The organism is Paraburkholderia pallida (assembly GCF_004524855.1).
Lineage (GTDB): Bacteria > Pseudomonadota > Gammaproteobacteria > Burkholderiales > Burkholderiaceae > Paraburkholderia > Paraburkholderia oxyphila.
In genome coordinates this window covers 1,551,460-1,782,145 of sequence record NZ_CP038151.1, presented here as the reverse complement: position 1 = coordinate 1,782,145, position 230,686 = coordinate 1,551,460, and the positions used below count along the sequence as shown (strand labels likewise).

Genomic DNA, 230,686 nt, shown 5'->3' with positions numbered 1-230,686 from the left:
GAGTTTCGCGGTCGCACGCGCAAAAGCAATGGACCGTGCGATGAGGGACGCGCGTAATGAGTCGGTTTGGGCGCAGCTTGTCCACAGAGTGCCAGTGAAAGGTGGCACCGGTTTCTTCAGAATGGTAGACGGTGCTTACCCTGCCGTAACGAAGATGACGACGCAGAGCGTGACGACTGCTTTACCGCGTAGAGATGTGCTTGACCCTGTCGGGCAGGTCCACCGGCGCTTGATCTTTCAAACCACGCGGCGAGGGAGCAAATGAGGCTCATAATCTCCAGCTTCCTGCGCACTCTGCGCGAACGTGATGAGTTCGACAGGCTGCTTCCTGATCTTCTCTCCGCGATGGGGTACGTGCCAGTCGTGCGACCGCAGACCGGGGTGCGGCAATACGGTGTTGATCTTCCCGTAGTTGGTCAAAATCCGGCTGACAAGGTCGAGGAACTGGTATTGCTGACCATCAAGCAGGGCGATCTGGGTAGACAGGACTGGGACGGCAGTGCTCAAGCCGTCCGGCAGAGTCTCGACGAAATTATCGAGGTCTACCTGCCGAGAGATCTGGAACCCGCGCATCAACAGCTACGCAAGCGGATCATTCTGGCGACAACTGGCGACCTGAAGCAGGACACACAACGCAACTGGACTGCGTACATCGAAAGACACGCGAATGACGCTCAATTTGAGTTCTGGGGCGGCGACAAGGTCGCCGAGCTGATTGAGCGCTATATGCTCGATGAGCACGTGTTCGTAGAGGAAGACCGGACCGACTTGAGAAAGGCACTGGCATTTGCCGGAGAGCGGGAATATAGCCTCGTGGATATCGAGAGGCTGTTGCGGCGCCAGCTCGGGCTCGAACAATCCGGTGACCTTGATGGGACTGTCACGGATGGAAAGTCGCTTGTGAAGGCGATCACCCGACTCAACCTCGCTTTGCACATGTTTGCAAAGGCTGCGCAGGACTCCGGGGATACAAAACAGGCACTTGTTGCGGCAGAACTCTTCATGCTGAGGACATGGCACCGGATTCAGATATCTGCTGACCCGAGTCATCGGCAGGTGCAAGAATCCTTCATGCGACTCTCGCAAACCTATGTAGACGTCGCTATGACGTACGTCAGGAAGCTGGCGCCATACATGTCGGTCCGGGACGGTATGTCTGGATACACACGCGAAAGTGCTGAATACGCCGTGATGCTTCTTGAGCACGTCGGGTTGCTGGCGACGGCCGGATTGGCGATATTTGCACTCACCGACGACCCGGAACACAAATTCGGCTGCGGCATCGCCAACCTGCTTGCAGCGATGCTGGCGAACATGCCGGCGACAGCTTCGCCAAGGCTGGACCGAAACGCAATTGACGTGTCTCTTGCGCTCCTGCTGCTCACGGTGACGAATAGGCAAGATGCCGTCCGAGGCTGGCTATCGGAATTGTGCGGGCGCTTGCTCTTCTCATTCAGACGACGGGTCGATTTTCCAATCAGCACCGACTCTTTCGACGACCTGGTGGAGTTCAACGGAGGCCAAGATGACGAGCTGATCGGATCGGTTATGGGGGCGTCGTGGATGTCCGCGTACCTCCTGCTATGGTCCGTCGCTGTTGGGGTGGAGGACCAGTACGTTCAGGCGGTTGAAGTCCTGCGCAAAGAAGTTCCACAGGTGGTGCCACAGGTTTGGCATCCTGATGCCGATTCGAAAAAGTTGATGTTCTTCGGCCCGGTACACACGACAACCGGAAACACGGAAATTATGGAGTTTCCGCCCTCGGTGGAGGCGCTTCGTGAACGCATCAAAAAATTTCTGGAGCTCGACCCGATAACCGATGTAAGCGCGGACGGGGAGCCGGGGTTTCATCCGATGGAGATGATTGCATACCGGCACTATCGAACGCCGTTCCCTGTGAAGATCATATATGGGTTGTCCCAGATTGACGGAAAGAAGAGTGCTGAAAATCCACCGGAGAGCACGGAGGCTTCAGCTGGCGGTTGAGAGACCGTCAGCCTGCGTCAAGGCAAGCCTCGTGGGGGCAGAGGTCAAGACGAGTGAAGCGAGAAATCGTTAGCGAAGAATAAGTCCGACGCACCCAGTGATGCTCGGTGTGCCAAAAGGTGTAAACGACAATGACGATTCAACGAATCCAGAAGCTGCAAGGCTATCGTATCTTTCGTGATTTCCGTTGGGATGGGCTTCCTGATTTTGGGCGATATAACCTGATCTATGGTTGGAACGGGGCGGGCAAGACTTCAATATCGACCTTGTTCCGGTCACTGCAACAGAAAACGCCACCTGATTCGGGTGTTGTCGAGTTCGTGATCGATGGAAATGTGGTCACGGGTGCGGACTTCACTTCCGGAAAGTTACCGGCCGTCCGCGTCTTCAACCGGGATTTTGTCGACCGAAGCGTCTTTGAAATGCCTGGGCAAGCACTGCCTCCCGTCTTCTATCTTGGGGAAGACAGTGCTGAAAAACAGAAGCGAATCTCCGAGCTTCAGGCCAAGCGCGATGAATTGAGTGCGCAACTGTTGACCCTCGAGAAGGATACAAAGGCAGCGACCGATGAACTGAATGCCTTCTGCACCAGTCAAGCAAGAAGTATTCGCAACCTGCTTTTGGGCGATCCACGTTACAACAACTATGAAGCCCCTAGATTCAAGGAGCTGATGCAAAAGCTGAAGTCGGTCGACGAGAAACCGGCGCAACTGGAGACATCTGAAAGGAAGCGCCTTGAGGAGGCATTAGCGGGGAAGCCTATGCCAGCTCTACCGGTCCCGTCGTTTGCGAGCATCAGACTTGGCGAGCTCACGAGCGCGATCGGTACTGAGTTGGGGAAGACGGTTGTGGCGAGCACGATCCAGGAACTGGTCGATGCACCCGAGGTCGCAAGCTGGGTAGAGCGGGGCATGCGGTTGCACGAACACGGGGAAGCGCATTGTCATTTCTGCAAGCAGGAACTCGACCCTGCTCGGGTTGCCGCACTCGAAGCGCATTTCAATGACCATTTCAAGGCGCAGCAACAGCGTCTGGGTGCGCTTCTGTCTTCTGTCGAATCACTTCGGGAAAAGGCGCGTACCCGAGAAATTCCTGAGCGATCGGCTTTGTATCCACACCTCCGTGACGAATTCGATGAGGCTGTTGGGAACTTGAAGGCACAGTCGCTGCTCATTGAAATGTTCCTGAACCGGCTGAAGGACGCGATTCTGGCAAAGACAAGTGACCCGTTTTCCAGACTCGAAATCAAGGATTACGTAAGCGTGGTTGACTTTGAAAGCGACTCCGCGTTGGTCAAGCTGGTCGAGATTGCGATCAATGGACTGAACGCGATGGGCATTGCATTGGGAATGGCGGGTGCTGATGCGATCGTTCGCCTTGTTGAGTTGCATAACGAGTATACGGAGAATTTCCAAAATTCTGCATCGGCTGCTCGCGCACAACTCGAAATTGACGATGGGCTGAAGGTTTTTCCGGAATGGTCGGACCGGGACAAGATGGCTTCGGATCTGGCCATATCGCACGGAAACGTGCAAAGGAGCATAGAACCCATCGGTATCGATATAGTGCGGCTGCAGCGCGAGATCAGGCAGCACCTGAAACCAGCGGAGGAACTCAATCGCGAAATGGTGGCTTATCTCGGGCGGGACGAACTGCGCTTTGAGCCAAAGGATTCCGGTTACACCGTCATGCGGGGGAACAACCCAGCCATGCATCTAAGCGATGGGGAACGAACGGCGATCGCTTTCATCTATTTCCTCAAGACGCTGCGAGACGCCGATTTCGACATAAAGAACGGGGTCGTGGTTATCGACGATCCAGTATCGAGCCTTGATGCGAATTCGCTGTACTGTGCCTTTGGCTACATGAAGGACCGGACGAGGGATGCGAAGCAGATATTTGTTTTGACACACAATTTTGGTTTTTTTCGCCAAGTCAAGAACTGGTTCAACTACGCTGGCGGCTTACGGGATCGTCCATACGACCCAGAGAAGTCAAAAAGCGCGCATTTTTATATGCTAGCGATGCGGATCAGTGACAGTCAGAGGAGCGCGTACCTCAGAACGCTTGACCCGTTGCTGCACGAATACGAGTCGGAATACCACTACCTGTTCCGATGCGTAAAGGCTGGCGCAGAATTGGCGGCACCGACGAGTCTCGCTGAGGTGTACGGCCTTCCGAACATCGCCCGCAGGCTGCTGGAATCGTTCCTCGCGTTCCGAGTACCAGGACGAGCGGGAAATCTGGCACAGCAACTGGAGGCGCTGGAAGGCGATCCCGCAGCGAAGGCGCGGATCATCCGGTTCCTGCACACGAATTCGCACATGGAGCAGATATCCGAACCGGAGCATGATCTTTCCGTTCTATCGGAGGCACCAGCCGTCCTGACCGATTTGCTTGCGTTGCTGCGTGCTAACGACAAACAACACTTTACTGTCAGGTTGCTCCCTCGTCCGCTGGAACATCTTCAGGCGGACGGAGCAGCTTTTTTTGAATCCGTCTCTTAGCCGTTTGCCACGCCACGACTCCCTGTTCAATGCGGACGATCCGCATCTTCGGGCTAAACGACTGCTCGTCAGCTAAATCAGGCATCTCAGCCGGAACCCTGACGTCAATAGTCTGGGTATCCAAGGTTTGGATGTTCATGCCTGCTCCTGAAAAGAAATCGCGAAGCAGGCCCCCGGAGGTAAGCGAGACCCGCAAGGGTAGAACTGTAGGCGGCAATGCCGCATCGGCGGGAAGTCTCGGACCAGCTGCCGGTCGGAACTGAAGTGGATATTACATAGCCGGAATGATGAGCCGTGCGGTATTTCCTGTCATGAACTTACCAAGGACTAACACCACCCAGGGCATCTTTCTGTTGGAATCAACGGGGCTTGCATTCAGAAAATTGAGACGCACGGTCAAGGCGCTCGCGCGCCGTCCGCTAGCCTTGGCGGGGACCATACGTCGGATGATATCCAGGTCACTATCGCCGATGCGTAGTACTTGGTTTGCAACGCTCGGCCACAGGCGGCATCCATGCCTGACATTTTTGACGGACTGGTTCAGAAGATCGGGTTCTGCGCCTGCGTCGCGATATTCGTGGAACGGGACGCATCCGCACTTCGGGCATAACAGAGTCGCAACCAAAAGCCTTTCATCTACCAAAATTTTCCACTACCGGGGCCAAAAAATGCCAGTTTCGAACCAACGACTTAGTCACCGCAGCAAATCTCATCAGCGTAAAGCCGGCGGCACACGACAAACCAGCTCAGGTTACGTACTTGATCTAGTCATCGCCCCCAACAGTTCAGAGCAGCCCGTTGGCGCGCTGCCGCGACGGTTGCTTCTGGTGCGATCAGGAAAACATGACTCCAGCGATCAACTGTATCTGGACCAGGTCCCGGTGCCGCGTGAGGCGTGGAGCTTCGATAGCCACGACAATGTGTTGATGTGGCGCGGGGTATTCGGAGGAGGCCATCTATTCCTGACTCAGAATAGCAAGCGGGCGATCGGGAACGTCCGCCTCGGTGTTTCTCCCGTTGCGGTGCAGGCTTCTGCATTTTCGGTGTTCGATTGCCAGGTAGCGCCAGACTGTGGCATCAATTACGAAAGCGTTGGTGACCGTCTCACCAACATGATCTGGGATACTTCGTCCCAACAATGGAAAGGAGCCAACTGGAGCCATGAGGGTCGGTTTCAGCTACGTTATTCGTACGTCGCGCCGACGGACCCGATTACCCCGGGAAGCTTCAAGTTTTCTTTCACGGACGCCGAGGCATCGCCAGATAATCCGTGGAATCCCACTGACTTCGCCGCAAGCCTGAAGCCGGCCTCTGACACGGGGGCGTTCACCTGGCATCTGAGCTTTCGCGCCGGAGAAACTCCGCAACGCCCTGATCAGCCTGGTGGGAAGCCCGACACCGTTTTTCCCTATTGGCTAGTGGCAACGGAGGATGCTGCAGGCAGGACGATATCTGGCGCAATGGTGGTGGATGGCGAGCCCGGAAGTGGCAATCTCGTCGGCTTCCAGGGAACGGAGGCAAACCCGGCGATCGCTGGTTACTATCGTGCGAGTGCCTCGTCCACACCGTTCGGCGTATTCGATGGCAGGTTGGTGGTTGCGGGTCACACCGTGGGCTCCTCGGCAGTCCGCGAAAGCGCCTTGGTCTGGTCCGAGCTCAATTCTGACCAGCAGGTGTCGACCGGCCTGCCCGCAAGCGGGCGTCTTCAATTCAGCAAAGACGGAGCGTTTGCGAGTTGCACCGACACACGTCTCCATGTGCAGCGGATCTCGGCCAGTGCAGCGTTTCGAGCTCTGGAGGGAGATCGAAATGTCCACGATACCTTGGCGAGCAGGTTATCGGACGCAAGTAAATCGATTGCAGATCCAGCGCTCAATATCCATAGCCTCCTGGTAATGACACCCTACGGCAGGGATGCCAAGAACAACTGGGTCGAGACCGTGCAGAAAGCTGTCACGGAGGATCTCTCGACGATCATGAATAGCTTTATCGATCCCGATAAGTGGCGCCTCCTTTTTGGAAGCACGCCACAACCGACCTTATCAGGCCGCCTCGCCGAAGTCGCGAACCTTCCTGTGCCGGGCGAAGATCCGCAGAAGTGGTATCGGTCTCTCGGTACCGCAGTGCTGACCCAGGGGATGGCGCAAGGGAGCGATGAACACTGCAAAAACCTGAATGGGCCACGCGCGGCTACATGGTTGAAGACCGAGGTGGCGGCGTCGAAAGTTTATGCCGCCCATGCAAAGGCGCTGTTTGCGTACCATTGGCAAGACCAGAACAATCTCACCGCTGCGTTCCTTCAGGATCAAATCGACAACGCGCAAACGTATGCACCGATCATCCAGGGCAAGATCGATGACATGGTCAAGGACATCAATACCAACGTCGTCCCCGATCCCACGCAGACCGACCCACGGCCCCAGATGATTGCGGACGTACAGTCAGTCGGCGCCTATGCCAAGGGAAATAACCTCTTTTGGGCGTTTGGGTTTTTCTATTACAACACTTCGTCCAGTGTGCTCGCGAACATCGGGCAAGCGATGAATGATCCTGGCTCGAACGACTCATCGATGCTTGCGAGGCTGTTCCAGACCAATGTCACGGTTTTGACCGCACTGGATCCATCAGGCACCTTTGCCCAGCAATACAACAACATCCTTCACGCGTTCCTGGGCACCAATACGTTGGCAAACATGACGTCATTTGACGATGGCGCGACCGATCTCGGTATCATCAAGGAATACCTACAAGAACTCGTAAGCAACAACCTCAACAACGAGGATGCAGATATCAAGGCAGCAGCAGCTCAATTGCAGGCTCTGGTGGACAGCGAAGACGCAGACGCTATCCTGAGCGGATCGATCCAGGAAATCAATTCGATATCCTCAAGTCTTCAGACCACCATGGCATTCCCCTTTATGGCCAACAGGTTCGCGACATGGTTCGAGACCGCATACCCAAAGTGGGCCAAAGCCGGCAAATTTTTCGGTTCTGTTTTCCTGGGAGGAATTGCCGCACTCAACGCGTTCAACCTTATCTCCTCCCTTAAGAGCTGGAAGAAACTGACGACGGAGGAAAGGGCGCAATTGGTCACAAGTGCGGCGCAGATGGGACTGCAGATTCTTGCCGGCGTGGTCAAGCGGGGCATGCGAATCGGCCAGATTTTCACCGTCGAAGGCCTCACCCCAGGCCAGCGTGCAGCTTCAGTGGCTCGGATCATCGCAGACGGTGAAGGCGGAGCACTTGAGGCGGGACTGGTACGGACCGGGAATTCGCTTGCTCGCTGGCTCGGCAGCACCGAAGGAACTTCGTTGATCAACGTGTCGGTTGACGGCGCAACATCAGCCGTCATGATCAACAGCGCCCAAGTCGCTGTAGAAGACTGTGAATGGCTGACGAAGGCGTTCGGAAGGAATCTTGACGAGTTCATCGCGACACGGATTGGACCGGTATTCATTCTCGCGGGAATTGGTTTCTCCCTCTACTCCATCAGCAAGGGAGAAGGGGGAGTCTCGCTGGCGAGCGACGTTTTGGGGCTCACGGCAGGCGCGCTGACGCTTTTCGCAATGGCAGGCCAGTGGGCAATTGATGGCTTGATGGTCACGGCCGAGGCGTTCGCATCGATCGTTGCCATCGCTGGGCCGTTGGCAGTCCTCGCCGCTGTCGCCGGTGTAGCACTGATGATCTATGAGATGTTCCAGAGCCCACCCGATCCGGTCGAGCAATTCGTGGATGATGTCGCCGCACCGAATGGCTTCAAGGTTGACAGTCAGGCGCGGAGCATTGACTACGTCGCACCGTTCGCGAATCCGGATCAGGGCAACCTTCTGATGATTGGCTTCACGCTGGCCACCAACGGCCGAGTACTGGCCAGTGCAGCCGACGGCGTGATCGCCCTCGGCCAGCCGAGTGCGTTGCCGGATACGGTCTGGCAAGTACAGACGGATGGGAAGGGCTATAGCCAGATTTTCACGGTGGTACAGCCGGACGTTTCGCGGCCCCCTGTACTCGTGAAACTCAGCCTGATGAGCGACGGCACAATAAGTTTCCAGCCGCCCGTGACACCCTCTAGCAAGGTATCCAGCTTCCTGGGACGCCGAACTGAGAGCCGCGATCCTGCTGGGCCCACCGTGACGACGCAAACATGGCTAAGCACACCCTCGAATGGCACGCTGGCCAGTGATGGGCATCTGCTGTCACTCGACCTTACGCTGCAGCCGTCGATAGCGGACAAGGATGGAAAATTAATTCCGACCGGCTGGCTGGCGGTCAATGGGGATCGACTTGTCTCGGGTGCCAGCGGCACACCTCTTACCTTGACTGTGTCCGGGATGGCGCCGAACTTCATGCGAATGAATGACATGCCGTTCCCTGCCGGCACCGTACCAAAGCAGGAGCAAGAGTACGGTCCGGTATTCGGGGTGCAGCCAAGCACACCGCTGAGCTTTGACCCCATCGCGAACCTGCCCGAGTTTCTGTCTCTCAGCCAAGAAAACGGCAAGTTGACTCCCAACGGCAAGCCTGACGGTGATAAGGCAGCAGAGTTCAATCTGACCATGGTCGCCCGAAACGCGTTCGGGTTCGGTCAGGCATCGTTTTCGGTAGTCGTGGGCGCGTCGTAGTCGAACGCCGATGTATCTGTGACGCGGTCGCGGGGGTTGCCCCCACGCGACCGCGCTGTGCCGCTCTTCTTTACGTGGCCGCACGACTCATCATCCCGTGCTGGTAGCGCGCATCCAAAGTTTATTGCGCCCTCATAGGCGAAGGTAACCAGATCTTTCTATGCCAAACATTTCGACGGTTCAACAGGACCTCGCGACTGCACTGAAGACATGCGTCGCAGCGAGGACGGGTAGCGTAGCGTCTTCAGATAATATGCTGTGCGACCTGATTGATTCCATTCCAGCCTACCGGTCGCCGGATTTCTTGCAGTTGCATCGGAATGCGATTGCTAACCTGCTCGAAATTCGCCTGCCGAACGTCCCTATTGAGCCGCAGCCGGGCAAAGATTTTGGTGTTGGTCGAATGGGATATAACTATACGGGCTCGTGTTCCGGTTATCAGAACGCGTTCTTTGGCGACGTCGCCCTCTCGCCCGCTGCTAGCGACCTCGAATCGGCCGTTAGGAATCCGCCTGGAGTCGCAGGCGTCTCAGCCGGCTGGTGGGGTAACTTCGCGGTCGCAGTGTTGACCGATGCTGTCCGCCTTGCGGGCATAGGTTCCATCGACGCGGGAAAACTCGCCAACGACCTGAATAATTATAACTCAGCGTTTTTACCACTTTTGTCGGCAAGCTATCTTTCGGCTTTCAGGACTGCGTACACACCGACTTTGTCTGCACTTGCGTCGCTAGTGAACAGCGGCCAGGCGGCTGCCGCCTGTGCAATGCTGGCGAATGCGCTCAACGATGGCAGATTCGTTAACGCGGTCAATACCTCCATGACCGCCGGCGGTGACGGCGCCCTCTCTGCCGAATGGTTCCTGTTCAATCTTTGGATTATATTTGCTGGGCTAGGTGAAAACGACATTGACGGCAAGATCGCGGAAGCCGTACACGCTGGCCTGGATGTCCCCGGCGAAGTTGGCCCCAGAACGGACCACTCCCCGGGATGGTGGTGCGGCGGTTATACCGGTTGGTTCGCTCCTGTCACTGGAAGCGATCTTGGACCGCAGGCTTCGCAGGCAATACATGCGACGATGCCCCAAGAGTTTTGGGCGGGAGGCGGAGGTTTGGGCGGAGGTGGAGGTGGTCACGCCGACTGTCCCACCAATAACGGTTACGCATTAAGTCTGTGTAACTGGGGCCCTTTGAACTTCTACAGCGCGGGTTAACTCGAGCAACCGTGAGTTTGCTACTCGTCTTTGGGCTGCCGTACGACTCCTCATCACGTACTGGTTGAACATATCGGACGTTCATTGCGCTCATAGCGCCATCGTGGGCGACGGTAACCGGATCTTTTTATGCCAAACATTTCGACGGTTCAACAGAATCTTGCGATCGCACTGAAGACCTGCGTCTCAGCGAGCGCAGCCAGCGTAGCCTCTTTAGGGGATCTGCTGTGTGAGCTAATTGATTCCATTCCGGCCTACGGGTCGCCAGATTTTTTGCAGTCGCATCGAAATGCGATTGTAAATCTGCTCGAAATTCGCCTGCCGAACGCCCCTATTGCACCCTTCCCGACCGCAGACAAGCCCTTGCTTGTTCCTCTTAGGTATTCGGGTTCGTATTCCGGTTATCAGAACGCGTTCTTTGATGGCGTTTCCTTTTCGCCCGCCGCTAGCGCCCTCGAATCAACCGTTAGTAATCCTCTGGGAGTGGCAGGTGTCTCAGTTGACTGGTGGGGTAAGTTTGCCGTCGCAGCGTTGACCGATACTATCCGCCGTGCGGGCATAGGTTCCATTGACGGCGGAAAACTCGCCAACGACCTGAATAACTTTAACTCGGCGTTTCTGCCGCTTTTGACGGCGAGCTATCTTTCGGTTTTCAGGACGGCATACACGCCGACTTCGTCTGTCCTTGCGTCAATACTGAACTGCGGCCAAGCCGCTGCGGCTGGCACCATGCTTGTGAATGCGCTCAAGGATGGCAGATTCGTTAACCTGGTCAATACCTCCATGACCATTGGCGGTGACGCTGCCCTCGCAGCCGAATGGTTCCTGTTCAATCTTTGGATAACGCTTGCCGCGCTAGATGAAAGCGACATTGACAGCAAGATCACGGAAGCCATGCAGGCGGGTCTGGCTGTCCCCGGTGAAGTCGGTCCGAAGACGGATCACAGCCCTGGATGGTGGTGCGGCGGATATACCGGGTGGTTCGAGCCTATCTCAGGTAACGATGTTGCACCGCAGGCTTCGGGGACAATACATGAGCAGATGCCGCAACAGGGCTATTGGGCCGGCGAAGGAATCGATTGGCGTGATGTCGCCCCCGAACCCGATGGTTACTCACTGAGCCTGTGTAACTGGGGCCCTTTGAATTTCTATAGCGCGTCCTGACGCGAACTATATGCCGACTTCACGGTCTTCGTTGGGAATACAGATCTGGAATGCACTGGTCCGAGTCCGCGCAAGTCACGCTGGGCATCGAGAACCGGAATGTACGTGCTCCCAACTACCGAGTGGGCGACGCTGAGCGAAGTGAACATCCCCATGCCGGATTTTGGTATTTCTGGATCGCCCAGGGGTCAGTTTAGCTTCATCTGAAATTTCGCCATGTGTGTATGAAATACGGGCATGGAATAGTCCCAGCTTTCCGTGGGAAAAGCGGAATGAATGAAACTCAGGTCGGGAATACATTGACGCGGTTCAGATTGACCTGAATCCACTTTGCGGCCATTTCGGCCACCACCGCGAATTACTCGATGTATGGGGCAAAGTGGCCTCCGGAGGCCAGCGCCAGTCGCTTCGGGCCTCCCGCGCGTGCATATGCATCAAGCTCCAAGTCCGTCATCGTGATGTTGTCGTCACTGGCGACGATCATCATTAAAGGAGTCGGCGCAATCTCGGTGATCGGTGTGCCTACCTCGTGGGTACGTGTAGCCGGTTTCCGCCTTGTGCATTGAGGCTGAATCCCGAGCCCACCGCTTCGGGCACAAGCGGATTGCATCACGTCCAGTCCTCGAATGCGATGGATGTAACTCGCCTGAATAGTGTCGTAGGACGCACCGGTAGGTCGTTAACCGTTTGAAGAGGCGCTAGAATGTGGTCAGCGGGGAGCATACGGCTCGCTTCCCAGTCGTTTCATGGAACCGGAACGAGACAGCGGGACGAGGCTCTTTACACGGAGAGCCTGCATGGGCGGGGAAGGATGGCAAAGTTCATCGAATGGTGCAATGCACACGAAGCACGCGTTGGTTCGCACGCCTTGCGCGTGCTTTCTGCAGATCCAGCACGCATAAATGTTGGAGTTCAGAATGCCGCCGCGATCGTTCCTATGCACTATGCATCAGAGGAGCGCCTTGCTCGTATCCTTGAGCGATTGGGGAAGCCAGAGGCTGCTGGGTTCATTCAAAACTTGCTGCCTACAACAAAATCTATCCGTTCTGGGGACCTGGGCGAAATTCTCGCCACCGAATTCATCGCCGAGCAGACAAACTATCTCATCCCTATCAAGCGGTTGCGCTGGAAAGACCATCGAAACATGGCGATGCGTGGCGATGACGTTATAGGAATCTCCGAGAACCGAAATGGTCAGGTTGAGTTTCTGAAAGTCGAGGTAAAAAGCCGTATCGCGTTGAATGCCGGCGTCCTCAGCGAGGCACGTACCGCACTTGACAAAGACGGAGGCTTGCCGTCAGCGCATGCGCTTTCCTTTATATCGTCCCGACTTGCGGAGATGGGGAGTGCTCGGCTCGCTGACCTCATAGACGACGCGCAGTTGAAGCACGGTATTTCGGCTCATTCCGTCCGACACCTTATGTTCACTTTTTCTGCGAACGCCCCTAATGTACTCCTGACTGCATCGCTGAACGGATATGCAGGCCCAATTGGTCAGTGGGGTGCGGGGATTGTTGTTCGCGAGCACGCTGCGTTCGTAGCTGGTGTCTATAACCAGGTGATTTTCAATGCCAACAACCGTTGACGGCATCGTCGCTGATATCGAGGAAGCGGCCGCGCCAGGTTTCCGGGGTCGCCTAATTGCACGTGGTCAAGCGCGAGCGATTATCTGGCGCGACGGGGTGCTGCCGCCTGATGCTCCAGATTTCTCTCCCCAGTTGAGCTATGACCTGCATTCATACGGTTATTCTCTCCTAGGGCTTGGCCTGCGGTTGAGAGAGTTAGAAGGGGATCCTGCGCAGGCTCGCGTGGCATTCGAACAGGCTGCCACTGCGCTCGAGGCAGTAATGGCAAAAGGGAGTCGCGGGGAAACTGACCGCGACTTCCATTTTGTAATGACCGCGGCAGCATACCATCTTGCGCGCCTATCCGCGCGCGCGTACTCGCTGCTTTCGATTGTTCGAGCAGAAGCAAACTTTTCTCCGATCGAACACGCACTCGCGCTGCTTATGTTGCGGGACATTACGACTCTTCAGGGCAACGTTCTGGGTTTTCGAATGTCAGGCTCTGCCAGTGACGCGCAGCTTGTTGCGACAATGCGTGCTGACGTCGTTCGCACCGAAGCAGTCGGCGAGACTGGCGGTGATGATGAAGCTTTCGTCCGCATTCTAGATGAAATTGACCTGGCACTTACAGATGGCTTCTTTGCGGCGTTGGCAGAGTTTCTGTTGGCACTCGAACGCGGCGAACGGGCGTTACTCGACCAGGCGCTGGCACGGCTGAAGCTTGGGCTGGAGATCTGCGGTGAAATTAACCTCGTTCCACAGTGGTGGGCGCATAAGGTTGCGATTTACCTTCTTTCGGACATGTGGGACTCGACTTTCCACGAAAAGCTGCCTCTCAAGCCACTCGGTGGCGAGGCACCGGAATGGCCCCAACTGCGTGACCTTTTTATCGCTTCCCTGTTGCGCCGACCCAAAGCGGAGGTCGATCTCTGGCCATCGCAAATCTCTGCTGCCGCCCGATCAGTTGACCAGTTGGACGACCTCGTTGTGTCGCTTCCCACTAGCGCCGGTAAGACTCGCATATCTGAGTTGTGTATTTTGCGATGTCTGTCCAGCGGCAAGCGTGTCATGTTCATTACACCGCTCCGCGCGCTCTCTGCACAGACCGAGGCGACGCTTCAAAGGACGTTCGGGGCTTTGGGAAAATCAGTTTCGGCTCTCTACGGCAGCATCGGCGTGAGTGGCTTCGATAAGGATGCTATTCGGCACCGCGATATCTCTGTTGCAACACCTGAGAAGCTCGATTTTGCGTTGCGTAACGACCCGAGCTTACTCGACGACGTAGGCCTGCTTGTATTCGATGAAGGTCACATGATTGGCCTCAACGAGCGGGAGATTCGATATGAGGTACAGATTCAACGCCTGCTCAAGCGCGAAGATGCCCATCAACGCCGTATTGTGTGCCTTTCGGCAATACTCCCAGACGGTGAACAGCTCGATGACTTCTCCAATTGGTTGCGCCGCGACCAACCGGGGGAAATGATAACGGCGGACTGGCGCCCAACTAGACTGCGTTTTGGGGAAGTCATGTGGAACAGCCCATCTGCACGATTGAATTTGCGCGTTGGTGAAGAACGTCCATTTGTACCTAAATTTTTTACTGGCTTCGTGCCGCAGTTGTATGTCCCGCCCAAGCGCAAGCGTAAGAAGCTCTTCCCAGCTGACCAGAAAGAGCTAACGCTGGCTACGGCTTGGCGGCTTGTCGACGATGGGCAAACCGTTTTAATTTTCTGTCCAGAGCGCCGGAGCGTTGAGCCATTCGCCGACGTGATAGTGGATCTAAATGAAAGAGGTGCTCTGACGTCATTGCTCGCGGCCGCCCCGGCGGTCTTGGAAACGGCTCTTACACTAGGTGCGGAATGGCTTGGTGAGAACCACGCGATCTTGCGTTGCCTCAGATTGGGTGTTGCGTTCCACCACGGCGCACTCCCTACGCCTTTTCGTAAGGAGATTGAGGGATTGTTGAGGGACGGAATTCTTAAGGTTACTGTTTCCTCCCCAACGTTGGCGCAAGGTCTAAACCTAGCGGCCACCGCTGTCATTTTCCATTCGTTGTACCGCAATGGCGAAGTCATACCGACTTCTGAGTTTAAGAATGTAATCGGTCGCGCCGGACGGGCTTACGTCGATATTGAAGGACTGGTCCTCTATCCGATCTTTAACGAGGCTTGGAAGCGCCTTCCAAAGTGGGAGGCGTTGATATCCGATCTCGGCGCGCGGCAGATGGAAAGTGGTCTCGTACAGCTCGTATGGGCGCTTCTCGTCCGGATGCACGGGAAGATTCGCGGTTCCCTGCAAGAACTCGTTGAGTATGTGGGGAATAACGCCGAGGCGTGGGTTTTTCCCGAAATTCGCGGGGAAGAGCCCGAAGAGCGGGAGGTTGCTTTAACCGCTTGGACGCGTCACGTTGCAACGCTCGACACGGCGATTCTCAGCCTCATTGGGGAGAATGATATAGCCGAGGAAATGATTCCTGAGGCCCTTGATGCCATTCTTCAGTCGTCACTCTGGGAGCGCCGGCTTAAGCGCAGGGAAGAGGGTCACCAGCAGGCCTTGAAGGCGGCCCTGGTGGCCAGAAGCCGGTTCATTTGGGCGCGCTCTACAGCAGCGAATAGGAAAGGGTATTTTCTAGCTGGTATTGGTCTGGAGAGCGGTCACGCTTTGGATGTCATTGCCCCTGAAGCGAACGACCTCCTACTTGCTGCTAACAATGCAGTCCTCGTCGGCGACAGCGAGGCCGCGATTCAGGCGATTACGGCAATAGCGGAGCGTGTCTTCGCCATCTACCCGTTCACTCCAGATTCACTGCCAGAGAACTGGCGTGTGATTCTGCGATGGTGGTTACTTGGTGCACCGCTAGCGGTCGTCGCTGCCGGGCAGGAAACAGAAACCTTACAGTTCGTCGAAGGCGGCTTGGTCTATCGTCTTCCGTGGGCGATGGAAGCAATCCGTGTACGCGCGGTTGCAAACGGAGACGTTGATGATGCGTTTGGCTTGCCGCTCGAAAGCTTTGAACTTGGAGTCGCAGTGATGGCCGCCGAGACAGGAACGCTCAACAGGCCTGCGTCAATTCTCATCCAGGCAGGTTTTGCTTCAAGGTTGGCAGCAATCAAGGCAGTCAACGACGCGGGCGGTACGTTTACGGATGCTGGGGGACTAAGGCTCTGGTTGGCCTCTGATGCCGTCGCTGCCAGGAATACGATGCCGGATTGGCCGACGGCGGAGACGGTAGGAATGTGGGCAGAGTTCATGCGTGGATTTGCCCCGCGCCAAAGTAGCGTTTGGTCGGAGCAACACTGGACTGTGTTGGCTGACTGGAGCGGAGTGCCGCCGTCTCCAGATACGCCGGTGCGTCTATTTCACCTTGGGGACCGGTCTGTCGTGCTAGACGCGGCTGGGTCTCCTGTCGGCACGGTCCGAGCGCTTCTCAATCCGGCACCCAAAGGAGTACTTCGCTCGTCGGTTTCGGTTGCGGCAGGGAAGATAGCGCTAGTTTACTTGGGACCAGACGACCTCTGGCTGGCATGACTTCACAGTTCGTGAGATCTTCATCATGGGGAGCACGAGATACCGCAAAGCTCATATAAGAAGGCACCTGCCGGGCAGGGTCGTCGGCAGGTGTTGGCAACCCAATCAGAATTGCGGCAAGTTTTCGAGGTTGTCTCTCAATGAGTTGTCTTGCTTGGTCTTCAGAAATTCTGTGGTGACTTCGATAACCTCTAGCTTGCTGCCGTAGGCCCACTTGCCCTCTGCGTTTTTTACAATGCTCGAAAACGTTTTACCTTTTTTAATCAGCTCGATCACTTGAGGCCGGGTTGCTTCCTGCGAGGCGCCGACGCTCCCGTCTTGACCAACTGAATGGATTCGAAGTTTGGTGATATGTGTCTTGTCCTTGTTGTATTCGACGGCCGACACGTAGTAATCAAATTTCTTCAATTTTTACTATCCTCGGTTGTGGTTGCCACTAGACTTACACTGATGATCTCCAGCCTCGACCGAGAAGGTTTTTGGGCTAGAGGACGGAAGTATCGTCGTGGCTTTGCGACAAAGAACTGCTGGCTCGCTACAACGCGTGCAGGGATTTGGCCAGCTAGCCAACTCGCTGCCTATTCAATCAGGAAGCCGCTTTGGCCTATTTGAGTGCCACCGCCGCATCCATCTACGCATACACGCGAGCGCGGATTCGGATGCGGCTATATGTCACTGAACGCCTGGGCCGGAGCTTGATTAATGGTGAGTTTGATAGCCAAGCGCACAATCGAGAGCTGTCCGGAGGTCTTGCAGCACATCCTGCGTCGCTGAGGCAGCGCGGTATGCGACGTGACCGTCCGGTCGGACAAGCACTGCACCCGTCGGCCCGACTCCATACAAGTCGCCGAAGCTGACCGCTTCGGGAACCAAGTCTCCGTCGGCCGCTACACGAAGAGGCTGGATGCGCGGTTTGTGCCCTTTGTTTAGCTCGCCTGCGGCGCTGATCCATGCGTGTCCGTCTGCGCCGGTAAGCAACACGAAATCCTGATCGAATAACGAAACGGCTGAGATTCTGTGATTCCCGATTGCCGTCCGTGCCCAAAAGTGAGGAGCACGCCAGCCCGGCTTCGCGTGTGGTACATATTCGATCACAGCATTGCTTACAGGCGGAGGACTCACGTTATCCGGAACGAAGGCACCTGGTCCTTCCGTACCTTCGTAGTGGATCCCCAAGTCCAGCCCAATCCAGTTACCGTACTGCTTTGATGAGGCAACGATTCGACGTCGCTCTTCAACGGAGGATGATTCACGCAAGGCACGCATCATCTTTTCGATGTAGCCGGCATTGACTTTCGCAAACTCGCAATTGCGGAGTGCGGCTTCTCGCCGCTCATTGTTGTAGGTATCCAGTAGGGCGTCGGGAGCAACGCCGCGTAACACGGCCCCAAGTTTCCATGCAAGGTTGTGGGCGGTATGGATCCCGGTATTGAGCCCCCAACCACCGTGAGGAAGAGTCCTATGTGCAGCATCCCCGGCGAGCAGGAGTCGCCCCTTGCGGAACGTGTCTGCAACGGATACCGTCAAAGTGTACTTATAGTACTTGACCAACTCGATATCCAAATCGGCTTCATCGGGAACGCCGACCATCCGGCGAATCCTTTGGATCACATGCTCTGATGTCCACTCGTCTGGATTTTCTGAGTTTGGATCGTACTGAATCTGAACAGACCAGTTGTCGGCACCATCGAGTGGATGGAAAACTCCCGCCGCGTCGGGCGCCAAGGTCCAGATCAGGGCGCCTTCTCTCCCGTTTGAATAAGCACTAAGGTCACCGTGAAAACGCGCAGCAACAAACGAGCGATACGTTGCGTTGTAAGCATCGCCGATCTGTGCCGACCAACGGAGGCTGCTCTTTCCACCATCAGCAGCAATCAGATATTGCGCACGGATTCCGAGGGGGGCGACTTCTTGTGGCGCGCTGCGATCTGCGATTCTGACTGTCACCGCGGAACCGTTGTCGACGTAGTCAACGACTTCGTGGTTAAAGTGAATGGTGCATTCCTTGAAGCTTCTCGCTTTTGCATACAACATAGGATCGAGACGATCCTGCGCCGCCACGCGATATTCACATGCAGAATGGTCCGCTGCCATCCCGGGTCCCATGTTGCCCGGCATTATGCCGATGAGCTCGCCGGCCATCGTCTCTGTGTAGACGAATTGTCGTGCCCATGTAGGCGGTAGCGAACCACGCCGCAACTCTTCTCCAAGGTCAAGTTGGGTTAGTATTTCGACGCTCCGCACGTTGATCCCACGCGCGCGCGGCATGGTATTTATCTGTTCGCGCTTCTCAAAAATAATGTTGCGAATCCCCTGGCGCGAAAGAAGGATTGAAAGCATAAGCCCGACCGGACCTGCGCCAGCAATGACAACCGGAACGTCAAATTTCTGTTGGTCTGAGGGTGCTGTGTGTGTCATAGGTGCTCCTGTGGCTCTGGTAAGCGTTGTGTACAGGTGCCTACTGACCACCTTCTCCAGGTAGACCCAAATGGCGACCGCAACGCAACGACGGTTGATCTGGCCGATAATGAAGCATCTACGTCCAAAGTGGAACCACGTGAGAATGAACACCCCATATCACGATTCTGAATAACGCCGAAACAAAGCGTTATGGGCCGGACTTACGCACGAATTCAGGAGTTGCTTGTGCTATTGAGAAAGCAGCGTCCGGCAGGGGGTGTGTCCAAGTTCGCGTTAGCTATATACAAACAGACGTCGTCTTTATCCGCAATCGGCCTGAAAACCTCGGCCTTCAGGCCGGGGATGAAAGGCGGGTGTAGACAGCGAAGGAGGATTGTCGTGATTTTCAAGGGGAGAATCCAGGTGTGCCTATACGGAGAAACAACCGTGTCGGCACATGAACCTCTCCACCCGCGTCCTGCGCTTCAGACTCAAAGACAAGCATGCAAAGCTGTTGCGTGAGCTCGCGCGCGAGGTGAATCTGGTCTGGAACTTCTGTAACGAGTTGTCGCTGAAAGTGTGGCAACGCGAGCAGCGCTTCCTGTCCGGCTACGACTTCCATCCGTTCACCAAAGGAGCCGGCAAGGCGGGACTGGGACTACACTCCCAGACCCTCCAGGCCATCGGAGAGGAATATGCTGTGCGTCGCAAACAGGCCTGCAAGACGAAATTGCGCTGGCGTGTGTCGGGCGGGTCCCGTCGCTCGCTGGGCTGGATCCCGTTCAAGGCCAGTGCCATCCGCTACCGGAATGGGCAGGTATTCTTCGCCGGCAAGGCACTCTCGCTGTGGGACAGCTACGGCCTGTCGAAGTATGAGCTCGGTGCCGGGAACCTCAGCGAGGACGCACGTGGTCGCTGGTACCTGAACGTGACCCTCAAGGTTGAGAAGACGCCCAGGCCGGCCACCGGCATGGGCGTGAAGTCGGTTGGGCTTGACCTTGGGTTGAAGGACTTCGCCGGCACCAGCGACGGCCACGTCATAACCCTCGAGAGGCACTACCGTAACCTCGAGAAAGAGGTCGCAAAGGCGCAACGCGCCCGCAAGAGGGCGCGGGTACGTGCGCTTCACGCAAAGATTAAAAACTAACGGAAAGACCAGTTGCACAAGCTTTCCACGGCGCTCGTACAGGAGTACGGCGCCATCTTCATCGGCAACGTGAACGCTTCGGCACTCGCGAGAACACGGATGGCGAAATCCATGCTCGACGCAGGCTGGAGCCTGTTCCGGACCATGCTGCAGTACAAGTGCGATGACGCAGGCGTGTGGTTCGATGAGGTCGATGAAGCATATTCAACCCAGACTTGCAGTTGCTGTAACAGGCGCACGGGCCCGAGAGGTCTGGAAGGTCTTGGAATAAGGGAATGGGCCTGCTTCGAATGTGGCGCGTATCACCATCGCAACATCAATGCAGCAGTGAACATTCTCGCGGCGGGACGTCGCCGTCTAGCTGTAGGAATCCCCGTCCTTCCCGCGCAAAGCGCGGCAGCTGCAGGCTGAGGGCGGGGAGGACGTCAAGACGTAGAAATGTACCCATGGCGACGGAGCGGCGACAATAGAGCGTTGAGGATTCACTGTTCCTGCGCAGCGAAGTGCTCGTAAATGAGTTGTCGAAGCCATTGGTTCCCGGCATCCCTGTGATTTTGCGCGTGCCAAAGGACATTGATGCTGATTTCCGGAATATCAATTGGACACGGTGCAGTCGCGAGAGTCTCGGTGCCGAACGCCCGCCTAGCGTAGGCTGCAGGAACGATGGCAACCATGTCAGTCGACTGCAAGATGTAACCTACGGCTACAAAGTTAGGAACATGCAACTTTACGTTTCGTTTCACCCTAGCTCGGTCAAGCATGGCTTCAATCGCTGAGTATCCTGTGCCTTCCGCGAGAACGCTAACGTGTTCAGCCGCCTCGAAACCCTCTCTTGTGCACCCGAGAGTTTCGAACGGATGGCCTCGTCGAAAGAGGCAGACATACTGCTGGGAAAAGAGTTTGCGTTGAAAGAATCCGAAATCGAGATCTGGTAGCAAGCCGATGGCGAGATCTATCCTGCCGCTTTCCATCTCGTCACGCAGGTTCACGGCGGTGTTACGCACGGAATTGATCGTTATCCCGGCGCCGGCCTTGGACAACAATTGCATCAGAGCAGGAAGGAAGTAGATCTCGCCTACGTCGGTCAGAGCAACATTGAAATTCCGGTTGCTAGTCGCAGGATCGAAAATTGATACCGCATTGACGCTATCGAGTATGACCCGTAACGCATGGGCGATTGGCTCGTTGAGGTGTTCTGCAAAGCGGGTAGGAGTCAGCCCCTTGGATGTTCGCAGGAAGAGATCGTCGCCGAGCATTTTGCGCAGTCTGTTTAGCGAATTGCTGACCGCTGGTTGGGACATACCTAGACTTTCCGCTGCCTTCGACGCGCTGCCTTGCGCGAGCAACTCGTGGAGCACAAGGAGGAGGTTGAGGTCGAGTTCTCGCAATTTCATACTTAGGCCACTTACGTGTTTGAAGGTCGCCTGGCGGCTCCAGCGGAGACGCCGACCGATCCCGATAGATCAGATGAAACGTCTAAAGCGACGATGTCCGTTCGTCTGAGGTAGGGGCGGTGCACGAACAGCTTCCTCTTGATGAGCATAGTGCTGCGCGAGCGCGGGAAGGTCCAGTGCCACAATCGCAATGCTTGCGACCGGGAAATCAGCGGTCTGCTGAACGAGTTTGCCAAAACTGTCAGCCTTGCGCAATGATTGTGTATTCTCGAAAGCGACGCCCCTTTCGCGATTCGCACGGTTACGAATTTTGCTATTGAGGCCGCGTGTCCATATCGCGTGCGAAACAGCCAGCGAGCAGTGTGTCGTCCATCAGGGGGACACGACGTGACTAGGTCCTATGAGGACAGCAGGAGTGATGTCCTCATAGAATCTAGGCTGTGCAAGCCTGATCACATTTGTGTCGGGTCTTTGCGCCGCGTCCGTCTACACCTAAGCGATGATCTCGAGTTGGGTTTGGGCAGAGTGTCGAGCGGGCTTTGGGCGCGCGAACGCGCCACGGAGAGAGAGGCGAAATAGCTTTTGTCGCAACGTCAAAACTCAGTCTCGAATCCGACCCGAGCGATGAACTGATTTGGGCTGCTAGAAGATCCGTTCGGGGTCGTGATCCCGTTGATCAATGCATTCGCCCCACTGTTTGCGCGTTGATATACGCCGGTAAGGTAAACAGTGCTCCGCTTCGACAACGTATAAGAAAGGGTAGCTGTGCCTTGATTTGCATGGTTGTTGCTGAGTGCGGCGTTGCCATCCATGTACATGTAATTCGCGCTGACAGCCCACGCCGCATCTATCTGGTACAACGCTCCTACTTGTCCCTCCCAAATCGCAGCATGATTCGCACTGTTACGAACGGTAGTGAAGAGCGCGATTGTTCGGAGCTTACCGAAGGTATAGTGCCCGCCCACTCCCCAATTTTGTATGCTTAGTTGACTTTGCGCAACCGGGTACTTTACGTTCGTGTATGCGGCATTGAAACCGGCGGGTCCGGCTGAATAGTTCAGGGCAAAGCTGCACGCGTTATTAGCACCGATGGAGCCAGGCACGCCGCCGAAGCTATACATTGCGCCCGCAGAGAAGCCGGCAAAGGTAGGAGTGAGGTACTTGACAGAATTCTGAATTCTCTCTCCGGCCATTCGATCCCAGTCAAACGCTCCCGTCGGATTACCCGGGATCGCCAATTTGTTGAAAGGGCCGTTACGGAAGCCGTAAAGACCGACGCCTGGAAACGTCGCGGCGTCGTTGAAACCAAATGTCAGGGAATCCGTCATAAAGTCGTACTGGTTCCCAAGTGTAAGCTTACCTAGGGAACGATCGTCTAGACCGACGTACGCCGTCCGGCTGAAGAGGCTCTGACCCGGAAGGATGCTGCCGGTACCGATGGAGTATTGATCCATCAATTCAAAGATTGCCGTCGTGCCTCCACCCAAATCCTCTCTGCCGGTCAACCGTAGGATGTTTGGGAATGCAATGCCATCATCGAATTTCGTGTTGCTGTGTCCAGACTCGTTGCTGATGTATGAGATCCCAGCGTCCATAATCCCGCTCAGCGTCACGCTGCTTTGCGCGAACACCGGGCTGGAAGTAAGCAAAACGCAAATTGCCAGTAAATTCCTCTTCCTCATCTTGTCTCCTTTGGCGTATGTGAATATTTCTTCTTTGGATTAAGCTTTTGATAGCTGTACTAAAATTTTCTGTATGCAGAGGCCTTTGTTCTAGATCAGGAATTTGCGTCAGCGAAAGCGAAATTGACTGACTCCTGACGATGACCAAAAACGACGCGCTTATCCACCCCGCGTGTGAGGGCGGGTGAGTGAAAATTCTTGCGTCCTCGCTAATTCGATCTGGATATCGATGCGGCCACAGCGGATTACCTGCAGGTTAGGCGCGCAATGAAAGTGCGCAGGAGTTCAGACCACTTTTCAGCGTCCACGCCGGAAGCAAAATGGCCGAACTGACTGTCAATTTCGTGATACTCCGCTGTAACACCGGCGCGTACGAATGCTTGCATCACTTCTTCAGCCATCGTGGTGGGGAATAGGCGATCTGTCGACGACAGTGCCAAGAAGACACGAGCCTTGACACCGTCTAAATGTGGGCGGACGTCAAATACCTCTGCCGCCTTCATCAGGATGAGCATCGAATTTGCATCGAACTTATCGGCCCATTCTTCCGCCAGACGTACGATTTCCACGTCACGATCTGCGGCATTTGGAAATTGACGTTCAAGGACCGCATCGATGCCAAACACCTTCAATGTCTCAGATCGCATCTTGGCAACGGTGGACTTCACGCCGGGACCAGAATAGTAATCTCCGCCATTCCAGTTCGGATCGCTTGAAAGTCGCTTGGCAATTCCTGCAACATCGGCAGCCGGGCAGAACGGTGCGCTGGTCAACGCTGCGATCCCGTCGACAAAGTCGGGATATGAAATCGCCCATTGGAACGCTTGGAATCCGCCGAACGACGGACCGACTACAGCGACAAGCTTCTTGATTCCCAGTGCGTCAACCAGGCTGCGCTGCGTCTCGACGATGTCGGCCAACGTGATGTCTGGAAAGGAGGAGCCATACGGGCGTCCTGTCGCTGGGTTGACCGAAGCAGCATTAGTCGAGCCATAGGACGAACCCAACATGTTCGGGCAAACAACAAAAAACCGGTCAGTGTCAATCGGTTTGCCAGGCCCAACGATTTCGCACCATGAGCCTTCAACTGCGCTACTGCCTGGAAGCGCCATGTCTTGCCCGCTTGTGTAGCCATGCGTAAGAAGTACGGCGTTGCACCCGTCAGGCGAAAGCTCACCCATGGTGTTATACGCAATGACTATCTCTTGGAGCGTCGCTCCGCTAGACAGTGTGAGGGCAGGGATCGTATGCGACGAGTTCTTCATTTTCAGGAACAGATTGCTCAACAGGTCAGGGCAAGTGTGGGTCGCTAACCGTAGGTAATAAAGTTCAGCTTAACTACGGTATCGCAAGAGTTATCAGCCGCTACTGCGTCAGTTGTCACCATAGGGGCAGGCGTTTCTGATTTCTCGACTCACTTCTCACACATGGATAGCGTCAACTCAATTTTGCACAGTCGTGACCCACTGTCCGACAGTTTTACGACGGGTCTGACGTGGCAGAATACGGGTGAAATTCTTATCAGGCACGTCAGTCTGTGCTGACAGGTTCGTCTCCACTGTTCTTATTCCACAGACTTGGTTACCGCTAGGCAAACGGCGATCTCGGTATGCAGTTTGATGGGCCCATGATGAACAAGCGGCTGGAAAAGCGGAACGGCCTAGACGGCATATGGGGGTATCACGAAAGTGAATAAGGTGGCCAAATATGCGGCACGAACTTCACTTCTGCGCCATTGGCCGCGCCTGTTTTCGTCATGACAAGATCGAGGTATGGGTAGATGCCGAGCGTGTCGGATTGCGAGCTACGGTTCGGCTGCGGGAAGACTGCGTTCAAACCGTAGCAAGCGAGCGCTGAGCTCAGTTTGGCCGGACTGGCCAAACGACGAGATTGTTGACAATCGTATGTACGCCGGGAGTCTCCTGCACAGCGGCTCCTATCTTGGCGATCTGCTCGCTATTTGATACACGGCCCGTGATTAGAACATCACCGTTCTTCGCCATGATGGCGACGTCACCGAGTTCAAGCCCTTTTATATGCGCGACGTGCTTCCAGACAGACTTCGCAAAAGCCTTGTCTGCCGCACTCGAATGGCGGAATTGTTTGTAAGCGTTGCCCTGGGCGGAGGACGCTTGGGGTTCCGAAGCAGGCTGTGCAGTTGCTGAGCCATGTGCCACGGCCAGAGCGACGCTACTGGCAATCAGTACGTATGCAAATAATCTCATGGTTCTCCTCCATGGAAAATATCTAACGTTTCTTACTTTTATTTATCCATCTCGCCGCCGGAAAAGGATCCTATAGGTCGGTACTCCGGGGCTTGCACTATGATGGACAAAGCGACATGCTCGCGATACCCGATTATATGAATATGGGGGTATAACTAATGTGAATAATGTCGGTCACCTATTGCCGGCAGTCTCTAAATAAGAGAAAACCTCCGCGTGGAAGGTCGGCTTGAGACAGGAGTTCCGGTAGGTCCCGAAAACGACGACAACTCAGAAAAAAATTACTCCATGGTTCAGTTGACAATAGCCGTCACATTTCACGCATCGAATGCGGCGCGTGTTCCTCGTACTCTGGAGACTTTTCATGACGGCACGCCCAGCTTTCGGCGATTCCTCTACCCTTTCCGACTACAAGCTCACCGACAACCTCACCGCCACGCGCGGCCGCATCTTCCTCACCGGCACCCAGGCGCTGATCCGCCTGCCGCTGATGCAGCGCGCGCTCGACCGCGTGCATGGGCTGAACACGGCGGGCTTCATCAGCGGCTATCGCGGCTCGCCGCTCGGCATGATCGACCAGCAGGCCTGGAAGGCCAAGAAGCTGCTCGAAGCCGCCGACGTGCGCTTTTTGCCCGCCATCAACGAGGAGCTGGGCGGCACCGCCGTGCTCGGTACGCAGCGCGTGGAAGCGGACCCGGAGCGCACCGTCGAAGGCGTGTTCGCGATGTGGTACGGCAAGGGCCCCGGCGTCGATCGCGCCGGCGACGCGCTCAAGCACGGCAACGCCTACGGCTCGTCGCCGCACGGCGGCGTGCTCGTGGTGGCGGGCGACGATCACGGCTGCGTGTCGTCGTCGATGCCGCATCAGAGCGACTTCGCGATGATGGCGTGGCACATGCCCATCGTGAATCCGTCGAACATCGCCGACATGCTCGAGTTCGGCCTGTACGGCTGGGCGCTTTCGCGCTATTCGGGTGCGTGGGTGGGCTACAAGGCGATTTCGGAGACGGTGGAGTCGGGCTCGACCGTCGACCTCGACGCCATCAAGACCGACTGGCAAGCACCTGAAGGTTTCACGCCGCCGCCTGGCGGCCTGCACAACCGCTGGCCCGACCTGCCGAGCCTCGCCATCGAGCAACGCCTCGCGGCCAAGCTCGACGCCGTGCGCCACTTCGCGCGCATGAACAGCATCGACAAGTGGATCGCGCCGAGCCCGCACGCGAACGTGGGCATCGTCACCTGCGGCAAGGCGCATCTGGACCTGATGGAAACGCTGCGCCGGCTCGATCTCACGGTCGAGGACCTCGATCGCGCGGGCGTGCGCATCTACAAGGTGGGGCTCTCGTTCCCGCTGGAGATGTCGCGTATCGACGCCTTCGTCTCGGGCTTGACCGACGTGCTCGTGATCGAAGAGAAAGGCCCCGTGATCGAGCAGCAGATCAAGGACTACCTCTACAACCGCAAGGAAGGTGCGCGCCCGGCCATCGTCGGCAAGCACGCCGAGGACGGCACGCTGCTGCTCTCCGAGCTGGGCGAGCTGCGTCCTTCGCGCATCCTGCCTGTGTTCGCCGCGTGGCTCGCGAAGCACAAGCCGGCACTCGACCGCCGCGAGCGCGTGGTCGACCTCGTGGCGCCGCAGATTCTTTCGAACGTCGCGGATGCGGTGAAGCGCACGCCCTACTTCTGCTCGGGCTGCCCGCACAACACCTCGACGAAGGTGCCCGAAGGCTCGATTGCGCAAGCCGGCATCGGCTGTCACTTCATGGCCTCGTGGATGGAGCGCGACACCACGGGCTTGATCCAGATGGGCGGCGAAGGCGTGGATTGGGCCGCGCACTCGATGTTCACGAAGATGCCGCACGTGTTCCAGAATCTCGGCGACGGCACCTACTTTCATTCAGGCATCCTTGCGATCCGCCAGGCCGTGGCCGCGAAGGCCAACATCACCTACAAGATCCTCTACAACGACGCCGTGGCGATGACGGGCGGCCAGCCCGTGGACGGCAGCATCTCCGTACCGCAGATCGCGCGCCAGGTGGAGGCCGAGGGTGTCTCGCGCTTCGTGGTGGTGAGCGACGAGCCCGAGAAGTACGACGGCCATCACGGCCTGTTCCCGAAGGGCACGACGTTCCATCACCGCAGCGAGCTCGACACCGTGCAGCGCGAGCTGCGCGAAACGCCGGGCGTGACCGTGCTGATCTACGACCAGACCTGCGCCGCCGAGAAGCGCCGCCGCCGCAAGAAGGGCGAATTCCCCGACCCGGACAAGCGCCTGTTCATCAACGAGGAAGTCTGCGAAGGCTGCGGCGATTGCGGCGTGCAGTCGAATTGCCTCTCGGTCGAGCCGGTGGAAACAGAGCTGGGCCGCAAGCGCCGCATCGACCAGTCGTCGTGCAACAAGGACTATTCGTGCGTGAACGGCTTCTGCCCGAGCTTCGTGACCATCGAAGGCGGCAAGCTCAAGAAGGCCGCGGGCGCCGCGTTCGATCCGCAGGCGCTCGTCGCGCGCGTGAATGCGCTGCCGCTTCCGGCGACGCATCTGGACAACGCGCCCTACGACATCCTCGTGACCGGCGTGGGCGGCACGGGCGTAGTGACGGTGGGCGCGCTCATCAGCATGGCCGCGCATCTGGAAGGCAAGAGCGCTTCCGTGCTCGACTTCATGGGCTTCGCGCAGAAGGGCGGCTCGGTGCTTTCGTTCGTGCGCTTTGCCGCGACCGATGCGCTGCTCAACCAGGTCCGTATCGACACGCAGCAGGCCGACCTGCTGCTCGCCTGCGACATGGTGGTGGGCGCGAGCGCCGACGCGCTGCAGACCGTGCGCCACGACCGCACGCGCATCGTCGTGAACACGCATGAGATTCCGAACGCCGCGTTCGTGCAGAACCCCGAAGCGAACCTGCACGCCGATGCGCTGCTCGCGAAGATGCGTCATGCGGCGACGGGCGGCGCGACGCTTGCGCAAGATCCGCTTGCGGCCTGCGATGCGCAAGCGCTCGCGCAACGCTTCCTCGGCGACACCATTGGCGCGAACATCGTGATGCTTGGCTTCGCGTGGCAGCTCGGCCTCGTGCCGGTTTCGCTCGCGGCGCTCACGCGTGCGATCGAGCTGAACAACGTGGCCGTGCAGGCGAATCTGCTCGCATTCTCGATCGGACGCCTCGCCGCCGCCGATGGGGCTGCGCTCGAAGCGCTGGACACGCAACGCGTGGCGGCCGCCAAAGCGACGGTGCACAAGCTCACGCAGACGCTCGACGAGTTGGTCGCCGACCGCGAGCAGCGTTTGCTCTCTTACGGCGGCGCCGGCTACGTGAAGCGTTATCGTGCGCTGGTCGATGCGGCGCGTAGCGCCGACCGTTCGGGCGAACAAACGCTCGCACGCAACGTGGCGACGACGTTCTACAAGCTGCTCGCGGTGAAGGACGAATACGAAGTGGCGCGCCTGCATGCCGATCCGGCGTTCCGCGCCGCGCTCGAAGCGCAGTTCGAAGGCTCGGCGGGCCGCGACTTCACGGTCAAGTTCAACATGGCGCCGCCGGTCATCTCGCGCGCGAAGCACGGAGAAGTACCGCGCAAGATGCAGTTCGGCCAGTGGATGTGGCGCGCGCTTGCGCTACTCGCGAAGGGGCGCGGCGTGCGTGGCACGTGGCTCGATCCGTTTGGCCGCACGCTCGAACGCCGTATGGAACGTGCGCTCGCCGACGATTACGAAACCACGCTGCGAGCCGCGCTCGGCAAGCTGGCCGCCCACTATGCCGAAACCGCTGACGACGTTGAGAGGCTCGCGGCTCTGCATCAGCGCGTGCGCGGCTACGGCCACGTGAAGCTGGCGAATCTCGCAGCGGTGAAGCGCAGCGAACGCGAGCTGGCCACGCGCCTGAAGCTCGACGTGAAGACGAGCGCGGTGGTACAGGAAGCCGTCGATTCGGTCAAGGGCGCAGGCGCTTTACGCGGAATTCCGGTAGTGGTAACGAAGTGACACTAACACCGCCCTAAATATCAGGGCTTGTCGGAGGGGACGCCCCGGGAATGCAGCGGCGGCGTGATTCGCCAGATGAAGTCTCCAATCTGCTGAAGGAGTGATGAAACGACGGGAGATTAAGGCTGGTGGCTGAGGGCTGCCTAGGGCCCAAACGTATCCCATCCGTTTTGGGGACTATCAGTTTGGGTCACTGGGCGACTCTTTGTTGTACGTTGCTATGGCCAGCATTCACGACGACGAGTGCCTCGATAGCGGGAGCGCAGCTAAGACTCGCTAACACATGTCGTCAACGAAGCAAGATCAAGTTATGAAGACGGCGAGCTCGATTAGTGGAAGATGAGTGTCGAGCCGACGAACGAAGCAAATGTACAAGGTGCCCGACTCGTCACGTCAGGTGCGCACGTAGTCGACGACCCATCGATCACGCTCCCTAGCCAGTCTTTGCGCTCGATATTTTCGGGAGCGATCTGAACTGTTTTGCCCCGATGCCGCAAGTCGCGCCGGCATCGGCGGCAGTCGTAACCCTTGTCGTCAGGCAATGTGTCTGGCCGTCTGTATGACCTTGCATCCGGACCTGGATCGGCGGAAGTTGCATCCAGTGTCTGCGTATTCGTGATTGGCTGATATGTCCACTTTTAAACCATCGTGTGACGTCGACTGGGCGCGCATCGCTAATCTGTTTCCATGTGACGAAATTAGGCGTTTTACAAATACGCCTCGGCATCCGCGCGATGTCTTGATGACGGCACGCAATCAAGAAAAAGCCCGCACGATGGCGGGCTGAAGCCATATCTTAGTAGATATGGAGGAGACGGGATCAAGTATAGACGCAAAATTGAAGGCGCGCACAAATGGTGTCTCGCTGGGTATCCATTGCGCAATGGAGCGTTGACCTATTTCATTCTATTAGGGAGGAAAACTCCCGCGACGATGAGGCATAGCCGATATGGTGACAAATAATTTACTGTGTCAGTCTTCTCGTCGAAAAGCTTGCTAGATGGTAAACCGTTGGATATGGCAAATAATCGTTTCATTTTTATAATTGAGTGCAGCGCGCTTAGCTATCATACGAAGACGTTCGTCGCACATGGAGCAGGGTTGGATGGCGATTAAAGATCAAGGCAGGCGTGGACATAACTTCATCCTTAACCGCGCATACGATCAGGAACTCGGTGGGGTGCAAGAAAGGTTGTCGCGCTTTCAGTCAGAGTGGCCCGAGCGCCATATCGACATTGGCGGAGCCATATGGTCCTATAGACGCACCGGAGATAGCACGTGCCCGCTGGTTATGTTGCCAGGCGTCCAAGGCGGTGGTGACATGTTCTTTGAGATTGGGTTGAAGCTAGGTCGCCAGTTAGATATGCTTACCGTTACCGCTCCTCCCATTGTTGGTGTTCGGGATCTTGCAGACGCGCAAGCACAGTTTTTGCATAGTTTGGAGATACCTCACGTGGATCTCTTTGGGTCGTCGCTTGGTGGGTACATTGCTCAGGTGTTCACGATTCGATACCCGCACCTTGTGCGTCGACTCTTTCTCTCCAATACCTTCGTAGACGCCGCCCCTTTTCTTGCGACGCAACCCCCATTGGCGGCAATCAGTCGAATGCCCGCTAGCTATCTCGTAAATTCAAACTTGAAATCGATGCTCGGGGCGCCTGCCTTTGATTCGGGGGAAAGGGCATTGCACGCAGTTCTTCAGACACTCGTTGGAACCACGCAGAGCCCGGAGTCCTACAAAGCGCGCGTACTTACTCTACTTGGCGCGGTTCCCGTTTCGCGGGTACCGTTGGCCGACAATGAGGTGGTATTGATTGACGATGATGCTGATCCTGAAATATTGCCGCAAATGAGAAGCACTATCCGGGAGCGCTATCGGAATGGACGCCGCTACACGATTGAGCATGGTGGCCATTTACCTGCAGTGCAACGTCCGAGCGCGGTCATCGATGTGATATGTGCAGAGTTGTTATCCGAACCACTGTCAAATATGTAATAGGTTCGGTTTGTTGATTTCTAGCAGACGGAGATAAATATGACGTTGCCCGTTAGATGGGTATCCAGAGGCGAAATGCTTGGCAAATATGTCGCGCACTTCGGTGACCTCCGTGGATCAGACACAGGCCTTCCGGATAGCGCGATACCGGGACACTACAAGAAAATTCTTAACGTTTTTGGCTTCGATCCCCCCCAAGGCGACGACGCCGTGAACCCTGTAGGCGATGACGCGCACGCGTTGATACGTCCCCAGGCCGGGTTCAGCCTCGGCTTTCTTAAGACGACGCCGGGAAATGGACCAGTAATTCACAATCACAACACGAACGAAACATTCATGCCTCTCGGCGGTACCTGGCGCTTCATTTGGGAGTCAGGCCCGGACCATACCGAATTTGTTGATCTTGAGCCCTATGACGTAATTTCCTTTCCTCCGGGCGTGCCGCGCAGATTCGAGAACCTCAAGCCGACGCGAGGAGAGGCCGAAGGTTTGCTGCTAGCAATTGTGGCGGGGGATGCTCCAGTCTCGGAGGCGATGCCGGGAGTGACACAGATGTTTAAAGATCTCGCCTCTGGTGCCGTGAAGGTTCTCAGCGACGATGGGCAGTCTGTATTGCTTACGTCCTCTAAAGGAGGCTTCGGGGGATAGGCGCCGCTGACAGTCCGGTGGTTCGGAGGCATGCTTGGCTCCCTCAATGATGAAGCTCAGCGCCGCTTTCTGATCTGCGTCGGAAAGCGGCAGCTTCAGCCGGCCTCGTGCGCACAGGACCTATAGGGAGGATAGGCTGTGCGGCGAGTGGGATACACGCGGTGTATACCATCGCCGTAGTCGTTGACGTGTTATTAGTTTGGCATTTCAGAGCGAAGCTGAGAAAATGTCGTCTGGCTGTAAAAACGTTAAGATTTTCGTTCGGATTCTAAAAGGCCGTTGTTTTTGAAAACATTTGTCCGTGTTTAACGTGTCAACTTGACACGCGGGACAGAAGGCTCGCTTTTCGCGTGATCGCCGGGCAGAGTGTGAGGTTTGGCCCGGTACTCCTCTCTCAATGGATATTCAAATCAGTGAGTAAGACAATGAAATTTCGAAAGACTTTGCTTCTGGGCGCTCTTCCAATTCTATTTGCGACCGGCGTCTACGCCCAAGCAGCAGGCAATAGCGTTTCATCTGAAGTAACCGCGACGTCGGCTCAGTCCGCAAAGCCGACTCGGGCAGAACGCAAAGCGATTCGTGTGCAAAACCGGGCGTTCGCGAAGACAGTAAGCCAGGCGATTTTTAAAGATCACGAGCTCGATGGTTCTGATATCGCAGTGTTCGCGAACGCGAAGACGGGGTCCGTCGTTTTGGCGGGCTATATTACGGATGAGTCTCAGGACCAAAAGGCGCAGGACGTAGCGCGGAAAGTGCATGGTGTCACATCGGTGACGAGCAAACTGACTCTCGAGATGGAGGGGAGTTGAGCGGTTGTCGCTCTAGGTAGAACGTAGAGTGTTTCGGATCACATACGTCAACCGGTGATGTTGAGATTGGGTCGACGTTGAGGGGATAGCTCGCGTCGCCGTTTGATCTGAATGAATCGAAGAGACGGCTTGCTGTGTATCGAAATGCTTGACCCTCGTTACTTCCGGAAGGGGGCGTGTATAGCGGCCCCTCCTTTTATGCGCGGAATCTGAACTTGCTGACTTTTGGCTGATACCATAGTGCCTAGAGGTCGGATGGTCTCTTCCTGGAAACTCGCTCACCGTTTGGTGAGACGGTGCTTAAATCCGTTCATGCAGTTTGTCTTCGCAGGGCAAACGGTTGCTCCCCGCGGAGTGCAGCGGCGCGAGCGTCACTCACAGGGGTGCCTTTCTCACTCCAGCGGGTCAAGCCGCCATGGGGGGGCGAGTCAGTGCTCGCGCGCACTCGCCCGTCTGGTCGAGCAGCAACATTTCTGCCTCCGACAACGTCAGCGGGGTTTGAGTTGGCGCCGGCATTAAACTGCAAACACATGGAAGTTCCTTCGGCTCCGCCAACCGTACAGGCGCGGCGAGAAGACGGACGGCATGTCAACTAGGTCTTCGGTCAACTGCTGCTCACGTGAACGGGCTGGTACTGCGCACACACGAGACGTAATTGTGCGTTTTGGCACGCTCGAAAGGCCTGAGCATACAGGAGGAAGCGCTTTAAATCGGGGATCCGTCCATCACCCAAAGATCCGACTTGGTGGGGCCGATATTTGTGCACGCTGGATCGGTGAGTTGATGGTTTGGAAGACCTTCTTGGCCGCACAGCAGGATACGAGGCAGCCACGGAAGCCTTCTGGATTTTCCTCAGTACTTCCGGACACCTTTAGGTTGATGATTCGGTCCTGCGCCGGAGCCCCCGTGGTCAGCGATACTTCAGCGCACTATTGGGATGCTGCTCGTTGTAATGCCCGAAGGCAATGTCGACATTGCGTATCCGCGCAAACTCGTCTACACCTGAGTTTTCCTACAAACTTGCGGACATCGAAACTACGCAGAATATGCCTCATGTCGAGCTACCGGACGTCGAGCTGAACGCGGCGAGTTTGGTTGCTCGAGTGCGCCGTGATGGCTGCCCCTATGCTAACGATGACGCGGCGTGAGCTACGAAAGGGGGACGCAGCGTCGCTGACGCCAGCACTCAGAGCGTTAGAGGGAATTGCGACTTGTCGGCGCTGGAACGCGTGCTATTTGCCTAGCCCGAATCGCCACGCCGAGTCACAGTGTGGCGGCCGTCATACAGATGCAGGATCCTGTCCAGTTACCGGCAGCGGAGCTTTCCGCAGCATCCGACCGCATCGACATCATACCGCGTGCCCGATAGGACATACGATTTGATCTACGACCGCAGTTCCGAAGTCGTATAGCGCCTCGCGCTCGACGGTAATTTTGCCGATGATCACCGTCACGAATCCGGGGCGGGCTAGCGTTATCCACCCCGTCTCGTGCGGGTCTCCGTAGAACGAACGACGCGTCAGTGACCGCCTTCTTCGTAGACGGTGAGATAGTTCTTGACCGAATTCACACCGGGAACCTGACCTGCGATTGTCGCAGCCTTATCGATGTCGGTCGAATTGGGAACTTCGCCGTCTAGGCCTACGTCACCGTGCTTCGCAATTACGCGGACGTCTACAACGTCAAGCTTCTCCTTCTCAAGCGCGATGAGAACATTGTGCTCGAGTATATGGTTCGCCTTGCGTGCCTCGGCTCGGCTTGCATGAGGTGTGGACGCTGGAGTTTGTGCGAAGGTCATTGCGGACTGACCTGCGAAGAGAAATGTTGCGGATAGTCCGATTGCCAGACGCTTGACTAGTGGCTTCATCTGTAGGCTCCCATGAGTTGATGGATTTAAAGATTCGCTCTCTCCCGCTCATTGCTGGCTGCAACATACTATCTGCGGTCCAGGGTATAGGGGGATACGCTCAACTAGATTATGAGCAGAAGTGGAGCAAACTGCGTTCGATGAAAAACTGCTCTTTTAGCTTTTGCACGAAGACGGAAAAAGTACCTCCATTGGGTTTGATCGACGCAACTTGTTAGATACCGCTTTCGTGTGCTGCGCAAGTCGCGGAATTCGACGTTAACCGCTAGATTGCTGCGAATTGAGTCGAGCCCCTGTTATCGAGGAACTCCGTTCTGATTGTGATGCATCAATTTCTCCGTATACTGCAGCGGCCTGTGCGCCGCCTCCGTCGATTCGGTCGAATTGTGACATCACGAGATCTACGAAAATCGATGTTCGATTTGCGCGCGAGGAGGTGCGGTGTTCGGAGTGCCGGAATTAGGCTTTCGAAGGAGTGCGCGACCGAGCACTCGCCCGGCCGCGTTCAAGGTGCTCAACGTAAGTCGAAGCGATCGAGATTCATTACCTTGGTCCAGGCGCCGACAAAGTCATGTATGAAATAGTCCTGAGCATCTGAGCTCGCATAGACCTCAGCGATGGCGCGGAGTTGGGAGTTCGAGCCGAAGACGAGATCGACTCGCGTGGCCGTCCACGTTACCTCGCCCGTATTGTAATTCCGGCCCTCGAATAAGGCATTTGCGTCCGATACCGGGGTCCACACGGTGCGCATATCGAGCAGATTTCTGAAGAAGTCGTTGGTCAATACGTGAGGTCGGTCAGTAAAGACGCCGTGCTGCGTCCCGCCGAAGTTCGTACCCAAAACCCGCAGGCCGCCCACCAGCACTGTCATCTCCGGAGCTGTCAGCGTTAGCTGTTGAGCTTTGTCAACCAATAGAGCCTCAGCCGATATGGTCGACGCGCTGTTGATGTAGTTTCGAAAGCCGTCTGCCGTTGGCTCAAGCACGTCCATGGACACGACATCTGTTTGCTCTTGTGAAGCGTCCGTTCGTCCGGGTGTGAACGGCACAGTAACCTGGTAGCCAGCATTCCTCGCGGAGGATTCGACAGCTGCGCAGCCTCCGAGCACAATCAGGTCGGCGAGAGAAACCATCTTCCCACCGCGCTGGACGCCGTTGAAAGCGTTCCGAATTGCTTCGAGTTTGCCCAGCACAGCCCTGAGCTGGGCGGGCTCATTCACATCCCAGTCCCTCTGAGGTGCCAGACGGATCCGGGCTCCGTTGGCACCACCGCGTTTATCCGAGCCACGAAATGTAGAGGCCGAAGCCCACGCCGTTGAAACCAATTCCGAAACGGATACTCCTGATGTCAGGATGATCTCCTTAAGCCCCGCAATGTCCTGTGCGTCAATTAACTGATGATCGACGGCGGGGATCGGATCCTGCCAATCGAGTTCGTCTGCGGGCACTTCTGGGCCAAGGTATCGCGCGCGTGGTCCCATGTCACGGTGTGTCAACTTAAACCATGCACGCGCGAACGCGTCGGCAAACTGGTCGGGATTCTCGTAGAATCGACGCGCAATCTTCTCGTACTCAGGATCGAAACGCAGCGCTAGATCAGTGGTGAGCATTGAGGGTGCGCGGCGCTTAGATGGATCGAATGGGTCAGGGACTGTGCCAGCTCCAGCATCGCCCTTCGGTTTCCATTGATAGGCACCCGCAGGGCTTCTCGTGAGTTCCCATTCGTATCCGAACAAGTTCCAGAAAAAATTACTGCTCCATTTTGTTGGCGTGGTGGTCCAAATGACTTCAAGGCCGCTGCCAATCGCGTCTCTTCCTTTGCCAGTACCGAAGCTACTCTTCCAACCGAGACCTTGCTCCTCAAGGCCGGCCGCTTCGGGCTCCGGCCCAACCAGCGAAGCGTCGCCCGCGCCGTGAGTTTTGCCAAACGTATGTCCGCCGGCGATGAGCGCGACCGTCTCTTCGTCATTCATAGCCATGCGCGCGAACGTCTCCCGAACGTCCTTCGCGGCTGCGATTGGATCGGGATTGCCGTCTGGGCCCTCGGGGTTGACATAAATAAGTCCCATTTGAACAGCTGCGAGCGGTTTGTCGAGGTTCCGCTCGCCAGAATAGCGTCCATTGGCCAACCATTTGGTCTCTGAGCCCCAATATACGTCTTCGTCCGGTTCCCAGGTGTCCTCGCGGCCAGCGCCGAATCCGAAGGTCTTGAAGCCCATTGATTCAAGGGCGACGTTGCCGGTGAGGACGATCAAGTCGGCCCACGAAATCTTTCGGCCATACTTCTGCTTTATCGGCCATAGCAGTCGACGTGCTTTGTCAAGATTTACGTTATCGGGCCAGCTGTTAAGCGGCGCGAATCTTTGTTGCCCGGATCCCGCGCCGCCTCGTCCGTCGCCGGTCCGATAGGTTCCGGCACTATGCCACGCCATGCGTACAAAGAAGGGACCGTAGTGGCCGAAGTCTGCTGGCCACCATTCTTGCGAATCGGTCATTAGTGCCTCCAGATCCTTCTTCAACGCGGAGAAGTCCAGGCTCTGGAATTCCTTTGCGTAGCTGAAGCCTCGCTCCATGGGGTTAGACAGGGTCGAGTGCTGATGGAGGATCGACAGGTTCAGCTGGTTGGGCCACCAATCTCGGTTCGATCTTCCCCCAACAGATGTACGAATGAATGGACACGTCGCTTCTGTAGACATCAAATTTCTCCATAAAAAATGCTTTGTGAAAGTAATATGTCAAACTGTGCAATACAAGATATCGGTTAGTTATACTTAGTGATAGGTGGCGCCACATCTCTCTAACATATATGGTTATAGAGGATGTTAGACGCCTCTTCGCGGGTTGATATCGTGATCCGTCATACGTCCTTTCTAACCTACTGCAGCAAGGTGGTCTGGTTCAACCGATCGAAGTTCCGCACTGTCCTCGTCTGAAACGGTCTTGGTTCATCGGTCGGGTCTTGGTCGTCGGGCGAATCGTTGTATCCCGGTTGGTGTCTGCCACCTGCGCAGGCGTGGTGTTGAGATATCGTCGGCGCCGCTGACAAGCGTGTGGGAGATGTTCAATGAAGCACCGACCTACAGAGCCGTTGGACTTGTCTTCCGTGCCGCCATCGCGCATATACGAAGCCGCTTGGATAAAAAAGCACTATCCCCTTGTTTCACGTTCTTACCTGCACCCTTCAACGCGGCACGTATGAGAGACCTTCGAAAAAGTGAAACGACCAGGGTTCATCTACGTTTTCCGCAGGAGCACCCACGAGTATCGGACAATTTGAACTATCGAAGGAGCTGGAAATGAGGAGTTTTTTAGAAAAAACACTACTGGTCGCTTTGATATCAGCTGCGACTGCTCTATCGGCGATGGCACACGAGGATCCGGACCCCTCGATCAAGCACAATGCGCGCGATGGCATCGTCAGGCTGTACGGGGCTGGTGGACCTGATACAGCTTTCAGGAAAGTTGCGGCAGTGTTTACGCAGGAGACGGGTGTCAAGGTTGAAGTCACTGGCGGCCCAGAGCCAACGTGGTCAAAGAAGGCTCAGGCGGATGCAGATATCCTGTGGGGAACCTCGGAAGAGGATGTAACTGCGTTACTGGAGACCTACAGGGACTTCTCGTGGAGCGACGTGACACCGATCTACATTCGTCCGGCGATTATCGCTGTCAAAAAAGGAAACCCAAAAAACATTCGAAACTTTGACGATCTGCTTAAGCCGGGCGTGCGTATCGTTGTAACCGAAGGCGCCGGTGTCGCGAATACATCTGGAACTGGCACTTGGGAGGACATCGCGGGACGGACTGGGAAGCTGACCGATGTTAAACAGTTTCGGCGGAACATCGTCGGGTACGGAAAGGGCAGTGGACCGGCATTTCGCATGTTTGTGGACAAGAATGCGGATGCGTGGATCACCTGGCCGGACTGGCCGATCACACACCCGGACCTGGCAGACTACGTTGAACTACCTACCGACCGCACGATTTGGCGAGATGTAAATGTGGTGCTGGCTCCGGATGCAGATCCCGAGGCTCGTCAATTTCTCGATTTTCTGAATAGTGAAAGAGGTGCGGCAATAATGAGAACCGAGGGATGGGTCCGGTAAGCGGTAGCTAGCGGGAGTTATATCTCGTTGGCGACAGGATGACTTGGAGGCGTAGGTCGGGCAGTCGGATATCGAAGGTGGTGTTGGTTGCGAACTCGTGCTGATTATCCTAACAGAGTTGGCGAAGCTACTGCTGCTCTGAGTTGGGTGCATGGGAGACTTACTTGTACCTTCCGCATAGCCGAACGAATGCAACTTCCGTGCTGCGTGCGTGCGCGGTTGAGTAGCCACCATTCGTTCCCGAGAGACCTATCGATGGAGGGGCGTGACGAGCACCGTCGCGCCCCCGGGCCGTCCCTCACGCGCGAGATCGCATCGAAATCTTGCCGTCGTTGCAATGAAAAGCAGCGCCGTTCATTGCGACCCCTACGTTGTAGGGCTAGGTACGATTTGAACCTATTGTGAATCGACTGCGCGATAGCAGCGAAGCGAGTCATTTAAGCTTTGACATACGCCGCTGCCTGTATACAGGGCGATATGGTTATCGCTGCAGTTCGCCGTCGCCGTGAACCAAACAACGTTCTGGATCGTGCCAATTTTGGAGAAGCTAATGGTACTTAAGCGCACATTTTTGGTATTTGCAACGATGATGGCCGCGAGCGCCGCAAATGCGCAAAGCAGTGTGACGCTTTTCGGACTCGTTGATACGAGCATCGTTTATAGCAACGATGCTCGCGTAAGTGCAGCGAAGCCATCGGCTGGGGGCGGCTCGGTATGGCAACAGTTTGCCGGCAGCATTTTTACCCCGAGATGGGGGCTGCGAGGAGTGGAGGATCTTGGTGGGGGGTTGAGTGCTGTGTTTTGGTTGGAGAGTGGCTTCAATTCGACGAACGGCACATTGAAGAATGGTGGGGATCTGTTCGGTCGGCAGGCGTGGATTGGCTTGAACGAGAGCCGATACGGAACACTCACTCTAGGCCGTCAATACGACTTCATGGTCACCTATCTCGCACCGCTGAGCGCTACCGGTTCGGGATTTGGTGGAAATCTCGCCGAGCATCCGTACGATAACGATAACCTTAACAATGACCTTCGTCTCAACAATTCTATAAAATTCACAAGCGTCAGTTTCAACGGGTTGAAGGTTGGCGCAATGTACGCCTTCTCGAACTCCGCCGGGCAGATTTCCAACAACAACGCGTATAGCGTTGGCGTCGGGTATTCGTTTGGGCCATTCAACTTTGCGGCGGCGTTCTTACAGATCAATCGAGACGCCAATTTTCCAAACTCTGCGGGTGCTGCTAGCACGGGAGACGGCGATGCGCTCACCACGGGCGGCTCGCAGCGAATGTTTGGTGCCGGAGCACAATATTCATTTGGAAAGTCATCGGTCGGGGTCGTTTGGACACACTCATCAACCGAGAGTGTGTCCAGTCTCTGGTTTGGTGGAAGTACTAGTAACGGTGCGTTGCCGGGACCCATGGGCGGAGCGGGGAACTATATCAAGTTCGACAACTTCGAAATCAATGGGCGGTATTTTCTTCGTTCGGATCTGAGTTTTGGCGCATCGTATCTATACACTATGGCGTCTTTTAACTCAACAAAGGAAAACGCCTTTCCACATTGGAATCAAGTTATGGCGCAAGTGGACTACTCTATGTCCACACGAACCGACATATATATGGAAGGCGTCTACCAACATGTAGGGGGCGGAAATGGAATTCCGACATTTGGCGCCGGGATCTACACACTGAGCCCTGCGACGGGCAATCAGCAGGTTGTCGTAGCGATAGGATTAAAACATCGATTCTAAAAACGCCCGGCGGAAAAACAAATCAGATGAAATAGGCCGTCTCTGATGATGGCCTTTTTTATTTCTGTCGGATTTTTTTGCAAATGATGGATCGCGATTCGCGGTAACTCGAGTTTTTTCTGAAAACGGAATCGCACTACTCTAAAATTGAAATTCAAGAACTTCAGAATTGTTCCTGATCGGGGCTTGAGGAAGATGTGGTTGCATCGATGTGACTCGCTGCCCCAACTCTCTCGGGTCGAATCGATTGTCTCTGATGGGAGGTGCGTGGTGAAAGATGATGCGATGAATGAAGTGTGGACCCGTATCGTCGCGTGCTTCATGGGTATCGAAGGAATCCGAGCAACGGAGTATATCGGATCCGATACGAATGCCCCGGCTATTGGCCGGAATCAGCTTAGCTGTGAAACGTGCGTTCACGCCGAAAGCGCCGGATCGGCAAGACTATGGGGCGCGAGAGGGGTGTACGACGTCCATCGTCGAACTCATCGTTCGATTTCCATCGACTGGGCAGATGCGACTCTTGGGCGATGCTGTGATCAGGTCTGGAACTTATGTCACGCTAGAGGCCCCGGAGTTTGCGCGATATCGGGTGAGTTGATCAACCGAGGTGATAGTGTGTACCGCCCAAGCAAGACGTGCAGGGCACCGGCAAACGCAACCTCAATGATATTGGCTAAAGTGGTCGAGGAGCAATATCTCTTTGACGAAGCAAGAAATGGTGATTGTAGTCAGTAAGGGGTGCCGTTCTCTTCTAGTGAATCGAAGCTATGCCGGTGGAGGGTAAGCAGCTGATGTTAGGTCGAAGCAGCTATGCCGAAGCGGGAATGTCCCGCTTCGGCTCAGAGAGACCTTAAACTGAGCGGAAATGTCAGCGGCCCCCGCCACCCGACATGCTCTGAAACACGCCGTCGCGGCGAATCAACGCATGAGTCAATGCTGCCGCGAGGTGGCCTAGAACAAGGATAAAGAACAAGTATGCTACTACACCATGAAGGACTCGAAGAGCGCCGTAGACAGCAATGTTGTGAGGAAGAATCGGAAAGAGCTCAAAACCCTTCCAAACGACGATTGGGTAGCCGCCTGCCGACTGCATCGCCCAACCAATGATCGGCATCGCGAACATAGTTGCATAGAGCAGATAGTGCGACGCTTTTGCTGCCGCCTTTTGCGCGGCGGGAAGGTCTGTTGGTAGTGGCGGGGGTGGATTTCTCACCCTGACAATCAGTCGGGCAACGACCAGTATCAGGATCAAGAGCCCGATGGGGCGATGCCACGCAAGAAGATCGGGGTAGGCTTCATGGGCGGACGACACCATGGCAACACCAATGAAGAGCATGAAAATGATAAGTACGGCCATGATCCAGTGCAGGATTCGAGCCGAAAAGACAAAACTCTTAGAAGACGTGTTCACTTCGTGCCTCCATTTTTTTCATTCAGAGAGAGCGTATCCACTGTCGGGGGACCCTCCTTCGCACGGCGGCGGAAGGATGAAGAATAGGCGGCGGATCTAGCAGCTAGAAGCGGGTCGTCCGACTTTGCCACACCTTTCGGCAAAATCAACGGATCGAAATTGTAGTCTCGGCAATTTCCCTCTTGTTCGGAGGCTGATCCGGTTAGAACCAGTGTGCCGGCGTCTACTCGCGCGTGTGGTCCGGTCCACGCAATCGTTGCGTTGTCGGTCTTGTCGCCCGGATTTGCCAAAACAAGGATTAGGTGCCAGCGCAGTGGTCCTTCGCTAAGCCGATTGCGAATATCGTCGAAAAGAAAATTCGGGGGCAGCGAGCTGAGTTTGCTTTTGTCGAGAGCAGTGAAAGGTGTTTCAGGTTCGAATTGCCAACGTACCAGCCGTGTTTGACCACTTGCGTTGGTGAATCTGAAAGCGTTGATACTGTAATAGGTCCCGTTCGCGAAGCTCGATGGGACCGGCGTGTTGCTTTCATAGTCCAAGAACGCCTTCGTTTCCGGATGAGCAGCGAGATAGGTCGAGATTCTTTGTTTGTCCGGTTTCTTTGTGGTCGGATCTGGCGTCGTCGCAACCTGGAGTGCCACAAAATCGGCGGCGTTGGAGACGGGAAATATCGGAGTGTGGTCCATTGCCATTCGCCATTGCTCACCGTCAGGGAGGAAGAAGATAAGTCCCAAACCGTGAAACAGCGTTTGTGCATCGGAAGCGTAGGGAGAACTGTCACCCGTGTTGAATCTACCGATGACTTGCACCGTTCCCGCGGGGAATAGCGTGGCGCTTGACAACGCTGACCCGCTGCCGTTTGCGTCGAAGTGACCTGTGACGCATATCCCTTTGGTGTGAGCCCTTCGAAGTCCCGGGTATATCTTGCCTGTATTGTTTTGCAAAGAGTCGACCATCTCCCCGCCACTTACTCGGCCTGGAGAGAGCCATCCGCCGGCCCAGGCAAAGGCAATTGCTGAGAGGCCTACGATAGCTGCGATTGTTAGCTTCGCTTTAAGAGGCGAAGAGGAGGGAGGATTTGACATGAGGCTATCTCCGCGTGCTGTTGGCGCCTGCATTAGGCGATCATGGTGATGCAGAAGGGAAAATTAATCCCTTAAAGTAAATACGGTGGGACTCCGATACTTGTTCGCGTGCCTTCTGCGCTGACGCGCTGAGGTCATGACGTGAGTTCGATGAGACGGAATAGGTAGCTGTCTATTTTCAGAAGGATTCTCATGTGCATTGGTTTCTCCAATCAATCAGGCTGTATTGTTACCGCCGGAAAGGATGCATCTTCGCGCGTTGAGAATGTCTACCACGATTCCGGTGACCAGACGACTACGTGCAAGCACTACTTCTGGGCCAGGTGGAATCCGTCGGCACATCGACAAGACCCGCGTACTCGTTGCTGTCTCGGCGCATCTATTGGACATTTTGCGAAACGTATAGGCGGGCGAGTATCTTCAAGTGTTTTACAGAACATTGAAAAAGCGGTGGCTCTCAGAGAGCGCGCGTCGAAGAGAGCAATCAGAGAACAACAAGCCACCTTATAAGAATTATTTCTGATGGAAGAGATCACGTCTTCAGGGAAGCGACGAATGCTTTAAGAAAAGCACTATCGTCCAGCTCTCAGTTGCAGTACGCGTCGATCGGGGCCGCGGTGCATGGAGTATCGGGAAGTGCGGCGCTCATAAGCTAGTTTGCGAGTTAAAGGTTAAAGCGGGACTGCAGTACGAATCGTAGTGGCGATGCAGGCGCTGAAGATGGCTCAGAGCCGTTGAACACCGATACTCTACGAGTAACACCTTTGATGCAAGCATGGCGAGCTTCTACGAAGCCCGCGTGTCTGCGAAGGCAATTCGCGTGAGTAACTTTGCACGCTTTAAAGCTCGTGGTGGCGTTCTATCGTTTTGCTTAGAGTTCGGCCTCGTCATTTAGTCTTGCGGAATCTTACATACTGTACTCAGACGTACGCCACCCGCGCTCTATGGATGGCGTACATTGGCCTGGTGAAGATGCGCTAGTCACTAGTAGAAAATAGTTCTCGAACAGCCTGTGCTTCGTCCATTAGTTCATTTACTGAAATGTCAATACGTGAGCGTGAGAACTCGTCAATATCCAATCCTGTGACTCGTTCGTAACTTCCGTCCTTGCAGACGACCGGTACGCCGAACATTAGTTCCGGAGGAATGCCATACGAACCGTCTGACGGAATGCTCATCGAAACCCATGCGTCTCGGCTTCCGAAGATCCAGTCGTGCATCTGGTCGATCGCAGCGTTCGCTGCGGAGGCGGCCGATGATGAACCCCGGGCCTCAATGATTGCGGTGCCCCGTCGCGCTACTTCGGGAATGTACTCGTTTCTATACCAGGTTTCGTCATCGATAACCGCGCTGGCCAACCTATCTTCGATACGCGCGAATCGATAATCTGGATACATCGTCGGCGAATGGTTACCCCAAACAATCATGCGGCTGATCGACGTCACCGTGACACTTGCTTTAGCAGCAAGCTTTGAAACGGCACGGTTGTGATCGAGTCGAATCATTGCAGAGATCGCATCCTGAGGAAGATCTGGAGTGAAACGCCGGGCTATCCACGCGTTCGTATTTGCGGGATTTCCGACTACCAGTACCTTGACATTTCGACTAGCCACTTCATTGATCGCACTGCCTTGAGTGCGAAAAATCGCGGCGTTTGCGGCGAGCAAGTCCCGTCGTTCCATGCCTTTGCTACGGGGACGTGAGCCGACAAGAAAAGCGTAGTCCGCATCTCGGAATGCTTTCCGTGGATCATCGCTGATCTCGACAGATTGCAGGAGCGGAAACGCGCAGTCCTCAAGCTCCATAACGACGCCACGCAACGCATCCAAAGCTTGAGGGAGTTCAAGTAGCTGTAAGATTAGTCGCTGCCCCTCGCCAAGGAGATCGCCTCTTGCAATCCGGAAGAGCAGGGAGTAGGAAATCTGGCCAGCAGCGCCAGTCACGGTAATACGTTTGGGAGTTTGCACTTATATCTCCAAGAGGAAAGACGGTTACGGGCCTTTGTCAAAGACCTCGCGGAAGATTCGCGGCACTTGAAGTCCGAGGTCTCTGCTAAGTTTGCCCGGTACCTCAGTTCGCGATGTGGCCTCAATCGACCTCTCCATCGCGATGGTTAACCAAAAGCGCGGTTCTTATTCAATCCGTGAGAGCTAGGGCCGAGTTCAGCGCCGTACACACTAGTTGCTCCGCTGATGAGTGCTCTCTAACTCATCCTTCGATCTAGCACTGCAGGCCAATCTACAGGCTATTGTTAGACGAAGCGATTGTGTTTCGAGCAGCAATCTTCGAACGTCCGCCCTAGTCTTCTAAAGCCATTGGTGTGCCAACAAGCAGTGATCGTCATTAAACGCGAACGCACGAATGGCACATATTGAGGAAGGCCGAATCACGGTTCACGCGATTGCGGATTCTAATTCGTCAAGAAGGGTTACCCCAACGCTTGTCTGTGCCCTCCACCTACCCGGCGTCATCCCAGTAAACCTCCGAAAGACAGTCGTGAAATGCGACTGTGACTGGAAGCCTACTTCGAAAGCAACTTGTACCAACGAGAGTTCGTGGTCGAGCAACAGCTTTTTGGCCCTCTCGAGTCGCCGATGTATCAGGAATACGTGGGGCGTCATCCCAATGGCCAACTTGAATTGGGACGCAAAATGCATTCTGCTGAGTCCTGTGTGTTCAGCGATGTCTTGGAGCGTGATCTGTTGACCGAGGTTCGCTTCCATAAATTCCACGGCGCGGCGCTGTCGCCACGCAGGCAGGCCACCTTTTCTTGTGTCGTGACTGTCCATGTCGCCTTGGAGAGTCATCAATCGGGCCAGCAAGGCGATTGCCAAGCTCTCTGAATGAAGCGACGCGCAAGGACCGGTCAGCGTAGTCGTGTCGGCCAGTGCATGTGCCAACCTCCCAATTGGTTCGTCGATCGCAAAGCAGGGGTCACGCAGCTCAAAACCCGCTGGGCAACTTCTCTGAGTGGCGTCTTCGTATGCGGCAACCAGAACCGCACGCGGAATAAACACGTGAATCGCCTCGCTGGCCCCTGAAAATTGGCAGGTGACCAGCTGGCGTGGCGCCGCGATCTGAGTCGCACCGAAACCGACGTTGCCGGTAGCAATCCGAATGCCGTCGCGATAGCAGTCCACGCGTGTCTTTTCTAGCAAGACCTCGATGGTATAGTGTTCACTGAGCGAGGGCGCCCTGAGTTCATGAGGATTCTCTCGTTGCGAACTCCAGCGGCCAACCGCAAGCACCGGCCGTTGCAGCTTATCCGTCAAGTGGTTGCTTCCTCGCCAGACAGCCTCAACTTCGATTGGCGTGCCCATTCTGCGGTAAAGGGGGTATCTCTGAGCGGAGGCGCCGCTTGAGCCATAAGTCGACATATTCACCTCTAATACGAGAGTCGAGATGTCTGGCGGGCGCTCAATGCGGCCAACGGCACGGGCGCTCGGCCGGAAACGCGGAATTGTTTCCGCAGCTTACTTGTATAAATGCACGGTAACTTCGGATCTGTGCGGACATTGAGTTGAGTCATTCGAGCTTCATGTGTGTTCTTCTGTATCGCGTCTCAACGCGAGATTCACTGTTCTGGCGCTGCTAAGATTACTTCGCAATTGGTCTGCAAACTATGATGCAAGGGGATAGCTAGGGTGGCACTTTGGTGTCTCCGGTTTACACCTTGGTTTAATGCCTTGACGCAAGTGGGCAAACGCATATCGTCTTTTTTTGCGCCCAACTGGGGGCAAACGTCCGTTCTGTGCTAGGTATCGGATCATCGCCTGAGGGAAGAGTCGTAGGCTGGAGATGACGCGGCGCTGAGATTTGCACAGAGTACTTCAGGCGATTTCAAGTATGAAAATGAAACAGATTTGCAGTTGTACTGGTACACGCATCATCGTCGACGGTGTTTGTTCGTCCTACGCCGTGATCGTCAGTTCAAGCCGAAAAAGCATGAAAATGCATGAAAATGCACTTCCGCCGACAGACGGCTGTGGTGTCCGGTGTTCCCTCGCCCACCAATCTAATGTTCTTTCGAAGGTATAAGCTACGTCGTCGTTGCGGTTTGGCCAGCTGATACGATCACGTCTCCGACATTATACCGGTTTGCCCTTTATACCTTTGGATAGAGGTGCGATACCAACATTTCTCGAAGGCGGTTCATAGGTATATCTTTTCGCCCCAATGCAGAGTGGAGCAATTAGATTTCGTGACGTAGATTTGTCACATAGATGACGCAGGCGAAAGTCCGCTCTATGGCGACGCAATCTGAACCGAGCAACGCCTCGGTGCACCACGCGGCCAGAATTAAGTCCGTAGTTCAGGTACTCGCCAACAATCGAAGATGCGGTCCTCTAGCCAACGTGATGGATCGATTGGAGGTAGGAATTATGTCGGACGTTCTTCACAACTGGATCTTTTTGGGCAGCAATGCGTACGACGAATACACCTTTGTACCGTGGCTGAATAGGAATTTCTATCGCCGGACCGTGGAATTCAGTCGCATCTGCTTGCAATAGAACGCCGTTCGACAAATCGGACGTCGGATGGGAAAGACCGCGAGGCAGCTTCCCAGCTACGTGCCACGTCGATGACGGGGATCCACGCTGGCGCGCATGACGCATCTTTCGCAGTACTCCGCGTATATTGGACAATACCGGAAGCTCAGCGCCACGTCGTCGGGATTGCGCCATTGCATCCCGTCAAGCTAACGTCGCGATAGTGCCGGGCGGAGCTAGCGGGCTGTTGAAAGTGCGCCGTCAGCCGTGATCGGACCGCAACCGGTAAGCATTGAAGCGAGGAGCCGGACAACGCGGAGGTCGAGGCGATGCGCTGAGCAAATCGATACACCAAATGGATACACGGAGGCGATGGTCACGATGGCGAGCGTAGATGAGTTTGTGCCGACCAATCGCCCTCTGCGTTCCATTCGTATCTGGCTGAACGATGGGCAGGAGCGCATTGACCCGATGTGTACGGACATGTGCGAGAGCGAGACGAAGCGCGGCCGCCCGAGCAGGGCACCCATAGAGAAAATCCACTACAACAAGCTGTTTCGCGGGTTTGTCGGACATACCATGGATCGATGCGGTGGCGGACCACTCGACGTTTGGCAAGAACCGCCACCGGTTGCCCGAGCAGGACGTCACCCTGGAACTGTTCAACGAGACGGTCGAGGCGACGTAGACGCGCGGCTACCAGGCGGGCGTGTACTTTAACGTGGGCGCGACAGCTTCGTGCGCAAGAACAGGGCGGATGACCATGCACGGCCGCGATGGCGGCGAGCGCGAGTATTGGCACGGAGCGAAACGTTGCAAAGAAGCGTAGGCCACGCAAAGCTGACTCGCCGGCGTTGCGTCGCACTGCATCATGAATGTCGAAAGATGTCGCGCGCTAGCAAGGGAACGTCATGAAACCTGCAATTCGCTTGGTTCTTCGGGCAGCGTTAAGCGTGGGACTCGTGCTCGCGTTCGGCGGGCTATGCGCAGTGCCGTTGAGTAACCAGGGGTTGTCGCAGCGGGACGAGGAAACTGCATTTCTCTCCGAAAATGACATAGCCATGACAAAAATGATGGCTGGCATGGCGGTCAAACCTACGGGCGACGTCGACCGAGATTTCGTCTCCACGATGATTCCGCATCACCAGGGTGCAATCGACATGGCTATGGCGGAGCTACGACATGGCCACAACGAGCAGCTCCGGAGGATTGCACAGGAGATTGTGGTCGAGCAGCAACAGGAAATCGTTGCGATGCGTCTTGCTTCGCATGACCCGCTACCGACCCCGGCCCCTTCCCCTGACCAGTTCCAGGCGCCCCCTGTACACCCGGCCGGCATGCACATGCCGGCACCCCGCTGAACCGTGCCTATCACCATGCAGGAGACAACCCATGAAGCGCCTCCTCGTTGTCGCCGCGACACTGACTGCCGTCGCACTCGCCGTTTCTTCGCTGGCACATGCGGGGCAGGCACCCGTCGCGCTTTCGGCGCCTGACATCCCGATCAGTCACCGCGATCGCGTGTATTCGTCTGATCAGTTCTCCAACACGGTATCTGTAATTGATCCTGCCAGCAATCAGCTCGTGGGCGTAATCAGGCTGGGAGACACGACTCCGGCCAACTTCAGTCCGCTCTATCGCGGTCAGTTACTAGTACATGGAATGGGATTTTCTCCTGACCATCGTACGTTGGCAGTTGTGTCCATTGGCTCAAACTCGGTGACCTTCATCGATACGCAAACTAATGCCGTCAAGCACGTGACCTATGTCGGCCGTTCGCCGCACGAAGCCTTCTTCACACCCGACGGTAGTGAGGTGTGGGTGACCGTACGCGGTGAGAATTACATTGACGTCCTTGATGGAAAAACCTTCGAAGAGAAGACGCGAATTATCGTACCGGCAGGGCCCGGCATGCAGATCTTCTCGCCCGATGGCAAGTACGGTTATATCTGTTCGTCCTTCAATCCAGAAACCGATGTTGTTTCGACAGCTGATCATCGGATTGTGGGTAAGGTCGCGCAGGCTAGCCCCTTCTGCCCGAACATTGCGGCAACGCCCGACGGCAAGCAAGTGTGGTTCACGCTCAAGGATGTGGGCAAGACTCAGGTATTCGATGCACGGCCGCCGTTCGCGCTGCTGAAAACGCTCGACACGGGACCAATCACCAATCACGTGAATATCGTCCACAACTCCCATGGTATGTTTGCGTACGTGACGGTCGGTGGGCTGAACCAGGTCAAGGTGTTTCGTACCGACGACTTCGCCCAGGTGGCGACGATTCCGGTTGGTAACCTTCCGCATGGCATCTGGCCGTCCGGAGACGGAACGCGTGTCTATGTCGGACTCGAGAATGGCGATGCAATGACTGCTATTGACACACTGACGAACAAGGTCATCGCCACGGTGCCTATCGGACAGGCGCCGCAGGCGGTAACGTATGTGCCCGACGCTGTGCCCGAGGGCGATGGCACCGCAAATACGCAGCCCTTGGGTGCCGCAGGATCGGCTGTTCACATCACGCTTGTCACGGTGGGGCGTGCCTCTGCTGGTAATGCCAATGCACCCACGTCTGTGGCTCTATTCGATCAGGGTCTGCTGCAGGTGCTCCAAGCTGCGGTGACTGGATTGCAGGCTAGTCAGCCGTATGTGCTTGGGCTCTCGGATAACGCGGACGGTAGTGGCCACATTGACGTGCTCGCGAGCTTCAAGACCAATCCGGCCGGCTCGGCAATCGTAAACACGCTGGGCCAGATCCGGCAAGTCGTAGCGCCCGGCACGCCGGAGGGTGCCGACCATCGCCGATATCTCGTTATCGCCCCAAACTTGGGCAGTTCGTTGGGGCCGGCGGTGCAGGTGCAGGCTTTGTGAGCGTTCCGCAGGTTCCTTCACGGATCCTGTAGGCGATACGGTGAGCGAATCAACCAAGTGAACTCCTCATCGTCGGTGAAGAATCTGGAAGAGGTTGAAGTAGCAGTTGCGCTTTGATGGAAGGATGCCAGGCGGCTAAGGCTGCCTGGCGACTTTGATTCGACGGCACGGACGATCAGCTGCCGAAGAAAATGTCACAGTAGCTCGCTGGACCAACGCACGACGACGCAGTCGTCTTGGGCAGGCGCAGATGCGAACCGGCGGATGACGTGCCGGACATCGTTGTGCCACCGACGGCATCGTTTGCCATATGTTGGTTGTCTTGAGTTGCAATCTTGGCTTCAGCTGCCTGGATGTCTGCCGGATAGTTCACGTCGTTGGCGATCGATGGATTGTAGCCGGCTTGCTCGACGCGGATCAGGTCCGCACGTGTTTCGGCACGGGTAATAGGGGCGTTGTTCTGTGCGAAGCTAATGCCAGGGCTGGCAAGAGCAGCGGCAGCGATCAAAAGGCAGGTAAGGGCTTTCATGGTCGAACTCCTTGGATCAGTGGTATGCGCGGATGGGTGGTTGAGTCACAATCAGCTGCCGAAATACGGTGTGCAGAAGCTGACCGGGCCGACACAGTCCGACTTCGATCCGGAACGAGCGGTCGCGCGCTGCGTGCCCGCCTCAGAGTTGCCAGCCACAACGCCGCCGGTGCTTTGGTCGCGGAACTTCTGTTGAGCAACCTGTTGGGCAAAGACCGGGCTCACGTCGGGATACGACGCATCGGTGACGAATTGCGAGCCATTCTCCTCGGCTTGTATCAATTCATGACGCACTTCAGCACGAGTGAGTCCTTGCGCAGAAACCGCGGAGGTGAAGCCGGCGATTGCCAGTACTAAAAACGGAAGCACGATAGCTTTACGTGTATTCACTTTGAATTCCTTAGTAATGTATAGGTCTATCTACGCGGACTAGGATCTTCGTTCACCATTGCTCTACATGACGGCAAACGGCAGTTTTGGAAAACTATTCCACAGCACAGACAACTACGATTCACGTTTCGGCTTTCGGCTGCATCGATCCATCAACTGGGCCGTTTGGGCCGTAAGTCACGATTCGGTATGGATAGGTTAGTCAAACGGTGGCAACAAAAAAAATACGAAGTTGGGATGTCTGCGATGCCAAAGAGTTATGGCAGCACGGGGGAGTGGCGTCTTCTTGGCAGCAGTCATGATTCGCGCCTGCCTGAAGAGGAGCTACTGGGAGGTGCGGGGGTTACTCAGAAAATAGGGCGAGATTGAGACCCTGCAAACTCGGTAGTACGCGAGACTGTGACAGCATCGCAGGTACCCGAAGCAAAGTGTGTGATACAGACGAACGCGTGGCCCGGAGTGCGCCTGCGGTGCACATCCATACGTTTCCCAGGCTCGGCTGTCGCCTCCTTCGTCGCAAGCGCTGGATTATCCGCAATCGGCCTGAAAACCTCGGCCTTCAGGCCGGGGATGAAAGGCGGGTGTAGACAGCGAAGGAGGATTGTCGTGATTTTCAAGGGGAGAATCTAGGTGTGCCTATACAGAGAAACAACCGTGTCGGCACATGAACCTCTCCATCCGCGTCCTGCGCTTCAGACTCAAAGACAAGCATGCAAAGCTGCTGCGCGAGCTCGCTTGCGAGGTGAACTTCGTGTGGAACTATGTGAATGAGCTGTCGACGAAGGTCTGGCAACGGGAGCGCCGCTTCCTGTCAGGCTACGACTTCCATCCGTTCACCAAAGGGGCCGGCAAGGCGGGACTGGGGCTATACTCCCAGACCATTCAGGCCATCGGCGAAGAATACGCCGCGCGTCGCAAACAGGCCTGCAAGACGAAATTGCGCTGGCGTGTGTCGGGCGGGTCCCGTCGCTCGTTGGGGTGGATCCCGTTCAAGGCCAGTGCCATCCGCTACCGGAGTGGGCAGGTATTCTTCGCCGGCAAGGCGCTCTCGCTGTGGGATAGCTACGGCCTGTCGAAGTATGAGCTCGGCGCCGGGAATATCAGTGAGGATGCACGTGGTCGCTGGTACCTGAACGTGACCCTCAAGGTTGAGGAGACGCCCAGGCCGGCCACCGGCGTGGGCGTGAAGTCGGTTGGGCTTGACCTCGGGTTGAAGGATTTCGCCGGCACCAGCGACGGCCACGTCATAACCCTCGAGAGGCATTACCGTAACCTCGAGAAAGAGGTCGCAAGGGCGCAACGTGCCCGCAAGAAGGCACGGGTACGTGCGCTCCACGCAAAGATTAAAAACTCACGGAAAGACCAGTTGCACAAGCTTTCCACGGCGCTCGTGAAGGAGTACGGCGCTATCTTCATCGGCAACGTGAACGCTTCGGCACTCGCGAGAACACGGATGGCGAAATCCGTGCTGGACGCGGGCTGGAGTCTGTTCCGGACCATGCTGCAATATAAAAGCGATGACGCAGGCGTGTGGTTCGATGAGGTCGATGAAGCATATTCAACCCAGACTTGCAGTTGCTGTAACAGGCGCACGGGCCCGAGAGGTCTGGAAGGTCTTGGAATAAGGGAATGGGCCTGCTTCGAATGTGGCGCGTATCACCATCGCGACATCAATGCAGCAGTGAACATTCTCGCGGCGGGACGTCGCCGTCTAGCAGTGGGAATCCCCGTCCTTCCCGCGCAAAGCGCGGCAGCCGCAGGCTGAGGGCGGGGAGGACGTCAACAAGCACGCAGACGTCGTGGATCGAGCATCGGCGTAACCGCACGCGAGCGAGGGACAGAGCCTGCGGTAAGTGGCGCGAGTCGCGGTGAGTTCCCCTTCCAATTGAAATAAGAGACCAGTTCAAAGGGCCTACTTTGCGCGTCGGAAGTTGTTCCAACAGACCAGGGAGCAGCCGAATCGAGGCCAACAGGTTGCGCCTGAGCCGAACCCCACTCGCGTGGGCAAGTGGCTTCAGCGAATTCCTGCCTCTATTGCGAACAGGATGCCATTGAGCACCGCGCGATTAGAAACGCGCGGCTGGCCAAGATCTCTATCCCCTGGTTTCGTCATCGGCGGTAACGGTTCGATCAGCGTCCACAAGTCAACGTCAATGACCGCCGCTTCCACTCTTGGACTTCCGTTGTTCAGGTGCTCACGGCTCACCGAGATAGCTACGCCGCCCCAACTAGCCTTTGGGTAAGGTTTGTCCGGTGGGGAGGAGCGCTTCTACGACTCGCTGGATATGTGCCGGCAGAGTGGATCCTCTATGGTGCGATATCGGCGTAAGGGAGGCAAAAGTAGACCCGAGCCCCGCCGTGTGAAGAATTGTTATCTGCCGCGATGCGGCCGCCGTGAGCTTCGATAATGGAATGAGAGATTGGCAAGCCCATACCCATGCCGCCTTCTTTGGTTGTAAAGAAGCTATCAAAAATCTGTTTGAGATATTTGTCGGCGATGCCAGGGCCGCTGTCCTCCACAGAGCAGCAAATTGTCGCAGCAACGGAGGCCGTTGTCCGGATGGTGATCCTGCGATTTGAGCTTCCGGCGTCTGCCATCGCCTGCATCGCATTGACAGCAAGATTCACGATTACCTGCTGAATCTGCACACGGTCCGCGAGTACTTGGGGTGTTCCCGGGGCGAGATCGTGTGATACTGTAACGCCGCGTGACTCGACTTCGTGACCTAGAAAGAGAAGGGCCTCGAGGATGAGTTCGTTAAGCGATACAGGGCTGCGCTCCGGGGCGCGACGGGTTGCCATTCCTCGGATACGAGCAACTATATTGGCAGCACGCACTGCGTCTGCCACGATGCGGCAGGTGCCTTCTCGCAGCTTCTCCAAGTTCGGCACCGGCCAGTCGAGCCAATGCAGGCCGGCTTCACCATTAGCGGCGATAGCAGCTAATGGTTGAGTCAATTCGTGGGCGATTGACGCTGTAAGTTCCCCCAGAACTGAGATGCGCGCGGCATGCGCAAAGTCCGCCTGTACGCGCTGAAGCATTTCCTGTGAGCGAACGCGCTCGGTAATGTCAACCAGACCGAGAAGAGAAATTCCAAAATCATTGGATATAGGTGGGCGACCAATAGTGCAAAGTACGTCAATGATTCGCCCGTCGAGTGTTCGGAACTTCGTCGTTTCTTCAAAAAACGTCTCGCCGCGATATCGGCTCTCCATGGCGCGCTGCAACGTACCTATGGCTCCGCCACTCCAAAACCATTGCATAGAACCGAGCATCTCGCTCCTGTCCTTCGCGCCGAACATCAGGACCGCGTGGTTGTTGACCTCTTCGACGGCAAGCGATTCGGCCGCATTTTGAAGTATGTTGGGGTGTCGGTCTATGTACGCCGACAGGTCTCCAACGCCTTGCGCACGAAGATTCTTCAATAGTGCTATTAGCGATTGGGTCTCAATCTGCATCAGCGCGACGGGCATATCGCGGAAAAGGGTGCGATAGCGATGTTCGCTGCTCTCCAATGCGGCGTTGGCCTGTTTTCGTGCCGTGATATCCATTAGGGCCCCGGCGAAATACATCTCACCTCCTTCTTCCGTTACTGCGCGAGCTACGATATGAAGATACTTGACTGAGCCGTCGGGCATCAGGAAACGATGTTCAAAATCAAAGCCAACTTTGTTTTCTGTCGCACGCGCAATCGTTTCTTGAACGCCGGCGAGCTCATCCGGGTGAACTCGACTCAGTGCAAGTTCCAACGTCGGCTTTGTTTCCGGAGCATATCCAAAGATTCGGTAGCTCTCTTCGGACCAAAACATATCTCCGGTGGTGGTATGCCAGTGGAAACTGCCAGTGTGACTTAGTCTCTGAGCGTCTGCGAGAAAGGCCTGTGCGTGCTGCAGGTCAGCGAATAGGCGCGCATTTTCCCAGGATACGGCAGCTTGTGACGCGAGCAACCTCAGAATCGCAAGCCTGCCTGGCGTGAAGACGTGAGAACTTAAGCGATTTTCAAGGTATAAAATGCCTATCAATTTGGATTGCTTGATCAGCGGAAGGCAAAGAATCGAACGACAGCCACTATGCAGGATGTAGGGATCCCCAGAGAACTGCGATTGCGCGGAGACGTCATCCAGTAGTACGCTATCCTTGGTCCGGATGACGTACCTGAGAATCGATTCCGGTAGGTCGGTGGACGTTACATGCGTTTGACGAACACGAACGGTGACGGCAACTCCGACAGTTGTCGCCTCCGCTTCAATTCGCAAACCATCTTTACTCGGAACGATCAGTAAGCCTCGATCACCGCCGGCGTGCTCGAGGGCAAGAACCATCAGGGTGTCAATCAATTCGCCTAGTGCAATCGCACTGGAGATAACCTGCGACACTTTCAATACCGTCGCGAGGTCTAGCTGCTCGACAGACGTCGTAATCGTGCTGTCATGGTGCGGCCGTTCCTGTCGCAGGTTCGGATAAATTTGATCGAGTTGACGGACTTTCCCGTCGGCGCCCCAACGTGCGTAGCACGATCGCGCATTCTGAATATATGTCTCTGCGAATTCTTCGAAGCAATTGGCCGCATAGAATCGGGCGGCGAGTTCGTACGCTAGTCCTTCGTTCTGGATAAAGCCGTGCTCTTGCGCCGAACGAATCGCGTTCTCGTAGAGGCGCATGGCCTCTTCGTTGCGCCCTTCGATTCGTGCAATCTCGGCGCAAACGAGAGAGTAGCGATTGCTAAAATTCTCGGGGCAGTTGTCGGCCCAATGCTTCAATTTCCTGAGGCTCGCATTGATGGCTAACATGTATTCTTGCCGCTTTTCACTCGAAGCCGCTGGATAGAGCGCCGTCAACGTGAGCGAATAGTAGAAATAGTAGGTCGCCTCCATCGGTAGAGCCATTGCGGCGCCGATAAGGGGTTCTGCCTGCATCGAGTAACCTAGAGCATCGTCATACAAGCCATAGAGGTATGCCAGCACCTGCTTCATGATGTGATAGAAGACGACACCGGTGCCAAATGTTGCGCTGACGACCGTGTCAAAGCTGGCCATCTCGTCAAACGTCTCATCGTCAAAACCGAGAGGACTCTTCGTTTTTCCCTGGAGGCTTGCTACGAATCGCTGTTCGAGCCTGATGGTGTGGTACACCGCGTCGTTGTGGCTTTGCAGGGTAAAGGCTTCGTATTTAGTCGACTGAGCTAACACATCCATAAGGTGGTCACCCTTCTCGATGAGCTGCCAGATGGTCTCGAAGGCGAGGTAGCCTGCATAGACCAGGTCGCCCACTTCAAGGCAGGCGGAAAAGGCGCGTTCCAGAATTGGAATGCCGGTCGAGAAGTGGCGTCGCCAAAAATTGACGTGATCGCCGTGCAAGTGGAGCAACGTCCCTCGAAGGGGAGCATTGTTGAACTTATCGTTTAGCTTTAGCGACATTTCCGAAAATTCGAACGCGGAAGCGATGTCGCCGAAGAACGAAACTAGGGCGAGCGCAAAAACTCCGTACGCGAAGCTCGACTGACTGGTGTTGCCATGCCGCATGGAGAAGATGACCGCCCTGAGGGTGACCAGAGGGAAGAGCGTAGGTCGCGCAATATACGCACATGGGCCTACGTCAACTAGCAGATCGATGATTGCACGGTTCTTTGGGGCGGCAGCTACGGGTGCGTCAACCAAGTCGCGAATCGCGCGATCTCCAAGGGTATTCCACATTTCCCGAAATTCAATATCAACCGCTTTATTGATGTCATGCTCAGACTCCGGGAATGTCATGTCAAAATATCGCAGCGCCTCCAGCGCGACGGCGACGCCGGCGTCATACTTGCCTGAGACTTGGTACAGTTTAATGCGGAGACTGTAGGCTTTGGCGCGGTCTATATCGGAGTGTGCGAGTCCTAGGATCTTGTCGAATAGTGCGTCGGCTTCCGCGAAGTTGCCGACCAAATATTCACACTCGGAAAACGTCAAATAGAGATCGAACGTCTGCTCGTATCGCAGCTTCCAGCTATCTGGCGGCAGCAGAGAGATGGCCTGCGCGAGGTAATTACGCGCCGAAGCGTATGCTGTTGAGCTTTTGGCTCTTTTTCCTGCAATCACGTTTACTTCAACGACGTGCTCGATTTCATTGCGATCTGTAATTAACGCCGAGCCACGATTGAGGTGGTTGGCGATGTCAAAGATAACTTCTTCAATCTCGTCGGGTGCCATGCGCGACACGAGCAACCGGCCAATGCGTAGGTGCGCCGCAGCGCGCTCGGATTCCGGGATTTGCGCGTAAGCTGCCTCCTGGATACGATCGTGCACGAATGCGTATGCACCTCCAACGCGGTAGATAAGGCCCGCCCGGACGGCTTCCCAAAGGTGTTCGTGGATCGTTTTTTCGGATCCTCCATGCACCAGAGTGACAGTGGCGATGTCAGCGATATTCCCCAAGCATGATAGCTGTCCCAAGGTGTCACGTGTGTGATCAGGCAGGCGACAAAGCTTGGTCGCCATGAGGTCGGCTACATTCTCCGTGAAGCCCTTCGCCCGGATGCGTGGCATATCACACCTCCACGCTAAAGCACCATAGTCAAACTCGAGCAGCCCCTCGTCTGTTAGCACTGTCAGAAACTGGATTGAGAAGAATGGGTTACCACCAGTCTTTTGGTGCACCAGTTCCGCGAGAGGCGTCGCTATCTCAAGTCCATAGTGGAGGGAGTCGGCTACAAGCTGCACAATGTCTGCTGACGTAAGCGGTGAGAGCGTGGTTTCCTGGATCTTCCCGCCGGCCTTACGGATTGCTTCAAGCGTCCGCATCAGGGGGTGCGACGAGCTGACCTCGTTGTCTCGATAGGCGCCGACCAATAGAAGGTGACGTACCTCGGGATGCGTGATGAGGTGCTCAATCAGATCGAGAGTTGCTGTGTCGAGCCATTGCAAATCGTCTACGAACAGCGCGAGCGGATGGTCCTGGCTAGCGAACACACTGAGGAAGCGACGGAAAACTAACTGGAAGCGGTTCTTGGCATCCTGAGGTTGCAAGCTCGGGACTTGGGGCGGTTCACCGATAATGAGAGAAAGTTCGGGAATGAGGTCCACAATCAGCCGCCCGTTAGTGCCCAGTGCTTCAATCAGGGCGTGCCGCCATCGGCTGACCTCTGCATCGCTTTTGGTAAGTAGCTCACGCACTAACGACTGGAACGCTTGCGCTAGCGTCGCATAAGGAATATCCCGTTTGTATTGGTCCGCCTTACCGGCCGCGAACAATCCACGCGGCGGAACAAGGACTTTGTGCAGTTCGTTGACGACCGAAGTTTTGCCGATGCCAGAATAGCCGGATATGAGCGCCAGTTCACTCGTGCCTTGGACGACGACACGATCGAAGGCTTCGTTGAGCAATTCAATTTGAACTTCGCGTCCGTACAGTTTTTCCGGGATCAATAAGTGATCCGAAGCATCGTGCGCACCCAAAGGGAAGGGGTCAATCCGGTGGAATGTTTCCCACGCCGTGAAGCAGCTGAGGAGGTCGGTTTCGACGCCTGCGGCAGTTTGATAGCGATCTTCGGCCGTCTTCGCGAGTAGTTTCAGCACAATCGCCTCGACCGTCTGTGGGATGCCACTGATCAGGGTGCTCGGGGGTGTTGGCTTTCGTGCGATATGGCAATGAATCCATTCCATAGCGTCCGATGCCACAAACGGAAGCGATCCTGTGAGCATTTCATAGAGCGTGACACCAAGCGAGTAAAGATCGCTTCGGGCGTCAATCGACCGATTCATACGGCCGGTCTGTTCGGGCGCCATGTAAGGAAACGTCCCGGCAATAATCTCAGGCGGTGCCGGCTGTTGACGCTCGTGCGGTAATCTGGATGCGATACCAAAGCCGGTGAGCCGTACGTTGCCGCTCCCGTCGACGAACACGTTTGCAGGTTTGATGTCCTTGTGGATGAGACCGTGCCGATGAAGCTGACCGACAGCCTTCGTCAATTTGACGGCGAGGTTTAGGAAATGGGGCAGCTCAAGTGGTTGACCGAGAGTGCGATCCAATGGCTCTCCACCATTGTCTTCCAGAACGAGTGCCGCGGATGAACTGTGAGCATGGAGCGCCAGCGGCCGAACGGCCCATGCGGAGTCAAGCATGGACGCCAGTGTGTATTCATGTTCAAGGCGTGCGATGCTTCTAGATGCCGTCCGAGTTGCAACGAGAGTCAGTACGGAGACGGGATTCCCAGGCTGGCGTGCGCGAAAGAGCGAAAAATCTCCATCATCGTGCAACGGCTCTAGCTCGTAACCAGTAAGATCCATAATTCTATACACTCTCTCATAGTAGACAGCATAACCATTCCATTCTGCGCGTATCTAGATCAACTGGCTATTGCTGGTATGTCACGTTTCGGCGACCCATTTCAGACGCCGGCTTCGTCTCAACCGTGAAACGCGTGACCTTTAGATTACCCCGGGCGAAGAACCGGAGCCAAATGTTTGCACCAGTCGTATCCGCATCGTCGGTGCCCATCTGATGGGCGACGTTACCTATGTTGCTGCATAATTTCTTCACACTGATCCGGCGAGTCCTCGCTGGTAAGCGGATCGGTGAGCTATCGCTGACAGGCTGCGTACTGGAAGAGGCGGAAAGAAGGTGCCAGCAGTCATGCCCGCGAGCCGGCAGGGCCGTGAATATCGAAGTCGGGCCCGACGTAAGGGCAATCGGGCCAGCAACTGTGCTGACCCAATGGAGGGCAGCTTGAGGCCGTCGGAGGGGATTGCTCGCAGCGGGGTTTCGAGTGTTTCGGTCGTGCGGGGAGCTCCGGCCTCCCTAGCGGCCAGCCGGGCACACGCCTTGCGCTACGAATTGACGTCAATCAAACCTCTGCCAGGTCCGACCCGCATATATACCTTTGTATCATGGCGTTTGTGCGCAATTGTCACGTAACCTCTGAAGAGTACAAGGCGGCAATTGCGACCGCCGTAGTCTATGTGAAGGCATCGTTGAGGGCTTTTATCTTGAACGCTACGCCTGTTGTGTCAATTGTCGACGACGATGAGGGCGTACGGTTTGCCTTGAGCAATCTTGTGCAGTCGTTGGGCTGGCAGACGCGGGTATATGAATCTGCCGAGAATTTTCTCGCTTCAGGGGATGTGGCTGACACGGCATGCCTCATTTCTGACATTAGAATGTCAGGCATGTCTGGACTGGAGATGCACAAACTTCTTGTCGCGCAAGGCGATGCTCCTCCGACAATCTTCATCAGCGCCTATCCGACACCGTCGGTTCAGGAAAAGATTGAAGAAAACGGAGCTTTGGTTCTGTTGAAAAAGCCATACTCTGCGGCAGAAATCAAACACTGGCTTTCGGTCGCACTGAAGTCTCCGTAGTCGAAGCGAATTCGCTAATCCACCTTGAACGATAGGTCTACTCGGAGGTTAGGCAGAAAATCCGGATCCCAGGTTCTCAATCGCGTTGCTGGCCTCGCAGAGGTTTTCATGATGGCTTCACCATCTGAGAATTGAGACCGAGGGCATCGGCCTTATGGATCAGGTCCGCTAGGGAGCGCGCGGTCATTTTTTTCATCGCTTGCGCCCGATGAACCTTCACGGTAATTTCGCTCAGGTTCAATTCTGATGCGATCTGCTTGTTCAGCAAGCCAGTAACTACGAGGGCCATTACTTGTTGTTCCCGAAGCGTCAAAGAGGCGTAGGCGACACGCAGATCCGCCGCGGCGTGTTCAGCCACAATGCGCTTCTCATCTTTCGCTAGCGCTTGAGTAACCGCGTCTAGCATGTCCTGTTGTCGGAAGGGCTTAGGGAGAAAGTCCACTGCTCCCGCCTTCATGGCTTTGACAGACATTTCCATGTCGCCAAACCCAGTCATAAATAGGATGGGTATGGTTAGCCCAGTCCGCAGTAGGTTTTGCTGAAACGTAAGCCCGCTCTCGCCACGTAACCTGACGTCAAGAATCAGGCAGCTAGGCACATCGAGCTTTGGGAAAGCGAGAAACTGCTGAGATGATTCAAATACCTCGACACGGAGGCCAACGGAGCTTAGCAAATTGGACAACGATTGCCGCATCGATTCGTCATCGTCAACGACGTAGACAATCGAAGTGTTGCTTTCGCTTGTTGTCGAGGTCGAGTGTGAAATAGCGGGCATTACGGTCTCTCGCGAATCGGCTATGCATGCGGTTGTTCTACGCGTGCCGCACCCGCAACGCTTGGCAACAAGCATGTTCAAAGTTGAACTCCCGTTCCCACGATTACCTTTCCTGTCGGCCACACCAAGCGTGACGTTCACGCAATCGTTTGTGAGTACGGCACCACAATCTCGCCAGCGTCGACTACTCGCAACACGCCTTCGTGCACATGATATGGCGTACGTCACAGAAGGCTCGCCGCCCGTCAGCACGAACTTTCATCGCATCAATCAGCCACTCCTAATCTAGCATACATTATAGTTCGGTCTGGCAGTCGAGACGACCGCGTCCGTGTCCATGGTGGCGGCGTTGTCGCTACACATGCGGGACATAAGTCGGGGGCTTCGGCGCGAACAAAGCGTCGCGTTGCGGAGCTCATCCTTATAAGCAAAGGTTATCGGAGGTCGGTATCAAGAGATTGCCCAAAAGAACGGATCTCATTCGATTTGCACGCCTTCGCAATATATCAGCCGGGGTCCCATGGACTCGATTTTGTGTGCGAGTGCTATTTGTTAGACATATTTCATTTCGACAGCTAGAATTGTTTGCCGCGCAACGGTACGCGCCGCCTTGGGCGCCGAGCAGGCTGCCACCGGCAAGACCGTCTGCTACGCCCGTGCTTCCTCGCAGAATGAACGGCGCATTCGTTATCTGCTTCAATACAAAGCATGTTCTGCCGCCGTCTCGCCAATTGATAAGAATCACATCCGATATCTCCACGTAGATACCGGGTGTCGAACTCGTTTATCCGCGATTGGCCTGAAAACGTCGGCCTTCAGGCCTGGGATGAAAGGCGGGTGTAGACAGCGAAGCACGATTGTCGTGATTTTCAAGGGAAGAATCCAGGTGTGCCTATACGGAGAAACAACCGTGTCGGCACATGAACCTCTCCACCCGCGTCCTGCGCTTCAGACTCAAAGACAAGCATGCAAAGCTGTTGCTTGAGCTCGCGCGCGAGGTGAATCTGGTTTGGAACTTCTGTAACGAGCTTTCGCTGAAAGTGTGGCAACGCGAGCAGCGCTTCCTGTCAGGCTACGAATTCCATCCGTTCACCAAAGGGGCCGGCAAGGCGGGACTGGGACTACACTCCCAGACCCTCCAGGCCATCGGTGAGGAATATGCTGTGCGTCACAAACAGGCCTGCAAGACGAAATTGCGCTGGCGTGTGTCGGGCGGGTCCCGTCGCTCGTTGGGGTGGATCCCGTTCAAGGCTAGCGCCTTGCGCTACCGGAATGGGCAGGTATTCTTCGCCGGCAAGGCGCTCTCGCTGTGGGACAGCTACGGCCTGTCGAAGTATGAGCTCGGCGCCGGGAATATCAGTGAGGATGCACGTGGTCGCTGGTACCTGAACGTGACCATCAAGGTTGAGAAGACGCCCAGGCCGTCCACCGGCGTGGGCGTGAAGTCGGTTGGGCTTGACCTTGGGTTGAAGGACTTCGCCGGCACCAGCGACGGCCACGTCATAACCCTCGAGAGGCACTACCGTAACCTCGAGAAAGAGGTCGCAAAGGCGCAACGCTCCGGCAAGAAGGCACGGGTACGTGCGCTCCACGCAAAGATTAAAAACTCACGGAAAGACCAGTTGCACAAGCTTTCCACGGCGCTCGTACAGGAGTACGGCGCCATCTTCGTCGGCAACGTGAACGCTTCGGCACTCGCGAGAACACGGATGGCGAAATCCGTGCTCGACGCGGGCTGGAGTCTGTTCCGGACCATGCTGCAATATAAAAGCGATGACGCAGGCGTGTGGTTCGATGAAGTCGATGAAGCGTATTCAACCCAGACTTGCAGTTGCTGTAACAGGCGCACGGGCCCCAGGGGTCTGGAAGGTCTTGGAATAAGGGAATGGGCCTGCTTCGAATGTGGCGCGTATCACCATCGCGACATCAATGCAGCGGACAACATTCTCGCGGCGGGACGTCGCCGTCTAGCAGTAGGAATCCCCGTCCTTCCCGCGCCTTGCGCGGCAGCCGCAGGCTGAGGGCGTGGAGGACGTCAAAAACGCGATTGTCAGGTTTGTGCGGACTTAACCGTCACTGCTGCAAACCCTCTGTGCGACTAGGCTAAGCTGCGTCGTCTGAGTCGCATAGGACGGAACTCAGAAGTCTGTGAGCGGTTCGTTGTCGCTCCGCACCATGTACGTCACGTGTCTGGGTGGGCGCAGCGGGATATAGCTCAAATAGCGGGGCGTGCTCGTTGACATTATCGCCTCGGTACCGACGCCGCGGCATGGAAGTCTGCGAAACGACCCCCGGAGCATATGCGTTCCATTGAAGGCCAGCGCGAATTTTGTGTGCGAGGCTAGGCGCTGCTGAGAGAGCGGGCGATTACATCGCAAAACCAGAGTTGCGCTGCGGTGTCATCAGCTCGAGCTTGCCAGTACAGGTTCACTTCGAATGTCGGTATCGACAGCGGGAGCGGCAGGGTGCGCACTCGACCGTCCTCGGCCACCGCTCGAGCAACCCTCGTAGGCAACGTGAGAAGAAAGTCGGTCGAGGCGATTACCCCGATCGGATTCGTGAAATGCGGCACACGGAGCGCCGTCTTGCGGGTGAGTCCCATTTCTGTGAGGACGTCCTCGACTAGGTGGTGTCCCGAATGTGGATCTACAACCACATGTTTTTCAGCAACGTATTCATCGAGGGTGAGTTCTTGGCCGATTCTAGGGTGAGAGGCACTAAGAATGCACGAGTACGTCTCTGTGAACAGAGTCCGCTTTCTAGCCACGCCTCCAATGAACTGAAGATTGCCCACAACGGCATCGATAGTCCCTGTGGAAAGCCAATCTTCAATGCGCTCACTATCCAACTGCACAATTTCCAACTTTATTCCTGGCGCAACCTGCTGCAGTTCTCGGACCAAGAGAGGTAACAGGTAGTGCTCGCCGAGGTCGGAAAGCGCCAGGCGAAAGCAGCGGTCGGATTGTTCTGGTACGAAGTTACGCGTCGCTACAATCGCGCGCTCAATTTCGTTTAGTGCGGAGCGGAATGCGGTATACAGTTGGGAGGCGTTGAAAGTTGGCACCATGCCCTCTCGGGTACGCGTGAACAGCTTGTCGTTTAGCAGGTCCCGCAATCTGCCAAGCGAGTAGCTGACGGACGGTTGCGTGATGCTCAGCCGCCTCGCGGCTGCGCTTACGCTGCCCGTTTCATAGATTGCAATGAACACTCGAACGAGGTTAAGGTCGGCGGTAGTCATGGGAGTTAATATAGGTAGCATCTATGACGAGTATTATTGGGCATTGATGTGCCTTATTTTACTGTGAATTCTAGTACCATGGTCTACCTCGCCGTTCCCTTCTGGCTACAGATCACCGAGCGTTTTGCAGAATCGATCGCCAGTAGGGACTGACCTTGCCCTTGTTTCACGAACCCCGCAGGTTTTCCATGGAAACGCTTGGGATCGGTAACGGCTCCTGTGATGAACTCGGATGCCGTTCTCGCTGATCAGAAGTCCCACGAGAGCCGTGCCTGTCGGAAACCCTCGTACGCGAATCCCTTCTGGTCTAGTTCTGGCCCGGGAGGTAAATGAGTTGACGAGGCGAACAGTAAGATGCGGTGCAGGCTCTCTTCCGCGCAGAAAGCATTGTTGTGGCAGTGGTGGAACGTTGGCGAGTCGGTATGTGATATCGGTTGCTCACTGGGCAACCATGCGGCATCCAATTGCGCGATCGTACAGTGGAGCGGCGACATCGTGTCATTCATGAGGACGCGCTCACCTCGAGTGCTGACGCTTGCTGAACGCTATGGGATTTCGCGGGGAATCACCGCTAGCTTTTCGCTATGCCAGATTGCGGCAGATCTCGGGGCGTGCGCCCTCCACTGTCAGAGGAGGTCTCCCGGCACGGTGGACCGAAGGGGGATAGGGTGGCTGTACTGGATGCAAAGGCCCGGGAGCCAGCGTAGCGACCGGAACAGTGCCTGCTCTCTCTTAACGTAAAACTGCGACATCTGATAGTCAGCAAGCTGCAGAAAAAACGGGCATCAGAGCAAATCACCGGCTGGTTGAACCCGCAATACCGAATGATCAACCATGTGGGTGGCAAATGCAGGAATTAACGTCCCTCCGTGCCGGGAGTCGGGCCGCCGCGAACTATCTAGTCATCCACGTCGTCCAATATCTCTTTAAGAATCATTGCGTTTGCATTCAAAGCTTGCGGTCGCGTGGCTCGGGGGCGATAAACGGTTTGGCCGCGTCGTATCTCTAATCCACTAAGGGCGCACACGCCGGTACGCCGTGCGCGAGTCAGGTACCACTCTTGATTTCCGTAGGAGCAACACAGAGGATCCCGCCAAGTCAGCGTCACAGGCCCGACAGTCGGGCGCTCAACTATCCTTACCATGAGCCCATCTAACTGGGCCTTGTTACGATAGCGGGCAGAGGGTTCAGCACACGCATAGTGCAAACCTCTGCTAACACGTCCACTGCACAACTGATCGAGCATACTGACGATATCGGTCCAAGGATCTCTCGCATCTCGACGGAGGCTTGCACAGCGGTTGCTCATTTCGCTGCTTTGGATTGCGTGACTCATGATTGGCTGCCCAGTGCGTGTACGAAATAATATATCGGAGTGAGTCGCCTACACATGCAAGGCCGCAAACTTGCTAGTCCCCAGACCTTTTCGCCACTGTGCGACTTGCCGACTGGCTTTTCTTTCCCTTTTACTCAAAAAAACCGAGATTTACAGACCAATTTCCGATGAAATTAGGAAATCCATCGATAAATAATAAAAAGCTAGGGAGCCGATCGGAAACCGCGTGCTGGTGGAGTCTTGCTTGGATGAAAGCGCTTCGCTCGGCCGGTCGATGGAAGTAGTATGGGGTTTAACTACAACATGCGCTTTCCAAAAGTCACTCGATTTTTGCCCGACGCACGAAATACCGCCAGTCATTAACTGGCGTCGAGGTCGGCTACTCAGTTTTCATGTGTGAGATCGAGACTCGGTGGAACGCGATCTGCAGCGGCGGCCGATTGAGCCGTTCTGGAATTCTCGGATCAGCTTAAGCACTAGAGCCTGGTTTCCGACGGAGAAAAGGAAGTCAGGGAGAAGGGCTGTCTTTCCGCGGAACGGATCGTCACGCTCGTGGGCAACGCGGATACGAGACGGTCAATAGCCTGGCTCTTGGTTCTATGTGGGAAGCGGCTGAAGAATCGGTAATGTGGCTCTCCTTAAGCGAAGTCGGAATCAGCTCTTTGGATGGCAGCAGGAACGTGAGTTTGGCGTTTCGCCGTCTGGCTTATGCGAAGCAATCGTCGATGAGTTGCGCTTTTCAGTGCTTTCTTTGAAAAGTAGCTTCAATGCGAAAGAGAACCAGGAGGAGGCGTGCGAGACTGAGTTACTGGCGCCCGATTCATAGAGTCAGTGCTCGATGCCTAGATGGCCAGGCGTCCTTCGCTGATCGAGCGTTCGAAGCTCTTCTGGTTCCCCAGTCTGATGGTCGCTGGGGACAGCGTCGCGTCTGACTTGTTTGCCAGGACTGGAAGCAGCGTGGATTCTAATTGTCCTATGGATGGGAAGCTAGCGTTCAAACTATTCCCCGTCGCATACATTTACTAATGCGCTCTCGCGCTTGCCGTCTTGTTGGCAGTGTGGCGGATGTGAACTCATGATGCACGCGGTGCGAAAAGTCTATCTATATCCGTGGAGAGTCCGTGAATATTACAATTGGCGCCCTGTTGGCGTTGTCGTTTTTGATCTCGGTGCTCGGACTCTTTCTATTTATCTGGGCATTGGGTCAAGGCCTGATGCGCGCTGGTCCCGAGGCCGCGCAGATAATATTCGAAAGCGGCGAAGCGGGGCAAGTCGAAGAACCTGCAGGCTCGGATGCTCAACGCATGGCGCTTCAGGAGCTAGCGAGCTTGCGTAGTGAAGAGCCGGTGCCAGCGACGGCTGTTGGGTTTCATTTCGCCAACCCGAAAGGTTTTGCCGCTCGTGAGGCCCAGGACAGCTCAAGTCGTGGAGCGGCGTTCGCATTTTTATCGTCTTCGATTGTGTGGCTGGTATTAGGATCAGTCGCAGGTCTGATTGCGTCTCAAAAGCTGACTTCGCCGGACTTTCTGACTGATTACGCATGGTTGACTTTCGGTCGGATCAGAACCGCCCACCTGAACATGGTCGTGTACGGTTGGGCGTCGATGGCTGGCCTTGGAATCTCTTTGTGGATGCTTCCGCGTTTGCTGAAGACGCCGCTCGTTGGTGGTCGCTTTGCCATAGCTGGAGCTGGATTATGGAACGCAGGTGTTGCCGCCGGTGTTACTGCTATTCTTGCTGGATGGACGGATGGCATGCAGTGGCTCGAAATCCCTTGGCAAATCGGTATTCTGATTGCGGTCGGTGGTGCTCTTTGTGCTGTGCCACTCTTTTTGACGTTGGTTCAGAGAAAGGTCGAACATCTGTACGTATCGGTGTGGTACCTATCAGCGGCACTTTTGTGGTTCCCGATTCTCTATGTGGTCGCGAAGGTTCCGTATGTACACTTCGGTGTTGAACAGGCAATTGTCAATTGGTGGTTCGCGCACAATGTTTTGGGACTTTGGCTAACGCCTATTGGTCTCGGCGCGGCATATTACTTTATCGCCAAGGTTCTGGGGCGGCCTATATATTCTTATGGACTCTCCTTGGTCGGATTCTGGGCTCTGGCCATGTTTTACAGCCAGGCAGGTATTCACCATTTGCTCGGCAGCGCAGTGCCGGCATGGGTGCAAAGTGTCTCCGTTGTACAAAGCGTAATGATGATTATTCCCGTCCTTGCGGTGGGTATTAATCACCACATGACCGTCATTTCAGGACGCGTATCGGCACTCCGATACTCTCCGACGCTACGTTTTGTGGTTCTAGGGTCAGTCCTGTACACGCTGGTGTCGCTGCAGGGTGCGCACGAAGCGCTGCCATTTTTTAATCGGCTTGTCCACTTTACGCAATACAAGGTCGCACATGCACATCTAGGCTTGTACGGCTTCTACTCGATGATTATGTTTGGGTCGATATACTTTGTTATGCCTCGCGTGCTTGACCGCGAGTGGCCCTATCCAAAGTTGATTACCTGGCACTTTTGGTTGGTGGCCGTTGGCTTTGGAATCTACTTCGTCTTTCTTACCGTTGGCGGGGTTTTGCAGGGTGTCGATCTGCTTGATCCGAATAAGCCGTTTATGGATTCGGTTACGGTTCTCAGACCGTATCTAATGGCGAGAACGTTCGGTGGTTTGTTGATGGTGGCAGGGCATTTGATTTTTGCGTACCACTTCTTTGCAATGGCGCTAGATCGCGGACCCGTACGGACAGGGCAGGCGTACATCGGCGGAGTACCTACTACCGGGCGATAGGCATGAACAGACTCCTGACACTCGTAATTGGGGCGCTCATCATGCTGGCCATGGCAACGGTCGCTTTGGTGGCGATTCCTTACCAGCAATTGAAGGGAGAGGATCCTCCTGAGCAGTTGAAACCTTATACGGTCGCCCAGCTTCGGGGACGAGCCATATACGTGAGCATGGGTTGCGTTTACTGCCACTCGCAGCAGCCGCGTTCGGCTGAGTTCGGAGCTGATATCGCTCGCGGATGGGGGCGTCCGGCCACGGCGGCAGATTACGCTTACGACTACCCCCATCTGCTGGGCGTATCGCGAACGGGGCCTGATTTGTTCAACATTGCGGCACGTCAGCCTAGTATCGACTGGCACTTAGCGCACTTGTATCAGCCGCGGAGTGTGTCTCCCGGCAGTGTTATGCCGTCGTATCCGTTCCTGTTTAAAGTGGTTGAGCATCCCGGTCCAAACGACAAAGTCGTGAACCTGCCTCCGCAGTTTGCGCCCGCTAGTGGGCGCGTGGTCGCGAGTACCGAAGCGATGGACCTCGTTGCCTATCTGCTCTCGTTGAATCACACGTACCCGGTCGCAACTGACCAGCCGGAGCCGCGCCATGAGTAAGCCGCAAAACCAAGACAACGTCCACGGTCGAGAGTACCCCGAGCCGAAGGAACAAGCCAATCCGGTTCCATGGCTACTTGGGCTTATTGCAGCCTCGCTGACCGTGTGGGGTGTCAGTTATTTCCTGCTTAATCCAGACCTTATACCGCACGGCGCCTCGGCATCAGGAGGGGGTGACGTCGTGACGGCAAGCGGGGGAAGCGGAGGGAGCACGGATGGTGGGCAAATCTTCACTACACGGTGCGCGTCCTGTCATCAGGCGACTGGTGCGGGGTTGCCAGGCGTATTTCCGCCGTTAGCGGGATCCGAATGGGTCAATGGCGACGCAAAGACAGTCGCTCGCATCTTGTTGCTCGGCATCAACGGGAAAATAACAGTAACCGGCGCGACGTTCAACGGTAGTATGCCTGCCTTCGGCTCGACCCTGTCCGACGCAGAGATCGCGGCGGTAGCATCTCATGTGCGATCGAGCTTTGGCAACAAAGCCCCAGCTATTACGGCCGATACTGTGAAGGCAGAGCGGACTGCATTGGGTAGTCGCACGACCCCTTGGGCTGGTGGCGACGAACTGAAATCGCAGCAGAAGTAGCGTGACGAGAAGCAAATGGAAGCTGATCAAGTCGCTAATATTTTGCTCGATGTACAGGGTATGTGGTGCACGAGTTGTGCAAACGCGGTAGAGCGCGTTCTAAACCGGCAGCCCGGTGTGTTGGGCGCCAAGGTAAGCTTTCCCTCAGAGTCTGCGACTCTTGAATGGGACTGTTCCGTGACATCACTCGCAACGATCCTCGGTCCGGTTAAAAAGCTTGGTTACGAGTGCGTGCCGGAGGGGCCCAGTCAGGATCGTGCAGCCCATTTCGCGCGTCTTCGGCGCGATCTTTCGCTTCGCCTGGTGGTAGCTGCATTTCTGTCGATGTGGGTGATGACGGCGCAGTGGACCCTGTACCTTGAGCCGGATGAAGGGCTCACAACATCGGTGCGATTTGGGTTTGCGCTGTTCGCGGGATTGATGTGCGCCCCAGTAGTTGGTTACTGTGCCGCTCCGTTCTTCAGAGCCGCATTACGTACTTTGCGAGCTGGTGCGCCAGGAATGGACTTCTTGGTGTCGCTCGGCGCAAGCGCATCCTTTGCACTTTCGCTGTGGCGCCTCTCAGAAGGGAGCTCAAGTGTCTACTTTGACTCGTCGGCGATGATAGTGACGTTTCTACTCGCGGGCCGGTTGCTCGAGATGTCTGTGCGTGGTGCATCGTCCGATGCCGTCAAGAGCTTGCTGGAACTGCCACCTGAAACGGCCCAAATCGTAACGGAAAACGGCACCGAAGCAACCGTGCTCGCAAAGCGCGTGACTCGCGATGACGTGATCCGCATACGCCCCGGGGAGAGGTTGCCTCTGGACGGTGTCGTAATCGCGGGGACCTCATCGCTGGACCGATCCCTCCTGACTGGCGAAACGGAATTTCGGACTGTTGGCGTTGACGACAGCGTTGAAGCCGGCGCGCTGAACGGCGAAGGTGAAATTCTTGTTCGCGTAGTTAAAGTTTGGGGAGAGCGACGCGTTGACCTAATCGCGCGCACCGTGCGTTTGATGCTTTCCAGAAAGACCGCGTCACAGGCTCTAGCCGAACGACTCGCACGTTACCTTACGCCGACGATATGTGCTATTGCCCTGCTAGCGCTGGCAATAGCTCGGGTGCGCGGTGATCCGTGGGGGGCGTCCGTCGAGCACGCCGTGTCAGTACTCGTCGTCACTTGCCCGTGCGCGCTTGGCATCGCCGTTCCGCTTGCGCTTAATGCTGGTGTTGGGCGCGCCGCGCGTTGCGGGATTCTGTTTCGTGACGTTGAGGCACTCGAGTCGGCTGGTCGCATTCGTTCCTTCTTCCTGGACAAAACGGGGACACTGACTGAAGGCAAGCCTGCGCTGATTGGTGCGCGTTTGGTCGAGGGTTTCAGCGAAAGAGAACTGCTGTTAAATGCCGCGCTCGCCGAGCGGGGAAGCGAGCATCCACTCGCCAAAGCGATTATTGAAAGTCTTACACCGTCGGAGCGTGCGACGGTAGAGCAGCAGAAGGGGTACGCCCGAGCGGTACCCGGAGCGGGAATCGTTTGGCATGGTGATGATGGAACACATATTCTCGCTGGTACTGAGAAATTTTTGAGCGAGTGTGGCGCGGACGTACTGGTAGACGCTAGCCGGCATACGGTTGTTCATGTTGCACGCAATGGACGCTGGATTGGGTCAATGGAGTTCGCGGATACCCCGCGCAGCGGAGCGGCGGAAGCGCTCAAGCGGCTGACTAGGTCCGGAGTTGAGTTCGCTATTCTGACCGGAGACAAGTTGGAAGTCGCTCAGGATACGGTGCGGATGATGGGGTTGAGTGACATCGCGATATATGCGGGTCGTAGTCCGGAGGAGAAGGCCTATCAAGTGGTGGCTGCGCAGTCAGGTAACAGGAAAGTCGGCTTCGTTGGCGATGGGCTGAACGATTCAGCCGCCCTCGCCGCTGCGGATTTCGGCGTTGCAGTCCGTGGCTCGACAGCCTCCTCGACTGCGGTTGCTGCGGTTGTGCTGGTTGATGGTGGTATCGAGAGAATTGACTTTGCTTTGAACAGTGCGCGTCGCGTCGCAGGAGCAATACGCCAGAACCTGGCTGCTGCCGTCGTCTATAACCTGCTTGCGATTCCACTCGCGTTCTCCGGTTGGATATCTCCGGCACTCGCAGCAGCACTGATGGTCGCTAGTTCGCTTTCGGTGACTTTGAACTCGTCGAGACTCGCTTTTGGGAAGACAGGCAGCCTCCATTGCACGAAAGGAATCTTTCGATCAAAGCTTGCTCCTCAATCGGACAGACTTGGTATTCAATCGACAATCTGAAAAACCTTTCAAATCAAGAATTGAGATTTCCATGAACAAGTACGATTTCCTTTTTCTCCAACAGCGGCGAAAAGTGCTCGGGAAGCTTGGTGCATTGGGAATTGCCGCGCTTGGATTACCGACTATCTCTGAGGCGGGGCAGACCGATACGATTCAATTGCCCTTCGAGAATGGCGAACGACCACTAGTTTCAGATCTCCCTCAGAAAGGAAGTGTAATCCTTCAACGAAACCGACCACCACTTATAGAAACGCCTTTCGAGGTGTTTGATCATGGTGTCCTGACGCCCAATGATCGCTTCTATGTGCGCTGGCACTTGGCCAGTATTCCGACCACAATCGATCCTCGCACCTATCGATTGAGTCTCCATGGTAACGTGGAGAAGCCGTTTAGCGTTAGTCTCAACGAGCTGGTAAAGGGGTTTCCACGCTTCGACATAGTGGCGGTCAATCAATGCTCAGGGAACTCTCGAGGTTTCTTTAGTCCGCGCGTGCCCGGCGGCCAATGGGCCAACGGCGCGATGGGAAATGCGCGCTGGACCGGCGTCCGACTAAAGGATTTGCTTAACCACGCAGGCGTACGGGAGAAGTCCATTTGTGTTCGCTTCAACGGGCTCGACTCTGGAGTAATCCCTCAGACACCGAAGTTCATGAAGTCGTTGGCTGTCGATCATGTGCTTGACGGAGAGGTGATGCTCGCCTACGCAATGAACGGCGAACCCTTGCCAGTTATGAACGGGTTTCCCCTTCGACTCGTCGTACCCGGATGGTATGCAACATATTGGGTCAAGATGGTCGACGACATCGAAGTTCTTGACCGGCCTGATGACAACTTCTGGACCGCAACAGCCTATAAGGTTCCGGATAATCATTTTGCGAATGTTCATCCAGGTCAAACAGGGGTCAAACAGGTCCCGATCAGCAAAATGCTGCCGCGGTCGTTCTTCACGAACGTAAAAGACGGCGACACAGTTCGCGTCTCCACCCCCACCCTCGTGCGCGGTATCGCGTTTGGTGGTGTGAACGCCTTGCGAGCTGTTCAACTCTCTTTTGACGGAGGGCGAACGTGGCGAGACGCGCAGCTCGGTACCGATTACGGGCGTTACAGCTTCAGGCAATGGCAGACAACGGTCACCTTCACACAGCTCGGCCGGCAGCAAGTGATGGTTCGTGCCACGGACTCTACTGGCCAGGTTCAGCCAAGCACGCCGAATTGGAACGCGGCCGGGTTCATGCGTAATGTTATTGAGTCGGTTAACTTAAACGTCGCGTGACGCGCAAGGAGTGGGTGTGAACGCGAAACTAAAGCGCATCGTAGCAGTATGGGCGATCCCGTCTATCGTGGGTGTTGTGCTCGCTGTAACTGGGAAGACCTACTTGCCAGAATCGATTGCATCGCAAGAAAGGCGCCAAGAAAGCGTTGTGCCGCCGGTCTATTTTGATAGTGTCGCAGTGACTTTCCCTTCGGGCTCTAGCACGTTTCCGCCAGGTGACGGAGCCGACATTGCAAATGCAAATTGTGTGATGTGTCATTCAACGGGAATGGTCCTAAGGCAACCGCCTCTCACCATGACCGAATGGAGGACCGAGATCGAGAAAATGCGCGGATCGTTCGGCGCGCCAATTACCGCCGATCAGGTTGATGCGTTGGCACGATACCTGAGTACAATCGATGGTCGAAAAAGCGATGCCGTTCCTTCCGGAGTTAGCAATGAGGCCAGCTAGTTGTAAATATGAATTTCGGAGGACTGTTATCCGTTGACGCGACAACAGCGAGTCCAGACTCGCGCTACCCCGGGGAATCGCTGAGTCCATGGCCGTTCGGCTAGGCCTGTATCTGTCGTGTAAGTGATGAATTGAATTTGTTCCGGACTTCTTGACAGTCTCTGTTCGCCCGCTCGGGATAAGCGAGAGGTAATAACGGCGAGCGATGGCAGCGAGCGTGGATTGAAAACGCAGATTTAATCTGTAACTAAAATTTGAATAGTTGGAGAGCAGTTACTAAGTCGAAGCTCATGTTCGACCAAACCGTATGACTTGGAGGTGAGTGTGAATACGACATTTAAACGCCACGTGGGCATCGTTGCCATCGCACTGGTCGTCCTTGGGACTTCCGCAGTGACGTCGACTGCCTTCGCGCAGGACTCTTCAAATGTTGCCAGTGCTAAGGTGGAGCGCAAGGCGAACAGAATGTTGGCACGTGATGTGCGTAAGGCGCTAGAGCGCGCCAAATTTGACGTTGACGATGTACGTATCTTGGCGAAGCATGGTATGGTCAGCCTCGATGGGACGGTCCCAGACGGAGATCAACTTTCCCGGGTGCCCGATGTCGCGGGCAGAGTCCATGGAGTGACATCAGTTGCTAGCAATCTGACGGTGCGCGAAGAGGGTCGCTAATTCCTTGGAATAGCCGCTTGGGGAGCCTCAATGTCTCCCGGGAGGAGAGTAGGTCGATCGCCTAATGCGTGCCTTGCTTTGGGTGAGTATTTGGTTTTGCCGCGTTTGCAGCAACTCAGTGCAGACAAGCAAGACATCTAGCTGGCAGGGACCATATCGTGATTCACGAAGCGAGCAACGTGGCACCGCTAACCGGTTGCTACGCCGCTTGCTTCGTAAGTCTTCTCGTGTTCCGGCAATTCTCGTTGGGGTCTGGCCGCGTGTGAGCTTCCTGCCGAACTATTGGCGAACCGATCTCCATCCGAAAGCATCGCATGCTTGATGGTGGACGCTATATGGGCGGTGCTCGTGAACAGTCGACGTGATCAGCATCGCCTTAGACTGTGCGCGTTATTCGCGCGAGCAGTCGGACGAGCCTGTATCGAATTTCGCAGCGAACTGGGTGTTCGTGGCGCTGCGTGCGTGCTTCTAAAGCTCCTAAATTGAAGTAGGACGGGTACCACTGGCTGCCCCTACCTAGACGTCCGCTAGTTGTCCAATGGTAGTCCTGTCTCCGTGCGACTTGAAGGTCTAGTCAGGCCAAGATTGGATCCAATTGTAGGACATCCGACTTATCCGCTAACACTAGCGGCGAGCCCTGTGATCTTCCACTTCCAATGGTAGAGCCACGATCAACTGTCGCGGTGCCCACCCGTCAGTCGCTGTCTGGCGGGTGGACGGTGCTCAAGCGCTGTCCCATATTTCCGAATTTCCAGATAGCGGTCGAGATTGCCCATGTTGCTACAAAGAGTACGACAACAATAATACCAATGTTGCTCAAATCGAGGGCAGCGAGCGACGTCCAAACTCTCCCGTGTGACTGGAATTTTTCGCTGAGCAATCCCAATACCTCAACGGTCCCAATGATAAAGGCAATCAGGACAGATAGGCCGGTGACAATGAGGTTGTAGTAGACCTTTCGTACCGGTCTCTTCAACGCCCACTGATAGGCCGTATTCATAAACGAGCCGTCAAGCGTGTCGAAGAGGATCATGCCGGCGGCAAACAGTACCGGAAGGCACAACGTCGCATACCATGGGAGCCCGGATGCGGCGCCAGAACTGCTCAACATTAGTAGTGCGACTTCTGTCGCGGTATCAAATCCCAAGCCGAATAGGAATCCAACGAAATACATCTGTGCGGGGTGCGTTAGCAACTGCATGACCGGCCCTAGAGCTCGATTAATAAAGCCGCGCTTGGCAAGCTGTTTCTCCAGCGCAGCCTCGTCGAATTCGCCTTGACGAAGCCGACTGTGGACTCGCCAGATGCCGGCCAAGGCAAAAAGGTTCAGTGCTGCAATGACATACAGAAAGCAACTCGACACTACTGTGCCAATCACATCAGTCACGGCATGAAGAGTCGAATTCGCGTCAGCGATGTGTGTCGACAGAGAGCGGATGCCGAGAGTGAGGAGCAGTGCGACAATGAAGACAACCGTTGAATGACCAAAGGAGAACCAAAAGCCAACAGAAATTGGGCGCCGCCCCTCACCGACGAGCTTGCGAGTAGTGTTGTCGATTGCAGCGATATGATCAGCATCGAACGCGTGTCGGATCCCGAGCGTGTAGGCTGTAATCCCGATGCCTATGCCGAACGCTTGTGCCCCTAGGCTGAGATGTTGGGGCACGACGACGGCAACAAGAGTGAGCCATCCCACGATATGAAGGAGCGCGATGACGCCTATCATACCCGCAGCGGAAAGCGCCATACTGCGCAAGCGCGCCGAGAGTACCGCATTCGCGGCGCCTTCGGCATTGGTGAAGGGGGCGGTCATTCGATGTTCCTTTAAGCAAGCGGCGGCATATAGGGGAACGTCGACGTGGGTTTGGACGTCACTGACTCTCGTCCGATTTCAAGGGCGATTGGCGAATTCGCTGCGATCGTAAACATAACGTCCGGCGCGTTGTCGATAAGCGAGCGTCCGTTCCACGAGGCCATACCAAACACAGCCTCCGTGCCGACGGTGTAGGGCAGGATATTCGGCAGGAATCGGTGCGCTACGCGCGTTGCATAACCGACTGGGTCGATTGCCGTGCCGTTTGCCTTGATCGCTCCTGCGATTGACCGGATAAATGTTTCCCCGTGGGTAGCGAAATCGTCGGCAGGTCGACCCGCATTCAGGCTGTCTCCGAGTGCTTCATTGAATTGCGTGAAGAGGGGGTGAATCATCGGCAGGCCTGCGCGGTTGATTGACCTCCAACCGCCTGCGTCGGTCGCCAGTGATGCGAGCGCCCATACGCCAATATCGCGGTTGCCGCCCGCCCTAGCAAGTAGGTCGTCGTCTGCCACCTCGAGCACAAGGGAATACACGGTATGACCAGCGAAGAGGTTCTTCGCCTCGGCCGGTGACCACGTTCCAAGATCCAGTGCTGTACCGTCCTGAAACACGTGGCCGACCGCATGGAGCACATCGGGTTCGATCCAGAAAGGGTCTCCAGCCTTGCCGGCCCATGCGCGTAGGCCATTTTCACCGAGAGTCGTTTCGCCCATCACGCCTTGAGCGACGGTTACACCGCGTGCGTGCGGATCGGTGGCCTCCGCGCCTTCAATCCTCCGGATCTCGTAGTGTTGATTTCCAGCGTTGTTCCGTTCACCGAAGATGACGCGATATGTCAGTTCCTCAACTGCGTTGTGATCGAGGTCGATCTTGAATTCGTACATGCCCTCAGGATGAAATCCGGGTGTTGGAACGTCCCCGGCGATGGAGTGGCAAACGTTCAGAGCAAACACTGTACCTTGCTCACCTCTGAAACAGTAAAAATCGGTGATATCGAGGCGTACGTCCTGCCGTGCAATCGGTGAATCGAGATGATGAGACATTGCGAACTCCGTTGTGTTGTGAGGCGTGGTGGGTAGATCTTCCTGTTCAGCCGCGTGTCACGCAATGAGATCAGGCCAGTCCAGGATGAAGAGTCAGCTTCAGTCGATTTGTCGTCGTGGATGCCCTATAGGCTTCCGCACGTTGTCCCCGGACACATTGGATGGGCGAGTAACCATGCTGGATGCCACTTCCAGAGGAGTCTGCAGTGGGAGCGGCAATACTAGCTGGTCCGCTTGACCGAGCTAGCCGCCGTTCACATACAGTATCAGGTAGCTCTTCACTGCGGTGACGCCGGGTACACTTTGCGCAACCATCGCCGCCTTTGTAATCTGGCTTGGATCCGGCACGTAGCCAGTGAGACTGACAACGCCACGTCGCGCGAGGATGCGGATATCGTTCGTATTGACTTTGTTCGTGTTGAGGGCAAGGCGAACGTCCTTGGCCAGTTGCCGATCTTCTTTGCGCTGCTCACTTTTGCTAATTGAGGAAGCTGGAGGAACCTGGGCAAAGCAGACTTTCGGCACTGGGAGGGAGATGCCAACCGTAACAATGACGCACGCGATGGCTCGCACGCATTTAACTGCATCGAACTGCATGAGCGACTCCAAGATGAGGTACGGATAGTGCGAGAGCTCTTTGGTGACATGAATCTCGGCGAATCAGTCGGTGCTGACGCCAATCGGTGCGCTGCTATCATTCTTTCAGATATGCCATCGCGTGGGTTACACGTTTGCACGCTCCTTTTTGACCGAACACGGAATCGTGCAATCGGAGGTGGGGAATCAGTGTTTCGGTTGTATGTCGATTTGCTAAAGGTGGGGGCGTCGGTCAAACCGGTGCACGAAGAAGTGATGCAGGGGCCAGGCAGAAAAAGCGGCCACACCCGACGGGCAGTGGAGGCAATTACTGCGCCGCCATTGATGAGGATTGACAGGCGCAGGTTTTGGTGTGTGTTATGGGTAGCGAGATCACCGGATGCCCAGCTCGACGCCACGCATCGATTCCACCAGAAAGTGCTCGAACATCGCTGAACCCAGCGTCATGCAGGGATTTTGCAAACAAAAAGGCGGAGACTTCGTTATGGCACGAGCAATAGATAATTATCTTAGTGTTCTTGGGGAACCTCGCAGTGATCTCGTCGAGGCGATCTTCTTCCGCCGGCAGCGAGTTCGGAATGATATAGGGGGCAAGTTTGCGCTTTTCGCCTGTTCGGACGTCGAGTACGACAGGCGGACAATTACTTCTTAACGCGAGATCTAGTTCCTTTACGGTGGCGCAGACCGTAGGGAGTCGTTGTAGTACTTGGTTGCGGCGCCGCCAGTTGTATATGGCGTAGGCTACTAGGAACGCGAGGACAACGGGTATCGCGATGTGACTGAAGCGGTGTGCTAGCGCAAACAGAGTCTCTAATTGCGGAGCAAACAGCATGCCGATCGAGAGCCCAGCGATTGTCCACAACGCCGCTCCTATGCTGTCGTACATGGCAAAGCGGGGCCACGGAGTATGGGTAACGCCTGCCATGGGGATCGAGACAAGCGAAAGCCCCGGAATGAATTTGGCTACGGTTAGTATACGAACTCCCCACCGCCCGAAAAACCTCTCGGTGCGCTTGACACACGCGTCCCGAGATGGCGAGAGCTCACAAATGGTGTTCAGCGCATTTGCACCGTAACGCCGTCCGAAAAGATATAGGACGGAGTCCCCACTCAGCGTTGCGAGCACGGCCAGAGCGAATGTGGGGAGGAGCTGCGACCCGGCGGTTGCGGGGTGCATCGCTGCCATCGCGCCGAATAGAGCAAGAGACGGCATCGCAGGCACTGGTATGCCAAGGGAGCGGATTAGCACATTTAGGAATATGAAAGCGGGTCCATATCGCGCAACAAGTTCATGTAGGAGCATGCTCGTGAGTCCGTAGTTATTCTCTAGTGCAGTCCGATCGCGTTTAAGCGCCTTGTGTCTACCACGTTCGACTGAAGGCCCAGCGACTCTGCCGTATCTCCAACCGGAGTTGAATTGACGTCAGATCGAGCCGCTGGGTGCCACGCGATAGTCGATTTAGAGGGAACACTGCGCCCGGATGCCGAACGACTGAGCCTTGCGCGAAAAGCGAATCGGTGCATTATTGGGCGCCTCTAGTAGCTTGAGATCAAGCCCGGTCGGGAAGCTCAATATGGCCTCGTCGGCAGATATTTGCCATCTAAGGTAATGACGGCGCGCTCGCCCCCTTCTGGGTCAGCGACTTTTTTGATGTCGAGTCGAAAGTTAATAGCGCTAATGATGCCGTCGCCAAACATTTCGTGGACTAGTGCCTTCAAGGTAGTTCCATAGATCTGAACAATCTCGTAGAAGCGATAGATTGTCGGGTCTGTCGGCACGCCGCTGCCTAGGCTGCCGCGAAGTGGAATCGACTGCAGAAGGTGCACCGCTTCCTCGTTGAGATCAAGGTGACCGGCAACTGCACGCGCTGCTTCCTCCGGAAGTGGGTGTTGGCCAAGCAGGGCAGCGGTTACAAATGCCAGGCTGAGGCCAGTACCTTCGTTGATTGCCTCGAAGGTTAGATTCTTTCGTGCCTTTGCATCGAGAATTGACTGGGTCAACGCGATCCGGGTGTCTTGGCTAATTTGCGACTGATTCATGACGGCTCCTAGGATGAGTGCGCCTCTCCGCTGGTACTTCTACCAACTGGTGGCGCGGTACAGAACAAATATCAAATTGCAAAGGGAGTCCCAATTGGGGTTGCGCTGACCGATGGGTTCGATGCGAGCGGAACGAATTTCCCCGTCGAACCGTCAAGTGCTTCGATCGACCCGGACTCTATGTCGTACACCCAGCCATGTAGTGCTAAGCGACCTTGGGCGAGCGCGAGCGCAACACATGGGTGTGTCACGAGATTGCGCAGTTGCGCTATGACGTTTTCACGCACCATTGACGTGATCCTCTCGCGGTCTGACGAATGCTCGCGGGATTCGTTTACCGCTTTCGCAGAGTCTGCGTAGCGGAGCCAACTCGCGACAGCAGGCATGTGGTCAAGGCAATGGCAGGCCGCGATGGCGGTCATAGCGCCGCAATCGGAATGGCCACATACAACAACGTCGGTGACGTGGAGGGCACCGACCGCGTACTCGACGCTTGCCGAAACGCCGCCAGGCTCTGGGCCAAAAGAAGGCACAATATTTCCCGCGTTGCGAATGACGAAGAGATCGCCTGGCTCGCGCTGGGTGACCAACTCCGGCACCATGCGGCTGTCGGAGCAGGAGATGAAGAGAGTGCGTGGGGCCTGCGCGTTCGCCAGCCGTTGAAAAAGCTCTCTGCGAGTTGGGAATACCTCGCGTTGGAACCGAAGGAAACCGTCGATGACGTCTTTCATGATTTGTACTCCACAGGGAACTACTTCTGCGTCGGGTGATGAGAAGAATGGCTGGAAATTGGTCGAGAGTCCAGAACGAATTGATGATTGAGAGGATAAGCCGAACCAATAGTTGGAGATCGACCCATGGAATTGGGGCACATCAGCTATTTTCTTGTGGTTACAGAGCATCGCAATTTCGTGCGAGCAGGGCCGGAGCTCACGCGGGGCATGGCGGCTCACGATCACGCCTACGTTCACCGCCTGGATAGTAGGTCTACGCATCGACCGCTTCCGTGCCCGATATCCGATCTCCTTGGTCGCGCTAAAACCGGTCGATCACGATAGAGCAGTGCGAACACGAAACCGCTTGGAGTGGCCGCGCCGTACACTGCCCATGAATGTAGTGTTCGTAACAAGGCGAGGAGCATGTACCTTGAGAGGCGCGATACACAACGGATGGATCGGTGCATTGGCCTGGGCGGCTTCGGTTATCGTATTGTTTGGTCTGGTGGAGTGTGCAGCGTATGCAGAGGGTCCTACGGTGTCACCCGACGTCGCGACCGCAGCGTTTCTGGCGGAGACTGCCAAGGAGGGGGGCGCACCGCATGGTGAATTTTCGGCAAAGCAGGTGCGCGACGCGTTTTCTAGGCTGCAGGCAAATGCCGGCGTTGACAAGTCGGGATCTGACGTAATCACCCGTACTATCGATCAGAACGGCGTGTCTGTGTCAATTTCGATCGTCCGTCCGAAGGGTGAGGCCGGCGTACTACCAGCGTTTCTATTTCTTCACGGTGGCGGCTGGGTAGCCGGGGATTTTCCGAGCCACGAACGAATGGTGCTTGAGCTCGTCAGGCAGTCGGGTGCAGCGGCGATATTCGTGAATTACTCACGCGCGCCTGAGGCCCCCTATCCGAAAGCACTAGACGAAGTGTACGCAGCGTCCGTTTGGGCCGCCGCACACGGTAAGGAAGTCGGTGTCGATGGGTCGAGACTTGCAGTAGTGGGAAACAGCGCCGGAGGAAATCTAGCCGCCGCACTTTGCCTTCTGGCTAAAAGTCACAATGCGCCGAAGCTGCGATTCGAAGGCCTAATGTGGCCTGTTTTGGCAACTGATTTTCATGACGGTTCCTATCAGCGATACGCACACGGCTACTCTCCGGGCCCAAAATTGATGGAGTGGTTCTGGAATCAATACGTTCCTAATGTTAAGGAGCGGGAAAATATATACGCAGCGCCTCTCAGGGCGACAGTCGATCAGTTGCGCGGTTTGCCCCCCACGCTAATTCAGCTTGCGCAGCTTGACGTCGTGCACGACGAAGGTGCATCGTACGGACGCAAGCTCGATGCTGCCGGAGTGGCAGTTACTACGACTTCGTATTCGGGAACCATACACAACTTTTCAGTGTTGAACGCATTAGCCCACGATGCTCCGTCTGAAGCCGCGATTCGGCAACTCGCGACGGAGCTAAGGGTCCATCTCCGATAAGCGGCCTAAGCCATGGCTGCACGCTGTACCCAATCCCTATCCTGAAGGAGGTTGATGATGAATGCAGAAACTCGCCCACCCGTTCCCCCCTTTACTCAAGAAACCGCAACGCAGAAGGTCCGCCTCGCCGAGGACGGATGGAACTCAAGGGACGCTGAGAAAGTATCGCTTGTCTATTCGGTGGACAGCCGCTGGCGAAATAGGATTGAGTTTCCACACGGGCGAGAGGAAATCGTGGCTTGGCTCAACAAGAAATGGGCGCATGAGCATGAGTACCGGTTGATCAAGGAACTGTGGGCATTCGGAGGCGATCGAATTGCTGTACGTTTCGCTTACGAGTGGCGCGACGATTCTGGCACTTGGTTTCGCTCGTACGGAAATGAGAACTGGGAATTTAACGAGTTCGGGTTGATGGTGGTACGCCATGCATCGATTAACGATCTCCCGATTAAACCAGAAGATCGACTGTATCACTGGCCTCTTGGGCGGCGGCCGGATGACCATCCTGGGCTCAGCGAACTCGGTCTTTAGCCGGAACTGGCCGCGCAAAGCGCGGCGGTCGCAACTAGAGGCTACCGGCGTCTAATAGCCCGATGGAAACTGTAATGCTTGTGGTCGTTGCTTGGTTGATGTGGCTGGGCCCGCTTGAGCGGATGTACAGCGACCACGGCCCGCGGTTCCTATATTTTTCTACGCGCGGACTGCACAATTCGAGAAGGGATAGCTAACGGAGGTCTACGTGACCATTGTCGAACTTCGACACGGAGCATCCCTTCGCCATTCTATCGGTGCGTCGTCCAGATGGACCGGGTGATCCACGAGAACGCGGTGTTGGTTGAGTAGGCCGCCGCAGCCGCACAGCCGATGGCGGATCAGTTTCGCGTGTTGCGCTAGCCGATCTCGGTTTTCAGGGTATAGTTTCGGCTACCTTACGCGCCGACTAGTGCGGTCTCGTAGTGAGCCTGCACGCTGTTAACGGTAGATGGTCATGATCTTCACGGCTTCAGGCAGCGTTTTGGCTTGTACAGTCGACGGTCGTAGTTGGTAGCCTGTAGAGGGATTTATGCCCCAACTCCTGCGACCGGACGTGACCCGGTCGCAAGAGTCCGCGGTAGACAAGGTTCCTTCCCTATGCCGCACGGCTTACCGTGACCGGTACGGATTTATAGGAGGGCGTGCCACTTTCCGCGTCGATGTAGTCGAGTGGAACAAGCACGTTGGCCTCGGGATAGTACGCTCCTATTGAGCCGCGCGCGATTTTATATGTAATCGCGGTGTAGCCGGTTAGCCGACGCTTGCGATTTCCAGGGAGCGCGGTTTCGAGATCAATGACATCCCCGTGCTTGAGACCGCGCAAACGCATGTCTTCCTCATTCATGAAAATGACGTCCCGCCTCCCAAAGACTCCGCGATAGCGGTCGTCAAGACCATAGATGGTAGTGTTGTACTGGTCGTGGCTCCGGATCGTCGTTAAGGTTAGTGCATTCTCGCCCACAGACTCGGGGCTCGTGCGTAATCCGCGGAACGGAATGAAGGTGGCCTTCCCAGACGGCGTAGTCCATTTGCGTTCAGTCGGTGGCAAAGGCAACCGGAAGCCGCCGGGCTTCCGGATGCGCTCGTTGTAGTCCGCAAAGTCGGGGAAGACCTTTTCAATGCCATCTCGGATGCGATCATAGTCGGCAACCAATTCAAACCAAGGGACCTTGGATGCGGGCAATGTAGCCTGTGCGATCCCTGCGACAATCGCGGGCTCTGAGCGAAGGTGCTCTGATGCGGGTGGCAACTTTCCTCGCGAGGCGTGGACCATCGACATAGAGTCCTCTACGGTGACCGCCTGAGGGCCCGCTTCCTGCGCATCGAGCTCTGTGCGGCCGAGACAAGGCAAAATGATTGATTCTTGGCTTACGAGAAGATGTGAGCGATTGAGCTTCGTGTTGACAAAAACGGAAAGATCGAGTGTTCGCATTGCCGGGAAACATTGTTCGTGGTCCGACATCGCAACTGCGAAGTTGCCGCCAAGGCACATAAGGACTCGAGACTTCCCGGCAAGAATCGCTTGCATCGCGCGAACTGCGTCGTGTCCATGATGCGACGGCGGGACAAATCCATAGGTATCTTCAATCCGCTGGAGCATTTCGTTTGACGGCAATTCAGTGATTCCAACGGTTCGGTTGCCCTGCACGTTCGAGTGCCCGCGCAGGGGGCAAATACCCGCACCGGCCTTGCCAATGTTCCCTCGCATGAACAGTAGGTTAGCAATCTGCTGGACATTTGAGGTGCCCTTGCTATGTTGGGTGATACCCATTCCGTAGGTAACTATCGTCGCATTCGATTCCGAATACGCGAGAGCAATGGATTCGAGCGCTTTCCTAGACAGGCCACTTTCGGATTCTATGTCGGCCCATTCGGTTTGGTTGATGTCATCTACAAACTCTTCGTAGCCGATGGTGTGCTCTGCAATGAACGCGTGGTCGATCACAGTGCCGTCGGAGTGCGTGGACGCGTCTAGCGCCAATAGCGCCTTCTGTACGCCCTTCAATGCGGCTGCGTCACCACCGACTTTGACCAGATGGTAGGAGCTGGCGATATCTGTTGAACCGAATGTGATCATCTCGAGTGCGTCCTGCGGGTCCGCAAAGCGCTCAAGCGCGCGCTCCCGTAGCGGATTCAAGACGATTATCGGAACGCCTCGTCGTGCGCACTCGTGGAGCGTACCCATCATCCGGGGATGATTCGTCCCGGGATTGTGCCCCATGGCAATGATTAGCTCGCACTGGTCAAAGTCCTCTAGCGAGACCGTGCCTTTCCCGATTCCGATAGATTTTGGGAGACCGACGCTCGTTGCCTCGTGGCACATATTGGAGCAGTCTGGGAAGTTGTTTGTCCCGTACTCGCGAGCGAAGAGTTGATAGAGAAATGCTGCCTCGTTAGACGCGCGGCCGGATGTGTAGAACTCCGCTTGATTTGGATCCGGAAGTGAGCGGAGGACATCGCCAATACGAGCGAACGCCGCTTCCCACGAAATAGGCTGATAGGTGTCGGTCGCACGGTCATAGGCCATCGGATGCGTAAGTCGACCTTCGTTCTCGAGATCATAGTCGCTCCACTTCAACAGCGAGGCGACCGTATGCTTTTCAAAGAATTCGGGGGGAACACGCTTCTTGGTAGCCTCCCAAGTTACAGCCTTTGCGCCGTTTTCGCAGAATTGAAATGTCGATCGGTGCTCCTTGTCGGGCCATGCGCAGCCTGGGCAGTCAAACCCATCCGGCTGATTCGTCCGCAGTAGAGTGATTGGCGCGACAAATGCGTCCATCTGCTCTCTCACAGCGCGAGCGGTTGCGTTCAGCGCGCCCCAGCCGCCTGCGGGGCTGTCATAACGCTTAATTCCTGGAACGTCAGGCTGGTCAGACATAAAAGCCTCCGAGTCAAATTGGGTCTATGGATGTTAGGGGAGTGATTAGTCTTGTTGCGTATCAGAAAGAGTCTTTCGCGGCTTTTGGGCATCAAAAAATGGCAAGCATCATGCTGACCAGGGCGAACGCATCGCTGCCGTCAAGAAGAAGATCTACAGTTTGTGGAGCAGGATCGATTGCAATCTAGATCGCGACCCTGATCGTCGAACCCGGCTAGTCGGACTAGGACGCCAACGGGCGCTTTGCCGGCAGCGAAGGCGGTAAAGGCATATGCGGCCCCGGATAGCCGAGGAAAAAGCGTCGTTGCTCATGCTGTAAAAACACGCGAGATGGATGTACAGAGTCTAGCGCGTGGTCAAAATCGGTCTTTAAAAATCGAGCGGCTTCTTTAAGGAAGGAATCGATTTTTTCATCCGGTTTTGTTATTTTTTTGCATCGATTTATTTTATTTTTAATGGTGATGAGGTTTTCGGTTTGTGGTCAATTATTGTCTGCCAATGGGATTTTGTTGGGGGCGCTTGAACGTATATCGCGGGGTTTTATTAAAAAATCAATTTTTTAGGATAGGCGAACTTGAAGTATTGAGCTATCACTGGATGTAGTGGTTTGGGCGGCGAGCTTCTACTTTGAAGGCGTCTTCTGATGCTTCTTGCTGGGGCGTGTGACAGCGATGTTGCGAACCTAGTATGAAGATGTAATTGTTCTCGAGAATATGGTATGGAGGTAAGCATGAAGAAGGTATGGCTTTTTCCCATCGCTACGTGCCTTGCAAGCGTGGCAATTTCGTCCGCATTTTCTGAAGAGCCGGCGAGCGCGGGACCTGTGCAAGGAGCGGTGCAATCTTCGATGTCCAATCCGGCATCGCCTGCTGACCCGTCTTCGTCTTCGGAACTCGCACGGTCGAAGCAGCGAACCGAGACTGGGGTGGGGGCCGCGAACAGCGGTTCGAATGGTTCCGGTTCTTATGCAAGCAAGACGACAGGGATAGGTGTGTCCGATCCCAATTGTGTCGGCCCGGTGAGTTTTTGTACACTGTACTTCGGAAGCTGAACAGGCATCTAGCTGGCGCGGAGGCGTCCTACACGCAAGTCTGACGGACGCCGCATGCCACAGGGGGCGGCGGCCGAGGGAGTTTTATCCGCAATCGGTCTGAAAACCTCGGCCTTCAGGCCGGGGATGAAAGGCGGGTGTAGACAGCGAAGCAGGATTGCCGTGATTTTCAAGGGGAGAATCCAGGTGTGCCTATACGGAGAAACAACCGTGTCGGCACATGAACCTCTCCACCCGCGTCCTGCGCTTCAGACTCAAAGACAAGCATGCAAAGCTGTTGCGTGAGCTCGCGCGCGAGGTGAATCTGGTCTGGAACTTCTGTAACGAGCTGTCGCTGAAAGTGTGGCAACGCGAGCAGCGCTTCCTGTCCGGCTACGACTTCCATCCGTTCACCAAAGGAGCCGGCAAGGCGGGACTGGGACTACACTCCCAGACCCTCCAGGCCATCGGAGAGGAATATGCTGTGCGTCGCAAACAGGCACGCAAACGAAATTGCGCTGGCGTGTGTCGGGCGGGTCCCGTCGCTCGCTGGGCTGGATCCCGTTCAAGGCCAGTGCCATCCGCTACCGGAATGGGCAGGTAAAGTAGCGTACTTCCGAGCGGTGGTAGTCAATTCCGGTAGATAGGCCGGTTTCGCGAACGTCGGGACACAGAAGGCTCAGGGTTGTGAGGTATATCCGAGTTGCGGAGATTTTGCGATGCCACCCGAGCAGAACACAAATCGGGAAGTATCGCTGGCCTCGTTAGCGGAGTGATGTCGCTCACATTGACCCAACGCTGACCATTACGCGCAAGGACCCAGATGCTTACGACACCACGGCAGAGCGCGGCGAAGCGATGTATGGTGGATCACTTGCTATCAAAGAATTAAGCGCTAAAGTTCCCTGCGGACATGCGCGCTGTTGACGTCCTCCCCGCCCTCAGCCTTCGGCTGCCGCGCTTAGCGCGGGAAGGACGGGGATTCCTACTGCTAGACGGCGACGTCCCGCCGCGAGAATGTTCACTGCCGCATTGATGTCGCGATGATGATACGCACCACATTCGAAGCAGGCCCATTCCCTTATTCCAAGACCTTCCCGGCCCTTCGGGCCAGTGCGCCTGTTACAGCAACTGCAGGTCTGGGTTGAGTATTTTTCATCGACCTCATCGAACCACACGCCCGCGCAATCGCTTTTATATTGCAGCATGGTCCGGAACAGGCTCCAGCCCGCATCGAGCACGGACTTCGCCATCCGTGTCCTCGCGAGCGCCGAAGCGTTCACGTTGCCGATGAAGATGGCGCCGTATTGCTGGACGAGCGCCGTGGAAAGCTTGTGCAACTGGTCTTTCCGGGAGTTTTTGATTTTTGCATGGAGCGCACGCACTCGCGCCTTCTTCCTTGCGCGTTGTGCTTTCGCCAGCACCGTCTCGAGCTTGCGGTAGTGTCGGTCGAGGGTGATGACCTGAGCATCACTGGTTGCGGCGAAGTCTTTCAGGCCGGGATCAATGCCCACGAAACGTTCGACCTCGCCGGTGGCGGGCTTCGGCGTCTTTTCTACCTTGATGGTCACGTTCAGGTACCACCGGCCGCGTGCATCCTCGCTGAAGTTCCCGGCACCAAGCTCGTACCGGGAGAGACCGTAGCTGTCCCACAGTGACAGCGGCGTGCCTGCGAAGAACACCTGTCCGTTGCGATACCGGATGGCACTCGCCTTGAACGGAATCCAGCCGAGCGAGCGGCGGGGTCCGCCCGACGCGCGCCAGCGCAGCCGGGTCTTGCCGGCCTGTTTCCGGCGCACCGCATACTCTTCGCCGATGGCCTGGAGAGTCTGCGAGTGCAGGTGCAGTCCGGCCTTGCCCGCGCCCCGGGTGAACGGATGGAAATCGTAGCCCGACAGGAAGCGCTGCTCCCGCTGCCAGACCATATGGGAGAGCTCATTGCAGTAGTTCCACACGAAGTTGACCTCGCGCGCGAGTACACGCAACAGCTTTGCGTGTTTGTCTTTGAGTCTGAAGCGCAGGACGCGGGTGGTGAGGGACATGTGCCAATACGGTTGTTTCTCCGTATAGGCACGTCGCCGTTTCCCCGTTGAAAATCACGCGATTCCTGCTTCGCTGTCTACACCTGCCTTTCATCCCCGGCCTGAAGGCCGAGGTTTTCAGGCCGATTGCGGATAACTTCACGGAACCAACGAGGGTGATGCTTGCGAGCCCAGCCTAGGGTAACCGTCCCGCGAATCATCGCACCCATCGTCCCTTTTATCCAGATACCGGCATAGATGTGCACAATGATCCCTGCAATCAGAACGAATGCTGCAGTGGCATGACAAAGAGCCGCGAAGCGAATTGCGTTAATTGGGAAATAGGCTGAGAAATATCGGCGCCAGATTATCAATCCCGTTGGAAGTAACACTAGCATGCAAAAAACAAGGGTGACGAAAAGCATCTTCTGGCCCGCGTTGTACCTTCCTACTTCGGGGAGTCTATCCTCACGGTTAGATAGAACATCCTGTATGCGCAAAAGCCACAGTATGTCACTTTTTTCCATGAGATTGTGATGCCAGAATCGAAGTGCTAGAACCAGAAATGACACGAACATGACTAGGCCGAAGAATGGATGCAACAGCCTCATCCACTGGCCTCCACCAAATAATATAGAGAGCCAGAACATAGCGGGGTGAAACATCGCCAACCCAGATAGAGCAACCAAGACGAAGCTGATGGCAGTGATCCAGTGATTGGTCCGCTCGTTGGCGTTGTACCGTTCAATCAAGAAATCGTCGTCGGATTCATCGTTGCTCATTTTGACGCTCCCTTTCTCGCCTCAGCTCGTCACGTGCAGCAACATCGTCCTCGTGATGGACCTCGTTGGGGCCGATTCGTGTGTAGTGAAAGAAACCTGCGATCGCCGTGAACACAAGTGCAGCGAGCGCAAGCGGTTTGGCGATACCCTTCCATATCCAGACCATCGGATTAATTCTAGGATCCTTCGGCAATCCGTGATAAAGGTTGGGCTGATCTGCGTGATGGAGTACATACATTACGTGCGTTCCATTCACGCCTGGCGGATCGTACAGCCCGGCCTGGTCGAAGCCCCGTGATTTCAGATCTTCGATTCTAGTTGCTGCCTGCTGCTTCATGTCTTCCTTGGTACCAAACATGATCGCACCCGTTGGGCACGTTTTTACGCAGGCCGGCTCCTGTCCAACTGCGACTCGATCTGAGCATAGTGTGCACTTGTAAGCGCGGTTATCAGTCTTGGAGATTCGCGGGATATTGAATGGACAGCCAGCTACGCAGTATCCACACCCAATACAGTTTTCTTCGTGGAAGTCAACGATGCCGTTCGTGTATTGCACGATGGCGCCAGGGGATGGGCACGCTTTTAGGCAGCCTGGGTCCTCACAATGCATGCAGCCGTCCTTTCGGATTAGCCACTCGAGGTCACCCTTAGGGTTCACATATTCTGTGAACCGCATGACGGTCCACGAATGTTCGCTCAGATCCAGCGGGTTGTCGTAGACCCCTGTCGTGATTCCGACGTTATCGCGTAAGTCATTCCACTCCATGCAAGCGGCTTGACATGCTTTGCAGCCTATACATTTCGATACATCAATGAGCTTGGCGACGGACCCGGTCACAGGCACCCGGTCAGCCGGAGGCTGGATCGTCGTCGCAGAAAGCCGTTTGATGTCGAGTGACTGTAGTGCCATGATTTGCTCTGTGGGTGCGTACGGGTGATCGACTGCGGGAGCACTCGCTATTAGCCGACGGAGGAACGAATCGGCCGGCTTTCTACGGTCCTCGTTGTCGCGCTTCTCATGCTTTCTCCACCTTGACCAGGAATGACTTGAACTCTGGCGTCTGCGTGTTCCCGTCGCCAACTGAAGGCGTGAGCGTATTCGTCAGGTACCCGGGCTTCGCGGCGCCCTTGAAACCCCAATGAAGAGGGATACCCACGGTTTGAACATGCTTTCCTTCGATGGTGAGCGTCCTGATTCGCTTCGTGACGACGGCAACAGCCACGATGTGCCCTCGGAAGGATGACACCTTCACTCGATCACCAGACACTACACCAATAGAGTGCGCGAGCTCCTCGCTAATCTCGACAAACTGCTCGGGTTGCAGGATGGCGTTCAGTCGCGCGTGTTTGGTCCAAAAATGAAAATGTTCCGTGAGCCGATATGTTGTCGCGGTATGCGGGAAATCGCGCGCGTTTCCGATTTTTTTACGGTCCGACGGGAAGATGCGGGCAACCGGATTGTTGGTCACGTTCGGGTGATCCGGGTACAGTGGGTTATAACCAAGCGGTGTTTCGATTGGTTCGTAATGTACCGGGAACGGCCCCTCATTCATCTCATTGCGCGCGAAGAAGCGAGCGACCCCCTCGGGGTTGAGCACAAACGGCCCCATACCTAGGCTCGGCGCCTCGTCCACTTTGTAGTCGGGGACGTCGTCACCAACCCATGCGGAGCCGTTCCATTGGACGAGCTTGCGGGTCGGGTCGAACGGTTTTCCGTCAGTGTCGCACGAGGCCCGGTTGTAGAGTACGCGCCGATTAGCTGGCCACGCCCAAGCCCAGCCAAGCGTTTGGCCGATGCCTGTGGGGTCGCTGTTGTCGCGACGTCCCATCTGATTGCCTTCTTCGGTCCACGCGCCACAGAAGATCCAGCACCCGCTTGCCGTACTTCCATCGTCGCGGAGTTGCTCGAAGCCTGACAATTGACGACCGGCCGTCTCTACCAGCTTCTTGGTGTCGTAGTCAGATGCCGCCTTAACTTCCCAACCGTTATATTCACGCGCCAATTCGTCAGGGCGCGGGCTTTCTGGGTCTTCATAGGGCCACGTGAGATTCAGGATCGGGTCAGGGAATGCACCACCTTTCTTTCGATACAAATCGCGGATACGTGTGAATATGCCACCCATGATATCTAAGTCACTGCGCGCTTCACCTGGAGGCTCGGCTCCTTTCCAGTGCCACTGAAGGACTCTTGACGAGCTAACAACCGAGCCGTTCTCTTCCGCGAAGCAGTTTGTTGGGAGCCTAAATACTTCTGTTTGGATGCTTGAGGGATCGACATCATTGAACGGGCCGTAGTTCTTCCAGAACTCCGACGTCTCCGTAGCCAAGGGGTCCATGATGACGAGCCATTTCAACTTGCCGAGGCCGTCGATGATCTTGGCCTTGTCCGGCACTGACGCAATGAGGTTGAACCCTTGGCAAACGTAGCCGGTCATCTTCCCTTGCGACATCAACTCGACAACTTGTAGCACGTCGTAGGGCTTGTCCCACTTTGGCAGGTAAGAATACGCCCAATCATTTTCCGCCGTGGCGGCCTGGCCCCACCATGCCTTCATCAGGCTAACAAATAGAGCGGGGAAGTGTTGGTAGTAGCTAAGCTGATTTGGCCGCAGCGGTTTAAGCGTTCTGGAGGACGCGTACTTCTGGTACTCCTGCTCGGATTCGTTGGGTAAAGTAAGGTAGCCAGGCAACATCTGGCTGAGTAGACCGAGGTCGGTCAGGCCTTGAATATTTGAGTGGCCGCGCAGAGCATTGACGCCTCCACCCGCGATCCCGATGTTGCCTAGTAGGAGCTGGACCATCGCTCCAGTGCGAACGATTTGGGAGCCGATCGAATGCTGCGTCCAACCCAATGCGTACAGGAGCGTGCCCGCCTTTCCCGGCGAGGACGTCGTGGCAAGCATTTCGCAGACTTGCAGGAATTTTTCTTTCGGCGTACCACAGATGGATTCGACCATCTCGGGCGTATAGCTCGAATAGTGTGCTTTGAGCAACTGATATACGCAGCGCGGATGACGCAAGGACGGATCGGACTTCACGTAGCCGTCGGCATCGAACTCATACTCCCACGTACTTTTGTCGTAACTGCGCGTCTGTGAATCGTATCCTGAATATAGTCCGTTAGAGAACGCAAAATCGTCTCGGACGATGAACGTGAAGTCAGTGTAGTTCTTGACGTATTCGTGCTGGATCTTGTCGTTGGATAGCAGGTAACGAATGACGCCGCCCAGAAATGCGATGTCGGTTCCTGTCCGAATCGGCGCGTACAGATCCGCGACGGACGCGGTCCGGTTGAAGCGCGGGTCGACCACGATCAGCTTCGCGCCGCGATGTGCCTTCGCCTCGACGACCCACTTGAACCCGCACGGGTGTGCCTCGGCAGAATTGCCGCCCATCACGAGAATCACATCGGCGTTCTTGATATCTACCCAATGATTCGTCATCGCGCCACGGCCAAACGTCGGGGCAAGACCTGCCACCGTCGGGCCATGTCAGACACGAGCTTGGTTGTCGAATCCGAGAATGCCAAAACTGCGTGTAACCTTGTGAGTCAGGTAGCCGACTTCTGAGCTGGCCGCCGACGCAGCAAGCATGCCGGTCGTTAGCCACCGATTGACGACGTGCCCTTCGGGCGTTTCATGCTCAAAATTTGCATCGCGGTCCTCCTTCATGCGTTCGGCGATGCGGTCGAGAGCGTCGTCCCAGGAGATGCGCATCCAATGATCGGAACCAGGCGCGCGGTATTCTGGATAAAGTAGTCGGCTCTCGCTATGCACGATGTCCAGTAGGCTTGCTCCTTTCGGGCAGAGCGTGCCTCTGTTTACGGGGTGATCGGGGTCTCCCTCGATATGGATAATACTTGCCTTAGCATTTTTTGCGTTGTCACCTAGTCCGTACATCAGAACACCGCAGCCCACGGAGCAGTAGGTACACGTATTCCTCGTTTCCGTCATCCGGAGCAACTTGTATTGTCGAACTTCCGCTAGGGCAGGCGTCGGTGAGAATCCGGCGAGCGCCAAGCTTGATCCCGCTAGCGTTGAAGCTGACAGTTTCAAGAACTGACGGCGAGAGATAGTATCCATGTTTTGACTCCCGATGCAGCCGGCCCACCGTTACGGAGAGGCGCGCGATGGACCGTCAAGAGCGACCCGGCATGTGAGATGACGCGTTTGCCATTTGAGTCTCGCATGGTGAGCTCTTGGGCTCTTTTTAGAAAGAACGAATTATCAAAAAAAAGCACGATTTGGTGCCACCTAGCCCCGCGATGGCTATTACTCTGTATTCGCGACGATCCTTAGGCAGATGAAACGTCTTTTTGTTAGACCTATCTGGACTGGGAGTGGAGAATCGATACAGGCTTAGTTGAGGCCGCGTCTGGATATTCGAGGGCGGCCGCGAAGACTCGGGGCTCCGATCAGTGCTTCACTACGTCCGAAAGGGAATGAAGCCTGCGCGTAGATACGGGAGGTCCGGACTGGCCGCTGGGGCGTGCTGCGAGCAGACGCTACATCCATTTGACGAGCCTCGCATTCGCAAACGGCCGGAGACGGCGAAGTGGTGTAAGTTAAGCTGCATCGCAATATGGCGCTTCTTTGCGTGTTTGTGCTCTGAAGCAGCCCGACGTTACGGACCTGCTAAAGCAACGCTGGGCGCGGCAGTCGATTCGCCTACGATGGACGGTGCTCGGGAGGCCGATATCCTGCGTCTTGAGAGGGGTGCGGCAGGAAAGGTTCGACAACCGCCGTGCTACGATTAAAGATAATGCGCAAGGTTGGCTCGTATGATAGGTATCAGCCGTGTTTTCCAAAGGCTCCGGCGGCTTAAGTGTAATAGCTCAGGTCATCCAAAACGAAAAAATCTGAGGGAAACATGTCCCTGGTTGGTATCCGCGAGGAACTGATAACTTATCGGAACGATGACTTTCCCCGTCTCCTGCATGCTCTGAAATCGGCTCTCGCCGTCGTTTTAAGTATGCTGATTTGCATGAGGTTGGAACTGCGAGCACCCGGGACCGCGATGGTGTCGGCCGCAATCGTGATGATTCACCAACAGAGCGGAATGGTAATCGGACGCGCCTTCTACCGTGCTCTCGGCGTATTTTTCGGAAGTTTGGCCGGTCTCACATTAATTTGTCTCTTTGCCCAACAACCACCGCTATTCTTGGCGGGTCTCGCCATTTGGGTCGGCATATTCGTTGCGGGATCGTCCTACTACAAGAACTTTCAGTCGTATGGATTCGTTCTGTCAGGCTACGCGGCAAGCATCACGGCGGTACCGGAATGGTCTAATCCCTACGATGTTTCGACGAATGTCATCCATACTGTCAGCGAGGTTGTGATCGGGGTTGCGATGAGCAGCCTGATCAGCGCACTCGTCTTCCCGCAACGGGTGACGCCTACTTTGATCAGTTGGCGATACACCGCACTGGCGAAGATTCTGCCAGTTATTCTGAGTGCGGCGGGCATTCGCAGTGGCTCCGAGCCTATGCGAGAGTACGTTCAGCTTGTTAGTGACAGCGCTACTATAGACGGGCTACGGGCGGCGGCAGTGTTCGAAGAACCGGAGATGCGCCTAAGACATGAGTCACTCGTGACGCTGGAACAAGCCTTTTTGGACTTGGTCACCCGCGTTCACGCAATCTACAAAGTGAGAGAGATTAGTGCTGATGTGGACCCCGTGGCAAGAACGGCGGTCGAGAGGATTTTGGCACGTCTACATTCAAACCTGTCAAAAGGAGACTTACACGATCTTCGTACGGAGGATGGACTTGAACAATTTCATCGCAGCCTAAAGACTACTGAACACGAATTTCCAGATTACATAGGTTCGGAACTCGAGGCCCTATCCGCCGGTGGGTCAAAGAGTGTGGAAATGGTGGAAACGGTCGGCGCTGAAGTGTACGCGGTAATCTGGTCGTTGCGTAGATTCTCCAGCGTTTGCCGGACGGCACTCCGTCAACCAACCGGAGTGAGCCTGACTTTTCCGCTGGTGAAGGTGATTAGCTTCATGCGTACCGCTCATCTTCGGTCTAGTGGAACCATCGCTATGATTGCCGGATTGCGAGCGGCAACGGCAGTCGGGTTCGTCGGTGCGACTTGGATAGTTTCAGAATGGACAAACGGCTTCAGTGCGTTAGTGTCGGTCGCGATCAGTTCTGGACTTTATTCTCTTTCAAATGCTCCTGTTAGATCAAGTTGGCAGGCCTTTGTCGGTTGCTTGCTTGCATGGATACTTGGATTCTTTTTCGAGTTCCTTGTCTTCCCTTTGAACGGTGATGTGACACTTGTTATCGTATGTGTGGCTATGGCGGTATCGATCGGAAGCTATGTGAATACGTTTTCGAACTATGCGGTGCTCGGTGCAGGATTTAACTTGTATTTTCTATATATATTAAGCCCGACAAATCCTCAGATATACAACCCACCTCTCTTTCTTGATCGTGGGTTGGCTTTGATGTTTGGCATCGCCTGTGCGGCGACAGCGTTTTCGCTCATCGTCCCGAGAGAGGGGGAATGGCTTGCAAAGGTGTACAGCCGAAGAATTAGACGGCTCATAGTTCAGGCGGCGGAAGGGGACCTATCCGGTCGCACGACTGCGACAATTGGTGCTTCTATGCGTGATTTAATCACGGGCCTTGTTACCGTGCCGAACATCTCGAGGGACTTTAGAGAGACGATCATCAAGAGAGCATTCGGTGCGCTATGGGTGACGCAAGCAATTTTGGAGGTGCGGAGGTACAGCGAATCGGATGGAGGTCGACTTTCGGTAGATTGGGAGGATTCGATGAGGCGATGGCGGGCGGCAATTGTCTCGATGGCGGCGCAAGCAACCCCCGACGCTACCGAATTCGCTATTCGGTCTACGCAAGATGCACTCAAGCAGCTTCGAGTCCAATCGGGAGGAACTCAAGGGCAGTCCCATCGTGCGGTGTTCGACATGCGTGTCCGTCTTATCTCAGCGAAAATCGCGCTTTACGATCTGCTCGAGTATCCGATTGCGCGAAAGGGAGTTCGGCGGTGAAGTCTCGCGGTCGACAGTGGATCGATCAAACATTGACCCACATTGCAATAATCTTTGCTATGGGCGGGCTGTGGTCTTGCATCACAAGCTCGGGGATAAAGCCGGAAGCCTCCATGATAGAGCCGACTTCATTAGACGTTGGTGATGCTATCCGTGCCTCTGCGAGAAGCGATGCCAAATGGCCCTCTTCTGAGTGGTGGAATGGATGGAATGATGGACAATTAGACAGTCTCATCAGCCGAGCTACGTCCGGAAGCCCAACGTTGGCGATAGTGCGTTCTCGGGTGACAGCAGCGGTTTGGGAGGCCAGAGCGCTGCATGCCAACCAGCTTCCGGAGTTGGACAGCTCCGCAGATATCGCACATACGAGATTTTCTCAAAACGCGAATCCATCGCCGCCGGGCGGAGAAACGAACTGGAACAATTCTGTCGCGCTTGACCTGACATACGACCTGGACATTTGGGGAAAAAATCGCGCAATCGAGCAGGGTGCGCAGAGTAAAGTTCACGCTGCAGTGGCCGATGAGCAGTTTGCGAAGATAGAGCTTCAGGCGGCAGTTGCGCGGGCGTACAACGCATTTGCGCTCCAGTACGCCCTGGCAGACATCTACGCGGAGATCAATCAGGAGGAGAAACGTAACCTCGAAATTGCAGCAAGCAGGAAGAGCGCTGGAATAGACACTGACATTGACGTGACTCAGGCTCGGACGCAGTACCAAAGCGGTCTTGCCGACATTATTCGTACGCGAGACGGGATCGAACAATCTCGTCTTTTAATCGCGTATCTTGTCGGTGAGGGGCCGGGATTTGGTGCATCGCTGCAGCGGCCGCTACCGTACGGGCGGTTCGGGTCTGCAGTGCCTGCGTCGCTGCCGGCTGAGTTCATCGGCCATCGTCCGGATATCGTTGCGCAACGGTGGAGGGTCACGGCTGCATCAAAGGAAATAGATGTCGCGCATGCTGACTTCTACCCAAACATTGATCTCGTCGCCAGCGCCTCGCTTCAGTCGTTGGTCCCTTTTGGGGGGTTCTTTAGTTTCGTGAACAGCGATTCTTTTGGTCACAGCGTTGGCATTGCCGCTTCATTGCCGATTTTCGATGCGGAGAGGCGTCGAGGGAAGTATGGTGTAGCGACGGCCGAATATGACGACGCGGTATTGAAATACAACGACGCTGTATTGTTAGCCATGCGGGAAGTTGCGGAACAAGTGACAGCGTTGCGTTCATTAGAGGACCAGGAACTGTCAGTTGATAGCGCGGTGGAGTCATCAAAACGATCGTACGAGCTCGCGAATTCAGGGTATCGAGGAGGCGTCACAGAGTACCTCGACGTTTTGGTTTCTCAGAAAATCATGCTTCAACAGCAAATCAACCTCGCATTGGTACGCTCCCGGCAAGTTGATTCATGGATCGCACTTATGAAGGCCCTCGGGGGCGGATTCGACGGTGACACGGGTCGGTCGAATATGATTTCGGGGGGATCCAATGCCCCTTGAGGTCGATATATTTGGTTTCTTCGCGCCAGTGCTCTTGCCGGTTCTGGTTGTCTGCGTTATCGCGTTTGTAATTCTTGACCTCATCCTCGCCCGACTGAGAATTTATAGATTTGCATGGCATCCCGGGCTATTCAGGGTGGCGTTATTTATTGCATTGTTCTCTGGGGTATCGTTAATTGTGCAGAGGTAACAGGCTGAATCGATATTGCGGCATGTTTTCTCGCATAACGTCGGGGCGAAGATGAATAAGCAGTTTCTGATTCGGGCGATAGTGACAGGTTGTATGTTGCTGGTGGCAGCGGCCTTGATGCGCGCAATCTGGCAGACATACATGTATTCTCCTTGGACACGGGATGGGCGGGTGCGTGCGGACGTGATAAACATTTCGACGGACGTCTCTGGACTCGTAGCAGAAGTACGCGTTAGAGATAACCAGATGGTTCACAAGGGAGATGTTTTGTACGTGCTCGACCCCTACCGGTTTAGATATGCAGTGGACCAAGCGAACGCTGACGTTAATCGCGCAAAGGCTCAACTGCAACAGGCTAGTGCCCAAGCTCGGGGGGCGGAATTTGAGTCGATAATGAGACAAGACAGGGCGCAGAGACGAGCAAAACTTTCGGGCGATGTGATCTCGGAAGAAAATCGGTCAGATTTCGCGCTCGAGGCTAAGCAGTCTTCGTCCGTGCTTGATGCAGCCCGTGCTGCGTACACGGTCGCGGAGGCGGCGTTGCAGGCGGCTATGGTACGTCAGGAGACGGCGCGACTCGATCTGGAGCGGAGCGAGGTGAAGGCGCCGACAGACGGGTTTATAACCAATTTGAATCTGTGGCCTGGTGATTATGCAAATGCAGGTGTCGCAAAAATGGCAATGATCGACTCGAATTCGTTCTGGGTTTATGGATATTTCGAAGAGACCAAGATCCAGGGCGTACACATCGGTGACCGCGCAAGGGTCCGGCTAATGGGAAGAAACGTGGAAATCGATGGGCATGTTGATAGCATTGCTCGGGGCATAGTCGATCGGGACAATCCGACCGGGGCGAGTGAACTGCTGGCGAACGTAGACCCGATATTTACCTGGGTGCGATTGGCACAGCGCGTTCCTGTGAGAATTCGGCTGGGAAAGGTCCCCGAAGACGTTCATTTGGTAATGGGGATGACCTGCTCTGTGACCTTAGAGCCGGGTTCTGGGCGAGCAGACTAATCGACTGCCGGTAGCCCCCGTCGCTTTGGCGCTGGTTAATCCTCAAAGTCTGCTCTATCTGCAATCGGCCTGAAGATCTCGAGCTTCGGACCGGGGGGAGGCGGGTGTAGAGCGCGCAGTTGGGATGTCCTGATTCTTTCGGGGAAACCGAGGGTGCCGGAACGAGCAGGTTATCTTCGCGGGTATGACACTGTCGCAGTGGGACAGCTACCGTCCTGCCAGCCATGAACCGGGCGTCGGCTGCATCAGCGAGGATGCGCTTGGCCGGTGGCACCTGAGCGTCACCGTCAAGGTCAAGAAGGGGCCCAGGCCACCGACCGGTGAGATTGGAAAGTCGGAAGGGCTGGACCTGAGTCTGAAGGACTTCGCAGCCACCAGCGACGGCCGCGTCGTAACCCGGGAAGACCAGTCGTACAAGCTTTCCGCGGCACTCGTACAGCAGTAAGGCGTCGGCTTCATCGGCAGCGTGAACGCTTTAGCACTCGCGAGAGCACGTGCGGATTGCGAAGTGGGTGCTTGACGCGGGCTGGAGCCTGTTCCGGACCATGCTGCGGTACACGGGCGATTGCGCAGGCGCAAGGTTTCTTTGTCACTCCGGTACGGCAAGCCCCGGGTAGCGAGGCAACGCTCGCGCACCACACTTCCGTACGCCGCGCGAATGCCACACCAGCAAGTTATACGCGACTCCTGGCCTTTTCCTTACAGGTGGTCTCAAGGGCTTTATGGGCACGCCGGACCGGAATACGGGCAGCCGCGCCGGAGCGCGACAGGCGTTCAGCAAATTCCGCCCGCGACTGGGCGATCACGTCTTTCATTGCAGCCTGCTCACCCAAACCGCATGGCGATGCGTCCTTCAGGGCTTACTGCCTCATCGAAATGGCGACTAAAAAGTGAAAAGGCAACGCTATGAGCATCGTACCGGCGAAGCCAACGCACCAAAGAATCGCGAACCACATCATCCGGCGGCCGAATGTAGGTGTCGCATCATCGCTGTCAGGTGTCGACATGTTTAGCTCCTTACTGAGCAACTAATAGTGGGTACTGGCTTCGGCTTTGCCTCGAAATATCCAGTAGCCCGCCGTTGTGTAGGCTATGATAATTGGGATAATGACGACCGCTCCCACGAGGAGGAAAACCTGACTTGATCGCGGTGCGGCGGCATCCCAAAGGGTGATGGCGCCAGGGATCGCATATGGCCAAATACTAAATAGAAGGCCGATATAGCCGAGGAATACCAGGATGATGGTTAAGAGGAATGCCATACTGTCGTGCTGGTGCCTCATTGCGTTGAACATAAAGGTGGCGACAACTATTACAAGGATAGGGACCGGATAGAGAAGGAAGCGTGCTGGGGAATCAAACCAACGCGACGCGGCATGTGGATCGGTCATGGGTGTCCAAAGTGTCACGACCAGGATGAAACCAATTAACACCAATGTCAGAGGCCAAATTAGGCCGTGCATCCGACGCTGTAGGTCACCCTCAGTCTTGATCACTAGAAAACTAGCCCCGAGCAGAGAATATGTGATTAAAAGGCCCATGCCTGTGAAGAAGCTGAACGGCGTTACCCAGAAAAACGCGTCGCCGAAGAAAACACCGTTCTTTACTGGAATCCCCTGTAAGTAGGCCCCGAGAACGACCCCTTGAAAGAAGGTAGCTCCAGCGGAACCTAGTATGAAGGACAGGTTCCAGAGATTCTTTGTGCGATTTGCCTTGCCTCGGACTTCGAAAGAGACACCTCTAAATATCAGGCAAACTAGCATAAACGAGATCGGGAGATAGAGGCTGGACAAAACTATGGAGTATACGGCCGGGAACGCACCGTACAATGCCGCGCCGCCTAATACGAGCCACGTCTCGTTCCCATCCCATACTGGCGCGACCGAATGCATCATGAGATCTCGCTCGGAGTCGTCCGGGAAAAACGGGAATATTATGCCGATTCCAAGATCGAAGCCGTCCAGCGCGATATACATGAAAAGCCCTAGGGCGATAATTGCTGCCCAGATTACGGTGAGATCCATACTGTTTCTCCAAATCACTGGTCAACATAAAGCCATTGGCTACTCAGCCGCCGCCAGTGGGCGCCTTCCAGACGCCACAGCACTGAATTCATCCTCCTCTGCCGACGGCACGGTATCGGAGTGATCCGGACCACGCGAGATTAGCTTGAGTATGTAGTACACGCCGGTACCGAAGACGAGGAAGTAAACCATGATGAAGATCAGTAACGTAAGCCCAGCGCTTTGAGCTTGAATCGGAGAAACTGCCTCGGACGTGCGCAAGATGCCATAGACTACCCATGGTTGACGGCCTGCTTCTGTCGTAACCCATCCGGCAATCAATGAAATGATTCCCGTTGGCCCCATGAAGACAGTCAGCCAATGGAACCAACGAACCTGGTACAAGCGGCCGCCGCGCCGAAGGAAAAGTCCGATGACGGCGGTAAGAATCATCAGCACACCCATACCAACCATCAACCGGAAGCTCCAGAACACTAATGGTGAGTTGGGACGCTCATCTTTCGGAAATGACTTTAGTCCGCGTATCTGGCCGTCCCAAGTGTGTGTAAGGATAAGGCTGCCTAGATGAGGGACGCGAATGGCATATCGCGTCTCTTCGGCGGCCATGTCAGGGAGTCCGACGAGGTTTAGCGCAGTTCCACCCTGTTCGGTTTCCCAGAGACCTTCAATCGCGGCAATCTTGGCCGGTTGGTACTTGAGGGTATTCAGTGCGTGTTGATCACCAACGATGGCTTGAATCGGCGCGAATATAAGAAGAAGCCAAAGCGCCATTGAGTACATCGTCAGAATTTCAGGATCGCGTCTGCTGCGTATGAGTTGCCACGCGCCGGAGGCCGATACGATTAGGGCTGCAACAAGGAATGCAGCGAGCGTCATGTGTACAAGCCGGAAGGGGAAGGAGGGGTTGAAGATAATCTTCAACCAGTCTACCGGCACTGCGTGTCCGTCCTGAATTGCGAATCCCTGTGGAGTTTGCATCCAACTATTCGAAGAGAGGATCCAGAACGTGGAGATCAGCGTTCCGACGGCCACGAGTACTGTTGCCGCAAAGTGTGCGCGGCGGCCGACTTTCTCCCACCCGAAGAGCATAATTCCAAGAAAACCTGCCTCAAGGAAGAAGGCCGTCATGACCTCGTAGGTCAAAAGAACCCCAGTGACGGGTCCCGCGAATTTTGAGAACCCGGACCAGTTCATACCGAATTGGTATGCCATTACGACACCGGAGACAACACCCATACCAAAGGCAACCGCGAATATTTTGGACCAAAACTGGCACAGCTCTTTGTAGTACTGCTTCCCGGTCAATAGATAACGCCCTTCGAGCACGGCTATGAACCCGGCGAGACCGATGCTTATGGCCGGGAATATAATATGAAACGACACGGTGAATGCAAATTGCACACGTGAAAGATCCAGCGCTCCCGAATTCATAGTATTCACCTTCCGGTGCGGTGTGATCGGCTTCGACTCACCGAGCACGAGGTTCATGGGAAACGCTTACCTATCAGACAAGGCGGAAGGTGTTGCCTAGGCGAAGTGAGCAGACGCGTTGGCCGCTGGGCTGTTGTCTGATGCACTTCGAACAAGTTAAAGTACAGCACGTTCCTGCACTCTGTGGCCCTAGCGGTAAATTAGCAAAGCGACAGGGTGCGGTGTTGCAGGAAAGTACCGTTGCTATTGAAATTGCACGTGATTTTTATCCGCAATCGGCCTGAAAACCTCGGCCTTCAGAGGCTGTCGCGAAAGCCCCAACCTGGTAAAATTTCGCGACTCGATGGCTGAAGAGAAGAACGATGAGCACGGCATCCAGGATGGCGCCACTGGACAGGAAACAATACGATCTGTTTGGTGCGGCGCCAGCTCAGGATGCCAGGCCCCGGCCGTGTGCATCGGATACAGGTCGCCGGTTTATCGTGGGCAACGCGCACGAGATCGTCATAGGCGCGACGCGCCTTGAGGACTGGCTGAAGCAGTCCGACCAGCACACACCCTTTGTCGTGGCTCATCTTCTTGAACAGCAGGACTGGCTAGCCTTCGAAGGACGCTATGCGGGCACTGGACGCGCGCCGTACTCGCCCCGCCAGATGATGGGATTGATTTTGTACGGCGTGATGCAAGGCTTGCATTCGCTGCGCGAGCTGGAGCGACTCGCCCGTCTGGATCTGGGGTGCATGTGGGTGACAGGCGGTATTACTCCCGATCATGCCAATATCGGTCGGTTCATCGTTCTGCACGAAGACTCGCTCACGCAGGAGTTCTTCGAATCCCTTACGCGCACCATCCTGAAGGCCAGCGGTTCGAGCAGCGCACGACTGGCAGGCGACGGCACCGTGATCGAAGCAGCCTGCTCCCGTTACAACCTGCTGAAACAAGAAGCCGTGCGGGCCCGCGCACAAGCGGCGACAGCAGCGCTCGAGCGCGCACCCGATGATCGCGCTGCAAAGCAGGCGCAACAGCGCAGCAGCCAATGCCAGACGATCTTCGATGCGCGGCTTGCTGCCCGGCAACACAGCGGCAAAGGCACGGAGAGTCTGCGCATCAGCGGCACGGAGCCCGAAGCGATGGTCCAGCGGCTCAAGCGTGGACAAGGATATGGGGCATCGTACAAGCCGTCCGTTCTGGCCAATGAAAACCGGATTATCACGGCGCTTGCACTGGACGCATCGAGCGAAACGCGCGTCATCGCATCCATGCTCGATCAAAGTGCACGGACCACGGGCGCACAGGCTGAAGAAGTGCTGCTCGATGCAGGATATTTCGACGACGAGGTGATCGAAGCAACGCTTGCCCGCGATGTAAGCCTGCTGTGCCCTGACGGCCAATGGCCCGCCGTGCCCAGGGACGACGGTTTGTTTCACAAGAGCGCCTTTGACTACGATGAGCAAACCGACTCGTATCGTTGTCCTGCCGGGCAGATTCTTCTCCTGGAGGCAAAGTCCAGAAAGACCCTGAATACGCGGGAACATCGCGTGTACGGAGCCAGCACCTGTGGCGATTGCCATCTGCGCGCGAAATGCACAAAGGCTGCACAGGGGCGGCGCATCAAGCGCTATCCCGAGGATGAGCAACGTGAGGCGCTTCGTGTAGTGATGCAGCATCCGCAGGCCAGACGCATCTTCAGCCAGCGCAAGGCAATCGTTGAGCCGGTATTCAGTAGCCTGCGCGGACAACAGGGATTGAACCGGTTCCGGCGCCGTGGACTTGCAGCGGTCAGGCGCGAATTTGCGCTTCATGTCATGGCGCACAACCTGTCGCGGGCAGTGGCCCTGCAAAGGGCTTTATTTGCATTCCTATGGGCGACTTTACTCGTCCTGCGCAAGTTCGGATCAACTTTACGCGCTCGACCTCTCGTCCGGCTTCCGCGCTTCAACCGCTCGCACTTGGGTGCCTCATAATGCGTTTTGCGACAGCCTCTTCAGGCCGGGGATGAAAGGCAGGTGTAGACAGCGAAGCAGGAATCGCGTGATTTTCAACGGGGAAACGGCGACGTGCCTATACGGAGAAACAACCGTATTGGCACATGTCCCTCACCACCCGGGTCCTGCGCTTCAGACTCAAAGACAAACACGCAAAGCTGTTGCGTGTACTCGCGCGCGAGGTCAACTTCGTGTGGAACTACTGCAATGAGCTCTCCCATATGGTCTGGCAGCGGGAGCAGCGCTTCCTGTCGGGCTACGATTTCCATCCGTTCACCCGGGGCGCGGGCAAGGCCGGACTGCACCTGCACTCGCAGACTCTCCAGGCCATCGGCGAAGAGTATGCGGTGCGCCGGAAACAGGCCGGCAAGACCCGGCTGCGCTGGCGCGCGTCGGGCGGACCCCGCCGCTCGCTCGGCTGGATTCCGTTCAAGGCGAGTGCCATCCGGTATCGCAACGGACAGGTGTTCTTCGCAGGCACGCGGCTGTCACTGTGGGACAGCTACGGTCTCTCCCGGTACAAGCTTGGTGCCGGGAGCTTCAGCGAGGATGCACGCGGCCGGTGGTACCTGAACGTGACCATCAAGGTAGAAAAGACGCCGACGCCCGCCACCGGCGAGGTCGAACGTTCCGCGGGCATTGATCTCGGCCTGAAAGACTTCGCCGCAACCAGTGATGCTCAGGTCATCACCCTCGACCGACACTACCGCAAGCTCGAGACGGTGCTGGCGAAAGCACAATGCGCAAGGAAGAAGGCGCGAGTGCGTGCGCTCCATCCAAAAATCAAAAACTCCCGGAAGGACCAGTTGCACAAGCTTTCCACGGCGCTCGTCCAGCAATACGGCGCCATCTTCATCGGCAACGTGAACGCTTCGGCGCTCGCGAGGACACGGATGGCGAAGTCCGTGCTCGATGCGGGCTGGAGCCTGTTCCGGACCATGCTGCAATATAAAAGCGATTGCGCGGGCGTGTGGTTCGATGAGGTCGATGAAAAATACTCAACCCAGACCTGCGGTTGCTGTAACAGGCGCACTGGCCCGAAGGGCCGGGAAGGTCTTGGAATAAGGGAATGGGCCTGCTTCGAATGTGGTGCGTATCATCATCGCGACATCAATGCGGCAGTGAACATTCTCGCGGCGGGACGTCGCCGTCTAGCAGTAGGAATCCCCGTCCTTCCCGCGCCTTGCGCGGCAGCCGCAGGCTGAGGGCGGGGAGGACGTCAAAGCGGATGTGCAATACGTGCAGCTTAAGAATGAGCGTTGGGTGGCCAGCAATGGGGAATGCGCGTGAGGTGGGCGCTACTTCAGCTCCGTCTGACACAACAGCTTCGCCAAGAATTTTCGATTCGTAGCTCACGAGACGCCGGCGCACAGTTGGAGCATCGGGAATTCCCCGCCTAGTGGGTTGTCGAGGCGACGAGCGCTTCTCGGCAAACGGCTGAGAAAACGTCAGGTGCGACATCTATGGGCGCCGCCTTTGAAAAAGCGATATCCGGATGCATTGGGGGCCAGGACGCTTGCCTGCGATTCTTGTGACATGGTGGTTGCCCCTTCGAGTATGCAATGCCGATAACTGAGTGGTTCATCCGGATACCTTAAAGGGCGGATAAGAACAGCCTTGGACCCTAAAGATTCGAAGGTTCATCATTTGGCGGTCGATGGACGGTATAATTTTTTCCTGCTTACAAACGTTCATCGGGTGATTTGTATAGCGAGTTTCTTTTAAAACGGTTAAGTGAGATCCCGTTTTGTTCGTTTCGAATTGTGACGACTTCGCGTGCGATTTTTCGGAACGCCGTCGCAGCATGGCGTTCATATGCGCCTCGCCTGCTTAGAAGGGCGATGGAACGCTCTGGTATTTTTGGAGTCAGCTCTAGACTCGTTAGACCAGCTTGTTGCAAACCTACGTCACTGGGCAAGATGGTCGCGAGCTCGGACAATCGTATAATCTCTACTATAGCGCTGAGAGAGTTCGTTTCGAGTGCGACACGAGGCGTTATATGATGCGCTCTAAAGTGTTCGTCGATTTGAGAGCGAGTTGCGAAATCTCGCGATAGAATCGCAAGCGATATATTACTAAGATCGGTAACCGAAACGTCATGTTTTGATGTGCTCAAAGCGTGTTGATCGCTAATCACGAGTTTCAACTGCTCATTAAAAATAACCTCGCATTTAATGTCAGAGGAACGAACGGTAGAGAAGGCGATGCCAAGGTCGAGTTCGTCGGTGGAGATTGCCACTTCGAGGTCGTCTAGGGTCATTTCATGAACAGAGATGACGATACTCGGGTAGGAAAAATTAAATGCAGAGATTAGTGGGCCGACGAGATAGGCCATAAACGTTGGCGTAAAGCCTACCCGTAGCTCGCCGCGTGCAAGGTTCTCGACGTCATGTATTGCGCGGCGACCCGCCTCAAGGTCGTGATTCGCTGCTCGCGCATATTCGGCATACACTGAACCGGCATCGGTTGCGACAATGAACCTTCCGGATCGATCCAGGAGTTTTGCGCCAAGCCGATCTTCCAGCTGCTTAATTTGCTGGGATAGCGCAGGCTGGGATATGTGGAGCGCGTCGGCTGCTCGTGTGAAGTTGCGGTGTTCCAAAACCGCGAGCAGATAGCGTAATTGGCGAGGCAACATATGGCAATTTGTATGATATAACGCGTTCTGATTGGATTTTTCAATATTCCGTTCAACGATTTTTGTACGTCTAATGCGAACGTAGTGTGGATGGGGGCGCTGTCAATAAAAAGGGGGTGATCTCGGTCCGAACTACAAAAGACCGCACGCTGACAACGACCGAAGTCGGCCGGTATCGAAACAGCTGATTATTCACTTCCACTAGACAGAATTTGCCGGCCACAAGCGCTGTGTGACCTGCAGCCTCGCTAATGCCACTGCGCCCTATTTTTGGCGTTATGAAGCGAGCCGGTCTTTGCTGTTGGTCGCGTCACTTTAGAAAATGCACGGCGACGACATGGCGTCGGTGTGTTTCAAACAGAAAAAGATTGTCGTTTGGGTAGAATGGGGCCTGTTGACCAGAAGTCGGCTTGTGCGAACGGCCCCCACCGTTAGATTGTGAGGCAGCAGATGGACCTAGATTTTGATCAGAGTGAGCAGTCTCAACGCCGCACCTCAGCGGAAAGGACGCGACTTCTGTTAGGCAATGCGTCTGGTTTGCTCGTAGATGAGTCGAATTGGCGCCAACCGGCTTGCCCGTCCGTGGTGTCGGGGGAGCATTCCGGCTTCACGGTAAGCCGGTTTACCGATCTCAACGTCGATCCCAGGGAGCGGGTCGCGGAGGAGAGTGGTGATTACTACGCGCTTTCACTTGGAATTCGATCTACTAACATTGTTGCTTATTCAAACGGACGAAAGGTATTTGAGGGGGTAACCCCAGCTGGAGCGATCCACCTGGAAGCCCCGCGGACGGCTGTGCGCGGGATCTTTCGAGCGCCTACCGAGGCATTGCATTTGTTCTTTGCCAATCGGATACTTTACGACCTGCAGGATGAGCTTGATGCTACTGCTCGACCATTAGCGTTGCGGAGCATCTACTTCGATCGTGATCCGGTGTTGGAAGGTTTGCTGTTGACTTTGGCGCGTGAGCAGTTGGGCGATTGTGGGTTGGATCGCGTATTTGCGGAGGCGTTGTGCGTCGCAATTGCTTCACATCTACTTCGTACGCGGGGAGGACTGGAAGCCAATGTGCCAACCAAGGGACGTCAGGGGCTCGCCGGTTGGCGTGTACGTCGCGTAATTGACTATATCGAGGCGAATCTAGCCGGCTCGATTTCGCTGACCGATCTTGCGCAAATAGCGGGGCTTAGTCGGATGCACTTTGCTGCACAATTTCGTCAAGCTACCGGTCTTCGCCCGCATGAATGTGTCCTGATGCGGAGGATCGCTCGCGCTCAGGAGATGATGCTTCATTCCGATATGGCGCTCCTACCTATAGCGATCGCCGTAGGATTTGAAAATCAAGCGCACTTTTCTCGTGTGTTTAAACGGCTGGTAGGAGAGACGCCGTCCGGTTGGCGCATAGAGCACAAGCGCTAGGGTGGTGGTTGGCTGACGGTATGTCTTCGGTCAGGGGAGGAGGTGCGATTCGTCGATCTCCCGGGAATAGGAGTCTCACGGTGCCTCGAGGAAGATCGAGATCAAACAGGACGCTAAACCCTAAGCGAGAGACATTCGACCTGGCTACGCCGCGCCAATCGGCAGCGGTAGGACGGCCAGGTACCCGGTCAGGCTATCGAGGGGCATGGGGGGCGTCTGATCTGCGCACATTCGCGAGATTCAGGCGCGTTCTCGGGGGCCGTTATTCCTCCGCATGCACTGCGAGATACACATCATCATGATGTTCGGTCGTCGGCTAGTCCACGACGAACAAACTTACCTGGCTCATCATCAACGAAGCATGAAGGAAGGGTTTCCCGGCGACCAGGTCTGCACGGCGCGGTAGCCAAAGGCTCACTGAGCAGAACCGGCGTCTGCTGGTCCCCAAATACCCGGCGGACGGTTTCTGCGAGATTATGGTCGTTCCAATGCGTCTGACGACTTCCTCGGATCGGCCGCTGCGCAAGGTACAGGCACGTCGAACAGGATGAGCCCCGTGCAAACCGTCAGGTACACGCCCATCACGGCAGTGATGTCGAATAACCCTGTGGTACCGAAAGCCTGCTCAGCTCGGCGGTGCAACCCATCGTCGACACGATGATGGGTGAGCAGGTCGTATGTGAGTAGCGCCGCGATCATTTCCTGATCATTCAGCTCGCCGGCGATATCCCATTTGGCGAGTGTCGCGATGGCATGGTCGGATAGACCGGCTTCGCGCCCGACTGAGTTCTGAGCGTAGAGCTCATGGTGGGCGCCCCACACGGCGCCCACCATGAGGATTACCAGCTCTCGAACCTGCGGCGAAAGGATCGTATGGGTCGATTCGGCGAACTGGAAATCCGATAGCTTCTCCGACACCTCGGGATGCAGCTGCAAAACGTTGAATGGACCAATCAGCCGTCCATCCTCGGTTGTTGCTTGAACCCCCAATTGGTTGGCAGACTTCACCCACGTCGCCGTCAGCGTTTCGAAGAGTTTCCGTTGCGAGCCGCCTAGCACCGCAGGATTGGCGATGGGTACTCGAAACTGGTTTTTGGGCCAAAGCGAAGACCGTTGATGCCGGGAAATGGACCTTCATTGTCGCGGAGAATCGTACTGGCGGCTTACCGGCGCCGGCAGCCATGCCTAAGCGTGAAAGTGGAGAAGGGGCAACATGAGCAGAAGCGTGCTCATGTTCGTCGTGCGGTCTGAGAGCAGCAGTGCCCCAGCTTTCGGATCCTTATCAATGAACGAGCCGGATACCTGTGCGCGCTTGCACGGTGTAGTCAGGGCGATAGTGGGTTGCGTGGTTGGGCCGAGTGTCAAGGACCAAATGTACCTTCGGCTTTTGCCGGTTGCGACTTCGCGTGCTTTTCTCGAGTGATCTTCTCATGAACGTCACTCGTAAGCTTGGCTATTTGCTCGGTCAAGTCGCGCGTTAGCTTCGTGAGTTCAGTGTTTTGCCGCAGGAGCTCGTTCATTTGATCGTTCTGGCGGGCAAGCGCCTTGTCTCGTCGCTCCGCCGCGATTGCGAGTGCTTCACGATGGCGTGCGTCGGCCTCGGCATGCGCCTTGTCGCGGTCCGCCTGCCGGGTTTGCGCAAGCAGGATTAGTGGCGCTGCATAGGCAGACTGCAGACTGAACGCGAGATTTAGAAGTACAAACGGATAAGCGTCGAAATGGGTAACGCCCCAAACGTTCAAGGCAATCCAGATTGTCACTACAACTGTTTGCGCCACGAGAAAAGAAGGGGTGCCAAAAAATCGTGCAAACGCTTCCGCCTTCAGCGTAAACCAATCGTCACCAAAAACAGAAGAAAGATGTGCATGCGGGAGCTGGAATCGCAGGTGATAACTCTGGTCGGGAAGCGAGTTATCTTCATCCGGATTCATGTTCGTCGTGCGCAGTATAGATGGCGAGGGGAGATTTCTTTGCATGCTCAGCCCAATCCTATACGAAGCTGAACGCGCGATCTTCTAAAAATGCACGGAAAAATGCGGGAATTCCTGAAGGTGGGCGAGAAGGTGAGTAAATGGCGCGTGCTGGATAGATTCATTTTGGCGTGCAAATACGAAAGCGCGGTTGCGCGGACAATGCGAGAATGATATCGGGAGCAGCGCAAGACTCGGCGGTCATTGATCGCAATCAGTACGTTGCGCGGAAATCGATTTGACAGATCGAAGATTTCATTGACACCAAGGAGAAAATTGTGAAAATAGTCAAATTGGCCGTTATAGCCTTCGCCGCCGCCTCGCTCGGCCTGCTCACACCTCTCACGGAGGCCCAGGAGGCTGGTGCTCAGCCAATAGGTGTTAGTGTGGAACAGGTGTCCATTATCGTGAACGGCTGGAGCGCAAAGCAGAGTCTTCTCGGTAAGCCGGTCTATAACGATCAAGGCGAAAAGGTTGGCGTGCTTCACGACATCATCGTCGCACCGGATGACGCAGTTTCGTTCGCGATCATAGCCGCGCATCAATTCATTGGTGTGTCGCAGCACGACGTTGCAGTTCCAATGACGCAAATCGACGTCGTCAACGGAAAGCTGGTTTGGGCTGGCGCCACGCGTGCGGCGGTGAAGTCGATGCCCGAGTTCCAATACTCGAGGGTTCGCGTGACACCAATCGCGCGCAGAGACTATCTACATCATTGACGTTGTTAATGGAGTCGGCTGCCCGTTGGGGGGGCAGGGGCGGCCGCTTCCTCTTTCCTTTTTATACTTAAATATATTAGCTACACCACGAGATATAGTATTGCAGGCACCCAGACGTGACTATGATAGCGACATGAGCGGATGGCGTTTCCCGAGCCGCGCCACAAATTCGAATCTGGACGAGGGCCATTCGCTTGCAAATTCCCCTGATTGTTTCCATCGTCGACGACGACGAAAACGTGCGGCTCGCCACCTGCAACTTCCTGAGATCGCTGGGATGCGATGTCCGCGGGTATCCTTCCGCCGAGGCATTTCTTGACTCGGGTTGTCTTGGCGATGTGGGTTGCGTAATTTCTGACGTGCAGATGTCAGGCATGAACGGCATTGAAATGCAGCGCAAACTCAAAGAGAGGAACTCCCCATTGCCGATCATCTTTATCAGTGCGTTCGGATCGAACACCATGCGCAATGAGGCGCTGGAAAACGGTGCGCTATGCTTTCTCGACAAGCCAGTGAATGGTGGTGTGCTTATCGCGTACCTAGAGAAAGTAAGCCGCAATCTACTATGAACTGGTGGAGGAAATCTCAGGCATGTCGCTGGGATTCTTCGTATCAGTTTTCGGTATCGGCTATTCGTGGGTGAACACGATACTGTTGCGCAAAGCGTGTCCGCCCGAGCGTCGGCCCGAAGAAGCTGATTCGCGCGTTGTTGTCGCAACTGCTCGATTCGAAGCGAATGCGTGTCGATATAGTATTGCGGCAGTCGACTACACAGACAAAATCGATGCGTGTGCGCGCTACTTCGGCAGAGTCAACGGACGCAAGTCAAAACGACGCCATTCGGGGTCGACATTGAGGCGGGCTAACATGGACGAGAGGGTTCATCTTGTCGCAGGGCGGAGACGCCCAGAGGCGCCGAGATGTTGTCAAGAGGCGGACGCTCGAGTCGCGTCTCGCCTCCGGGTAAGCAGCGATACCGCGACTGTTGTCCTGCAGCTCCTCGCGCCCAAATGCGCAATTTGTTGGAGTACCTACGCGGGTCTCGTGAATGCCGGGTGGTTGACCGCGACTACGGTAAAACCTCACTGGCTCGTCTTGTCAGCGATCAGTTGCCTCGTTGCAATGTCAATTTCGGTCTATGATGCCTGGCGCACGAGACGGATCTGGCCGGTGCTAGCCGCCGCAGCCGCATGGCTGTTACTCACAGCTGGCTGGTTTGCGAATGAGCCCACACTCCGATACGCAGGGTTCACGATATTGCTCGCCCGTACGGCAATGATTTAGATGCGCTCGCGTTTCTTACGGCGAGCGCTACTGACGGACCGATCTATGTCAACATTCACAAAGTCGATGTTTTGTTCGAAGGTTTGCGTAGCTAGCGTGCGAAATGCGCGAGCGCTCGGGCTGAGAACATGCGCCTTGCGCCAGATAAGATTCAAATCACGCTCGATTTTCAGATCTGGTACAGGCAGTTGCACCAGCGTGCCAGCAGCGAGCTCCTCGGCAACAATATGCCGCGAGATCCACGCCACCGCAGTACCAAGCGTAAGCAACCGCTTAATGGCCTCTGGGCTGCCAACCGACAGTTTGGGCTCCAGCTCAAATCCGCGTTCGGCGTATGCCTGCTCAATGACGACGCGCGTACCCGAGCCCGGTTCTCGCATCACGAGCTCACCATGGCCAATGGCCTGCGCTGTTAGTCGCTCAACGCGGGCCAACGGATTTGTGGCGCTCGCCACTGCAATTAGCTCGTCACGACCTATCAAGGCAGCGTCGAACGTCGCAGTGTCATACGGTCCTTCGATCAAACCAATCTGACGCTCGTGCGTAAGCATTGCGTCTTCGACGTCTTCGGTGTTAGTGATCGCTGCGTCGACAGTAATCCCTGGGTATAGTTGCCGATACTCGTTGAGTATTGGCGGTAGTACGTAGACTCCGATTGTTCTGCTTGCTGCAAGCGCGAGGTGACCGCGCGATAAGCCGGCGAACTCGGAGACCGCTGTTTCTGCGTTTCTTGCCAGCGAGAAAATCTGCGCTGCGTAGTCTGCGAGTAACCGGCCGGCTTCAGTAGGCTGCATGCCGCGTGGCAGTCGATCGAATAGCACAACACCGAAGCGCTCCTCCAACTCGCGGATTTCCCGTGTCAGTGCAGGCTGGCTGATGTGCAGGCGCTGCGATGCCGCAGTAACGCTACCAGTTTCGACGACCGCGAAGAAGGCAGCCAGATGTATAAAGTTCATGTTCGAGCGGTCCCTTGTATGCGCGGCCGACAGGCTGTCCCCGCCAATCCAGATCAAAACCGGCCTAATACCGCAAACACGCGCGGACGCACATTTCATCCGAGCGCTTCGGATAACGTTTGTCGGCGAGACGGGGAGGGCCACCGATTGCTACCACGACGACGAGGTATGACTTACTGAACGGTGCAGAATGGTCAACTTACGTTGAACTGCCCAGCGTCCTCAAGCTTGATCGGTGAGCCACGCTTGGCAGGCCGCTCGTTTTGAGCGATATTGCAGAGCAATCGAGACCACCTGAAGCTGCCCCGAATTCTACCGGAACACAGCCACCGCCACACGACCCCAAAGTTCTGCTGCGAAGCGGTCAATGCTCGGATGAAAGTAACGCTACTACCGCGTCAACCTCCTCCTGAGGTTCCCGAATAGAGGCGTCAATGCGGCCACGGGAAAAGTCATCGATTTCGAGCTCGACCACGCGTTCATAGACACCGTTTCGGCATATTACAGGCACCCGAAACATGAGGCGTTCCGGAATGCAATACGAGCCATCTGGCGGGACGCTCATCGACACCCACTTGTTGGCCATCCCGTTGCCCCAGTCCCTCATCTGGTCGAGGGCGGCAATCGCCGCGGATGCTGATGAAGACGCGCCACGTGCCTCGTTGACGTCCTCCCCGGCCTCAGCCTGCGGCTGCCGCGCATGGCGCGGGAAGGACGGGGATTCCTACAGCTAGACGGCGACGTCCCGCCGCGAGAATGTTGTCCGCTGCATTGATGTCGCGATGGTGATACGCGCCACATTCGAAGCAGGCCCATTCCCTTATTCCAAGACCTTCCAGACCCCTCGGGCCCGTGCGCCTGTTACAGCAACTACAAGTCTGGGTTGAATATGCTTCATCGACCTCATCGAACCACACGCCTGCGTCATCGCACTTGTACTGCAGCATGGTCCGGAACAGGCTCCAGCCTGCGTCGAGCATGGATTTCGCCATCCGTGTTCTCGCGAGTGCCGAAGCGTTCACGTTGCCGACGAAGATGGCGCCGTACTCCTGTACGAGCACAGTGGAAAGCTTGTGCAACTGGTCTTTCCGTGAGTTTTTAATCTTTGCGTGAAGCGCACGTACCCGCGCCCTCTTGCGGGCGCGTTGCGCCTTTGCGACCTCTTTCTCGAGGTTACGGTAGTGCCTCTCGAGGGTTATGACGTGGCCGTCGCTGGTGCCGGCGAAGTCCTTCAACCCAAGGTCAAGCCCAACCGACTTCACGCCCATGCCGGTGGCCGGCATGGGCGTCTTCTCAACCTTGAGGGTCACGTTCAGGTGACCTCGCGCGCGAGTACACGCAACAGCTTTGCGTGTTTGTCTTTGAGTCTGAAGCGCAGGACGCGGGTGGTGAGGGACATGTGCCAATACGGTTGTTTCTCCGTATAGGCACGTCGCCGTTTCCCCGTTGAAAATCACGCGATTCCTGCTTCGCTGTCTACACCTGCCTTTCATCCCCGGCCTGAAGGCCGAGGTTTTCAGGCCGATTGCGGATAACGTCAGCGGCAGGTCAGGCGCGAAACGGCGGGTAATCCACGCGTTTTTATTTACTGGATTCCCGACGACAAGCACTTTTACCTGGTGACTCGCGACCTCATTGAGAGCTTGCCCTTGGTTGCGGAAGATTGCTGCATTGGCGGCGAGAAGGTCGCGTTGCTCCATCCCTTTCCCGCGCGGTCGCGAGCGCACCAGCAATGCGTAGTCACAATCACGGAAAGCCACGCGGAGGTCGTCGGTGATTTCGACGGATTGCAGCAGCGGAAAGGCACAGTCCTCAGGTTCCATCACAACACCGCGTAACGCGTCAAGCGCCTGCGGAAGCTCGAGCAACTGCAATATGGCCGGCTGGTCAACGCCGAGTAAGTCGCCGCGCGCTATACGAAAGAGCAGCGAATAGGCAATCTGGCCGGCAGCGCCGGTCACGGTGACACGTTGTGCAGGTTTGTGCAAGAGCTATCTTCAGAGATATCTGACAATTGAGGCCTCAGGCCGCTGCTGGACGCGTCGTGATTGTGACGAGACACGGAGCATGGAACAGCTCACCCCGCGCGAGACCGCGCAGCGTCTTCGTAAGCACAAGCCCCCAAAGGCCGAAGAGCAACATCGCCAACATCACGCCAACTACAGCGAAAGCGGTAAACCCAGTCACTCGATAAAGGTTGATAGTCGCCACGGTATAGACGCCGAGCGGGAACGTGAAACCCCACCATCCGAGATTGAAGGGCAACCCTTCACGGCGATAGCGCAAAGTGAAGAGCACGGCCGTGGCAAGCCACCAGAGACCCACGCCCCACAGCAGCAGTGCACCAATCAAACCAAAGTCGCGTGCAACCAGTGCGGCAGCGCTGAGCGACGTACCTGCGAACGCGGTCGGTGCAGCCTGCCCCAAAGTCAGGAGGCCAAGTGCGCCGGTACCGATCGGGCCAAGCGTCAGCCAGCTCGACGGTCCGAGGTCACGATGCGGCAGCTTGTGAATAACGAGACGGAAGAAGACCAGCGTAAGCACCGAGAACGCGAGCGGCACCGAAATCGCCCAGAGCACATAGCCAGCGCCGATTACTGCGCGCGCCGTCTCCGCCGGAAGATGTGGGGCAAGGGTAGCCGCACTGGCCGCCGCAACTTCGGGCGCAACGATGGGCAGCAGCAGCACGGCTGTCATACGCTCAAACGCGTGACTCTGCTCAGTGAACATCAGGTACGGCACACCGATCGCGACCACGACAGACAACACTGCGTCGAAGCACCACAACGGGTACGCTACCGCATAGGCGCCGTCACCCAGATTTGGACCTGCAAAGAGCACAATGCCGTTGATAATCGGCGCAAGCCCCATCGGTATTGCGCCAAGGAACATCGATTGCAGCGGATGGTGGAGCATCGGCCGAATCGTTTCTGGATAGAAGATCCAGCGGGCAACAAACATCGCGGCAAAGGTAGCGTAGAGAACGATGTCGAGACCCCACAACGTGTGTGCCAACTCTTTCTGGCCAGCAAAGTGCGCTGGCAGCGCGAAGAGCACCAGAAACACGATCCCATTGCCCATCGTCATCGCAAACCAGTTCGGCGTGAACTGTCTAATTATTGCCCCAATGCCCGACGCGAACGGGTATGACACAGGTTGGCGTGCTTTTGTCTTCATCGTCATGTCCCTCTGGAACGTTTCTGATGACTCGAAATGTAGACCTCACCGACATATACTAAAAATACATATTTAACATTCTTACAATGCCAAATTGATATGGCAGTGCCTGGCCTCCGAAATTCGTATGATTGGCTCCCGATGGCTGTCAAAAGGCGGTTGCTGAGCGAACTACACCGCCGTCCCTTACCTGAGAACTCACCGCCGCGCCATGCACGGATGTACGGGATACGTGCACCAACCCAAGCCAACCGCGAACCCCCAACCGCGAACCATGCTGGACCACAGGCGCACACCTACCCTTTACCTGCGCCCGCCCTCAAACGCTTGTCCAGCAAGGGTTTCAGGTTAATACTCCTTTTCTGGCACAGTTACTGCTGGCTTGAGTTCCAACTTGTATTCAAGATTGGACTCATGCCTCACGACACTCCACTCCGCGTTCGAGCGCTGCTCGACGCCTATGTAAGCAAGAGCATGACGCCGCTCAAGGTCGCCGAGACTTTGAGCGCTCGGATTGACGCCTCCCGTCATTCCGAAGTCTGGATATCGCGCGTTAGTGCAGCAGATTTGGGGAGCCGTGCTACCGCCCTCGAAGAAGCTCACGCGCGCCTTGGCCCTGCCGTTTTCGAGCGGATGCCGCTCTTCGGCGTATCGTTCGCGGTGAGGACAATATTGACGTCGCGCGAAAGGCGACCACTGCGACATGCGATGCTCTCGTATACCCGCCCAGAGCCTCGGCGTTTGCTGTCGATCGGTCGCTCGACGCAGGGTAAGCGGCTCGGCAGGGCCGGTCCCCGATTCGCGCGCGCGTGGGGCATGATGTGAGAGCGTGGAGAGGTCCGGGTAGATCCAGATAGATCGTTTCCATGATCGTGGACACGATCTATCTGGATCTACCCGGTCAAACGGCGGGCGTGGGCGGAGCGGCCGGCTTCAGTTTGTCGGCCACGTTCCAGGGAAGCAGTTCGTCGATGCGGTTGACCTTGTGGTCCGCAATATGAGTGAGCACGTATTCGAGGTAAGCACGTGGGTTGATTTCGTTGAGTTTGCACGTACCGATGAGACTGTACATCGCCGCCGCACGCTCACCGCCGCTGTCGGAGCCAACGAACAAATAGTTTTTTCTGCCCAACGCTACACAACGCAGGGCATTTTCTGCAAGCACATTGCTGATCTCGGCGCGTCCGTCCTCGCAGTAGAACGTGAGCGCCGCCCAGTGGTTCAGCGAGTAGTTGATCGCGCCCGTGAGCGTAGACTTCTTCGACAGCGTCGCAAGCTTGGCCCTGAGCGTCGATTCGAACGCGTTGAGCAGAGGCTTGCTCTTCTCCTGCCGCACACGCAACCGCTCATCGGGAGGTTTGCCGCGAATGTCGGCTTCGATGCTGTAGAGCTCGCCGATCATCTCGAGCAGTTTCTGGGTATCCGGAGTCGGCGTACGCTCGTGAACGTCGTATATGTACCTCCTCGCGTGATCCCAGCATGCCGCTTCGAAGACGTCGCCGCTTGCGTACAGCTGATCGAAGCCGGCGTAGGCATCCGCCTGCAGGATTCCCTTGAAGTTGGCGAGGTGCGTTTGCGGATGAACACCCTTGCGGTCCGACGAGTACGTGAACCAGACTGCCGCAGGCTCCGTCGAGCCCGAGCGTCGATCGTCGCGCACATAGACCCAGAATCGGCCGGTTGTCGTCTTCTGGTTGCCCGGTGTGAGGACGGGAACCGTCGTGTCGTCGCCATGAAGCTTGCCGGCAGCCAGCACGTAGCGCTGGATCGCCTCGACCAGCACCATGCAGAGCTCGACGATCTGGCCGATCCAACGGCCCATGCTGGCGCGATCGAGCGTCACCCCGTCGCGGGCCGCGATCTCCGACTGGCGATACAGAGGTTGGTGATCCGCGAACTTCGATACCGCGATATCGGCCAGCAGGCTCGGATGCGCGATGCTGCGCTCGATCGGCAGGCCCGGCATCGGCAGTTGTTCGATATGGCCGCAGCCGGGGCAAAGCAATTTGCGCCGGATCGTGCGGATCACCTTGAATGCGGCGGCTACGCGCGCGAGCTGTTCGGATACGTCCTCGCCCAGCGGCTGCATGGTCGTCGCGCACCGGGCAGAGCGGATCAGGCTCGAGTACGATCTCCTCGCGCGGCAGGTGCGGCGGGAGCGGTTCTCGCGAAGGCGATTTGCTGGCCGGCGCATTCGGTGTCCTGTCTCGCTGGTTACGCGCCTCGGCAGCACCACGGCCGCCCGTCAGGTCCTCCAGCTGCGCCTCGAGCTTGTCGATCTGCTTGGCGAGTTGTTCGGACTTGCGCCCGAAGTGCATCCGCCTGAGCTTGTCGATCTGCGCCTTCAGGCGCTCGATCTCGTCATCTCGCGCGGCGAGTTCCTCCGCCATCTTCGCAATCGATGCACGGTGCTCAAGCAGCGATGCCTGTTGCGCGAGCACCATGGCACGGAGCTCGGCGACAGTATCGGGAAGCGGCGCTTGATCGGACATGCGTCGCAGTTTACGAGCCTTCCTCGAGGTTTACAACATCGAGAGTGCGGCGGTGCGTCGTGGTTGTCGCCAGTCGATGCCCTCGAGCAACATCGACAACTGCGCGCTCGTCAGATGGATCTTGCCGCCGTCGGCCTGCGGCCAGATGAAACGCCCTCGCTCCAACCGTTTCGCGAGAAGCCAGAGCCCGTCCTCAGTAGCCCAAAGCACCTTCACAAGATCGCCGCGGCGCCCTCGGAAGATGAAGACGTTACCGCCAAGGGGGTTCTCCTCAAGCGCCGTTTGCACCTTGGCAGCCGGGCCACGGAAGCCGCAGCGCATGTCAGTGACGCCCGCGACAAGCCAGATACGCGTACCCGTTGGCAGAGAAATCACGAGCGCAGACTCCTCAACACCGTTCGAAGCGTCTCAGCGTCGACAATACCGTCGACCTTAACCACCGCCCGACCGATCCGAACCTCGATTGAACCAGTGGGCACAGCCGGCCTCACGGTCTCAGGCTCTGGCAGCGCAGGAGGTTCATTGACCGATGACGCCTCGTTCACGATTGCCACCGGAACGAGTTGCACCGCCTCGGCTTGCTGTTCCGCCAGATACCGGCGCCGCCACGTGAACACGAGGTTCGCGTTCAAGCCGTTCTCACGGGCCAATCTGGCGATTGACACCCCTGGTTCGCAAGCTGCCATCGCCAGGCGACGTCGGAATTCCGGATTATGGTTTGGGCGACCTTTACGGCTGCCGGGCCTCTGTGTTGGCTCTGACAAAATGATGTCCACCACTTCGAAAATGATGGACATCACTTTGATGCCGATCCTTGCGGGCGTCTACGACGGCCATCGCGAGCCGCTTACGACGCAGGTGCCATCCTCGTCGGAAAGACGAATCTCGATCAATTCGTCACAGGTCTTGTCGGCACGCGCACGCCCCGTGGCGGAGTGCGGCAGTTCGAATCCGACGCGCGCATTTCCGGTGGATCGAGCTCGGGTTCGGCGGTCGCGGTTGCGGCCGGGATCGTCGCGTTTGCACGGCACGGATACAGCAGGCTACGGAGGTATTCCCGCCGGCTTCAACGATCTCGTGGGTCTCTACCCGACACCCGGGGTCTAATTGCGGCAACGGGCAACGCAGATATGCCCCGAGTTCATAACGACGTCACTGCGCGCATCCGAATCGTCCGGAGACTGGACTTCCTGAAGCTACGACGAATCGGTGCAACGTACGAAGAGAACTCCACTATGTTCAATCTGATCGACCGTGGAAGGCTGGCTGAGGCGAGCATTCTGTTGCGAGCGCATTTTACTCGGAGCATGCTCAAGGTACGCAAGATCACGTTGTCGATGCTCGCTGCCGCTTGGGACCGTAAGTTGCCCTTTGTTATTTGAGCGCACGGTCGATCCAGCTCCGTATGGTGGTCTGGGGCGTGCACTCGCGTATCGACTGGTCACGAATGGTGCATCGTGATGAATTGTGAGTAGGAAGGAACCCAACACGCCCGTCACAATTCGCTGTCTACAAGCGGAGGTAGGCTGAATAGAAAAACGGCGCCGCGTCCGATTCTATTGGATGCCCACACGCGCCCTCCATGGGCTTCGATGATTGAACGGCAGATTGGCAATCCCATGCCCATGCCGTCAGGTTTGGTCGTGAAAAATGTGTCGAACAGCCGGTTTGTGTTTTCCGGATCAATACCCGTCCCAGAATCCTCTATCGAGATTACCACTTGCCCGGCTTCGCCTATGCGTGATTCGATGCGTAATTCGCGAGGTCCGTCACCGATGTCGGCCATGGCCTGGATGCCGTTGATGACCAGATTGATGAGAACTTGCTGAAGCTGGACCCGATCTCCAAGGACCGGAGGCAATTGGGGGGCGAGCTGAAGTAGCAATGCAACGCGTTGACTCAGAATTTCGCGCTGAACTAGGGACGCGACATCGTTGACCACGTCGTTAATCTCCACTCGCGTCTTTTGCGGGGCCGCCCCTTTGGTGAGTGCTCTAATGCGCCGGACGATTTCACTTGCGCGCTCGCCATCGACAATCATATGTTCCACACACGCACGTACTCTTTCCAACTGAGGCGTACTGTGACTAAGCCATTGCAAACATGCCTCACCGCAAGTAACGATGGCACACAGTGGCTGACCTACTTCGTGGGCGATGGATGCACTTAGTTCACCAAGAGTTGTAACTCGGGCCACGCGGGCCAGTTCAGCCTGCAATGCTTGCAATTGGTCCTCCGCTTGCTTGGCGGCAGCCCGCTGCTCGGCGAGTTCCGCCTCGGCTCGCTTGGCTTCAGTCAAATCAAGCACGAAAGCGACACCTTGGTTTGCGCTATCTTCAAACATCGCCGCGCCGAGTAAAACTGGCACGCGGCTTCCGTCCTTTCTGCAAAAGACCTTTTCGAATGGCTTTAACGTTCCCGTCACCTTGAGTTCTGGGACTCGCTCCTGGATATCGCGCTCAAGCCACTCGGGCGGAGTCAGAGTCGTCCAGCGCATATCTCCTGACACGAAGTCCTCTCGGTCGTAACCCACAATGCGGAGAAATGCGTCATTGGCCTCGAGTATTTGACCTTCAAGATCCCAAATAAATATACCGACGATATTTGCATCGACGAGCCGCCGGATCTTTGCTTCGCGTTCAGCAATATCTCGATACAGGAACGCGTTTTCCAGAGTAATCGCGGCTTGCGAAGCCAATAGTTCAAGAACCGTCACGCGTTCGGGCGTGAACGCGTGGGTGGCAAGGTTGTTCTCGAGATACAACATGCCTATCAAGTCGGTGCGGCGCATAAGCGGTAGGCACAGCACCGACTTTGGCGAGCGGCGGACCAAATACTCGTCTGCCGAATACGGATTCAGTTGCGTCGCGTCGTCCAATAGCACCCGCTCCTGGCTGCGCCGGACGTAGTGCACGATTGAACTTGGCACTTCTGGTGCGGTCATCGCAGGTCCCGGCGGTGATGCTGCTGGGACTGCCTGTTGCAGGCGCCGCCGCACATGAATCGCCTCTTGGTCCGAGCTCGCTTCGGCTGCGAGAACCAGGGTTTCGTTGCGTGCGAGCAGCAACTGTCCCGACTGCGCACCGGCACTTTCGAGCACGATGCGCATCAGCGTATCGACTAGATCCTCCAAAATGATCGGACTCGAGATGGCTTGTGAGGCCTTAGTGACCGAGAGCAGATCCAATTGTGCGAGGTTGCCAGGCAAAGTGGTAGAGCATGCCGTTGTATCCTTGCTCAACGGCGACATTCGCGCATCAAGTTGCGCCACCTTTGCGTGGGCACCCCAGCGCGCAAAGCAGCTGCGCGCTTCTTCGAGATGGGCGCGGGCGGCGGTGGTGGCTTCGCAGACCCGGTAAAATTCCGCCGCCAGCTCATGCGCCGTGCCTTCGTTCTGGACGAAGCCGTTTTCGCGCGCCAGTCGAATGGCCTCATCGTACAGACGCATGGCATCGGTGTTTCGTCCATCCACTCGGGCGACTTCGGCCGATACCAGGGCATGCTTATCGGCAAAACTCGAAGGACATTGCTCGGCCCACTCGCGCAGTTGCTCCTCGTGTACCGCCAGACGGTCGCGCCAGCCATCGCGCGCGGCGGCAGAGACTTTGTTGTAGAGCGAAGCAAGAATGAGTGCCGTATAGAAGTAGTAATCGAACAGAGGAAAATGGGCGGTGGAGGACCAGAGCAGGGCATTCGCGTGGTCGGCTGCCACAAGTGCCTCGGTGTAGTCGCTGGCGACGAACCGCGCCTTCGCCTTTGCGATCCAGTACCAGCAGATCTTTGTGGGCATTAGGCCGCGCTCGAGGACCTGAGATTCAAACTCCGCTTCGTCGAACTCCGCGTCGGAGAAACTATCGACCGCGACGGTGCGGCCCTGCATAGCAGCGATGAAGCGCTGCTGAGGGATGATGATTTCTTCAATGTCACCGAACTTGCTTTTGTGAACGAAGTCTCGGGCGATTTCCGATTCACGCCACACCGAATCTAGCGGATCGTTGCGCATGAGGAGGAGCATGATGATGTGCAGCATGCCATAGCACGCGTAGGTTAAGTCTCCTGTCCCGGTTGCGGTGCGGAGGGTCGCGCGGATGAAGTCAATCGACGTCTCCAGGGGATGCGTCCAAAACGCGGCGATCGCAGTTGCATCCTGAACTTTCGCTCGATACGCGAGAAAGTCGTGCTTTTCCACTAGGTCGCATCCGAGCTTGGCGAGACGAAAACCCTCCGGATAACGCTGAAAAGCTGGCCCGAGGGTGAATCCGAAATAGCCGCAGGCATGCGCTGAGGCGCCGTTCACGCCGTGTGAGATGCTGAGATTCAGCGTGCGACACAGTTCCAGGCAAAATAGATTGCGGTCGGTGACATAGGCAGAATTCGAGAGTGTACACAACAGACGCGTCGCGGCCTGCAGTTCCGGATCCTCCATCAACGGAAGGTCTATCAGGTCCTCGATTGTACGGCCCTCTAGATTTCGAGAAAATGTCTCGTATTCGGCCTGAACCTGTTCCCAGGTAGGGTGTGCAGGAATGTCAATACCGAATAACTTCAGGCACTCTAACGCGCTGTCGACTGCTTGTGTGTTCTCGGACTGGACAATGTGGAGAAGTACCTGCAGATCATAGACGGCTGCCACGTCGACCTTCGATTTTCCGCGCTGAAGTAATTCCGCTAGCAGGTCCTCTGCGCAGCCGAGTTCACCGGTTAGGAAATCGCATTCGGCGCATTCCAGCCGCAACTTGAACATCAATTCGTAATGTCCGGCCCAATACGTCTCGTCAAGGAGAGCCATACCGGCTGCGAAATACAGGCGCGCCGACGCATATGCTGCCGAGGTCTTGGCCCTGCCCCCAGCACGCAGGTTAATCGCCGCCACCTCCGCCTTTTCATCACGATCCACGAGCCGTGCAGCTCCTCGATTGAACTGGTTCGCGACATCGAAAACATGCTCGCCGAGCTCATGAGTCGTCATGCTGGCCAACAGCGCACGGCCGAGGTAAAGGTGGACTTCGGGCCTTTCAACTTCGGGAATCAGAAAATAGGCAGCTTGCTGGATGCGATCATGCAGAAACTTGCCGGTGTCGCCGGTGCGTACGGTCAGGTTTTCGCGCACCGCCGCCGCAAGGCCTTGCTCGACTTCGGTCTCACTCATACGCTGCCAAGCTTGGTCCTCTAAGGGACTGGTGGCCAGTGTGAGATGGTGCAAATCAAACGTGTTGCCGAGGCAAGCGGCCAGTTGGAGGACTTTCTGCGCTGGAGTCGGCAGTCGACGTAACTTTCCTACCATCAAGTCGACGACGTTGTCGGCGAAGTCCATTGCCTTGATTTGACTCAGATCCCAATGCCAGGAGCGGTGTTGCATGTCCTGCCATAGCAATCCCTCCCGATGCAGCGCGTGCAGGAACTGGATGAAGAAGAAGGGATTGCCTTCAGTGCGTTCGCGGATCAGCCGTGCAAGCGGCTCGCAAAAATAGGCCGTCGCGTGCAGGGTATCGGCCACCAATTGGGTCAGATGCGGTAGCGACAGCGGTACAAGCCTGAGGTCCGTCACCGGTGAGCCGCTGTTGCGGATCGCCCGTAAGCTGTCCATCAATGGGTGGGAGTCGCTGACTTCGTTGTCGCGGTAGGCGCCGATGAGCAATAGATAGCGGACGTCCGGGTGAGTGAGCAGGTGTTCGACGAGTGTCAGGCTGGCTGCATCGATCCACTGCAGATCGTCAAGAAACACGACCAGCGGACGTTCTTCGCTCGTGAACGCCGTTACGAACTGTCGGAATACCATCTGGAAACGGTTCTGGGCTTCTGCTGGCGGCAAGGGTGAAACAGGCGGCTGCGGCCCGATAATCAATTCAACTTGAGGCAGTACGTCGACGATAAGTCGTCCATTGACTCCGACAGCCCCCTGGATCCGTTGCCGCCAACCTGCTATGCGCACCTCGCTTTCCGCTAGCAGTTGCCGTAGCAGTTCGCCAAACGCCTGGGTGAGGATGGCATAGGGAACGTCACGCTGATACTGATCGAACTTTCCAGTAATGAAATAGCTATGCTTCTCGACAATCGGCTTGCGCAACGCATCGACCACGGAGGACTTGCCGACGCCTGAGTATCCGGAAACAGTCGCCAGCGATGCCTGGCCTGTTTCCACCATATGGTCGAAGGCGCCGAGCAGCCGTTCGACTTCGGGCCCGCGCCCATACAATATGTGGGGAATCTGGACGCGTTCAGATATATCGTCTGTGCCGAGCGGGAAAGGTTGGATGCAGCCAGATGTGCGTTGTTGCTCTAAGCACCGGTCAAGGTCAGCACGCAAACCATAAGCACTTTGGTAGCGTTCTTCCGGTAACTTGGCCAACAGTTTCATTACGATGTCGGACACAGACTGCGGCACGTCGGGTACGACTTCATTTGGCGGAGTGGGCATGCGGGCGATATGGCAATGCGTCCATTCCAGCGGATCGTTGGCCCAGAAGGGCAACTGACCAGTAAGCATCCGATAGAGCAAGACGCCTGTCGAATAGAAGTCGGCCCCATAATCCACTGTACGATTCATGCGGCCGGTTTGCTCGGGCGCCACGTACGCCCAATCACCAACGGAAATTGAACTCTCCTCTGGCGAGTTAGCGTTATGTTCCTGAGTGGTCGCGAGGCTGAGGTCCACCAGCAAAACGCGGCCCGTATTTGGATCGACCAGAATATTAGAAGGCCGGATATCTCGATGGATAATCTGCGCGGTAGTTGTTCCCACCAGTGCATCTGCCAAACTGCGGCAAATTTGCAGGCAAAGGGGCACATTTATGCGCGGCACACGACCCAACATGGTCTCGAGCGATTCACCTGCGAAATTCTCGAGGACCAGCGCCAGGTGACCGCCTTCGTTGACTAGCGCGAGGGGTTTGGCGATGCCCGCAACGGTCAACGATCGAAGGAGCAGGTATTCATGTTGGAATCGAGCGGACCGACCTACGTCGGTGCGCTCCAGCGGGAGTCTTAACAGCACCGGAACCCCGTCTGTTAAGCGGTGCGCGCGAAAGAGGCCCGAGTCCGCCGTCTCGCAGATCCGTTCAATGATCTGATAATTCGCGATGGTCATTGTCCACTCCCCCCGACCGTTCATTCTAGTATGCACAAATCTGCTCACACAGTTTGCTTGCGCAGGGCAAACGGTTGTCCCTGCTGAGGGGAGCGGCGCGAGCGCCGCCACCATGTGTGCCGTTCGCACTCCGGGGCGGCTTGCCGCCCCGAGTGGCGAGCCACAGCTCGCGCACCACACCCCTATACGCTGCATGAACGCTGCGCCAGGCAACCACACGCGAATCTCCGCTTTTCCTTGCAGGTGGCGCGAGGGCGTGATGGCCACCTCGCACCGGAGCACGGATTACCGTGCCGGCGCGCGGCAGACGCTCGGTCAACGTCTGCCCACGTTGGGCGATGACGCCCGCCGCAGCAGCATGCACCCTCCAGCCCCGTCTCGATGCGTACTTCACGGCACCGATGGTCGACGTGTAGGCCGGGTCAATCCTGATCAGTTCGACACCTGCACGAAAGCACTTCGCCTCGAGCAGTTGCCGGCATTTCGCGTAGAGCAGCCCCGAGAGCGCCCTCGCTCCCTTCGGGCTGAGGTGCGCCACGGCTTTCTTCTTCGCCGTGAAGTCCAGATCCTCCGCGACAACCGGCTTGCGAGCGCGCCTCGCCCAGCGCACCACCTCGGTCAACGCATCCGACAGCACCGCGCCGCGCTGACCGGAACTGGCGTGCTCTCGCAAGAGTGGCAAGCGCTTCGTTCGCAGCAGGTTGCCGAATGGGTCAGTCTCCGTCACGGCGAGGTGATCCACGTTGAAGTCGACTCCGATAGCGCCGTACTCGGTGTCGAGTGTGACGCGTTCGGCTGGCTTGTGATTGAACGACACAAACGCGCGCCATCCGCGCTCATCGCGGTGCAGTCGCCGGCTCAGCGCAGTGCCAGCTTCCAATGCCACATCGAGCGCCTCATGGTCGTAGGCAAACGCGACATTGTCGATGACGAAGTACTTCCCATCGCCGGACGCGGGCAGCCGGTCGGGGGCGCGGATCTTCAGCGCATACGTCCCGTCGCCCGTCTTCGAAAGCTGACAGAGCTGGTTGCCGGCCGTCTCGTCCTTCGAACCGACGAAGAACACTTGGTGCGAGCGGCTTGCCTGCCACCGATGCAGCCACGTGTCATTGCTCTCGAAGCCTGCAAGGTCCAGATGGTGCTGTTGCCTGAACAGCTTGCGCGTGCCGAAGCAGATGCCGGGTACGTTGGCCTCGAGTCGCTGGCCGATACGCGCGAGCTTCGCCCTGGGCCGCATCAGCCGGATGCCATTCTGGTGCGCCGTGAGGCGCAGCTTCGCTTAGCGCTGCGGCTTCAGACGCAGGCGATCCGTCGCTATCTGCAGTCTTGTGGGATTTTGCCTTGCCGCCGTCGGCAGCCATGCGGGCGTACAGCTTGCGCTTCATTGAGCCGTACAGCTCGCCCAGCCGGTCGACCAGCAGTACGTCGACCTGCGGCAGTTGCAGCCGGGTCTGGATCGTCGCCTGCATCAGGCCGCCAGCGCCCGCAGGTTCCTGGGGCTGCGCGCGCCATACAGGCGTGAAGAAAAGACCGTCAGGACTTCAACCAGATCTTCGGTCAGCTGCTGCTCGCCGCTGGCATCCGGGACCGCGTCGAGAACGACGACCCCGACGTGAAAGGACTCGCAGACGCGAAAGAGCAGCTCGCTGCCGAAGCGCAGCAGCCGGTCTTTCGTGACCAGCACGAGACGCGCCACATGTCCACGGAGAATGCCAGTGAGCAGTCGGCGCAGCCCCTTCTTTCGATAGTTCAGTCCGCTACCCAGGTCCGAAATGATCTCGATATCTGTGAAACTAGCGTCGATGCAGTGGTGTTCCAGCCTGGCAGCCTGCGCTTTTAGCTGTTCGGCCTTGTCGTGCGAGGAAACACCGGCGTAGCGGACGGTCTTGCCGGTGGCAGCCGGCTCGGCGCCCAAGGCGGCGTGCACCGTGTCGCGCTGGTATCGTCGATATCCGCCGACAGTCCGGCCGAACGGCACTAACAGCCCCTGTCGATGCCAGCAACGCAGTGTCGCCACCGCCACGCCCAGTTTGCCGCCGTCTCGCCAATTGACAAGAGTCACATCCGATATCTCCACATAGTTGCCGGGTGTCGAACTCGCTTTTAAACGCGATGGTCACGTTTGTGCGGACTTAACCGTCACTGTTGCAAACCCCTGCGTTCCGACGCCTATGCCCCGAAGGAAAAGGAGGCGGCAGTGGGGTTCAATCAGCAGATGCTTGCTCTCCGGTGAGTCGGAGTGACGCTAGGTGACATTGCGTCACTTCCCACCGTGGTGCCCTCCGATGAAGTTTTCGGACCGGCGATAGGAATCACCGGCTTTGCTGGATTGACGAGGGTCACATTCCACATCTCAAAAGATACCGTAGAGCTCCCGGGCTAAAGGTTCGCGTTGGGGCCGCTTCAGAGTGTGCGGCTCGAAGCGCTGTCACATATCCATGTGATTTCGGTGAATTGAGTCAGTTCGGATAATGGGTCCATGAGAATGCCGCGAGCGGCGGCCAACCCCCCAATGGACTCAAGCAATGAATTTTGGAATTGCTACGGTGCTTACCCCTGATCCGGTAGGTGCGCTCGCAATCGGCGAGACATACTGGGCATTCGACGCCTTGGTGCAGCACGGTGTCGAGGTGCCTTCCATTGATGTTAAGGCTCTGTTTTCAGATTGGTTTGCGAATATTGAGCTACTCGCAAAGGTTGCGGAGAGGTGCGTAGAGGACCCCGAAGTCGCTGCTCTCGGGCGTAGCGCTGACCAGGTAACGCTTGGTGTGCCGCTGCTATACCCCAACAAGGTTATCGCCGTCGGCGCAAATTACGCAAGTCATCTGGAAGAAATGGGATTGCCGGTGTCCCGCTGGGACCCCTTGCCGTTCTTCTTTAAGCCACCGACCACCACCTTGGTAGGCCCGGGTAAGACAGTGAGAATCCAGTCGCGGACTCGTCAGCTCGACTGGGAAATCGAACTTGCGGTCGTTGTCGGAAGGCGGCTTAGCGATGCCAGTCAGGAGCAAGCAAAGGCGGCAATTGCTGGGTACTCCGTTGGTCTGGATATGAGCGCAAGAGACTGGATCCAGCAGCCCGACTCCCCACTTAAGGTGGATCTGATGCGGGGAAAATGCCAAGACACCATGTGTCCGCTTGGGCCGATTATCCGACCCGCGCGCTTCGTTCCCGATCCGCACCAATTGCGACTTCAGTTATTCGTCAATGGTGAACCCCGACAGGACGCTTCCACTGCCGAAATGCTGTACCGAATTGAGGAGCAGTTGAGCCTTATTAGCCAGTTCATCACGTTAGAGCCAGGGGACATTGTGCTCACGGGCTCGCCCGCTGGCTCCGGAGTCTCATACGGCGCTTTTTTAAAGCAAGGGGATCGCATAGCCGCCTCGATTGAGGGAATTGGCACGCTAAATGTAGAAGTGGCCGCAGAGGTGCGATAAAGCTTTTCGCGATGAAGAAGGCCGCGAGACGGCCACATTGCTGGGCTAGGCGCTGCCCAATAGCTTGTTGCGCCAAATCAAAATAAAACTTGAAATATGGTTTGGAGACGACGTCTATGCATCGCAAGCTCTCGATGATCGCTTTGTCCATCTCGCTGTTTAGCCTCTCACAGCTTGCTGAAGCGCAAAGCTCAGTAACCTTGTATGGCCTGATTGACTCCGGTTTGACTTATGTGTCGAACGCAGGCGGAAAGAGTGATTTTCTGGCGAATGACGGCATTATCCAACCGGGTCGTTTTGGCTTTCGCGGTAGTGAAGACATTGGCGGCGGGACACGGGCGATCTTTACACTCGAAAATGGTTTTTCGCTGAATACCGGGGCATTCTCGCAACCCGGATTGATCTTCGGACGTCAAGCCTTTGTCGGACTATCCAATTCGAAATTTGGCTCATTAACACTAGGCCGCCAATATGATTTCGTTTGGGACTACGTCACTCTGTTCTCGATGGGCTCGCGAATTGGCGCCTTTGGATTTCATCCCGGAGACTATGATCACCTGGCCGGGTCCCTTCGCATCAACAATGCAGTGAAGTACACGGTGGACCCAATCGGGGGCTTGAGCGTAGGTGTGTTGTATGCATTCGGTGGCCAACCCGCAAGTGCCAGCAATGGTCGGGCGGTCGCGGCCGGAGCGCGATACACCGGCGGAATCTTCAGCGTTGCGTTTGCATATAACAACGTGCACGACATGCCGCTCAATCCTCCTGCCCAAATTGCAGCCTCGCTCGGCCCTTCATTTCCGGCTGGGGCGTTTGTGGCCGAAAACATGCAGAATATCGAAGCGGCTGCCAGTGTAACCTTCGGCCCGTCTTCGACGCGAGCTCTGTTCACAGCGACCACGATTGATGATTCAAAAAGTTCTGTCACCATGCGGTCCTATGAGCTTAGCGAAGTCTTTCAGTTCACGCCCGCTTTGTCAGGCAGTGCGGGATTTTCATACACGCGGATGTCCCCAGCCACGTGGCGCAATGTTAGCGCGATTCTCGACTATTCCTTGTCAAAACGCACGGATGTTTATCTGAGTGCCGCATATCAGAACGCCAGCGGCGGCGCCCGAGCTGCATTTCTCGCGATACCAGCATCTAGTAATGGAAACGACGTTGCCGTACGTGTTGGCATCCGTACATTCTTCTGATAATGTCCGGGTCGATCTGAACGCGAAGGGCGGCTCTTAATCGCGACGGTACGCAGCGTTTCGCGGGCGTCGCCAACGTTGAGGTGAACGGGGGGGGGTATGATCAAGATCAGATGGAGTGGCGCAATTGTGTTCGCAGCGGTTGCATTAGCCTCTCTGAACTCGCAGGCTCAAGGAGGGGAGTCATTTTCTTCTGGACCTGCGACGGCGAGTAGTACGAAAGCGGTGAAGGCAGCGGATCGCGCACTGCAGCGCAGCGTTCGAAAGGCACTTGCGAAAACAAAAGGTCTAACTATCACTGCTGTCACTGTCAAGGCTCGAAGCGGGGTGGTGGTGCTCGAAGGATCTGTTGTTGACCAATCTCAGGGTGATCTCGCTGCCGAAGTTGCGGCTAAAGTCCCTGGCGTCAATTCTGTCAAGAACGACCTGACAGTGCGTCCTATTCAATAAAGAAAGAGCACATGCGCGTTGTGCGTGCCGGTTCGGCGTACACGAGTTCTGGTTAGCACAGTAATCTGGTCGGTGCTCTGTTGCCGGGCACGGTATACGCTAGGGATGGGGACCAGCCCTGCGATAGTAAGGGCGGTTCGATTTTCTGTGTTGGAAATTCCATATGGATGTCGGAAAGCACTCACGAAACCGGAAGGCTGATGGGAATTTTGAGAATAACTCTGCGCTCTTCGCGTTTCAGTTAATTCGCTGATTGCGATGCGATCCCCTATGCCACGGCAGTCACAGAACTCGTCGGCTCCGAGTCGTCACCTTTTTTACGAAGATGCACTGGCCTTGGTGATCGGTTCGATGCTGGTTTCCACCGGAATCGGTCTCTACGGGTACGTGGGACTGCTGACCGGTGGAACGGCCGGAATCACGTTTCTGATCCATTACCTCACAGGTGCCCCGTTCGGCCCAGTTTTCTTTCTGGTCAATCTTCCCTTCTGCGTTTTTGCATTTCGTAACATGGATCGTCGCTTCAGGCGAAAGTCCCTTGTTGCCTCATCCCTAGTTTCAATCTTTACTATAGTCCAACCACAGCTAGTCCATTACAGCAAGGTCAATCTTCCTTACTCGGCGGCGCTGGGTGGCGTGATGATGGGGACTGGCTTCGTCGTTCTTTTTCGGCATCAGGCGTGTCTTGGCGGCGTAAACTTCGTCGCCCTTTTTTTTCAAGAGGCGTACGGCTTTCGCGCAGGGAAGATTCAGATGGTAGTCGACGTGATGATTCTCATGGCGTCGTGCTTCATCGTAAAGCCGCTGATTCTTGCGGGCTCCGTCATGGGTGCCATTGTTTTGAATCTCGTCATCGCACTCAATCACCGACCCGGTCGGTACACCGGCGCGTAGCTGACGGGCCGAGCGGCTACGGGGGGGCTTCAATGACGGCCCAAACGTGCTGGCAACAATTCCACGAAACCGGTTGTCACAGGATCGTGTGATTGGAGATCGTAGGAGGCCAGAGGATACTGATATTGGGTCCGGCTAGGCGCAATTGGCGTATCACGTCATTATGCTGAAGGTCTTGCGGATGGTGCAGGATTCGTCACGCAGGACTTTCTAAACTAAATTGTCAGACGGGGCCCTACCCATAACAGCGGCAAATATTCATCGTTTGGCCATGACTACTTTCAAAAGTGAACTGCGCGAAGGATGGCGCGATATCGTCGGCGCTGGGATTGGTCTTGGCTGTGGCATCGGTGCTTATACGCCTGTGTCGAGCCTCTTCTTTCGTGCGTTAGAGCACGAGTTCAACTGGTCAAGGGCTGCCGCGACGGCGTCTCTGATCGCGCTGCCTCTAACTGCTGCAGTTCTCCCGATCTTCGGGTTGGTACTTGATCGAATCGGAGTGCGTCGCGTCGCCTTGGCATCGGCACTAGCTATAACAGCATGCTATCTCGGCCTGTCATTCATGACAGGTGCCTTGCTACAATTCTACATTCTCATTCTACTGCTCAACGTCTTGGGTGCCGGTACAGGTCCGATCACCTATACGCGGCAGATTGCAGCCCGATTTCAGGCTGGCAGGGGCGCTGCGCTGGCTTGTGCGTTGGTCGGGATAGCTGGCGCGGGCATGGTTTTGCCCGCCGTGCTATACCATACCTTGTCGGCTGGAGGCTGGAGAGCGGGATATAGCCTAATGGCTCTTTTGACATTGGGCGGCACGGTTGTCGCTCTCGTTTGTATCGGGAATCGAAAGGCGGATCCGGGCCGTAGCTGCCTTGAGGAAGGCGGCCTCAGTGCATTACAGGCTGCGGGCACGTCCGCCTTCTGGTGTTTGGGGGTGGCGATCTTTCTCGTCAGCGCTGCAACCATAGGTATGGTCTCGCAATTCCAGTCCCTGTTGATCGAAAAAGGATTCTCGCCTCAACGCGCAGCCGAGCTGCTTTCGGTATTGGCAGCTGCCGTATTGATTAGCCGAGTAATTGTCGGCCGAACACTGGACCTCGGACATCCGAAGCAAGTGGCAGCCGCTGTTTTGATGTTGGCGGCGCTCGGTGCAGCGATGTGGATAGGGCGACCCGGGACAGCGGGCGCGATTATCGGTGTATTGCTGTTCGGCTTCGCTATCGGTGCGGAGCTTGATCTGCTGTCATTTTTTATTGCCGCCTGCTTCGGCCTGCGCCGGTATGGCGTTATCTACGGCTGGCTCGGCGCGTTCTTCTATACGGGCATGGCGGCGGGCGGACTCGGGTATGCGGTCCTGCATGATAGGACCGGATCTTACCAGTTCGCCATCTACGGCTCAGTCGCTCTACTGGTTGTGAGCGCCGGCCTGTTTCTGACCTTGAAAGTCCGGGGCACGGAGGAGAACGGCACAAAGACTCAGATCTTCTCATCAGCCAATACGGCTCTCAATACAAAGGAATCGCCATGACCCTGCCCCGCATTAACGGGATTCATCACCTAAAATTCGCCGTTTCTGATCTTGACCGCAGTTTGGCCTTTTACGAAAAATCGCTGGGCGCACGTCGAATCGAAAAATTCGATCATCGGCGACCGGATGGTGTTTTATTCGCGTACATCCTCGAGGTAGATGGGCTTGGAACGCATCTCGAGCTCAGACTTTCGCCAGAACAGGCCGCCAGCGAAGCTGGGCGTGACCACGTGACGTTGACCGTAGACACGCACGACGAGTTGAAGGCGTGGGAGGCTCATTTCGAAAGCGTTGGCGTGTCCCACTCGCCAGTGCTTACTGGACTCGTCGGTTGGGTTCTTGTCCTCGAAGACCCAGATCGTCGACGCATCCGTTTCTATACACGCGAAACACATCCAATGGGTGTGGGCGTGTCGTCAGATCCGTATTGGTTGGGAAATGACCATGAGTCGCCGAAGGATTCCTGATATGACGCGTTGCCGTGGATGTTAATGTCCCTCGGTGACGTTGCAGTTAGTGCGGTGCGACATTCCCGGGCCAAGCTTCTGGCCCGGGATTTTTTTTGGGCGCTCCGTCACATACTCGTATCGTGGTCATTCGCGGGCGCCGATGGGAAGCTCGAACGATGTAGCAGTTCTTGTCGCCTGGCTGGGGATCACGTGCCGAAGGCACGGCACCGCCGCCGGGAGGCGGCGGATTTAGCGGAAAAAAGTTCTTCCGCCAAAAGACATAGCAAACATACCGTGAAGTTTTTAAGAAAAGAAGTTTTTGATATGTTGTAGCTATCGATTTTAGCGCCCGGCATATCCTTCAGACCGCGCTTCTTTGACGGTAGTGAGAGCTGGCCTAAAATGGAGCCGGATTTTGACTGCGAAACGGTACGTGTAGAAGGACGCGGAGGGGGTTGTGCGCTAGCAGGCAACCGCGCGCCGCTTTCGGAGTATGTCAAAGCCACCGCATTGCGTCGCGACGGGCGACAGCGAGTTCCTGACTATTTACGGTACCTCGGAAACGGAAGTGTATTGCCCGTTCGTGTATAAAAGAGGGGATGATTTTCCAGTGTGTTCGCTTCCGAGGATGCGCTTGCAAGTGCCGACGACGATATCGTGCGTGCCGAAAGAGAAGTTCGACGCAATGTCGCAGAATATATTCACTGGCGAATCTGCGAGATACGGGATCCCATCAGAGTCACAATTCCATCTGCCAGTGGAGAATTTCTCCAGAGGATTTGTCACTGTACGGCTGAACGCTACGGATATCTCTTGATGCTGGGTGGCTAGCAGGTTCACGCAGAATTCCGATGCCTCGGAAATGGCGGCATGAAAGTTGTTGTCACGGTTGATGCACAAAAGCAGGGAGGGTGGGTCCGCACATAGAGATGTGATTGCTGTCGCAGTCATGCCGTACCAGGTTCCATGGGTACAGCAGGTGACGATATTAACTGAGGCGGCGTACTGCCTCATGGCGCTTCGAAAAGCGCTTTCCAGTTCCTCTTTCATCTTTTCGGTCGATACCTGAGAGAGTTCGAAGGCGTATCCACAGTTCTAGATGCTAGCTGTGGGGGCTTGGTTCCGGCTGTACGGTGGCTGAAGGGCTATGCACCGTGATAAAACTGTTCGCTGGCCTCGGCAGTCCGAGACGCTCGCGGAGCGTTTTTCCATCATAAGCGCGTCGTGCGACGCCGCGGTCTCGAAGAATCGGAAGAACAAGTCTGTCAAAATCATCGACCGACTGTGGCATGACACCTGGGATGAGCATAAAGCCGTCGGCCGCGCCATCGTTACGCCATTCAATGAGGGTCTCTGCAACGCGCTCCGCAGACCCAACCAGTGTTAAATGCCCCCGTGCGGGAGCGAGGCGTTGGTAGAGTTCGCGGACAGTCAGGGTACCGTCGGCTCCCATCGCTTGGATCATTTCAAGTCGGCTTTTCGACGTGTTCACGTCCGTGAGCATCGGCAAAGGCTTGTCCACATCGATATTCGAGAACTCTTCCTTGCCGAGCAGCTTTGCGAGAAGTTCACGTCCGACCTCAGGGTGGATCAGATCTTGCAACTGTGCAAACTTCGCCTGTGCTTCAGCATCGGTCTCTCCGACGACCGCATACACGCCTGGCATGACCATCAGTGATTCTGGCGTCCTGCCATGCGCGGCGAGACGGTCCTTGATTGAGCGATAGAAGAGTTGAGCCCCTTTTTTGTCAGTTTGCGCTGTAAAAACAATGTCGGCGGTCCTGGCTGCAAGGTCTTGCCCGGTATTCGAGGATCCTGCTTGAATGATCACGGGTCGTCCCTGTGGCGGACGTGACACGTTTAACGGTCCTTTGACAGAGTAATACTGGCCCTTATGGTTTAGCGCGTGCAGTTTGGTCGAATCGATGGCAATTCCCGATTCTTTGTCCCCAACAAGAGCGTCTTCTTCCCAGCTATCCCACAACTGCTGAACTATCTCGACGTATTCGGCAGCACGAGCGTACCGATCAGAGTGCTGCAAGTGAGCATCGAGGCCGTAATTCTGCGCCTCGAGGTCGGACTGCGAGGTAACGAGGTTCCATCCTGCGCGGCCACCGCTTAAATGGTCTAGTGAGGCGAATGCACGAGCGGTAGCGTACGGAAACGAATAGGTTGTGGAAACGGTTGCTGCAAGTCCAATGTTTTTCGTCACCACTGACAGGGCCGAAAGAAGACTGAGTGGTTCCAGTTCGAGGTGAGGGTGGCGTGGGTAGCGACGTTCTCCGCCACGCTCGCCGTGGCTCATAAATAATGAGTCTGCGATGAACAGCAGATCGTAAAAGGAGCGTTCAGCTGATTCAGCAATCTTCCTGAAGTATTCAAAGTTGGCTGAATCGTTAAGAGGTGCGTCGGGGTGACGCCATGCTGCAGTATGGGTTCCTGTCGGGGTCAACAGCAGGGCGAGAGGCATATGCTTTCGTACGTCCATGACTTTTCCGTGAGAGCGATAATGAATGAACTTCACGCCTTTGTATCGATGTACCGATCGAGCAGGGTGACCTGTTACACACAACCAAAAACGTATGGGACCTTACGGTTTAAGTATAGTTGTACCACGCTAACCTGCAACGCAGAGAAAACCCGAACGGCCCGCGAGACCAGAAGGCATCGGCATCCATTTCTCGGGAACAGTGCAGACAAGCTTGTTCGATTGCTAAAACATCGATGGACGGATCATTGACGTTGTTTAGGAACTTTCATGCTAACGGCATGCGTTCATCTGCAATCGCTGGAAGAGCAGGCGTCAAGCCGTCCAGTTTCGATTTGTAAGGCACCTTACAAATTTAACCATGTCGGGACCGATGTTGACCGCAAAGTCAAGGATAGTTTGAGTAAGCCTGCGTACGCAGATTTCTCCGAAGGCCAATCGGCCGTTACGAACGTAGCGACACAATCGCGATCTCGTGAAGTGTGACGAAGTCTTGCCAAATGGGTCCCCGCGAGTCCGTCGGCATGGCGGGGCGAGTTATATAGACCGTGTCTATTTCGAGAACCAAAAAATGATGATTGGATGGATCGCGAGCCGGAAGTTAGCATGCGAGGATCGATGAGGACTATGGCGTATGACGACCGTTCACCAAGCATGCTACGAGATTCTGCGCGAGCAAGGATTAACGACCTTCTTCGGAAACCCTGGCTCGAATGAACTACCGTTTCTCAAGGACTTCCCAAAGGACTTTCGCTATATTCTCGGCTTGCACGAGGGAACAGTTCTCGGCATGGCTGATGGTTTCGCCCAAGCGAACGGGAAGCCGGCGCTCGTAAATCTCCACTCGGCGGCCGGCACAGGTAATGCCATGGGCGCGCTCACCAACGCGTGGAATTCGCACACACCGCTGGTCGTAACTGCCGGGCAGCAGGTACGATCGATGGTGGGCGTTGAGGCGTTGCTGGCGAACGTTGATGCTGCCAGTTTGCCACGACCTCTCGTCAAGTGGAGCTGCGAGCCGACTTGTGCGCAGGAGGTGCCGCTGGCCTTGAGTCGGGCGATTCATACGGCGGCAACGCCGGCTAAGGGGCCTGTGTACCTGTCTGTGCCCTATGACGACTGGAAAGAGGAGGTTAAGCCGGGTGTCGAACACCTTGTCAGTCGACGCGTTGAGTTGGCCGGCCTGCCGTCCCCGGACACGCTCTATTCGCTCGCACGCAGGCTCGAGCAAGCGTCGAATCCAGTGATGGTCGTTGGTCCGGACGTCGACGCGTGCGGTGCTAACGGATCAGCGGTCGAGCTTGCCGAAAAGTTGTCCATGCCAGTGTGGATGGCGCCTTCGGCGCCGCGCTGTTCGTTCCCTACATCACACCCGTGCTTCCGCGGATTGCTTCCTGCGGGCATTGCGAGCATTAGCCGGTTGCTTGACGGGTACGATCTTGTACTAGTCGTGGGTGCCCCGGTATTCAGGTATCACCAGTACGAGCCCGGTGACTACCTGCCCAAGGGCACGCGCCTTATTGCGATTACCTGTGACATCAACGAGGCGACGCGCGCGCCAATGGGCGACGCGATTATTGCAGACATCGCTTTGACGCTGCGGATGTTGTGCGAAACGACCAATAAGGCTTCGCGTCCCATGCCGCTCTCGCTGAGTCGTCCTGAACCGGCTCCGGAGCGACCGGGCCCTCTCGCCCCCGAACGCGTTTTTGACATTCTCGACGAAGTGGCGCCGCACGACGCAATTTACGTAAACGAGTCGACCTCGACGACGAACATCCTGTGGAAGCGGCTCCGTATGACGGAGCAGGGGAGTTATTACTTCGCCGCCGCTGGTGGACTCGGATTTGCGCTCCCGGCCGCAGTCGGCATCCAGTTGGCAAAGCCTGACAGGCGCGTGATTGGGGTGATTGGTGACGGGTCGGCGAACTATGGAATTCAGGCGCTCTGGACGGCGGCCCAATATAACATTCCTGCCATCTTCGTCATCTTGAAGAACGGTACATATGGCGCGTTGCGATGGTTCGCAGGTGTGCTGCAGGTGGAGGACGTACCCGGTCTCGACGTGCCCGGAATCGACTTCTGTGCACTCGCGCGCGGATATGGCGTGCAGGCGATGCGCGCCGCGTCCAGCGATTCATTGAGGCAATCGCTTCAGCAGGCACTTGCGAGCAAATCGCCTGTACTTATCGAAGTTGAGACGCTGGCTTAAGAACACAGAGGTCGCACCATGAGTAAGTCAGTGAACGTCGCCGACTATCGTGCACTAGCGAAGAAGCGCCTTCCCAGAATCGTCTTCGATTACCTTGACGGCGGTGCTGAAGACGAAATAGGTCTACAACACAATCTTGATGTCTACCGTGAAGTTAAGTTACAGCCGCGTCGACTGATTGACATCAGCAAACGGAGCAGTCAGACGACTCTATTTGGCAGATTTTTGGCTGCGCCCCTTGTCATTGCCCCGACAGGCTTGAACAGTATCTTCTGGCCAGATGGTGATCTTGCGCTCGTCCAAGCCGCGGGAAAGTGCGGAATTCCGTTCGCTCTTTCGACCGCGTCGACTTCCTCGATCGAAACCGTAGCGAAGGTAGCGACCGGCGAGATATGGTTCCAGCTGTATGTTGTTCACCGTACGCTCGCGAAACTGCTCGTGAAACGCGCGTATGACGCCGGCTACACAACACTGGTGCTGACCACTGACGTGGGTGTCAACGGCAAGCGCGAACGTGACATGAGGAACGGCTTTAGCATGCCAATGCGGTACAGCGTGCGAACCGTCGTCGACGGCATGCTGCATCCGCGTTGGGCATACGACTTGGTGCGCTACGGCATGCCTCAACTTGCAAACTTCGCGAGTCAAGACGTGCAGGACGTGGAGTTACAGGCGGCGTTGATGAGCCGGCAGATGGATACGACCTTCGCATGGGATGACCTCAAATGGTTACGCGATCTCTGGCCTCACACGCTGCTCATCAAGGGGATCAGCCGCGCCGACGACGCCGAACGCTGCATCGCGTTTGGCGCGGATGGCGTGATTCTCTCTAACCACGGTGGCCGTCAACTGGATAGCGCTATCGCGCCCCTCGAAGCCTTAAGCGAAACTGCGGATCGGATTGCCGCGCCCGTGCTGATCGATAGCGGAGTCCGTCGCGGCTCGGACGTCGTCAAGGCAGTGGCGTTGGGGGCGAAAGCCGTGCTGCTAGGTAGAGCCACGCTGTATGGGCTTGCCGCAGATGGGCAGCGCGGGGTCGAATCCGTGCTGTCGATCATGAAGAGGGAAATCGACACCACGCTCGCGCAGATCGGTTGCCCGGACGTGGAACAACTAACGCGCGATTTCGTCTCTACCCCCCAATCGCACGTATCTGTGGCCTTGGGCCGCGAATGTATCTGACACTCCGGTGGCAAAGAATGGACGACATCAAAATTACCGGGCTGCGCGCCCGCGCAGTCAATGTACCGCTTCAGTATCCCGTCAAGACGGCTGTTGGCGTTGTGGCGACGTCCCCGTTGGTCCTTATCGACCTTCTGACCAATGCGGGTATAACCGGGTGCGCCTATCTCTTCACGTACACGCCATTAGCGCTCAAACCGGTGCAACAGATGGTGGAAGAGCTGGCGGCTGTTGTTGAAGGCATGAGCCTGGCTCCATACGAGATCGGTCGAGTGCTGCAGTCGCGTTTCAGGCTGCTTGGAAATACCGGCCTCGTGCGCATGGCGACGGCCGGCATCGATATGGCGGCCTGGGATGCACTTGCGAAAGCACACATCTTGCCACTCGTTGAGCTTTTAGGTGGGACTGTACGTCCGCTCCCGGCCTACGACAGTCATAGCATGGACGATGTTGAGCTCGCCGTGAAGCGAGCCCACGATGCCGCGCAACAGGGGTTTACTGCCATTAAAACAAAAATCGGTTACCCGACGCTGGAGCACGATCTATGTGTTGTGCGCGCAATCCGCGATGTCGTCGGTGAAGGCGTCCAGATCATGGTCGACTACAACCAGGGGCTGACGGTGCCTGAAGCCGTGCGACGGGGGCGCGTGTTGGGCGAGGAAGGGGTTGCCTGGATTGAAGAGCCGACCCTGCAGAACGACTTCGCAGGGCATTCAGTCATCCGAAATGCGGTGCGAACGCCGGTCCAAATGGGGGAAAACTGGTTTGGGCCGGACGAGATGAACAAAGCCATCGCGGCTGGCGCGTGCGATCTTTGCATGCCCGATCTGATGAAGATTGGCGGAGTCAGTGGGTGGCTACAAGCGAGTGTTCTGGCGGAACAGCATAGCCTGCCGATGTCGAGCCACATCTTCCAGGAGTTCAGTGCGCACTTGCTAGCGGTGACTCCAACCTGTCATTGGCTCGAGAAGATGGACCTTGCAGGTCCCGTTCTGGAACCGGTGATCGAATTCAAGGACGGCAAGGCACATTTTGGCACCGAACCGGGCGCCGGCATCATTTGGCGGGAACAGGAAATCGAGCGGTACACCGTGTGATCTTGCGACTTGTTGGACAAGAAGCGCCAAATATAAATACTCGTGACAAAGTTGGAGACACAGATGAACCACAACGTCATCGACGATGTGTTGAAGGACACTCCCCTGAACTCGTTTCACGTCGCGATCATGTTCTGGTGCGCGATGCTCATGCTGTTTGATGGGTATGACCTCGTGATCTATGGGTCTGTGCTTCCTCAACTGATGATCGACTGGAAGCTCTCGCCAGTTGTCGCAGGGATAATCGGAAGCAGCGCGTTGACCGGAATGATGGTGGGCGCATTAACGCTCGGTAGCTCCTCGGACAGATTCGGGCGAAAACGTGTCATTCTTGCATGCCTAGGGGTCTTTGGTCTGGCCGCGTTGGGCAACGGATTTTGTGATAGCGCCACGCAGTTCACAGCATGCCGCTTTTTTACGGGCGTTGGCCTCGGTGGCATGGTTCCGAACGTAGTCGCGCTTATGACGGAGATGTCGCCATCTGGAAAGCGCAACATCATGGTGACCGTCATGCTGAGCTTCTATTCGGTAGGCGGCGTAATCGCGGCCCTAACAGGCAAAGTGATCACGCCGGCCTTCGGATGGCGTGCGAACTTCCTCGTTGCAGGCCTTCCCTTGTTGGTCCTCCCGGCCCTGTATTTCTGGCTGCCGGAGTCTATCAGCTACCTCATTGCACGTGGACGCTACACGGAAGCCGATCCCATACTCAAGCGGTATGCGCCCGAATTTCGCGGTAGTTCGTCGAGCCTTGCGACTTCGTCCGCTGAGGCGCAAGAAGATCCGGCGCGTTCGCGTACGGTCGAACTGTTTGCGCGCGGTAACATTTTGGACACGCTTCTCCTGTGGATCGCTTTCGGGATGTGCATGCTGATGGTGTATGGCTTGAACACTTGGCTACCCAAGTTGATGGCTGCGAACGGTTACTCGCTTGGGTCGAGTCTGACGTTCCTCACCGTTCTCAATGTTGGAGCGATATTTGGCGGTTTGTTTAGCGGGTGGCTTGCAGACCGATACGGCGGCAAGCCGACGTTGATTCTGTTCTTCGTGATCGCAGCTATTTCTATCTTCCTGCTTGGATACAGGCAGACCACAGTCGTACTGAATCTGCTTCTCATGTGCGCCGGTGCGACGACAGTCGGCACTTTGTGCGTCGTGCATTCGTTTGCGGCGCAGCTATACCCGTCCGCAATCCGGTCAACGGGGATTGGTTGGGCGGCCGCAGTAGGCAGACTTGGTGCAATTGCAGGTCCGGCGCTAGGCGGTTACCTGCTTAGCCAGAAATTTTCAATCGGCTTTAACTTCATGGTGTTCGCCATTCCCGGCGCAGTTGCCGCGATTGCCTCCCTCGCGATTTCAAGAAACGGAAACAACGTTCCAGACCGTATGCAGCAATTGGTTGCACCCGCTGATTGAGCAATATGGCAACAGAAGTCATATAAACAATTTTTGGAGAGACAGAATGAGCGAAGTTAACCAGTCGTGCGTTTGGGAAGGTCATATCTTTTCGAACGGATGGGGAAGCGCCACGGGCGGTGTTGCGCCCGTCATTGAGCCGTCCACGGGAGAAATACTTTCGACGATCGGAGTGGGACTTCCTGAGGACGTGGATCTCGCAGCGACGTCGGCCGCAGAAGCTCAGCAGTCTTGGGCGTCGATGCCGTTCGACCAGCGGGCCGCGATATTGCGTGAGGCAGCGAGACTACTCAAGGACCGCGCAGCCGAGATCAATGAATGGAACGTTCGCGAGTGCGGTTCGACACCTGCGAAGGCCGAGTGGGAACTGCACGCGACATACGAGCAACTGCTTATGGCAGCTGCGATGCCGATGCAGCCTGATGGCGCTTTGTATCCTTCTGCGATGCCGGGCCGATTGAATATCTGTCGCCACGTCCCTGTCGGTGTGGTCGGTGTCATTGCTCCATGGAATTTCCCGATCCTCCTTGCCATGAGGTCGGTCGCACCCGCTCTGGCAGTTGGCAATGCTGTCATCCTCAAGCCTGATCTGCAGAGCGCGGTATCAGGTGGTCTCCTGTTGGCCAGCGTGTTCGAAGATGCGGGCTTGCCGAGCGGGGTCTTGCACGTCATCCCCGGCGGGCCAGTCACGGGCGATGCACTGGTGCGTCATCCCAAGGTAGGGATGATCTCGTTTACTGGTTCGACGGCAGTTGGTCGCTCAATCGGACAGATCTGCGGGCAGATGCTCAAAAAAGTCGCACTTGAGTTAGGTGGCAACAACGCGATTGTTGTGCTCGACGACGCTGACGTCGACGCGGCGGCATCGAGCGGTGCATGGGGTGCTTTTCTTCATCAGGGCCAGATCTGTATGCAGACAGGCCGTCATCTCGTACACCGCTCCCTAGTGAATGAATACGCGCAAAAGCTAGCTGAGCGCGCGAAAAAGTTGCTAGTGGGTGACCCGCATAAGGATCAAGTCCACTTGGGGCCTTTGATCAATCAGAAGCAACGGGACCGCATCGACAACATCGTCCAGAAAAGCATCGCCTCCGGAGCAACTTTGTTGACGGGGGGGAAATACACGAATCTCTTTTATGAACCGACTGTCTTGGCAGGTGTGACCAAGGACATGCCAGCCTTCACTGACGAGATTTTTGGACCGGTTGCGCCGATCACTGTCTTTGACAACGATGATGAAGCGGTGGCACTCGTCAACACATCGGATTATGGCTTGGCGGCGGCGGTACACACGCGGTCCATGTCGCGCGGTTTGGCATTGTCTTCGCGGATCCGGGCGGGTATGGTTCATGTGAACGATCAAACGGTCAATAACGAATTCCACATTCCGTTCGGCGGTATGGGCTCGTCGGGGAATGGAGGAAGATTCGGCGGGCCGGCGAATTTCCATGAGTTTACGCAGACTCAGTGGGTTAGTGCTCTGGACAAACCGATTATTTACCCCTTCTGATCTCGATTAGCCACGAGTTGCCGAAATACGTTCAGGCCGGCAACTCGTGCGACAGTTTATACTCGAATTCGAGGAAGATGCCTGCTGAATGCTGGCATCATCCGGTCGCTGCAAGTGACGAAGTGAATATGGATAATCTTGCGGCGGTCGATTTTCAACCGAGTCAAAACTCATGGAATTGCGGCATTTGCGCTATTTTGTTGCCGTGGTTGAGGAGCGCAATATCACGCGAGCCGCACTACGACTGCATATGGCGCAGCCGCCATTAAGCAGGCAGATCCGCCAACTAGAGGATCTGTTGGGTGCGCAACTGTTTGTACGAAATTCACGCCTACTAGAGCTGACAGATACAGGCCGTTTTTTCTATTCGCACGCACTGCAAGTGTTGGCGCAAGCGGATCAATTGGAGTCGATGACTCGACGTGTTAGCAAGGTTGAGCGTGGTCTGTCAGTAGGGTTCGTTGGTTCGACGCTGTATGGCCTGCTACCGAAGGTCATACGGCGGTTTCGCAACGAGTACAGCGATGTTGTGCTGACGTTGCACGAACTGTCGACGATGGATCAAATCAAGGCACTGAGTGATGGCACCATAGATGTTGGGTTTGGTCGGATTCGTTACGAAGATCCAAAGGTCAGGCGTATTGTTTTGCGCGACGAGCGCATGATTGTCGCGCTACCGGCTGGACATGCGTTATCGGAATCTCGACAGGCGCTGTCTATTCGGGATCTGATCAACGATACCCTCATAATTTTTCCCAAAGCGCCGCGCCCAAGTTTTGCTGACCAGGTGCTCGCGGGATTTCGAGATCGGGGGCTCCAGCCGAAGTCCATCTACGAAACTCGTGAAGTGCAAATCGCACTTGGGCTCGTCGCCGCTGGTGAGGGAATCTCGATCGTCCCTGGCAGCATCTACGGACTCAAGCGCGACGACGTAAGTTACAAGGAACTCGACGGAGAAGACCTAACGTCGCCTATCATCATGAGTTTTCGCGCGTCCGACGAATCTGAGGAATTATCGCGCATGCTCGACCTTATCTATAGGCTGTACGAAGAAGAGAACATCGACCATTTCTGACCGGTCACTCTCTTCTTCTTCCTTCGACGACCGCAGTGTGTCTGACCGACGATTCAAATGCGTTCTTGGCGTTGATAGTGATCCATCAGCGCGATGGCGTAACGGGTCGATGCTGTAAAAGTGCTTTGATCTACACCCAGGTGGAGCGAGGACTGTCCGCCGACAAATATGATGACTGTGCTGATCGTTGCAACGTATTTCAGTCTTTAGGGGAGAGCTCAGCCCGGCCTTGTCGTGAGCGAATAATTCCTCCCATCAGTCATTCTCGGCCGTCTTCCCGTCCTGCTCTAGTCTTTCGAGTTTGCGCGGTGCGATGAACGATTGGCTTGTTGTGGCGAGTATCTTCGCCAATGGCGTGCCAATTTGCAATTGATAGCTTTTTCCGAAAGACGTGCGGCGGTGCGGAGTCAGAATGTCTCCACGGCTCAACAATTCAGTGATCTCCGCTACCACGCGGACTGAGATTGTCACGAAGGTGAGATAGGTTTGACGCATGTGCCAGTGATGGCGTGCGGAGACGAGCTATGAGTGCAGGCGACGTACCGCGCGAAAAGCGGGGAGCGTTTGACAGACTCGGAGTATCACCAGGCCTTCTTTTGAGTGTATGCGTCTGGATATGGGCGATGGTGGAGTTGCCTTGGGAGTTCGCGGGATGCGAGAAGATAGATGAGGCACTTGCGCTTGTGCTTTCAAAGGCGATCCTTGGGACCTCCGTTTTTTTCGCGTTGCGCGGATTGGTCCTTGCCAGATCTGTGGTGATCTTTATCTGTGCAACTAGTGTCGTCGCGATTGTACCGAGCATTTCAACCGAGTATGACGCTTTCAGACTGGGTTTCTACCTGTCTGTCATTGAATGCGTACTAAAAGGCGCGACGCTGCTAATCCTGCTGAGAGAAGGCGCCGCGAAAAGCCGATGATGGACAGTGCGTTTTAGGCACGCGAGCTCATCGCGATATTGGCCTTTTCGGGTGATCATCATTTTCATGCACGCGTGTGACCACCACCACGCAGAGGAAAGCTTCGCGCAATTAGCAAGCGGGGATCGAGGACTTGCAAGACTCGTAAATGCTGCGTGCCCAGAGTCGGATTCCGGTTGTTCTCGCATATTCGATTCGAAAGTCTCGGAGGTAGTGGGGCGCAGGATCTGTTTGTGATTTTCGGTGAACCAGTGGGCGGCTGTTTGATTGTCAACGGAGGAAAGCTTGTTGGCGCATGTGCTCACTCCTGCCTAGGCAACGCTAGCACTAAGAATGGCTGAGCCATCGTGATAAATCGCATGAGGTAACTAATATGTCACTCATCCAGACGCCGGAGACGATCGAAGGCGCGCCCTTGGAATCACAGTCGTATCTTCAAGGCGTGCAACGCAAACTCGGCAAGGTTCCGAACATGTTTCGGCTAATATCGAATAGCCCGCAAATGCTTAAGGGCTACCTTGCATTCAACAACGCCCTTGGTGAGGGCATGCTCGACCGGAAGACCAGGAACAGGATTGCACTTGCAATCGCTCAGCTAGACGGGTGCCAGTATTGTCTCTCGGCTCATACGTACGTTGGTGTCCGCGTTGATGGCGTTGGAGAGGGGGAGGTTGCGGCCAACCGAAAGGGAACATCCAACGACGGGCGCGCGGCGGTAGCGGTCGAGTTTGCCGTTAAGCTGGCGAAGGATCGGGGTCAGGTAAGCGTTGAAGACGTTCAAAAAGTCAAGGACGCAGGGTACAGTGATGAAGAGCTGCTTGAGATTATTGGCCATGTGGCTATTAATACGTTTACAAACTATGTGAACGAGTCACTGCGGACGGTCGTTGACTTCCCGGCGGTACCGGTCGATATTGCGTAGTCTGGCTTGCCGTGGCCGCGCATGAGGTCACGCGTGGGAAGGCTGCGCCGCTGCTTCATACGCGTGAGCTTTTAGTCGTTCTGCTGCAGTCGGGGCGACCGTATCTCGTTCGCAGTGGAAGTACGTGTTGTTCGGTAGGCGTTAATAGGGAGTAGTAGGGTGTTACTGACGGGAGACAAAAGATGAGCGATAGAGCGATTGTCCTGAGAAACGCCTGTATCAAGTTGCTCTCGGCAACCGAAGCCGATCCGGAGAAGTCCCATCAACATGAGTTCAACGGAGTCGCGCAGCTCGAACAGATATTTGGCGAGGACAGCTTTGAACGAGAAGCGGTGTTCTCTTTGAGAGGGGAAGCCATTACCGACCGAGCTAAAGTGACTTGGTACGACGCTCGGAGAAAGCATCCGACGCGATCCGAACACCGGCTCTATTTTCGGGAAAACAAGGTGATGGCTCGCGCACATGAGGGAGACAACATCCTGATCGGGTTCGATAACGCAAACGAACTGCATTGCGTGCTGATACCAAGCGGCGCGAGTGGTCACCGGAACGACGTCTCGGGTTGGGAGGTTACGGCTGACGTGAACGTCTGATTTGCCAGTCTGCAGCCCGCAAGACGTGGTCACTGGCAAGACGATGGCAGCGTCGTAAGTAACGATAGCGGTTCTGACGCAAAGCGAACCGGTAGTGTCACTGCTAAGACGACGAAGAGCCGGGCAGGCGAGGTTTAAGATGGTGAGGCATCTAGGGCGATGCGCTGGTGTTGGTGCGCGCGGGGACTATGCGTGGTCGTAAGCGTGTAGTGCCAGTCGGGCGCTGAGCCGAGTCTGGCCGGACCAGGCCAGACCCTTTCAGCATCAAGGGCAGCGCAGCTTTCGGGAAGGCGGCTTTTGGGCGTTGAACCTTGAACCGGGTGGTGGCGCCTGCTAGGTCGCGTCGGCCATTGTTTCGTCGTTGACCCAGCTTCGCTCCTTTTCAGGATCTCGTCCTATAACAGTGACCGGATCGAACTGTTTTGCCACGCCACCGCTACCAAAGTCGCGTGGTGCCTTCGGGGTATCGGCGATACCGCCGTCTTCGTCATCTGGTGGAGGTGGATTTCCGCCGGTGTCGTGGAGCATTACCATGAAATCGCTCAGCGGGCAACAGAACAGCTCGTGATGCTGCGTAACCGCAATGACGTTCGTGTAGTCAATTGCCTCGGGTTCGGGCGCAACACCAGTGCCAGGAGTGTTTGACGGGTCGGTGTCGTCGCGCGGTGTGTTGCCGCCACCACCACCGCCACTACCCGATCCACCGCCCGCGCCAGAATTGCCACTCTTTGCTTTCACAAATAGGTCCACGTAGTTTTTAAACGTTGCGTACTCAGTGCCAAGGGTGAATAGCTTCTCGGTCTCTCGCCCCTTGGTCGGATCCCAATAGTCGTGTGCTCCGAGCGTGATCTTGTTTTCAACAGGCTTTCCATGCACGATGCTATGAAACGGGATTTCGTTGTTCTTCTTACCCAATTCGTGCCTGTAGAGGTGAAAGGTTGTCTGTGCTTCTGTCGACCCTAGGAATTTTCTGTTTTCGCTATTCGTTCCGGTTACTCCGTTCTTTTCTGATTCGGAGTTCTCTGCTTGATGCGTGGACTTGGGCGGACCGAATCGCTTAAACTCGATGAGACACCATTTCGTTCCTGCATTGCTTAGCACATCCCCAGCGCGCTCGTGCTTTCCGGAAAGTGGGCAAATCAGCGTGTATTCCTTCATATAGCGCAGAGCAAAAATATACTCAACTGTCTTCTCCCACCAGATTGGGCCGTCATCCGCGTTCTCGATTTGCCCACGGACTTCTGCCGCCCCGGACTCAATCGTGCGCTCTCTACGCGACTTGCTCCCGTCGGTCGCACTACCTCTTCGGGCTGACCCAGATCTCGTCCTGCGGGCTTCGTTTTTCTTTGTATTCATTGCTTTTCAAATCGCTTTATTGATGGATGCCGACATACGGCACAGCTAAGGTCGGCGACGCTGGAGTCGTCGCTGATGATATATTAAGTCGTGGCCTTTCCGAGTTGATTTGGAGGTGAATGTAATCTACTAGAGGTACATGCTTTGACGTCCACTCGTAGCATACGACTTCGATGAAGAGCGGTCACGTTCCGAAGAGAGTCCGCATTTCGCGTTAGGTCGGAACGCCGAATTAATGTAAGGGCGTCGCTAATTTCGGAGCATCATACGTTCAGGGAGTACACGGAAATTGATGCGATACGCATCGTTTCGGTGCTTCTCCGGTGTTCCCTGGTCGGCCGGTGGCGAAACGCGTGCGCGCCCTCTGGGAGCTTCGAGCGCTATCTTATTACTGAAGAAGAAAAGCGGGGGGGGGCGTGCAAATTTGAAAATTTCGGGGCTTTTCGGCAATTCAGAGTTGATTTCATGTATCTGATTTCATGTCATTTCGTAAGTGTCATGTTGAATCGGAGAAAGAACTGGGTTCGCGGTGGCATAATACAGGGTTGCTCAAAATAAAAGCCTTTCCCTAGAGGAGACCGAGTTGTGACGACTAAAAGTGAGATCGAAGACGCCGTCGAGGTATCGTGTGAAGTGCTCGCGCACGAAGTTTCCACGGATGAGTTCCGGACGGCAGTGGAGGATGCAGTTGCCTTTGTCAAGAATGGGGGAAAGTTTGCTTCGTTTGACGAGCGCGGGCAAAAAATGGCGCAGGCTGTGCGAGAGTCAGCGCTTGAGATTCAAGTCACGGTCGTGCCTGATGGCATGGGGACGGCTGGCGAGCTTATCGATGCTCTCTTTCACATTGCGGTAGTAAAAGGTCCGATTTCGATTGCCGCGTACGATGTCTGGAAGCATCTCATCCTGCCTCAGCTTCAGGAGCGCTGGGGAAGGCCAGCGCTGATGGAAAAGAGGAAGCAGGCAAAGCGCGAGCGCGAGGCTGCGGCGAAGCTCGAAAGGGAACAAACGAAGGCTGCGAAGAAGCTCGAAAAGGAGCAAAAGAAGGCGGCGGAGAAGCTTGAGAAGGAAGAAGGGAGGGCCGCGAAGAAGCTTGAGCAGAAGAAGGTGCAAAAGCCCGGCGGCGGGGATACGGACTCCGCAGCGAATGAATCGGACGTCGGCAATGACCCAAATGCTGACCTGAATGAGTCTGCGGCGTCGTCCAAAGAGAGCCTCAAGAAGGTGAAGAAGGCCGTGCGCAAAGCGAAAGCGTCCAAGGACGCCAACGGCTCGAGTGCGCCGGAGCCAAAACGTAAGGCGAAGAAGCAGGCGGCGCCGGCGCATGAATCACCCGCCGAGTCGGCGGCTCCGGCCAAGAAAAAGAACGCGAAGGTGCAGAAGTAGTCATGGCATCACATATTCCGCTCGCCGATCGGGTGCCGCTTGCCGGACGATTGGTACTTATCCGCGCCGATCTGCAGAGCGACGTTCAACGTTCGCTGCAGGTCGGTGCCGAGGGCTGTCATGCGGCGATATCGGTGCTTGAGGCGAAGTGCAGAGCCACAAAGAAAACCGGGGTTTCCGGTGGGGCTCTCGATGACCTGATGGGTGCGCTCGTTTCGCTTGCCGATATTGAGAGCAGTTCAGCCGGCACCGAAAGTGTCATGACTTGGCGCAACGCTGTAGTAGGCGCAGCCGGGGAAATCGCGTGCGCGAAGTGCTGCACCGCCGAGCGCGCATGTCGTGGTGGAAAGGATTTCGCGCATGATGCGGAAACCGTGGATGACCACGGACTATGCATTAAGCCGATCAAGCTGCTATTCGAAGACGCAAAGACAATCACCGAGTACGCATACGAGTACGCGGGTGGCCGTGATTTGACTACTGTTCGTTTATCGACGCAGTTGCTCGCAGACAGCGCCAAGGGTCCGGCGCGGCAATTCGCGGTCGGGGGCAGCTTTCGTGTCCGGGGTGAGCCGGGGGTAACCCTGTTCGTCGATGCCAGGGAGTATTCACTGTTGTCTTTCCTTGCGAGCCTGTACGTATTCGTTCATGAACTCTTTTCACATGCGAAGTGTGGCGTTGCTACGGGGACTGAATTCTCACTTATCTCCGTTGAGTTTTCGGAGGGTTGGATGGACTGGCTCGCCGCCCATCTTTTCCGATATATCAGCGAGGACTGCCCCATCGTTAGTGAAGGGCTACGCTGGTCGGACGTGGTCGCTGTGGCGTCGGACTACCATCGGGCGCGTGTGCGGCCGGACACTGGTCAAATCGAGAACATCAAGAACAGGGTCGGTGCACGTGCGGCTGAGAGTCTCTACTTTATGTTCAGAGGTGTCTCGCCAGAAATGGGGCAGGAACGTGCTTTTTGGCTTACCGCGCAGTTCTCAATGGGCGTCAACGTGTCGTCAGTGGGCGACGAGAAGCGGGCCAGTCTTGTGACCCGAATCGGGGAGCGGCTAGGCAATGCGCGAACTCCCGTAGAGGCGGCCACGATGGCTCCCACTGCGTGGATCAAGGCGGCAGAGCAGTTCGCACGCGACAGGAATGCCATCGCATTGCTAGAAACACTGGTCGCGTAGAGACTCATCTTTCAAATGAAAGATGAGTGCTATACTGGCTTTGGACGCTCTGGTGAAGACCATGAAAACTTACAAAATCCTCGCGGCAATGCTGCGACGCGTGCGGTTTACCGTGGCAGAGATTGCGGCCGATGTCGGTGTGCCACGCAATACAGTTTATACCGTGCTAAGTCGTCGGAAGGACGATTTCAGTACAGAACTGCAGCCCGTCGCCGGTCGGTCCGGTGGCCGGACGAAGGTTTATTCCGTCAATCAGGGCCGGAAGCCGGCGCTTATGGCAGAGTTGGAACGACTGTTTGGTGAACTTGACGGAATGACATCTCTGATGCCGGGCGATGCGACTGCCGCGGCCCCGACTGGCAGGCGGGTGACGGCTGCTCGGAACGCAGAAATATCGGGCAAGCTCGTTGACAGGGCCGGGTTGTCCAAAGGTCGAGAGTCAGCCCCGAAAGAACTGTCTTCGGCGGCCTCGCTTTTCCACTTTGACGACCGGCGAGAGCTTGACCCCATTCCTCCAATGCTGGCTTCCGCAGAACACGATTTACGGATGATTGGGACGCTCAAGGGTACGGACGCCAAGTCGGCAATGGTGAGGTCAATCGCGCAACGACTTGATGCGACTTTCAAACTGCTCTCGGCGCTTGGGAGTGTCCGGTCAGCGGAAGCGGAACTGCGGTTGAAGAATGCTCGGAACAAGCTAAAAGTCGCTAAGAGTGCACTGTTGCCCATTGGACAGCGAGATATTGGCATGCTTGTTCGAAACGCCCAGACCTGCCGTCTGCACGGCGAGTTCGTCCTGAAGGCCGAAGACCACGTCATCGTCGGATATTTGAAGAAAGACTACCTCGTTGGAAGGCTTGAAAGTGCATTTGAGCAAGAAGGGAAGCGCGTTGAGGTTCGTCCGCTAGACGCGTGTATTGCGAAGCTTAACGAGGGACGTCTTGGCACCGGAGAAACGTTCGTCCTTGCCGTGGACACCTCGTCAATGAGGAAGGCTGAATACAAGAACATCATCGAAAAGGTGAGATTGTTAACACGAGGCGTCGTTGTAAATGCGGATATGGATCGACACCGGGCGGGAATGACCGGCTATGTCCACGATGCTGCCAACAAATCCCTGAACAACGTCTTCGTCGAGGTCAACCAGAAGATGCAGGGAGCGAAGCAAATGCACTACAAGCTGATCTCGAAACGCGACGCAGATGCGGACAAACGGGAAAAGGCCTAGGTTTGACATCCTCCCCGTCCTCAGCCTGCGACTACCACGCAAGGCGCGGGAGGGACGGGGATTCCTTCTGCACGGCGGCAACGTCCCGCCGCGAGAATGTTCTCTGCCGCATTGATGTCGCGAGGATGATATGCGCTCACTCTGGACAGGCCCATTCTCTTATTCCAAGACCTTCCAGCCTCTTCTGGCCCGTGCGCCTTTTGCAGCAGCTGCAAGTCTGGCTTGAGTATTCTTCGTCGACCTCCTCGAACCATACGCCAGTGTCATCGCTCTTGTACTACAGCATGGTCCTGACAGGTACGATATCAGATCGTCACTCGCGGCCCGTAGATGCGGTCGCGTTCTTCTTCAAAACGTTGTCCAGCGCTCACTGACCGGTTGAGTCCTGATTCAGTCGAAGGGCACCGGATGGCTCGTTATCGTAAATTCTGCCGAGACAAGGTCGTTCGAAACGGCAATCTTTCGCGAGAGGCAACGGGTGGAGGCTAATTATCTGGAGGAGGTACTTGCGACCACCTTTGCGCTGCTGGAAGCAGAGGGTATGGCCGAGGCGGCCGGTCTTGTACGCACCTATCCCGCGCGGGCCGAACAGACGGGCTACGACAACTGGAACGGTGGTACTGAAATCTGGGAGGTTCAGTTCGAGGTCCCTGCGCAAGAATATGCGAGGCTAGGCGCTAAACGGGCGCAGTTAGATGAACAAATAACGGCAAGACTAAAATCTATCCTTGAGCAAGAAACCCAAAACTGGTACTCGGCCAGGATCGTTCCAGAGAATGTGAAGCGCAAGGATTGGAGGGTGGAGGGCACGGGGCTCTCAAGGCAGATTCGTATCAATATCCTGGACGGAATGCGGCTAGAAGACGTAGCGTGGTTTGGGAAGCTTGACGAGGTCGAGTTTCTGAGTCGCCTGTTTGATCTGCAGCAATATCCTTCGACGGACAGTCGATTCAAGGATGCAGCTGGAGACATATGGCAGCACTGCGTCAACAACGATGACTGGGACCGAGATTGGGTTTACTCGGACAGTCGCTTCGATCTTGTCGATGGCCCCGCAGACCGTTTTCTACGCTTTCTGTGCGAAGTGGTCCACCCGCTTGTGCGGCCGGATCGAGAGGAAGTCCTCAAACTGGTTTCTCATTTCAATGGTCAGTTGAGCCATGCCGGATGGGAGCTCTACGAAGAGGAGCGTATTGCAGGACGGCCGCGTTTTGCATACCGTCGAATCGCCCATAACGGCTCTCGCGCAGTATCACGCGCGCGGACCGTGGCCGAGGCGCTGGATGCAGGTTGGATGGCGAAAGAGATTGAGCGACTGGAGCTGGCCGTGGACCGGGATCCTGCGCTAGCGATCGGAACGGCAAAGGAACTCATTGAAACCTGCTGCAAAACGATTCTGACGAAGAAAGGTGTCGCGTTTACCAAATCGGAAGATCTGGGCGATCTGACAAAGAAGGTCGCCCGTGAGCTGCAACTTGTACCGGAAGGGATCACGGACGAAACGAAGGGGGCAGACAACATTCGGCTGATCTTGCGCAATCTCACTCAGCTCACCAACAATTTGGCTCAATTACGTGGACTCTACGGGACTGGTCATGGCCGTGACGGTCAACACCGAGGCTTGCAGCCGCGCCACGCCCGTCTTGCAGTCGCTTCGGCAGTGGCGTTCATTGACTTTGTTGCCGAAACGTACCGCCATCGGGAAACGGCCAAGAAGGCAAGCTAGGCGCAGCATTGCTGTCGAGTCAATCCCGTCGCCGGCAGCGACATATTCTGAAGAGAAACTTCCTATGCAGCAACAAGAACGCGTCTTGAGCGCATCCAATATTAGTCAGATTACGCAGGAGTTTATCCGCAATCGGCCTGAAAACCTCGGCCTTCAGGCCGGGGATGAAAGGCAGGTGTAGACAGCGAAGCAGGAATCGCGTGATTTTCAACGGGGAAACGGCGACGTGCCTATACGGAGAAACAACCGTATTGGCACATGTCCCTCACCACCCGGGTCCTGCGCTTCAGACTCAAAGACAAACACGCAAAGCTGTTGCGTGTACTCGCGCGCGAGGTCAACTTCGTGTGGAACTACTGCAATGAGCTCTCCCATATGGTCTGGCAGCGGGAGCAGCGCTTCCTGTCGGGCTACGATTTCCATCCGTTCACCCGGGGCGCGGGCAAGGCCGGACTGCACCTGCACTCGCAGACTCTCCAGGCCATCGGCGAAGAGTATGCGGTGCGCCGGAAACAGGCCGGCAAGACCCGGCTGCGCTGGCGCGCGTCGGGCGGACCCCGCCGCTCGCTCGGCTGGATTCCGTTCAAGGCGAGTGCCATCCGGTATCGCAACGGACAGGTGTTCTTCGCAGGCACGCGGCTGTCACTGTGGGACAGCTACGGTCTCTCCCGGTACAAGCTTGGTGCCGGGAGCTTCAGCGAGGATGCACGCGGCCGGTGGTACCTGAACGTGACCATCAAGGTAGAAAAGACGCCGACGCCCGCCACCGGCGAGGTCGAACGTTCCGCGGGCATTGATCTCGGCCTGAAAGACTTCGCCGCAACCAGTGATGCTCAGGTCATCACCCTCGACCGACACTACCGCAAGCTCGAGACGGTGCTGGCGAAAGCACAATGCGCAAGGAAGAAGGCGCGAGTGCGTGCGCTCCATCCAAAAATCAAAAACTCCCGGAAGGACCAGTTGCACAAGCTTTCCACGGCGCTCGTCCAGCAATACGGCGCCATCTTCATCGGCAACGTGAACGCTTCGGCGCTCGCGAGGACACGGATGGCGAAGTCCGTGCTCGATGCGGGCTGGAGCCTGTTCCGGACCATGCTGCAATATAAAAGCGATTGCGCGGGCGTGTGGTTCGATGAGGTCGATGAAAAATACTCAACCCAGACCTGCGGTTGCTGTAACAGGCGCACTGGCCCGAAGGGCCGGGAAGGTCTTGGAATAAGGGAATGGGCCTGCTTCGAATGTGGTGCGTATCATCATCGCGACATCAATGCGGCAGTGAACATTCTCGCGGCGGGACGTCGCCGTCTAGCAGTAGGAATCCCCGTCCTTCCCGCGCCTTGCGCGGCAGCCGCAGGCTGAGGGCGGGGAGGACGTCAAGGATACGCTTGCGGAACTTGGCGACTCCATCCATGGCCTCCGTGGGATTCCGCTGCTCACGGCGCTAAAGCGGGAGAAGTTGATGCATGGACCATATCCCGGCGTCACCCTCTTTGAGGCCGCCAACCGAATCATGTCTGACCTCGTCATTCTGCGTGGCGTGGCAGGATTGATCCAGGCCGGTATGTTTGGCATCGAGCGCTATCTTGTTGAGTTCGGCAACGAAGACCGCAATGGCTTCGATTTGAATGGAACGGACCAGAGCGGCCGCACGCGGGTGGGCGAGGCATTTAATGTAGCTCCATCGTTCTTCGGACCGAAGAAGCAGAAAGCGGTTTCGAAGCTTCGGTCGAACGGAGGCGCGGCCACATATCGACTCCTGTTGGTTAACGACGATGCGGTTCCTCCCGGCTACACACCACGACAAGAGGCGGGGCTCCACTATGTGTTCGTCGACATCGAGTCAGGTCGCATTCGGATACCTAACGCGCCGTCGTGAAAGACATGATTCCTTGCGACAAACAATGGGCGCTAGGCGGTGTGCAGCAATGCGTATGAAGCTGCACAAAGCTGACCATCGCGCTAAAAGCATCTCTTTGTGAGGGCGGTGTCGCGGGTGCGTTTGGGGCAGTGCGCACATTGTTGCAACTTTGTTCATATCCCATTGCCCGGGATACCGTCGTGGCAAGCAGCTTGGCACACTATACTCCAGCCATCACTAATGCTTTCAGTTGGATTGCCATGAAAAGCTTGTCCAGAGTTGCCATCGCCCTGCTCTTGTGTAGTGGCCCCGTTTTTTCGCAGGTGCTCCCCGCACAGAATACAGCGCCGGCCGAAACCCAGTACGGTAAAACCCGCGCAGAAGTGAAAGCCGAATTGCTTGCGACTGAAAAATCGGGTCTCATGCCGATGAATGATCCTAACTACCCGGCCGCACTGGTTGCGAGCACTCAAGGGAGCCGGACTGCGAATCTAACCGCTCCACAGACACTTGCGCGCCAAGCGAGGTGAGTGCGCAGACCCTCGGAGCGTCATCGGAAATACTCGATAGCGCGGTCGATGAAAGTCCGTACCTTTTGTGGAATATATTGACGGCTAGGGTAGACGAGGGAAACCTCGACGTCGGAGTTCACAACCGTATAGTCCGGTAAGAGCCGAATCAAGTTTCCGGCGAGTAGATCGTCGGAAACGAGGCCTGCCGGCAACATTGCAATTCCCATTCCGGCGAGTGCAGCCTGTTTGAGCATTGTCGCATTGTTCACCGTAAACGATGGGTTGACAACAATTTGCTCTTGGTCCTCCTTTGCAAACGTCCATGACAGCGTTCCTGTTTCTTGTGTTTGACTGAGGATGCGATGTTTGGCCAAGTCAGTGGGTATGCGAGGCGAACCCGCGCCTGTCAGATAGCGTGGTGCTGCAACGGGTACTCGCGAAGCGCGAACCAGCCTGCGCGCGATAAGGGATGAAGAGGTGATCATCCTATCCACGACAATCCCGACGTCGAATCCGGCGTCCAGCAGGTCCACCGGTTGCTCTGTCAGAATGACCCGTAAGACGACGCGTGGATATTCGCGCTGGTACTCAGCAAAAAATGGCGCGAGCTGGAACAAGGAAAAGCTGCCGGATGCGACGATTCGGAGATCGCCTGCTATTTCACGTGATGTTAGCGTGGCACGAGCCTCTAGTTCCTCGATTTCGTCGAGTACAGAACGACATCCCACCATATATTCGCGTCCTGCTTCTGTTAAGGCAGTTTTGCGCGTTGTGCGCTGAAACAAGCGGATGCCGAGATGGGATTCGAGGTTAGCGACGTGACGGGTGACTATCGACGTCGACACGTTGAGCTGGGATGCAGCTTGTGCGAAGCTGCCGGCATCTGCAACGCGCACGAATACTTGCATTGCGTGTAGAAGATTGATCATTGTTCAGTTGAGTTGCTCACCAATGGTTCTCGAGAGAAGGTAAGATGCAGCGAATGACCACTCCCTCAGGCAGACGGCTGATCAGCAAATGACAAAAAAAGATCCCCAAATCAAACACGGACAGTACGCGTTGCCGCCCGCCTGGACGGAGCGCTATCACCGCATGTATCCGGAATTGCCGCCGGAAATTTTCGACGCCATCTATGCATTGCGCCGGACGGCCCAGCGCGTAGACAATGCATTCTCAGCATGGCTCTCGAACACAGATCTGACGCCCGCGAAAATGGGACTGCTGATGCTTGTGTGGGCGGCGGGTGATGAACCAGTCACCTTCTCGCAGCTGGGCAACCAGCTTTCCGTGACACGCGCCACGATTTCTGGCCTGGTCGATGGATTGGTGAAGGATGATTTTGTGGTGCGTGTCGAGGATCTCGTTGATCGGCGCAATTTACGCGTAAAACTCAGCACACAGGGCCGTAGGCGTCTTAAGCGCATCATGGACGATCATTGCCGTCGCCTGACGTTTGCTTTTGGACGCATGGACGCTACGGAACTTACGATGTTGACTCAACTGCTTAATCAACTTGCAGACCGTGCGGAAGCGATCAGCGAATCGACTCCTTTGTAGAGGGGACTGACGCAGCTACCGAACCGGTCCGGACGGTCGCTCAGGCGGCGACGCCGGGAGCTTCATCCAAGATCGAATCACGCTGTGTCGTTATAGCTCTTTGTTCAAGCAGGTGGCGAAACGTCAGCATAAACAGCTCGTTTTGCGAGGTAATACCAAGCTTCTCATACACACGTTTCCGATACGTCAAGACACTGTTGATGGAAATGCCAAGGTTGAGTGCGATTCCTTCAGACGTGTAGCCAGTTAGAATTCCAATGCAGACCGTGCGCTCGCGACTCGTAAGCGAGGAGAATGCTTGTGCATCCGCGAGAATCCAATCGTCGGTCAAACCTATAGAGGCTATCGACGAATGGCCGTTCTTAGGCGCGGTTCGTTCCAGGTTGTTCATCACATCAACTCCTTGCCGCTGTCACATTTCCAGAATAATCAGGGCCTGGGGTAACCACCACGATACTCGGAAATTGTATGGCGCCTGACGATTTGGGCGTAGATTCGGCATACATATCGGTTCATTTTCGGCGAACTATTCCATCGAGTGACGTTGCCGGAGGCACTAGATCAATTACGCACGTGGTCGCGCCAGGTCGTCATTCAAGACCACGACCCGCCGTCCTAGTGTATGATGCCACAAATGGTAAGGCACCTGACGGTTCGAGTATAGGATCTCCCAATTTGAAGCTGCAAGGCATGGAAAACCCTGTACCGCCTGAGTCGACTGGTGTCTATTTGTCTGAGCAAAATGAGGGGGCTTCGCTGCACGTTGCTGTATTGGGGGGCGAACAGGAGCCGTTGCGTACGATGGACTTCTCCTCCGTCCAAAAGATGGGGCGAGCGTTGTGCACTCGGCGACTATTGCATCGAATCGATCTATGGCCGTATGCGTCGGTCCGTCGCGAGTCCTTCGTCTCCCCAATCCCATATTGAGTCGAATGCACAGCGCGTTTAGTAGCCCGACCACGGACTATTTCAGGTAATCAGATCTTGTAATTTTGAGGATTGGTGGTAAAGGGTGTCGGGCTGGCGAGCTAGGGATGGGCATAAATTTGCTCTCGCAGTGAGAAAAAAATCAGGAGTATTAAATGTGTGAAGGTTTGTCTAAGTCCAGCTCCGTAGCTGTAATTGGAGCGGGGGCGATGGGGGCAGGAATTGCACATGTTGCTGCACTTGCAGGGCATCGCGTCATCCTGTTCGACGTCAAAAAAGATGCTGTGAGCAACGCTATCCGATCCATCGAGACCGCGCTAGGGAAGGCGATTGTAAAGGGAAAGATGTGTGAAGCTGAAGCTCAGTCGGCTATCTCGCGAATCGTAGCCGTGAATGACATCAGTGAGATAAAAGGGGTGGGTCTGGTTGTGGAGGCCGTTGCGGAGCGGCTTGACGTAAAGCGGAAAATATTCGCCGACGTCGAAGCGATTGTAGAGGATGCCTGCATCCTGGCAACGAATACCTCGTCGATTTCCATCACAGCGATTGGCGCGCAAATGAAGCGACCCGAGCGTCTGATTGGAATGCACTTCTTCAATCCAGCGCCAGTCATGGCCCTCGTTGAGGTAGTGAGCGGTCTCGCAACGTCACGAGATATTGCCGATTGCGTCTATTCGACCGCTAGAGATTGGGGCAAGGTTCCCGTACATACAAAAAGTACGCCCGGCTTTATCGTGAACCGTGTGGCCCGGCCATATTATGCTGAAGGATTGCGTTCGCTAAGCGAAAAGGTCGCGGACGCAGCATCAATTGATGCCTTAATGCGCGAAGCAGGTCAGTTTCGCATGGGACCGCTCGAATTGATGGATCTGATTGGGCATGACGTGAATTTTGCCGTCACAGAGTCAGTCTTCAGTGCGATGTTTGCGGACCGTCGCTTTGCGCCTTCGATCATTCAACGTGAGCTAGTAGACGGCGGCTTCTTGGGCCGGAAGACGGGGCGTGGCTTTTTTGACTATTCGGAAGGCGCGGAGAGACCCGAACCCACTATTGAACCACTGGCATCCGCACCAGAGAACGTGAAGCTTGGGCCAAAGTCATCGTCCGGAGCGAAGTTGCAGGAACGGTTGATAGATGCGGGATTGCTTGTATCAGGTGAACGGACAGCGGAGCCTGATGTCATCGCCGAGATCGACGGTGTTTTTCTAATGCAGACCGACGGTCGAACGGCAACGAAGCGCGCCTCCGAAATTGGCCGAGAGGTGGTTCTGGTCGATTTCGCCCAGGATTACCTGGCGACTAAACGTGTGGGCGTATCTCGGTCAATGCAATGTGCGGAACCTGCGTATCGCGCAATAGTTGGTGCGCTCCAGAGGTGTCACTATGAAGTAGTTCCGCTGAAGGATGTGGCGGGTATGGTGGTCATGCGGACAGTCGCCATGCTTGTAAACGAGGCTTCCGACGCCGTTGATCAGGGTGTCTGCTCTGCTGAGGATGTGGATTTGGCGATGGAAAAGGGTGTCAATTACCCTATCGGTCCACTCAAATGGGCGGATGAGGTAGGTGTGGAACTCTTTCATCGAGTGTTGATAAATCTGAGAGAGCATTACGGCGAGGAAAGATATCGCGCTTCGCCGCTGCTATCTGCCCATCGGTGGGGACGTATGCCGATACACAGTAACGCAAAGATCGTTTCCAAGTTGAGTGCATAAAGCCTTCTTTGAATGTACCAAGTGCGAAGGAACATAGCTATGAAGCAGAATTTCAAAACAATTGAGCTAGCGCTTGACGGAGCAGGTTTGGCGAGTGTCGCGCTCGCGCGTGAGTCCGTGCTGAACGCTTTTGACGAGGTCATGATTGCGGAGCTGACGGAGGTCTATTCGGGTCTCTCCGCAGACGATGATGTCAGAATGGTGCTGCTTCGGTCGTCAGGGCGCGCGTTCTGCGCGGGTGCTGACCTCCAATGGATGAAAAGAGCAAGTCTAAATGGTCATGACGAAAATCTCGCGGACGCAAGACGGTTTTCCGCGATGATGGAAGCCATTAGAGGTTGTTCTAAGCCGACGATTGCGCGAGTGCATGGACATGCATTTGGTGGAGGCGTCGGGCTCTGTGCCGCGCACGATATTGTGATATCGAGCGCGTCGGCACGCTTTTCGGTCAGTGAGGCACGTTTTGGGATACTACCGGCCGTAATCGGCCCGTACCTCGTTGAGGCCGTCGGACAGCGCCAGGCGCGTCGTTTAGCGTTGACTGGAACTCAGTTGAGCGCGCATGAGGCTCTGAGTCTAGGTTTGGTGCACCAGGTAGTTGCTCCAGAGGAGCTTGACAACGCGACGGACAAGGTGATGACCGAGCTGCGCGCGAATGGACCCAAGGCCCTTGGGCAAATCAAGACATTCTTTGACCAGATTGGCGATTACAACCTTGTTCCAGCGCTCAACGACGTGGCTGCGCGAACCATCGCACGTGCCCGCTCCACGGAGGAAGCTCGAGAGGGTTTTGCAGCGTTTTTCGAGAAACGTTTGCCAACGTGGCTTGTTCGTTGATCTTGCCTGGGGAAACTTGATCGTCGGGTTCGAGAGGGCTCGACGCACTGTTGACTATCGTTGTAGCAGTCGCAGCACGCAGACCTACGCGTGATGCATGCTGATATGTTTCTCGCGTACCGAGGGAAGCGTCGGGATGCGGAAACTCTAGGCTGGCGGTGAAGTCAGTGCTCTCTCGACGCGTGCTGGAGCCAGTTCCGAACTATGGTGCGGTACGAATGCAATGCCGCAGGCGATTGGTCCGATTCGACCGATGAGGCCTATTAACCCAGCCTTGTGGCTGCTGTGGAAGATGCGCGGACTAGCAGGGTCTGGACGGTGTTGAGATGGTCCGCCTCAAGTGTGGCCCTATCATTACCGCGACATCAAAGCAGCGCAGGGCACATTCGCGGCGTGACGTCACCGTCTAGCAAAAGGAATCCCGGTTCTTCCCGCGCCGTGCACGGCAGCGGCAGGCTGAGGCCGGGGGGACTACCGGAAAGATAGCGCGAGTTCCACGAATAGGGCTACCCGAGCATTTGCGTCTCCGTAGCGATGCGCCACGGAAAGTGTCGTTGATGTGTCGTCATCGTCGAGCGTACGAAACACAACTCCGGGGATAACTATGGCACGCAGCGACGCTGGAACAAGCGCAACACCTAGGCCTGTCGCAATTAGGCCAATGAGGGTTGAAGCTTGTTGTGCTTCCTGCACGACCTTTGGCTGGAAGCCACGCTTCGAGCACAGCGATAGGGTTTGCTCGTGGATCACGACGCCGGCTTTCTGGGGATACGCGATGAACGGCTCGTCACGCAAATCAGCAAGTCGGACCTTCCGCGCCTTGGCGAAGTGATTGTGTGATTGCACTGCCAGGAGCAGTGGTTCGGTGTAGAGCGCTGCCACCACAATGCTTGCCGGAAGCGGGCCCTCGGGGGCGCGCAACAAACCTACGTCCAACTCCCGTTGCTCAAGAGCCTCGAGCTGTTTCGCTGATGACAGTTCAATCAACGAAATATTTACGTTGGGCCGTTGAGTGCGGTAAGCATGTATGAGTTTCGGAAATGTGGGAGAGAGTGACGATGCGTTTGTGAATCCCACCCGCAACCGGCCTACGTTCCCACTCACAGTCTCCCAAATTGACTCTTTGGCGTGCTCGACCCGTGCAAGGATCGCTCGCGCATCGTCGACGAGCGCCATTCCCGCCTCGGTTAATGAAACCTCCCGCCTGGTGCGATGAAACAGGCGGGCCCCAAGTTCTGCCTCAAGCGCCTGTATCGCGAGGCTTAGGGGTGCCTGTGTTATTCCAAGGCGCTCGGCGGTGCGTCGGAAGTGAAGCTCCTCAGCCAAGACCGCAAAGTACTCAAGATGGCGCAGATTCATTGATATGTTTTGTAAATCAATAAAATGAAATTAGAGAATAATACAAAACATTGGCATGGGTCATACTTTCGTCGACCGATAGGGCAAACGGAGAAGACATGAACGGAGCGGAACTGCTCGAGCGCCTGCGTGAGGGGCATAGTGTTGTAGCGCTAGGGATCCGCGCCTCGCGGACACCCGAAATCGTGCGCTGGGCGAAAGCAGCTGGTTACGACACTATCTGGATAGATATGGAACACAGCACGATGCCGGTTGATGCTGTGTCGCAGATGTGCCTATGTGCCCAGGATCTCGGGTTGATGCCGTGGGTACGCGTACCCGAGCGCGACTATGGGATGATTAATCGAGTACTCGACGGCGGGGCACTTGGGATCATCGTGGCACGCATCGAGAGTGCTGAAGAGGCTCGGGTTGCCGTCACGGCCACGCGCTTCGCGCCGCTCGGCCAACGCTCACAAATCCTGTCGTTGCCGCATGTAGGCTACGCCCCGCTGGCGGTGCGTGAGATGAACACCAAAGTGAATGCGGCGAGTGCTCTCAAGGTGCTCATCGAAAGTCGCGCAGGTGTGCAGGCTGCCGACGAGATCGCTGCGGTGGAAGGCGTGGATATTGTGGCGCTTGGCTGCAACGATCTTTCGGCCGATCTCGGTCACGCGGGCGAGCCCACGCACCCCGAAATCGTCGAAGCGTGCCGTCACGTGCTGGCGGCCGCTCGTCGGCACGGGAAGGCGGCGATCGTCGGCGGAATGCCCGACGGAGAAACGCTCGCCTCGTTGCGCCGCGAAGGCGCGAAGCCGTTCCTCTTCGCCGGCATCGATACCGATCTATTTCTGGCTGCGCTGCAGCAAAGGGCTGCCCAGGCCCGTGCAACCCACTAATACATCGAACTACAGGAAGTCATGGCTAACACTACCGATACTCCGCTCGTCTCCACGCCCATGCGCGATTGCCAGACGCTCGAACGCCCTGCGTTTGCGGTGCCCGATCTTGCGTGCGACGCCCACATGCATGTATTTGGCCCACTCGACCGCTATCCGTGTGTTGCGCGCCCGCATTACACGCTGCCGGACGGCAAGCTTGCTTCCTATTTGCAGCTCATGGAGGTTCTGAAGCTCAGGCGCTTCGTGATCGTACAGCCGAGTTTTTACGGGACGGACAATCGTTGCATGATCGACGCGCTCAAGATGGCCGGTTCGATCGCACGCGGCGTCGCGATGATTGAGGAGGAGACCGACGCAGCTATGCTCGACAGCTTCCACAAGGCAGGCGTACGCGCTGTGCGTCTGGACCTGTTCGCACGTTCGGCGCTGCCGACGGCCGAGATCCAGCAGTACATCACGCGTATGGCGAAGCGCTGCGCATCGCTTGGCTGGCATCTGCAGTTCTATGCGCCGGGCTGGGTGGTACGCAACCTGATTCCGTTCCTCGCGGACGTGCAGACTGATTACGTTATCGACCATATGGGCTACATGCTGGAAGAAGATGGTCTCACGCAAGACGACTTCGCACGTCTGCTCGATTTGCTTCGCGACGGTAACTGTTGGCTCAAACTCAGCGCGCCGTACCGCATTTCCAAGCACCGCGGCTATGACGCAGTCGCGCCGATGGCGAAGGGCATTATCGCGGCCGCGCCGCGCAAGGTCATCTGGGGCTCGGATTGGCCGCATATTCCGGACGGATCACGCGATACCGGCGAATTGCTCAACCTGCTCGCGCGGTGGACTGACGACGCAGCCGTGCACCGGGCGATTCTCGCGGATAACCCCGCGCGACTGTTCAACTTCTGAGGTGGCAGGAGAGGCAAACATGAATTATCAGCCAGATCCAGCTTTCGCGGGCTTGTTTCGCGCCTTCACATCTGACCCGCAGAGCATCGGCGGGCATCTGAGCGTGCAGATGGCAGAACTAACCGCCCGCGATCCGATCATTGTTTCGACAGGCTCGGACATCGTGCTGTTCCCGGGCGACGGCGCGGCGCCGAAGATCGAGAGCTTCCGCAAATCCACGCGCGGCTTTATCGAGTTGACTGCTGTCTCGCATCTGCCACTCGCGCTCGCGTACCTGGCGCGTATGCGCGAACTGGCCGGCAACGATGGTGCCGAGGCGCAATGGCGCACCGACGCACAACGATTGCTCGGTCACGTGCAAAAAACGCGCGAGGCCAACTCGCTCCAGCTCTGGCGCGAGTACGTGAACGTTGCGAGCTTTGCGGGTTATGAACAGAAGATCGTCAATCTCGTCGACTATACGTGTGGCGCGTCGCTTAACATGCTCGAGCGCGCGTTGCAGGACCCCACGCAACTGAGCTTCGACGTACTGAATGCGCAGTTCTTCGCGCCGCGTGCAGGGGACGGCGGGAGCGTGCCAATGAATGACGTCATGTTCGCCACGTTCGGGCTTGCCTACCTCGATATTGTCTATCGCATCGGTAATTGGCTCCGCGAGCAGCGGTTGGACTGGAGCCGCGCGATGGCGCTGGTGAGCGGACAGGCGGGGCGGCCAACTGCTGGTGTGACTTGGGCATCGAACAATATGTGCTACCTGCTCTGGCGGACGTCCGAGCGTGTGTTGCTGCCTGAGCGGGTGCTTGTCGCTCCTCATGCGCCGTCGTTCTCTGTCGCGCAGTTGCCCGACGAAGCAGGGCTCGCGAAGTTGGAGCGCAACTATAGGCTGCTGTGGCTCAACACACGCGCAAGCATCGATGTCGCCCGAGAGCTGTTCCCGGACCATGCTGGCTACCGCTTCGAACCCCAGACCGCCGACGGCATGCCGCCAATCACGGATCTGAGCGATCGTACGGCGACGACGGCGCGGCTACGCCGAATCATGGAAGATCCGGCGCAACTGCTCTCCAATTGCGTTGCCGACTATATCGTCGACAAGTTGCATGCGAATGGCAACGATCCCACGCGCGTGCCGATACCGGGTTTCACCGATGTCGAATATCCCCCGAAGGGCAGCGCGTGACACGGCGTCCTTCGTCGCGGTGGAAAACATCTCGATAACGAAAGGGCGACGCCATGTTCGTCGCCAGCAGGAGACGCGAACATGAACGCCCGTTCCGCAGAGCGCGCCGCACTAGTCACGCTGGTCTGTTTCGCTGTATCGATGATAGACGGCTTCGATACGTTGATGCTCTCATTCGTTGCACCGCTAATTTCGCATGCACTCCAGATCGATCACGCGTCACTTGGCCGCGTTTTCGGCGCAGGTTTCATTGGCACGGTTGTTGGGTCAATAGCTGTGGGACCAGCCGCCGATCGCTTTGGCCGCAAGCCGATGTTGATTGCGGCGCTCGCGCTCACGGGCTTGCTCACGCTCGCTTGCGCGCTCGCTACTTCGGCGTCGGAACTCGCGCTTCTGCGCTTTATCGGTGGTCTCGGGATGGGCGGTGCGATTCCGGCGGTCGCAGCGATTACTGCGGAGTCTGCCTCTCCGAGACGGCGTTCATCGCTCGTCATTCTAATGTTCATCGGCTTCCCTCTCGGCGCGGTTGTTGGTGGCGCGATTTCGGCAGCGCTGATGACCCATTTCGGCTGGCAGATCGTGTTCTGGATGGGGGGGACGTTCGCGCTTGCGATGCTGGCTCCCGTGATTTGGCTAATCCCAGCGCGGGAAGTCGGATCCGCACTTCAAACTCAAGCTCATGCGAGGCTGGGTGCAATCCTCGCACAGGGCAGGGCCGCGCCCGCCTTCGCGCTCTGGTGCGGGGTGCTCGCGAGCATGATCGTCTCCGGGTTTTTGGTCAGTTTCATTCCGACCATACTGAACATGAACGGTGTGCCACCTGCCCGAGCGGCGCTTGGCGCAGTCGTTCTTAATGTCGGGGCGATCGTAGGCGCGCTAGGGTTGTCATGGATTGTCCGCTGCCGCGAGCCGTTCCGTCCGGTAGCTGCATCATTCGTCGGCGGCGCACTGTTGACGTGCGCACTAGGACTGCTCATCGGCGTAGGCGGTGCGTTGTTCGGCACGCTGTTCCTCGTGGGGGTCTTCCTTGTTGGCGGTCAACTGACATTTCCCGCGATTGCCAGTCGTCTGTTCCCGTCGGCCGTGCGCGCGTCTGGAGTGGGTTGGACAATGGCAATTGGTCGGCTTGGCTCGATCATCGGCCCGATGATTGGCGGTTTGATGCTGGCGCATCAGGTTGCGTTTGACAGGTTGTTTGGTTTTGCGGGCGTGCTGACATTGTTCGCTGCTGGTGGGGTTGCACTGGCGAGCTTCTGGAGACGTGGCGCGGGATTGGCTGGCGAAAGCGAGTCCGAGGCTGACATTACCCTCGTTGTTGCGGAAGGGAAGAATTAGGCACCCAGATCCCCAACCGACGGTAGTAATTTAGGAAAAGGAGAAAAAATCAGTGAGAGAACGTATCTTGACGCCGATTCAGGAACTCGAAACGACAGGTGCGCGTGCGTTGGCGACTTGGAAACTGGACGACGTCCGCTACCTTGCCGTGGCACAGCTCGCGCGTGATGTACCTGGCGAGCCAGCGTACATGAACGGTGGCGACAGCGATATCGAGGCGCCAATCTTTCGTATGGAGGATGAACGCTTCGTTCAATGTGGCGCGCTGCCGTTAAGGGGTGGCGAGGACGTCGAATACTTCGAAATCGGCTCCAGGCAATTCCTCGCCACGGCGGGAATTCGTACAGGACGTGGACCGTACGACCTCAACACGCAAGCCGCGATCTACGAGTGGCGCGATGGCGCATGGGAGGCGATGCAGTACTTCGCTGCGTTCGCGGCGAAGCAATGGCGAGCGTTCGCAGTCGGCGAAAGGCAATTTCTTGCGTTGGCGCAAGGCGTAACTGTGGACGGTGTGGATGCGACGCATCCACGCACTTCGCGAATCTTTGAGTGGGTTGGCGAGCGCTTCGAACTCTTTCAAACCATAGAAGGTCTGTGGGGCTACGACTGGAATTACTTCCAACACGGCGGCATGCACCTTCTTGCGTATTCGGATCATGTGAGTGGTTCGTCGGTGCTGCGCTGGAACGGTGAACAGTTTGTCACATTGCAGCGCTTCGAGGAGAAGGGCGGCCGCACGTTCCGCTTCTTCGAGGCGGATGGCAAATTCTGGATGGTCCACGCAAATCTGCTCGCCCACACAACGCTCTATCAATTCGACGGCGAACGCTTTGTCGAGGCGCAGCAGTTGAGTAAGGCGGGAGGTCGCGAGCTCTGCCTCATCGAAGGCGGGCGCGAACTCTATCTTGTGCGCGTGTGTTTCATCACTGGCACACCCCAAGCACCTGTCGTCGAACGCGAATCACAAGTGTTTCAATGGGTGGGCAACGGGTTCGCGCTCATTGATACCTTCGAAACGAGTGGGGCAACGTCGGCCATCAGCTTTACGGAAGGCGGCACTCGCTACTTGGCTGTGACCAACAGCTTGAGCGCTGAACAGCGCTTTGGCGTGGCCTCGACGTTGTATCGCCTCGACGCCTAGCGCGACTCGCCGCGTTCACTCTCTGACCCGGCTGGGACCGGGTCATCCCTGACCGTAAAGAATGCTGTGCGCGAATACGCGGCGACCGGCGACATCGATCGCATCCCTTGCCACAGCGCGGGTTTCCAGCATTGACGGTTAAGTCCGCACAAACCTGACCATCGCGTTTAAAGCGAGTTCTGCACCCGGTATCTAAGTGGAGATATCGGATGCGACTCTTGTCAATTGGCGAGCCGGCGGCAGAACTGGGCGTGGCGGTGGCGATACTGCGTCGCTGGCATCGACAGGGGCTGTTTGTGTCGTTCAGCCGGACTGTCGGCGGACATCGACGATACCAGCGCGACACGGTGCGCGCCGCCTTGGGCGCCGAGCCGGCTGCCACCGGCAAGACCGTCTGCTACGCCCGTGATGAACGGTTAAGTCAGCAGCTTATGGCCGCCCAACGGAGCATGCGCCACGATTAGCGTGCGCGGAAGTGCATCAGCACCGTCTGCGCTATGCGACTTAGGTGCTTTTCGACAGCACGTTGTGCAGCTGCGGTGTCGCGCGCGCGGATGGCGCGGACAATGGCGGCGTTTTCGTCTACAACATCAGGCAGCTTTGAATGGCGCTTCAGCCCTTCGACGCGTGCACGCTGGACATGGCGTGAAAGTAAACTATACGTGTCACGCAAGGCTTGGTTATTCGCTAGGTCGATGATACGACGATGAAGAGCTTGGTGCAGCTCGAAGTACTTTTCGGGAGTTGCCGGGTCGTATTCGCTGGCGAACGCTTTATGTAGTCGCACAAGTTCGGCGATCTCCTCGTCCGTTGCGTGCAGGCAGGCTTGTCGGGCAGCGTAACCTTCTAGCGCGCCAATGATTCCGAGCTTCTCCTCAATCATCTCAACGGAAATCGCTGCGACGACGGCGCCGCGATTGCGGAAAAGCTGAACGAGCCCCTCTGAGGCCAACACTTTCAACGCCTCGCGCAGCGGCGTGCGTGACACGTTGAACTCAGCGCACAGTTCGCGCTCTGAAATGGGGGTGCCGGGGGCGAGTACCCCGTCCACGATCCGGTCCCGGAGGATTTCTGTAATCTGGTGGTGCAGATGCGTGGTCTCGGACATTGCTTGGCGGAGTAGACGGTCGCGCCCCATGCGCGGCGACCTCATTATAGGCCATTGACGTCCTCGTCACCTGAGGAAGCTCACTGCCGAAAAGGAGCTTGGGATGGGGGCGCAGCGTGAATCTCCACTCCCGAGTTGATTTCTGAGCAATGCGCAGCGCTACGCTCCGGCAGCCCTTAACTTTCTATTGTAGGGCCGTGCTGGCCGCTAGCTTTCTACACAAATCTGCTACTCAACTGTTCTCGTCAGGCAGACGGTCGCTGCTGACGGGAGCGGCGCGAGCGCCGCCTCCAAGGGTGTGCATCTTAGATCGGTGCGCGGATGGTCAGCTTATCGATCACCGACGTGACGCCAGGTACCTGTGAAGCGGCGGAGGTCGCGAGACCTATCTCGTCCTGCGTCGGTACCGTGCCCGTCAAAACTATGATTCCATTGTGTGCCAGTACGGAAACACTCGACGGATTAAGTCCGGCGGTCCTCGAGAGCTTTCGGCGCACGGCCTTGATCAGTTGCTTATCTTCTGGCGAAGGGTGTTTCAGATCACGTAAAGAGGGCAGGCTGGCGCCCTGTGGCGCTTGGGGTTGTGCGAACGTGGGCGTGGTAGACAAGAGAGTCTGCGCGGCGAGCAGAGCAAAAAGCAGAGGGATGTACCGGTTCTTCATCAAAGCCTCGATGGATAGAGTGCAGTGGATGCACGCGTTGGAGGGCGTCGTGCATCGTCGTCTAGAAGTAGTGCATGATGCCGCTGAAGAGGCCGAACTGGTTGTGGCCTATCGCAGGGTTCATTGCGGAGCCCACGGGCTGCTCCACTGGACTGAAGTTGGTGTTTTTGCCGTTAATGACATACCCCGCGGTGGTGTAAAGATACGTTCGTTTCGACAAATTGTACGTCGGACCGATGGCAAGAAGCGTCGCGTTTCCGTGACCATCGCGCTGGTGTAACCACGCACCCCCTACCACAACCTTGAACGGCCCCAATGCATTGTATGTGACGCCGGCCCATACGTAGTCCGCATAACGAGGACTGGTGGCGGGTGCCTGAGGAGCAGCCATGAATGTGTAGGCCGCTTGGATTTTGAAGAGGCTGCCCGTGTAGCCGGCGCCGATGAAAACCTGTTTCTGCGCTGCAAAGAGATCGCTGAATTGACTGTTGGCATCGCGGATCTCCTGATAAACGGCGCGAGTCGAGAAAGCGCCGAACCGGTATGTCAGCTGTACACCACTGGCCCTGCCACTGTTGAACTGGCCGGGTACCCCGCTCAAGGAGTACTGGAACCCCACGTCGAAGCCGGCGAATGAAGGCGAATAGTAGCTGAAGGTGTTGCTGAGGTTAGGCCAGTTGGCCCCTCGAACGAGTGACTCCATGCCGATATGCTGTTGGTAGAACGGATCGTAGTCGTAGGTCCCGTCTTTGACGATCGCATTGTCGCGGCCCATACGGAACGAACCAAACGGCCCCGACATTCCGACATAGGCATTTTGCCAGAACGGATTGGAACTCATGCCGTTAGTCAAGAGAATGTAATCTAGCAGCTTGAAATTGATTTTATAGCCGTTGCCAATGTCCTCTACGCCGTTTATGCCCCACGCGCTCGCTCCCGCGTCCCCGCTGTCCATGCTCCATAGATTTGAGCGCGAGCCTTTCTGCGATGCCACGTCCGTCAAGTACTGAACACCTGCATCGACACGGCCCCAAAGTGTCACACTGCTTTGCGCGCATGCTCCCCCGGAAACGAATATGAGAGCAAGACAAATCCGTCGATTCAATTTAAGTCTCCTAACCAATTTTATTAAATGATTGCCTAATTTTGATGATGCTGGACAAGATACGTCGTTCGCCTTGAAGTGAATTTAGTTTGAATTCAATTTAAATTCACTCGGCAGTTTTACCTATGGCGCATGGTTTGCTGTGCGCCGCGCAGAGGTAGGCTATCGACTGACTGATGAAACACGACGCGTAAGGGTCGCGGGATAGCCGTGGGAAGGGAAGGTCGGGCTAGTAAGTAGTCGTGCGACGCTGGCGCGACGTGCTGTCCGACCTGGATCGTGGCCTTATTGCTGTCGTGGCGCTGCTTGAAGTGTCGAACTGCTGCTGGCAGGCTCACGCGCAGATATATGCGCGAGCAGGAAAAGAGCCAACGCCGCCGCGACGGAAGGAATTGCGCAAAGGAGAAACATCTGCGACGGTTGGGCGGTAACGGAGAGCACGAACCCGCCCGCTAGCGGCCCGAGCAGCGAGCCGAAGCGGCCCACGCCTTGCGACCAGCCGACGCCGGTGCCCCGAATCGACGTCGGATAGAAGCCAGTGATATACGCGGTCACAGCCAATTGCGCTCCGATCATGAAAAATCCCGTAAAGAAGATGCAGGTCATGACTGGAACGGTGTGGCTTCCTGAGAGACCAATGCCAGCGATGGCGAATGCGCCAAACAAGTATGCGTACGCGAGGCGGCGTAGAGTATGGCGCTTTGCGATGCGTACCACGAATAGGCTCCCCACAATCGCTGCAAAATTGATCATGGCCGTGCCCATAACGGCCAGCTGCAGCGGCATGCCAATCTGCTTGAGCAACGACGGGATCCAATTGATGAGGCAGTAGGTGACGCAGAGCGACGAAAACAGAGTGAACCATAGCAGGACCGTATGAATGCCGAATCCGTTGCGGAACAGTGCCAGGAAACTCCCACGGCTCGTGCTCACCTCTGCAACGTAGAACGTTTGATCCGCACTATATTTGCGGCTTTCGTCGATGCGCGAGAGCATGCGAGCGATCCCGTCTCGATGCCTATCCGAAAGCGTGGCATAGCGGATCGACTCGGGCAGCAGGAACATAAGCAGTGGTACACACAAAAGGGGCAGCACGGCGCCGAGATGGAAAATTGAAGCCCATCCGAAGTGTTCAATCATGCGACCGGCGAATGCGCCGCCTACTACGGCACCAAGGGGGAACCCCCACATGCTGATAGTAACGGCAGTATTTCGAAGTCGTTCTGGTGCATATTCAGAAGCGAGTGCGAGGAAGTTCACGAGCGCACCGCCGAGGCCGATTCCCGCAAGCAGCCGGTATACGAGGAGTTGAGTGTAGGTGTCAGCGATACTGCAGAACCACGTGAGTATGCCAAACAGCGCGACCGAAAGGATAATGGGGCGGCGGCGACCGAAGTGGTCGGCTGCCATGCCGAAGAGGACAGCACCCAGTACGGTACCGGTCAGCCCTGCCGAGAAGATTGGACCGAACGCAGATGGCGCCAACTTCCACTGTGCACTGATGGCCGGTGCGACGAAGGCGATGGACTGAGTGTCGTAGCCGTCGATGACAATGATAATAAACAGCAGCGTGAAGATGCGCCATTGTAGCGGGCTGAACCTCGCGTCATTAATTACGGCTGCGACGTCGATGCGTTGGTTTGTCTCCATCTGTATCCTCTGTATTTGCGGTTTTTTCTGATCAACGTGAAGCTTTCTCGATGGCATGCGCCAGTTTCTCGGCGATCATGATGGTCGGTATATGAGTGTTGCCTGCGGGCACGCGCGGCATGACCGATGCGTCGGCTACGCGTAGGCCCGGTACGCCATGCACGGCACCATCTGGAGCGGTGACGGCCATGCGGTCGTGCGCACGTCCCATGGCGCATGTGCCGCAGACGTGGCCGGTTCCGGTGACCGAAGTGCGTATGTAGTCGAGTAATGCATCCCCGCCGCCGCGAAGTGAAGCGAGTGGCGCAAGTCTCGCGTAGTGCTGTAGCACACGCATGCCACCTTGCGGGTCGAGGTCCATCCACGCAGCTGCAGCCGCGGCGCGCACCGCGTTGAACTTCGACGGCGTGTTGTATCGCATCAGACGTGCCGCATCCTCCATGACAAAGGGCATATGGCACAGCTCGGAAACTTCCGGTGCGTCGAAGAGCCTGCACGCGAACTCGAAGCCCTGAACGAGGCGAAGGAGATCGCGTTCATTCGAGGCGAACGCGAACTCTACGCATGGCGCGCCGTCGGGCGCGTCGGGATCGAGTCGCACGGTGCCGCGTGAGTCAGGGCGCATAAGGACGGGGGCGAGCGACGCTAGGCGGCGACCAAGTGCATGCCAAGACAGATAGCTACGAATATAGAGTCCCAGGTCTCCGGGCGGGCCGTCTTCTATCCCTGAGGTCCAGCGCAAATATGTTGAGCCTGCCGGGCGCCAGCCCGGGGCGTCGCGCCCTTGCGGCCGCAGCAAAGCGGTCGTGAAAAGGATCGGGTGATTTTGCAGGTTGCGACCTACACCAGGAAGATCTGCGCGGACCTCAATCCCTAGTGCGTGCAATTCGTTGCCTGGGCCGATACCAGAGCGTAGAAGCAGGCTCGGTGAGCGCAATGCGCCTGCGGCTACGACGGTTTCGCGAGCGCGCACTGATTCGATGGTTCCATCGTCGCGCAGCACAGTCGCACCGACAACGCGGCCGCGATCGAACAGCAGCCGCGTCGCCTCAGTACGCGGCAGTATCGACAGGTTCGGGCGCTGCCGCGTTGCGTGGTCGAGATAGCAGAGACCGGCCGACGCGCGAGATGTTTCGAAGCGGCTGATCGGCAAGGAACAGTGACCATCGCCAAAGTCGGCATTCATGTCCTCGATATGCCGGAAACCCGCCTTCGCCGTAGCTGTAAATACGGCGCGCGCAAGGGGTTGCCAATCCCTTGGCTTTTCTCGCCGAATGGGAACCGGTCCGGATTTGCCGTGGAATGGACCTTCGAAGTCGATGTCGTGTTCGAGCTTGCAAAACCAAGGCAACACATCGTCCCATCCCCAGCCGTCTGCACCAGCTTCCTGCCACTCATCGTAATCACGCGGAGTGCCGCGGAGCGCCCACATGCCCATAATCGACGAACTGCCGCCGACGTTGCGCCCCTGCTGGAGCGCAACAGCGGGCGAGTCCTGTACTGTTCTCCAGTGAACTTTCGAGTCGGACCACATATAGTGCGGGTTGAACGCCGAAAGCGGAAACACGTTCTCGATGTCGTGTGGGACACGTTGTGCGACGAGATCTGGGCCGGCCTCAATCAGCGCAACACGCGCGTTGCCGCTTTCGGTTAGCCGGTTGGCGAGCACTGAGCCCGCCGCCCCGGCGCCGACTATCAGATAGTCGAACGTCTCGCTCACTGAGCAACTCCTCGTGCTGGGGCATTGGCGTTGGCGCCCGGCCCCATCGAAATCGGGCGAATCGGAATTACTCCGTTCCTGCCGACGCGATGCTGATGAAGTCTCGCTTGGTAGGCTTCACTCATGTCCTCGGGATCCCAGTCGAAATGACTGTCGAGCAAGACCTCGACGTTGGTAATACCCGGGAGAACGCTAAGCGCCTTATAGGCTTCCGTCGCAAACGGCGCGCCCATGAGACATCCATATTCAGTTACCGCGATCACGACTTCGACGTGAGTGCCATCTTCAGTTTCGCGCAGCGATACCTTGCGCACGAGGCCCATGTCATCGAGGCCCGCGGCGCATCCGGCGGCGACACTGCATGGATCTATGACGCAATTCAGGGCTGCTCGAATTTCCTTTTCGGTCTTCATGCTGCACGCTCCCGTACCTGCATACCGGTCCACGGTTCGGCCAGCGTTTTCTGCCTGCCGAACTCATCGTTTACGAGCTTTGCACGAAGCGCCTCGACGTCCCAGCCGAGGAAGCGCGCGTGATTCTGGCCGAGGATCTTGCGCTTGATGGCTTCCGTCAATTGCGGATAGCCGTAGTCGCGGCTCATGTCTTCGGGGATCTGAAAGTCCCAAAAGAGCTCAACGAAAGGCCTCGGATGATGCGCAACGCAGCCCGTAGACCAGAAGATTCTGTCCTCGCCGCCCCACATGAGAAGAGAACCGAGCAGTTCGGCAAAGCGCCTCGGCGAGCGCTGGAGCAAATAGGCGCTGCTGCCTTCAAGGTTGACGGTCACGTTCGGGAAGCGCTGCATTTGCCATGCCGTTTCCTCGAGAAAGGCGATCCCGCCGTGGACGACCTCGAAGGTCATGTCGGGGAACACAGTTGCAGCGCCGGCGACGTCGAATGGTGCAAACGGCTCGCTCGGCACTTGACCTTGCGGGATTGCTTTGTGGGTTGCGATCATCTTGATGCCGCGCTTGCGTGCGTGTTCGAGCAGAGGAAATGCAATCTCTGGATCGTCCAGGCGATAGCTGCGCACCTCTCCGTCCACGAGGTCCATCGGATAGAACTTGAGTCCGACTACCTTGTCTTCCTCGACGAGTTGGTCGATCACATCGAGGGCATCCGGTTGCCACGGACTCACGGGCCCGTAGAGGGCCACCCGATCGGGCCAACGTTCCCGCATTGCTCGGCCTACCGACAAGGGCGAACCGCCGTCTCGGTAAATGCCGTAGAGCGGCGTGCCATGATAGACGCACACATCGGTCTGACTTTCTGCGAAAAGTGCATGTCCGAGAAGATCGGGGTCCGCTGCATACTGAAAGCGCTCGCGCGACAACGCCCATTTTGGATTGCCATCGGGGATGAGTTTGCTGTGACCGGCGTACAGTGTGTCGGAAAGCTGGATTGCGACGCGCTCCTTGAATTTTCCATCGACATGATTTTCGGGCAGTGTGTTGTAGCCGTGCACGGTCGAGTCGACAATGAAAACGTCATCGAGATGCCAGCGATTGCGAGATTCAGTCATGTTTTACTCCGTAAGTAATGGGGGCTTAGGCGGTGTGGATTGACGTGGAACGAGGGTTCTCGTCAACCACGGAATTGCGGAGGGTGCCGATTGATGCAATCTCGGCTTCGACTACGTCACCCTGCTTCAGGAGACGCTCAGGAAAGCGACGGTTGAAGCCGGCGACGCCGCTCGTGGTGCCCGTAGTGACAATGTCACCTGGCTCGAGGGTGAGGCGCGACGACCAATATTCGATGATCTGTCCGCAGCTAAAGATCATATTGCCCGTGTTGTCGTGCTGTCGTGTCTGGCCGTTCACTCGCAGAGTTATGTCGAGACAGCCGGGATCAGCGATCTCGTCCTCGGTAACGATGCACGGTCCCATCGGACACGTTGTGTCGAGATTCTTTCCCTGAAAGACCACGCCGGTAGGCTTTTCTTGGACGATGAGATCGCGCATGCTGACGTCGTTGACAATCGTGAATCCCATTACTACGTCGCGCCAGTTTTCAGCACGAACGTTGCGGCAGCGCTTGCCAATTACCATAGAGAGTTCGATCTCGTAGTCCAGCTCTTCGGTGTGCCGCGAGCGCACGATGATGTCGTCATGGCCGATGACGGCGGACGGCATCTTCAGGAAGGCGACCGGGTATGCGGGAAGCTCTCGAAGGACACCAGCATCCCGTCCCTCGGCAATGTGGCCAGAGTAGTTGGCGCCAATAGCCACGATTTTGCCGGGTCTCGCGATCGGTGCATGTAATTTGGTACTGCTTACAGGTTGAAGCACGCGTGCGGTAAGCAATCTTTCGTAGCCAGCATCCCCAAGGGTCCGGCTAACGTGGGCGAGCGCCTCGCGTGCGGCGGCAATCGAGAGCGGGCCACCAACGATTAGAGCCCTAAGGTCGTGTGGGATACGGATGGCAGCAATCTGAGATGCGAACGGATCAGCGAGAACTTCCTTTAGGTACAGTGCATAGCCCCGTTCAAGGTCGACGATACATTCCTGCGGGATGTCAATCGATTTCAAGAGCGCTCCGACGCGCGGACCGATACCGTCGCTGCCGGTGTACGAAACGAATTTCATTGCTGTACCCCACGCGCTTGACGAGTGAGCCGCACTGCGCGCGCCCGCACGCCGTACGGTTCGAGATCACGAGCTATCCGCTCCTCCGCTTCACGGGAGACACTCATACCCGCGACACGAACTTCGGTTACACCATCGATTGCCATGAGCGCGGGCCGCACAGACCCTTCTGTCGTGACGGGGCGCAATTCGCAACCCACACACATACCTGTATAGCGAACGGTTACGACGCCGTTGAGATCGTCGACGCTAACGAGCTCAAGTCCACCCGCGTGTGCGCGGATCAGACGCGAGAGCGAAGCGACAGCCTGCTGAACTTGCTCGAGCTCGATGGTCATGCGGCCTCCGCTTTCTGAGGGGGGAGCTTTCCGTTGGCAACAAGTTCGCGCTTCTTGCTTTCAATGTCGATGCCCATCAACCGCGCAAAATTCTCGCCAAGAATTTTCTTCTTGGTGTCGTACGTGATTTGCGGGTAACCGTAGTCACGGCGTAGATCTTCAGGAATCTCGAGTTCCATGAACGCCTTGAGCGTCGGTGCCGGACCGCCGGCGAGCGCTGCCTCGGACGCCCACAACAATTTCTCAGGCCCCACCATCTGCAACAGTCGACCAAGGTGGTCTTGAACGCGGCGCGGAGCGAATCGGTAGAGGCTGATATAGCCGGCCAGCGACAAATAGACATTGGGAAAGCGGGCGGCAATCGATACCATCTGCTCGAAGTAGGGCAAAGCGAGGTGGTGGACGATGAATGAGATCTCGGGGAAATCGCGTGCGGGCGCCTGAATATCATAGGGCTGGAGATACTCCATGTTCTGGAGACCCCAAGGATTGCCCTTATGAAACTGGAGCACGTTGACGCCCGCTGCAAGCGCACGCTCGTACATCGGATAGGCGAGTCGTTCGTCGTCGCAGCGCCAACAGTCGGCAATACGGTCGTGGCCGTTGTAGAACTTGAAAGAGCGCGCGCCGAGGTCGTGCATCTGGATGTCCATCTGATCGAGCGCATAGTTGAGCCCGCGATGCATCGGATCGACACCTCCGCAGAACAACACCTGATCAGGGTAAGCGGCTGCCATTGCATGCTGTGTCGCGACAGGTGATTCACCATTCTTAAAGAGGTCAAACATTGGGACGACCTGCGCCATCGCCATATCCGTAGGTGATTGCTTGAACACCAGGTCGTACATGTCCTCTGTTTCCCAGCGGCGCGCCCAGTTGAAACTTGGGTCTTCAAAGCGCTGGTTGCTGGGCCATCGCAATGTCTTGACGTATTTCAAGATATTGTCTCGAGTCACTGCGGCGTCGGGCCGGTCGTCCCTGAGATTCTGGGCGGACATGTCGTAGAGGTGAATTGCGTTATCGAATACGAAGATATCGTCAATCATTGTGAACTCCTGTTATTAGGCTTTAGTGGCGTCTTCGTTTTTCATAACTGGCTCGATCGAAACTGGCGAGAACTCGGTCGGCCGAAAAATGGTGTTTCGCATGGCTAGCATCGGGGCAAGTGCATCGACTTCCTTACGATATTCGGCCCAACGAGGATCACTTTCGACCCCGCTTCGAGCTTCCATACGCCGAGCGACGTCGACGTGTCGCCACAGATGCGTGACTTCATCGATCTGGCCAACTTCGGTCAAATACATGCCGAGAAAATCTCCACCATGCCGGCGCGTATGCTCGAGCTGCACAGGTAGTGCGGCGCGTTTCCACAGTTCGAGCCATTGTTTGAGGAGATGGGGGCGAACTCGGTAGAATCTCTGTTCGATTATCATCGCGCGATCCTATGGGTTGCGTTGAGTGATCAGAGAGTCGAATACGTCAAAGAGGGCGGCTGCATCTTGATTTGCGCGATTCTGTTCTTGCGCTACGCGATAGATGTCAAGGGCGGCGTGGAAGAGCGGGGTTGGAGCACCATGCTGCTCGATGAAGTCGGCGATGATTCGCGTGTCCTTGAACGGAATGGCGAGCTCGGCGGCTTTGGTAGTTGGGTCATCGTAGACTCCGCTCAGCATCAGCGGTACGCGTGCGAGCCAGATGCCCGAAGATGCGGGGCTGTTGCCAATGATTTCATTGACGAGCCTGAGGTCGAGACCAGCGCATTCGGCAAAGTGCATCGTTTCAGCGATCAAGACCGTCGTCGTACTGACGAAATGATTTACGACGAATTTGAGCCTTGACGCTGTGCCAAAGCCGCCAACGTATCGATACTGGCGTGCTGTGTCGCCCCACAACGATTCCGTCGTCCCGCAAGCTTCTTCGTCCCCGCTCGCGAGAATAGTTAGCATGCCGGTCTTGGCCTGAACTGCACCGCCGATGATCGGGCAATCAAGCAGTTTTGCTCCACTGGATGCTGCGAGGAGAGCGGCAGCACGCTCTTTATCTTCGACAGCGAGCGTGCTGGTTTCAGCGATTATGTGGCGCGCGCCCGTGCATGAAGCGAGCGTGGCAATGACATCGTCGAGCGCCGCACTGGAAGGTAAGGAGAGCACGATAAGCTCGGAGAACTGAGCCAGTTCTTCGATCTGCTTCGCGACGCGCGCGCCCGCCTCAGCGAGCAACGCAGTGCGGGACGGTGCGACGTCATAACCCATTAGCTCCCAACCGCGGGCTAACCAGTTGATGCTCATGGGCAGTCCCATGAGCCCGGCGCCGATGATGCCAACGCGCTTGGACATAAATTTTCTCCCGTTTAATCCTATATGAATTCAAAGTGAATTCAATTTAAGGCGAGCTTAGTCTCTCTCGAGGTCTGACTTCAGGCGGGGGCTGTTTCGAGAACTCGCTTGAAGAACTCGCAGGCCGGCTCCATCACGAGATCGAAGCCAAACTGATAGGTTGGTGTGACGTCAGCGTAGTGATTCATGAAGGGGATCAAATGCACTTCGGCTTGTTCATTGCCGTGCCGTCTCAGTGCCTCGTTCATCCAAATTGTTTGCTCGGGGGGAACATGCATGTCGAACTGACCGTGAATGCCAAGTACTGGCTGTCGAATCTGTGACGCGTAGCTGATCGGCTGGATCATTTCATAAAACGCGCGGTTCTCGTCGGGCGCACCACCGAGCCAGTCGCAAAGGAGCTGGTAACGTCCTGGTGCGTACGGGGCTACGCCGCGCACGTGTTGCAGGAGGTCGGTAGGGGAGCCGAAGCTCACAGCTGCGCGGAGTTCTGGAACGAGCGCTGCTGTCCGCAGCGCGCTCATGCCGCCCCGAGACATACCGAATACCGCGATGCGGTTGCCATCAACGCCTTCTCGCTCGGAAAACCATTCGAGCGCTATGCGAACGTCCCGCGGGTCATGCTCAGGCGAACCGGAACGGTAGGTGACCGAGAGTACATGGAACCCTGCGCGCGCAAGCCGGCTCGCTGCCCAATCGATGCTGTCGAGCGATCCTGTTGCGATGCCTCCCGGCATGACAATGATGCCTGGCGCGTTGGTGGTCTGGGCCGGGCGATTGTGACGGACTGCGAGCGTCACGTGACCATCGTGGAGCTTGTGATCAGTTGGCGGAAGCGGGGCATTAGACACGGGATCCTCAATGAACGAAATATAAAGAGGGTGCCGTCGCTCTACGACGGCAGCACAGTGTGGCGCTCAGGTCGGCCGCAGCTTTTTCCGCGACCATAATGACCGGCAGATTGGTGTTGGCGCTCACGACGGCGGGCATAACTGACGCGTCGATGACACTCAATCCTTCGACGCCGCGAACATGGCATTGGGTATCGACGACCGCATAAGGGTCGCTTGCGGGGCCAATGCGACAAGTCCCTGCGACATGGCCAGTAGGCACTGCGCGCTCATAGACCATGTCGGCAATCGCCGCGTCGTCGCGGCTGCGCAGCGACGCGCAATCTAGCCCAATCGCCGCCAACGCCTTGGTTCGCGCAAGTGGGCTCAGGTCGAACGCGAATGCGGCGGCACGGGCCTTGAAGGCGTTCCAAGTACTAGGGCGGTTCAGTTCCCTGATCAGCTTCCCATTAATCGGCAGAACTGCGCCGTCGATATGGCGTGCGACGTGCGGGGCAGCCAGCAAATCGAAGGCGAGGCGCAGACCATCCGCCAATCGAGTCCGATCGCGTTCATCTGCGAGAAGGTTGAAGCGGACACGGGGGGGCGTTTGCGCATCAGGTGATTGCAGTACAACGTCCCCCTGTGAGAAGGGTTTATAAACCGAGACGCCGATTCCACCGATCGATCTGCCCAGGGCATGCCACGATGTCTTGTTCAGCATGACGACAAACATGTCGCATCGGGGACACTCCGGATGATTGGACGAATATCGAAGACAGTTCGAGAAGCCGGGCTTCAGGGTATTGGGTTGGCGCGCGCCTGGTTTGAGCCACGTGGCCAAGGAGACGAGTGGATGGTTCTGGAGATTCTTTCCCACTCCCGGTAACGCATGGACCACGGGAATGCCCAGCGCCCGTAACGTGTCCGGCTCACCGATGCCGGAGCGCTGCAGTAATGCCGGTGAATGGATTGCACCTGCGGCGGCCACGACATGACGTGCAGCGATGAAATGCCTTCCTTGGGGTGTCGAAACTGTGATCCCGGACACTCTTCGGCCGGTCAGTTCGATGCGCTCAACAAGAGTAGAGGCTTGAATGCGAAGATTCGGTCGCGCCCGAACTGTTGCATCCAGGTATGCGACTGCAGCAGAGATACGACGGTCCGGCAGGTTGCTCATTGGCACGGCGCCGATCCCTTCTCCAAAGCTGCCATTTAGATCTGCGACGTCGCCGTAACCGCGCTCGCGCAATGCATCCGCCAAAGACGATGAGAACGGGGGCCACATCTGTTGTGCGTGTCGGCGGACGGTAATGGGCCCTTTATCGCCGTGCAGCGGGCCCTTGAAATCGAGGTCATTTTCCAGAGCGCGGAACCAGGGTAGAACATCGTCCCAACCCCAGCCGACTGCGCCCGCGTCCGCCCAGGCATCGTAGTCCGAAGGGAGTCCACGCAGCGCTGCCATGCCCATTACCGAGGAACCACCGCCCATAACGCGTGCCTGCTCGAATGGCCTCGGTGCTTCGTTGTGGCGGACCTCTGCGTTCAATGGCGTCCAGAACCATTCTGGTTGGCCGTACGAGCGCGGATAGCTATCACGCATGGTGGCGGGTTCATCTCCGGGTGCGAAATCGCGCCCCGCTTCGATTAGCAGTACGCGAAGCCCAGGCTCGGCTGAGAGGCGATTTGCCAGCACGCAGCCAGCAGATCCTCCTCCGACAATCGCGACGTCGAATGCACCGAAATCCTCGTTGGATGCGTTTTCGCGCTGTGTGCCGGTCGGTTGCATGCTCATAGCAGGCCGCCGTTCACGTGAATGACCTGCCCGTTGAGCGAGCGTGCCGCAGGGCTGACAAGGAAATGCACGACGTCCGCAATATCTGCCGTTTGGGCTATCCGGCCAAGGGGCGTCGCGCAAACGACGGTGGCGCGACGCGCTTCCGTCGTTTGCGAGAGCATCGTCTCGGTTGCGGTCATGCCCGGTGACACGACGTTTGCAGTAATGTCACGTTCTGCGAGTTCCAGCGCTGCTGTGCGAATGTACGCTTCGGTCGCTATCTTCGCCCCCGCGTACGACGCGGTGCCTGGATAGGGTTGAGTGGCCGTGCTCGACGAGATAAAGACGAGGCGGCCGCCACGGCGTAGCAGGCGAGCGGCGGCCTGAATGGCAAAGAACTGACCGCGTGCGTTGAGACGCATGACTCGATCGAACTCTTCCTCTGAGGTTTCCGCGATCGGCTTTACGACCGCGTCACCTCCCGCATTTAGCACGACAATGTCGAGCTTGCCGTGGCGCGCTGGAATCTGCTCAAGCAGCGCTTGTATTTGTGGTGGATCGCCGACGTCTGCTTGCACGGCTTCGGCGATTGAGCCGTCCCGCAGTATTTCTTGAACGAGTTGAGACGCCCGTGCAGATTGCGATTCGCCTGGATAATTGACGACCACAGTCGCGCCGCTCTTTGCAAGCCGACGCGCGATTTGCGCGCCAATTCCGCGGCTTGCGCCCGTGACGAGAGCGACACGGCCACCGAGCAATTTAGCAGCGTCGACTCCTGTCAAACTGGGGAAGTGGCCTGGCATACAAGGGGCTCCGAAGTTGGTGGATGTGCGTGCGCGCATCAGGCTGGAAAGCGTGACACTAGGCAACAGCCGTTTCTGACGCGACAAGCGTCTGTCCATTGATCCAGCGCCCTTCCTCGCTTATGAGGAAGAGGACGAGGCTAATGACATCGCTGGACTCGGTCCGTCCGGACGACACCACATTGACCGTTATTCCGCGTGCGCCGACTTCGCGCGTCAGGACGCGGGCAAAGGTGCGCACAGCTGCGTCTGCTCCCGCACTTGCAGCGCCGGCACTGTCATTGGCGGGTAGCACAAGAACGATTCGGCCCTGCTCGGATACGTGTTTAGCGGCCTGCTGAAGCAGGAAAAAGGGCGTTTTGACTCGCTCGCGAACGATAGAGTCATACTGCTCGAGCGTCAGATCGGCAATCCGTCGCGGCTCGTCAACAGGCGTGAGCAAATAAACAAAGATGTCGATGGCGCCCAATTGCTGAGTGGCAGAACCAAAGAGGTCTTCGGCGGATTGCGTTGGTGCCGCGTCATGACGGGCCCGCATGTCGCTGGTAACTTGAGCTCCCTCGTCAATAAGTCCCTGCGCGATGCGGGTGCAGAGGGCCGGAGGCCCACCACTCACGAGCACGCGCTTGCCATTCAGGCTGGCTGGCTGCATGTGTTGTCTCCTGCTCCATGTTGAGGCCTTCGCCCGAACCAAAGATGCCCGCAGCGCCGTCGCCTGTTATGAATTCAATTTGAATGCAATTTAAGTCGATGTGCCCGCCATGTCAACCACTCAGTGCCCAGGGTTTCCGATGGCATTGGACGCTTGCTTCGCGTTATCGGTTGAATCTAGAATGGAATTCACATTGCATTCAATTTGTATCAACTTGACGCCGGCTGCGCGTTCGACCTCTTGCGCCGCCGCGTCGTCACACGGAGAATCGATGGAACACAATGCGATTTCAGAAGACGAATGGAGCGCGAGACAAGAGCTTGCCGCCGTCTATCGACTCGTGGAAATGCATGGCTGGGGAGAGAGTATCTACAATCATATCTCGCTGCGCGTGCCGACCGAGCCCAGCTCTTTTTTGATCAAGGCGCATGACCGACTGTATAGCGAGGTGACGGCGTCGAATCTCGTAAAAGTGTCGATTGAAGGTGACCTAGACGAGACGTCAGGCGTCAACAGACCGGGATACGTGTTGCATGGAGGAGTGCTTCAATGCCGACCAGACGTCAATTGCGCACTTCATGTTCATACCGCAGAAGGCATCGCAATGTCGGCCTGCGCCGAGCCGCTGCGAATGCTCTCGCAGTATGCCGTGCGGTTCTATGGACGTGTGGGCTACCATCCGTATGAGGGCATCACTGACGGACTCGATGAGCGTGCGAGAATCGAACGACACCTCGGTCAGAACATTGCCCTCTTTATGCGCAATCATGGCGTATTGACAGTGGCGTCGAGCGCACGTGCTGCATTTATCCGTATCAAGGATCTGCTCGAAGCTTGCCGCATCGAACTCATGTTACTGGCGACGGGGCGTGAACTCGTTGAAGTGCCTGCGGAAGTGTGCGAGCGTACTGTGCGGCAGTTTGCTGCACACGACGATGGACGCGGCGGTGCCGATTGGCCGGCGTATCTACGCGTGCTTGACCGTATGGATCCTTCTTGGCGGAGTTGATATGGCAATTTTGAGCGCGGGCTACCGTCCAAGGCGCCTGCGCGACAGCGCTTAACGTGCGCGGAAGTGCTTAACGACGGCCTGTGCGACGCGGTTCATGTGCTCTTCCGCTGCAAGTTGTGCGGCTGCGCTGTCTCGCGTGAGCAGTGCCTTGAGGATTGCAGCGTGCTCGTCGATGACCTTGCGCGTGGGAACGTGCTGACGGACGCCTTCGATGCGAGGTCGGCGTACATGCTTCGAGAGTGTTGCGTGCAGATCGATAAGCACGCTATTGCGGGACAGCGCCACCAACTGGCGGTGGAATGACTGGTTCAGGTCGAAATATTCTTCGGGATTCTCGGAGTCGAAGTCTTTCGCGAAGCGGCGATGGATATCTGCAAGGTTCTTGAGTTCCTCGTCGCTAGCAGTTTCGCAGATGAGCTTCGCCGCATAGCCTTCAAGTGCGCCGAGGACGGCAAGCTTGTCCTCAATCGTTTCCACTGAGATCGGGCTCACGATTGCACCGCGATTTCGGAACAACTGCACGAGCCCTTCGGACGCGAGGATCTTCAGTGCCTCCCGCAACGGCGTACGCGACACGCCGAGTTCCTCACATAGCTCCCGCTCCGATATCGGCGTTCCCGGGCGCAGCTTGCCGTCGACAATCTTGTCACGCAGAATTTCAGTGACTTGATGATGCAGTTGGGTGATTTCGGACATGTCAGCGGTAAGTTGAAGGGCGTGCGCAGCGAGAGATGGTAGTACCCATATCCTAGCATATCGCATTCAATCCGAATTCGATCCATCGGTTGACAAAGTCATAGTTAAGGGTTTTGCCTAGAGTTGGCTGACGACTAGTCCCACGTTTACGACGTGCCATATCCGCGCGTACTTGAAAGAGGGAGCGATAAGAATCGCCGGGCGGGCGACGAACTAGTCGGGATTCGTTCGACCCGGATGTCGCGCATCGGTGCGGTGAGGCATGCATCGCGCCGGGGGCTGTGGTGCACATGTCGCAGCGACGGACGTAATTATCCGGCCCGGGGAGGAGTTGAGTGAGTCACATCGCGCTGGCACGGCTACCCGTCTCCGGAGCGGGGCGGCCACTATGCCTCCAATCACCTCCAAGCCAAGGGCGGATCGGGTGTGGCTATCCGCTCGGGCAGAGAGTTTACTTTTGACCTCCATGACCGCCATGGGGGTGATGGCGGGAGTGGTCGCCGTTTCATCCAGTGACTATGCCCTCGGTGCCAGATGAGGTTGACGAGCCAACGGCCGCAGTGGTCAGTACTCCCGGCATATCTTCGTGTGCCGCGCTTGTCGGGCGCGAGAAGTTCGGTTCTGGCGAAGGCGTGTTACTCAAAGGTCAGCGAGATAGCAGGCAGATGGATGTCTGAAGACTGAGCGCGCACGAGCTTCGGTTCCCTTCCAATATGTGCAAGCAGTTCATGAATTCTCGGGCCCAGCTTTTCGCCCTTTTGCAAAGGGCGTCGCGCGACGCCAGAGCTTTCGACATGGCTTCACACCAACTTACCTGGGTTGAGACCAGGTGCGTAGCCATGCAAGAAGTGCAAAGTCAGTTTGCCCTGCGTGCCCGCGATATAGTCCTTGACGACTGCTTTATTGCGCGCGGGAAATCCATCGACAATCAGATGGATTGCCTTGTTGCATTTGAACATCAACAACTTTGAGCGGCTTCACAAACAGCTCCCCGGAGAGCCCATCTTCGTACGTCGTAAATCAAAAGGCACCGTTCGAGTTCACCTCAGATGCATGTGCTCATGCTTTGCCGCTGTCCGGGGCGTTCAACAACTGATGTCTCAATGTGCCTCGCCCAAGCCTTGCCATGGACCGAATCAGCACGAAAGCCCGATTCGTCACAGATGTAGGCGTTGTGCGCCAAAGTCGTGCGCATTGTTTTTTACGCTTTCGGCGCATGATCTCTTGGCGTAACCCCGGAGCCTACTTCGTTGGCAACATGAGAGTAGGACGGCGGGTAATCCTCAAGTCATTGCGAGAACCATCGAGCCGGACGTTTGAAGGCTCGCAGCATACGAAATTCTGACTGATTGTTGTAGGGCAGTCTTCGAGATATTCGGACTCGTCCTGAACTGCTCAGGCGACGCTCAATAGGTGCTCGGGTTTACGCCAAGTGCTACGGGATGTTTTGTCCGCTGCCTTGAGCAGTGGCACGTTTCCGGAGGAATATACCCTAGAGGTATATGGGTCGGATTCGAAAAGTATTGGACGCTGCACGGGGTGGCGTATAAAACCGCTGGATGCAACTTACGGACGCAGTTCCAGCCATGCTCTGGTTTCGCCAATCATTACGTGTACTTGTATGATTGACGAGGTGGATGATATTCAGCGCATACTCCGCCGCATTTACAACCTGTAGAACGTAGAACAGGTGGAGTATATCGTTCCGATCGGACGTGATGAGCACGCGTGAAGGCGCGAAGAATAACTTGCCGCGACGCTCCCCGTCCATCCGTCGCTGCTCCCCCCCGTTGTGTCATGGGAAATCGAACCGTAAGTGAAAATTTTGGTTGGGTAACGATTCCGATTGAATGTGCTTCAACGCGGAGTTTAGGCTTTTCTGCGCGCAGTAAAGAGGCGTGAGTTAATGCCTTACATTCTTTTAAAAGGCAGTCGGCACTTCCCACGGTGAAAGACCGCAATGTCAGTTAATTCGATGACAAACCGTTCGTCGTCGGGCCGGCTGAGAACAGTGGAAACGTAGAGGAGACATTTGAGCATGCGAACTCGAGATCATAGTAACCAGTCGCTAGAAGACGGCTACCAGTTCGATGAGAACGATTTTCTTATTACCCGGAATGATGCTGACGCGCGGATTTGCTATGCGAATCCGGTATTCGAACGTGTGAGCGGATACTCCGCTGAAGAACTTCAAGGTGCGGCGGGTAATCTTTTGTACCATCCGGACATGCCGGAACAAGTTTCTGCAGATTTATGGAAAACGCTCAGATCCAACGGTGCATGGACCGGTGCAATGAAACACCTTCGTAAGGATGGCAGTCATTTCTGGGCCGAGGTGACCGTCACGCCGACTGTCATGAACGGCCGTCACTCGGGCTACACAACCGTGCGTTCAAAACTAGGTGCGTCCAAAGTGTCTCTCGCGGAGACCGCATACCGTGCGCTTAAGCGTGGCTCAGGCGGATTTACCATCCAAAATGGACGGATCCTTCGAACGGGCATTCGGGGCTGTGTTCGATGGATATGGCCGGAAAGCGTCGATGTACACCTTAAGCAAGGTATTGGCATCCTTGCGTTGTTGGCCGCGCTCTTCGCCACTATCGGGGGAGAGGGCCTAAAAGGCGACCGAACCGCAGTGCTGGCCGCTGGCGTCGGTATTGCCGCCGTAACGTTATTGCTGCGAGCTTTTTTGCTAATTCGGCGGAAGGCTGTCGTCGAGACACGCGGCTTGATCGAAATTTGCAGGCTTCTTGCTGCTGGCAATCTCGCATGCGAGATGCCGCGCATGGATGTGGCCGGCGAAATCGGCGAGCTTAGTTCGACTCTCGGCGCGATGCGACGCAGTCTAACGAGCATGGTCCTCGAGGCACAAGGCATTACTCATACAGTGAGCAGAAAGTCGGCGGAAATTGTCAGTGCGAATCAGCAGTTGTCTGCTAGAACTGACGATCAAGCTTCCGCGTTGGAGCAAACGTCGGCGGCCATGGGGGAGTTGATGAGCGCAGTTGAGGCGAACGTGGACAGTGCAAAGCAGGTTACCCTTCTCGCGTGCGAAGCGTCAAACGCCGCGACGGAGGGCGCGGCGTCCATCGCGAGCGTACAGTCGACGATGGGACACATCATCGATGGCGCGAGCCGCGTATCGGGTATTTCAGCTGTCATCGAAAGCATTGCGTTTCAAACCAATATCCTTGCTCTGAATGCTGCAGTCGAAGCAGCTCGTGCTGGCTCCGAGGGGCGTGGCTTTGCCGTCGTCGCGGCAGAAGTGCGAAGTCTCGCGCAACGCAGTGCGGCAGCGGCAAAAGAGATTAAAGAAGTCGTAAGCGAATCGGTCGAGCAGAGCCGCCGTGGTGCGACGGTCGTGGCTGAGGCTCAGCAAACAATCGAACGAATCGTCTCATCATCGGGTAGGGTCTCCGACCTCATCATGAAGATCTCCATTGCTTCGGAGGAACAGGGTCGAGGAATTGTTGAAGTCGGGACGGCTGTCGCACAGATCGACCGAACTACACAGCAAAACGCGTCCATGGTCGAAGACGCAGCCGCGACTGCGGCAATGCTAAGCGAGCAGAGTGTGCGCCTGAGTGCGACGATGGGCGCGTTTCACTTCTAGCGAGTCCGTCTGAAAATTGGACCCACCCTACCGGGATGTCGACGGAGCGGTCTACGGAGCGGCTGCGAGCTGCGCACAGTTCTATCTGTTTGCTATTCGAACGAAGAGTTGGCCTTCCTCGTCAAACGATACACGATGCTTGCCAGCCGAACATCGTCGTTGATTCGAGCCTCGGGGCGGCTGGAAACGGAGCCTGCGCTTTTAGCTGTTCGGCCTGATCGTGCGAGGAAACACGGGCGTAGCAGACGGTCTTGCCGGTGGCAGCCGGCTCGGCGCCCAAGGCGGTGCGCACCGTGTCGCTCTGGTATCGTCAATGTCCGCCGACAGTCCGGCCGAACGGGACAAACAGCTCCTGTCGATGCCAGCGAAGCAGTGTCGCCACCGCCACGCCCAGTTCCGCCGCCGTCTCGCCAATTGACAAGAGTCGCATCCGATATCTTCACGTAGATGCCGGGTGTCGAACTCGCTTTTAAGCGCGATGGTCAGGTTTGTGCGGACTTAGCCGAGATCAGGCTTCTCTGTATCGTGCGATTTCGTGCCATTCGAGAACTGGTCGGTCGAGGCAATGAACAAGCAAGGATGCCGAGTCGTAGATATTTTTCGAAATCTAGCGTTGAAACTTCAAAGACATCCGATTTAATGATGCCGATAGTTCAAAAAAGGAGAGTCGCGGCCGGTTGTACGTCAATCGTCGAAAGCGCATAGAGAGCCTCCTATCGCGTTTTAGGTCACAGATGCGGCGCCGGTATCCACTCCGCAAGAGGGGCGGTTGTGCAACTGGCACTACGACCCAATCGCGTCCCAGGTCGGTGCGCGTGACGAATCTCTCTTGACCAGCGGGCGAAATGGACACCCGTGAGCAGCAATTTGAGTATCCGCAGCGCTTACGCGGGTACGCGAGAGCATCGGCTTGCAGCCGGGAGCACGCTAACGTTGGTCCAAAGCACCCTCTGATGGGCGTTGGGGAGATAAAAGTTTTTCCAAGTGGAGACGAATTCGCACGGATGGCCATTCGCGATTTTGCACAAGCTGTCTTCGAGTTACGGACGAGAAGCAGCGATGCTCGGAAAGGACGCCTCAGTCTTTTAATGGGGCAGTATCGAATGGTAAATGTGCCGTGCAATGGAAAATCGGACCTCACCTTGATTTTTGGAAATGGCGCCCGGGAATGTGAAATAACGCTGATACAGAATGCAGTAGTCTCTGAATATTCTGTTGGAGTGCATTCGACCAACGAGCTCGGAGGAATGCGACATGTGCGCGAAAGAACACAGAGAAGAAAGCGGGCCGAGTAAGGAGGATTCGTCGATCAGTCGGAGTGAGTCTGCGTCGGCTCCTACTCCAGACATCACACATACGCTATTTCAAATTTCGACGTCTGGTGCGCTCGTGGCCGGGCTATATAACGGCGTTGTATCTACGCGTGTCGTCCTCGCTCACGGTGATTTTGGTTTAGGCACCTTTGCAGGTTTGGATGGCGAGATGGTAGTTCTCGACGGGAGGGCTTACCGGGTGCGGGGAGATGGAGCGGTAAGCGAGGTTGCGGTAGATGCCGAAGTGCCCTTCGCAGTCGTCACACGCTTCGACGCTGACATTGACGAAGAAATTCGCGATGTATCTAATCTGGGCGAATTTGAGAAGAAATGTGATGTGCTACGTGTTTCGAGCAACATATTTTACGCGCTCCGTATTGACGGAACATTCTCGAGAATCCGGACGCGTGCAGTATCGCCACCTCCAAAAAATGGTCGGCTAATCGATGCGGCTAAAGTGCAAGCAGAGTTCGAATTCAATGATATAGCGGGAACTCTGGTGGGCATATGGTCTCCGGGGTTCTCAAGCGCATTCAGCGTCCCTGGCTACCACTTTCATTTTGTGTCGGATTCCCGCACTCATGGCGGCCATCTTTTGGCCTGTTCATCCGAAATCTTGCGAGTGCGAGCAGAGAGGCTTACAGATTTTCATCTTGTCCTACCTACAAGCGAATCCTACTTGAAAGCGGATTTGAGCAAGAATTCCGCGGATGAGCTTGCTTACGCTGAACAATCCCACTAGGAGAAGCGAGCATGAATGATGCGATTTCCGGAGGTCCGAGAAGCGGTGCAGAACTGGTTGTCAAGACGCTTGAGGAGCGGGGTGTTAGATATGTATTTGGTGTCCCCGGCGCAAAGATTGATTCTGTTTACAACGCACTTGTAGACTCCACGATCCAGACCGTGGTTTGTCGCCATGAGCAGAATGCCGCGTTCATCGCGGGTGGAATCGGAAGGATGACGGGGAAAGCAGGGGTCGCAATCGTTACATCCGGACCAGGTGTATCGAATCTTGCCACTGGTCTCGCTACTGCCAATTCGGAAGGTGACCCGGTTGTCGCTCTTGGCGGCGCCGTCGCCACTGAAGAAAGCCTTAAGCAAATTCATCAAACGATGGATTCGGTCTCGTTGTGCAAACCGGTCACCAAATTCAGCGCCGCCGTGCCGTCTCCCGCTGCCGTGTGCGAGGTCGTATCCAACGCGTTTCGAGCTGCCGAATCCGGACGCCCCGGCGCTGCGTTCGTCAGCTTGCCGAAAGATATCATGCTCGCACCCGCGCAGGGCAAGCTTATTGTGCCACCTTCGTTTGCTGGTCAGGGTGCCGCTGACAAGGCGGCACTTGGCGAGGCCGCACGCTTATTGTCGGCGGCTGCCAATCCGGTTGTTCTGCTAGGACTACTGGCAAGCAAGCCAGCAAATGCCGATGCGATTCGGGAATTCGTTGGAAAGAGCGACTTGCCTGTGGTTGGAACATTTCAGGCCGCAGGAGCCGTCGGCGCACATTTCATGAGGAATTTTGGTGGACGTGTTGGTCTGATCGCGAATCAGCCGGCCGATCGCTTGTTGGAATCAGCTGACGTGGTCATTACGATAGGTTATGACCCTGTCGAGTACGAACCAGCCCAATGGAACAACGGAGCAACGCGTCCAATCATCCACGTCGACGTTATGCCCGCGGACCTCGACAACTGTTATTCTCCCGCCGTTGAGTTGATCGGTGATATCGCGGGGACTTTGGAATCCCTTGCTTCTATCCTCGACCGAACACAAACTTCTGCAACGTCGACGTCTATCCTCAACGACATCGATGAACACAGGCGCGCGTTAGAGCGCGAGGCAAGAGGACGAAACGGGCAGCCGGTACATCCCCTTCGACTCGTGGCAGACATTCAACCGTTCCTTGAATCGGACGTCACGGTATGTTTGGACATGGGATCCTTTCATATTTGGCTTGCTCGACACATGTACAGCTTCCAGGCCCGGCAGCTATTGATGACTGACGGTCAGCAGACACTGGGAGTCGCGCTTCCGTGGGCAATCGCTGCGTCGCTTGTTCGCCCATCAGAGAAGGTTCTGTCAATCTCCGGTGATGGTGGGTTCTTGTTTTCAGCCATGGAACTGGAAACTGCGGTTCGTCTAAAGTGCAATATTGTCCATATGATCTGGATCGACGGTACTTACGATATGGTGGCGATCCAGGAAGTACAGAAGTACGGGCGAAAGTCTGGTGTCGATCTCGGTCCCTACGATCCAGTTAAATATGCCGAGGCCTTCGGTGCAACCGGCTTTATGATTAACCACTCCGATGACATCGTACCGGTTCTGAAGCGTGCATTCGATACACAGGGGCCAGTGATTGTCGGCGTTAGGGTCGACTACTCTGATAACCACAAGTTATTTGAGATGGTCAATCGTGATACCTTTCATTAATCGTCTGGGCATCTAGCACTACCTTGTCCCTGATACGTCGGTGAAGAGGTCTTCGCTGGCGGACTACCTCGAGTCGCGAGGTTTCCTGTCAGTGAGTCATCGATTAGCGAGCTGGATAAGTTCGACGGCGTACATCGATTCGTGTGCAGGTCGGCGGCTCTTGGAGGTCCCCGATCTTAGAGCGCAGACGTGAGATTGGCGGCGCAACGCTTCGAACAGTTACTCATATTGAGAAAATGCAGTAGATTCGCGGCCGCAACGCGGAGAAGTAAGCGATGCCCGGATCTGAAAACTGCCGCCATTAAGCCGCCCTTGTTGACTCAATCGCCAGCATATGTGGGTGTATCTGTCCCAAACCGGAACGCATCATGTGGATCGTCAAACTGGCTCTCAGCCGGTCTTACACGTTCGTCGTGCTTGCGGTGCTGCTCTTTATCCTCGGGCCACTTGCCGTCATTCGCACGCCCACAGACATATTTCCGAACATCAACATTCCCGTGGTCAGCATCGTCTGGACCTACAACGGCTTCTCCGCCGAGGACATGGCGGATCGCATCACTTCGAACTACGAGCGAGCACTCACCTCGGACGTCGACGACATCGAGCACATCGAATCGCAGTCGCTCAACGGCGTCTCGGTCGTCAAGGTGTTCTTCCATCCTGGCGCGGACGTTAATCGTGCGATTGCCGAGGCGGCCTCGAACTCCGCTTCGATACTACGCATCCTGCCTCCGGGCACGCTGCCGCCCAACATCATCACGTACAATGCCTCTACGGTGCCCGTGCTGCAACTGGGTCTTTCCAGTGCGACGCTGCCCGAGCAGTCGCTCTACGACCTCGGGAACAGCTTCATTCGGACGCAACTTGCTACCGTTCAGGGCGCGGCTGTGCCGCTGCCCTATGGCGGCAAGATCCGCCAGATCATGGTGCAGCTCGATCCCACGGCGATGCAGGCGAAAGGACTCGCGCCTGTTGACGTCGTTAACGCCGTCAACGCGCAGAACCTGATCTTGCCCGGCGGTACTGCGAAAATCGGCTCGCGCGAGTACAACGTCGAGATGAACGGCAGCACGCAGTCAGTCGCCGCGCTCAACGACCTGCCCGTCAAGACCGTGAACGGCAGCGTGGTGTACGTGCGCGACGTCGCGCATGTGATCGATGGCTATGCGCCGCAGACGAACATCGTGCGCGCCGACGGCAAGCGTGCGGCACTGCTTACCGTGGAGAAAACCGGCAGTGCCTCGACGCTCACGATCATCGAGCAGGTCAAGGCGATGCTGCCGCAAATCGCCGCGGGCCTGCCCACCGCGCTCAAGATCACACCGCTCTCCGATCAATCTGTGTTCGTGAAGTCGGCGATCTCAGGCGTGGTGCGCGAAGCGCTCATCGCGGCCTGCCTCACGGCGGCGATGATCCTGCTCTTTCTCGGCAGTTGGCGCGCTACGCTCATCATCGCCGTCACGATCCCGCTTGCTGTGCTCACGTCACTGATCGCACTGTCTGCGCTTGACGAGACCATCAATATTATGACGCTCGGCGGGCTCGCGCTCGCAGTCGGCATACTCGTTGACGATGCAACCGTCGCGATAGAAAACATCACGCACCACGTAGAACTCGGCGCGACGCTGCACGATGCAATCCTGAACGGCTCCGGCGAGATCGCTGTGCCAACCTTTGTCTCGACACTGTCCATCTGCATCGTGTTCGTGCCGATGTTCCTGCTCTCGGGCGTCGCGCGCTACCTCTTCGTGCCGCTGGCCGAGGCCGTGGTGTTCGCCATGTGCGCGTCGTACTTCCTCTCTCGTACACTGATTCCCACGCTCGCCATGTACCTGCTGCGAGAGCGCCACCAAAACGACGCGCCCGCGCGCGGAATCGCCGGTGCGTTGATCGGCTTCCAGGCGGGATTCGAAATGCGCTTCGAAACGGTGCGCAGCCGCTATCGCGTGCTTTTGCAGGCGGCCATCATGCAGCGTCGCCGCTTCGTCGTGCTGTGGCTCGCGCTCTGCCTGTGCTCGCTTGTACTCGTGCCGTTCACGGGCCGCGACTTCTTCCCGGCCGTCGATACCGGCGAAATCCGCATGCACTTGCGCGCGCCCACTGGCACGCGCATCGAGGAAACCGCCCGCATCACCGACGAAGTCGAAGCGAGGATCCACAGTGTGATACCGCCTGCTGAACAGGCCGCGGTGCTCGACAACATCGGCGTACCTGTGAGCGGCATCAACCTCACGTACGACTCGTCCGACCCGATCGGCCCCGAAGACGCGGACATCCTCATTACGCTCGCGACGAAGCACAAACCCACCGCGCAATACGTCGCAAAAGTGCGCAACGTGCTCGACGCTTCGTTTCCCGGCGTGACGTTCGCGTTCCTTCCCGCAGATATCGTCAGCCAGATCCTGAACTTCGGCCTGCCCGCACCCATCGACGTGCAGATCGTCGGCAACAAGCTTGATCAAAATCGCATCGTCGCGAATCGTCTGCTCGATCAGATGCGCATCGTGCGCGGGCTCGTCGACGCGCGCATCCAGCAGCCCGGCGACGAGCCGACGATCAATGTGGACGTCGACCGCACGAAGGCCATGCAGGCGGGCCTCACGCAGCGCGATGTCGCACAGAACCTGCTCATTGCATTGTCTGGCAGCTCGCAGACCACGCCGAACTTCTGGCTAGATCCGAAAAACGGCGTGAGCTATCCGCTCATGACCGAGGTGCCGCAGTACGACATTCATTCGCTCCAGACCCTCGCCAATATTCCGGTGACGACTCAATCCGTTTCGGTCAATCCGCAGAATCAGCTGGGCACGCTCGGCACGGTCTCGCGTAGCTCGCAGCAGGCCGTCGTCTCGCACTACAACGTTCAGCCTGTCCTCGACATCTTCGCTTCGACACAGGGGCGAGACCTCGGCGGCGTCGCTTCCGACGTGAACCGTCTCGTCGACGCTGCGCGCGCGCAGCTACCGCCGGGTTCGTCGATCGTAATGCGCGGGCAGGTGAAGTCGATGAACGCCTCGTTCAGCGGCCTCGCAGCGGGCCTTGTGTTTGCGATCGCACTCGTTTATCTACTGATGGTCGTGAACTTCCAGTCGTGGCTCGATCCGCTCATCATCATCAGCGGTCTGCCGGGCTCGCTCGCTGGCATTGCTTGGATGCTGTTCGTCACGCAAACCACGCTTAGCGTGCCGGCGCTCACGGGCACGATCCTGTGTATGGGCATCGCGACGGCCAACAGTATTCTCGTCATCAATACGGCGCGTGAATCGCTCACCGCAGGCACAGAACCGCTCGCCGCGGCGCTCGACGCAGGCTTCAACCGCTTTCGCCCCGTGCTCATGACGGCGCTAGCGATGCTGATCGGCATGCTGCCGATGGCGCTCGGTCTTGGCGATGGCGGCGAACAGAATGCGCCGCTCGGGCGCGCGGTGATCGGCGGCCTCGCGATTGGCACGCTCTCCACGCTCGTGTTCGTTCCTGTCGTCTTCGGCATGGTTCACGGCTGGCTCGCGAAGCAGCGCTCCGGCCGTAGCACACAGGACGACGCACGCACCGACGCAACTACTGACGTTCAATGAGGAATCTCGATGACCTTGCATACCCCGCCAGAGGATAGCGTCACCAAGGCCCAATCGACTGCCGACGCTGGCCCCGTGCGCAAGCATACGGCGCTCTTCATCGGCCTTGCATGCGTGGCTTTGGGGCTTCTCGCCGCAGGGATTGTGCCGCGTCTTGGAGCCCGCGCCGCGCAGGTGGAACAGGTCGCGGCGCAGCGCGAGCTGATCGTTTCGACTATTGGACCAACGCGTGCGCCCGCGACGCAGGACCTGCTGCTGCCGGGTTCGGTCATGTCTTGGGCAGACGCCTCAATCTACGCGCGCACGAGTGGCTACGTTCAACACTGGCACGCGGACATCGGCGCGCACGTGAAGGCCGGCCAGACCCTCGCTCAGATCGACACGCCCGAACTCGATGCGCAGCTTCAGCAGGCGCGCGCCGACGAAGCCACGGCGCAGGCGAACTATCGCTTTGCGAGCAGTACGGCGAAGCGCTGGCAAACAATGCTGAAAACGCAATCAGTCGCGGAGCAGGACGCACAGGCAAAGACGAGTGATGCCGCCGCGAAGCTCGCCACGCTCCAGGCGGCACAAGCCAATGTCGCGCGTCTGCAGGAGCTGGTTTCGTACCAGAAAGTGATTGCGCCATTCGACGGCGTCATCACGGCGCGCAACGTGCAGGTAGGCGCGCTCGTGACCGCGGGCGGCACGCCCGGCCTCGCCACGATGCCCGGCGAGCTGTTCCATATCGCGCAGACCGACCGGCTGCGCGTATACGTGGACGTGCCGCAGGACGACGCCGGCCTCGTCGCGCCGGGCACTGCGGTATGGTTGACAACGCAACAGTATCCGGGCCGCCACTTTGAGGCGAGCGTTGCGCGCAGCTCGAACGTGATCGACCCGGTGAGCCGGACCTTGCGCGTGGAAGTCGACATGGACAATCACGACGGTGCGCTGATGCCCGGCGCCTACGCGCAGGTGCATCTCGCGCTGACCACGGCCTCGCCGGCTCTCGAACTGCCCGTGAGCGCGCTGCTGTTCCGCCCGGACGGTGTGACGGTCGCAGTCGTGGACGCCCATGACAAGGTGCAGTTGCGCAAGGTCACCATAGGTCGTGACTTCGGCACGTACGTGGAAATAGCCACAGGGCTTGTGGCGTCCGATCGCGTGATTGACAATCCTGGCGACGCAATTGCGAGCGGCCAAAGCGTACGAGTGGCGGCAACGGCCGCGCCGGGCGGCAAGGCCTAAGTAATGAGGTCCGTTATGTTCGACAGGCCACTCACGTCTCTGCACAGGACCGTCGTGGCCTGCACGGCGGCTTCGCTTGCAGGATGCTCGACGCTGCCGCATTACGGTGCACCTAGGGTCGACCTGCCCGCGCACTACGCCACGCGATCGAACACCCCACCGCAGGCTGCACCGGGATGGGCGGTCGCTGCACCCGCCGACGGCAATCCGCGCGGGCCATGGTGGACGATCTTCGGTGACACTGAACTCGACCAGCTCGAAACGCACGTCGACGTGTCGAATCAGACCGTGCGCCAAGCCGTCGCGAACCTCGAAGCCGCGCGCGCGATGATCGAATACCAGCGGGCGGGCTATGCGCCCACTGTCACGGCGGCTATCGCAGCGCAGCGCTACCGGACCTCGCAGAATCTCGTCGATCACTCGCTTGCGGGCAAGACGATTCCCGACTATTCCATGGGTATCGCGGCGAGCTGGGAACCTGACCTGTTCGGACGTGTGAGGGACGCCACCACCGAGGCGCTCGCGAACGCCCAGGCGACCGAAGCCGACCTCGAATCGGTGCGTCTCTCGGTCACGAGCCAGCTTGCTGTGGACTACTTCGATTTGCGCACACTTGATCGCCAGAGAAAGCTGCTCGACGACACCGTGACGGCCTACTCCGATGCACTGCGTATCGTGCAGCAGCAGCTCGCCGACGGCGCGATCGACGCCTCGGCGGTCGCCCAAGCGCAGACGCAGCTGGAAAGCGCACGCACGGAGGACAGCGATGTTGACGTGCAGCGCGCGCAGCTTCAGCACGCGATTGCGACGCTGATTGGCGTGCCCGCTTCGTCGTTCCTGCTGCCACCGCAGGTCGGGCTGGTCGCCGTACCGCCGATTCCGGCGGGCGTGCCCTCGGCATTGCTAGAACGACGTCCCGATATCGCCGCGGCCGAGCGCCGCGTGGCGGCTGCCAATGCGGTAATCGGAGAGGCGCGCGCCGCCTTCTATCCCGACCTCACACTCTCGACGTCGGCGGGACTCGAAAGCACGTTCTTCGCGCCATGGCTCACCGCACCGAGCTTCTTCTGGTCGCTCGGCGTGCAGCTCGCGGGGACACTCTTTGACGATGGCCGGCGCGCTGCCACGCTCAAGGGCGCAAATGCGCAGTACGACGCGGCCGTGGCTGCCTACCGGCAAACCGTGCTCACGGCGTTCCAGCAGGTCGAAGACAATCTGAGCGCGCTCGACACGCTGGCCGGCGAAGCCGAAAGCCAGCAGCGGGCAACAGCCGCCGCGCGACTTGCGCTTAAGCTCACGACCAATCGCTATCAGGCGGGCGCGGTGAACTATCTCGACGTGGTGACGTCGCAGACCATCGCGCTTGCGAACGAACGCAGCGAAGAGCAGATTGCGGGCAGAAGGCTCGATGCGAGCGTGCATCTGCTCAACGCGCTCGGCGGTGGTTGGGACCGTGCATCTAGTCAGACTGGAGCCCTCACGGACGAATTTCGTGACACACGAGGGGCAGATTATCGAGCTTTGAGTTTCACTCATCGTCAAGATAGGGACGTCCGAAGCATAGTGGGTTATTTAGACGGTACGCGATAGACGCCGCTGCCTTAATGGAGGACAGGAGCTATGTGCTTCTGCTCGAGGACTCCTGCGAGCATGAGTATGTAGCGCTAGAATCCGGTAATGTTGTTGATGTTGGATGGTCGGAAGAGACGGATGAAACCATCATTCGCCGCTTCCAGTGGGACACTTCGGCGCGAAGCTCCGACTAAGCGGTCGTTTGATTTCGGTAGAAGGTTCCACTGGCAAAATGCTAATGGCCTTATGACTCAGTTCCGTCAGGATGTCGACCAGGACTATCGTGGCCGAGCCTTAATCAATGTCATAGCAGAGGCTTGATCCACAGGGAATCCCGCATACCTGCAGCAGGCAGCTGCGCATAAGGGAGGACTCGAACAGTTCATCGCTGAACTGACTTCCTGGCTTGGTCTGAAGTCGCCGACCATTGTGGCGGCGGATGCTATGCTGGTTGTGGAAGGGGTGATTGTACGGTTTCAGAAGATGCACGACGCTGCGATCGTGGAATCAGGTAGGCGCGTGCTCGCTGGAAATGAAGAAGGCGCGTCGTCATGCAAGATGAACTCCGCGTCCAAGGCTGGTTAGGCTTCTCGGAGAGATGGGCCGTCCCCAGACATGAGCGATCCAGTTGCGCTAGTCGCGAAGACGGGCCGGCAGGCAGGTCGACTGCCGGAGCCGTCAGCCGCGAACATTCCTCACAGCAGTGCTGATGGCAGCCGTCAATTCGCGGGCCATGAAGGGCTTGTTGAGAAACGCGCATGCGCCGCTCGCGAAAGCTTGTCGCTGAAGCTCGGGGGTCGGGTAGGCGGTGATGAATATCGTAGGTACGTATTTCCCTGCGCTGAGCAAGCGCAAGAACATCTCAACACCTGACATTCCCGGCATCTGCACGTCTGAAATGATGCAGTCCGGCTGTGCTTCACTGGCATGTTCCAGGAGGGACGCGCCAGATTCAAATATCTCTACGTCGTAGTCGTACGAACTCAGTAGGTCTGATAGTCCAGAACGAACCGATGGATCGTCGTCAACAACCCATATGATCTGTGGCGCACGCAATGATCTCCCCCCCAAAAGTAAATTGTACCGACAGCGCGCGAAAACGCACCTCTGCCGCGTGTAGGCAAACCAAGCTTACCTAACAGGCTCCTCGTTCGAAACCATACGATGGTATAGGCTGAGGGCGCGCTCGACGAGCGCTTCCAACGAGACCGGCTGGCGATTCACAGCCGTCCGCCGGCGCAAAAGTTGAAGCGATTTCGCGCGAATGTCTGGTCCTGCTCACATAGCGGGAAGCATGAACTGAAACATTGCGCTTGGCCCAGGCACTCCGGTGACCTATAGACGCCTTCCATGGGCCTCGACGATAGAACGAGCGAAGTCGAATCGAGCTGGCTTGCAGGCTACGGTGGTATTGTCTGGTCTGGTCCGCTGCTATACCCGCGTCGGAGGGCGCGGACGCTGAGTAAGGTCAGCGACGGCTTACCGCGCATTGGCCGTTTCGTTGCTACTCAGACTTCGTGTCGACGATCACGGCCATCATGACGTAACGGGGGTAGCGCAAACTGAACGACCGCGCCGCTCGGCGAGTTGTCACTCGCCCACATCCGGCCGCCATGCGCGTTGATGATCGAACGGCAGATTGAAAGCCCCATGCCCAGGCCGGTGGACTTCGTCGTATAGAACGAGGTGAAGGCGTGTTCAGCTCCGTCCGGTCCAAATCCCGGCCCTGAGTCGCGCACGGTCACGAGCACACACGCGCCGTCAGCCTCCCTTGCGGTGACGTGTACCTGTCGTACTCCATCGATGCTGCTCATTGCGTCCAGCGAATTGATGACCAGATTGAGAATCACCTGTTGCAACTCAACACGGTCGCCTTCGATGAACGGCAAGCCCTCTGCGAGTTCCACGTCCAACATGGCACCACGCTTCCTCGCTTCTCCCTGGATGACTTCAACGATCTCGCGGATCGCCTCGTTAATGTCAACCGGCTCCTTCTTCGGTGGCGCCTTCCTGATCAGTTGCCGGATCCGGCCAAGCATGTCCCCGGCGCGCATGGAATCCTTGACGATACGCTCCAGCGAAAGGTTGGCCTTGCTGATGTTAGCGGACTCGCGGTTCAGCCATCGCAACGCTGCCTCGGCGTTGATTGCCGTCGCGGCGATGGGCTGATTGAGTTCGTGAGCAATCGAAGCCGCAAGTTGCCCCATGGTCGCAACGCGGTTCATATGGGCCAGTTCGGCTAGCACCTGGCGATAGCGCTCTTCGCTCTCGCGGATTTTCTTTTCCGCCTGCTTCTGCTCGGTCAGGTCAAGCACGAAGGCGACGCCTTTCCGGCCGCTTGCGTCGGATGCAGCGAAACCGACAATGACGGGGATGCGGCTGCCGTCCTTCCTGGCGTACTCCGTCTCGAATGGCTTGGCGCGGCCGGTTTCTTCCAACTCGATCCGCGCGCGTTTGGCGTCGTCACGCGCTTCTGGCGGCGTCAGATTCAGACAGCGTATACGACCCGAGACGAGATCGTCGCGCCCGTAGCCCACCATGCGGAGAAAGACGTCATTGGCTTCGAGGATGTTCCCGTCGGCATCCCAGACATGGATCCCGATGATGTTGGCATCGACAAGACGTCGGATCTTTGCTTCGTTCTCCGCGACATCGCGATACAAGCGAGCATTCTGGAGTGAAATCGCAGCCTGTGAGGCTACAAGCTTCAGCACGGCGATCCGGCGGGGGCTGAACACGCGGGCAGTGAGATTGTTCTCGAGGTAAAGCGCACCCATGAGCTTCGCGCCATTCATCAGGGGCAGGCACAGAATGGAGCGTGCTCGATGCTGGCGAATGTAGGGATCCGCGGCAGACGTGGGCTCGGCTATGGCATCGTCCAGAAAGATATTCTCACGCGTACGCAAGACATGGTAGAGGATCGATTCCGGCAACATCCCGGCGTTTACCGGCGCATCCGACAGCTGCAGATGAATCGCGTCGCCGGCGGTGGTGGCTTCTGCGGCAATCCGATGCTCGCCTCCAGCCGACAGGATCAGGAGGCCACGTTCGGCGCCCGCCTGTTCGATTGCGGTCCGCATAACCATATCGATGAGTCTTTCCAGGTGGATCTCGCCTGACGCTGCCTGCGACACCTTGATCACGGTCGCCAGTTCGAGGTGTTCGATTGGCGCTGCCATCGTATTCGTCGGTCCGGGCGCCGTCTCTTCGATCCTCAGGTACGGGTACGTCCGCTCAAGTTGCCATACCTTTCCGTTGGCCCCCCAACGCAGATAGCCATAGCGGGCGTCCTGCATATATGTACGCGCAATTTTCCGAAGACCACGGGCGGCATAAAAGCGGGACGCGAGTTCGTTGGCAAGTGCCTCGACATGGACGTATCCGCTTTCCTGCGCTGAATCGATGGCCTGCTCGTAGAGCATCTCGGCGTCGACCATGCGGCCCTCAATGCGGGCGATCTCTGCGCCGACCAGCGCGGTATGGCTTGCGAAGTTCTCCGAGCAGAGATCTGCCCAGATGCGCAGTTCCCTGTGATGGGCTGCCAACGTGTCCAGGTTCTGCGGCCGCTCGCCAGCCGCGATGGAGTCGCAGCGGCCGGCCCTGGCCAGCGCGGCATAGAAGTAATATTCTGCCTCCTCGAAAGAAGAGTACGAGATCCAGAGTAGCTCATTCGCCTTTGAAGCGGCCTGCATGGCTGCCTCGTAATCACCAGCGAAATAGCGCGCCTGTAACTTCCGGACCCAGTACCAGCACCTATACGCCACGGAGGTTTGGGACAGATGGCGTTCAGTGTGACGTTCATTGAACTGCGCGTCATCGAGGCTGCCGAAGACTGGCGTCAAGCCGCGGAGCGTCCGGATCAACGCTAGCTGGTGTTCGATAAAGTCAATTACGAGGCGAAATCCCACTTTCCTGGCGTACACAAGGCCGGATTCGGCTTCCCGTTGTACCTCGGGTAGTGGCTCGCCGATCAGGAGCAGGTTCGAGACGAGGTGATTGCATGCAAACGCGCCGAACGGAAGGTCGCCGGTCCGATTTGCTATGTCGAAAACGCGGCGCAGTTGGTCAACGCAATTCCGCACGGGTTGCGCCCAGCGCGCAACGTAAAGGGAGAAAGACAGATACGTGCGGGCTCCGTAGCGTTCGAGGCCCTGCCGTTCGACGAGTTGGCAGCTGAGCTGGCCAAATTGAAATCCGGCCTGGTAGTTGCCGAAAAGGCGTCTGGCATCCCTAGGGAGGTTCGCGTAGGCGACGCACGAAGCATCCGCATTTCCGTGCTCGAGGCTGAGAGTGGCCGCCTTGCAGATCGTCAGGCCAGCGAGGTTCTCATCCGTGAGTAAGGCAGGCGAGAACAGCTTGATCAGTGCCTCAACGGTTGCAAGGACGATTGCGTTCTCCATTGCGGGAAGATTGATGAGTTCCTCAATGGTCCGGTCCCCAAGCAGTGACCAGATACGTTCGTATTCGCTTCGCACCGTTGCTTCATCCGGATGAGGTGACCACGCGATGCCCACGTGACGAAGGAATTCCAGGCAAACAGCTACCGCATTTTCGCTCTGGTCGAGAATCAGGTAGACATCCATCTGCCGGCATGCGACCTGGGCGCGCTCGACCGTGGTCGTAGTACGTCTCGATAACACCGCCAATCGCGCTTCGGCGACCGGCAGTTGTCCCGTCAGAAATTCGCATTCTGCCCGGTTCAGCTCGAGCGCAAAGATCAACCCATGCCGATGCTGCCAGCAATCGTCGCTCAATAGTCCGGCGCCGGTAGTGAAATAGGCGAGTGCTGCGGTATAGGCCGTCGACGCCTTAGCACGTTGGCCGGCGAGCAGGTTGAGTTCGGCCAGCTGTTCCCGTTCGTTCTGTTCCGTAATCAACCCTCCGCCGCGATTCAGCTGTCCCACGATCTCGAAGATCGCTTCCTCGCGCTTTTCTAGGGGTATTCGCTCAGCAAGCAGCCGACCGATCCGCAGATGCGCTTCGGCGCGCGATGTTTCCTGGATCAGCGAATAGGCGGCTTCATGGATCCGATCGTGCACGAACGCGTAAGCGCTCGCCCGCCGCTCGACCAGCTCCTGGCGAACCGCCTCCCACAACGTCACGTGAACCTGAGCCTCCGGCATACCGAGAACGGCGGAGAGAGTCGTGGTCTCTGCGACGTTCCCGAGGCAGGCTAGCTGCTGCAACGCCAACTGGGTCCCCGTCGGCAGGCGAGCCAGCTTGCCGACCATCAGGTCCACGACGTTGTCGGTGTGACCCATGGCATGTATGCGATCGGGATCCCAGTGCCACCGCCGTGTACCATGATCGAAAGTCAGCAGAGTCCCTTCGACCAGCGCCTGCAGGAACTGGATCACGAAGAATGGGTTGCCGCCCGTCTTGTCGCGCACGAGGCGCGCCAGTGGCTCGATCGATTCGGGCGCACAATGGAGCGCATCCACTATCAATCTCCCGATATGCGCAGGGGAGAGCGGCGAGAGCCTAATTTCGTCGACTTTCACGCCAGCGTTTCGGACAGCGTGAAGCCTGGCGGTCAGCGGATGGGTGGCGTCTACCTCGTTGTCGCGATAAGCGCCGATGAGCATCAGGTAGCGCAGGTCTGGGTGGGTCAGCAGTTCCCCGAGCAGGTCCAGTGTCGCCGCGTCAAGCCACTGCAGGTCGTCGAGAAAAAGCGCAAGCGGATGGTCTGCTTGGGCAAAAACGCCAATGAACCGCCGGAACACCAGCAGGAAGCGCTGTTTCGCCTGTTGTGGCTCGAGTTCCGGGACAGGGGGCGATTCGCCGATGATGAGCTTCAGTTCAGGGATAAGATCGCTCATGAGGCGCGCATTGGGCGCCAGCGCCTCCAGCAATGCTGCGCGCCAGCTTGCCAGCTCCGTGTCGGACTTGCCGAGAAGCATGCGCACCAGGCCTTGGAATGCTTGGACCAGCGTGGAATAGGGGATATTGCGCTTGTACTGGTCGAACTTGCCTGAGGCGAATAATCCACGTGGCGGTACGAGTATCTTGTGCAGCTCATTGACGACTGATGATTTGCCGATGCCGGAATACCCGGAGACAAGCACCAGCTCTGGCGCGCCGCTCCCTAGGACACGGGCGAAGCTGGCGATCAACGCATCGACCGCCCGCTGCCGTCCGTAAAGCCTCTCGGGAATCATCAGTCGGCCAGGTGCGGCGTGTTCGTCCAACGCGAAGTCGTCGATGCGGCGCTGACGTTGCCAGTCCGCGAGGCAACGCTGCAGATCATGCTCGACGCCGCCGGCGGTCTGATAGCGCTCTTCGGCTGTCTTGGCGAGTAGCTTGACGACGATGCCGGAGATCACTGCGGGGACGGTGCGCACGCGCGCGTGGGGTGGCAACGGCATTCTGGCAATATGGCAGTGCACCCATTCCATGGCGTCCGTCGCGGTAAAAGGCAGGACGCCCGTTAGCATTTGGTAGAACGTGACACCAAGGGCGTACAGATCGCTGCGCGAATCTATCGAGCGATTCATCCGACCGGTCTGCTCTGGCGCCATGTAGGCGAGCGTCCCGGCGATGGTTTCGGGTGGCTCCGGGGCCTGCCTCTCGCGTGGCAGGCGCGAGGCAAGGCCGAATCCGGTGAGCCGTGCCCGCCCATCGGCGCAATGGACGAAGATGTGCGCGGGCTTGAGATCCTTATGGACGAAGCCGCGCTGATGAAGCTTTCCTAGCGCGGCGGCAATGCCAATCGCGAGTTCCAAGAAATAACCGATCTCCAGTGGGTTGCCGAGCAGTCGCGCGAGCGGCTCACCGCCAGGATCCTCTAGCGCCAACAAGATTCGGCCGTCTTCGCGTATCAGCTTAAGCGGGCGCACCGCCCAGGTACCATCTAGCTCGTCCTTCAGCCCGACCTCGTGGGCGAGGCGATTGAGACTGGTCGGCGTGGGTTGTTCAGCGGCAAGCCGCGCTAGCAGAATATTCTCTCCGGCGACCGCCCGCCAGACGATACGCTCGCCATCGTCCAATAAAATATCTGATCTATTCCTCATTGGGTGCCTCAACGAGAGAACTCTGATCTGGTGAATGCACGAATCTCCTAATGATATGCGCTCTACATCGCGACGTCATTGGCAATGGCCGCGCGAACGTGGGGGATGCCGACGCAAGGCTGCTCCTGCGGAAAGAGAACCCGCGAAGCGGATAGCGGCAAAAGAAGCAGCCAAGGTGGCGCTCCCCAGTTGAGATCGATGGTTCGTCTGCTCTGAATAAATATGGCTTCCTTATCAATTTTATGTGGCCACCATTTCGCTTTTTCCGCTCTTTTTATAACTATCAGGCGATTTTGATATATCCGCCCCACATGCGGCGAATAAACTACGCATCTAAGCAGGCAACTATGCTTCCATGAAATGACAAGTTATTTTGCGATTCACAGTCTTGTTGGTCGAGCCCGGCGCCCGATCGATCCAGTCGGCGAACCCATCACTGTGAGTCGCTAATGAACAGAATCGCCATATCCAGTGCCGTTGGTGCAGTTTTCGTTGCCGGGGCATCATCGGCACTCGCACAGAGCTCGGTCGCCCTATACGGTATCGTCGATGAGGCGGTCCGATATCAGACGAATGCCGGTCCGGGCGGGGACGACCAAGTTTCCATGACGTCCGGCCCTGAAACACACAGCCGCTGGGGTTTGAGGGGCAGTGAGGATCTTGGGGATGGCTGGTCGGCAATCTTCCGACTCGAAAACGGCTTTGAGGCCTTTAATGGGCAACTGCATGTCCCGAACACACTATTCAGTCGGCAGGCTTTCGTGGGGATTTCGAATGACAAGTGGGGATCGCTGACCTTCGGCAGGCAATATGCGCCCGCCTACGACACCTTGGGCGATATCTTCGACCCGTTGACCGTTGGCAACTACTGGCAGAACAGCTGGCCGTATAACGGCATCGGCAGTTACCTGGAGGTCAACAACTCAGTCAAGTACAAAGGCACCTTTGAGAACCTCGCGATCAATGCCCTGTACGGCTTCGGCAACCAGCCGGGCGCACTCGGGCTCGGCGCGACCTACGCCGTGGAATTGACGTACACACTTGGTCCCGCCAAGCTCAACGCGGGTTTCCAGCAGGTGTCCGTACCGATGTCGGCGACGGGTTCTTCGGTCGGCAACAGTGTCGGCAGCACAATCAATGGCGCTAAAACCAATTTCCTGCACATCAGCGGCGCGTATCAGGTTACCCATGACGTCCGCCTTCTGGCTGGTTGGCTGCGCGCGCAGGACCAGACAGGTTTGACCGACCTTTACATGCAGCAGTCCGGCGCTCCAGCCTTGAAGGGTACCAGCCCCAACCGTATAGACGACACCTATTACGTCGGTGCGAACTGGCAGGCCATGGCTCCGCTTCTATTTACGTTCGCCTATTATTACGGGCATGCACGCAATGCCGCGCTGCTCGATGGCTCGCTCGGCACAGGCGTCAACCAATCGGCGACCATCCTTGCCGAGTACTCGTTCTCGAGGCAGTCGGAAATCTATGCAATCACGGACTGGTCGCGTGGCACTGGAGCTTTTGCCGCGGACTACCCAGGCGGTGTCGACGCCGCTGGGGTTCCGATCAACACTATTGGACGGACCAACCAACTGGGTGTGGCCATTGGGCTGCGAAAGATGTTTTGACAACGCGTCACGCTGTCCGTCGCGTACCACGTGTTGGGTGAAGGGCCAGATCATTTGAGGGTGCTACGTGCGGCCGGTCAGGCGCGTCTTCCTGCTTACACAGATTGAGGTACTGGAGAATCTTCGCGAGTTGTTCCTGCGAGGCCTGTGGGCCGATTATCGCTTTTTGAATCGAGCGGGTGCCCCTTGTTCTATTGCGCCTACGCGTTTGAGCGCGCGTTCCATGAAGTGGTCGTAAATCTACTCGTCGACCGGCGCGCGCTAGAGGGCAGCTTTCCGGACAGGATGCGCGTAGAGTGCAAAAAGGGTGGGGCAGGGTGAGAGACAGAATCAGGCCCGCTGTGTTCTAAAGGTGTCCGTAGCCGAGGAGCGGCAAGGATCCGATATGAAATCACGAATTCAAAACGCATCGTTCATTTCGAAGTTGATGCCCGCCAGTGAGGCTGCGGCGCTGATTCAGCCGGGCATGACGGTCGGCATGAGCGGGTTCACCGGTTCAGGGTATCCGAAGGCCGTGCCGCTCGAACTCGCGCGGCTGATCGAGGACGCGCACGCCCGAGGCGAACGATTCGTCATTCGCGTGCTGACTGGCGCATCCACTGCCCCGGAACTCGACGGGGCGCTCGCCAAAGTAGGCGGCATCGATTTTCGTCTGCCTTACCAGAGCGATCCTGAACTGCGGGCGCGCATCAATCGAGGCGAGATCGAGTACATGGACATCCACCTCGGTCAGGTTGCCCAATATGCCTGGTTCGGCTTTCTCGGCAATATCGACATGGCGGTGATTGAGGTCGCCGGCATCCTGCCTGACGGTCGCCTGATTCCTTCGACTTCGGTGGGCAACAACAAGACGTGGCTTGATCTGGCGAGTCAGGTGATCTTGGAAGTGAACTCGAATCAGCCCGCCGGACTAGACGGCATGCACGACATCTACTACGGCACGGCGCTACCGCCCGAGCGCAAGCCGATACCGCTAGTCGCACCCGGCGACCGCATCGGCGATCCGTATCTGCGCGTCGATCCCGCCAAGGTGCTGGCGGTCGTCGAAACCGACGCGCCGGACCGCCTCGGCCGCTTCGCTGCGCCCGACGAGATCAGCGCGCGCATCGCCGGGCATCTTGTCGAGTTCTTCCGGCATGAAATCGCGCATGGGCGATTGCGTCCGGAATTACTGCCGCTGCAGTCGGGCGTGGGCAACATCGCCAACGCCGTGCTCAGTGGCCTGCGCGACGGGGGCTTCGAAGGCCTCAGCGCATTCACCGAAGTGATCCAGGACGGCATGCTGGACCTGATCCGCACCGACACGCTGCGCGTGGCTTCGGCCACGGCGCTCTCGCTGAGCCCAGAGGGCGTCGATGAATTCCAGCGCAACATCGACCACTACCGTAGCCGCATCGTGCTGCGTCCGCAGGAAATCTCGAACCACGCGGAACTCGTGAGGCGTCTTGGCTGCCTCGCCATCAACGGTATGGTGGAGGCGGACATCTATGGTAACGTCAATTCGACACACGTTGCGGGCACGTCAATCATCAATGGCATTGGCGGGTCGGGGGATTTTGCGCGCAATGGCTTCTTGTCGTGCTTCGTAACTCCGAGCATTGCGAAGAACGGTGCCATTTCGTGCATCGTTCCCCTCGCAAGCCACGTTGACCATACCGAGCACGACGTAACCGTGATCGTGACCGAACAGGGGCTCGCGGATCTGCGCGGTCTCTCGCCCAAGCAGCGCGCCCGGGCTATCATCGCGCGATGCGCGCATCCCAATTATCGTCCGCTGCTCGAAGACTACTTCGAGCGGGCCTGCCGCGAGAGCGTGGGCAAACACACGCCGCATCTTCTCGACGAAGCGTTGTCGTGGCACCGGCGCTTCGTGGAGAGCGGACGAATGCGGTGAAGTAGCCCACCGATCGTGCACGCTGATGGATTGGCATTCCCGTTGAGTGGGGCGATATTGTCCGTCGAGCACTCGCCACTCGACACAAGATAGAGCCGCACGGTCGCGTGAGCGTCGGCAGTCGAGGCCTCTTCAGGTTCGTCTTAGCGCGAGATGGCATCGGTACATGCAGCGAGCACGGCTAGCAGGATGTGCTGCACGTCTTTGTATAGCTGCTGGTCCTGCATGACATCGCACAAGGCAAGCCGCGTGCGGCGCTGATCGAGTCCTTAGAATCGCCGTACGTACTGTCTTGACGTCCGCTCCAGGCGGGCGGCTTCCTGTTGGTTTCTCTCTCGCTCCACTATGCGAGTGCTTCCTGGCAAATCGCTTTGACCAGCCAGTGGAGTGACGATCGGCCACAAATTCCGTTGACTTTGCTGGGACCTCTCCTTAATGACCGCATAGAGCGGCGCTCATGGGTCTCCTCGCGTTGCGAAATCGGCGCGACGTGCCCAATACAAGATTGGCCAGTCCGCGTGGGAGGTGTCAGGAGTAGATTTGCGTAGGAATTTGAAATTTAGAGCGATATTCCGAAAGATGGATGAGGTGTTTGAGGCGATATTCCGGGGGATGGTTTTCAGTTCGACTCGGTGGAGCTCGGGGAAATCTTGGAATAAGGCGGTCGCTTGCGACTTTTCTTCCGAATAGAGATAGAAAATCCCCTGTTTTTCTGCCGCCCGATCTATACCCGATCAGGCCGATTCCTGTCTCGCCGATAATGCAGCTTTTGTCTGCAATCTATCGGGGCCGTGACTGGTATTGGATACGCCCCCAAACTGTTGCCGCGCGTGAAGTGCCACGGTACTGCTGACGGGGATCGACGAGACTGGGCTTGTCGCCGCAGAAGATGAAAGCGGCAACGCCCGGGGGGAGGGGGCGGGATCAGACGATGTCGTGAGGACATACCCAGAAAAGCCATTGTCGAAGACTTGGTGAGCCGCCTCACGCTTCGGGCGTTTCGAGATGTATGGTGCCTACACTCCAGTGTCCTAATGAAAGTGATGATAGCGTCCCATGCGTGAATTTCGATTCCATATGCCACTGAGAGCAGGCGTGGATCGAATTTCAGTAACTGAGAAAAGCTGCAATCGTCAATCGATGCGTTATCAATCAGTGGGGCTGAAGAATCGAGCGAGCATTATCGCCAGCGTTTCGACGAAGCGCAGCATCATCGGCAAGGGCAGGTCGGCGGCCCTTGAGTACGGAAGCCAAAAATGGAAAACGGATGAGCACGTCGACAAGTTCAGTAGGACCGGCGCCGCTTACTGGCGCCCGCTTCGCATTGGGCACGATCGCAGTGGCGCTCGCCACCTTCATGAATGTCCTGGATTCGTCTATTGCGAACGTCGCGATTCCAACCATTTCTGGCAATCTCGGCGTATCCATCGACGAGGGAACTTGGGTCATCACGCTGTTTTCCGCCGCCAATGCTGTGTCGATTCCTCTGACTGGGTGGCTGACGCAACGCGTCGGCCAGGTAAGGTTATTTGTCTGGGCCATCGTGTCGTTCGTACTATCCTCCGCGGCATGCGGTATGGCGCCAAGCTTGCCCGTGTTGCTTGCTGCACGCGTCGTGCAGGGTGCGGTGGCCGGCCCACTGATTCCGCTCTCGCAGGCGTTGCTGCTGGCTTCGTTTCCTAGGGAAAAGAGTTCGAACGCACTGGCGCTATGGGCGATGACGGCAACGGTCGGGCCGATTGCTGGTCCAGCGCTGGGCGGCTGGATTACGAACAACTACAGTTGGTCTTGGATCTTCTACATCAACGTGCCAGTGGGTCTGTTTGCTGCGGCCGCGATCCGAACGCTTTATCGTAATCACGAGACACCCACGCGCAAACTGCCGATCGACAAGGTTGGCTTGTTCGCACTGATCGTGTGGGTCGGCGCACTGCAGATCCTGCTGGATAAGGGAAAGGATCTCGACTGGTTCAATTCCACGACCATCTGGATTCTGGCAATCGTGGCGATGATCGGCTTCGTGTTCTTCCTGATTTGGGAGCTGACCGACGAAAGACCAATCGTCAATCTGCGGCTCTTTGCTGAGCGCAATTTTCTCGGTGGGACGCTCGCGATTTCAGTGGCGTATGCGGTGTTTTTTGCGAATCTCGTGATTCTGCCGCAGTGGATCCAGGGATTTCTCGGCTACCCCGCGGTCAATGCGGGCCTCGTGACGGCGCCGCTCGGCATTTTCGCGGTAATTCTCGCGCCGGTGCTCGGGAAGATTATGCCGAAGTCGGACATGCGCGTGCTCGCCACGCTCTCCTTCCTGGGGTTTGCCGGAGTGTTCTTTATGCGCTCGCGTTACACGACCGACGTTGATCCATACACGCTCGTGCTGCCGACCCTACTGCAGGGGATTCCAACCGCATTCTTCCTGACGCCGCTTACGTCTATTATTCTGTCTGGGCTTCCACCTGACAGGGTACCGGCGGCTGCCGGCCTATCGAATTTCATCCGTGTGTTTGCAGGCGCGGCGGGTACGTCGCTAGCCAGTACGGTCTGGAGCAATCGTACGATCCTGCACCACGCGCGGCTCGCCGAACAGGCAAGCGTGAATAACCCCCTCTTCACGGGCGCTATTGCGAACGTGCAAAGCACGCTTGATGTCAACACGTCGACGGCATTGGCTTTCTTTGAAACGTCTATGAATGCACAGGCGACGATGCTGGGGCTGAACGACGTCTTCCGGTTATCCTCAGTAATCTTTATTCTGATCATTCCTCTCGTCTGGCTTACGCATCCAGGCAAGGGTACAGCACCCGGGTCAGAGGGCGCGGGCGGCCATTGAGATGGCGCAACTGATTCGCGGCGTGCGCGGTCGTCCGATTCAAACGCCAATGGTTATCTATGCCGATCGCGACTACGATTGCGATTTCCACCATCAGGAACTGCGCTGGCGCGGCTTCAGGCCAGTGATCACGAAGCGCTGCTGTGAATACTGAAGTAGGCTAGTTAAATTTACCGTGAAATCGGGGGAAGTACCTCAAAGTCCGATTCCGGTGGCACTTCTCGGGCCACCGCGTGCTGGCTGCCGTTTGTGATGACCGGAACCAAATCAAGGATTGACGACCGCAGTGTGGTGACGCTGAGTGACGACCCGTGTTGCGGGTCGTGGTTGGCTATTGTTTTAAGTATTGCCGCTGTAAAGGCACCGTGAGCCAGCCTCTGCGACTCAATTGCGACGTCATAAGCGCTTGAAGCGGCGATGACTTCAGTCCCACTCGCTCTCCGTAGGTCGACGAAGGTATCTTGGACGAACTCAAGAACGTTCCGGTCGAACAGGCTCAACCGCTGATCGGCGGCGCCCTTGGAGTTTGGCTTCGCGTTGCTCGGTACGTCCGACTGGAGAGTGGCGGCGTTCAAAATCGGTTCTCCTGCATGGCAGGTATCGAGAAGAATCAGTCTCTTTCTCGCTGGTATTTCATCCAGGATCCTGTCTATGTCAGAAAAACTTAAGCCGTTCTGCGCGGGGTTGAGATGGTCGACATCACGGGTGCCGAAATAGTACCGATACTTAGAATCTACCAAGCCGTGTCCCGAAAGAAACACGATTGCGACGTCGTCCGGGGCAGAGCCCTTGAAGAACTTGGCTGCGGATAGTATGCCGTCGCGGTTTGCCATCTCCTCCGGAATCTGCTTTATATGAATCGAGGAAAACGAAGTGGCCCTTGCGGAAAATGCGCTCGCAATGGCTGTGGCGTCATCGACAGAGAAGGACAGAGCCTGGAGTGCTGTGTCGGTATAGTGTGAAACTCCGACCGCTAATAACCAGAGAGCCGGTCTCGCGGACTGCTCGGCATCGTACACGTTGATCACCTGTTGTATGGACCCAGACGATTTCTCATCTACAGCCGTCAGCGATAGTCTGTTTTGTCCGGCAACAAGTGGAACGTCGACGTGGCCGTGCCACTGACTCTTTTCTGCCACCTTTGGAATTTGTACCTTGGCCACTAGTACGCCGTTGTCTGTTATCAGAATCGCGGCCAGCGGAGCCTCTCCCGGCTCCGCAGCGACATCAAGCACTACGCGTCCCACTTGGCCCTTCTGCTCTAGCAATTGTTGATTCGCGACATGCAATTGTGGCGCGCCAGACAATTCAGGAGTCGCCAACAGATCAGACTGCTCGGTCGCGCGGCGATCCGCTGTTGCTTGCGCTACGACCTTTTCCCATTCCGGATCAGCGAGTCCCACGCTGGAGAGCAACTTGTCGGGCCGGTTATATTCCAAGTCGAATTGGTCAAACGGCAAGCTGCGTCGTCCGAGGCGAAAGGCAATCATGCTCGCGGCGCCGGGCGTGGACAGATAATCTCCGTCAGGGCTGTACATAACCCATTGGCGATCTCCGAACCGAGCGATGGTGGTAAGCAGTCGTCCAGAATCGACGCTCCACAGCCTTGCTACGCCGCTACCGTACGAGACTACGAGTAATCGGCCGTCCGGTGAGGTGTCCCATGACAGGGCAGTGGATCCGTCTCCTGCCATGGCGGCTAGGAATTTATCCGTTTGAGTCGACCATAGGTATAAGACTCCGTCAGTCGACACCAGAACGAACCTATCTTTAGCGATGCCTGCGACGGTGTTCGTCTGACCGGAGAACGAACTTAGCAAGGGGACGATATCCGCCGGATTGGCGCTGGCGGCGGAAGGCGAAGAGTTCGTGGTAGGTCCACTCTTGGAGGCTCCGGAGTTGCCGTCAAAAGGAATCCAGGATGACGAGTCGGGACCTCTTCGATACAGGTTCCCTTCTTTGTCTCGCGCGATTTGCTCAAGCGGCACAGCTTGTCCGTCCCATTTTCCGGTCTTCAGATAGGCATCGTTCAAGCTATTGACGAGCAGATTGCCGGTCGGTGCGAGAACGTTGAGGCTTTGGAATTGTTCTGAATCGACTCGTTGCAACAACTTGCCGTTTTTATCCCATTGCGCGGCGTATTGGCTCCCTCCAGTAGTCATCGTGCCAACAAGCGTACCGTCTTGCTCAAACACGAGCTTGCGCATAGCCGAGTTGTCCGGCAATTGCAGGACAACTCGCCCGGAACTCATGTTCCATACCTGAATATCTGTAGATGTTCCGCATGCGATGAGACTGCCATCTTTGCTGAACGTGAGGTTGGTGCCGATGGCAAGGTTGGGTATCGAAAAAGTCTCCCGTTTGCTCATGGTATCTACGACATGCAAATCGCGAACGTTCTGGTTCACGGTCATGTATGTAAGCCAACGTCCGGTCGGATCAAGGGCTGGGTCCAATGCGACGGCGGTGGCTGAGAATTTGATTATGTCGTGCGCCTGCGGATGAGATGCACTGGTGACGATTGCGCCATCGCTGAGATCGAATTGGTTATTGGGATTTGTACTTCCCTTCCAATGTCCCGCGAACACGTTTCCGCTAGCGTCGTGTGTCACGCTCATCATGTGGTAAGGCTCGATCCACTGCGAACGACCATAGGCCAAATTGAGCGCTTCAGTCCCGTGGCTGTCGACAAACACCAACGACTTTCCAGAATCGCTAAAAAACGCTGATATCAGTGACGGTGCGTGTGACTCCAGGTGCCTCATGAGGACCGGTTCGTCCTCGCTCCACAGATCGACTGAACTTCCGTAGCCAGCGCTGGCCCAGACGGATGACGTTGGCGCTTGTGCTACTTCCCATCCTACCGCGCCGCCAGTTGTTTCCTCGACGGCGCCGCTGTCTGGATCGACCCAGGTCAGATGTCCCGTAAAATCAGCTCGGTAAATCGAGGCGCCAAGCTTTTTGCTATGCAATCCAAAGGCGATGCTTTCGATACCAAGAACGCTGGTGGGAAGTTGAACCTCCTTGGTTTTCTTGAAATCGCTGAGACGCCAGAACGCTATGCAATTGTCGCGCTTAACGTTCACCGCATCCCCCGATTGTCGCCGATACCCTAAGGCTGCCAGGTAACTGCCATCCGGCGTGAGCGATATGCCATTTGACCAGTCTGCACAATTGTTTAAGGTTCTTGCTAATTTTGCGCTTGCAATATCGTAGATTTGCACTTGCCCTTGAGGCGCACCCTTCCGCGGTTCACGCCCCAAGGCTAATCCCTCGTCGCCGGCGCTTGCCGTGAACAATTTGGTACCGTCGCGGCTGAATACTAGAACTCCCGGGACCATGATAGACGTGGGAATCGATTTTATGAGCTGGCCATCTTTCATGTCGAATATGTCGATTCGATAGCCGTTACCATTTTCCCTGTATGCTGCGATGCGGTTCGTTGCCGGATGGGCTGCACTCAAAATAGAATAGATTTCAGAGATATGGAATCTTTGTTTCCCGGAGTCAACATCGATTGCGGTCAAATCGTTTCCTGTCACTACAATGGTCTTTCCGTCAGAAGAGAAGCTGACATTGTTCGGAAGTTTATCCGTTAAAATGTAACTTCTTTGAATGTAGCCGGAAATTACATCCCATATCACAAGCTGTCCACCGGTACCTGCGACGGCGAGCAAGTTTCCATCTGGAGAAAAAGCCATACCCACGATGCTGTCCGAACCGTGAATACCTGCCGATGAAACACCGAGCTGCAGTTGAACGGACGGAGGCGTCACTTCGTTTGCGTTGGCGCTGTAAGCAATGAGTAATACGCTTAATGTCGCTGCTCTGGCTACGCAGAGAGCGATTGTATCTAACCAATCGCGACATCTTTTTTGGAGCGCATTTCTAGTGAAAGCGTACGACTGATGGAGCTGTCGCATGATGTTTTTCATGGTGTCCCCACGTCGTAATGCTGGGCGGAATCGTTCCAATATATCTTGTAGTCTTGTCCCATCTCCAATGTCCGTGTAACGACGTTCCCTGCCGTGTCGATTTCAAAGTCCATGTCTTTACATTTTGGACACTCATACGTGACGCCTTCGCCGGGAGCAAGACGATCAACCTGCCAAGCTTCTCCCGGAATTCGGACGCGAAAACCTATATCGTTTACTGTTCCGTTCACGATATGGGCACGATGCATCGGCGGCGCCTTGGATTTTTCGCCTTGCGCTGATGCCTGCATTAAACCAAAAACAACAAAAATTGTCGCGTTAATTATTCTTGAAGATATAGAATTATTCATCGCTTTTCTCCGCGATTTCCGTACTGTCCGTCCCTTGTCGGTTACCGGTGTCTCTATTTCGTGAGGCACCTAGCAGATATCCTACAATTGTCCCGAATAAACCTAGTACAGGTGAGATCTGCTGTTCACCATATCCAGATGCAACTAGGGCAAGACTGACGACGACTATTAGGGATGTGGTGAAGGTTCGAAGAATTTCGTCTGCTTTAGCTCTATATTTAGAGAGCAATCGATACTGCATTGCAAGAATGACGAGCCCGAAAAGAAGCACCAGTATTGCCAACCAGAACTGCTGGTCATCGAGGAGGTTCACATGCGACAGGTTTACATTTCCCCGAGGCGTAGCGTTTTCATAGGTTCCCGAATCCATTTCATTTTCCTTGCTGATTTTCGTTAGAGAACGTTGGTCTTCTAATGCTCGGACGAGAGACTGGATTCAATGCGTGGCCGTTCGAAGTGAACTTCTAGGGACAATACGATGCTCGATTTATTCTAGGAAGAATTTTTGTGAAAAGGGTCGTTTTTTTGCGTGGACGCCCACGCTTCACCGCGTAGCAGCCATGGCCGATTTCGGATGGCGACAGGACCCGCTCATTCCTTGGAGTGGCGGTGCGAGGGGGAAGAACCCGTTGAGAGAGTGGACCGGATCCGGATATCACGCCAGCGGTCGTTTATCCGCAATCGGCCTGAAAACCTCGGCCTTCAGAGGCTGTCGCGAAAGCCCCAACCTGGTAAAATTTCGCGACTCGATGGCTGAAGAGAAGAACGATGAGCACGGCATCCAGGATGGCGCCACTGGACAGGAAACAATACGATCTGTTTGGTGCGGCGCCAGCTCAGGATGCTAGGCCCCGGCCGTGTGCATCGGATACAGGTCGCCGGTTTATCGTGGGCAACGCGCACGAGATCGTCATAGGCGCGACGCGCCTTGAGGACTGGCTGAAGCAGTCCGACCAGCACACACCCTTTGTCGTGGCTCATCTTCTTGAACAGCAGGACTGGCTAGCCTTCGAAGGACGCTATGCGGGCACTGGACGCGCGCCGTACTCGCCCCGCCAGATGATGGGATTGATTTTGTACGGCGTGATGCAAGGCTTGCATTCGCTGCGCGAGCTGGAGCGACTCGCCCGTCTGGATCTGGGGTGCATGTGGGTGACAGGCGGTATTACTCCCGATCATGCCAATATCGGTCGGTTCATCGTTCTGCACGAAGACTCGCTCACGCAGGAGTTCTTCGAATCCCTTACGCGCACCATCCTGAAGGCCAGCGGTTCGAGCAGCGCACGACTGGCAGGCGACGGCACCGTGATCGAAGCAGCCTGCTCCCGTTACAACCTGCTGAAACAAGAAGCCGTGCGGGCCCGCGCACAAGCGGCGACAGCAGCGCTCGAGCGCGCACCCGATGATCGCGCTGCAAAGCAGGCGCAACAGCGCAGCAGCCAATGCCAGACGATCTTCGATGCGCGGCTTGCTGCCCGGCAACACAGCGGCAAAGGCACGGAGAGTCTGCGCATCAGCGGCACGGAGCCCGAAGCGATGGTCCAGCGGCTCAAGCGTGGACAAGGATATGGGGCATCGTACAAGCCGTCCGTTCTGGCCAATGAAAACCGGATTATCACGGCGCTTGCACTGGACGCATCGAGCGAAACGCGCGTCATCGCATCCATGCTCGATCAAAGTGCACGGACCACGGGCGCACAGGCTGAAGAAGTGCTGCTCGATGCAGGATATTTCGACGACGAGGTGATCGAAGCAACGCTTGCCCGCGATGTAAGCCTGCTGTGCCCTGACGGCCAATGGCCCGCCGTGCCCGTGGACGACGGTTTGTTTCACAAGAGCGCCTTTGACTACGATGAGCAAACCGACTCGTATCGTTGTCCTGCCGGGCAGATTCTTCTCCTGGAGGCAAAGTCCAGAAAGACCCTGAATACGCGGGAACATCGCGTGTACGGAGCCAGCACCTGTGGCGATTGCCATCTGCGCGCGAAATGCACAAAGGCTGCACAGGGCGGCGCATCAAGCGCTATCCCGAGGATGAGCAACGTGAGGCGCTTCGTGTAGTGATGCAGCATCCGCAGGCCAGACGCATCTTCAGCCAGCGCAAGGCAATCGTTGAGCCGGTATTCAGTAGCCTGCGCGGACAACAGGGATTGAACCGGTTCCGGCGCCGTGGACTTGCAGCGGTCAGGCGCGAATTTGCGCTTCATGTCATGGCGCACAACCTGTCGCGGGCAGTGGCCCTGCAAAGGGCTTTATTTGCATTCCTATGGGCGACTTTACTCGTCCTGCGCAAGTTCGGATCAACTTTACGCGCTCGACCTCTCGTCCGGCTTCCGCGCTTCAACCGCTCGCACTTGGGTGCCTCATAATGCGTTTTGCGACAGCCTCTTCAGGCCGGGGATGAAAGGCAGGTGTAGACAGCGAAGCAGGAATCGCGTGATTTTCAACGGGGAAACGGCGACGTGCCTATACGGAGAAACAACCGTATTGGCACATGCCCCTCACCACCCGCGTCCTGCGCTTCAGACTCAAAGACAAACACGCAAAGCTGTTGCGTGTACTCGCGCGCGAGGTCAACTTCGTGTGGAACTACTGCAATGAGCTCTCCCATATGGTCTGGCAAGATTCCATGCGATTTGGGCGTTTGAGTAGGGCAACAGCTTCTGGCCCGGTCTTGGCTGTCCTGCTTCACCAGGATGCGACTGCCTTCTGCCGGTGCGATGCCGCTGTCGGCTGTCGCCAGCGCAGTCGGAACAATGCGGGAATTTGAAATTTCCGTCGAATATGACAAAATGTCCCATCGTCTAGGCATTGACTGGGACATTCTGTCAAATTTTGCTATGAAGCATGCCGACCTTTCGTACGCGGTGGCGCGCCTTGGCTGGACCCAGGTGACGTTCGCTGAATACTCCGGCTACGACTGCCGTACCATCGGTCGATGGATTAGTGGCGCGTCGACCATTCCGCTGCTCGTTGAAAAGCACCTCGACCTGCTCGTCGCCATTCGCGATCGGATGCCCTGAGCAGCCAGGCGTCACGCTGCACCGTAGGTCCGGAGCTTGGCCACCTGGCGCAAATCATGGCCCCGATGTACGGCCACCGCAAGCCGTACAACCGCACCTTGAGGCCGGTTTACATCCACGACGCGCTGCCGCTTTTCGGCGCATTGATCGATGAACTCGCCCAGATCTGGGAGGACCTTTTGTGGATGTTGGCGGTCAAGTCGGTCCATGAAGGCGTGACATCGCTTTTCGCGGCAGCAACGACAGCCTTCTTGAATCGGCGTGCAACCAGCCGACGGCGTGCTCGAACCCGAGATCATGCATGAGGGGATGCGAGCCCTAGTTCGGGGTCTTCGGCGTCGACTTTTGACTGTTGCCGGTATGCTATTGGCTTTTCGAGATTTCGCGCCACATAGGTATCTTCATGCAGTACCGCCTCTTCATCGACGACCTGAGGGACCCAGCTTCGCCCGACTGGGTCGTAGCACGCAATTCGGCAGCAGCGATTGAGCTGCTTGAAACTCAGGGTTGCCCTGTCGAGATTTCATTTGACCATGACCTTGGTGGCGCCGACACAGCAATACCGGTCGTGAGGCGCCTCATCGATCTCGACTTGGACGCTGGCGGGACGTTTATTCCGGATGACTTCCACTTTACTGTCCATAGCGCGAACCCCGTCGGCCGCGAAAACATCCTCGAACTTCTCTCCCGGTACCTTGTCTTTCGAGTGGAACAGCCTGGCGCCTAGCGGGCTCTCCAGGAGAGAAACCGTGTATGCAATTAGCATGAGTGCCGGTCGCAGAAACGAGTTTCGAGCGACATCGCTCGTTTAGCGGAGCCGCTGTTGCCGTCTGTTGGGTATCCGTGCGCTCAAACGAGGTCGCCCCGAGGCAGGCGACGCAGATCGTCGGTCACAGGGACACTGGCAAGTATCACCAGTAGCATCGACAATGGCACTCCCGATACGAATCCAAAATGCCGGAACGCGACTGCGCCCACCGTTCCCCCAAGCAAAAACATCCCAAGTAGGGCAGCCAGCACACGAACTCGCCGCAGGTCTGCCGCCACATGGTGCGATCCGACGGGCGGTTCGGACCTGTTCCAATACAAGCTCTTGCCGAGTTCGATGCCGAGATCGGTGACGATACCAGTCATGTGCGTCGTCCGGATCTCCGCCCGAGAGATCTTCGTGATCATTGCGTTCTGCACGCCCATGACGTAGCAGAGCAGGGCGACTGTGACCGGCACGAACATGACACGATGGTGCTCAAGATTTGCACCGAGCGCAGCGAAGCAAAGGAGAAGCGCCGCTTCGAGTAGCAGTGGCACGGCGTAGACGCTATGGGCTGAGCGCCGGCGCCCCCAGTTGATGAGGATGGCCGAAGTTGCGGCGCCACTCACAAAGGCGATGACGGAACTGATCGCAGACAGCGCGAGTCCCAAGTCCCCAAGGGCAACGTTATCGGCGAATGACGAGACGATGCCCGACATGTGCGAGGTATATTGGCCTACAGCGAGAAAGCCGCCGGCATTGGTGGCGCCGGCAATCAGAGCCAGTACGCGCCCGAGGCGGAAATTGGCTTTCTCGGTACGCTGGATTGAAGTAAAGCTGCGGAGGTAATGGATGGGCACGGAGGCTCCCAAGGCGGCCAGCGACAATTGATAAAGTGTACGACGTGAGTCAATCCACCTACCGCATTACACGCCAAGTTGCAACAGCGACGAATTGCCGCAGGGCCGGTCAATTGTGGACGCGCCCGTGGAAACGGAGTGTGACGCGGGCCATGTTGCTGCCTACGGCTGTCACTTTTCAACGGCGCATTGTGGAGTCACAGCTTGAACGGCGCGGCAAAGGTTTCGCGATTTAAGGGTTTGCAGCAGTGACGGTTAAGTCCGCACAAACCTGACTATCGCGTTTAAAAACGAGTTCTACACCCGGTATCTACGTGGAGATATTGGGCCGGCGATGAAGTACTGGACGATTACCGAGCACACGAGTGCGCCGGCTTCGTTGTAACCGCTAGTTGGGCGACATCACGATCAACGTACAACCATGGTTGTCGCGCGTTTCTCACACCATTGACGGTTCTCATAGCCAACGCTTTACCGCGGCTGCAGTATCGCTCGGCAATGTGTTGAAGCATATCTTGGCTTGAGGTGCGTGGTGGTGTACCACATTGATTTACTTCTCAAACAGCATGAAGTTGCTCGGATTCGCGCGTACACCCGCCCCGATCAGGACGCAATCGTAACGCTTCTGCTCGAGTCTGCTTTGAACAACTGTCTCGGCAGTTTCGCCAAAGTCGGTTAAACACATCTGCACGCTGTACCCAAGACGAGTCAATTCGTCTTCAGAAGACTTGAGACCGGCCAGCACCTTCGGTGCGTCCATGCCCGGCGCGTAGCCCGGCTGTGAGGAGTCAATCAGTGTCGGATCCACGCCGATCACAAGCACACTCTTGTTGTCTGTCATAGCAACCTCGACGCGTAGAACAAAGGCAGTTCCCGGTCTGGCACCGGCCCTTCAGGCCCTCTGTAGTATGTCGATTGCCTTTCCAGCATCGTCCAGCGAGTCGACCGCGATATAAGCAATGAACTGTGTGCCAAGTACAGCGGCGGAAACGCCGCGGAGGTTGATTCCCCCATCTGCCAACATCCGGGTCAACTGTGCGATGATCCCCAGTTGGTCCAGGCCCATTACACGGACAGAGTGAAGGCTCGGGGTGACGTTGAACCCAACCTGGGTCGCGGCACGGATCTCCTGTTCCCCCTGCAGCGGTGCGACAAACACGACCCCCTTGCCCGATGCTTCCGGCATGCGACGTGCGACGACGAACTGCAAGTCTGCGCCAGCATCCCGCAAAACGCTTAATACTTCTGCCAGCCCGCCCGGTTTGTCTTCGATGGTTGCTGCCCAAACATCGACGCGTTCTACGATCAGTTCCATGGCAGTCCCTCCCGCCTGATGCATCGCCCAATAAAAATCTACGTCACCAAAGGCACGTGAGCAAGGCTCGCAGCGTAAGCGACACACGGGAATACCGTAACCCCGGACCGGCACCACGAGGTTTCACGCTATGCAATGCCGCCACTATGCACCCCGGAAACACCCGTTTCGGTTTGTCGTCTGGCCACGCAGCGCGCAACGTTTCAGCCTTTTCGGCGTCCAGTGCGTCGAGGCGGGCGGCGAGCGTCGCGCGCTCGATGCGGAGGGCCGGGCACGGTTGAGCGCAGCGGCGCTCCATTACTCGCGCCAGTCGCGCTATTACGCCTGCACGGTCACCAGCAATCACGCTCAAGTCACGACCATGCGCAGTCACGACTGGTACGCCGGCGGCGCGCAACTCGCCCGCGTGATGCGCCGCACTCAGGAAAAAGACGGCGTGACCGTGGCAGGTAGCGGCGATGCCGCCGATCCAGAGCTGGACACCGACGGCGCGCACACGCCATCCATGCGGGCGGCAGAGGGCGAGCAGCAGGTGCGCCGCGACGAGCACGACGCCGACGGCAACCCACGGGACGCGCTCGACGACAAGGCCGCCGCGTTGCCAGCCGGCCATGACCGAGAGGCACGTCGAAGTCGTCGTAGCGGCGAGTGCTAGCAATGTGGCGTAATCGTGCCTTTCCTTCATGCTAGGATTTCCGCCCGTCTATCTTGGAGGCCGCCATGTCCGATCCGAATCCTGAAGATCCGCGCCACCTCGACGGCCTCGAGGCGATCGCGAGGTGCCCCGGCGAATCCATAGAGTTGGAGGTCGCCGACTGGCTTGTGGCCAAAGGGTTCGCTCGTCATCAAGATCTCGTGCGTGACAGCGCCTTCGGTGGCATTGCCGCAACCGAGAAGGGGATGATGTGGCTGGAACGCCTCGGGCGTCGCGTGTAGTCCAACCAACACCGAGACGATCGAGAGGTACGCTGCAGTCACGGTAGCCGCGACGGCGAGCAATGCCGGTAGCGTTCTCATTGGCATGCCAGTTTCCTTACGTCCTGATTACGGTTGCGTTGGCGCGTGCTAGGATGGGCACCTACAGATGCAAGGAGGTCGCGATGCATTGGCACGTCTATCGAATTCCTTCTATCGATTTCGGATGGGGATACCTTCCAACCGTGTCCGACATGGCAGCACGTCTCGGTGCTGACGACGGGCGCATGCGCACTTCCGGGCAACCTGATTTGTCTGGCGATGTCACGCTCGACGCATTCATCGATGCGTGGGAAAGGGCTCAATCCGTCGCGAGCGAGCAAGGTTGGGAGGGCGATCTTTGTCATGATCCAGTCGTCTTTTGGCTTCCAGCCGAGAATGATTTTCAATTTGGCTTTGTGTTCAAACAGGACAACAACGGGACGACCTTTGTTGTGTCGCCGTTTGCACTTCCTCACATCGCGGCGCTGGAGTGATTCGCCAGTACTGGCTCGGAGCGCCGTTCAGTCGGCGCCAGCACTATGAAATCTGTCTACATGAACACCCCCCTTTGCGCCAGACTTTCGAGTCTTCGAAAAACAGGATGGGCTGCAGCTCTACATTCGGCCTTGTTGCAGCTTCTGCTTCGCTGCGGGCCCCTATGAAATCCGCTGACTCACGCCTCATTCACTTCGCGAGCTTGTTAGGCTCAGACAAATTTTCAGGCTTGGTGAGTCCCAGGTCCTACCCGTTTTGTCATCACACTCGAATGCCACCGCAACTTTTGACGTTCCATCCCGTCCAGCACAGCTCTTCCGTGTGAGCAGGAAGTTTAGGTTGGTCTAACGCTTTCATGGTCTTTCCGGTATGGCCGTTGATGCGCGAGCATTGCCCAGATTATCCGGGCAAGCTTGTTGGCCATCGCTACGATGACGACATTTAACGGACGTCGCTGCTTCATCTGCGCCACCCATGGCCCGGGCTCTTTCACGCGATAAATGATGCTCCGCGCGCCGTGAACGAGCAAAGTCCTGAGATAGGTATCCCCTCGCTTACTGATACCCTGTAGTTCTATCTTCCCGCCTGAACCCGTCTGGCCTGGCACGAGACCGAGCCATGCAGCGAACTCGCGCCCGGATTTGAAGGCTTTAGCGCGTCCCATCGTTGCCACTGCCGCCGTTGCGGTAAGCAGGCCTACGCCCGGAATCACTGAAATCGCTTTGGCAGACTGGTCGCCTTTCATCCACTCATTCAACCGCCGTTCGATCTGGCCGATCTGCCGATCGAGGTCATCCAGACCTTTCCATTGCTCGCGCAACGTGTCGATCAGGATCGCCGGCAAGCGTCCCGATAGTCTTTCCAGAATTCCCACCACCGCTCTGTCCAACGCAGTCCGACCGACGCCCATCACCTCGCCGTACTCGGTCAGCAATCCGCGCAGGCTGTTGATCTGCATCGTGCGGAACTTCACCAGTTGCTGCCGCATGCGATGCAGTGCGAGCACTGCCTGCTGGGCTTCGGTCTTCACAGCAACTTCCTTGCTGTCCATCCGTGTGGCCATCCAGATTGCGCGTGCGTCGGCCGCATCGTTCTTATTTCGGATGTTGAATGCCTTGACGAATTTCGCTGGCATCAACTTCACCTGGTGGCCCATTTCAATCAATCGCCGCGCCCAGTGCTGGGATCCGCTGCAGGACTCCATACCGATAAGACACGGATGGCGATTGGCGAAATATTCGAGAAACGCTGCCCGTTTGACCGGCCTGTTCACGATCTCGCCGGTTTCGGGATCGACCCAGTGCACCTGCATTACGTTTTTTGCGATGTCCACACCGACAATCGTCTGCGTCATGATGGAACCTCCGGCTGAGTAGGCCACTATGATCACCGATTTCTATCCAGTAGCGATCGCCGACCTCTGGCATGCCGCCGACGCGGCACGTGGCGAAGGGTGGGGGGGCGTTCATATCATTCACTACGGCACCCAAGCCATCACCGGTAGGCCACTTGTCTTGCTGGTGACCTCGTTGCCTTTGGCGTCACGCTTCTGGTCGATCCGCATGCCACTCATATTCGCGAGGCCGTGAGGGGGCAGTGCGTGCAGCAAGGTCGATGAAATCGCGGGCGCACTGCGGCGCATCGAATTCGCGGCTCACGCGCACCGGCTTCATGCGCGCAAAGATGCCGATGGCCTTTTCATTGCGGCGCTCGCTCCACTCGGCTTGCGTCAGTGGATAGTGGGTGCCGGGCTCAACTCGGACACCTTCTTCGCAGCACGCGTGCGTGCGATCTCCATCGACTGCCCATACACACGCAAGCCACTCATTTCGAAGCCCTCCAAATTTTCGGGTTAATCTGAGGCGCGCGGATAGGGCTATCAGCGGCGAACGGGTACTCGCGTGCCAGGCGATCAAGGATGCCGATCGTCGTCCAGAACGATCCCGCTATGAATCCAGCGGAGTTCACATAACGAGAAGGATTGCTAAGAAAACAAAAAAAACAGTCGTAGGTGAGCCTTTACGGGATTAGGTGTTGCGCTGCCCGTTGCAGGTGGCCGGCGAGTTATGTCGTGCAGTTCAGCCTGAATTGCCGTGAGCGCGACGAAGGCGGCTAGCGCCACGCAGAGCCGCGCGCCAAGCCTGAGTGTGTCCATTACCACAGAATGGTGAGGGAGTAGGTAACGTGGAACCCATGAAATGCAGATCCGGAGGTTGAAATTACCACCGGGAATGACAAAATGTCCCGCAAAGCCGGATAACGCGGGACTTTTTGTCGGAAGTGCCCTGCAACCGGCTGACCGCCCGTACGCCCTGGCGCGCTCCGGCTGAAGCCGGGTGCCGTGCGCCGGAGAGTCGGGCGACGACCGTCGCACCATGCACCATGGGTCGATGGACGCGGCGCACCGGCCATGCCGCGGCGCGTGGCACGGCACTGCGATCGGCTGCCCGCCAGGCGTGATCGCACGTGAACGCCTGCTCTGAAGGGCCGTTTTCGGTCAGGGGCAGGGCAGGCGGCGCCGGACGGGAACATGCCGACGTGTGGGAGCGCAGGATGGGCATCGAGTTGGACGGTGCCGTCGGTTGCGCCGGGTAGCGTCGCTCCGGTTCAAAGCTGAATGGATCATATGGACCCGCAACGGACCTTCAGATTCATGCCGTCGAATGGCCGAAGCTGAGACTTGTGGGGGCTTTTGCCGTATCCGCCGCCTTGGCGTAGCATCTCATTATCCAAGTCGATCCATTCTCGCTCATGCAGACAATTCTTATTGTGGATGACGATCCCGCGATCGTCGTTGCATGGAGCCGTATATTGCGCTTGAAAAAATTCGGGGTCGCGATCGCCAGAGATGCTGAGGCGGGTCTGACTGCCGCGAACGATCTACACCCGGCCCTGATCGTTACAGATCGGCATATGCCTGGAATGGATGGAGTTGAATTTTGCTGCCGACTCAAATGTAATCCGAAGCTAGCTGAAATCCCCATCATCCTGGCCAGTGCAGGCGAGAAACCAACCTTGAGCGAACCAATGTGGGATGCGCTTTGGCAGAAGCCTGTGCCCGTGGATGTCATGCTCGTGACGATAGAGCGGCTTCTGGCGAGGCCCTGCTAGGGGCGTTCGCCGCCCCGGAAACAGTCACTCTTGCGAGACGGTACGGATGAGCAACGCTCGACAGCGGTCACTCGTCACCAGCATCGAATATCCGTTGTTGGCCGATCGGCGCCCCGTCGAGTACGATGATGACCGTCGTCAGCGCGCATCACATGCGAAAGGCATAGACCAACCCCAAGCTGCCATACCGCTCTGGCTACCGCCACGACCGCTCATCAAGTACAACCGCCATCGTCGAGAGCGGCAATTGCAAACGACTGACCAAGACGCCAGTTGATGGGGAATACAAGCTACGCACCTATTCGAGCACCATCTGGGATCGCGGTCGCCCAGCCAACCTCTTGCTAACCATATCGGATGTCAGTAATGACATTGTGTTCATCTACGAGAATATTGATTCGGTTTGGGTTGAGTTCTTCAGTTACGACTGTCGATGGAGTCAGCAGGCGACAGGGATGTCCAATCAGTTCTCGGATCAACACTGGGAGATTGCGTGCGGATGGCGGGAATACGTCGCCAGCAATCTGCGATGGTCTCGCGTTATCCCCTAGATCCGAACTTGATGCAATTGTGAGTTTCCAAGGCCAAGGGTGACTTCCGCCATGGTTGTCCCCTCCAGCACTCGTTGTCTCCACTACTGTTTTTTCTGACATTGCTAGCTCCGATTGTCTTGCCTTTGCTGCGGGTAACGGCCGACTTCGCGGGAAATACGTTATGAACTCATCATGCGGTAGGTATTTGGATGGAATCCCTTCGTCATGCCTGGAGGGCATCGTAGATTTGCGGCGAAAGGATTGCAAGGTAGATGTAGGCGTTATGTGTGCTTTCGCACATTGCCGTGCAGTCCGGAGAGTGGCGATTTCCTCCGCACCGGATTGTCCCGCTAGATACCTCGGGGTTCCTAGACCTCGAGTCAACCACGGTCACTTTCGGCTGGGCAACCGATTGTCTGGAGCTCGTGACTCGGCTGAGTCACGAAAGATGTCGTCAGGTTCACCGCTTGATGAGGCTGCTGTGCAGCTTCAATTTGACGCGACGGAGACGCTCGAAGAAGCTCTGTCTGACTTTGCGGATCGCGAATAGGCAGAAAGGGAAAGTCTTGGCAAGGCGATTCACTGCGGCTGATGGTCTCGTCACAGTGGACATGATTCGCTGCGGACTTGATCGCCTATCCTTGGTCACCAAATCGACTACGGACTATTCGCTCAGCTGGGCTTAGGGCTGCATCTGGATTTTCGGCCAGGTAGGCATCGCCAAGTGCATCAACTATGGGCACCGCAGAATAGTCCACGACCCTATTCAGGACAGCCGGAAAGAGTCGCGCGTCGGTCTGTTCAAGCTCAGTCGCAAACCACTGTGAGGCCCTGTCTGTCCTCCAGCCGTCCTCTGGAATCTCCCTTGAACCCCACTGTCTTACCGGGATATCGAGACAAGCGCGCAGGTCGACGAAGTGTGCGAACGGGTAATGTGCGAACACACAATCGTCGTCGAAAACATAGAGGACGGGGATATGGCGTCGGAAGCGGAAGAGCCTCGGCCACAATCCCTCACGGTCGCACCAGAATATCTGACCAAACGAAATCGCCGAGCGGGTATCGTTGCTGCCTGCAGTCGACAGAAAGAAGCATTCCAGATGGGCTCTTTTTTCGAACTCGCTCTCTGCCTGTCTCCATACCTGCGGGAGCCGGACGACAAGAGCGTGCTTCTCTCCTGTCTGAGATGCGACGCGTTCGGGCAGCGAAACTGTGTCAACGAAATGGCATGTCGCCTCGCCGGAGGCGCGTATGGCTTCGATGGCTTCGTTCGTGCCGTTGATTGTGCTTAGGGGAACAGAGTCGGCGTAACCGGCCGCAGCGCGACGTCTGACCATGTCCCAGACTCGTCCGGTGCATAGCGCGACGTCGGATTCGTCTTTCCGGCCTTTTCTCACGACTTGCTCGATGATACATATCGCCTCGGTCTCACTGTTCGTACGCAGAAGCAGCGAACGTAGTGGCGAACCGAGCCGATTCCAGACCTCTTCGACCGCGCACATGTCGGCGCGATATTCGGCCAGCTTCTGAAAATATTCCACTACCGAGCCTGTGGCGAGGATTTCAGCCGCCACTTCCGGCAAATCCACCTCAAGCCATTGGCCGAGGACTCTTGTGTACACCAGGTCCCACGAGCCGCTGCCATTGCCGCAATCGCATGCGAGCAGTTCGCGCTTTGCGTGGCGCAGGGCTCTTGCCATTGCCGAAAGATTATCGGGCGCCCGCGATGGCAGCAGGCTGGCGTCGGCATTCCACAAGTCTGCAGCCACTTCTCCCGGCACCAGAAGTGCGGCGGGCACCTGGGCAGACTGTGGCGACTCCAGATGATGCTCACCGGCCGCGTATCGTCGATGCACAGCCCGTACGACCCGTTCGATACTTGCACGCGCTTCGGTGTCGCCGCACTCCCACTCGCCGTGGTCCAGGGCGTACACCATTTCGTCAATCCCCAGGTAACCGTAGTCGTCGGCGTCATGCATATCTGCGAAGCACG

General features: G+C 56.7%; 171 protein-coding genes and 12 pseudogenes (2 of these 183 running past the window's edge). 97 read left to right on the top strand and 86 right to left on the bottom strand.

From position 1 onward, the window contains the following. From E1956_RS42540 to E1956_RS42505, 8 genes are all read left to right on the top strand, one after another. On the top strand, positions 1-265 hold the end of the coding sequence (locus tag E1956_RS42540) for a hypothetical protein (protein ID WP_134759496.1). 1,685 nt of this gene lie to the left of the window's left edge; 265 of the gene's 1,950 nt are visible here — the last part of the coding sequence; the start codon falls outside the window, past its left edge; it ends in the stop codon at positions 263-265. Next, positions 262-1,986 (top strand): hypothetical protein, encoded by a 1,725-nt coding sequence (locus tag E1956_RS42535; protein ID WP_134759494.1) that lies wholly within the window; start codon positions 262-264, stop codon positions 1,984-1,986. Before E1956_RS42540 ends, E1956_RS42535 begins: the two co-directional genes overlap by 4 nt. 131 nt (positions 1,987-2,117) lie before the next feature. Further along, entirely contained in the window at positions 2,118-4,493 is a 2,376-nt protein-coding gene (locus E1956_RS42530) for an ATP-binding protein (protein ID WP_134759492.1), read from the top strand. Positions 4,494-5,161: 668 nt separating this feature from the next. Continuing rightward, positions 5,162-9,115 (top strand): hypothetical protein, encoded by a 3,954-nt coding sequence (locus E1956_RS42525; protein ID WP_134759490.1) that lies wholly within the window; start codon positions 5,162-5,164, stop codon positions 9,113-9,115. A 253-nt stretch (positions 9,116-9,368) separates the two neighbouring features. Next, positions 9,369-10,325 (top strand): hypothetical protein, encoded by a 957-nt coding sequence (locus tag E1956_RS42520; RefSeq protein ID WP_134759488.1) that lies wholly within the window; start codon positions 9,369-9,371, stop codon positions 10,323-10,325. Between the two features lie 129 nt (positions 10,326-10,454). Then, the gene (locus E1956_RS42515) at positions 10,455-11,489 is read left to right on the top strand and encodes a hypothetical protein (protein WP_134759486.1); all 1,035 of its coding nucleotides are present in this window, start codon (positions 10,455-10,457) and stop codon (positions 11,487-11,489) included. Between the two features lie 811 nt (positions 11,490-12,300). Beyond that, entirely contained in the window at positions 12,301-13,074 is a 774-nt protein-coding gene (locus E1956_RS42510; RefSeq protein ID WP_134759484.1) for a Hachiman antiphage defense system protein HamA, read from the top strand. Between the two features lie 223 nt (positions 13,075-13,297). Continuing rightward, positions 13,298-16,582 (top strand): DEAD/DEAH box helicase, encoded by a 3,285-nt coding sequence (locus tag E1956_RS42505; protein ID WP_232072291.1) that lies wholly within the window; start codon positions 13,298-13,300, stop codon positions 16,580-16,582. A 105-nt stretch (positions 16,583-16,687) separates the two neighbouring features. Here the strand turns inward: E1956_RS42505 and E1956_RS42500 are convergent, their stop codons facing one another. Both E1956_RS42500 and E1956_RS42495 read right to left on the bottom strand, forming a co-directional pair. Further along, positions 16,688-16,990, bottom strand: coding sequence for a DUF3892 domain-containing protein (locus tag E1956_RS42500; RefSeq protein WP_134759480.1), 303 nt, complete (start codon positions 16,988-16,990; stop codon positions 16,688-16,690). Between the two features lie 291 nt (positions 16,991-17,281). Next, positions 17,282-19,000 carry an FAD-dependent monooxygenase gene (locus E1956_RS42495; protein WP_134759478.1) on the bottom strand — a complete coding sequence of 573 codons (1,719 nt, stop codon included), beginning with the start codon at positions 18,998-19,000 and terminating at the stop codon, positions 17,282-17,284. A gap of 439 nt (positions 19,001-19,439) precedes the next feature. Here E1956_RS42495 and E1956_RS47190 point away from each other — a divergent pair, with 439 nt between their 5' ends. Next, complete coding sequence (locus tag E1956_RS47190) at positions 19,440-20,129, top strand: hypothetical protein (RefSeq protein ID WP_232072289.1); 690 nt, start codon at positions 19,440-19,442, stop codon at positions 20,127-20,129. Between the two features lie 12 nt (positions 20,130-20,141). Continuing rightward, complete coding sequence (locus tag E1956_RS47185) at positions 20,142-20,540, top strand: RNA-guided endonuclease InsQ/TnpB family protein (RefSeq protein WP_232072287.1); 399 nt, start codon at positions 20,142-20,144, stop codon at positions 20,538-20,540. Positions 20,541-20,611: 71 nt separating this feature from the next. On the opposite strand, the gene E1956_RS42485 is transcribed toward E1956_RS47185, so the two are convergent. From E1956_RS42485 to E1956_RS42470, 4 genes are all read right to left on the bottom strand, one after another. After that, positions 20,612-21,523, bottom strand: coding sequence for a LysR family transcriptional regulator (locus E1956_RS42485; RefSeq protein WP_134759476.1), 912 nt, complete (start codon positions 21,521-21,523; stop codon positions 20,612-20,614). Positions 21,524-22,116: 593 nt separating this feature from the next. Beyond that, the gene (locus tag E1956_RS42480; RefSeq protein ID WP_134759474.1) at positions 22,117-23,205 is read right to left on the bottom strand and encodes a porin; all 1,089 of its coding nucleotides are present in this window, start codon (positions 23,203-23,205) and stop codon (positions 22,117-22,119) included. Between the two features lie 245 nt (positions 23,206-23,450). Further along, entirely contained in the window at positions 23,451-24,491 is a 1,041-nt protein-coding gene (locus E1956_RS42475) for a homoserine O-acetyltransferase family protein (protein ID WP_134759472.1), read from the bottom strand. A 573-nt stretch (positions 24,492-25,064) separates the two neighbouring features. Then, the gene (locus E1956_RS42470) at positions 25,065-25,430 is read right to left on the bottom strand and encodes a BON domain-containing protein (protein WP_134759470.1); all 366 of its coding nucleotides are present in this window, start codon (positions 25,428-25,430) and stop codon (positions 25,065-25,067) included. Between the two features lie 364 nt (positions 25,431-25,794). On the opposite strand from E1956_RS42470, the gene E1956_RS42465 reads away from it, so the two are divergent. The 4 genes from E1956_RS42465 to E1956_RS42450 all read left to right on the top strand — a co-directional run bounded on the left by E1956_RS42465 (position 25,795) and on the right by E1956_RS42450 (position 32,862). Then, a complete protein-coding gene (locus E1956_RS42465) occupies positions 25,795-29,409 on the top strand; it encodes an indolepyruvate ferredoxin oxidoreductase family protein (protein WP_134759468.1) in 3,615 nt (1,204 codons plus the stop codon). A 1,105-nt stretch (positions 29,410-30,514) separates the two neighbouring features. Further along, positions 30,515-31,405, top strand: coding sequence for an alpha/beta fold hydrolase (locus tag E1956_RS42460; RefSeq protein ID WP_167760311.1), 891 nt, complete (start codon positions 30,515-30,517; stop codon positions 31,403-31,405). A 39-nt stretch (positions 31,406-31,444) separates the two neighbouring features. Continuing rightward, complete coding sequence (locus E1956_RS42455) at positions 31,445-32,053, top strand: cupin domain-containing protein (protein WP_134759464.1); 609 nt, start codon at positions 31,445-31,447, stop codon at positions 32,051-32,053. Positions 32,054-32,478: 425 nt separating this feature from the next. After that, the gene (locus E1956_RS42450; protein ID WP_134759462.1) at positions 32,479-32,862 is read left to right on the top strand and encodes a BON domain-containing protein; all 384 of its coding nucleotides are present in this window, start codon (positions 32,479-32,481) and stop codon (positions 32,860-32,862) included. Positions 32,863-34,381: 1,519 nt separating this feature from the next. On the opposite strand, the gene E1956_RS42440 is transcribed toward E1956_RS42450, so the two are convergent. Both E1956_RS42440 and katG read right to left on the bottom strand, forming a co-directional pair. Further along, positions 34,382-34,729, bottom strand: coding sequence for a BON domain-containing protein (locus tag E1956_RS42440; protein WP_134759460.1), 348 nt, complete (start codon positions 34,727-34,729; stop codon positions 34,382-34,384). Between the two features lie 514 nt (positions 34,730-35,243). Continuing rightward, positions 35,244-37,424 carry a catalase/peroxidase HPI gene (gene katG, locus E1956_RS42435; protein ID WP_134759458.1) on the bottom strand — a complete coding sequence of 727 codons (2,181 nt, stop codon included), beginning with the start codon at positions 37,422-37,424 and terminating at the stop codon, positions 35,244-35,246. A 600-nt stretch (positions 37,425-38,024) separates the two neighbouring features. Between katG and E1956_RS42430 the strand changes: the two genes are divergently transcribed. The 3 genes from E1956_RS42430 to E1956_RS47850 all read left to right on the top strand — a co-directional run bounded on the left by E1956_RS42430 (position 38,025) and on the right by E1956_RS47850 (position 41,322). Next, positions 38,025-38,831, top strand: coding sequence for an extracellular solute-binding protein (locus E1956_RS42430; RefSeq protein WP_134759456.1), 807 nt, complete (start codon positions 38,025-38,027; stop codon positions 38,829-38,831). Positions 38,832-39,336: 505 nt separating this feature from the next. Next, the gene (locus E1956_RS42425) at positions 39,337-40,584 is read left to right on the top strand and encodes a porin (protein WP_232072285.1); all 1,248 of its coding nucleotides are present in this window, start codon (positions 39,337-39,339) and stop codon (positions 40,582-40,584) included. 195 nt (positions 40,585-40,779) lie between these two features. Continuing rightward, the gene (locus tag E1956_RS47850) at positions 40,780-41,322 is read left to right on the top strand and encodes a DUF3331 domain-containing protein (protein WP_418789374.1); all 543 of its coding nucleotides are present in this window, start codon (positions 40,780-40,782) and stop codon (positions 41,320-41,322) included. A 133-nt stretch (positions 41,323-41,455) separates the two neighbouring features. Here the strand turns inward: E1956_RS47850 and E1956_RS42415 are convergent, their stop codons facing one another. From E1956_RS42415 to E1956_RS42400, 4 genes are all read right to left on the bottom strand, one after another. Then, positions 41,456-41,998, bottom strand: coding sequence for a cytochrome b (locus E1956_RS42415; RefSeq protein ID WP_197733005.1), 543 nt, complete (start codon positions 41,996-41,998; stop codon positions 41,456-41,458). Further along, positions 41,995-43,080 (bottom strand): catalase family peroxidase, encoded by a 1,086-nt coding sequence (locus tag E1956_RS42410; RefSeq protein WP_134759452.1) that lies wholly within the window; start codon positions 43,078-43,080, stop codon positions 41,995-41,997. The genes E1956_RS42415 and E1956_RS42410 overlap by 4 nt, the downstream gene beginning before the upstream one ends. A gap of 977 nt (positions 43,081-44,057) precedes the next feature. Beyond that, on the bottom strand, positions 44,058-45,047 hold the full coding sequence (locus E1956_RS42405; protein ID WP_134759450.1) for a malate dehydrogenase: 990 nt from the start codon (positions 45,045-45,047) through the stop codon (positions 44,058-44,060). A gap of 426 nt (positions 45,048-45,473) precedes the next feature. Beyond that, on the bottom strand, positions 45,474-46,352 hold the full coding sequence (locus tag E1956_RS42400) for a helix-turn-helix domain-containing protein (protein WP_167760309.1): 879 nt from the start codon (positions 46,350-46,352) through the stop codon (positions 45,474-45,476). Positions 46,353-48,135: 1,783 nt separating this feature from the next. Here E1956_RS42400 and E1956_RS47465 point away from each other — a divergent pair. The 3 genes from E1956_RS47465 (at position 48,136) to E1956_RS42385 (ending at position 50,438) form a co-directional block, all read left to right on the top strand. Next, positions 48,136-48,258 (top strand): transposase, encoded by a 123-nt coding sequence (locus tag E1956_RS47465; protein ID WP_167760308.1) that lies wholly within the window; start codon positions 48,136-48,138, stop codon positions 48,256-48,258. A gap of 223 nt (positions 48,259-48,481) precedes the next feature. Beyond that, entirely contained in the window at positions 48,482-48,931 is a 450-nt protein-coding gene (locus E1956_RS42390; protein ID WP_134759444.1) for a DUF305 domain-containing protein, read from the top strand. A gap of 31 nt (positions 48,932-48,962) precedes the next feature. Further along, complete coding sequence (locus E1956_RS42385; RefSeq protein WP_134759442.1) at positions 48,963-50,438, top strand: YncE family protein; 1,476 nt, start codon at positions 48,963-48,965, stop codon at positions 50,436-50,438. 175 nt (positions 50,439-50,613) lie between these two features. Here the strand turns inward: E1956_RS42385 and E1956_RS42380 are convergent, their stop codons facing one another. Then, on the bottom strand, positions 50,614-50,967 hold the full coding sequence (locus tag E1956_RS42380; RefSeq protein ID WP_134759440.1) for a DUF4148 domain-containing protein: 354 nt from the start codon (positions 50,965-50,967) through the stop codon (positions 50,614-50,616). Positions 50,968-51,018: 51 nt separating this feature from the next. Continuing rightward, positions 51,019-51,357 carry a DUF4148 domain-containing protein gene (locus E1956_RS42375; protein ID WP_134759438.1) on the bottom strand — a complete coding sequence of 113 codons (339 nt, stop codon included), beginning with the start codon at positions 51,355-51,357 and terminating at the stop codon, positions 51,019-51,021. A gap of 664 nt (positions 51,358-52,021) precedes the next feature. On the opposite strand from E1956_RS42375, the gene E1956_RS42370 reads away from it, so the two are divergent. After that, positions 52,022-53,122 (top strand): RNA-guided endonuclease InsQ/TnpB family protein, encoded by a 1,101-nt coding sequence (locus E1956_RS42370; RefSeq protein WP_197733004.1) that lies wholly within the window; start codon positions 52,022-52,024, stop codon positions 53,120-53,122. A 252-nt stretch (positions 53,123-53,374) separates the two neighbouring features. Here the strand turns inward: E1956_RS42370 and E1956_RS47180 are convergent. Next, positions 53,375-53,527: pseudogene (locus tag E1956_RS47180) on the bottom strand (IS5/IS1182 family transposase); the annotation flags it as partial. Between the two features lie 137 nt (positions 53,528-53,664). Continuing rightward, the gene (locus tag E1956_RS42360; protein WP_134759434.1) at positions 53,665-59,622 is read right to left on the bottom strand and encodes an AAA family ATPase; all 5,958 of its coding nucleotides are present in this window, start codon (positions 59,620-59,622) and stop codon (positions 53,665-53,667) included. Positions 59,623-60,222: 600 nt separating this feature from the next. Here E1956_RS42360 and E1956_RS42355 point away from each other — a divergent pair. Then, complete coding sequence (locus tag E1956_RS42355) at positions 60,223-60,693, top strand: response regulator transcription factor (protein ID WP_335930035.1); 471 nt, start codon at positions 60,223-60,225, stop codon at positions 60,691-60,693. 106 nt (positions 60,694-60,799) lie between these two features. Here E1956_RS42355 and E1956_RS42350 read toward each other — a convergent pair whose 3' ends face one another. Then, a complete protein-coding gene (locus E1956_RS42350) occupies positions 60,800-61,468 on the bottom strand; it encodes a response regulator transcription factor (protein ID WP_134759432.1) in 669 nt (222 codons plus the stop codon). 920 nt (positions 61,469-62,388) lie between these two features. On the opposite strand from E1956_RS42350, the gene E1956_RS42345 reads away from it, so the two are divergent. After that, entirely contained in the window at positions 62,389-63,489 is a 1,101-nt protein-coding gene (locus E1956_RS42345; RefSeq protein ID WP_134759430.1) for an RNA-guided endonuclease InsQ/TnpB family protein, read from the top strand. 320 nt (positions 63,490-63,809) lie between these two features. Here E1956_RS42345 and E1956_RS42340 read toward each other — a convergent pair whose 3' ends face one another. After that, positions 63,810-64,706, bottom strand: a complete 897-nt coding sequence (locus E1956_RS42340; protein WP_134759428.1) for a LysR family transcriptional regulator — start codon at positions 64,704-64,706, stop codon at positions 63,810-63,812. Between the two features lie 898 nt (positions 64,707-65,604). Further along, on the bottom strand, positions 65,605-65,850 hold the full coding sequence (locus tag E1956_RS47845; protein WP_418789373.1) for a DUF3331 domain-containing protein: 246 nt from the start codon (positions 65,848-65,850) through the stop codon (positions 65,605-65,607). 1,313 nt (positions 65,851-67,163) lie between these two features. Here E1956_RS47845 and E1956_RS42330 point away from each other — a divergent pair. The 7 genes from E1956_RS42330 (at position 67,164) to E1956_RS42300 (ending at position 74,704) form a co-directional block, all read left to right on the top strand. Next, entirely contained in the window at positions 67,164-68,834 is a 1,671-nt protein-coding gene (locus tag E1956_RS42330) for a cbb3-type cytochrome c oxidase subunit I (RefSeq protein ID WP_197733003.1), read from the top strand. A 2-nt stretch (positions 68,835-68,836) separates the two neighbouring features. Then, positions 68,837-69,436: a cbb3-type cytochrome c oxidase subunit II gene (locus tag E1956_RS42325; protein ID WP_134759424.1), complete on the top strand. Its 600-nt coding sequence runs from the start codon at positions 68,837-68,839 to the stop codon at positions 69,434-69,436. After that, positions 69,429-70,025 (top strand): c-type cytochrome, encoded by a 597-nt coding sequence (locus E1956_RS42320; RefSeq protein ID WP_134759422.1) that lies wholly within the window; start codon positions 69,429-69,431, stop codon positions 70,023-70,025. The genes E1956_RS42325 and E1956_RS42320 overlap by 8 nt, the downstream gene beginning before the upstream one ends. 15 nt (positions 70,026-70,040) lie before the next feature. Then, the gene (locus E1956_RS42315; RefSeq protein WP_134759420.1) at positions 70,041-72,308 is read left to right on the top strand and encodes a heavy metal translocating P-type ATPase; all 2,268 of its coding nucleotides are present in this window, start codon (positions 70,041-70,043) and stop codon (positions 72,306-72,308) included. A gap of 31 nt (positions 72,309-72,339) precedes the next feature. Next, entirely contained in the window at positions 72,340-73,581 is a 1,242-nt protein-coding gene (locus E1956_RS42310) for a molybdopterin-dependent oxidoreductase (RefSeq protein WP_167760307.1), read from the top strand. Between the two features lie 16 nt (positions 73,582-73,597). Beyond that, positions 73,598-74,032, top strand: a complete 435-nt coding sequence (locus tag E1956_RS42305) for a c-type cytochrome (RefSeq protein ID WP_134759418.1) — start codon at positions 73,598-73,600, stop codon at positions 74,030-74,032. A gap of 324 nt (positions 74,033-74,356) precedes the next feature. Then, positions 74,357-74,704 (top strand): BON domain-containing protein, encoded by a 348-nt coding sequence (locus E1956_RS42300; RefSeq protein ID WP_134759416.1) that lies wholly within the window; start codon positions 74,357-74,359, stop codon positions 74,702-74,704. A 694-nt stretch (positions 74,705-75,398) separates the two neighbouring features. Here the strand turns inward: E1956_RS42300 and nicT are convergent. The 6 genes from nicT to E1956_RS42270 all read right to left on the bottom strand — a co-directional run bounded on the left by nicT (position 75,399) and on the right by E1956_RS42270 (position 80,931). Then, on the bottom strand, positions 75,399-76,517 hold the full coding sequence (nicT, locus tag E1956_RS42295) for a Nickel transporter NicT (protein WP_232072283.1): 1,119 nt from the start codon (positions 76,515-76,517) through the stop codon (positions 75,399-75,401). Between the two features lie 11 nt (positions 76,518-76,528). After that, positions 76,529-77,563: a DUF4331 family protein gene (locus E1956_RS42290; protein WP_134759414.1), complete on the bottom strand. Its 1,035-nt coding sequence runs from the start codon at positions 77,561-77,563 to the stop codon at positions 76,529-76,531. 243 nt (positions 77,564-77,806) lie between these two features. Beyond that, a complete protein-coding gene (locus tag E1956_RS42285) occupies positions 77,807-78,160 on the bottom strand; it encodes a BON domain-containing protein (protein WP_134759412.1) in 354 nt (117 codons plus the stop codon). Positions 78,161-78,467: 307 nt separating this feature from the next. Continuing rightward, positions 78,468-79,463: a DedA family protein/thiosulfate sulfurtransferase GlpE gene (locus E1956_RS47460; RefSeq protein WP_134759410.1), complete on the bottom strand. Its 996-nt coding sequence runs from the start codon at positions 79,461-79,463 to the stop codon at positions 78,468-78,470. Positions 79,464-79,729: 266 nt separating this feature from the next. Beyond that, entirely contained in the window at positions 79,730-80,200 is a 471-nt protein-coding gene (gene cynS / locus E1956_RS42275) for a cyanase (RefSeq protein ID WP_134759408.1), read from the bottom strand. 71 nt (positions 80,201-80,271) lie between these two features. Continuing rightward, positions 80,272-80,931 (bottom strand): carbonic anhydrase, encoded by a 660-nt coding sequence (locus E1956_RS42270; RefSeq protein ID WP_134759406.1) that lies wholly within the window; start codon positions 80,929-80,931, stop codon positions 80,272-80,274. 376 nt (positions 80,932-81,307) lie between these two features. Between E1956_RS42270 and E1956_RS42265 the strand changes: the two genes are divergently transcribed. Both E1956_RS42265 and E1956_RS42260 read left to right on the top strand, forming a co-directional pair. Then, entirely contained in the window at positions 81,308-82,399 is a 1,092-nt protein-coding gene (locus E1956_RS42265; RefSeq protein ID WP_134759404.1) for an alpha/beta hydrolase, read from the top strand. Positions 82,400-82,453: 54 nt separating this feature from the next. Then, complete coding sequence (locus E1956_RS42260; RefSeq protein WP_134759402.1) at positions 82,454-82,930, top strand: nuclear transport factor 2 family protein; 477 nt, start codon at positions 82,454-82,456, stop codon at positions 82,928-82,930. A 598-nt stretch (positions 82,931-83,528) separates the two neighbouring features. On the opposite strand, the gene E1956_RS42255 is transcribed toward E1956_RS42260, so the two are convergent. Next, complete coding sequence (locus tag E1956_RS42255) at positions 83,529-85,811, bottom strand: FdhF/YdeP family oxidoreductase (RefSeq protein WP_134759401.1); 2,283 nt, start codon at positions 85,809-85,811, stop codon at positions 83,529-83,531. A gap of 1,271 nt (positions 85,812-87,082) precedes the next feature. Here E1956_RS42255 and E1956_RS42250 point away from each other — a divergent pair. Next, positions 87,083-87,445, top strand: coding sequence for a hypothetical protein (locus E1956_RS42250; RefSeq protein ID WP_134759400.1), 363 nt, complete (start codon positions 87,083-87,085; stop codon positions 87,443-87,445). 337 nt (positions 87,446-87,782) lie between these two features. On the opposite strand, the gene E1956_RS42245 is transcribed toward E1956_RS42250, so the two are convergent. The 4 genes from E1956_RS42245 to fdnG form a co-directional block, all read right to left on the bottom strand. After that, positions 87,783-88,883 (bottom strand): RNA-guided endonuclease InsQ/TnpB family protein, encoded by a 1,101-nt coding sequence (locus E1956_RS42245; protein ID WP_134759399.1) that lies wholly within the window; start codon positions 88,881-88,883, stop codon positions 87,783-87,785. A gap of 77 nt (positions 88,884-88,960) precedes the next feature. Further along, the gene (locus E1956_RS42240; protein WP_134759398.1) at positions 88,961-89,644 is read right to left on the bottom strand and encodes a formate dehydrogenase subunit gamma; all 684 of its coding nucleotides are present in this window, start codon (positions 89,642-89,644) and stop codon (positions 88,961-88,963) included. After that, a complete protein-coding gene (gene fdxH / locus E1956_RS42235) occupies positions 89,631-90,554 on the bottom strand; it encodes a formate dehydrogenase subunit beta (RefSeq protein WP_134759396.1) in 924 nt (307 codons plus the stop codon). The genes E1956_RS42240 and fdxH overlap by 14 nt, the downstream gene beginning before the upstream one ends. 106 nt (positions 90,555-90,660) lie before the next feature. Then, positions 90,661-93,726 carry a formate dehydrogenase-N subunit alpha gene (gene fdnG / locus E1956_RS42230; protein ID WP_167760306.1) on the bottom strand — a complete coding sequence of 1,022 codons (3,066 nt, stop codon included), beginning with the start codon at positions 93,724-93,726 and terminating at the stop codon, positions 90,661-90,663. Between the two features lie 787 nt (positions 93,727-94,513). On the opposite strand from fdnG, the gene E1956_RS42220 reads away from it, so the two are divergent. The 5 genes from E1956_RS42220 (at position 94,514) to E1956_RS42200 (ending at position 99,812) form a co-directional block, all read left to right on the top strand. Next, positions 94,514-96,664: an FUSC family protein gene (locus E1956_RS42220; RefSeq protein WP_134759390.1), complete on the top strand. Its 2,151-nt coding sequence runs from the start codon at positions 94,514-94,516 to the stop codon at positions 96,662-96,664. 59 nt (positions 96,665-96,723) lie between these two features. Beyond that, on the top strand, positions 96,724-98,160 hold the full coding sequence (locus tag E1956_RS42215) for an efflux transporter outer membrane subunit (protein WP_256377829.1): 1,437 nt from the start codon (positions 96,724-96,726) through the stop codon (positions 98,158-98,160). After that, positions 98,150-98,350: a DUF1656 domain-containing protein gene (locus E1956_RS42210; RefSeq protein WP_134759386.1), complete on the top strand. Its 201-nt coding sequence runs from the start codon at positions 98,150-98,152 to the stop codon at positions 98,348-98,350. Before E1956_RS42215 ends, E1956_RS42210 begins: the two co-directional genes overlap by 11 nt. Positions 98,351-98,401: 51 nt before the next feature. Then, entirely contained in the window at positions 98,402-99,367 is a 966-nt protein-coding gene (locus E1956_RS42205) for an HlyD family secretion protein (protein WP_134759384.1), read from the top strand. A 184-nt stretch (positions 99,368-99,551) separates the two neighbouring features. Beyond that, entirely contained in the window at positions 99,552-99,812 is a 261-nt protein-coding gene (locus tag E1956_RS42200) for a hypothetical protein (protein ID WP_134759382.1), read from the top strand. Positions 99,813-100,041: 229 nt separating this feature from the next. Here the strand turns inward: E1956_RS42200 and E1956_RS46515 are convergent, their stop codons facing one another. The 4 genes from E1956_RS46515 to E1956_RS42190 are packed head-to-tail and all read right to left on the bottom strand — an operon-like array spanning position 100,042 to position 102,822. Further along, a complete protein-coding gene (locus tag E1956_RS46515) occupies positions 100,042-100,182 on the bottom strand; it encodes a hypothetical protein (RefSeq protein ID WP_167760304.1) in 141 nt (46 codons plus the stop codon). Positions 100,183-100,227: 45 nt separating this feature from the next. After that, positions 100,228-100,374, bottom strand: coding sequence for a hypothetical protein (locus E1956_RS46510; protein WP_167760303.1), 147 nt, complete (start codon positions 100,372-100,374; stop codon positions 100,228-100,230). A 21-nt stretch (positions 100,375-100,395) separates the two neighbouring features. Next, a complete protein-coding gene (cydB, locus tag E1956_RS42195; protein WP_134759380.1) occupies positions 100,396-101,391 on the bottom strand; it encodes a cytochrome d ubiquinol oxidase subunit II in 996 nt (331 codons plus the stop codon). Between the two features lie 39 nt (positions 101,392-101,430). Continuing rightward, the gene (locus tag E1956_RS42190; protein WP_134759758.1) at positions 101,431-102,822 is read right to left on the bottom strand and encodes a cytochrome ubiquinol oxidase subunit I; all 1,392 of its coding nucleotides are present in this window, start codon (positions 102,820-102,822) and stop codon (positions 101,431-101,433) included. A 362-nt stretch (positions 102,823-103,184) separates the two neighbouring features. Here E1956_RS42190 and E1956_RS42185 point away from each other — a divergent pair, with 362 nt between their 5' ends. Together E1956_RS42185 and E1956_RS42180 are read left to right on the top strand one after the other, a co-directional pair. Next, positions 103,185-104,786: an IS1182 family transposase gene (locus E1956_RS42185; RefSeq protein WP_134759378.1), complete on the top strand. Its 1,602-nt coding sequence runs from the start codon at positions 103,185-103,187 to the stop codon at positions 104,784-104,786. A gap of 125 nt (positions 104,787-104,911) precedes the next feature. Continuing rightward, positions 104,912-106,012: an RNA-guided endonuclease InsQ/TnpB family protein gene (locus E1956_RS42180; protein WP_134759317.1), complete on the top strand. Its 1,101-nt coding sequence runs from the start codon at positions 104,912-104,914 to the stop codon at positions 106,010-106,012. Between the two features lie 476 nt (positions 106,013-106,488). Here E1956_RS42180 and cynR read toward each other — a convergent pair whose 3' ends face one another. After that, positions 106,489-107,445, bottom strand: coding sequence for a transcriptional regulator CynR (cynR, locus tag E1956_RS42175; RefSeq protein WP_134759376.1), 957 nt, complete (start codon positions 107,443-107,445; stop codon positions 106,489-106,491). 450 nt (positions 107,446-107,895) lie between these two features. Between cynR and E1956_RS42170 the strand changes: the two genes are divergently transcribed. After that, positions 107,896-108,864, top strand: a complete 969-nt coding sequence (locus tag E1956_RS42170) for a helix-turn-helix domain-containing protein (RefSeq protein ID WP_134759374.1) — start codon at positions 107,896-107,898, stop codon at positions 108,862-108,864. Between the two features lie 474 nt (positions 108,865-109,338). Here the strand turns inward: E1956_RS42170 and E1956_RS42165 are convergent, their stop codons facing one another. Further along, the gene (locus tag E1956_RS42165) at positions 109,339-109,872 is read right to left on the bottom strand and encodes a carboxymuconolactone decarboxylase family protein (protein WP_197733002.1); all 534 of its coding nucleotides are present in this window, start codon (positions 109,870-109,872) and stop codon (positions 109,339-109,341) included. A 353-nt stretch (positions 109,873-110,225) separates the two neighbouring features. Continuing rightward, the gene (locus tag E1956_RS42160) at positions 110,226-110,840 is read right to left on the bottom strand and encodes a DUF1003 domain-containing protein (RefSeq protein ID WP_335930033.1); all 615 of its coding nucleotides are present in this window, start codon (positions 110,838-110,840) and stop codon (positions 110,226-110,228) included. A gap of 287 nt (positions 110,841-111,127) precedes the next feature. Between E1956_RS42160 and E1956_RS42155 the strand changes: the two genes are divergently transcribed. Then, positions 111,128-111,553, top strand: a complete 426-nt coding sequence (locus E1956_RS42155) for a PRC-barrel domain-containing protein (protein WP_232072464.1) — start codon at positions 111,128-111,130, stop codon at positions 111,551-111,553. Positions 111,554-111,747: 194 nt separating this feature from the next. Continuing rightward, a complete protein-coding gene (locus E1956_RS42150) occupies positions 111,748-112,122 on the top strand; it encodes a response regulator transcription factor (RefSeq protein WP_232072281.1) in 375 nt (124 codons plus the stop codon). A gap of 711 nt (positions 112,123-112,833) precedes the next feature. Here the strand turns inward: E1956_RS42150 and E1956_RS42145 are convergent. From E1956_RS42145 to tnpA, 9 genes and pseudogenes are all read right to left on the bottom strand, one after another. Next, complete coding sequence (locus E1956_RS42145) at positions 112,834-113,793, bottom strand: LysR family transcriptional regulator (protein WP_134759368.1); 960 nt, start codon at positions 113,791-113,793, stop codon at positions 112,834-112,836. Between the two features lie 364 nt (positions 113,794-114,157). Then, positions 114,158-114,463: pseudogene (locus E1956_RS47840) on the bottom strand (malate dehydrogenase); the annotation flags it as partial. A 10-nt stretch (positions 114,464-114,473) separates the two neighbouring features. Next, a pseudogene (locus E1956_RS42135) lies at positions 114,474-115,142 on the bottom strand (RNA-guided endonuclease InsQ/TnpB family protein); the annotation flags it as partial. Between the two features lie 192 nt (positions 115,143-115,334). Continuing rightward, a pseudogene (locus E1956_RS42130) lies at positions 115,335-115,781 on the bottom strand (lactate/malate family dehydrogenase); the annotation flags it as partial. A 34-nt stretch (positions 115,782-115,815) separates the two neighbouring features. Continuing rightward, positions 115,816-116,970 carry a TDT family transporter gene (locus E1956_RS42125; protein ID WP_134759752.1) on the bottom strand — a complete coding sequence of 385 codons (1,155 nt, stop codon included), beginning with the start codon at positions 116,968-116,970 and terminating at the stop codon, positions 115,816-115,818. Between the two features lie 348 nt (positions 116,971-117,318). After that, on the bottom strand, positions 117,319-117,675 hold the full coding sequence (locus E1956_RS42120) for a hypothetical protein (RefSeq protein ID WP_134759366.1): 357 nt from the start codon (positions 117,673-117,675) through the stop codon (positions 117,319-117,321). A gap of 196 nt (positions 117,676-117,871) precedes the next feature. Beyond that, positions 117,872-119,462: pseudogene (tnpC, locus tag E1956_RS42115) on the bottom strand (IS66 family transposase). A 30-nt stretch (positions 119,463-119,492) separates the two neighbouring features. Then, complete coding sequence (gene tnpB, locus E1956_RS42110) at positions 119,493-119,837, bottom strand: IS66 family insertion sequence element accessory protein TnpB (protein ID WP_134759364.1); 345 nt, start codon at positions 119,835-119,837, stop codon at positions 119,493-119,495. Beyond that, positions 119,834-120,148 carry an IS66-like element accessory protein TnpA gene (gene tnpA, locus E1956_RS42105; protein ID WP_232072174.1) on the bottom strand — a complete coding sequence of 105 codons (315 nt, stop codon included), beginning with the start codon at positions 120,146-120,148 and terminating at the stop codon, positions 119,834-119,836. The genes tnpB and tnpA overlap by 4 nt, the downstream gene beginning before the upstream one ends. Positions 120,149-120,313: 165 nt before the next feature. Between tnpA and E1956_RS42100 the strand changes: the two are divergent. Both E1956_RS42100 and E1956_RS42095 read left to right on the top strand, forming a co-directional pair. Continuing rightward, positions 120,314-120,566: pseudogene (locus E1956_RS42100) on the top strand (amidase family protein); the annotation flags it as partial. After that, positions 120,560-120,844: pseudogene (locus E1956_RS42095) on the top strand (GntR family transcriptional regulator); the annotation flags it as partial. The pseudogenes E1956_RS42100 and E1956_RS42095, both read left to right, overlap by 7 nt. Positions 120,845-120,957: 113 nt before the next feature. Here the strand turns inward: E1956_RS42095 and E1956_RS42090 are convergent. From E1956_RS42090 to E1956_RS42080, 3 genes and pseudogenes are all read right to left on the bottom strand, one after another. After that, a complete protein-coding gene (locus E1956_RS42090) occupies positions 120,958-126,549 on the bottom strand; it encodes a trifunctional serine/threonine-protein kinase/ATP-binding protein/sensor histidine kinase (protein WP_167760302.1) in 5,592 nt (1,863 codons plus the stop codon). 25 nt (positions 126,550-126,574) lie between these two features. Further along, on the bottom strand, positions 126,575-127,786 hold the full coding sequence (locus E1956_RS42085) for a transposase (RefSeq protein ID WP_232072279.1): 1,212 nt from the start codon (positions 127,784-127,786) through the stop codon (positions 126,575-126,577). A 231-nt stretch (positions 127,787-128,017) separates the two neighbouring features. Beyond that, a pseudogene (locus E1956_RS42080) lies at positions 128,018-128,604 on the bottom strand (IS607 family transposase). A 470-nt stretch (positions 128,605-129,074) separates the two neighbouring features. Between E1956_RS42080 and E1956_RS42075 the strand changes: the two are divergent. The 6 genes from E1956_RS42075 to E1956_RS42050 all read left to right on the top strand — a co-directional run bounded on the left by E1956_RS42075 (position 129,075) and on the right by E1956_RS42050 (position 134,524). Next, positions 129,075-129,989 carry a fumarylacetoacetate hydrolase family protein gene (locus E1956_RS42075; RefSeq protein ID WP_134759358.1) on the top strand — a complete coding sequence of 305 codons (915 nt, stop codon included), beginning with the start codon at positions 129,075-129,077 and terminating at the stop codon, positions 129,987-129,989. 116 nt (positions 129,990-130,105) lie between these two features. Next, a complete protein-coding gene (locus tag E1956_RS42070) occupies positions 130,106-131,185 on the top strand; it encodes a porin (protein WP_134759356.1) in 1,080 nt (359 codons plus the stop codon). A gap of 99 nt (positions 131,186-131,284) precedes the next feature. Beyond that, complete coding sequence (locus E1956_RS42065; protein WP_134759354.1) at positions 131,285-131,635, top strand: BON domain-containing protein; 351 nt, start codon at positions 131,285-131,287, stop codon at positions 131,633-131,635. A gap of 258 nt (positions 131,636-131,893) precedes the next feature. Continuing rightward, on the top strand, positions 131,894-132,529 hold the full coding sequence (locus E1956_RS42060; RefSeq protein ID WP_335930032.1) for a YitT family protein: 636 nt from the start codon (positions 131,894-131,896) through the stop codon (positions 132,527-132,529). Between the two features lie 271 nt (positions 132,530-132,800). Next, positions 132,801-134,057: an MFS transporter gene (locus E1956_RS42055; RefSeq protein ID WP_134759350.1), complete on the top strand. Its 1,257-nt coding sequence runs from the start codon at positions 132,801-132,803 to the stop codon at positions 134,055-134,057. After that, entirely contained in the window at positions 134,054-134,524 is a 471-nt protein-coding gene (locus E1956_RS42050) for a VOC family protein (protein WP_134759348.1), read from the top strand. The genes E1956_RS42055 and E1956_RS42050 overlap by 4 nt, the downstream gene beginning before the upstream one ends. Positions 134,525-135,052: 528 nt before the next feature. On the opposite strand, the gene E1956_RS42045 is transcribed toward E1956_RS42050, so the two are convergent. Then, a complete protein-coding gene (locus E1956_RS42045; protein ID WP_134759346.1) occupies positions 135,053-135,556 on the bottom strand; it encodes a flavin reductase family protein in 504 nt (167 codons plus the stop codon). Positions 135,557-135,608: 52 nt separating this feature from the next. Beyond that, positions 135,609-136,994, bottom strand: a complete 1,386-nt coding sequence (locus tag E1956_RS42040) for an LLM class flavin-dependent oxidoreductase (protein WP_134759344.1) — start codon at positions 136,992-136,994, stop codon at positions 135,609-135,611. Between the two features lie 634 nt (positions 136,995-137,628). On the opposite strand from E1956_RS42040, the gene mdlC reads away from it, so the two are divergent. The 6 genes from mdlC (at position 137,629) to E1956_RS42010 (ending at position 145,483) form a co-directional block, all read left to right on the top strand. After that, entirely contained in the window at positions 137,629-139,206 is a 1,578-nt protein-coding gene (gene mdlC, locus E1956_RS42035; protein WP_134759342.1) for a benzoylformate decarboxylase, read from the top strand. Positions 139,207-139,224: 18 nt separating this feature from the next. Next, complete coding sequence (locus E1956_RS42030; protein ID WP_134759340.1) at positions 139,225-140,388, top strand: alpha-hydroxy-acid oxidizing protein; 1,164 nt, start codon at positions 139,225-139,227, stop codon at positions 140,386-140,388. 17 nt (positions 140,389-140,405) lie between these two features. Continuing rightward, positions 140,406-141,485 (top strand): enolase C-terminal domain-like protein, encoded by a 1,080-nt coding sequence (locus E1956_RS42025; RefSeq protein ID WP_134759338.1) that lies wholly within the window; start codon positions 140,406-140,408, stop codon positions 141,483-141,485. 63 nt (positions 141,486-141,548) lie between these two features. Continuing rightward, a complete protein-coding gene (locus E1956_RS42020) occupies positions 141,549-142,898 on the top strand; it encodes an MFS transporter (protein WP_134759336.1) in 1,350 nt (449 codons plus the stop codon). A 46-nt stretch (positions 142,899-142,944) separates the two neighbouring features. Further along, positions 142,945-144,408: a benzaldehyde dehydrogenase gene (locus tag E1956_RS42015; protein ID WP_134759335.1), complete on the top strand. Its 1,464-nt coding sequence runs from the start codon at positions 142,945-142,947 to the stop codon at positions 144,406-144,408. Between the two features lie 172 nt (positions 144,409-144,580). Beyond that, entirely contained in the window at positions 144,581-145,483 is a 903-nt protein-coding gene (locus E1956_RS42010; RefSeq protein WP_134759333.1) for a LysR family transcriptional regulator, read from the top strand. Positions 145,484-145,738: 255 nt separating this feature from the next. Here the strand turns inward: E1956_RS42010 and E1956_RS42005 are convergent, their stop codons facing one another. Continuing rightward, positions 145,739-145,978: a hypothetical protein gene (locus E1956_RS42005; RefSeq protein ID WP_134759331.1), complete on the bottom strand. Its 240-nt coding sequence runs from the start codon at positions 145,976-145,978 to the stop codon at positions 145,739-145,741. Positions 145,979-146,007: 29 nt separating this feature from the next. Here E1956_RS42005 and E1956_RS42000 point away from each other — a divergent pair, with 29 nt between their 5' ends. The 3 genes from E1956_RS42000 to E1956_RS41990 all read left to right on the top strand — a co-directional run bounded on the left by E1956_RS42000 (position 146,008) and on the right by E1956_RS41990 (position 147,915). Continuing rightward, positions 146,008-146,400 (top strand): hypothetical protein, encoded by a 393-nt coding sequence (locus E1956_RS42000; protein WP_134759329.1) that lies wholly within the window; start codon positions 146,008-146,010, stop codon positions 146,398-146,400. 373 nt (positions 146,401-146,773) lie between these two features. Then, a complete protein-coding gene (locus tag E1956_RS41995; protein ID WP_134759327.1) occupies positions 146,774-147,322 on the top strand; it encodes a carboxymuconolactone decarboxylase family protein in 549 nt (182 codons plus the stop codon). Between the two features lie 182 nt (positions 147,323-147,504). Continuing rightward, positions 147,505-147,915, top strand: coding sequence for a type II restriction endonuclease (locus tag E1956_RS41990; RefSeq protein ID WP_134759325.1), 411 nt, complete (start codon positions 147,505-147,507; stop codon positions 147,913-147,915). Positions 147,916-148,248: 333 nt separating this feature from the next. Here the strand turns inward: E1956_RS41990 and E1956_RS41985 are convergent, their stop codons facing one another. Further along, the gene (locus E1956_RS41985) at positions 148,249-149,271 is read right to left on the bottom strand and encodes a hypothetical protein (RefSeq protein WP_134759323.1); all 1,023 of its coding nucleotides are present in this window, start codon (positions 149,269-149,271) and stop codon (positions 148,249-148,251) included. Positions 149,272-149,856: 585 nt separating this feature from the next. On the opposite strand from E1956_RS41985, the gene E1956_RS46505 reads away from it, so the two are divergent. The 3 genes from E1956_RS46505 (at position 149,857) to E1956_RS41970 (ending at position 153,063) form a co-directional block, all read left to right on the top strand. Then, on the top strand, positions 149,857-150,654 hold the full coding sequence (locus tag E1956_RS46505; protein WP_167760301.1) for a DUF1682 domain-containing protein: 798 nt from the start codon (positions 149,857-149,859) through the stop codon (positions 150,652-150,654). Between the two features lie 2 nt (positions 150,655-150,656). After that, positions 150,657-151,835, top strand: coding sequence for a hypothetical protein (locus tag E1956_RS41975; RefSeq protein ID WP_134759321.1), 1,179 nt, complete (start codon positions 150,657-150,659; stop codon positions 151,833-151,835). A gap of 61 nt (positions 151,836-151,896) precedes the next feature. Continuing rightward, positions 151,897-153,063 carry a helix-turn-helix domain-containing protein gene (locus E1956_RS41970; protein ID WP_134759319.1) on the top strand — a complete coding sequence of 389 codons (1,167 nt, stop codon included), beginning with the start codon at positions 151,897-151,899 and terminating at the stop codon, positions 153,061-153,063. 136 nt (positions 153,064-153,199) lie between these two features. Here the strand turns inward: E1956_RS41970 and E1956_RS47835 are convergent. After that, a pseudogene (locus tag E1956_RS47835) lies at positions 153,200-153,289 on the bottom strand (hypothetical protein); the annotation flags it as partial. A 252-nt stretch (positions 153,290-153,541) separates the two neighbouring features. Between E1956_RS47835 and E1956_RS41960 the strand changes: the two are divergent. The 4 genes from E1956_RS41960 to E1956_RS47830 all read left to right on the top strand — a co-directional run bounded on the left by E1956_RS41960 (position 153,542) and on the right by E1956_RS47830 (position 157,177). Next, positions 153,542-154,789 carry an abortive infection family protein gene (locus E1956_RS41960; protein ID WP_232072274.1) on the top strand — a complete coding sequence of 416 codons (1,248 nt, stop codon included), beginning with the start codon at positions 153,542-153,544 and terminating at the stop codon, positions 154,787-154,789. Positions 154,790-155,047: 258 nt separating this feature from the next. After that, complete coding sequence (locus E1956_RS41955; RefSeq protein ID WP_134759317.1) at positions 155,048-156,148, top strand: RNA-guided endonuclease InsQ/TnpB family protein; 1,101 nt, start codon at positions 155,048-155,050, stop codon at positions 156,146-156,148. A 100-nt stretch (positions 156,149-156,248) separates the two neighbouring features. Continuing rightward, positions 156,249-156,665, top strand: coding sequence for a hypothetical protein (locus E1956_RS41950; protein ID WP_134759315.1), 417 nt, complete (start codon positions 156,249-156,251; stop codon positions 156,663-156,665). Between the two features lie 242 nt (positions 156,666-156,907). After that, a complete protein-coding gene (locus E1956_RS47830) occupies positions 156,908-157,177 on the top strand; it encodes a DUF4148 domain-containing protein (protein WP_418789371.1) in 270 nt (89 codons plus the stop codon). 20 nt (positions 157,178-157,197) lie between these two features. Here the strand turns inward: E1956_RS47830 and E1956_RS41940 are convergent, their stop codons facing one another. Then, on the bottom strand, positions 157,198-158,088 hold the full coding sequence (locus E1956_RS41940; RefSeq protein WP_134759311.1) for a LysR family transcriptional regulator: 891 nt from the start codon (positions 158,086-158,088) through the stop codon (positions 157,198-157,200). An 88-nt stretch (positions 158,089-158,176) separates the two neighbouring features. Between E1956_RS41940 and E1956_RS41935 the strand changes: the two genes are divergently transcribed. Next, positions 158,177-158,716: a MarR family winged helix-turn-helix transcriptional regulator gene (locus E1956_RS41935; RefSeq protein WP_134759309.1), complete on the top strand. Its 540-nt coding sequence runs from the start codon at positions 158,177-158,179 to the stop codon at positions 158,714-158,716. Between the two features lie 40 nt (positions 158,717-158,756). Here the strand turns inward: E1956_RS41935 and E1956_RS41930 are convergent, their stop codons facing one another. Further along, positions 158,757-159,107, bottom strand: a complete 351-nt coding sequence (locus E1956_RS41930) for a helix-turn-helix transcriptional regulator (protein WP_134759307.1) — start codon at positions 159,105-159,107, stop codon at positions 158,757-158,759. 691 nt (positions 159,108-159,798) lie between these two features. On the opposite strand from E1956_RS41930, the gene E1956_RS41925 reads away from it, so the two are divergent. Next, entirely contained in the window at positions 159,799-161,355 is a 1,557-nt protein-coding gene (locus tag E1956_RS41925; RefSeq protein ID WP_134759305.1) for a 3-hydroxyacyl-CoA dehydrogenase, read from the top strand. A 39-nt stretch (positions 161,356-161,394) separates the two neighbouring features. Continuing rightward, on the top strand, positions 161,395-162,192 hold the full coding sequence (locus tag E1956_RS41920; protein WP_134759303.1) for an enoyl-CoA hydratase-related protein: 798 nt from the start codon (positions 161,395-161,397) through the stop codon (positions 162,190-162,192). 471 nt (positions 162,193-162,663) lie between these two features. Here the strand turns inward: E1956_RS41920 and E1956_RS41915 are convergent, their stop codons facing one another. Continuing rightward, positions 162,664-163,551: a LysR family transcriptional regulator gene (locus E1956_RS41915; RefSeq protein WP_134759301.1), complete on the bottom strand. Its 888-nt coding sequence runs from the start codon at positions 163,549-163,551 to the stop codon at positions 162,664-162,666. 98 nt (positions 163,552-163,649) lie between these two features. Between E1956_RS41915 and E1956_RS41910 the strand changes: the two genes are divergently transcribed. The 6 genes from E1956_RS41910 to E1956_RS41885 all read left to right on the top strand — a co-directional run bounded on the left by E1956_RS41910 (position 163,650) and on the right by E1956_RS41885 (position 169,461). Next, a complete protein-coding gene (locus E1956_RS41910) occupies positions 163,650-164,429 on the top strand; it encodes an HpcH/HpaI aldolase family protein (protein WP_134759299.1) in 780 nt (259 codons plus the stop codon). A 21-nt stretch (positions 164,430-164,450) separates the two neighbouring features. Then, positions 164,451-165,338, top strand: coding sequence for an amidohydrolase family protein (locus tag E1956_RS41905; protein ID WP_134759297.1), 888 nt, complete (start codon positions 164,451-164,453; stop codon positions 165,336-165,338). Positions 165,339-165,357: 19 nt separating this feature from the next. Then, positions 165,358-166,518, top strand: coding sequence for a DUF5624 domain-containing protein (locus E1956_RS41900; RefSeq protein ID WP_134759295.1), 1,161 nt, complete (start codon positions 165,358-165,360; stop codon positions 166,516-166,518). A gap of 81 nt (positions 166,519-166,599) precedes the next feature. Beyond that, on the top strand, positions 166,600-167,853 hold the full coding sequence (locus tag E1956_RS41895) for an MFS transporter (RefSeq protein WP_134759293.1): 1,254 nt from the start codon (positions 166,600-166,602) through the stop codon (positions 167,851-167,853). 52 nt (positions 167,854-167,905) lie between these two features. Further along, positions 167,906-168,997, top strand: coding sequence for a hypothetical protein (locus tag E1956_RS41890; protein WP_134759291.1), 1,092 nt, complete (start codon positions 167,906-167,908; stop codon positions 168,995-168,997). Positions 168,998-169,206: 209 nt separating this feature from the next. After that, the gene (locus E1956_RS41885) at positions 169,207-169,461 is read left to right on the top strand and encodes a MerR family DNA-binding transcriptional regulator (RefSeq protein ID WP_134759289.1); all 255 of its coding nucleotides are present in this window, start codon (positions 169,207-169,209) and stop codon (positions 169,459-169,461) included. Here the strand turns inward: E1956_RS41885 and E1956_RS41880 are convergent. The 16 genes from E1956_RS41880 to E1956_RS41805 all read right to left on the bottom strand — a co-directional run bounded on the left by E1956_RS41880 (position 169,458) and on the right by E1956_RS41805 (position 184,563). Further along, positions 169,458-170,105, bottom strand: a complete 648-nt coding sequence (locus tag E1956_RS41880) for a GntR family transcriptional regulator (RefSeq protein ID WP_167760300.1) — start codon at positions 170,103-170,105, stop codon at positions 169,458-169,460. The two genes, E1956_RS41885 and E1956_RS41880, sit on opposite strands and share 4 nt — an antisense overlap. A gap of 305 nt (positions 170,106-170,410) precedes the next feature. Continuing rightward, on the bottom strand, positions 170,411-170,767 hold the full coding sequence (locus tag E1956_RS41875) for a BON domain-containing protein (protein ID WP_134759285.1): 357 nt from the start codon (positions 170,765-170,767) through the stop codon (positions 170,411-170,413). A 61-nt stretch (positions 170,768-170,828) separates the two neighbouring features. Next, positions 170,829-171,872, bottom strand: coding sequence for a porin (locus E1956_RS41870; protein ID WP_167760299.1), 1,044 nt, complete (start codon positions 171,870-171,872; stop codon positions 170,829-170,831). 285 nt (positions 171,873-172,157) lie between these two features. Further along, the gene (locus E1956_RS41865; RefSeq protein ID WP_167760298.1) at positions 172,158-173,522 is read right to left on the bottom strand and encodes an MFS transporter; all 1,365 of its coding nucleotides are present in this window, start codon (positions 173,520-173,522) and stop codon (positions 172,158-172,160) included. A 31-nt stretch (positions 173,523-173,553) separates the two neighbouring features. Next, a complete protein-coding gene (locus tag E1956_RS41860) occupies positions 173,554-175,242 on the bottom strand; it encodes a GMC family oxidoreductase (RefSeq protein ID WP_134759279.1) in 1,689 nt (562 codons plus the stop codon). Continuing rightward, complete coding sequence (locus E1956_RS41855) at positions 175,239-175,655, bottom strand: metal-sulfur cluster assembly factor (RefSeq protein ID WP_134759277.1); 417 nt, start codon at positions 175,653-175,655, stop codon at positions 175,239-175,241. Before E1956_RS41855 ends, E1956_RS41860 begins: the two co-directional genes overlap by 4 nt. Beyond that, positions 175,652-176,764 carry an amidohydrolase family protein gene (locus E1956_RS41850; RefSeq protein WP_134759274.1) on the bottom strand — a complete coding sequence of 371 codons (1,113 nt, stop codon included), beginning with the start codon at positions 176,762-176,764 and terminating at the stop codon, positions 175,652-175,654. The genes E1956_RS41855 and E1956_RS41850 overlap by 4 nt, the downstream gene beginning before the upstream one ends. A gap of 25 nt (positions 176,765-176,789) precedes the next feature. Further along, entirely contained in the window at positions 176,790-177,827 is a 1,038-nt protein-coding gene (locus E1956_RS41845) for a fumarylacetoacetate hydrolase family protein (RefSeq protein ID WP_134759272.1), read from the bottom strand. Next, positions 177,824-178,165, bottom strand: a complete 342-nt coding sequence (locus tag E1956_RS41840; protein ID WP_134759270.1) for a NifU family protein — start codon at positions 178,163-178,165, stop codon at positions 177,824-177,826. The genes E1956_RS41845 and E1956_RS41840 overlap by 4 nt, the downstream gene beginning before the upstream one ends. Beyond that, complete coding sequence (locus E1956_RS41835; protein ID WP_134759268.1) at positions 178,162-179,211, bottom strand: amidohydrolase family protein; 1,050 nt, start codon at positions 179,209-179,211, stop codon at positions 178,162-178,164. Before E1956_RS41835 ends, E1956_RS41840 begins: the two co-directional genes overlap by 4 nt. A 15-nt stretch (positions 179,212-179,226) precedes the next feature. Beyond that, positions 179,227-179,598, bottom strand: a complete 372-nt coding sequence (locus E1956_RS41830; RefSeq protein WP_134759266.1) for an NIPSNAP family protein — start codon at positions 179,596-179,598, stop codon at positions 179,227-179,229. 9 nt (positions 179,599-179,607) lie between these two features. After that, positions 179,608-180,501, bottom strand: a complete 894-nt coding sequence (locus tag E1956_RS41825; RefSeq protein WP_134759264.1) for an NAD(P)-dependent oxidoreductase — start codon at positions 180,499-180,501, stop codon at positions 179,608-179,610. 80 nt (positions 180,502-180,581) lie between these two features. Continuing rightward, the gene (locus E1956_RS41820; RefSeq protein ID WP_134759262.1) at positions 180,582-181,301 is read right to left on the bottom strand and encodes an alpha/beta hydrolase family protein; all 720 of its coding nucleotides are present in this window, start codon (positions 181,299-181,301) and stop codon (positions 180,582-180,584) included. Positions 181,302-181,359: 58 nt separating this feature from the next. Further along, positions 181,360-183,126 (bottom strand): GMC family oxidoreductase, encoded by a 1,767-nt coding sequence (locus E1956_RS41815; RefSeq protein ID WP_269467648.1) that lies wholly within the window; start codon positions 183,124-183,126, stop codon positions 181,360-181,362. Beyond that, positions 183,123-183,911 (bottom strand): SDR family oxidoreductase, encoded by a 789-nt coding sequence (locus tag E1956_RS41810; protein WP_167760297.1) that lies wholly within the window; start codon positions 183,909-183,911, stop codon positions 183,123-183,125. Before E1956_RS41810 ends, E1956_RS41815 begins: the two co-directional genes overlap by 4 nt. Before the next feature lie 58 nt (positions 183,912-183,969). After that, complete coding sequence (locus E1956_RS41805; protein ID WP_134759258.1) at positions 183,970-184,563, bottom strand: SDR family oxidoreductase; 594 nt, start codon at positions 184,561-184,563, stop codon at positions 183,970-183,972. A 271-nt stretch (positions 184,564-184,834) separates the two neighbouring features. Between E1956_RS41805 and E1956_RS41800 the strand changes: the two genes are divergently transcribed. Then, entirely contained in the window at positions 184,835-185,572 is a 738-nt protein-coding gene (locus E1956_RS41800) for a class II aldolase/adducin family protein (RefSeq protein ID WP_134759256.1), read from the top strand. A gap of 51 nt (positions 185,573-185,623) precedes the next feature. On the opposite strand, the gene E1956_RS41795 is transcribed toward E1956_RS41800, so the two are convergent. Continuing rightward, positions 185,624-186,271, bottom strand: coding sequence for a GntR family transcriptional regulator (locus E1956_RS41795; protein ID WP_167760296.1), 648 nt, complete (start codon positions 186,269-186,271; stop codon positions 185,624-185,626). A 639-nt stretch (positions 186,272-186,910) separates the two neighbouring features. Continuing rightward, positions 186,911-187,439 (bottom strand): annotated as a pseudogene (locus E1956_RS47825) (transposase); the annotation flags it as partial. An 870-nt stretch (positions 187,440-188,309) separates the two neighbouring features. On the opposite strand from E1956_RS47825, the gene E1956_RS41785 reads away from it, so the two are divergent. Then, the gene (locus tag E1956_RS41785; protein WP_134759252.1) at positions 188,310-189,884 is read left to right on the top strand and encodes a methyl-accepting chemotaxis protein; all 1,575 of its coding nucleotides are present in this window, start codon (positions 188,310-188,312) and stop codon (positions 189,882-189,884) included. Positions 189,885-190,194: 310 nt separating this feature from the next. Here the strand turns inward: E1956_RS41785 and E1956_RS47820 are convergent, their stop codons facing one another. Continuing rightward, the gene (locus E1956_RS47820; protein ID WP_134759249.1) at positions 190,195-190,314 is read right to left on the bottom strand and encodes a MerR family DNA-binding transcriptional regulator; all 120 of its coding nucleotides are present in this window, start codon (positions 190,312-190,314) and stop codon (positions 190,195-190,197) included. 824 nt (positions 190,315-191,138) lie between these two features. On the opposite strand from E1956_RS47820, the gene budA reads away from it, so the two are divergent. The 5 genes from budA to E1956_RS41755 all read left to right on the top strand — a co-directional run bounded on the left by budA (position 191,139) and on the right by E1956_RS41755 (position 200,022). Then, complete coding sequence (gene budA / locus E1956_RS41775) at positions 191,139-191,939, top strand: acetolactate decarboxylase (RefSeq protein ID WP_134759247.1); 801 nt, start codon at positions 191,139-191,141, stop codon at positions 191,937-191,939. Between the two features lie 11 nt (positions 191,940-191,950). Further along, positions 191,951-193,627, top strand: a complete 1,677-nt coding sequence (alsS, locus tag E1956_RS41770; protein ID WP_134759245.1) for an acetolactate synthase AlsS — start codon at positions 191,951-191,953, stop codon at positions 193,625-193,627. Positions 193,628-193,995: 368 nt separating this feature from the next. Then, positions 193,996-197,202: an efflux RND transporter permease subunit gene (locus tag E1956_RS41765; RefSeq protein ID WP_134759243.1), complete on the top strand. Its 3,207-nt coding sequence runs from the start codon at positions 193,996-193,998 to the stop codon at positions 197,200-197,202. 9 nt (positions 197,203-197,211) lie between these two features. Then, positions 197,212-198,432: an efflux RND transporter periplasmic adaptor subunit gene (locus tag E1956_RS41760; protein ID WP_134759241.1), complete on the top strand. Its 1,221-nt coding sequence runs from the start codon at positions 197,212-197,214 to the stop codon at positions 198,430-198,432. A gap of 15 nt (positions 198,433-198,447) precedes the next feature. After that, entirely contained in the window at positions 198,448-200,022 is a 1,575-nt protein-coding gene (locus E1956_RS41755; protein WP_134759239.1) for an efflux transporter outer membrane subunit, read from the top strand. A 660-nt stretch (positions 200,023-200,682) separates the two neighbouring features. Here the strand turns inward: E1956_RS41755 and E1956_RS41750 are convergent. Both E1956_RS41750 and E1956_RS41745 read right to left on the bottom strand, forming a co-directional pair. Continuing rightward, positions 200,683-201,060: a response regulator transcription factor gene (locus E1956_RS41750; RefSeq protein ID WP_134759237.1), complete on the bottom strand. Its 378-nt coding sequence runs from the start codon at positions 201,058-201,060 to the stop codon at positions 200,683-200,685. A gap of 452 nt (positions 201,061-201,512) precedes the next feature. Continuing rightward, positions 201,513-207,014 (bottom strand): trifunctional serine/threonine-protein kinase/ATP-binding protein/sensor histidine kinase, encoded by a 5,502-nt coding sequence (locus E1956_RS41745; RefSeq protein WP_134759235.1) that lies wholly within the window; start codon positions 207,012-207,014, stop codon positions 201,513-201,515. A 449-nt stretch (positions 207,015-207,463) separates the two neighbouring features. On the opposite strand from E1956_RS41745, the gene E1956_RS41740 reads away from it, so the two are divergent. From E1956_RS41740 to E1956_RS46500, 4 genes are all read left to right on the top strand, one after another. Continuing rightward, positions 207,464-208,639: a porin gene (locus tag E1956_RS41740; protein ID WP_134759233.1), complete on the top strand. Its 1,176-nt coding sequence runs from the start codon at positions 207,464-207,466 to the stop codon at positions 208,637-208,639. Positions 208,640-209,024: 385 nt separating this feature from the next. Further along, positions 209,025-210,533, top strand: a complete 1,509-nt coding sequence (locus E1956_RS41735) for an acetyl-CoA hydrolase/transferase family protein (protein WP_134759231.1) — start codon at positions 209,025-209,027, stop codon at positions 210,531-210,533. 1,267 nt (positions 210,534-211,800) lie between these two features. Then, positions 211,801-213,363 (top strand): DHA2 family efflux MFS transporter permease subunit, encoded by a 1,563-nt coding sequence (locus E1956_RS41730; RefSeq protein WP_134759229.1) that lies wholly within the window; start codon positions 211,801-211,803, stop codon positions 213,361-213,363. A 1-nt stretch (position 213,364) separates the two neighbouring features. Continuing rightward, positions 213,365-213,517, top strand: coding sequence for a hypothetical protein (locus tag E1956_RS46500; RefSeq protein ID WP_167760295.1), 153 nt, complete (start codon positions 213,365-213,367; stop codon positions 213,515-213,517). A gap of 16 nt (positions 213,518-213,533) precedes the next feature. Here E1956_RS46500 and E1956_RS41725 read toward each other — a convergent pair whose 3' ends face one another. The 3 genes from E1956_RS41725 to E1956_RS41715 are packed head-to-tail and all read right to left on the bottom strand — an operon-like array spanning position 213,534 to position 218,018. Next, complete coding sequence (locus E1956_RS41725; protein ID WP_134759227.1) at positions 213,534-217,298, bottom strand: caspase family protein; 3,765 nt, start codon at positions 217,296-217,298, stop codon at positions 213,534-213,536. Next, complete coding sequence (locus tag E1956_RS41720; RefSeq protein WP_134759225.1) at positions 217,295-217,648, bottom strand: hypothetical protein; 354 nt, start codon at positions 217,646-217,648, stop codon at positions 217,295-217,297. The genes E1956_RS41725 and E1956_RS41720 overlap by 4 nt, the downstream gene beginning before the upstream one ends. Beyond that, positions 217,641-218,018, bottom strand: a complete 378-nt coding sequence (locus tag E1956_RS41715) for a hypothetical protein (RefSeq protein ID WP_134759223.1) — start codon at positions 218,016-218,018, stop codon at positions 217,641-217,643. The genes E1956_RS41720 and E1956_RS41715 overlap by 8 nt, the downstream gene beginning before the upstream one ends. 398 nt (positions 218,019-218,416) lie before the next feature. On the opposite strand from E1956_RS41715, the pseudogene E1956_RS47815 reads away from it, so the two are divergent. From E1956_RS47815 to E1956_RS41685, 5 genes and pseudogenes are all read left to right on the top strand, one after another. Beyond that, positions 218,417-218,836, top strand: a pseudogene (locus tag E1956_RS47815) (transposase); the annotation flags it as partial. Positions 218,837-219,184: 348 nt separating this feature from the next. After that, positions 219,185-220,017 (top strand): annotated as a pseudogene (locus tag E1956_RS47810) (transposase). 387 nt (positions 220,018-220,404) lie between these two features. Beyond that, entirely contained in the window at positions 220,405-220,671 is a 267-nt protein-coding gene (locus E1956_RS41695; RefSeq protein ID WP_134759217.1) for a hypothetical protein, read from the top strand. Positions 220,672-220,727: 56 nt separating this feature from the next. Further along, positions 220,728-220,976 (top strand): hypothetical protein, encoded by a 249-nt coding sequence (locus tag E1956_RS41690; protein ID WP_134759215.1) that lies wholly within the window; start codon positions 220,728-220,730, stop codon positions 220,974-220,976. Between the two features lie 98 nt (positions 220,977-221,074). Beyond that, entirely contained in the window at positions 221,075-221,398 is a 324-nt protein-coding gene (locus E1956_RS41685; RefSeq protein ID WP_134759213.1) for a cyclic-phosphate processing receiver domain-containing protein, read from the top strand. A gap of 122 nt (positions 221,399-221,520) precedes the next feature. Here the strand turns inward: E1956_RS41685 and E1956_RS41680 are convergent, their stop codons facing one another. From E1956_RS41680 to E1956_RS41670, 3 genes are all read right to left on the bottom strand, one after another. Further along, on the bottom strand, positions 221,521-222,282 hold the full coding sequence (locus E1956_RS41680; protein ID WP_134759211.1) for a YoaK family protein: 762 nt from the start codon (positions 222,280-222,282) through the stop codon (positions 221,521-221,523). A gap of 550 nt (positions 222,283-222,832) precedes the next feature. Further along, positions 222,833-223,123: a hypothetical protein gene (locus tag E1956_RS41675; RefSeq protein WP_197733001.1), complete on the bottom strand. Its 291-nt coding sequence runs from the start codon at positions 223,121-223,123 to the stop codon at positions 222,833-222,835. Positions 223,124-223,174: 51 nt separating this feature from the next. After that, positions 223,175-223,597: an ACT domain-containing protein gene (locus E1956_RS41670; RefSeq protein ID WP_134759209.1), complete on the bottom strand. Its 423-nt coding sequence runs from the start codon at positions 223,595-223,597 to the stop codon at positions 223,175-223,177. Between the two features lie 130 nt (positions 223,598-223,727). Between E1956_RS41670 and E1956_RS46495 the strand changes: the two genes are divergently transcribed. The 3 genes from E1956_RS46495 to E1956_RS41655 all read left to right on the top strand — a co-directional run bounded on the left by E1956_RS46495 (position 223,728) and on the right by E1956_RS41655 (position 225,048). Then, positions 223,728-224,252: a hypothetical protein gene (locus E1956_RS46495; protein ID WP_167760293.1), complete on the top strand. Its 525-nt coding sequence runs from the start codon at positions 223,728-223,730 to the stop codon at positions 224,250-224,252. A gap of 65 nt (positions 224,253-224,317) precedes the next feature. Further along, positions 224,318-224,533: a hypothetical protein gene (locus E1956_RS41660; protein WP_134759207.1), complete on the top strand. Its 216-nt coding sequence runs from the start codon at positions 224,318-224,320 to the stop codon at positions 224,531-224,533. Between the two features lie 164 nt (positions 224,534-224,697). After that, complete coding sequence (locus E1956_RS41655) at positions 224,698-225,048, top strand: hypothetical protein (RefSeq protein ID WP_134759206.1); 351 nt, start codon at positions 224,698-224,700, stop codon at positions 225,046-225,048. Positions 225,049-225,383: 335 nt separating this feature from the next. Here E1956_RS41655 and E1956_RS41650 read toward each other — a convergent pair whose 3' ends face one another. Next, a complete protein-coding gene (locus E1956_RS41650; RefSeq protein ID WP_134759204.1) occupies positions 225,384-226,403 on the bottom strand; it encodes an IS110 family RNA-guided transposase in 1,020 nt (339 codons plus the stop codon). Positions 226,404-226,431: 28 nt separating this feature from the next. On the opposite strand from E1956_RS41650, the gene E1956_RS41645 reads away from it, so the two are divergent. Together E1956_RS41645 and E1956_RS41640 are read left to right on the top strand one after the other, a co-directional pair. Then, positions 226,432-226,638, top strand: coding sequence for a hypothetical protein (locus E1956_RS41645; protein WP_134759202.1), 207 nt, complete (start codon positions 226,432-226,434; stop codon positions 226,636-226,638). 1,162 nt (positions 226,639-227,800) lie between these two features. Beyond that, positions 227,801-228,160 (top strand): response regulator, encoded by a 360-nt coding sequence (locus E1956_RS41640; RefSeq protein WP_134759200.1) that lies wholly within the window; start codon positions 227,801-227,803, stop codon positions 228,158-228,160. Between the two features lie 1,168 nt (positions 228,161-229,328). Here the strand turns inward: E1956_RS41640 and E1956_RS41625 are convergent. Continuing rightward, positions 229,329-230,686, bottom strand: partial view of a hypothetical protein gene (locus E1956_RS41625; RefSeq protein WP_134759195.1) — the 3' portion only. It continues 274 nt past the right edge of the window; 1,358 of the gene's 1,632 nt are visible here — the last part of the coding sequence; its start codon lies off the right edge, out of view; the stop codon is at positions 229,329-229,331.

Coding starts and splice junctions, on each gene's coding strand:
- E1956_RS42535 (WP_134759494.1), top strand. CDS start 262: ATGAGGCTCATAATCTCCAGCTTCCTGCGCACTCTGCGCGAACGTGAT.
- E1956_RS42530 (WP_134759492.1), top strand. CDS start 2,118: ATGACGATTCAACGAATCCAGAAGCTGCAAGGCTATCGTATCTTTCGT.
- E1956_RS42525 (WP_134759490.1), top strand. CDS start 5,162: ATGCCAGTTTCGAACCAACGACTTAGTCACCGCAGCAAATCTCATCAG.
- E1956_RS42520 (WP_134759488.1), top strand. CDS start 9,369: ATGCTGTGCGACCTGATTGATTCCATTCCAGCCTACCGGTCGCCGGAT.
- E1956_RS42515 (WP_134759486.1), top strand. CDS start 10,455: ATGCCAAACATTTCGACGGTTCAACAGAATCTTGCGATCGCACTGAAG.
- E1956_RS42510 (WP_134759484.1), top strand. CDS start 12,301: ATGGCAAAGTTCATCGAATGGTGCAATGCACACGAAGCACGCGTTGGT.
- E1956_RS42495 (WP_134759478.1), bottom strand. CDS start 19,000: ATGACACACACAGCACCCTCAGACCAACAGAAATTTGACGTTCCGGTT.
- E1956_RS47190 (WP_232072289.1), top strand. CDS start 19,440: ATGAACCTCTCCACCCGCGTCCTGCGCTTCAGACTCAAAGACAAGCAT.
- E1956_RS42485 (WP_134759476.1), bottom strand. CDS start 21,523: ATGAAATTGCGAGAACTCGACCTCAACCTCCTCCTTGTGCTCCACGAG.
- E1956_RS42480 (WP_134759474.1), bottom strand. CDS start 23,205: ATGAGGAAGAGGAATTTACTGGCAATTTGCGTTTTGCTTACTTCCAGC.
- E1956_RS42470 (WP_134759470.1), bottom strand. CDS start 25,430: ATGAGATTATTTGCATACGTACTGATTGCCAGTAGCGTCGCTCTGGCC.
- E1956_RS42465 (WP_134759468.1), top strand. CDS start 25,795: ATGACGGCACGCCCAGCTTTCGGCGATTCCTCTACCCTTTCCGACTAC.
- E1956_RS42460 (WP_167760311.1), top strand. CDS start 30,515: ATGGCGATTAAAGATCAAGGCAGGCGTGGACATAACTTCATCCTTAAC.
- E1956_RS42455 (WP_134759464.1), top strand. CDS start 31,445: ATGACGTTGCCCGTTAGATGGGTATCCAGAGGCGAAATGCTTGGCAAA.
- E1956_RS42450 (WP_134759462.1), top strand. CDS start 32,479: ATGAAATTTCGAAAGACTTTGCTTCTGGGCGCTCTTCCAATTCTATTT.
- E1956_RS42440 (WP_134759460.1), bottom strand. CDS start 34,729: ATGAAGCCACTAGTCAAGCGTCTGGCAATCGGACTATCCGCAACATTT.
- katG (WP_134759458.1), bottom strand. CDS start 37,424: ATGTCTACAGAAGCGACGTGTCCATTCATTCGTACATCTGTTGGGGGA.
- E1956_RS42430 (WP_134759456.1), top strand. CDS start 38,025: ATGAGGAGTTTTTTAGAAAAAACACTACTGGTCGCTTTGATATCAGCT.
- E1956_RS47850 (WP_418789374.1), top strand. CDS start 40,780: ATGTGGTTGCATCGATGTGACTCGCTGCCCCAACTCTCTCGGGTCGAA.
- E1956_RS42410 (WP_134759452.1), bottom strand. CDS start 43,080: ATGTCAAATCCTCCCTCCTCTTCGCCTCTTAAAGCGAAGCTAACAATC.
- E1956_RS42390 (WP_134759444.1), top strand. CDS start 48,482: ATGAAACCTGCAATTCGCTTGGTTCTTCGGGCAGCGTTAAGCGTGGGA.
- E1956_RS42385 (WP_134759442.1), top strand. CDS start 48,963: ATGAAGCGCCTCCTCGTTGTCGCCGCGACACTGACTGCCGTCGCACTC.
- E1956_RS42380 (WP_134759440.1), bottom strand. CDS start 50,967: ATGAAAGCCCTTACCTGCCTTTTGATCGCTGCCGCTGCTCTTGCCAGC.
- E1956_RS42370 (WP_197733004.1), top strand. CDS start 52,022: ATGAACCTCTCCATCCGCGTCCTGCGCTTCAGACTCAAAGACAAGCAT.
- E1956_RS42360 (WP_134759434.1), bottom strand. CDS start 59,622: ATGGATCTTACTGGTTACGAGCTAGAGCCGTTGCACGATGATGGAGAT.
- E1956_RS42355 (WP_335930035.1), top strand. CDS start 60,223: ATGGCGTTTGTGCGCAATTGTCACGTAACCTCTGAAGAGTACAAGGCG.
- E1956_RS42350 (WP_134759432.1), bottom strand. CDS start 61,468: ATGCCCGCTATTTCACACTCGACCTCGACAACAAGCGAAAGCAACACT.
- E1956_RS42345 (WP_134759430.1), top strand. CDS start 62,389: ATGAACCTCTCCACCCGCGTCCTGCGCTTCAGACTCAAAGACAAGCAT.
- E1956_RS42340 (WP_134759428.1), bottom strand. CDS start 64,706: ATGACTACCGCCGACCTTAACCTCGTTCGAGTGTTCATTGCAATCTAT.
- E1956_RS47845 (WP_418789373.1), bottom strand. CDS start 65,850: ATGGTAAGGATAGTTGAGCGCCCGACTGTCGGGCCTGTGACGCTGACT.
- E1956_RS42325 (WP_134759424.1), top strand. CDS start 68,837: ATGAACAGACTCCTGACACTCGTAATTGGGGCGCTCATCATGCTGGCC.
- E1956_RS42320 (WP_134759422.1), top strand. CDS start 69,429: ATGAGTAAGCCGCAAAACCAAGACAACGTCCACGGTCGAGAGTACCCC.
- E1956_RS42315 (WP_134759420.1), top strand. CDS start 70,041: ATGGAAGCTGATCAAGTCGCTAATATTTTGCTCGATGTACAGGGTATG.
- E1956_RS42310 (WP_167760307.1), top strand. CDS start 72,340: ATGAACAAGTACGATTTCCTTTTTCTCCAACAGCGGCGAAAAGTGCTC.
- nicT (WP_232072283.1), bottom strand. CDS start 76,517: ATGACCGCCCCCTTCACCAATGCCGAAGGCGCCGCGAATGCGGTACTC.
- E1956_RS42290 (WP_134759414.1), bottom strand. CDS start 77,563: ATGTCTCATCATCTCGATTCACCGATTGCACGGCAGGACGTACGCCTC.
- E1956_RS42285 (WP_134759412.1), bottom strand. CDS start 78,160: ATGCAGTTCGATGCAGTTAAATGCGTGCGAGCCATCGCGTGCGTCATT.
- E1956_RS47460 (WP_134759410.1), bottom strand. CDS start 79,463: ATGCTCCTACATGAACTTGTTGCGCGATATGGACCCGCTTTCATATTC.
- cynS (WP_134759408.1), bottom strand. CDS start 80,200: ATGAATCAGTCGCAAATTAGCCAAGACACCCGGATCGCGTTGACCCAG.
- E1956_RS42270 (WP_134759406.1), bottom strand. CDS start 80,931: ATGAAAGACGTCATCGACGGTTTCCTTCGGTTCCAACGCGAGGTATTC.
- E1956_RS42265 (WP_134759404.1), top strand. CDS start 81,308: ATGAATGTAGTGTTCGTAACAAGGCGAGGAGCATGTACCTTGAGAGGC.
- E1956_RS42260 (WP_134759402.1), top strand. CDS start 82,454: ATGATGAATGCAGAAACTCGCCCACCCGTTCCCCCCTTTACTCAAGAA.
- E1956_RS42255 (WP_134759401.1), bottom strand. CDS start 85,811: ATGTCTGACCAGCCTGACGTTCCAGGAATTAAGCGTTATGACAGCCCC.
- E1956_RS42250 (WP_134759400.1), top strand. CDS start 87,083: ATGAACCTCTCCACCCGCGTCCTGCGCTTCAGACTCAAAGACAAGCAT.
- E1956_RS42245 (WP_134759399.1), bottom strand. CDS start 88,883: ATGTCCCTCACCACCCGCGTCCTGCGCTTCAGACTCAAAGACAAACAC.
- E1956_RS42240 (WP_134759398.1), bottom strand. CDS start 89,644: ATGAGCAACGATGAATCCGACGACGATTTCTTGATTGAACGGTACAAC.
- fdxH (WP_134759396.1), bottom strand. CDS start 90,554: ATGGCACTACAGTCACTCGACATCAAACGGCTTTCTGCGACGACGATC.
- E1956_RS42220 (WP_134759390.1), top strand. CDS start 94,514: ATGTCCCTGGTTGGTATCCGCGAGGAACTGATAACTTATCGGAACGAT.
- E1956_RS42215 (WP_256377829.1), top strand. CDS start 96,724: ATGGGCGGGCTGTGGTCTTGCATCACAAGCTCGGGGATAAAGCCGGAA.
- E1956_RS42210 (WP_134759386.1), top strand. CDS start 98,150: ATGCCCCTTGAGGTCGATATATTTGGTTTCTTCGCGCCAGTGCTCTTG.
- E1956_RS42205 (WP_134759384.1), top strand. CDS start 98,402: ATGAATAAGCAGTTTCTGATTCGGGCGATAGTGACAGGTTGTATGTTG.
- E1956_RS42200 (WP_134759382.1), top strand. CDS start 99,552: ATGACACTGTCGCAGTGGGACAGCTACCGTCCTGCCAGCCATGAACCG.
- E1956_RS46515 (WP_167760304.1), bottom strand. CDS start 100,182: ATGAAAGACGTGATCGCCCAGTCGCGGGCGGAATTTGCTGAACGCCTG.
- E1956_RS46510 (WP_167760303.1), bottom strand. CDS start 100,374: ATGTCGACACCTGACAGCGATGATGCGACACCTACATTCGGCCGCCGG.
- cydB (WP_134759380.1), bottom strand. CDS start 101,391: ATGGATCTCACCGTAATCTGGGCAGCAATTATCGCCCTAGGGCTTTTC.
- E1956_RS42190 (WP_134759758.1), bottom strand. CDS start 102,822: ATGAATTCGGGAGCGCTGGATCTTTCACGTGTGCAATTTGCATTCACC.
- E1956_RS42185 (WP_134759378.1), top strand. CDS start 103,185: ATGAGCACGGCATCCAGGATGGCGCCACTGGACAGGAAACAATACGAT.
- E1956_RS42180 (WP_134759317.1), top strand. CDS start 104,912: ATGTCCCTCACCACCCGGGTCCTGCGCTTCAGACTCAAAGACAAACAC.
- cynR (WP_134759376.1), bottom strand. CDS start 107,445: ATGTTGCCTCGCCAATTACGCTATCTGCTCGCGGTTTTGGAACACCGC.
- E1956_RS42170 (WP_134759374.1), top strand. CDS start 107,896: ATGGACCTAGATTTTGATCAGAGTGAGCAGTCTCAACGCCGCACCTCA.
- E1956_RS42160 (WP_335930033.1), bottom strand. CDS start 110,840: ATGCAAAGAAATCTCCCCTCGCCATCTATACTGCGCACGACGAACATG.
- E1956_RS42145 (WP_134759368.1), bottom strand. CDS start 113,793: ATGAACTTTATACATCTGGCTGCCTTCTTCGCGGTCGTCGAAACTGGT.
- E1956_RS42125 (WP_134759752.1), bottom strand. CDS start 116,970: ATGAAGACAAAAGCACGCCAACCTGTGTCATACCCGTTCGCGTCGGGC.
- E1956_RS42120 (WP_134759366.1), bottom strand. CDS start 117,675: ATGTCGCAGTGGTCGCCTTTCGCGCGACGTCAATATTGTCCTCACCGC.
- tnpA (WP_232072174.1), bottom strand. CDS start 120,148: ATGGCAGCTTGCGAACCAGGGGTGTCAATCGCCAGATTGGCCCGTGAG.
- E1956_RS42090 (WP_167760302.1), bottom strand. CDS start 126,549: ATGACCATCGCGAATTATCAGATCATTGAACGGATCTGCGAGACGGCG.
- E1956_RS42085 (WP_232072279.1), bottom strand. CDS start 127,786: ATGCGGCCCAGGGCGAAGCTCGCGCGTATCGGCCAGCGACTCGAGGCC.
- E1956_RS42075 (WP_134759358.1), top strand. CDS start 129,075: ATGAATTTTGGAATTGCTACGGTGCTTACCCCTGATCCGGTAGGTGCG.
- E1956_RS42070 (WP_134759356.1), top strand. CDS start 130,106: ATGCATCGCAAGCTCTCGATGATCGCTTTGTCCATCTCGCTGTTTAGC.
- E1956_RS42065 (WP_134759354.1), top strand. CDS start 131,285: ATGATCAAGATCAGATGGAGTGGCGCAATTGTGTTCGCAGCGGTTGCA.
- E1956_RS42060 (WP_335930032.1), top strand. CDS start 131,894: ATGCGATCCCCTATGCCACGGCAGTCACAGAACTCGTCGGCTCCGAGT.
- E1956_RS42055 (WP_134759350.1), top strand. CDS start 132,801: ATGACTACTTTCAAAAGTGAACTGCGCGAAGGATGGCGCGATATCGTC.
- E1956_RS42050 (WP_134759348.1), top strand. CDS start 134,054: ATGACCCTGCCCCGCATTAACGGGATTCATCACCTAAAATTCGCCGTT.
- E1956_RS42045 (WP_134759346.1), bottom strand. CDS start 135,556: ATGAAAGAGGAACTGGAAAGCGCTTTTCGAAGCGCCATGAGGCAGTAC.
- E1956_RS42040 (WP_134759344.1), bottom strand. CDS start 136,994: ATGGACGTACGAAAGCATATGCCTCTCGCCCTGCTGTTGACCCCGACA.
- mdlC (WP_134759342.1), top strand. CDS start 137,629: ATGACGACCGTTCACCAAGCATGCTACGAGATTCTGCGCGAGCAAGGA.
- E1956_RS42030 (WP_134759340.1), top strand. CDS start 139,225: ATGAGTAAGTCAGTGAACGTCGCCGACTATCGTGCACTAGCGAAGAAG.
- E1956_RS42025 (WP_134759338.1), top strand. CDS start 140,406: ATGGACGACATCAAAATTACCGGGCTGCGCGCCCGCGCAGTCAATGTA.
- E1956_RS42020 (WP_134759336.1), top strand. CDS start 141,549: ATGAACCACAACGTCATCGACGATGTGTTGAAGGACACTCCCCTGAAC.
- E1956_RS42015 (WP_134759335.1), top strand. CDS start 142,945: ATGAGCGAAGTTAACCAGTCGTGCGTTTGGGAAGGTCATATCTTTTCG.
- E1956_RS42010 (WP_134759333.1), top strand. CDS start 144,581: ATGGAATTGCGGCATTTGCGCTATTTTGTTGCCGTGGTTGAGGAGCGC.
- E1956_RS42005 (WP_134759331.1), bottom strand. CDS start 145,978: ATGCGTCAAACCTATCTCACCTTCGTGACAATCTCAGTCCGCGTGGTA.
- E1956_RS42000 (WP_134759329.1), top strand. CDS start 146,008: ATGAGTGCAGGCGACGTACCGCGCGAAAAGCGGGGAGCGTTTGACAGA.
- E1956_RS41995 (WP_134759327.1), top strand. CDS start 146,774: ATGTCACTCATCCAGACGCCGGAGACGATCGAAGGCGCGCCCTTGGAA.
- E1956_RS41990 (WP_134759325.1), top strand. CDS start 147,505: ATGAGCGATAGAGCGATTGTCCTGAGAAACGCCTGTATCAAGTTGCTC.
- E1956_RS41985 (WP_134759323.1), bottom strand. CDS start 149,271: ATGAATACAAAGAAAAACGAAGCCCGCAGGACGAGATCTGGGTCAGCC.
- E1956_RS41975 (WP_134759321.1), top strand. CDS start 150,657: ATGGCATCACATATTCCGCTCGCCGATCGGGTGCCGCTTGCCGGACGA.
- E1956_RS41970 (WP_134759319.1), top strand. CDS start 151,897: ATGAAAACTTACAAAATCCTCGCGGCAATGCTGCGACGCGTGCGGTTT.
- E1956_RS41955 (WP_134759317.1), top strand. CDS start 155,048: ATGTCCCTCACCACCCGGGTCCTGCGCTTCAGACTCAAAGACAAACAC.
- E1956_RS41950 (WP_134759315.1), top strand. CDS start 156,249: ATGCATGGACCATATCCCGGCGTCACCCTCTTTGAGGCCGCCAACCGA.
- E1956_RS47830 (WP_418789371.1), top strand. CDS start 156,908: ATGAAAAGCTTGTCCAGAGTTGCCATCGCCCTGCTCTTGTGTAGTGGC.
- E1956_RS41940 (WP_134759311.1), bottom strand. CDS start 158,088: ATGATCAATCTTCTACACGCAATGCAAGTATTCGTGCGCGTTGCAGAT.
- E1956_RS41935 (WP_134759309.1), top strand. CDS start 158,177: ATGACAAAAAAAGATCCCCAAATCAAACACGGACAGTACGCGTTGCCG.
- E1956_RS41930 (WP_134759307.1), bottom strand. CDS start 159,107: ATGAACAACCTGGAACGAACCGCGCCTAAGAACGGCCATTCGTCGATA.
- E1956_RS41925 (WP_134759305.1), top strand. CDS start 159,799: ATGTGTGAAGGTTTGTCTAAGTCCAGCTCCGTAGCTGTAATTGGAGCG.
- E1956_RS41920 (WP_134759303.1), top strand. CDS start 161,395: ATGAAGCAGAATTTCAAAACAATTGAGCTAGCGCTTGACGGAGCAGGT.
- E1956_RS41915 (WP_134759301.1), bottom strand. CDS start 163,551: ATGAATCTGCGCCATCTTGAGTACTTTGCGGTCTTGGCTGAGGAGCTT.
- E1956_RS41910 (WP_134759299.1), top strand. CDS start 163,650: ATGAACGGAGCGGAACTGCTCGAGCGCCTGCGTGAGGGGCATAGTGTT.
- E1956_RS41905 (WP_134759297.1), top strand. CDS start 164,451: ATGGCTAACACTACCGATACTCCGCTCGTCTCCACGCCCATGCGCGAT.
- E1956_RS41900 (WP_134759295.1), top strand. CDS start 165,358: ATGAATTATCAGCCAGATCCAGCTTTCGCGGGCTTGTTTCGCGCCTTC.
- E1956_RS41895 (WP_134759293.1), top strand. CDS start 166,600: ATGAACGCCCGTTCCGCAGAGCGCGCCGCACTAGTCACGCTGGTCTGT.
- E1956_RS41885 (WP_134759289.1), top strand. CDS start 169,207: ATGCGACTCTTGTCAATTGGCGAGCCGGCGGCAGAACTGGGCGTGGCG.
- E1956_RS41880 (WP_167760300.1), bottom strand. CDS start 170,105: ATGTCCGAGACCACGCATCTGCACCACCAGATTACAGAAATCCTCCGG.
- E1956_RS41875 (WP_134759285.1), bottom strand. CDS start 170,767: ATGAAGAACCGGTACATCCCTCTGCTTTTTGCTCTGCTCGCCGCGCAG.
- E1956_RS41865 (WP_167760298.1), bottom strand. CDS start 173,522: ATGGAGACAAACCAACGCATCGACGTCGCAGCCGTAATTAATGACGCG.
- E1956_RS41855 (WP_134759277.1), bottom strand. CDS start 175,655: ATGAAGACCGAAAAGGAAATTCGAGCAGCCCTGAATTGCGTCATAGAT.
- E1956_RS41850 (WP_134759274.1), bottom strand. CDS start 176,764: ATGACTGAATCTCGCAATCGCTGGCATCTCGATGACGTTTTCATTGTC.
- E1956_RS41845 (WP_134759272.1), bottom strand. CDS start 177,827: ATGAAATTCGTTTCGTACACCGGCAGCGACGGTATCGGTCCGCGCGTC.
- E1956_RS41840 (WP_134759270.1), bottom strand. CDS start 178,165: ATGACCATCGAGCTCGAGCAAGTTCAGCAGGCTGTCGCTTCGCTCTCG.
- E1956_RS41835 (WP_134759268.1), bottom strand. CDS start 179,211: ATGATTGACGATATCTTCGTATTCGATAACGCAATTCACCTCTACGAC.
- E1956_RS41830 (WP_134759266.1), bottom strand. CDS start 179,598: ATGATAATCGAACAGAGATTCTACCGAGTTCGCCCCCATCTCCTCAAA.
- E1956_RS41825 (WP_134759264.1), bottom strand. CDS start 180,501: ATGTCCAAGCGCGTTGGCATCATCGGCGCCGGGCTCATGGGACTGCCC.
- E1956_RS41815 (WP_269467648.1), bottom strand. CDS start 183,126: ATGAGCATGCAACCGACCGGCACACAGCGCGAAAACGCATCCAACGAG.
- E1956_RS41810 (WP_167760297.1), bottom strand. CDS start 183,911: ATGCCAGGCCACTTCCCCAGTTTGACAGGAGTCGACGCTGCTAAATTG.
- E1956_RS41805 (WP_134759258.1), bottom strand. CDS start 184,563: ATGCAGCCAGCCAGCCTGAATGGCAAGCGCGTGCTCGTGAGTGGTGGG.
- E1956_RS41800 (WP_134759256.1), top strand. CDS start 184,835: ATGGAACACAATGCGATTTCAGAAGACGAATGGAGCGCGAGACAAGAG.
- E1956_RS41795 (WP_167760296.1), bottom strand. CDS start 186,271: ATGTCCGAAATCACCCAACTGCATCATCAAGTCACTGAAATTCTGCGT.
- E1956_RS41785 (WP_134759252.1), top strand. CDS start 188,310: ATGCGAACTCGAGATCATAGTAACCAGTCGCTAGAAGACGGCTACCAG.
- E1956_RS47820 (WP_134759249.1), bottom strand. CDS start 190,314: ATGCGACTCTTGTCAATTGGCGAGACGGCGGCGGAACTGGGCGTGGCG.
- budA (WP_134759247.1), top strand. CDS start 191,139: ATGTGCGCGAAAGAACACAGAGAAGAAAGCGGGCCGAGTAAGGAGGAT.
- alsS (WP_134759245.1), top strand. CDS start 191,951: ATGAATGATGCGATTTCCGGAGGTCCGAGAAGCGGTGCAGAACTGGTT.
- E1956_RS41765 (WP_134759243.1), top strand. CDS start 193,996: ATGTGGATCGTCAAACTGGCTCTCAGCCGGTCTTACACGTTCGTCGTG.
- E1956_RS41760 (WP_134759241.1), top strand. CDS start 197,212: ATGACCTTGCATACCCCGCCAGAGGATAGCGTCACCAAGGCCCAATCG.
- E1956_RS41755 (WP_134759239.1), top strand. CDS start 198,448: ATGTTCGACAGGCCACTCACGTCTCTGCACAGGACCGTCGTGGCCTGC.
- E1956_RS41745 (WP_134759235.1), bottom strand. CDS start 207,014: ATGAGGAATAGATCAGATATTTTATTGGACGATGGCGAGCGTATCGTC.
- E1956_RS41740 (WP_134759233.1), top strand. CDS start 207,464: ATGAACAGAATCGCCATATCCAGTGCCGTTGGTGCAGTTTTCGTTGCC.
- E1956_RS41735 (WP_134759231.1), top strand. CDS start 209,025: ATGAAATCACGAATTCAAAACGCATCGTTCATTTCGAAGTTGATGCCC.
- E1956_RS41730 (WP_134759229.1), top strand. CDS start 211,801: ATGAGCACGTCGACAAGTTCAGTAGGACCGGCGCCGCTTACTGGCGCC.
- E1956_RS46500 (WP_167760295.1), top strand. CDS start 213,365: ATGGCGCAACTGATTCGCGGCGTGCGCGGTCGTCCGATTCAAACGCCA.
- E1956_RS41725 (WP_134759227.1), bottom strand. CDS start 217,298: ATGAAAAACATCATGCGACAGCTCCATCAGTCGTACGCTTTCACTAGA.
- E1956_RS41720 (WP_134759225.1), bottom strand. CDS start 217,648: ATGAATAATTCTATATCTTCAAGAATAATTAACGCGACAATTTTTGTT.
- E1956_RS41715 (WP_134759223.1), bottom strand. CDS start 218,018: ATGGATTCGGGAACCTATGAAAACGCTACGCCTCGGGGAAATGTAAAC.
- E1956_RS41695 (WP_134759217.1), top strand. CDS start 220,405: ATGCGGGAATTTGAAATTTCCGTCGAATATGACAAAATGTCCCATCGT.
- E1956_RS41690 (WP_134759215.1), top strand. CDS start 220,728: ATGGCCCCGATGTACGGCCACCGCAAGCCGTACAACCGCACCTTGAGG.
- E1956_RS41685 (WP_134759213.1), top strand. CDS start 221,075: ATGCAGTACCGCCTCTTCATCGACGACCTGAGGGACCCAGCTTCGCCC.
- E1956_RS41675 (WP_197733001.1), bottom strand. CDS start 223,123: ATGACAGACAACAAGAGTGTGCTTGTGATCGGCGTGGATCCGACACTG.
- E1956_RS41670 (WP_134759209.1), bottom strand. CDS start 223,597: ATGGAACTGATCGTAGAACGCGTCGATGTTTGGGCAGCAACCATCGAA.
- E1956_RS46495 (WP_167760293.1), top strand. CDS start 223,728: ATGCAATGCCGCCACTATGCACCCCGGAAACACCCGTTTCGGTTTGTC.
- E1956_RS41660 (WP_134759207.1), top strand. CDS start 224,318: ATGTCCGATCCGAATCCTGAAGATCCGCGCCACCTCGACGGCCTCGAG.
- E1956_RS41655 (WP_134759206.1), top strand. CDS start 224,698: ATGCATTGGCACGTCTATCGAATTCCTTCTATCGATTTCGGATGGGGA.
- E1956_RS41650 (WP_134759204.1), bottom strand. CDS start 226,403: ATGACGCAGACGATTGTCGGTGTGGACATCGCAAAAAACGTAATGCAG.
- E1956_RS41645 (WP_134759202.1), top strand. CDS start 226,432: ATGATCACCGATTTCTATCCAGTAGCGATCGCCGACCTCTGGCATGCC.
- E1956_RS41640 (WP_134759200.1), top strand. CDS start 227,801: ATGCAGACAATTCTTATTGTGGATGACGATCCCGCGATCGTCGTTGCA.